The organism is Streptomyces sp. V1I1 (assembly GCF_030817355.1).
GTDB lineage: Bacteria > Actinomycetota > Actinomycetes > Streptomycetales > Streptomycetaceae > Streptomyces.
This window is the reverse complement of the sequence record NZ_JAUSZH010000001.1, coordinates 3,590,122-3,814,310: the sequence shown is the minus strand read 5'-3', so window position 1 is coordinate 3,814,310 and position 224,189 is coordinate 3,590,122. Positions and strand designations below refer to the sequence as shown.

212 protein-coding genes, 2 tRNA genes and 7 pseudogenes (2 of these 221 only partly in view) are annotated in these 224,189 nt (G+C 69.3%); 138 read left to right on the top strand and 83 right to left on the bottom strand.

Going from position 1 to position 224,189, the window contains the following annotated elements; genetic code table 11:
• On the top strand, window positions 1–704 hold the end of the coding sequence (locus QFZ67_RS17870) for an MFS transporter (protein ID WP_307662085.1). 757 nt of this gene lie to the left of the window's left edge; the window shows 704 of its 1,461 coding nt (coding positions 758–1,461); its start codon lies off the left edge, out of view; it ends in the stop codon at window positions 702–704.
• Window positions 705–1,075: 371 nt separating this feature from the next.
• Here QFZ67_RS17870 and QFZ67_RS17865 read toward each other — a convergent pair whose 3' ends face one another.
• Window positions 1,076–1,528 (bottom strand): hypothetical protein, encoded by a 453-nt coding sequence (locus QFZ67_RS17865; protein WP_307662084.1) that lies wholly within the window; start codon window positions 1,526–1,528, stop codon window positions 1,076–1,078.
• Between the two features lie 50 nt (window positions 1,529–1,578).
• Between QFZ67_RS17865 and QFZ67_RS17860 the strand changes: the two genes are divergently transcribed.
• The 14 genes and pseudogenes from QFZ67_RS17860 to QFZ67_RS17795 all read left to right on the top strand — a co-directional run bounded on the left by QFZ67_RS17860 (window position 1,579) and on the right by QFZ67_RS17795 (window position 15,059).
• Window positions 1,579–1,929: a hypothetical protein gene (locus QFZ67_RS17860; RefSeq protein ID WP_307662083.1), complete on the top strand. Its 351-nt coding sequence runs from the start codon at window positions 1,579–1,581 to the stop codon at window positions 1,927–1,929.
• Window positions 1,916–2,329 carry a DUF3151 domain-containing protein gene (locus QFZ67_RS17855; RefSeq protein WP_307662082.1) on the top strand — a complete coding sequence of 138 codons (414 nt, stop codon included), beginning with the start codon at window positions 1,916–1,918 and terminating at the stop codon, window positions 2,327–2,329. Before QFZ67_RS17860 ends, QFZ67_RS17855 begins: the two co-directional genes overlap by 14 nt.
• A gap of 108 nt (window positions 2,330–2,437) precedes the next feature.
• Entirely contained in the window at window positions 2,438–3,334 is an 897-nt protein-coding gene (locus QFZ67_RS17850; protein WP_307662081.1) for a DUF3152 domain-containing protein, read from the top strand.
• 100 nt (window positions 3,335–3,434) lie between these two features.
• Window positions 3,435–4,256, top strand: a complete 822-nt coding sequence (locus QFZ67_RS17845) for a tryptophan 2,3-dioxygenase family protein (protein WP_307662080.1) — start codon at window positions 3,435–3,437, stop codon at window positions 4,254–4,256.
• Window positions 4,249–5,442 (top strand): kynureninase, encoded by a 1,194-nt coding sequence (gene kynU / locus QFZ67_RS17840; RefSeq protein ID WP_307662079.1) that lies wholly within the window; start codon window positions 4,249–4,251, stop codon window positions 5,440–5,442. The genes QFZ67_RS17845 and kynU overlap by 8 nt, the downstream gene beginning before the upstream one ends.
• 195 nt (window positions 5,443–5,637) lie before the next feature.
• Window positions 5,638–6,508 (top strand): annotated as a pseudogene (locus QFZ67_RS17835) (alpha/beta hydrolase family protein).
• A gap of 119 nt (window positions 6,509–6,627) precedes the next feature.
• Window positions 6,628–7,575, top strand: a complete 948-nt coding sequence (locus tag QFZ67_RS17830) for an alpha/beta hydrolase (RefSeq protein WP_307662078.1) — start codon at window positions 6,628–6,630, stop codon at window positions 7,573–7,575.
• A complete protein-coding gene (locus QFZ67_RS17825) occupies window positions 7,568–8,698 on the top strand; it encodes an acyltransferase (RefSeq protein ID WP_307662077.1) in 1,131 nt (376 codons plus the stop codon). The genes QFZ67_RS17830 and QFZ67_RS17825 overlap by 8 nt, the downstream gene beginning before the upstream one ends.
• A 10-nt stretch (window positions 8,699–8,708) precedes the next feature.
• On the top strand, window positions 8,709–9,983 hold the full coding sequence (locus QFZ67_RS17820; protein WP_307662076.1) for a sensor histidine kinase: 1,275 nt from the start codon (window positions 8,709–8,711) through the stop codon (window positions 9,981–9,983).
• Window positions 9,980–10,648, top strand: a complete 669-nt coding sequence (locus QFZ67_RS17815) for a response regulator transcription factor (RefSeq protein WP_307662075.1) — start codon at window positions 9,980–9,982, stop codon at window positions 10,646–10,648. Before QFZ67_RS17820 ends, QFZ67_RS17815 begins: the two co-directional genes overlap by 4 nt.
• A gap of 57 nt (window positions 10,649–10,705) precedes the next feature.
• The gene (locus tag QFZ67_RS17810) at window positions 10,706–11,581 is read left to right on the top strand and encodes an NAD(P)H-binding protein (protein WP_307662074.1); all 876 of its coding nucleotides are present in this window, start codon (window positions 10,706–10,708) and stop codon (window positions 11,579–11,581) included.
• A 104-nt stretch (window positions 11,582–11,685) separates the two neighbouring features.
• Window positions 11,686–13,053: a sensor histidine kinase gene (locus QFZ67_RS17805; protein WP_307662073.1), complete on the top strand. Its 1,368-nt coding sequence runs from the start codon at window positions 11,686–11,688 to the stop codon at window positions 13,051–13,053.
• On the top strand, window positions 13,050–13,709 hold the full coding sequence (locus QFZ67_RS17800; protein WP_307662072.1) for a response regulator transcription factor: 660 nt from the start codon (window positions 13,050–13,052) through the stop codon (window positions 13,707–13,709). Before QFZ67_RS17805 ends, QFZ67_RS17800 begins: the two co-directional genes overlap by 4 nt.
• Before the next feature lie 147 nt (window positions 13,710–13,856).
• Complete coding sequence (locus QFZ67_RS17795) at window positions 13,857–15,059, top strand: cytochrome P450 (protein ID WP_307662071.1); 1,203 nt, start codon at window positions 13,857–13,859, stop codon at window positions 15,057–15,059.
• A gap of 523 nt (window positions 15,060–15,582) precedes the next feature.
• On the opposite strand, the gene QFZ67_RS17790 is transcribed toward QFZ67_RS17795, so the two are convergent.
• On the bottom strand, window positions 15,583–16,413 hold the full coding sequence (locus tag QFZ67_RS17790) for a diacylglycerol kinase (RefSeq protein WP_307662070.1): 831 nt from the start codon (window positions 16,411–16,413) through the stop codon (window positions 15,583–15,585).
• A gap of 153 nt (window positions 16,414–16,566) precedes the next feature.
• On the opposite strand from QFZ67_RS17790, the gene QFZ67_RS17785 reads away from it, so the two are divergent.
• Window positions 16,567–17,853 (top strand): adenylosuccinate synthase, encoded by a 1,287-nt coding sequence (locus QFZ67_RS17785; protein ID WP_307662069.1) that lies wholly within the window; start codon window positions 16,567–16,569, stop codon window positions 17,851–17,853.
• Between the two features lie 255 nt (window positions 17,854–18,108).
• Here the strand turns inward: QFZ67_RS17785 and QFZ67_RS17780 are convergent, their stop codons facing one another.
• On the bottom strand, window positions 18,109–19,635 hold the full coding sequence (locus QFZ67_RS17780; protein WP_307662068.1) for a substrate-binding domain-containing protein: 1,527 nt from the start codon (window positions 19,633–19,635) through the stop codon (window positions 18,109–18,111).
• A gap of 263 nt (window positions 19,636–19,898) precedes the next feature.
• On the opposite strand from QFZ67_RS17780, the gene QFZ67_RS17775 reads away from it, so the two are divergent.
• The 3 genes from QFZ67_RS17775 (at window position 19,899) to QFZ67_RS17765 (ending at window position 22,781) form a co-directional block, all read left to right on the top strand.
• On the top strand, window positions 19,899–20,165 hold the full coding sequence (locus QFZ67_RS17775; protein WP_307662067.1) for a hypothetical protein: 267 nt from the start codon (window positions 19,899–19,901) through the stop codon (window positions 20,163–20,165).
• Window positions 20,162–20,602, top strand: coding sequence for a hypothetical protein (locus QFZ67_RS17770; RefSeq protein ID WP_307662066.1), 441 nt, complete (start codon window positions 20,162–20,164; stop codon window positions 20,600–20,602). The genes QFZ67_RS17775 and QFZ67_RS17770 overlap by 4 nt, the downstream gene beginning before the upstream one ends.
• 181 nt (window positions 20,603–20,783) lie before the next feature.
• Complete coding sequence (locus tag QFZ67_RS17765; protein ID WP_307662065.1) at window positions 20,784–22,781, top strand: translation factor GTPase family protein; 1,998 nt, start codon at window positions 20,784–20,786, stop codon at window positions 22,779–22,781.
• Window positions 22,782–22,826: 45 nt separating this feature from the next.
• Here QFZ67_RS17765 and QFZ67_RS17760 read toward each other — a convergent pair whose 3' ends face one another.
• Genes QFZ67_RS17760 through QFZ67_RS17750 form a run of 3 tightly spaced genes read right to left on the bottom strand, consistent with a single transcriptional unit; the run spans window position 22,827 to window position 25,293 of the window.
• A complete protein-coding gene (locus QFZ67_RS17760; RefSeq protein ID WP_307662064.1) occupies window positions 22,827–24,203 on the bottom strand; it encodes a cytochrome P450 in 1,377 nt (458 codons plus the stop codon).
• A gap of 20 nt (window positions 24,204–24,223) precedes the next feature.
• On the bottom strand, window positions 24,224–24,460 hold the full coding sequence (locus QFZ67_RS17755) for a DUF397 domain-containing protein (protein WP_307662063.1): 237 nt from the start codon (window positions 24,458–24,460) through the stop codon (window positions 24,224–24,226).
• Entirely contained in the window at window positions 24,457–25,293 is an 837-nt protein-coding gene (locus tag QFZ67_RS17750) for a helix-turn-helix transcriptional regulator (protein WP_307662062.1), read from the bottom strand. Before QFZ67_RS17750 ends, QFZ67_RS17755 begins: the two co-directional genes overlap by 4 nt.
• 157 nt (window positions 25,294–25,450) lie before the next feature.
• Here QFZ67_RS17750 and QFZ67_RS17745 point away from each other — a divergent pair, with 157 nt between their 5' ends.
• Complete coding sequence (locus QFZ67_RS17745; protein ID WP_307662061.1) at window positions 25,451–25,858, top strand: hypothetical protein; 408 nt, start codon at window positions 25,451–25,453, stop codon at window positions 25,856–25,858.
• Window positions 25,859–25,998: 140 nt separating this feature from the next.
• The gene (locus tag QFZ67_RS17740; RefSeq protein WP_307662060.1) at window positions 25,999–27,318 is read left to right on the top strand and encodes a S1 family peptidase; all 1,320 of its coding nucleotides are present in this window, start codon (window positions 25,999–26,001) and stop codon (window positions 27,316–27,318) included.
• 4 nt (window positions 27,319–27,322) lie between these two features.
• Here QFZ67_RS17740 and QFZ67_RS17735 read toward each other — a convergent pair whose 3' ends face one another.
• Window positions 27,323–28,984: a serine/threonine-protein kinase gene (locus QFZ67_RS17735; RefSeq protein WP_307662059.1), complete on the bottom strand. Its 1,662-nt coding sequence runs from the start codon at window positions 28,982–28,984 to the stop codon at window positions 27,323–27,325.
• A gap of 145 nt (window positions 28,985–29,129) precedes the next feature.
• Between QFZ67_RS17735 and QFZ67_RS17730 the strand changes: the two genes are divergently transcribed.
• A complete protein-coding gene (locus QFZ67_RS17730; RefSeq protein ID WP_307662058.1) occupies window positions 29,130–29,624 on the top strand; it encodes a VOC family protein in 495 nt (164 codons plus the stop codon).
• Here the strand turns inward: QFZ67_RS17730 and QFZ67_RS17725 are convergent.
• Together QFZ67_RS17725 and QFZ67_RS17720 are read right to left on the bottom strand one after the other, a co-directional pair.
• On the bottom strand, window positions 29,584–30,066 hold the full coding sequence (locus QFZ67_RS17725) for a MarR family winged helix-turn-helix transcriptional regulator (RefSeq protein ID WP_307662057.1): 483 nt from the start codon (window positions 30,064–30,066) through the stop codon (window positions 29,584–29,586). The two genes, QFZ67_RS17730 and QFZ67_RS17725, sit on opposite strands and share 41 nt — an antisense overlap.
• Before the next feature lie 8 nt (window positions 30,067–30,074).
• Complete coding sequence (locus QFZ67_RS17720) at window positions 30,075–30,665, bottom strand: type 1 glutamine amidotransferase family protein (RefSeq protein WP_307662056.1); 591 nt, start codon at window positions 30,663–30,665, stop codon at window positions 30,075–30,077.
• A 307-nt stretch (window positions 30,666–30,972) separates the two neighbouring features.
• Here QFZ67_RS17720 and QFZ67_RS17715 point away from each other — a divergent pair, with 307 nt between their 5' ends.
• On the top strand, window positions 30,973–32,328 hold the full coding sequence (locus tag QFZ67_RS17715; RefSeq protein ID WP_307662055.1) for an aspartate aminotransferase family protein: 1,356 nt from the start codon (window positions 30,973–30,975) through the stop codon (window positions 32,326–32,328).
• Between the two features lie 235 nt (window positions 32,329–32,563).
• Here the strand turns inward: QFZ67_RS17715 and QFZ67_RS17710 are convergent, their stop codons facing one another.
• Window positions 32,564–33,496 carry an NADP-dependent oxidoreductase gene (locus QFZ67_RS17710; RefSeq protein ID WP_307662054.1) on the bottom strand — a complete coding sequence of 311 codons (933 nt, stop codon included), beginning with the start codon at window positions 33,494–33,496 and terminating at the stop codon, window positions 32,564–32,566.
• A 105-nt stretch (window positions 33,497–33,601) separates the two neighbouring features.
• On the opposite strand from QFZ67_RS17710, the gene QFZ67_RS17705 reads away from it, so the two are divergent.
• On the top strand, window positions 33,602–34,585 hold the full coding sequence (locus tag QFZ67_RS17705) for a GlxA family transcriptional regulator (RefSeq protein WP_307662053.1): 984 nt from the start codon (window positions 33,602–33,604) through the stop codon (window positions 34,583–34,585).
• Here the strand turns inward: QFZ67_RS17705 and QFZ67_RS17700 are convergent.
• Window positions 34,582–35,028, bottom strand: a complete 447-nt coding sequence (locus tag QFZ67_RS17700; RefSeq protein WP_307662052.1) for a hypothetical protein — start codon at window positions 35,026–35,028, stop codon at window positions 34,582–34,584. The two genes, QFZ67_RS17705 and QFZ67_RS17700, sit on opposite strands and share 4 nt — an antisense overlap.
• A 172-nt stretch (window positions 35,029–35,200) precedes the next feature.
• Here QFZ67_RS17700 and QFZ67_RS17695 point away from each other — a divergent pair, with 172 nt between their 5' ends.
• The 4 genes from QFZ67_RS17695 to QFZ67_RS17680 all read left to right on the top strand — a co-directional run bounded on the left by QFZ67_RS17695 (window position 35,201) and on the right by QFZ67_RS17680 (window position 40,144).
• Window positions 35,201–35,890 (top strand): GntR family transcriptional regulator, encoded by a 690-nt coding sequence (locus tag QFZ67_RS17695; protein WP_307662051.1) that lies wholly within the window; start codon window positions 35,201–35,203, stop codon window positions 35,888–35,890.
• A complete protein-coding gene (locus QFZ67_RS17690; RefSeq protein WP_307662050.1) occupies window positions 35,887–38,313 on the top strand; it encodes a dolichyl-phosphate beta-glucosyltransferase in 2,427 nt (808 codons plus the stop codon). Before QFZ67_RS17695 ends, QFZ67_RS17690 begins: the two co-directional genes overlap by 4 nt.
• A 90-nt stretch (window positions 38,314–38,403) precedes the next feature.
• A complete protein-coding gene (locus QFZ67_RS17685) occupies window positions 38,404–39,054 on the top strand; it encodes a hypothetical protein (RefSeq protein WP_307662049.1) in 651 nt (216 codons plus the stop codon).
• A gap of 106 nt (window positions 39,055–39,160) precedes the next feature.
• The gene (locus QFZ67_RS17680; protein WP_307662048.1) at window positions 39,161–40,144 is read left to right on the top strand and encodes a class I SAM-dependent methyltransferase; all 984 of its coding nucleotides are present in this window, start codon (window positions 39,161–39,163) and stop codon (window positions 40,142–40,144) included.
• Window positions 40,145–40,420: 276 nt separating this feature from the next.
• Here QFZ67_RS17680 and QFZ67_RS17675 read toward each other — a convergent pair whose 3' ends face one another.
• Window positions 40,421–41,164 carry an SLATT domain-containing protein gene (locus QFZ67_RS17675; protein ID WP_307662047.1) on the bottom strand — a complete coding sequence of 248 codons (744 nt, stop codon included), beginning with the start codon at window positions 41,162–41,164 and terminating at the stop codon, window positions 40,421–40,423.
• 274 nt (window positions 41,165–41,438) lie between these two features.
• On the opposite strand from QFZ67_RS17675, the gene QFZ67_RS17670 reads away from it, so the two are divergent.
• The 7 genes from QFZ67_RS17670 (at window position 41,439) to QFZ67_RS17640 (ending at window position 47,955) form a co-directional block, all read left to right on the top strand.
• On the top strand, window positions 41,439–41,774 hold the full coding sequence (locus QFZ67_RS17670) for a YbaB/EbfC family nucleoid-associated protein (protein WP_215097232.1): 336 nt from the start codon (window positions 41,439–41,441) through the stop codon (window positions 41,772–41,774).
• Between the two features lie 54 nt (window positions 41,775–41,828).
• Entirely contained in the window at window positions 41,829–42,428 is a 600-nt protein-coding gene (gene recR / locus QFZ67_RS17665; RefSeq protein ID WP_307662046.1) for a recombination mediator RecR, read from the top strand.
• Window positions 42,421–43,080, top strand: a complete 660-nt coding sequence (locus tag QFZ67_RS17660) for a DUF5063 domain-containing protein (RefSeq protein WP_307662045.1) — start codon at window positions 42,421–42,423, stop codon at window positions 43,078–43,080. The genes recR and QFZ67_RS17660 overlap by 8 nt, the downstream gene beginning before the upstream one ends.
• Before the next feature lie 374 nt (window positions 43,081–43,454).
• Complete coding sequence (locus QFZ67_RS17655) at window positions 43,455–44,726, top strand: aspartate kinase (protein WP_307662044.1); 1,272 nt, start codon at window positions 43,455–43,457, stop codon at window positions 44,724–44,726.
• Window positions 44,723–45,826 (top strand): aspartate-semialdehyde dehydrogenase, encoded by a 1,104-nt coding sequence (locus tag QFZ67_RS17650; protein WP_307662043.1) that lies wholly within the window; start codon window positions 44,723–44,725, stop codon window positions 45,824–45,826. Before QFZ67_RS17655 ends, QFZ67_RS17650 begins: the two co-directional genes overlap by 4 nt.
• A 252-nt stretch (window positions 45,827–46,078) precedes the next feature.
• Window positions 46,079–46,741 (top strand): SigE family RNA polymerase sigma factor, encoded by a 663-nt coding sequence (locus QFZ67_RS17645; protein ID WP_307662042.1) that lies wholly within the window; start codon window positions 46,079–46,081, stop codon window positions 46,739–46,741.
• A 116-nt stretch (window positions 46,742–46,857) separates the two neighbouring features.
• Window positions 46,858–47,955: a hypothetical protein gene (locus QFZ67_RS17640; protein ID WP_307662041.1), complete on the top strand. Its 1,098-nt coding sequence runs from the start codon at window positions 46,858–46,860 to the stop codon at window positions 47,953–47,955.
• A gap of 58 nt (window positions 47,956–48,013) precedes the next feature.
• Here QFZ67_RS17640 and QFZ67_RS17635 read toward each other — a convergent pair whose 3' ends face one another.
• A complete protein-coding gene (locus QFZ67_RS17635; protein ID WP_307662040.1) occupies window positions 48,014–48,769 on the bottom strand; it encodes an SURF1 family protein in 756 nt (251 codons plus the stop codon).
• 423 nt (window positions 48,770–49,192) lie between these two features.
• Window positions 49,193–51,007, bottom strand: a complete 1,815-nt coding sequence (locus tag QFZ67_RS17630; RefSeq protein ID WP_307665878.1) for a prolyl oligopeptidase family serine peptidase — start codon at window positions 51,005–51,007, stop codon at window positions 49,193–49,195.
• Between the two features lie 127 nt (window positions 51,008–51,134).
• Here QFZ67_RS17630 and QFZ67_RS17625 point away from each other — a divergent pair, with 127 nt between their 5' ends.
• Window positions 51,135–51,962: a bifunctional 2-polyprenyl-6-hydroxyphenol methylase/3-demethylubiquinol 3-O-methyltransferase UbiG gene (locus QFZ67_RS17625; protein ID WP_307662039.1), complete on the top strand. Its 828-nt coding sequence runs from the start codon at window positions 51,135–51,137 to the stop codon at window positions 51,960–51,962.
• Between the two features lie 97 nt (window positions 51,963–52,059).
• Window positions 52,060–52,434, top strand: coding sequence for a nuclear transport factor 2 family protein (locus QFZ67_RS17620; RefSeq protein WP_307662038.1), 375 nt, complete (start codon window positions 52,060–52,062; stop codon window positions 52,432–52,434).
• On the opposite strand, the gene QFZ67_RS17615 is transcribed toward QFZ67_RS17620, so the two are convergent.
• Together QFZ67_RS17615 and QFZ67_RS17610 are read right to left on the bottom strand one after the other, a co-directional pair.
• Window positions 52,428–52,724, bottom strand: coding sequence for a DUF6191 domain-containing protein (locus QFZ67_RS17615; protein WP_307662037.1), 297 nt, complete (start codon window positions 52,722–52,724; stop codon window positions 52,428–52,430). The two genes, QFZ67_RS17620 and QFZ67_RS17615, sit on opposite strands and share 7 nt — an antisense overlap.
• Before the next feature lie 81 nt (window positions 52,725–52,805).
• Window positions 52,806–53,504 carry a 4'-phosphopantetheinyl transferase superfamily protein gene (locus tag QFZ67_RS17610; RefSeq protein ID WP_307662036.1) on the bottom strand — a complete coding sequence of 233 codons (699 nt, stop codon included), beginning with the start codon at window positions 53,502–53,504 and terminating at the stop codon, window positions 52,806–52,808.
• Between the two features lie 102 nt (window positions 53,505–53,606).
• On the opposite strand from QFZ67_RS17610, the gene QFZ67_RS17605 reads away from it, so the two are divergent.
• On the top strand, window positions 53,607–54,227 hold the full coding sequence (locus QFZ67_RS17605; protein ID WP_307662035.1) for a TetR/AcrR family transcriptional regulator: 621 nt from the start codon (window positions 53,607–53,609) through the stop codon (window positions 54,225–54,227).
• Window positions 54,228–54,325: 98 nt separating this feature from the next.
• On the opposite strand, the gene QFZ67_RS17600 is transcribed toward QFZ67_RS17605, so the two are convergent.
• Window positions 54,326–54,901, bottom strand: a complete 576-nt coding sequence (locus QFZ67_RS17600; RefSeq protein WP_307662034.1) for a TerD family protein — start codon at window positions 54,899–54,901, stop codon at window positions 54,326–54,328.
• Window positions 54,902–55,129: 228 nt separating this feature from the next.
• On the opposite strand from QFZ67_RS17600, the gene sigJ reads away from it, so the two are divergent.
• Entirely contained in the window at window positions 55,130–56,014 is an 885-nt protein-coding gene (gene sigJ / locus QFZ67_RS17595; protein ID WP_307662033.1) for an RNA polymerase sigma factor SigJ, read from the top strand.
• 210 nt (window positions 56,015–56,224) lie between these two features.
• Here the strand turns inward: sigJ and QFZ67_RS17590 are convergent, their stop codons facing one another.
• Entirely contained in the window at window positions 56,225–56,503 is a 279-nt protein-coding gene (locus QFZ67_RS17590) for a DUF6355 family natural product biosynthesis protein (protein WP_307662032.1), read from the bottom strand.
• A 346-nt stretch (window positions 56,504–56,849) separates the two neighbouring features.
• Here QFZ67_RS17590 and QFZ67_RS17585 point away from each other — a divergent pair.
• Window positions 56,850–57,087, top strand: a pseudogene (locus QFZ67_RS17585) (hypothetical protein); the annotation flags it as partial.
• A gap of 35 nt (window positions 57,088–57,122) precedes the next feature.
• Here the strand turns inward: QFZ67_RS17585 and QFZ67_RS17580 are convergent.
• The 6 genes from QFZ67_RS17580 to QFZ67_RS17555 all read right to left on the bottom strand — a co-directional run bounded on the left by QFZ67_RS17580 (window position 57,123) and on the right by QFZ67_RS17555 (window position 62,211).
• Entirely contained in the window at window positions 57,123–57,287 is a 165-nt protein-coding gene (locus QFZ67_RS17580) for a hypothetical protein (protein WP_307662031.1), read from the bottom strand.
• Between the two features lie 958 nt (window positions 57,288–58,245).
• Window positions 58,246–58,758 carry a hypothetical protein gene (locus tag QFZ67_RS17575; protein ID WP_307662030.1) on the bottom strand — a complete coding sequence of 171 codons (513 nt, stop codon included), beginning with the start codon at window positions 58,756–58,758 and terminating at the stop codon, window positions 58,246–58,248.
• A gap of 60 nt (window positions 58,759–58,818) precedes the next feature.
• A complete protein-coding gene (locus tag QFZ67_RS17570) occupies window positions 58,819–59,316 on the bottom strand; it encodes a hypothetical protein (protein WP_307662029.1) in 498 nt (165 codons plus the stop codon).
• A 58-nt stretch (window positions 59,317–59,374) separates the two neighbouring features.
• Complete coding sequence (locus QFZ67_RS17565; protein ID WP_307662028.1) at window positions 59,375–60,700, bottom strand: hypothetical protein; 1,326 nt, start codon at window positions 60,698–60,700, stop codon at window positions 59,375–59,377.
• Window positions 60,701–60,779: 79 nt separating this feature from the next.
• Window positions 60,780–61,166 carry a hypothetical protein gene (locus QFZ67_RS17560; protein ID WP_307662027.1) on the bottom strand — a complete coding sequence of 129 codons (387 nt, stop codon included), beginning with the start codon at window positions 61,164–61,166 and terminating at the stop codon, window positions 60,780–60,782.
• Window positions 61,167–61,857: 691 nt separating this feature from the next.
• Window positions 61,858–62,211, bottom strand: a complete 354-nt coding sequence (locus tag QFZ67_RS17555; protein WP_307665877.1) for a DUF4333 domain-containing protein — start codon at window positions 62,209–62,211, stop codon at window positions 61,858–61,860.
• Window positions 62,212–62,301: 90 nt separating this feature from the next.
• Between QFZ67_RS17555 and QFZ67_RS17550 the strand changes: the two genes are divergently transcribed.
• Window positions 62,302–62,451 (top strand): hypothetical protein, encoded by a 150-nt coding sequence (locus tag QFZ67_RS17550; protein ID WP_307662026.1) that lies wholly within the window; start codon window positions 62,302–62,304, stop codon window positions 62,449–62,451.
• Window positions 62,452–62,706: 255 nt separating this feature from the next.
• Here the strand turns inward: QFZ67_RS17550 and QFZ67_RS17545 are convergent, their stop codons facing one another.
• A complete protein-coding gene (locus QFZ67_RS17545) occupies window positions 62,707–63,111 on the bottom strand; it encodes a hypothetical protein (RefSeq protein WP_307662025.1) in 405 nt (134 codons plus the stop codon).
• Between the two features lie 1,038 nt (window positions 63,112–64,149).
• Here QFZ67_RS17545 and QFZ67_RS17540 point away from each other — a divergent pair.
• On the top strand, window positions 64,150–65,043 hold the full coding sequence (locus QFZ67_RS17540) for a transposase (RefSeq protein WP_307662024.1): 894 nt from the start codon (window positions 64,150–64,152) through the stop codon (window positions 65,041–65,043).
• A gap of 530 nt (window positions 65,044–65,573) precedes the next feature.
• Entirely contained in the window at window positions 65,574–67,592 is a 2,019-nt protein-coding gene (locus QFZ67_RS17535; protein ID WP_307662023.1) for a pentapeptide repeat-containing protein, read from the top strand.
• A 473-nt stretch (window positions 67,593–68,065) separates the two neighbouring features.
• Here the strand turns inward: QFZ67_RS17535 and QFZ67_RS17530 are convergent, their stop codons facing one another.
• Window positions 68,066–68,314: a hypothetical protein gene (locus QFZ67_RS17530; RefSeq protein WP_307666129.1), complete on the bottom strand. Its 249-nt coding sequence runs from the start codon at window positions 68,312–68,314 to the stop codon at window positions 68,066–68,068.
• Between QFZ67_RS17530 and QFZ67_RS17525 the strand changes: the two genes are divergently transcribed.
• Both QFZ67_RS17525 and QFZ67_RS17520 read left to right on the top strand, forming a co-directional pair.
• A complete protein-coding gene (locus QFZ67_RS17525) occupies window positions 68,195–68,617 on the top strand; it encodes a GNAT family N-acetyltransferase (RefSeq protein WP_307665876.1) in 423 nt (140 codons plus the stop codon). The genes QFZ67_RS17530 and QFZ67_RS17525 overlap by 120 nt on opposite strands.
• A 973-nt stretch (window positions 68,618–69,590) precedes the next feature.
• Window positions 69,591–70,709 (top strand): IS630 family transposase, encoded by a 1,119-nt coding sequence (locus QFZ67_RS17520; RefSeq protein ID WP_307662022.1) that lies wholly within the window; start codon window positions 69,591–69,593, stop codon window positions 70,707–70,709.
• A gap of 25 nt (window positions 70,710–70,734) precedes the next feature.
• Here QFZ67_RS17520 and QFZ67_RS17515 read toward each other — a convergent pair whose 3' ends face one another.
• The gene (locus tag QFZ67_RS17515; protein ID WP_307662021.1) at window positions 70,735–71,307 is read right to left on the bottom strand and encodes an O-methyltransferase; all 573 of its coding nucleotides are present in this window, start codon (window positions 71,305–71,307) and stop codon (window positions 70,735–70,737) included.
• Between the two features lie 449 nt (window positions 71,308–71,756).
• Complete coding sequence (locus tag QFZ67_RS17510; protein ID WP_307662020.1) at window positions 71,757–72,905, bottom strand: toll/interleukin-1 receptor domain-containing protein; 1,149 nt, start codon at window positions 72,903–72,905, stop codon at window positions 71,757–71,759.
• An 89-nt stretch (window positions 72,906–72,994) separates the two neighbouring features.
• Here QFZ67_RS17510 and QFZ67_RS17505 point away from each other — a divergent pair, with 89 nt between their 5' ends.
• Together QFZ67_RS17505 and QFZ67_RS17500 are read left to right on the top strand one after the other, a co-directional pair.
• Window positions 72,995–73,549, top strand: a complete 555-nt coding sequence (locus tag QFZ67_RS17505; RefSeq protein ID WP_307662019.1) for a hypothetical protein — start codon at window positions 72,995–72,997, stop codon at window positions 73,547–73,549.
• A 781-nt stretch (window positions 73,550–74,330) separates the two neighbouring features.
• A complete protein-coding gene (locus tag QFZ67_RS17500; RefSeq protein WP_307662018.1) occupies window positions 74,331–74,891 on the top strand; it encodes a hypothetical protein in 561 nt (186 codons plus the stop codon).
• On the opposite strand, the gene QFZ67_RS17495 is transcribed toward QFZ67_RS17500, so the two are convergent.
• Together QFZ67_RS17495 and QFZ67_RS17490 are read right to left on the bottom strand one after the other, a co-directional pair.
• Window positions 74,892–75,650: a glycosyltransferase family 2 protein gene (locus QFZ67_RS17495; RefSeq protein WP_307662017.1), complete on the bottom strand. Its 759-nt coding sequence runs from the start codon at window positions 75,648–75,650 to the stop codon at window positions 74,892–74,894. It lies immediately after the preceding gene.
• Between the two features lie 2 nt (window positions 75,651–75,652).
• On the bottom strand, window positions 75,653–76,441 hold the full coding sequence (locus QFZ67_RS17490) for a GntR family transcriptional regulator (RefSeq protein ID WP_307662016.1): 789 nt from the start codon (window positions 76,439–76,441) through the stop codon (window positions 75,653–75,655).
• 497 nt (window positions 76,442–76,938) lie between these two features.
• On the opposite strand from QFZ67_RS17490, the gene QFZ67_RS17485 reads away from it, so the two are divergent.
• The 5 genes from QFZ67_RS17485 to QFZ67_RS17465 all read left to right on the top strand — a co-directional run bounded on the left by QFZ67_RS17485 (window position 76,939) and on the right by QFZ67_RS17465 (window position 81,926).
• Window positions 76,939–77,235, top strand: coding sequence for a hypothetical protein (locus QFZ67_RS17485; RefSeq protein WP_307662015.1), 297 nt, complete (start codon window positions 76,939–76,941; stop codon window positions 77,233–77,235).
• Complete coding sequence (locus tag QFZ67_RS17480; protein WP_307662014.1) at window positions 77,232–78,197, top strand: DUF2637 domain-containing protein; 966 nt, start codon at window positions 77,232–77,234, stop codon at window positions 78,195–78,197. The genes QFZ67_RS17485 and QFZ67_RS17480 overlap by 4 nt, the downstream gene beginning before the upstream one ends.
• A gap of 207 nt (window positions 78,198–78,404) precedes the next feature.
• Window positions 78,405–79,583: a site-specific integrase gene (locus QFZ67_RS17475; protein ID WP_307662013.1), complete on the top strand. Its 1,179-nt coding sequence runs from the start codon at window positions 78,405–78,407 to the stop codon at window positions 79,581–79,583.
• A 2-nt stretch (window positions 79,584–79,585) separates the two neighbouring features.
• Complete coding sequence (locus tag QFZ67_RS17470; RefSeq protein WP_307665875.1) at window positions 79,586–79,924, top strand: helix-turn-helix transcriptional regulator; 339 nt, start codon at window positions 79,586–79,588, stop codon at window positions 79,922–79,924.
• A gap of 184 nt (window positions 79,925–80,108) precedes the next feature.
• Window positions 80,109–81,926 carry a hypothetical protein gene (locus tag QFZ67_RS17465; protein WP_307662012.1) on the top strand — a complete coding sequence of 606 codons (1,818 nt, stop codon included), beginning with the start codon at window positions 80,109–80,111 and terminating at the stop codon, window positions 81,924–81,926.
• 121 nt (window positions 81,927–82,047) lie between these two features.
• Here the strand turns inward: QFZ67_RS17465 and QFZ67_RS17460 are convergent, their stop codons facing one another.
• The gene (locus tag QFZ67_RS17460) at window positions 82,048–82,587 is read right to left on the bottom strand and encodes a GNAT family N-acetyltransferase (protein WP_307662011.1); all 540 of its coding nucleotides are present in this window, start codon (window positions 82,585–82,587) and stop codon (window positions 82,048–82,050) included.
• 126 nt (window positions 82,588–82,713) lie between these two features.
• On the opposite strand from QFZ67_RS17460, the gene QFZ67_RS17455 reads away from it, so the two are divergent.
• The 9 genes and pseudogenes from QFZ67_RS17455 to QFZ67_RS17415 all read left to right on the top strand — a co-directional run bounded on the left by QFZ67_RS17455 (window position 82,714) and on the right by QFZ67_RS17415 (window position 91,246).
• Window positions 82,714–83,049 carry an RRQRL motif-containing zinc-binding protein gene (locus tag QFZ67_RS17455; protein WP_307665874.1) on the top strand — a complete coding sequence of 112 codons (336 nt, stop codon included), beginning with the start codon at window positions 82,714–82,716 and terminating at the stop codon, window positions 83,047–83,049.
• A 156-nt stretch (window positions 83,050–83,205) separates the two neighbouring features.
• Window positions 83,206–85,434 (top strand): cell division protein FtsK, encoded by a 2,229-nt coding sequence (locus QFZ67_RS17450; RefSeq protein WP_307662010.1) that lies wholly within the window; start codon window positions 83,206–83,208, stop codon window positions 85,432–85,434.
• A 141-nt stretch (window positions 85,435–85,575) separates the two neighbouring features.
• Complete coding sequence (locus QFZ67_RS17445; protein WP_307662009.1) at window positions 85,576–85,827, top strand: hypothetical protein; 252 nt, start codon at window positions 85,576–85,578, stop codon at window positions 85,825–85,827.
• A gap of 21 nt (window positions 85,828–85,848) precedes the next feature.
• Entirely contained in the window at window positions 85,849–86,037 is a 189-nt protein-coding gene (locus QFZ67_RS17440) for a hypothetical protein (RefSeq protein ID WP_307662008.1), read from the top strand.
• 10 nt (window positions 86,038–86,047) lie between these two features.
• Entirely contained in the window at window positions 86,048–86,647 is a 600-nt protein-coding gene (locus QFZ67_RS17435) for a hypothetical protein (protein WP_307662007.1), read from the top strand.
• Window positions 86,648–86,814: 167 nt separating this feature from the next.
• A complete protein-coding gene (locus QFZ67_RS17430; RefSeq protein ID WP_307662006.1) occupies window positions 86,815–87,705 on the top strand; it encodes a bifunctional DNA primase/polymerase in 891 nt (296 codons plus the stop codon).
• A gap of 349 nt (window positions 87,706–88,054) precedes the next feature.
• Entirely contained in the window at window positions 88,055–89,224 is a 1,170-nt protein-coding gene (locus QFZ67_RS17425) for a DUF3631 domain-containing protein (RefSeq protein WP_307662005.1), read from the top strand.
• 183 nt (window positions 89,225–89,407) lie between these two features.
• Complete coding sequence (locus QFZ67_RS17420; protein ID WP_307662004.1) at window positions 89,408–89,728, top strand: helix-turn-helix domain-containing protein; 321 nt, start codon at window positions 89,408–89,410, stop codon at window positions 89,726–89,728.
• 70 nt (window positions 89,729–89,798) lie between these two features.
• A pseudogene (locus tag QFZ67_RS17415) lies at window positions 89,799–91,246 on the top strand (LacI family DNA-binding transcriptional regulator).
• Window positions 91,247–91,366: 120 nt separating this feature from the next.
• Here QFZ67_RS17415 and QFZ67_RS17410 read toward each other — a convergent pair.
• From QFZ67_RS17410 to mptB, 4 genes are all read right to left on the bottom strand, one after another.
• A tRNA-Pro gene (locus QFZ67_RS17410) sits at window positions 91,367–91,440 on the bottom strand.
• A 134-nt stretch (window positions 91,441–91,574) separates the two neighbouring features.
• The gene (locus QFZ67_RS17405; RefSeq protein WP_307662003.1) at window positions 91,575–92,501 is read right to left on the bottom strand and encodes a metallophosphoesterase; all 927 of its coding nucleotides are present in this window, start codon (window positions 92,499–92,501) and stop codon (window positions 91,575–91,577) included.
• Window positions 92,396–93,718, bottom strand: coding sequence for a glycosyltransferase 87 family protein (locus QFZ67_RS17400; protein WP_307662002.1), 1,323 nt, complete (start codon window positions 93,716–93,718; stop codon window positions 92,396–92,398). Before QFZ67_RS17400 ends, QFZ67_RS17405 begins: the two co-directional genes overlap by 106 nt.
• A gap of 124 nt (window positions 93,719–93,842) precedes the next feature.
• Window positions 93,843–95,291 (bottom strand): polyprenol phosphomannose-dependent alpha 1,6 mannosyltransferase MptB, encoded by a 1,449-nt coding sequence (gene mptB / locus QFZ67_RS17395; protein ID WP_307662001.1) that lies wholly within the window; start codon window positions 95,289–95,291, stop codon window positions 93,843–93,845.
• Between the two features lie 298 nt (window positions 95,292–95,589).
• Here mptB and cutA point away from each other — a divergent pair, with 298 nt between their 5' ends.
• Window positions 95,590–95,910 carry a divalent-cation tolerance protein CutA gene (gene cutA, locus QFZ67_RS17390; protein ID WP_307662000.1) on the top strand — a complete coding sequence of 107 codons (321 nt, stop codon included), beginning with the start codon at window positions 95,590–95,592 and terminating at the stop codon, window positions 95,908–95,910.
• Here the strand turns inward: cutA and QFZ67_RS17385 are convergent, their stop codons facing one another.
• Window positions 95,911–97,236: an XRE family transcriptional regulator gene (locus QFZ67_RS17385; protein WP_307661999.1), complete on the bottom strand. Its 1,326-nt coding sequence runs from the start codon at window positions 97,234–97,236 to the stop codon at window positions 95,911–95,913.
• Window positions 97,237–97,415: 179 nt separating this feature from the next.
• Between QFZ67_RS17385 and QFZ67_RS17380 the strand changes: the two genes are divergently transcribed.
• The gene (locus tag QFZ67_RS17380) at window positions 97,416–97,844 is read left to right on the top strand and encodes an ATP-binding protein (RefSeq protein WP_307661998.1); all 429 of its coding nucleotides are present in this window, start codon (window positions 97,416–97,418) and stop codon (window positions 97,842–97,844) included.
• Window positions 97,844–98,146: a hypothetical protein gene (locus QFZ67_RS17375; protein WP_307661997.1), complete on the top strand. Its 303-nt coding sequence runs from the start codon at window positions 97,844–97,846 to the stop codon at window positions 98,144–98,146. The genes QFZ67_RS17380 and QFZ67_RS17375 overlap by 1 nt, the downstream gene beginning before the upstream one ends.
• A gap of 236 nt (window positions 98,147–98,382) precedes the next feature.
• Here QFZ67_RS17375 and QFZ67_RS17370 read toward each other — a convergent pair.
• Window positions 98,383–99,629, bottom strand: a protein-coding gene (locus QFZ67_RS17370) for an IS3 family transposase (RefSeq protein WP_307659156.1) whose coding sequence is annotated in 2 segments (ribosomal slippage) — window positions 98,383–99,347 and window positions 99,347–99,629 — 1,248 coding nt in all. Because the reading frame shifts where the segments join, the coding sequence is not laid out codon by codon here.
• Between the two features lie 252 nt (window positions 99,630–99,881).
• Between QFZ67_RS17370 and QFZ67_RS17365 the strand changes: the two genes are divergently transcribed.
• The 6 genes from QFZ67_RS17365 to QFZ67_RS17340 all read left to right on the top strand — a co-directional run bounded on the left by QFZ67_RS17365 (window position 99,882) and on the right by QFZ67_RS17340 (window position 103,692).
• Entirely contained in the window at window positions 99,882–100,190 is a 309-nt protein-coding gene (locus QFZ67_RS17365) for a transposase (protein WP_307659177.1), read from the top strand.
• Entirely contained in the window at window positions 100,187–101,059 is an 873-nt protein-coding gene (locus QFZ67_RS17360; protein WP_307659178.1) for an IS3 family transposase, read from the top strand. The genes QFZ67_RS17365 and QFZ67_RS17360 overlap by 4 nt, the downstream gene beginning before the upstream one ends.
• A 44-nt stretch (window positions 101,060–101,103) precedes the next feature.
• Window positions 101,104–101,328, top strand: a complete 225-nt coding sequence (locus QFZ67_RS17355) for a hypothetical protein (RefSeq protein ID WP_307661996.1) — start codon at window positions 101,104–101,106, stop codon at window positions 101,326–101,328.
• Between the two features lie 269 nt (window positions 101,329–101,597).
• On the top strand, window positions 101,598–101,927 hold the full coding sequence (locus tag QFZ67_RS17350; RefSeq protein WP_307661995.1) for a hypothetical protein: 330 nt from the start codon (window positions 101,598–101,600) through the stop codon (window positions 101,925–101,927).
• 179 nt (window positions 101,928–102,106) lie between these two features.
• Window positions 102,107–102,619, top strand: coding sequence for an HNH endonuclease signature motif containing protein (locus QFZ67_RS17345; protein WP_307661994.1), 513 nt, complete (start codon window positions 102,107–102,109; stop codon window positions 102,617–102,619).
• A gap of 479 nt (window positions 102,620–103,098) precedes the next feature.
• A complete protein-coding gene (locus QFZ67_RS17340) occupies window positions 103,099–103,692 on the top strand; it encodes a hypothetical protein (RefSeq protein ID WP_307661993.1) in 594 nt (197 codons plus the stop codon).
• 110 nt (window positions 103,693–103,802) lie between these two features.
• On the opposite strand, the gene QFZ67_RS17335 is transcribed toward QFZ67_RS17340, so the two are convergent.
• Both QFZ67_RS17335 and QFZ67_RS17330 read right to left on the bottom strand, forming a co-directional pair.
• Window positions 103,803–103,946, bottom strand: coding sequence for a hypothetical protein (locus tag QFZ67_RS17335; protein ID WP_307661992.1), 144 nt, complete (start codon window positions 103,944–103,946; stop codon window positions 103,803–103,805).
• Window positions 103,937–105,415, bottom strand: a complete 1,479-nt coding sequence (locus QFZ67_RS17330; RefSeq protein ID WP_307661991.1) for a recombinase family protein — start codon at window positions 105,413–105,415, stop codon at window positions 103,937–103,939. The genes QFZ67_RS17335 and QFZ67_RS17330 overlap by 10 nt, the downstream gene beginning before the upstream one ends.
• Window positions 105,416–105,437: 22 nt before the next feature.
• Here QFZ67_RS17330 and QFZ67_RS17325 point away from each other — a divergent pair, with 22 nt between their 5' ends.
• Window positions 105,438–105,902 (top strand): GatB/YqeY domain-containing protein, encoded by a 465-nt coding sequence (locus tag QFZ67_RS17325; protein WP_307661990.1) that lies wholly within the window; start codon window positions 105,438–105,440, stop codon window positions 105,900–105,902.
• A 95-nt stretch (window positions 105,903–105,997) separates the two neighbouring features.
• Here QFZ67_RS17325 and QFZ67_RS17320 read toward each other — a convergent pair whose 3' ends face one another.
• Window positions 105,998–108,229 carry a transglycosylase domain-containing protein gene (locus QFZ67_RS17320; protein ID WP_307661989.1) on the bottom strand — a complete coding sequence of 744 codons (2,232 nt, stop codon included), beginning with the start codon at window positions 108,227–108,229 and terminating at the stop codon, window positions 105,998–106,000.
• Between the two features lie 417 nt (window positions 108,230–108,646).
• Between QFZ67_RS17320 and QFZ67_RS17315 the strand changes: the two genes are divergently transcribed.
• The gene (locus QFZ67_RS17315) at window positions 108,647–108,964 is read left to right on the top strand and encodes a hypothetical protein (protein WP_307661988.1); all 318 of its coding nucleotides are present in this window, start codon (window positions 108,647–108,649) and stop codon (window positions 108,962–108,964) included.
• A 399-nt stretch (window positions 108,965–109,363) separates the two neighbouring features.
• Window positions 109,364–109,708, top strand: coding sequence for a WhiB family transcriptional regulator (locus tag QFZ67_RS17310; RefSeq protein ID WP_177149633.1), 345 nt, complete (start codon window positions 109,364–109,366; stop codon window positions 109,706–109,708).
• 14 nt (window positions 109,709–109,722) lie between these two features.
• Here the strand turns inward: QFZ67_RS17310 and QFZ67_RS17305 are convergent, their stop codons facing one another.
• Window positions 109,723–111,009, bottom strand: a complete 1,287-nt coding sequence (locus tag QFZ67_RS17305) for an ArsA family ATPase (protein WP_307661987.1) — start codon at window positions 111,007–111,009, stop codon at window positions 109,723–109,725.
• Window positions 111,006–111,968, bottom strand: coding sequence for an ArsA-related P-loop ATPase (locus tag QFZ67_RS17300; protein WP_307661986.1), 963 nt, complete (start codon window positions 111,966–111,968; stop codon window positions 111,006–111,008). Before QFZ67_RS17300 ends, QFZ67_RS17305 begins: the two co-directional genes overlap by 4 nt.
• Before the next feature lie 96 nt (window positions 111,969–112,064).
• Between QFZ67_RS17300 and QFZ67_RS17295 the strand changes: the two genes are divergently transcribed.
• From QFZ67_RS17295 to QFZ67_RS17270, 6 genes are all read left to right on the top strand, one after another.
• A complete protein-coding gene (locus QFZ67_RS17295; protein WP_307661985.1) occupies window positions 112,065–112,226 on the top strand; it encodes a DUF4177 domain-containing protein in 162 nt (53 codons plus the stop codon).
• A gap of 91 nt (window positions 112,227–112,317) precedes the next feature.
• Window positions 112,318–112,788: a RidA family protein gene (locus tag QFZ67_RS17290; protein WP_307661984.1), complete on the top strand. Its 471-nt coding sequence runs from the start codon at window positions 112,318–112,320 to the stop codon at window positions 112,786–112,788.
• Between the two features lie 301 nt (window positions 112,789–113,089).
• The gene (locus tag QFZ67_RS17285) at window positions 113,090–116,008 is read left to right on the top strand and encodes a PQQ-dependent sugar dehydrogenase (protein ID WP_307661983.1); all 2,919 of its coding nucleotides are present in this window, start codon (window positions 113,090–113,092) and stop codon (window positions 116,006–116,008) included.
• Between the two features lie 70 nt (window positions 116,009–116,078).
• Window positions 116,079–116,975, top strand: a complete 897-nt coding sequence (locus QFZ67_RS17280) for an NUDIX hydrolase (RefSeq protein ID WP_307661982.1) — start codon at window positions 116,079–116,081, stop codon at window positions 116,973–116,975.
• Window positions 116,976–117,015: 40 nt separating this feature from the next.
• Complete coding sequence (locus tag QFZ67_RS17275; protein WP_307661981.1) at window positions 117,016–117,846, top strand: MBL fold metallo-hydrolase; 831 nt, start codon at window positions 117,016–117,018, stop codon at window positions 117,844–117,846.
• A gap of 88 nt (window positions 117,847–117,934) precedes the next feature.
• Window positions 117,935–118,819 carry a prohibitin family protein gene (locus QFZ67_RS17270; RefSeq protein WP_307661980.1) on the top strand — a complete coding sequence of 295 codons (885 nt, stop codon included), beginning with the start codon at window positions 117,935–117,937 and terminating at the stop codon, window positions 118,817–118,819.
• Between the two features lie 124 nt (window positions 118,820–118,943).
• On the opposite strand, the gene QFZ67_RS17265 is transcribed toward QFZ67_RS17270, so the two are convergent.
• On the bottom strand, window positions 118,944–119,618 hold the full coding sequence (locus tag QFZ67_RS17265) for a Crp/Fnr family transcriptional regulator (RefSeq protein WP_307661979.1): 675 nt from the start codon (window positions 119,616–119,618) through the stop codon (window positions 118,944–118,946).
• A gap of 271 nt (window positions 119,619–119,889) precedes the next feature.
• On the opposite strand from QFZ67_RS17265, the gene nth reads away from it, so the two are divergent.
• The 3 genes from nth to QFZ67_RS17250 all read left to right on the top strand — a co-directional run bounded on the left by nth (window position 119,890) and on the right by QFZ67_RS17250 (window position 122,815).
• Window positions 119,890–120,732: an endonuclease III gene (gene nth, locus QFZ67_RS17260; protein WP_373430060.1), complete on the top strand. Its 843-nt coding sequence runs from the start codon at window positions 119,890–119,892 to the stop codon at window positions 120,730–120,732.
• Window positions 120,733–120,799: 67 nt separating this feature from the next.
• Complete coding sequence (locus tag QFZ67_RS17255; RefSeq protein WP_307661977.1) at window positions 120,800–121,498, top strand: CoA pyrophosphatase; 699 nt, start codon at window positions 120,800–120,802, stop codon at window positions 121,496–121,498.
• Between the two features lie 117 nt (window positions 121,499–121,615).
• On the top strand, window positions 121,616–122,815 hold the full coding sequence (locus QFZ67_RS17250) for a MarP family serine protease (RefSeq protein ID WP_307665873.1): 1,200 nt from the start codon (window positions 121,616–121,618) through the stop codon (window positions 122,813–122,815).
• A 15-nt stretch (window positions 122,816–122,830) separates the two neighbouring features.
• Here the strand turns inward: QFZ67_RS17250 and QFZ67_RS17245 are convergent, their stop codons facing one another.
• From QFZ67_RS17245 to QFZ67_RS17220, 6 genes are all read right to left on the bottom strand, one after another.
• Entirely contained in the window at window positions 122,831–123,019 is a 189-nt protein-coding gene (locus QFZ67_RS17245) for a hypothetical protein (RefSeq protein WP_307661976.1), read from the bottom strand.
• A gap of 131 nt (window positions 123,020–123,150) precedes the next feature.
• The gene (locus tag QFZ67_RS17240; RefSeq protein WP_307661975.1) at window positions 123,151–124,080 is read right to left on the bottom strand and encodes an alpha/beta fold hydrolase; all 930 of its coding nucleotides are present in this window, start codon (window positions 124,078–124,080) and stop codon (window positions 123,151–123,153) included.
• A 117-nt stretch (window positions 124,081–124,197) separates the two neighbouring features.
• Window positions 124,198–124,647, bottom strand: a complete 450-nt coding sequence (locus tag QFZ67_RS17235) for a phage holin family protein (RefSeq protein WP_307661974.1) — start codon at window positions 124,645–124,647, stop codon at window positions 124,198–124,200.
• Window positions 124,648–124,686: 39 nt separating this feature from the next.
• On the bottom strand, window positions 124,687–126,084 hold the full coding sequence (nhaA, locus tag QFZ67_RS17230) for a Na+/H+ antiporter NhaA (protein ID WP_307661973.1): 1,398 nt from the start codon (window positions 126,082–126,084) through the stop codon (window positions 124,687–124,689).
• A gap of 214 nt (window positions 126,085–126,298) precedes the next feature.
• Entirely contained in the window at window positions 126,299–128,254 is a 1,956-nt protein-coding gene (gene acs / locus QFZ67_RS17225; protein WP_307661972.1) for an acetate--CoA ligase, read from the bottom strand.
• Between the two features lie 215 nt (window positions 128,255–128,469).
• The gene (locus QFZ67_RS17220; protein ID WP_307661971.1) at window positions 128,470–130,941 is read right to left on the bottom strand and encodes a bifunctional SulP family inorganic anion transporter/carbonic anhydrase; all 2,472 of its coding nucleotides are present in this window, start codon (window positions 130,939–130,941) and stop codon (window positions 128,470–128,472) included.
• A gap of 286 nt (window positions 130,942–131,227) precedes the next feature.
• Between QFZ67_RS17220 and QFZ67_RS17215 the strand changes: the two genes are divergently transcribed.
• On the top strand, window positions 131,228–132,496 hold the full coding sequence (locus tag QFZ67_RS17215; protein ID WP_307661970.1) for a hypothetical protein: 1,269 nt from the start codon (window positions 131,228–131,230) through the stop codon (window positions 132,494–132,496).
• Window positions 132,497–132,526: 30 nt separating this feature from the next.
• Here QFZ67_RS17215 and QFZ67_RS17210 read toward each other — a convergent pair whose 3' ends face one another.
• Entirely contained in the window at window positions 132,527–133,513 is a 987-nt protein-coding gene (locus tag QFZ67_RS17210; protein ID WP_307661969.1) for an ATP-binding protein, read from the bottom strand.
• A 103-nt stretch (window positions 133,514–133,616) separates the two neighbouring features.
• On the opposite strand from QFZ67_RS17210, the gene QFZ67_RS17205 reads away from it, so the two are divergent.
• Entirely contained in the window at window positions 133,617–134,447 is an 831-nt protein-coding gene (locus QFZ67_RS17205; protein ID WP_307661968.1) for an oxidoreductase, read from the top strand.
• A gap of 364 nt (window positions 134,448–134,811) precedes the next feature.
• Here the strand turns inward: QFZ67_RS17205 and QFZ67_RS17200 are convergent, their stop codons facing one another.
• On the bottom strand, window positions 134,812–135,666 hold the full coding sequence (locus QFZ67_RS17200) for an HAD family phosphatase (protein WP_307661967.1): 855 nt from the start codon (window positions 135,664–135,666) through the stop codon (window positions 134,812–134,814).
• Between the two features lie 479 nt (window positions 135,667–136,145).
• Between QFZ67_RS17200 and ssd the strand changes: the two genes are divergently transcribed.
• Genes ssd through QFZ67_RS17165 form a run of 7 tightly spaced genes read left to right on the top strand, consistent with a single transcriptional unit; the run spans window position 136,146 to window position 141,155 of the window.
• Window positions 136,146–137,246 (top strand): septum site-determining protein Ssd, encoded by a 1,101-nt coding sequence (ssd, locus tag QFZ67_RS17195; protein ID WP_307661966.1) that lies wholly within the window; start codon window positions 136,146–136,148, stop codon window positions 137,244–137,246.
• Window positions 137,243–138,391 carry a TadA family conjugal transfer-associated ATPase gene (locus QFZ67_RS17190; RefSeq protein WP_307661965.1) on the top strand — a complete coding sequence of 383 codons (1,149 nt, stop codon included), beginning with the start codon at window positions 137,243–137,245 and terminating at the stop codon, window positions 138,389–138,391. The genes ssd and QFZ67_RS17190 overlap by 4 nt, the downstream gene beginning before the upstream one ends.
• A complete protein-coding gene (locus QFZ67_RS17185; protein ID WP_307661964.1) occupies window positions 138,391–139,239 on the top strand; it encodes a type II secretion system F family protein in 849 nt (282 codons plus the stop codon). Before QFZ67_RS17190 ends, QFZ67_RS17185 begins: the two co-directional genes overlap by 1 nt.
• Window positions 139,236–140,006: a type II secretion system F family protein gene (locus QFZ67_RS17180; RefSeq protein WP_307661963.1), complete on the top strand. Its 771-nt coding sequence runs from the start codon at window positions 139,236–139,238 to the stop codon at window positions 140,004–140,006. The genes QFZ67_RS17185 and QFZ67_RS17180 overlap by 4 nt, the downstream gene beginning before the upstream one ends.
• 30 nt (window positions 140,007–140,036) lie before the next feature.
• Window positions 140,037–140,237: a DUF4244 domain-containing protein gene (locus tag QFZ67_RS17175; protein ID WP_307665872.1), complete on the top strand. Its 201-nt coding sequence runs from the start codon at window positions 140,037–140,039 to the stop codon at window positions 140,235–140,237.
• Window positions 140,224–140,718 (top strand): TadE family type IV pilus minor pilin, encoded by a 495-nt coding sequence (locus tag QFZ67_RS17170; protein ID WP_307661962.1) that lies wholly within the window; start codon window positions 140,224–140,226, stop codon window positions 140,716–140,718. Before QFZ67_RS17175 ends, QFZ67_RS17170 begins: the two co-directional genes overlap by 14 nt.
• 59 nt (window positions 140,719–140,777) lie before the next feature.
• Window positions 140,778–141,155, top strand: a complete 378-nt coding sequence (locus QFZ67_RS17165) for an Rv3654c family TadE-like protein (protein ID WP_307661961.1) — start codon at window positions 140,778–140,780, stop codon at window positions 141,153–141,155.
• Here QFZ67_RS17165 and QFZ67_RS17160 read toward each other — a convergent pair.
• Window positions 141,079–143,574, bottom strand: a complete 2,496-nt coding sequence (locus tag QFZ67_RS17160) for a DEAD/DEAH box helicase (protein ID WP_307661960.1) — start codon at window positions 143,572–143,574, stop codon at window positions 141,079–141,081. The two genes, QFZ67_RS17165 and QFZ67_RS17160, sit on opposite strands and share 77 nt — an antisense overlap.
• A gap of 79 nt (window positions 143,575–143,653) precedes the next feature.
• Between QFZ67_RS17160 and QFZ67_RS17155 the strand changes: the two genes are divergently transcribed.
• The 11 genes and pseudogenes from QFZ67_RS17155 (at window position 143,654) to QFZ67_RS17105 (ending at window position 160,072) form a co-directional block, all read left to right on the top strand.
• On the top strand, window positions 143,654–144,007 hold the full coding sequence (locus tag QFZ67_RS17155) for an STAS domain-containing protein (protein ID WP_266533145.1): 354 nt from the start codon (window positions 143,654–143,656) through the stop codon (window positions 144,005–144,007).
• Window positions 144,008–144,098: 91 nt separating this feature from the next.
• Window positions 144,099–144,545 carry an ATP-binding protein gene (locus QFZ67_RS17150; protein WP_307661959.1) on the top strand — a complete coding sequence of 149 codons (447 nt, stop codon included), beginning with the start codon at window positions 144,099–144,101 and terminating at the stop codon, window positions 144,543–144,545.
• A 272-nt stretch (window positions 144,546–144,817) separates the two neighbouring features.
• A complete protein-coding gene (locus QFZ67_RS17145) occupies window positions 144,818–147,223 on the top strand; it encodes a sodium-translocating pyrophosphatase (protein WP_307661958.1) in 2,406 nt (801 codons plus the stop codon).
• Window positions 147,224–147,420: 197 nt separating this feature from the next.
• Window positions 147,421–148,047: a small secreted protein gene (locus QFZ67_RS17140; RefSeq protein WP_307661957.1), complete on the top strand. Its 627-nt coding sequence runs from the start codon at window positions 147,421–147,423 to the stop codon at window positions 148,045–148,047.
• A 49-nt stretch (window positions 148,048–148,096) separates the two neighbouring features.
• Entirely contained in the window at window positions 148,097–149,608 is a 1,512-nt protein-coding gene (locus QFZ67_RS17135; protein WP_307661956.1) for a class I SAM-dependent methyltransferase, read from the top strand.
• Between the two features lie 239 nt (window positions 149,609–149,847).
• A complete protein-coding gene (locus QFZ67_RS17130; protein WP_307661955.1) occupies window positions 149,848–150,045 on the top strand; it encodes a hypothetical protein in 198 nt (65 codons plus the stop codon).
• 292 nt (window positions 150,046–150,337) lie between these two features.
• A pseudogene (topA, locus tag QFZ67_RS17125) lies at window positions 150,338–153,146 on the top strand (type I DNA topoisomerase).
• Between the two features lie 122 nt (window positions 153,147–153,268).
• A complete protein-coding gene (gene tmk, locus QFZ67_RS17120) occupies window positions 153,269–156,319 on the top strand; it encodes a dTMP kinase (RefSeq protein ID WP_307661954.1) in 3,051 nt (1,016 codons plus the stop codon).
• Between the two features lie 486 nt (window positions 156,320–156,805).
• Window positions 156,806–158,012, top strand: a pseudogene (locus QFZ67_RS17115) (DNA polymerase III subunit delta').
• A gap of 221 nt (window positions 158,013–158,233) precedes the next feature.
• Window positions 158,234–159,784, top strand: coding sequence for an alpha/beta hydrolase (locus QFZ67_RS17110; RefSeq protein WP_307661953.1), 1,551 nt, complete (start codon window positions 158,234–158,236; stop codon window positions 159,782–159,784).
• A 214-nt stretch (window positions 159,785–159,998) separates the two neighbouring features.
• A tRNA-Thr gene (locus tag QFZ67_RS17105) sits at window positions 159,999–160,072 on the top strand.
• A gap of 179 nt (window positions 160,073–160,251) precedes the next feature.
• On the opposite strand, the pseudogene QFZ67_RS17100 reads toward QFZ67_RS17105, so the two are convergent.
• The 3 genes and pseudogenes from QFZ67_RS17100 to QFZ67_RS17090 form a co-directional block, all read right to left on the bottom strand.
• A pseudogene (locus QFZ67_RS17100) lies at window positions 160,252–161,136 on the bottom strand (ATP-binding protein); the annotation flags it as partial.
• Window positions 161,137–161,533: 397 nt separating this feature from the next.
• Window positions 161,534–161,767 carry a hypothetical protein gene (locus QFZ67_RS17095; protein ID WP_307661952.1) on the bottom strand — a complete coding sequence of 78 codons (234 nt, stop codon included), beginning with the start codon at window positions 161,765–161,767 and terminating at the stop codon, window positions 161,534–161,536.
• 27 nt (window positions 161,768–161,794) lie between these two features.
• Window positions 161,795–162,133 (bottom strand): RRQRL motif-containing zinc-binding protein, encoded by a 339-nt coding sequence (locus QFZ67_RS17090; protein WP_307665871.1) that lies wholly within the window; start codon window positions 162,131–162,133, stop codon window positions 161,795–161,797.
• 142 nt (window positions 162,134–162,275) lie between these two features.
• Between QFZ67_RS17090 and QFZ67_RS17085 the strand changes: the two genes are divergently transcribed.
• Window positions 162,276–162,629 carry a VOC family protein gene (locus tag QFZ67_RS17085; RefSeq protein WP_307661951.1) on the top strand — a complete coding sequence of 118 codons (354 nt, stop codon included), beginning with the start codon at window positions 162,276–162,278 and terminating at the stop codon, window positions 162,627–162,629.
• An 838-nt stretch (window positions 162,630–163,467) separates the two neighbouring features.
• Here QFZ67_RS17085 and QFZ67_RS17080 read toward each other — a convergent pair.
• The 3 genes from QFZ67_RS17080 to QFZ67_RS17070 form a co-directional block, all read right to left on the bottom strand.
• On the bottom strand, window positions 163,468–164,256 hold the full coding sequence (locus tag QFZ67_RS17080; RefSeq protein ID WP_307661950.1) for an SDR family oxidoreductase: 789 nt from the start codon (window positions 164,254–164,256) through the stop codon (window positions 163,468–163,470).
• Between the two features lie 5 nt (window positions 164,257–164,261).
• Entirely contained in the window at window positions 164,262–165,275 is a 1,014-nt protein-coding gene (locus tag QFZ67_RS17075; RefSeq protein ID WP_307661949.1) for an NADP-dependent oxidoreductase, read from the bottom strand.
• A 164-nt stretch (window positions 165,276–165,439) separates the two neighbouring features.
• Window positions 165,440–166,042, bottom strand: coding sequence for a TetR family transcriptional regulator (locus tag QFZ67_RS17070; RefSeq protein WP_307661948.1), 603 nt, complete (start codon window positions 166,040–166,042; stop codon window positions 165,440–165,442).
• An 83-nt stretch (window positions 166,043–166,125) separates the two neighbouring features.
• Between QFZ67_RS17070 and QFZ67_RS17065 the strand changes: the two genes are divergently transcribed.
• The 6 genes from QFZ67_RS17065 to QFZ67_RS17040 all read left to right on the top strand — a co-directional run bounded on the left by QFZ67_RS17065 (window position 166,126) and on the right by QFZ67_RS17040 (window position 173,075).
• The gene (locus QFZ67_RS17065) at window positions 166,126–166,854 is read left to right on the top strand and encodes an NAD(P)-dependent oxidoreductase (RefSeq protein WP_307661947.1); all 729 of its coding nucleotides are present in this window, start codon (window positions 166,126–166,128) and stop codon (window positions 166,852–166,854) included.
• A gap of 286 nt (window positions 166,855–167,140) precedes the next feature.
• Window positions 167,141–167,485, top strand: a complete 345-nt coding sequence (locus tag QFZ67_RS17060) for a VOC family protein (RefSeq protein WP_307661946.1) — start codon at window positions 167,141–167,143, stop codon at window positions 167,483–167,485.
• A gap of 105 nt (window positions 167,486–167,590) precedes the next feature.
• On the top strand, window positions 167,591–168,049 hold the full coding sequence (locus QFZ67_RS17055) for a pyridoxamine 5'-phosphate oxidase family protein (protein WP_307661945.1): 459 nt from the start codon (window positions 167,591–167,593) through the stop codon (window positions 168,047–168,049).
• A 272-nt stretch (window positions 168,050–168,321) separates the two neighbouring features.
• Window positions 168,322–171,240: a BTAD domain-containing putative transcriptional regulator gene (locus tag QFZ67_RS17050; RefSeq protein ID WP_307661944.1), complete on the top strand. Its 2,919-nt coding sequence runs from the start codon at window positions 168,322–168,324 to the stop codon at window positions 171,238–171,240.
• A gap of 103 nt (window positions 171,241–171,343) precedes the next feature.
• Window positions 171,344–171,856 (top strand): SigE family RNA polymerase sigma factor, encoded by a 513-nt coding sequence (locus QFZ67_RS17045; RefSeq protein ID WP_307661943.1) that lies wholly within the window; start codon window positions 171,344–171,346, stop codon window positions 171,854–171,856.
• Between the two features lie 46 nt (window positions 171,857–171,902).
• Window positions 171,903–173,075 (top strand): hypothetical protein, encoded by a 1,173-nt coding sequence (locus QFZ67_RS17040; RefSeq protein ID WP_307661942.1) that lies wholly within the window; start codon window positions 171,903–171,905, stop codon window positions 173,073–173,075.
• A 25-nt stretch (window positions 173,076–173,100) separates the two neighbouring features.
• Here QFZ67_RS17040 and QFZ67_RS17035 read toward each other — a convergent pair whose 3' ends face one another.
• Together QFZ67_RS17035 and QFZ67_RS17030 are read right to left on the bottom strand one after the other, a co-directional pair.
• Window positions 173,101–174,786: a bifunctional 3'-5' exonuclease/DNA polymerase gene (locus QFZ67_RS17035; RefSeq protein WP_307661941.1), complete on the bottom strand. Its 1,686-nt coding sequence runs from the start codon at window positions 174,784–174,786 to the stop codon at window positions 173,101–173,103.
• 43 nt (window positions 174,787–174,829) lie between these two features.
• Window positions 174,830–176,098, bottom strand: coding sequence for a helix-turn-helix transcriptional regulator (locus QFZ67_RS17030; RefSeq protein WP_307661940.1), 1,269 nt, complete (start codon window positions 176,096–176,098; stop codon window positions 174,830–174,832).
• Between the two features lie 126 nt (window positions 176,099–176,224).
• On the opposite strand from QFZ67_RS17030, the gene QFZ67_RS17025 reads away from it, so the two are divergent.
• From QFZ67_RS17025 to QFZ67_RS17015, 3 genes are read left to right on the top strand one after another with little or no spacing between them, the layout of a single operon-like run.
• Window positions 176,225–177,133, top strand: a complete 909-nt coding sequence (locus QFZ67_RS17025; protein WP_307661939.1) for an NADP-dependent oxidoreductase — start codon at window positions 176,225–176,227, stop codon at window positions 177,131–177,133.
• 55 nt (window positions 177,134–177,188) lie between these two features.
• The gene (locus QFZ67_RS17020) at window positions 177,189–177,860 is read left to right on the top strand and encodes a lipoprotein (protein WP_307661938.1); all 672 of its coding nucleotides are present in this window, start codon (window positions 177,189–177,191) and stop codon (window positions 177,858–177,860) included.
• 60 nt (window positions 177,861–177,920) lie between these two features.
• Window positions 177,921–178,760 carry a nitrilase-related carbon-nitrogen hydrolase gene (locus QFZ67_RS17015; RefSeq protein WP_307661937.1) on the top strand — a complete coding sequence of 280 codons (840 nt, stop codon included), beginning with the start codon at window positions 177,921–177,923 and terminating at the stop codon, window positions 178,758–178,760.
• A gap of 253 nt (window positions 178,761–179,013) precedes the next feature.
• On the opposite strand, the gene QFZ67_RS17010 is transcribed toward QFZ67_RS17015, so the two are convergent.
• Window positions 179,014–180,222 (bottom strand): IS701 family transposase, encoded by a 1,209-nt coding sequence (locus QFZ67_RS17010; protein ID WP_307659208.1) that lies wholly within the window; start codon window positions 180,220–180,222, stop codon window positions 179,014–179,016.
• A 245-nt stretch (window positions 180,223–180,467) separates the two neighbouring features.
• On the opposite strand from QFZ67_RS17010, the gene QFZ67_RS17005 reads away from it, so the two are divergent.
• Window positions 180,468–180,755, top strand: coding sequence for a hypothetical protein (locus QFZ67_RS17005; RefSeq protein ID WP_067010458.1), 288 nt, complete (start codon window positions 180,468–180,470; stop codon window positions 180,753–180,755).
• A gap of 206 nt (window positions 180,756–180,961) precedes the next feature.
• On the opposite strand, the gene QFZ67_RS17000 is transcribed toward QFZ67_RS17005, so the two are convergent.
• The 4 genes and pseudogenes from QFZ67_RS17000 to QFZ67_RS16985 all read right to left on the bottom strand — a co-directional run bounded on the left by QFZ67_RS17000 (window position 180,962) and on the right by QFZ67_RS16985 (window position 184,152).
• Entirely contained in the window at window positions 180,962–182,095 is a 1,134-nt protein-coding gene (locus QFZ67_RS17000) for an IS630 family transposase (RefSeq protein WP_307661936.1), read from the bottom strand.
• Window positions 182,096–182,284: 189 nt separating this feature from the next.
• Window positions 182,285–182,980: pseudogene (locus QFZ67_RS16995) on the bottom strand (IS701 family transposase); the annotation flags it as partial.
• 45 nt (window positions 182,981–183,025) lie between these two features.
• The gene (locus QFZ67_RS16990; protein WP_307659080.1) at window positions 183,026–183,577 is read right to left on the bottom strand and encodes a transposase; all 552 of its coding nucleotides are present in this window, start codon (window positions 183,575–183,577) and stop codon (window positions 183,026–183,028) included.
• A complete protein-coding gene (locus QFZ67_RS16985) occupies window positions 183,550–184,152 on the bottom strand; it encodes a helix-turn-helix domain-containing protein (RefSeq protein WP_307659079.1) in 603 nt (200 codons plus the stop codon). Before QFZ67_RS16985 ends, QFZ67_RS16990 begins: the two co-directional genes overlap by 28 nt.
• Window positions 184,153–184,348: 196 nt before the next feature.
• On the opposite strand from QFZ67_RS16985, the gene QFZ67_RS16980 reads away from it, so the two are divergent.
• On the top strand, window positions 184,349–184,846 hold the full coding sequence (locus QFZ67_RS16980; RefSeq protein ID WP_307661935.1) for a hypothetical protein: 498 nt from the start codon (window positions 184,349–184,351) through the stop codon (window positions 184,844–184,846).
• On the opposite strand, the gene QFZ67_RS16975 is transcribed toward QFZ67_RS16980, so the two are convergent.
• Together QFZ67_RS16975 and QFZ67_RS16970 are read right to left on the bottom strand one after the other, a co-directional pair.
• Window positions 184,768–186,960: an ABC transporter permease gene (locus tag QFZ67_RS16975; protein ID WP_307661934.1), complete on the bottom strand. Its 2,193-nt coding sequence runs from the start codon at window positions 186,958–186,960 to the stop codon at window positions 184,768–184,770. The two genes, QFZ67_RS16980 and QFZ67_RS16975, sit on opposite strands and share 79 nt — an antisense overlap.
• Entirely contained in the window at window positions 186,954–187,715 is a 762-nt protein-coding gene (locus QFZ67_RS16970) for an ABC transporter ATP-binding protein (protein ID WP_307661933.1), read from the bottom strand. Before QFZ67_RS16970 ends, QFZ67_RS16975 begins: the two co-directional genes overlap by 7 nt.
• A gap of 93 nt (window positions 187,716–187,808) precedes the next feature.
• Between QFZ67_RS16970 and QFZ67_RS16965 the strand changes: the two genes are divergently transcribed.
• A complete protein-coding gene (locus QFZ67_RS16965) occupies window positions 187,809–188,930 on the top strand; it encodes a DUF2786 domain-containing protein (RefSeq protein ID WP_307661932.1) in 1,122 nt (373 codons plus the stop codon).
• 145 nt (window positions 188,931–189,075) lie between these two features.
• Complete coding sequence (locus QFZ67_RS16960; protein ID WP_307661931.1) at window positions 189,076–190,698, top strand: NB-ARC domain-containing protein; 1,623 nt, start codon at window positions 189,076–189,078, stop codon at window positions 190,696–190,698.
• On the opposite strand, the gene QFZ67_RS16955 is transcribed toward QFZ67_RS16960, so the two are convergent.
• The 4 genes from QFZ67_RS16955 to rpmB all read right to left on the bottom strand — a co-directional run bounded on the left by QFZ67_RS16955 (window position 190,634) and on the right by rpmB (window position 192,602).
• A complete protein-coding gene (locus tag QFZ67_RS16955; protein ID WP_307661930.1) occupies window positions 190,634–191,308 on the bottom strand; it encodes a hypothetical protein in 675 nt (224 codons plus the stop codon). The genes QFZ67_RS16960 and QFZ67_RS16955 overlap by 65 nt on opposite strands.
• Before the next feature lie 248 nt (window positions 191,309–191,556).
• A complete protein-coding gene (locus QFZ67_RS16950; RefSeq protein WP_307661929.1) occupies window positions 191,557–192,021 on the bottom strand; it encodes a hypothetical protein in 465 nt (154 codons plus the stop codon).
• A gap of 39 nt (window positions 192,022–192,060) precedes the next feature.
• On the bottom strand, window positions 192,061–192,366 hold the full coding sequence (gene rpsN, locus QFZ67_RS16945; protein ID WP_307661928.1) for a 30S ribosomal protein S14: 306 nt from the start codon (window positions 192,364–192,366) through the stop codon (window positions 192,061–192,063).
• Window positions 192,366–192,602 carry a 50S ribosomal protein L28 gene (gene rpmB, locus QFZ67_RS16940; RefSeq protein ID WP_307661927.1) on the bottom strand — a complete coding sequence of 79 codons (237 nt, stop codon included), beginning with the start codon at window positions 192,600–192,602 and terminating at the stop codon, window positions 192,366–192,368. The genes rpsN and rpmB overlap by 1 nt, the downstream gene beginning before the upstream one ends.
• A 77-nt stretch (window positions 192,603–192,679) precedes the next feature.
• On the opposite strand from rpmB, the gene rpmG reads away from it, so the two are divergent.
• The 5 genes from rpmG (at window position 192,680) to QFZ67_RS16915 (ending at window position 194,980) form a co-directional block, all read left to right on the top strand.
• Entirely contained in the window at window positions 192,680–192,844 is a 165-nt protein-coding gene (gene rpmG / locus QFZ67_RS16935; RefSeq protein ID WP_307661926.1) for a 50S ribosomal protein L33, read from the top strand.
• 8 nt (window positions 192,845–192,852) lie between these two features.
• Entirely contained in the window at window positions 192,853–193,101 is a 249-nt protein-coding gene (locus tag QFZ67_RS16930; protein WP_307661925.1) for a type B 50S ribosomal protein L31, read from the top strand.
• Window positions 193,098–194,234, top strand: a complete 1,137-nt coding sequence (locus tag QFZ67_RS16925; protein ID WP_307661924.1) for a GTP-binding protein — start codon at window positions 193,098–193,100, stop codon at window positions 194,232–194,234. The genes QFZ67_RS16930 and QFZ67_RS16925 overlap by 4 nt, the downstream gene beginning before the upstream one ends.
• Window positions 194,234–194,476: a 30S ribosomal protein S18 gene (rpsR, locus tag QFZ67_RS16920; protein WP_307661923.1), complete on the top strand. Its 243-nt coding sequence runs from the start codon at window positions 194,234–194,236 to the stop codon at window positions 194,474–194,476. The genes QFZ67_RS16925 and rpsR overlap by 1 nt, the downstream gene beginning before the upstream one ends.
• Window positions 194,477–194,746: 270 nt before the next feature.
• Window positions 194,747–194,980, top strand: a complete 234-nt coding sequence (locus QFZ67_RS16915; protein WP_307661922.1) for a DUF397 domain-containing protein — start codon at window positions 194,747–194,749, stop codon at window positions 194,978–194,980.
• 100 nt (window positions 194,981–195,080) lie between these two features.
• On the opposite strand, the gene QFZ67_RS16910 is transcribed toward QFZ67_RS16915, so the two are convergent.
• Window positions 195,081–195,599 (bottom strand): ATP-binding protein, encoded by a 519-nt coding sequence (locus tag QFZ67_RS16910; protein WP_307661921.1) that lies wholly within the window; start codon window positions 195,597–195,599, stop codon window positions 195,081–195,083.
• Window positions 195,600–195,943: 344 nt separating this feature from the next.
• Here QFZ67_RS16910 and QFZ67_RS16905 point away from each other — a divergent pair, with 344 nt between their 5' ends.
• From QFZ67_RS16905 to QFZ67_RS16880, 6 genes are all read left to right on the top strand, one after another.
• The gene (locus QFZ67_RS16905) at window positions 195,944–196,807 is read left to right on the top strand and encodes a helix-turn-helix transcriptional regulator (protein ID WP_307661920.1); all 864 of its coding nucleotides are present in this window, start codon (window positions 195,944–195,946) and stop codon (window positions 196,805–196,807) included.
• 59 nt (window positions 196,808–196,866) lie between these two features.
• Window positions 196,867–198,324: an aldehyde dehydrogenase family protein gene (locus QFZ67_RS16900; RefSeq protein ID WP_307661919.1), complete on the top strand. Its 1,458-nt coding sequence runs from the start codon at window positions 196,867–196,869 to the stop codon at window positions 198,322–198,324.
• Between the two features lie 133 nt (window positions 198,325–198,457).
• Window positions 198,458–199,009 (top strand): DinB family protein, encoded by a 552-nt coding sequence (locus QFZ67_RS16895; RefSeq protein ID WP_307661918.1) that lies wholly within the window; start codon window positions 198,458–198,460, stop codon window positions 199,007–199,009.
• A gap of 91 nt (window positions 199,010–199,100) precedes the next feature.
• Window positions 199,101–199,742 carry a PadR family transcriptional regulator gene (locus tag QFZ67_RS16890; protein ID WP_307661917.1) on the top strand — a complete coding sequence of 214 codons (642 nt, stop codon included), beginning with the start codon at window positions 199,101–199,103 and terminating at the stop codon, window positions 199,740–199,742.
• A gap of 95 nt (window positions 199,743–199,837) precedes the next feature.
• On the top strand, window positions 199,838–200,767 hold the full coding sequence (locus QFZ67_RS16885; protein WP_307661916.1) for an ATP-binding cassette domain-containing protein: 930 nt from the start codon (window positions 199,838–199,840) through the stop codon (window positions 200,765–200,767).
• Complete coding sequence (locus QFZ67_RS16880) at window positions 200,764–201,543, top strand: ABC transporter permease (protein WP_307661915.1); 780 nt, start codon at window positions 200,764–200,766, stop codon at window positions 201,541–201,543. The genes QFZ67_RS16885 and QFZ67_RS16880 overlap by 4 nt, the downstream gene beginning before the upstream one ends.
• 19 nt (window positions 201,544–201,562) lie before the next feature.
• Here the strand turns inward: QFZ67_RS16880 and QFZ67_RS16875 are convergent, their stop codons facing one another.
• Window positions 201,563–202,990, bottom strand: coding sequence for a glutamate decarboxylase (locus QFZ67_RS16875; RefSeq protein WP_307661914.1), 1,428 nt, complete (start codon window positions 202,988–202,990; stop codon window positions 201,563–201,565).
• Window positions 202,991–203,116: 126 nt separating this feature from the next.
• On the opposite strand from QFZ67_RS16875, the gene QFZ67_RS16870 reads away from it, so the two are divergent.
• Window positions 203,117–203,875, top strand: a complete 759-nt coding sequence (locus QFZ67_RS16870) for a MerR family transcriptional regulator (RefSeq protein ID WP_307661913.1) — start codon at window positions 203,117–203,119, stop codon at window positions 203,873–203,875.
• Window positions 203,876–204,008: 133 nt separating this feature from the next.
• Here the strand turns inward: QFZ67_RS16870 and QFZ67_RS16865 are convergent, their stop codons facing one another.
• Window positions 204,009–204,374, bottom strand: a complete 366-nt coding sequence (locus tag QFZ67_RS16865) for a YbjQ family protein (protein ID WP_307661912.1) — start codon at window positions 204,372–204,374, stop codon at window positions 204,009–204,011.
• Window positions 204,375–204,581: 207 nt separating this feature from the next.
• Here QFZ67_RS16865 and QFZ67_RS16860 point away from each other — a divergent pair, with 207 nt between their 5' ends.
• On the top strand, window positions 204,582–205,277 hold the full coding sequence (locus QFZ67_RS16860; RefSeq protein WP_307661911.1) for a DedA family protein: 696 nt from the start codon (window positions 204,582–204,584) through the stop codon (window positions 205,275–205,277).
• Window positions 205,278–205,371: 94 nt separating this feature from the next.
• Here QFZ67_RS16860 and QFZ67_RS16855 read toward each other — a convergent pair whose 3' ends face one another.
• Window positions 205,372–207,021 carry a threonine/serine exporter family protein gene (locus QFZ67_RS16855; protein ID WP_307661910.1) on the bottom strand — a complete coding sequence of 550 codons (1,650 nt, stop codon included), beginning with the start codon at window positions 207,019–207,021 and terminating at the stop codon, window positions 205,372–205,374.
• 156 nt (window positions 207,022–207,177) lie between these two features.
• On the bottom strand, window positions 207,178–207,672 hold the full coding sequence (locus QFZ67_RS16850) for an inorganic diphosphatase (RefSeq protein ID WP_108151010.1): 495 nt from the start codon (window positions 207,670–207,672) through the stop codon (window positions 207,178–207,180).
• A gap of 56 nt (window positions 207,673–207,728) precedes the next feature.
• On the opposite strand from QFZ67_RS16850, the gene dacB reads away from it, so the two are divergent.
• From dacB to folE, 6 genes are all read left to right on the top strand, one after another.
• Window positions 207,729–209,189, top strand: a complete 1,461-nt coding sequence (gene dacB / locus QFZ67_RS16845) for a D-alanyl-D-alanine carboxypeptidase/D-alanyl-D-alanine-endopeptidase (protein ID WP_307661909.1) — start codon at window positions 207,729–207,731, stop codon at window positions 209,187–209,189.
• A 67-nt stretch (window positions 209,190–209,256) separates the two neighbouring features.
• Window positions 209,257–210,387 carry a zinc-dependent metalloprotease gene (locus QFZ67_RS16840; RefSeq protein ID WP_307661908.1) on the top strand — a complete coding sequence of 377 codons (1,131 nt, stop codon included), beginning with the start codon at window positions 209,257–209,259 and terminating at the stop codon, window positions 210,385–210,387.
• A 188-nt stretch (window positions 210,388–210,575) separates the two neighbouring features.
• Window positions 210,576–211,691 (top strand): tRNA lysidine(34) synthetase TilS, encoded by a 1,116-nt coding sequence (tilS, locus tag QFZ67_RS16835; protein ID WP_307661907.1) that lies wholly within the window; start codon window positions 210,576–210,578, stop codon window positions 211,689–211,691.
• A gap of 39 nt (window positions 211,692–211,730) precedes the next feature.
• Window positions 211,731–212,270 (top strand): hypoxanthine phosphoribosyltransferase, encoded by a 540-nt coding sequence (gene hpt, locus QFZ67_RS16830; protein WP_307665870.1) that lies wholly within the window; start codon window positions 211,731–211,733, stop codon window positions 212,268–212,270.
• A gap of 161 nt (window positions 212,271–212,431) precedes the next feature.
• On the top strand, window positions 212,432–214,453 hold the full coding sequence (ftsH, locus tag QFZ67_RS16825; protein ID WP_307661906.1) for an ATP-dependent zinc metalloprotease FtsH: 2,022 nt from the start codon (window positions 212,432–212,434) through the stop codon (window positions 214,451–214,453).
• 122 nt (window positions 214,454–214,575) lie between these two features.
• Window positions 214,576–215,181 carry a GTP cyclohydrolase I FolE gene (folE, locus tag QFZ67_RS16820; protein WP_307661905.1) on the top strand — a complete coding sequence of 202 codons (606 nt, stop codon included), beginning with the start codon at window positions 214,576–214,578 and terminating at the stop codon, window positions 215,179–215,181.
• 98 nt (window positions 215,182–215,279) lie between these two features.
• Here folE and QFZ67_RS16815 read toward each other — a convergent pair whose 3' ends face one another.
• From QFZ67_RS16815 to QFZ67_RS16790, 6 genes are all read right to left on the bottom strand, one after another.
• The gene (locus tag QFZ67_RS16815; protein ID WP_307661904.1) at window positions 215,280–215,762 is read right to left on the bottom strand and encodes a DUF3180 domain-containing protein; all 483 of its coding nucleotides are present in this window, start codon (window positions 215,760–215,762) and stop codon (window positions 215,280–215,282) included.
• Between the two features lie 47 nt (window positions 215,763–215,809).
• On the bottom strand, window positions 215,810–216,421 hold the full coding sequence (gene folK / locus QFZ67_RS16810; protein WP_307661903.1) for a 2-amino-4-hydroxy-6-hydroxymethyldihydropteridine diphosphokinase: 612 nt from the start codon (window positions 216,419–216,421) through the stop codon (window positions 215,810–215,812).
• Window positions 216,418–216,777 carry a dihydroneopterin aldolase gene (gene folB / locus QFZ67_RS16805; protein ID WP_307661902.1) on the bottom strand — a complete coding sequence of 120 codons (360 nt, stop codon included), beginning with the start codon at window positions 216,775–216,777 and terminating at the stop codon, window positions 216,418–216,420. The genes folK and folB overlap by 4 nt, the downstream gene beginning before the upstream one ends.
• Before the next feature lie 193 nt (window positions 216,778–216,970).
• Window positions 216,971–217,417 carry a nuclear transport factor 2 family protein gene (locus QFZ67_RS16800; RefSeq protein WP_307661901.1) on the bottom strand — a complete coding sequence of 149 codons (447 nt, stop codon included), beginning with the start codon at window positions 217,415–217,417 and terminating at the stop codon, window positions 216,971–216,973.
• The gene (folP, locus tag QFZ67_RS16795) at window positions 217,414–218,271 is read right to left on the bottom strand and encodes a dihydropteroate synthase (protein ID WP_307661900.1); all 858 of its coding nucleotides are present in this window, start codon (window positions 218,269–218,271) and stop codon (window positions 217,414–217,416) included. The genes QFZ67_RS16800 and folP overlap by 4 nt, the downstream gene beginning before the upstream one ends.
• A 577-nt stretch (window positions 218,272–218,848) precedes the next feature.
• On the bottom strand, window positions 218,849–220,681 hold the full coding sequence (locus QFZ67_RS16790) for a phosphatidylglycerol lysyltransferase domain-containing protein (protein ID WP_307661899.1): 1,833 nt from the start codon (window positions 220,679–220,681) through the stop codon (window positions 218,849–218,851).
• A gap of 147 nt (window positions 220,682–220,828) precedes the next feature.
• Here QFZ67_RS16790 and QFZ67_RS16785 point away from each other — a divergent pair, with 147 nt between their 5' ends.
• Window positions 220,829–221,941 (top strand): esterase family protein, encoded by a 1,113-nt coding sequence (locus tag QFZ67_RS16785; RefSeq protein ID WP_307661898.1) that lies wholly within the window; start codon window positions 220,829–220,831, stop codon window positions 221,939–221,941.
• A 46-nt stretch (window positions 221,942–221,987) separates the two neighbouring features.
• On the opposite strand, the gene QFZ67_RS16780 is transcribed toward QFZ67_RS16785, so the two are convergent.
• A complete protein-coding gene (locus QFZ67_RS16780) occupies window positions 221,988–223,145 on the bottom strand; it encodes an ABC transporter ATP-binding protein (RefSeq protein WP_307661897.1) in 1,158 nt (385 codons plus the stop codon).
• A gap of 132 nt (window positions 223,146–223,277) precedes the next feature.
• Here QFZ67_RS16780 and QFZ67_RS16775 point away from each other — a divergent pair, with 132 nt between their 5' ends.
• Window positions 223,278–224,030 (top strand): ABC transporter permease, encoded by a 753-nt coding sequence (locus tag QFZ67_RS16775; RefSeq protein ID WP_307661896.1) that lies wholly within the window; start codon window positions 223,278–223,280, stop codon window positions 224,028–224,030.
• Window positions 224,030–224,189 carry the 5' end (the start) of an ABC transporter permease gene (locus QFZ67_RS16770; RefSeq protein WP_307661895.1) on the top strand. It continues 509 nt past the right edge of the window, so the window shows 160 of its 669 coding nt (coding positions 1–160); the start codon lies at window positions 224,030–224,032; its stop codon lies beyond the right edge, outside the window. Before QFZ67_RS16775 ends, QFZ67_RS16770 begins: the two co-directional genes overlap by 1 nt.

The window sequence follows — 224,189 nt, the reverse complement described above, 5'->3', positions numbered from 1 at the left end:
TGCCGCCGTCGATCTTCCGCTCACGGCAGTTCACCGCGGTCAATCTGGTGACGCTGTGCGTGTACGCGGCCTTCGCCGGGTTCTTCTTCCTGGTCGCCCTGCAACTCCAGGTGGTGTCCGGCTACTCGGCGCTCGGCGCCGGGACCGCGCTGCTGCCCACCACCGTGCTGATGCTGCTCCTGTCCGCGAAATCGGGCGAGTTGGGGGAGCGGATCGGCCCGCGCATCCCGCTCACCGTGGGCCCGCTGCTCTGCGCGGGCGGGATGCTGCTGATGCTCCGCGTGGGCGAGAACGCGTCGTACGTAAGCGATGTACTGCCCGCGCTGCTGGTGATGGGTCTGGGCATGGTGACCCTGGTCGCGCCGCTGACCGCGACGGTGCTGGCGTCCGTGGAAACCGGGCGGGCGGGGCTCGCGAGCGGCATCAACAACGCGGCGGCCCGCGTGGCCGGTCTGCTCGCGGTGGCGGCGCTGCCGCTGCTGGCCGGGATGGGGCCGGAGGCGTACCGCTCGGCGGAGGAGTTCGGGGAGACGTTCCGGCGGGCGATGCCGATGTGTGCGGGGGTGCTGGTGGTGGGGTCGCTCATCGCCTGGTCGACGGTGCGGAGGGGGGTGCGAGGGGCGGTGGGGCCGCGGCCGGAGTGCAGGGTCAACTGCGGGGTGGTCGCGCCGCCGCTGGAGCAGGCGCCTGCGCGGGAGCACTGACCGGGGCCCCGCGCCTCAATGGCCGGCGGGGCTTGCTTCGGGGCTCCGCCCCGGACCCCGCGCCTCAAACGCCGGCGGGGCTGGACATTCGGCTCTGACCGGGGCTCCGCCCCGGACCCCGCGCCTCAAACGCCGGCGGGGCTGGACATTCGGCTCTGACCGGGGCTCCGCCCCGGACCCCGCGCCTCAAACGCCGGCGGGGCTGGACATTCGGCTCTAACCGGGGCTCCGCCCCGCGCCCCGCGCCTCAAACGCCGACGAGGCTGGATTTCGCGTCCGGGACCACGCCTCAAGCGTCGGCGGGGCTGGATTTTCAGCCCTTCCGGGGGTTGAGGACAAAGCCCGAAGGGCGTGCGGGGCCGGGCCCCGGGCTAGTACTGTGCCGGGTCGATCTGGTTGAGGATCCAGACGCTGTCGCCGTCCGTCTGGTAGTGGAAGACCAGGACCTGCCTCTTCCCGTACGCATTGACCTTCTTGACCTTCGCGAGGAAGTCCGCCGCGGTGACCGCCTTGCGCTGCCCCGCCGGGACGAAAGGCGTGGTGACCGTGATGTGCGCGTCCTCGTTCAGCGGGAGGGGGCCCGCCGCGGCGCCGGTGGTCGTCCAGCGTGGGTCGTCCTTGTCGTCGCAGGTGAAGTGCCCCTCCCTGGCGGTGATCTGGGCCGTCTGGTTCCTTCCGGAGCCGCCGTAGACCTGGAGATACGGGCCGTGGTCGCCGCCCGGGCACAGGTCGCCGTCGTAGGGGTACCCGGTCGGTGCCGCCGGCCGGGGCCTGCTGGGACGGGGGCGCCGGTGCGATGGGCGGCTCGGGCTCGCCGCCCCCACCGCCGGAGCCGCCACCCGAGCCGGAGCCGCCCCCGGAGCCGGATGTGGGCGTGGTCGTGGTCGTAGGGACGCCCGGTGACGCCCGGCCCGTCGCGGACGGGCTGCCCGACGGCGTGCGGGACACCGACGGTGAAAGCGCCACGGGGGCCGAGGACGTCGCGCCGGGGGACAGCGACGGCGGGGCCGACGGCGCGCGCCAGGACTCGTCGCGCTCGCCGCCCCCGCCCGTGCCGCCGCAGCCCGTCACCAGGCTCAGGACCAGTAACGCCCCCACCGCCGTGGCCTTCCATCCACCCGTCACCCTGCCCATGACAGGGATCATCGCCTCCGGCACGTACCCCCCGCACCGGTTCCACGGATCCTCATGGACCTGTGACACTGGAACCCATGGTCATCCATGAAAATCTGCTGGGGGGACCTCCCCCGACCCACCTGCCCGACGAACCCGAGCCGCGCGAGCTTCTCGCCGCCGGCACGGCCCCGGCCGACGTCGCCGCCAAGTACCCCACCTCCTCGCTGGCCTGGGCCCGGCTCGCCGACGACGCCTTCGAGGGGGGCCGGGTCGTGGAGTCGTACGCCTACGCCCGCACGGGCTACCACCGCGGCCTCGACTCGCTGCGGCGCAGCGGCTGGAAGGGCCACGGCCCGGTGCCGTGGGAGCACGAGCCGAACCGCGGCTTCCTGCGCGCGCTGCACGCGCTGGCCCGCGCGGCTCAGTCGATCGGTGAGCAGGAGGAGTACGAGCGCTGCACGACGTTCCTGCGCGACTCGTCCCAGACGGCGGCGGACACGCTGGGCTGAAGCGGCGGACACGCTGAGTTGAAGATGGAACCGAAGGCCCGTATCCCCTGTCTAGACCACCGGATACGGGCCTTCGGCCTGTCGGATCGCAAGCGTGGGAGGTCTGTCGTGGGCAAACGCGCCGCCGCCCGTCGTGGGCGCAGCCGCAGCCGCAGCCGTAGCCGCGGCAGCAGATCCCCCCGCCGCCCGCTGGCCCGGATACTCCCGCTCGGCGCGGCCCTCGTCGTCCTTTCGCTCGGCGCCGGCGCCCTCGCGCACTGGCACGGCACCAAGGAATCCGTGCCCGAGGCGGCCGACGACCCCGTCCGCGCGCCCGTGTCCCCGCCCATGACTCCGGAGGCGTCCGACCCGGCCCGGGCCGACCGCTCGATGCCGGAGCAAGGCCGCACGCCCCCATCCTCCCGGCCGCCCAAGCCGAAGAAGCCGCCGGTCAAGGTCCCCGCATCCGGCGCGGGCAGCTTCACCACCGCGCAGGCATCCGGCAGCGCCGCCGGTTCGGGTCCGCTGCGCCGCTACCGCGTCCAGGTCGAGGACGGCATCGACGTCTCCGCGAAGGACGCCGCAGCCGAGATCCAGCAGATCCTCGCCCACCCGCGAGGCTGGGCCGCGCACGGCCGTGGCTCCTTCCAGCTGGTCTCCGGCGACGCAGCCGCCGACTTCGTGATCAGGATCGCCACGCCGTCCACCGCGGACCAGCTCTGCCTGGCGCAGGGCTTCGACACGGGCGGCGAGCTGAACTGCGAGACCGCCGACGGCGTCGTGGTGAATCTGCGCCGCTGGATGCTGGGCTCGCCGACGTTCGCAGGCCCGGCCGCGGAGTACCGGCATCTGATCATCAACCACGAGGTCGGGCACGAAATAGGCAACCGCGAACACCTGGGCTGCCCGGGCCCGGGCAAGCTCGCGCCGGTGATGATGCAGCAGATCAAGGGGCTGAACGGCTGCCGGTCCAATGCCTGGCCGTACGACGAGGACGGGACGTACATCACAGGCCCGACGCTCTGACCTGCCCGATGACCTCCGGCTTATGATGCCGGTGGGGACCGGGGCTCCCGAGCCAACAGGAAGGGGCGGACCGCTACCCGGACACGTCGAGGAGACAGCGATGTCACATGACGCGGCCCCGAACCTGGATTTCGCGGGCACCACTCCGTACGAGGACTATGTCCAGGCGGACGTCCTCACCCACCTCCAGAAGCCGCTCTCGGACGACCCGGGAGAGATGGTCTTCCTCGTCACCACGCAGGTGATGGAGCTGTGGTTCACCGTGATCGTCCACGAGTGGGAGACGGCGGCGCGCGCCCTGCGCGAGGATGACCTGCCGGTCGCCCTCGCCGCGCTGAAGCGCAGCACGTACGAACTCGAGTCGCTCAACGCCTCGTGGAAGCCGCTCGCGCATCTGACGCCCGCCCAGTTCAACGCGTACCGCAGCGCTTTGGGCGAGGGATCCGGCTTCCAGTCCGCGATGTACCGGCGGATGGAGTTCCTGCTCGGCGAGAAGTCCGCCTCCATGCTGGTGCCGCACCGGGGCGCGCCGCGCGTCCACGCGGAGCTGGAGAAGGCGCTGCAGGAGCCGAGCCTGTACGACGAGGTGCTGCGGCTGCTCGCGCGACGCGGGCTGCCGGTGCCGTCCTCGGTCCTCGACCGGGATCTCTCGCAGAAGTACGAGCCCTCGGAGGAGATCGAGGAGATCTGGGCCGCGGTGTACGGCGGCGCGGACCAGGACACCGAACTGGTGCGCATCGGCGAGGCGTTGACGGATGTCGGCGAGCTGGTGTGGCGCTGGCGCAACGACCATCTGGTGGCGACGCGGCGGGCGATGGGCTCGAAGGCGGGTACGGGCGGTTCGGCGGGGGTGGCCTGGCTGGAGAAGCGGGCCCGCAAGAACGTCTTCCCGGAGCTGTGGACGGCGCGCAGCCATGTCTGAGTCACTGGCCGCGAAGGCCGCGGCGCTGGACGCCGCAGACGAACTGGCCGGGGCGCGCAAGCTGTTCGCGCTCGATGAGACGGTCTATCTGGACGGAAACTCCCTCGGCGCGCTGCCGGCGCATGTGCCCGAGCGTGTCGCGGATGTGGTGACCCGGCAGTGGGGCGAGCTGCGGATCCGCTCGTGGGACGAGAGCGGCTGGTGGACGGCGCCGGAGCGGATCGGTGACCGGATCGCACCGCTGGTCGGCGCGGGCCCGGGCCAGGTGGTGGTCGGCGACTCCACAAGTGTCAACGTTTTCAAGGCGGTTGTGGGCGCGGTACGGCTGTGCGGGGACGACTCCCGTACGGACATCCTGGTCGACGCGACGACCTTCCCCACGGACGGCTACATCGCCGAGTCGGCTGCCCGCCTGACGGGCAAGCGCCTGGTCCCGGTCGCGCCTGCCGACCTGCCCGCCGCGCTCGGCCCTCGTACGGCGGTCGCGCTGCTCAACCACGTCGACTACCGCACCGGCCGCCTCCACGAGCTGCCGTCCCTCACGGCGGCGATCCACGAGGCGGGCGCCCTCGCGGTGTGGGACCTCTGCCACACGGCGGGTGCTCTCCCGGTCGGCCTGGACGCCCACGGCGTGGACCTGGCGGTCGGCTGCACCTACAAGTACCTGAACGGCGGCCCGGGTTCACCGGCGTATCTGTACGTCGCCCAGCGCCACCAGGCCGCTTTCGACTCCCCGCTGCCGGGCTGGAACTCCCACACGGACCCGTTCGCGATGACGGCCGACTTCGCGCCGGCGCCGGGCGTGATCCGCGGCCGGGTCGGGACGCCCGACATCCTGTCGATGCTGGCCCTGGAGGCGGCGCTCGACGTCTGGGACGGCGTCTCGATCGACTCGGTACGGGCCAAGAGCCTGGCGCTGACGGACTTCTTCCTGGAGTGCGTCGAGTCGTACGTCCCGGAGGGCCGGGTCACCTCCCTGACCCCGTCGGCCCACGCATCGCGCGGCAGCCAGATCGCGCTGCGCTGCGCGGACGCCCCTTCGGTGATGGCGAAGCTGATCGCCCGCGGGGTGGTGGGCGACCTGCGCAGGACGGATGTGCTGCGGTTCGGGTTCACGCCGCTGTATGTGGGCTTCGGCGACACGGAGCGGGCGGCGGCGGTTCTGGCGGAGGTTCTTGCCGCCTGACGCCGCGCTGAGCTGACCAGCGGGAGACTGGTACCGTCCCCGCTGGTCAGCTCAATTTCGCGGTCAATTTCGCGGTCAGTTTCGCGGTCAACTTCGCGGTCAACTTCGCGGCCGGTTCCGCGGCCGGTTCCGCGGCCGGTTCCGCGGTCGGTTCCGCGATCAATTCCGCCACTCCGTCGGAAGGTTGGAGCAGCAATGCCGGACCCCGTCGCCCGTGACGCCGCCGAGGCCGAGTCGGTCTTTTCGCATCCTGCCGTCGCGCCGGACGCCTCCCTCGCGTACGGGGAGCATCCCGACCAGGTCGTCGACTTCTATGCCCCGCGCGGGGAGCAGGCCAGTGCCCCTCTCGTCGTCGTGCTGCACGGTGGGGCGTGGCGGGCAGCGTACGACCGGCAGCATGTCACTCCCTTCGCCGACTTTCTGGCCCGGCGCGGGCTCGCAGTCGCCAATGTCGAGTACCGGCGGGGGAGCGAGATTCCGCAGCAGCGGGGGAGCGGGCCGGTGGCCGGGCGGTGGCCGGAGACGTTCGACGATGTCGCCGCCGCGATGGACGCGCTGCCCGGGCTTGCCCGGCGGGCGCTGCCGCAGGTGGATGTCCGGCGCATCGTGGTGACGGGGCATTCCGCGGGCGGACAGCTCGCGCTGTGGGCCGCCGCGCGGCATGTGCTGCCCGTCGGGTCGCCGTGGCGGCTGGCCGCGCCGCCCGCGCTGCGCGGGGTTGTCGCGCTCGCGCCGATCGCGGACTTCGCGCAGGCCGTCGAGCTCGATGTGTGCGGCGGCGCGGTGGTTCAACTCCTCGGCGGGGAAGAGGAGTTCGAGTCGAGGAGCGCGCACACCGATCCGGCGGCGCTGCTGCCCACCCGGCATCGCCACCACCGTCGTGCAGGGCCGCGTCGACATCGTCGTGCCGTACGCCGTCTCCGAGTCGTACGTCGACGCCGCGGCGAAGGCCGGGGAGACCGTCGGGCTCACGCTCCTCGAGGAGGTCGGGCACTTCCCGCTCATCGACCCGGCCGCGGACGCGTGCGCGGTCGTCGCGGAGGAGATCGCGCAGCTCGCCTGGTGAGTACCCGTAATACTTCGGAGCTACGTCACAGGTGCATTCTCCAGCGGGACGCCGACGACCGGCCGTGATCCATAACTTCTGTTCCAGAGACAGCGTCTGGAACGGAAGGAAGAAACCTCATGGCGTCCCGCCTGCGTCGTACCCTGCTCGCCGCGCTCGTCACCGCCGCGGTGGCCGTGCCGGTGTCGGCGGCGGCGCGGCCCGCAGCCGTCCCCGCGCCCGCCCCGGTCGCACTCGCGCCGGTCACCGCCGCCGAACTGCCGGCTCTCGGCGACCGCTACGAAGCCAACCGCGGCAATATCCGCGAGGCCGTGCGGACGGCCGCCGACCACGGCGACCGGGGGCGGGCCGCCCGGCTGCGCGTCATGGCGGACCCGACGCGGCACTTCCTCACCTTCGACGGGCGTGACGGCGGCCGCACCGCCGAGGTGTTCGGCGATCTCGCGGGCGCCGAGCGGATCGCCGTACTGGTGCCGGGCTCGGACACCAACCTCGATACGTACGAACGCTTCCGGGCCGGGGCCGCCGCCCTCCACGGCGAACTGGGCGGCCGCGCGGCGGTCGTCGCCTGGCTCGGCTATGCCACGCCGGGGACCGTCAGCCCCGAGGTGCTGACCGAGGGGCGAGCGGACGGTGCTGCTCGCCAACTGCGCTTATTCATACGTGAGTTGGGAGACGCAAAGCCCGCTGCGCGAGTCAGCCTCCTCTGCCATTCGTACGGCTCCGTCGTCTGCGGGCGCGCCGCCCACTCCATCGACGTCGCCGACATCGTCCTCTACGGCAGCCCCGGCGCGGGTGTCGAGCACGTGGCCGAGCTGCGCACCCGCGCCGCCGTCTGGGCCGGTCGCGGCAGCGACGACTGGATCGCCAACGTCCCGCACCTGCGGCTCGAACTCCTCGGTACCACGGTGGGGTTCGGCGCCGACCCCGTCTCGCCCGGCTTCGGCGCGCGCACCTTCGACGCGGGCGACGGCGGGCACAGCGACTACCTGAAGCCCGGTTCCCCGTCCCTGCGCAACCTCGGCCGGATCGTCCTCGGCCGCGCAACGGAGGTCACCCATGCGTGAGTTGGCACGCCGGATCGACGCGGCCACCCCGCCCGAGCGGGACCGTGCCGTCGACGCCCTGCGCGCGTTGGCGATCCTCGGGGTGGTCCTCGGCCACTGGCTGGTCACCGCCCTCGTCACCGACGGCGGCGGCGTGCTCCACGGCGCCAGCCCGCTCCAGCACATGCCGTGGCTGAGCCCGGTCTCCTGGATCTTCCAGACCCTGGCAGTCTTCTTCCTGGTCGGTGGGCACGTGGCCGCCAAGAGCCATGCCGCGGCGCGGGCCCGCGGCACCGGCTACCGGCAGTGGCTGGCCACCCGCCTGGCCCGGCTCTTCGCGCCGGTCGCGGCCGTCCTCGTGCTGTGGACGGTCGCCGCGATCGGGATGCTCGCCACGGGCGCGGGCCTTCAGACCGTACGCACCCTGCTGACCCTCGCCCTCTCCCCGCTCTGGTTCCTGCTGGTGTTCGCCGCGCTCACCGCCGCCACCCCGCTCGTCGCCAGGCTGCATCCGCTCTGGCCGCTCGCCGTCGTCCTCCACATCGACCTGTTCCGTTTCGGCTTCGGCGGACCGGCCTGGCTGGGCTGGATCAACGTGCCCGCGGGCTGGCTGGTCCCGTGCTGCCTCGGCGCGGCCTGGGCCCGCGGCGGCCTGCGGGGCCGTGCGATCCGATGGGCGCTGCTGCTCGGCGGCGCCGCCGCCACCGCCGCGCTCGTCCTGTGGGCCGGCTATCCCGCGTCCATGGTCGGGGTGCCCGGCGCCGAGATCTCCAACCTCAACCCGCCGACCCTCGCCGCCGTTGCCTTCGGGCTCGCGCAGTGCGGAGGGGCCCTGCTCCTGCTCGGCCCGCTGCGCAGGGTGCTTCAAAGACCCGCGGCCTGGGCGGCGGTGGCGCTGGTCAACCTATCGGCGATGACCGTCTTCCTCTGGCACCAGACCGCGCTGATGGCGGTCACCACGACAGGCCTGCTCGCGGGCGCGCTTCCCGGACTGCACACCGCACCCGACAGCCCCGGCTGGGTGCTGGCCCGGTTTGCCTGGCTACCGGTCTTCGCGCTTGCGCTGTCGGTCTGCTGGGGTGCGTTCCGGCTGTACGAACAGGGGCGGCGGCCCGCCCCGCCGAAGGCGGTGCGCGATGCCTAGGCTTCATCCTGTGGCGGACGAAGACAACCTCAACAGATGGGAGCGGGCGGCTCTGCGCCCCCCTGAGCTGTGGAACTTCGAAGCGATGCCGCTTCCGCCGATGGCACGCCCCCGCTGGCTCCGCCGGCTGCCGCATGTCCTGATCGGCTACGGCGCCCTCACCCTGGCGATCTTCGGCTCCGACGAACTCGTCAATCAGTTCCGCGTGCACGGCCAGTACGGCATCCCGCTCGGCGTCGCCACCGCCGCCGTGGTCGGGTACGCGATGCGCCGGCCGCTGGCCGCTTGGTGGATGTCGCTGGGGATCGCCGCACTGACCGCGTTCGCCGTGGGCGGCCAACTGCCCGGCGGGCAGCCCTGGCCGTGGACCGTACCGGGTGTCATCGCCAACGCGGCCGTGCTGTTCCTGGTCGCCCTGCGCGTCCGGACCCGCATCGCCGTCAAGGCCCTGGTGGTCACCGTCGGGGTCGGGTTCGTCTTCGACGTCTTCGGGCTCGCGATGCCTCGGTACAACTCGTCGTCCGCGACGGCCGCGATCGTGTACGCCGTCGTGGTCCTCGTCGGTACATCACTGCACGGCCGCCGCGAGGCCCGTGACCGGCTCGCCGAGCAGGAGTCGCTCACGGCCGAGGAGCGGTCCCGGCGCACGCTGCTCGAAGAGCGCAACCGGATCGCCCGCGAGCTGCACGATGTCGTCGCCCACCACATGTCGGTGATCTCCATCCAGGCGCAGGTGGCCCCGCACCTCGTGCAGAATCCGTCCGACGAGCTCAAGGAGAACCTGGAGGGCATCCGCGAGAACGCCCTCGAAGCGCTCACCGAACTCCGCCGGGTGCTCGGCGTGCTGCGGTCCGAGAACCCGGAAGGCGCGCCGCACGCACCGCAGCCCACCCTCGACCGGCTGGACTCCCTCGTCGAGAATGTCCGCAGCGCAGGGCTGAGCATCACCACCCACAGCGCCGGCGAGCCGCACCCGCTGTCGCCCGGCGTCGAACTGTCGGCGTACCGGATCATCCAGGAGGCGCTCAGCAATGCGATACGGCACGCGCCCGGGTCCGAGGTACGCGTGGAGATCGTGTACAAGCCGAGCGTGCTGGGCGTCCGAGTGATCAACACCGCGTCGGCGAAGCCCGCCCCGCCGTCCCCCGGAGCAGGCCACGGTCTGCTCGGCATGCGCGAACGCGCCGCCATGCTCGGCGGCGGCCTCGCCGCGGGACGCACCCCCGACGGCGGCTACGAAGTCACCGCACACCTGCCCCTGCAAGTCTCGAAGGACAACGCATGACGATCCGGGTGGTGATCGCCGACGACCAGGCAATGGTCCGGCAGGGCTTCACGGTGCTGCTCAATGCCGAGCCGGGCATCGAGGTGATCGGCCAGGCCGTGGACGGCCGCGAGGCGGTCGCCAAGGTCGCCGAACTCGACCCCGACGTAGTCCTGATGGACATCCGGATGCCCGAGCTCGGCGGCATCGAGGCCACCCGTCGGATCACCCGGGCCCCGGGTGCCACCGTCAAGGTCCTGGTGCTGACCACGTTCGACCTGGACGAGTACGTCTACGAGGCGCTGCGCGCGGGTGCGTCCGGCTTTCTGCTGAAGGACGCCTCGGCCGGTCAACTCGCCGAAGCGGTACGGGTGGTGGCGGCCGGCGACGCGCTGCTCTCGCCGAACATCACCAAGCGGCTGATCACCGAGTTCTCCCGGACGGCCGGTGCGCCGCGCACCCCGCTCAAGGAGCGCGTCGGCGATCTGACGGAGCGTGAGACGGAGGTGCTCAACCTGATCGCACAGGGCCTGTCGAACGCGGAGATCGCCGCGCGGCTGGTGGTGGCGGAGCAGACCGTGAAGACGCATGTGAGCCGGATCCTGGTGAAGCTGGGGCTGCGCGACCGTACGCAGGCGGCGGTTTTCGCGTACGAGACGGGCCTCATACGTCCCACCGGCTACTGAACCCTCGGCCTTGCCTTGCGGACAGAAGCTGACCGCAAGCCTTCCTACCTTGGCCATATGACGAATCGAGAGAGCACCGAAGGAATCGTCCTGGTCACCGGAGCAACCGGAACCGTTGGCAGCCAGGTCGTCGCCGAACTCCTCCGCCGTGGACACTCCGTCCGTGCCCTGACCCGTGACCCCGCCAAGGCGGATTTCCCCGCCGGCGTCGAGGTTGTGCAGGGCGACCTCACCGACCCCGAATCCCTCACAGCCGCTCTCGAGGACGTGACCGGCCTCCACCTGATCACCTTCGGCGGGCCGTACTTCGCCCCTCTTGAGACCGGCCCACAGATCCTCGAACAGGCCCGCAAGGCGGGTGTCCGCCGGGTCACCGTGCTGCACGGCGGCGGCCCCAGCCTGCTGGAGGACGCGGTGCGGGCTGGGGGCCCCTCCCACGCCGAAGGCTGTGGGGGAGAGTTCGCGTGGACCGTGGTCATGCCGGTGGAGTTCATGTCGAACGCGCTGGAGTGGGCGGACGGCATTCGCGGCGACGACGCGGTGCGGGAGCCGTTCACCGGCCGGCTGAGCGCGATGGTCCACGAGGGCGACATCGGCGCCGTCGCCGCGGTCGCGCTCACCGAGGACGGCCACGGCGGCAAGGAATACGTGATCACCGGCCCGGAGGTGCTGACCCTGAAGGACAAGACGGACGCCCTCGCGGCCGCCCGCGGCCGGGAGATCCGGCTCGTTGAGCTGAGCGAGGAGCAGGCGGTCGAGCAGTGGCGGGCGGCCGGCCAGCCGGACGAAGTGATCGGCTTCCTGCTGGAGGCGTACGGGAACACACCGCTCGTCGGACGTACCGTCGTCGACACCGTCGAGAAGGTCACGGGGCGCCCGGCGCGGACCTTCGCCCAGTGGGCGGCGGAGCACGCGGACGCGTTCCGCGCGTAAGCGTCGTCCCGTACCGCCCGTACCACCTGTATCGCTTCGTATCGCTTCGTAGCGACTCGTAGCGCCTCGTAGTACTCAGGACGGACGCGGCAGGATCCGCAGCGATGCTGACGACCGCGTCCGTCCTTCCGCTTACCGTTCTGTACGTGACCGAGAAGACCCGCAGCCCCGAGTTCCACCTGGCCATGGGGGCCCTGAGCGGCCTCCGCCAGGACCTCTTCCACGATGCCCTCGCCTACCGCCCCCTGCCGCGCAGGCGGACGGACGGGCCGATCACCCGCCGGCTCCCGGGCCGGATACGCGAGTACGCGGGGTGGACCCCGCACGCCGTGCTCGTGGTCGTGGCGTTCTTCGTGCTGCTCATGGCGTCTGTTTCCGGCGACAGCGGGGGCGCCGGGTACGAATTCGTCCTGACCGGGTTCGTCCCCGCCGCCGCGGTGGTGATGACGCTGCTCAGGCCGGTCGGCGCATGGTGGCTCTCCCTGCTCAGCACACCCGTCGTCGGCGTGCTGGCCCACTACGGGGACGGCTGGCCGTGGACGCCCAGCTCCTTCCTGTCGCACCTGACGGTGATGACGGTGGTGGCGCTGCGGACCCGGCCGCGGACCGCGGCCTGGATGTGGGTGCTGACCGGGGCGTACGGAACCTTCTCCGAGGTCCTGCTCTCCCGCGGTGGCAGTTCCGACACCCCGCAGATGCTCTTCTTCTCTGCGCTGGTGCTGCTGGCGACGACCGTGCTGCAGGTACGCCGCGAGGCGAAGCAGGAGGTCGCGGCGCAGCAGACCGTCACAGCCGTCGAACGCGACAGGCGCACACTCCTAGAGGAGCGCACGACGATCGCCCGCGAGCTGCACGACGTGGTGGCCCACCACATGTCGGTGGTCGCGATCCAGGCGGAGGCCGCGCCCTACCGGGTGGAGAACCCGCCGCCCGAGCTGGAGAAGGCCTTCGCCACGATCCGCGAGAACGCGGTGGCGGCGCTGACCGAGCTGCGCCGGGTCCTCGGTGTCGTGCGGGCGGAGGACTACCAGGCCCCCGACGCGCCGCAGCCGGTGCTCGCCGACATCGAGAACCTGCTCTCCAACGTCCGTGAGGCGGGCCTGGAGGTGGGGAAGACGGTGACGGGCGCGGTACGTGATCTGCCGCAGGGCGTCGAGCTGTCGGCGTACCGGATCATCCAGGAGGCGCTCAGCAACGCGCTGCGCCACGCGCCGGGGTCCTCGGCGAAGGTCGAGATCTCCTATGTACTCGGCGGCCTCGGCCTGCGCATCGTGAACACCGCACCCCAGGGCCTGGTCAAGCCGTCGCCGGGCGCGGGCCACGGCATCACGGGCATGCGGGAGCGGGTGACGATGCTGAGCGGCGAGATGACCGCGGAGCCGACGCAGGACGGCGGCTACCAGGTGACCGCCTTCATCCCCGTGGCAGCCGTCCCCACCGACGCCGCCCCCGCCACCGAGGAGCCGTCATGACGATCCGCGTCCTTGTCGTCGACGACCAGATGATGGTCCGCGAGGGCTTCTCGGTCCTGCTGAACGCGATGCCCGACATCGAGGTCGTCGGCGAGGCGGTGAACGGCCGCGAGGCGATCGCCAAGGTCGCCGAACTCGCGCCCGACGTGGTGCTGATGGACATCCGTATGCCGGAGCTGAACGGCATCGAGGCGACCCGCGAGATCGCCGCGGCGCACGCCGGGTCGAAGGTGCTGGTGCTGACGACGTTCGACCTCGACGAGTACGTGTACCAGGCGCTGCGCGCGGGGGCGTCCGGCTTCCTGCTGAAGGACGCGTCCGCGCGTCAACTCGCGGACGGTGTACGGGTGGTGGCGGCGGGCGAGGCGCTGCTGGCGCCGACGGTCACACGCCGTCTGATCACGGAGTTCTCGAAGCTCTCCCAGAACCCGCGCCCGCCGGCCCTGGCCCAGGTGGGGGATCTCACGGAGCGCGAGACGGAGGTGCTGGTGCTGATCGCGCAGGGTCTGTCGAACGCGGAGATCGCCTCGCACTTGGTGGTCGCGGAGTCGACGATCAAGACGCATGTGAGCAGGGTGCTGGTGAAGCTGGGGCTGCGGGACCGGACGCAGGCGGCGGTATTCGCGTACGAGGCGAGACTGGTCACGCCGGGCTGAATCAAGCCCGTTGGGGGTCCCCCCGGACGAAGTCTGGGGGAGTTTGAGGACACGCCCGAAGGGCGTACGGGGGGTCTGGGGGCTTGCCCCCAGTTACGGGAAGGGGCGGGGCTGGGGAAAGAACACCCCGCCGGGTAGCGTCAGCCCATGGCCGACTTCGCCCCCTGGTCACCCGCATTCGTCGCCGACCCCTACCCCGCCTACGCCGACCTCCGCGCCCGCGGACGCGTGCACTACTTCGAGCCCACCCGCCAGTGGCTGATCCCCCACCACGCCGACGTCTCCGCGCTGCTGCGCGACCGCCGGCTCGGGCGGACGTACCTGCACCGTTTCACGCACGAGGAGTTCGGGCGTACGCCCCCGCCCGCCGCGCACGAGCCGTTCCACACGCTCAACGACTACGGGATGCTCGACCTCGAAGCCCCCGACCACACCCGCATCCGGCGGCTCGTGTCGAAGGCCTTCACGCCGCGCACCGTCGAGTCGCTCGTGCCCACCGTGCGCAGGCTCGCGGCCGAGCTTGTCGCCGGGCTCAAGGACAACGGCGGGGGCGATCTGCTCGCCGAGGTCGCCGAGCCGCTGCCGGTCGCCGTCATCGCGGAGATGCTCGGGATTCCGCCCGCCGACCGCGCGCTGCTGCGGCCCTGGTCGGCGGACATCTGCGGGATGTACGAGCTGAATCCGTCCGAGGAGACCGCCGCCTGCGCGGTCCGCGCCTCGGTCGAGTTCAGCGCGTACCTACGGGAGTTGATCGCCGAGCGGCGCACGGCGCCCGGCGACGACCTGATCTCCGCACTCATCGCCGCGCACGACGAGGAAGACCGGCTGAGCGAGCAGGAGATGATCTCCACCTGTGTGCTGCTGCTGAACGCGGGCCACGAGGCGACGGTCAACACCACCGCGAACGGCTGGTGGACCCTCTTCCGCAACCCCGCGCAGCTCGCCGCCCTCCGCGCCGACCACACACTTCTGTCCACAGCTGTGGAGGAGCTGATGCGGTACGACACCCCGCTCCAGCTGTTCGAACGCTGGGTACTCGACGACATCGAGATCGAAGGGACCCTCGTCCCGCGCGGCTCCGAACTCGCCCTGCTCTTCGGCTCGGCCAACCGGGACCCGGAGAAGTTCGAGAACCCGGACACCCTCGACCTCGCCCGCGCCGACAACCCGCACGTCAGCTTCGGCGCGGGCATCCACTACTGCCTCGGCGCGCCGCTTGCGCGTATCGAACTGGCCGCTTCGTTCGGGGAGTTGCTGCGGGAGGCGCCGACGATGAGGCTTGCGGCGGAGCCGGAGTGGAAGGCGGGGTTTGTGATCCGGGGCGTGAAGGAGCTGCGGGTCGAGCTGTGACTTTTCCCCACCCCGCCCCTTCCCGCTGTATCGATTTGCGGCTCCGCCGCGTGGGGGGCTCCGCCCCAGACCCCGGTACGCCCTTCGGGCGTTGTCCTCAATCGCCGGACGGGCTGATTTCCGCCGGTCGGTCTGAAGATTCAGGCAGACCGGCGGGAAATTTAGGCCTCGTGGGGGTCCCCCCCCGGACGAAGTCTGGGGGAGCTTGTGGCGCGGTCCCGGACGCGACATCCAGCCCCTCCGGCGATTGAGGCGCGGGGCCCGGGGCGGAGCCCCGTATCCAAGCCCCGTCGGCGTTTGAGGCGCGGGGGTCCGGGGCCGAGCCCCGAAACCAGCCCCGGCGGCGATTGAGGCGCCGGGTCCGGGGCGGAGCCGGTTGCCGGGGCCGTCAGGTCTGCATGTCCCGCCTGCGCAGACCCACCAGCCCCGCCACGACCAGCGCCCACGTCCCGTCTGCCGGACGGGCCGGGCAAATCCAGCCCGTCCGGCGATTGAGGACAAACCGGCAGCCGGACGGCCCCGGCTAACCCCCCGCGCCCGCCACCACCGCCCCCGACGGCAGCGTCAACCCCCACGCCCCCGCCCGCAGCGTCCACGTCCGCGTCCTCACCGGCCCCGTCACCATCGCGTCCGCCCGGTAGCGGAAGTCCGCCCCCGAGACCGTCACCGTCGAGGCGCGGGCCATGACCGGCTCCGCATGCGCGCCGTGTCGGACGACCACCTCCGCGCGGCCGTCGCCCGCCCGCACCGTCACCGCCTCCACCACCCGGTCCAGGTCCGTCAGCAGCACCCCGTCCGCCTCCACCCGCAGCCGGTGCGTCCGCACCACCGGAGCCGGCGGCGGGCGGACCAGCGTGCGGACCAGCGAGCGGCAGGTGTCCCACACCGACACGCCGTTCGCCCCGGGAGCCGCCCGCGCCGACGCCGCCGGGATCGACAGATCCCCCAGCACGACGCCGTCGCTCTCGTCCACCAGCAGGTCAAGGCGGCGTACGGCTCCGTCGAGCACCGCCCGCGCCGCCGCCACCGCCCCCCGGGGCACGCCCAGCGAATGCGCCAGTTCCACGGAGGCGGACGGCCCTACCGGCACCAGTGCCAGCGCCCCGTCGCCCAGCCAGCGGTCCCGGTGCAGCAGCGCCACCGCACGCAGCAGCGCCCGGTCGTCACCGATCACCACTGGCCGCCGCGACCCCCTGCGGGCCAGTGCCCGCGCGAATTCCTCCGGCCCCTCGGGGAGGCAGATCTTCGCCTCCGACCCGCCACACAGCACATCTTTCGCGATCCGCACGGACTCGCCGTCACTTCGGCGGGCGACCGGGTCGATGACCACCAGTAGCTGGTCGTGAGCCGACACCTCGGTCCTTCCTCGGGTAGCATCTTTGTGCAAGAGCCCCTTGCGCTATTGCGCCAGGGGCTTCGTCTATTCCGGGGCAACCGGTCCGAAGACTCAGGCACGGCTCAGGCCCCCTGACCTTGGTCTTGCCCCGCCCGGAAGGGGTGTACGCCTGTGCCCGCACTTGTGCTGCTCGGTGCTCAGTGGGGTGACGAAGGCAAGGGAAAGGCCACCGACCTGCTCGGTGGATCCGTGGATTATGTAGTGCGCTATCAGGGCGGCAACAATGCCGGCCACACGGTCGTCGTGGGCGATCAGAAGTATGCGCTGCATCTCCTCCCTTCCGGAATCCTCTCGCCGGGATGTACTCCGGTCATCGGCAACGGCGTCGTCGTGGATCCGGCGGTTCTGCTCTCCGAGCTGAGCGGGCTGAACGATCGTGGCATCGACACGTCCAAGCTGCTGATCAGCGGTAACGCGCACTTGATCACTCCGTACAACGTCACTCTCGACAAGGTGACGGAACGGTTCCTCGGCAAGCGGAAGATCGGCACGACCGGCCGCGGCATCGGCCCGACCTACGCCGACAAGATCAACCGCACCGGCATCCGCGTCCAGGACCTCTACGACGAGTCGATCCTGGAGCAGAAGGTCGAGGCGGCGCTGGAGTCCAAGAACCAGCTCCTCGCCAAGGTCTACAACCGCCGCGCCATCGAGGCCGGCAAGATCGTTGAGGAGATGCTCCAGTACGCGGAGCAGATCAAGCCGTACGTCGCCGACACCACGCTGATCCTGAACAACGCGATCGACGAGGGCAAGGTCGTCCTCTTCGAGGGCGGCCAGGGCACGCTGCTCGACGTCGACCACGGCACGTATCCCTTCGTCACCTCGTCGAACCCGACCGCGGGCGGCGCCTGCACCGGCGCCGGCGTCGGCCCGACGAAGATCAGCCGGGTCATCGGCATCCTCAAGGCGTACACGACCCGCGTCGGCGCGGGCCCGTTCCCGACGGAGCTCTTCGACGAGGACGGTGAGGCGCTGCGCCGCATCGGCGGCGAGCGGGGCGTGACCACCGGCCGCGACCGCCGCTGCGGCTGGTTCGACGCGGTCATCGCGCGCTACGCGACCCGGGTCAACGGCCTCACCGACTTCTTCCTCACCAAGCTGGACGTGCTGACCGGCTGGGAGCAGATCCCGGTGTGTGTCGCGTACGAGATCGACGGCAGGCGTGTCGAGGAACTCCCGTACTCCCAGACCGACTTCCACCACGCGAAGCCGGTCTACGAGATGCTGCCGGGCTGGTCCGAGGACATCACCAAGGCGAAGACCTTCGCGGACCTGCCGAAGAACGCGCAGGACTATGTGAAGGCGCTGGAGGAGATGTCGGGCGCGCCGATCTCGGCGATCGGGGTCGGTCCCGGCCGTACCGAGACGATCGAGATCAACTCGTTCCTCGACTAGGGCGTGTTTTAGAAGTAGCGCCGTCCGCCCGAAGGGCGGGCCCCGCGGCGTCTGGTGCGTGCAATCGCAAGGCGGAGGATCGCCCTCGTACTGGGCGTACTTGGGCGACTCCGACAACATCGCGAGTGTGCGTGCCAGGCGTCGCGGGGCAGGCGGGACTTCTAAAACACGCCCTGGGCCGGTCGGCCAGATTGGTCGACCACGCCGGTCGGCTGTCCGGACGAGCTTGAACGGTTGCTGTTCGAGCTCGTCCGGTCAGCCCTCGCCGCAGATCCGCAGCCCCTTCGGCGTCGCGCACGGCAGATGGCCGTGCGTGCGGATGACGTCCTGCCCGTTCCCCCGGCTCATGTAGCCGAGGAAACTTGAGGCGAGCGAGTCGGCGGGCGGCTGGCCGTAGGTGTACGCGTACTCGATCTCCCGGTACGGATACGCGCTCTCGCCGATGTCGTCCACGGACGGCGGCTCCCCGTCGATGTTCAGCCGGTGCAGCCCCTTGAGCCCGGTCCCGGCCCGCAGTTCGCTGTAGCCGATCGCTCCCGGCAGCCGGGCCACGGTGTTCAGCACCTGTTCCGTGCTGTCGAGTTCGCAGCGTACGACCTTGGCCTCGCCGTCGTCCTTGCTCTCGCAGTCGCGCGAGGAGTTCGCGGGCTCGTTCCGCCGCAGCACCCGGCGCTGGAACACCTCGCGGGTACCGGAGTTGGCGTCCCTGCTGACCAGCAGCACGGGCATATCGGGCCCGTTCAGCTGGTTCCAGTTGTTGATCTCGCCGCGGTAGAGCCTGCGTATCTCGTCGGCCGAGAGATTCCGCACCGGCACCCGGTCGTTGACGACGAGCGCGAAGACGGAGACGGCGACGCGGTTCTCGCGCAGCTGCGGATAGCCGCCCGGCTTGGGCCCGTCGGCGAGGGCGATCAGCGCGGGGGAGCCGTTCTTGGCCTGTGCGCCGGCCTCCGCGAGCGCTCTTATCCCGGCGGTGCTGCCGTGCGCGTCGACGATGACGGTGGAGCCTTCGCAGTCCTTCTCGTACTTCTTCGCCAGCTCCTTCACCACCGGCGCGAAGGCGGTCGAACCGGTCAGCGTCAGCGTGCCTTTGGCGCAGCCGATCGGGGGCCGGGTGTCGTCCCGTACGACGATGATCGACGCGAGCGTGATGACGCAGGCCGTGAGCAGCACGGTGATCAGCCGCGCGGGTCTGCTGAACTGCGGCGGCTTGTCGTCGGGCGTGATGGAACGGTTCGGCATCACCTGGCCGTCCCGGATGCCGCCGGTGACGGTGATCTCGCTGCCGACGCCCGCGCCGGTGAGCAGCACCAGCAGCTTGAAGTGCTGCCCGCGGTTGAGCGGGACGCGCGGCAGATAGATCGTGCTGCCGCTGTGCCGCATGCCCGCGGCGGGGGTGAAATGGTCCATCAGATGCTCGGCGCCGAGCGGCTGCGTGACGGCGATGGCGCGGATGGTGCGGTCGGTGAACTCGGCGGTCAGGCCGTGGACTTCGCGCCCGGTGTAGTCGTTGTCGGCGATGCTCTGTGAGCCGTCGTTCTCGATGCGTAGGAGTACGAGCGTGGCGTCGGACATCTCCGGTGTCTCGTTGAACAGCCCGAGCCGGAAGTTGGGCCGCCCGCTGCGTACGTTGCTGCCGATCGGGGTGTCCAGCTGCACCCGGTACCCGATGCGCTTGCGCCGCGGCACCCGGCGTTCGTACCAGAGCACGGCCCCGGAGGCCAGGATGCCGAGTACGGCGGTGAGGACGGCCACGGCATTCTCGGCGCTGAGCCACTCCACGGGTTCTTCTCCTCGCACTCCCCCTGCACTGCCTGGCGGGCGGCAACGGTAGGAGGGCAGCGGGGGGGTGTGGGAGCGGGTTACTGGTCCCGATGCCGGATGTTCGTCCTGAGGTCACCCTGGGGGTGAACGGCTTCGATGGGCCGGGCAGCTGAACTCGGGCGCTGGCATAGTCCGTTGGCACGTACCCCTACTGAAGGAAGGTCGTCGTGACCATCGCATTAGAGCGCCCGGAAGTGGTATACCGACGGTATACTGTGACCATGGCTGACACCACGATCAAGGTCGACCCTGCCGTCCGTGACCGTCTGCTGGAGCTCGCTCGCGAGCGCGGGATGACCATGCGCGACCTGGTCGCGCAGCTCGCGGGTGCCACGCCCACCAAGGAAGAGCTCCAGAAGCAGTACGAGGAGACCAAGGCGTACGTCGAGGAGCACTTCCTCGGCAGGCCGTACACGGAGGAGGACGAGAAGGCCGGCGAGCAGCTGTGGGCCGACCTTGAGGCCGGACGGATCGGGGAGATCCAGTGACGGCCCGGAAGCAGTATCCGCTGCCGCGTGCCGTCGTCTTCGACGACACCGCCGCCCTCGCGCTCGGCGCAGGCAACAGCATGGCCTCGCGCCTTGTCACCGAGGCCGAGAAGAACCCGGCGCAGCGCGTCTACATCCCGGCCCTGTGCCTGACTGCCGCAGAGGCCGAACGCGCAGGCGTGGCCGAGCACATCGGCGCGCTGCCGTCCGTGGACATCACGGCGCTCGACTTCGCCGGAGCCATGGCGGTCGGCAAGCAGCTGCGCATTGACGCCGACGGCGACGCCCCGGAGAAGGCGGAGAACGACTGGAGCAGCGCGCACGCGCTGCACCTCGCGCGGCCGTCCGTCGAGTGGCCTCGCGGTCGGCCCGTGCTGACGCGGGCACCTTCGCGGTACCGGGGCACTGGCATCCGGACGATCCGGATCGTCGAGTAGTACGCGGTGCGGGACCGGCTCGAGCCCGGTCCCGCACCGGCCATTAAATCGCTTGCCCACCCCGGCAGCCATCCGCTGTACTCCCCGCGACAGCCGAACCACCAGGAGGAGACCTCAATGCGCACTACGTCCATGTCCACCCAGCAGGTAATTTCCACCCACCTAAAGGACATGACGCTTCGTGCGGACGTTGAACCTCGGAATCCTGGCGCATGTCGACGCCGGTAAGACAAGCCTGACCGAGCGGCTCCTCCACACCGCCGGTGTAATCGACGAGATCGGCAGCGTCGACGACGGCAGCACCCAGACCGATTCCCTGGCGCTGGAACGGCAACGCGGCATCACGATCAAGTCCGCCGTCGTGTCCTTCGTCATCGATGACATCACCGTCAATCTCATCGACACCCCCGGCCACCCGGACTTCATCGCCGAGGTGGAACGCGTGCTGAGCGTGCTCGACGGCGCCGTACTCGTCATCTCCGCCGTGGAGGGCGTGCAGGCGCAGACCCGCGTGCTGATGCGGACGCTCCAGCGACTCCGCATTCCGACCCTCATCTTCGTGAACAAGATCGACCGCAGCGGCGCTCAATACGAACCCGTCCTGCGGAGCATTTCCGAGAAGCTCGCCCCGGCGTCCCTCCCGATGGGATCGGCCGACGAACTCGGCACCCGTAGCGCCCGCTGGACGCCCTGCACCGAAGCCGACGCCGCCTTCACCTCCCGTCTCGTCGATCTGCTCGCCGACCACGACGACGCCTTTCTCGCCGCGTACGTCGACGACGAGACGACCGTCTCGTACGCCCGCCTCCGCTGCGAGTTGGCGACCCAGACCGGGCAGGCCCTGGTGCACCCGGTGTACTTCGGCTCAGCCATCACCGGCGCGGGCGTGGATTCGCTGATCGCCGGTGTCAGGGAACTGCTGCCCGCGACGGAAGGCGACGCCGACGGCCCCGTTTCGGGCACGGTCTTCAAGGTCGAACGTGGTCCGGCCGGGGAGAAGATCGCGTACGTGCGCATGTTCTCGGGGACCGTACGAATCCGCGATCGGCTGCAATTCCGCAGTGACGACGAGGGCAAGGCCACCGCGATCAGCGTTTTCGAGCGGGGCTCGGCCGTCCGGCGTGAGTCGGTCACCGCGGGGCAGATCGGCAAGGTCTGGGGACTCGGCGATATCCGGATCGGGGATGAGATCGGCGTATCAGGCAGGACCGGTACGCGTCACTATTTCGCGCCGCCGACGCTGGAAACGGTCGTCGTTCCCTCCCGACCGGCCGAGAAAGGCGCGCTGCACTTCGCGCTGACCCAACTCGCCGAACAGGACCCGCTGATCAACCTGCGGCAGGACGACATTCGCCAAGAAGTGTCCGTCTCGCTCTACGGCGAAGTGCAGAAGGAAGTCATCCAGGCAACGCTGGCCGACGACTTCGGCATCGACGTCACATTCCGCGAGACGACGACCATCTGCATCGAGCGGCCCATCGGCACCGGTTCGGGCTACGAGAAGGACCTCGATCCATTTCTCGGAACCGTCGGCCTGCGCATCGATCCGGCTCCGGTCGGCAGCGGCGTCGAATTCCGGCGTGAGGTCGAGCTCGGATCGATGCCGTACGCGTTCTTCAAGGCAGTCGAGGAAACCGTCAAGGAGACGCTGCACCAGGGGATTTACGGCTGGGAGGTCACCGACTGCACGGTCACCATGACGCACTCCGGCTACTGGCCGCGGCAGAGCCACTCCCACGCCATCTTCGACAAGAGCATGTCGAGCACGGCCGGAGACTTCCGCAACCTGACGCCGCTGGTTCTGATGAGCGCGCTGAAGCAGGCCGGGACCAGGGTGTACGAGCCGATGCACCACTTCCGGCTCGACGCTCCGGCGGACGTGCTGGGGCCGATTGTGTCCGCGCTGGCCCGGCTGGGCGCCGTTCCGCACACGCAGGACGTCCGGGGTGCGTCGTGCCTGCTGGAGGGTGCGATTCCGGCGGCCCGCGTGCATGCGCTGGAGCAGCAACTGCCGGGGCTGACCCGTGGCGAGGGCGTACTTGAATGCGCCTTCGACCGCTACCAGCCGGTCCGCGGCACGACTCCGGCCCGGCCGCGGACGGACAACGACCCGCTCAACCGCGAGGAGTACCTGCTGCGCGTCGTGCGGAGGGTGGCGGGGCGTGGGGCGGGCGCGTGAAGCGGCGCAGGGGCCCGGATCACGCCCGGGCCCCGCACCTCCGCGTCAGGCGGGCGTCCCGCCCACCCGCCGCAGCGCGCACCGCGCCGGGCCCGCCGCTCGCAGGGTGATCCCCGTGTCGACCGGGACATCGACGTCGACCGCGTCCAGCTCGTACTCCCGCAGGATCATCGCCAGCGCCAGCACCGACTCCAGCATCGAGAAGTGCTGGCCGATGCACGCCCGCGGCCCGCCGCCGAACGGGAACCACGCGTAGCGCGGCCGCTCCTTCTCCCGCTCCGGCGTGAAGCGTTCCGGGTCGAAGCGCTCCGGATCGTCCCAGTACCCCGGATGCCGGTGCGTCACCCAGGGCGCGACGATCACATCCGCGCCGGCCGGGATCGTGTGCCCCCCGACCTCCGCCGCCGCGACCGCCCTGCGGCCGATGACCGGACCCGCCGGATAGAGCCGCATCGCCTCCTTCAGTACCTGCGTCAGATACGGGAGTGCGTCGAGATCCGCGGCCCCTGGGGTCCGTCCGTTCAGTACGCGTACGACCTCGTCCCGCGCCCGCGCCTGCTGTTCGGGGTGGCGGGCCAGCAGATGCAGCGCGAACGCGAGCGACGTGGCCGTCGTCTCGTGCCCCGCGAGCAGGAACACCAGCACCTGGTCGCGGATCTCGGACGCGTCGAGGGTCCCGTCCTCCGCGCTCTCGGCCTTGGAGAGGAGCGTCAGCAGATCCTCGCCCGTCGCCGCGTCCCTCTCCGTGCGCCGCTTCTCGATGATCCCGTCGCACACCGCGAACAGATCTTCCATCGCGGCGGCGGCCCGCCGGTTGGCGGGAGTGGGCCAGCTGCGCGGGAAGTTGGCGGGGGAGTAGCCGCGGGTGAGCGTGTACTCCCCGATGATCGGGAAACAGCGCTGCACGACGTCGACCGCCGCCTCGACGTCCGTGCCGAACAGGATGCGGGCGACCGCCCGCAGAGTGAGCCGGGTCGTCTCGTCGACGACGTCGACCGTGGCGTCCGGGGCGGTGCGCCAGGTGGAGAGCAGGGCCGAGGTCTCGGCGGTGACGGCGTCGGCGTAGCCGTCGACCCGGCGGCGCGTGAACAGCGGCTGCACGAGCCGCCGCTGCCGGAGGTAGTCGTCGTCCTGGCTGGTCAGCAGACCGTTGCCGAACGACTCCCGGACCTCCTGGTAAAAGGCGTTGTCCTTACGGAAGTTGGCCGATTTCGTCGCCAGCACCTGCTGGGCGCCCTCCGCGGAGAACACCGCGTACAGCTCGGCCCGCAGCCCGGGCGGGCCCGCGGTGATCCTGACGACGTCTCCGTGCTCGCGCTGTGCGTTGAGGAAGGTGCCGAGCGAGTCCCGCTTGAGCTCGAACATCGAGCCCAGTAACGGCAGACCCGCCGGACCCGGTACCGCTGTGCCCGTCATCGTCATGGCTTCTCCTCCGTACGGGTTCAGCTCGCCCAGTCGAGGAAGTTCGTCCAGGTGGTGGGGGCGATGGCGAAGGTGGGGCCGTCGGCCTGCTTGGAGTCGCGGATGTGGATGGTGTGGGGGCAGGCGGCGACCTCGACGCACTCGCCGCCGCTGTCGCTGCTGTACGAGGACTTGCGCCAGTCGAAGGCCACTTCGATGCAGTCGCCCCCGCTAGGGCTGCTATAGCTGGACTTGAACCACCGCAGGGTGCTGTTCATTGCCGATCTCCTGCCAACCGCTCGATGAGGCCCAGCGATTCACGAGGACCCAGGGCCTGTGCTCGGATCTTCGCATAGCGCTGGGCGTATGTGCTCACCTTTGCGGGGTCGGTGATCAGCAGGCCCTCCTCCTGGGGCTCCAGATACACCAGGCGGTCGTGTTCCGGGGTCTCCACCAAGTTCATTTCACCGTAGGCGCCTGCGTACTCGCCGCTCAGACCGCAGTCCAGCGGCAGCACCTGGAGCGTCACATTGCGCTTCTTCGCGCACTCCGCCAGGTGCCGCATCTGGCCGCGCATCACCTCCTCGCCGCCGATCGTCCGCCCCAGCACGGACTCCTCCAGCACCAGCTCGATCAGCGCCACCGGCTCCCGCTCTAACAGCGCCTTCCGTGCCATCCGCGCCTCGACCAGCTCCTCCACCCGCCCCTCGGACAGCGGCGGGTACCCGCCCCCGATCAGCGCCCGCGCATACTCCTCCGTCTGGAACAGCCCGTGCACGACCAGCGTCGCGTACAGACACAGCCCCACCGCCTTCTGCTCCAGCAGTGCGTAGTTCTTGAACTGCGCCGGGTACTTGTCCAGCCGTACATGCGTCCGCGCCTCCTCGAAGATCCCCGTCCCACCCCCGAGCACCCTCTCCAGTTCCACCAGCATCTGGTCGCTCGCGGGCTGCGCGCACGTCTCCATCGCGCTCACCGCCGCGCCCGTGAAGCCGATTTCGTTGCCCAGCTGTTCCTGTGTCCATCCCTTCTGCACCCGCATATTGCGCGCCACATTCGCCACCAGGCGCGTCGCCGGACCCGCAGTTTCCTTATTCTCCGCACGTGCCATTTACGATCACCGCTTCGACTCAACCGGACTCAACCGGTCTCAACCAGTCCCCGCCGAATTCGACCCATCGCAAAGGGAGTTCGAGCAGGTCAACGTATGCCGGACCCCCTCCTCGCAGTCATGGAAAACGCTAGCCAAGGTCACCCAGACTGTCCTTGTGGATACGCAAAGTCGCCAACTAAACCTCGATTGGATTCCGGCTTCCGGATTCCAGTTCCGTAAGGCAGGCGTGCAATTCGACGCCGTACGCGTAGACGACGAGGATGGCCGTCGTCTCGCCGACCTCCTGGAGCAGCTGACCGGCGGTGACCCCGGGCCCGTCGTCATCGAGGCGTACGGGCGGCGGTCGGTCTACTTCCTCGTACCGGCAGGGACTACCTCCCACCGGCCCTGGCCGCGTGGCGTGACCCGGCTCAACTCAGGCCCCGCGCACGTGAGCTACATCCCCGTGCCCGCCCTTCGCGGCCGCACCTGGCCGCTGTCCTGGCGCTTCCCGCCGACCACGGCGGACCGGTTCGTACACCCGCTGCTCCTGCGTAATGCCGCGTCAGCGCTGCTCAGCTGACCCCGACGGGCGTCCTGCGCGATCCGACTCCGACGCGGGGTGAACAGGACGGCGGGGCGGTACGTACTGAGTGTGGGGGCCCCTGGTTTCAGGGGCCCACGGGCTTGTTACGCCATGTCGGTACGACCTTGGGGCCGCGTATGAGGCACGCACGACGCAAACTCCAGCGGATCGCCCGGCTGGCGGCCGTCGGCGGACTGGTCTGCGGCGGGCTGATGGTCTCGAGCGCGATGGCGGGCGAACCGCCCGACCCGTCCGCCGACCCGGTCGCGAGTCTGGTCTCGCGGCTCGGCGCCTCCCGTACCGCAGGGAGTTGGATGGGGGCCGACGGGCGCCCGGTCGTCGCAGTGACCGACGTGGACGCGGCGGACGAGGTACGGGAGGCGGGGGCGCGCGCCGAAGTCGTGCGCTACAGCATGGGGGAACTCCGCTCGGCCACCGAGGCCCTGAGTGCGGCGCCCCGGGTGGCCGGTACCGCTTGGGCGGTGGACTACGCGTCCAACAGGGTCATGGTGCGCGCCGACAGCACCGTCTCCTCCGACGACTGGTCGCGCATGTCCGGCGTCGCCGAGGGGATCGGCGGGTCCGTCCACATGGAACGGACCGAGGGCACGTTCACCACCAGGGTGAACGGCGGCGTCCCGGTCTTCTCCGGCGACGGCCGCTGCACCGCGGGCTTCAACGTGACCGATGGCCAGAACACCTTCATACTCACGGCCGGGCACTGCGGCCCCGTCGGCACCACCTGGTTCCAGGACCGGCAGGGCGACCAGCTGGTCGGTACCACGACGAACGGCTCCTTCCCGGGCGCTGACTTCTCCCTTGTGCGGTACGAGAGTGGCAACCCACCCGACGGAGCCAACATCGTGGGCATCGGCGGTGGCCGGGCGGTGCGGATCGTCGGCGCGGCCGATCCCGTCGTCGGTCAGCGCGTCTTCCGCAACGGCAGCACCACGGGGTTCCGCTCCGGAGAGGTGACCGCGTTGAACGCGACGGTGAACTACCCCGAGGGCACGGTCACCGGCCTGATCGAGACCACGGTCTGCGCCGAGCCCGGCGACAGCGGGGGCCCGCTGTTCTCGGAGGGTCTGGCGCTCGGCGTGACCTCGGGCGGCAACGGGGACTGCACCACCGGGGGCACGACGTTCTTCCAGCCGGCGACCAAGGCGCTGGAGGCCCTCGGGGTAAGCCTGTCGCTCGGCGATCCGGGTTCCGGTGGCGGGGGCGGCCCGGCCGACCCCGCCCCATCGGCGGCCGGAGCCGTCCCGCCGGGGTCGCCCGGGTCTTCGGGGGTGGCAGACGGATCGAGGAGGATCACCGGGATCACGGACTTCGGAAGTCTCGGCTCCGGGCTGGTCGTCATCGGCGCGAGTCTGGTCGGACTGGTGGGCGCCCGCTGGATTCTGTCGGCCCAGGAGCGGAGGAACTTCCGGAGCTTCTACAGCGCGAGCTGGGGCTGAGGTCTCAGCCCTGCTTCGTGTACGTGATCGGCGCGCCGCCCGAGCCCACCAGCTCGCGGACGATCGTGGTGTCGTCGGGCATGTCCAGGCGGCTCCACTGGCCCGGTGAGCACTGCTTCGGGTCGCCGAACGTGACCTGGGTCGGGCCCAGTTCGAGCGGCGGGCCCGGGGCGCGGAGGGTGGCCGACCAGCGGCAGTCGTAGTTCGGGCCGGTGCCCGACAGGGTCATGACCGTCTCGCCCGTCGCGCCCTGGGTGATCGTCATGACGCGGGTGTTGCTGCCGTCGGCGGTGTCGAAGGAGCCCTGCCAGGTGCCGACGTACTCCTGCGGGACGCTGCCGTCCTGGGTCGGGGGCGGGGAGGAGGACGTACTCGGGCCGGGTGTCGCCGAGGTGGCCGGTGCCGAGGTCGTCGGTCCCGGCTTGGGATCGTCGGCGGCCTTCTTCTTGCCGATGTCGCCCAAGAACGCGTAGACCGAGGTGCCTGCCGCGACCGCGACGAGCAGGGCGACGGCGACGAGGGCGATGGTGCCGCGGCGCCGCGGGGGCGCGGGGGCATGGAGTGTGGGGAAGTGCGGGGCGGGACCGTGCTGCTGGGGCTGCTGGGGGTAGCCGTAACCGGGCTGCTGGGGGGAGCCGTAGGTGTAGTTGTTGTGCCTGTACGCCATGGGCAGGGGCGGCGGGGGTGTGGGCATCCGCACGGGCGGCTTCGGGGCGTCCACGCTCACCGAGGTCATCGTCGGCGGCTGCTGCGCCGGTGCCGCGGGGGGCTGTTCCACCTCCAGCAACTGGACCGCGTGGCGGCCGAGTTGGGCGATCAGCGCGCCGGGCAGCCAGGGCTCGGGGTCCGCGTCGGAGGCCGTGCGTTCCAGGATCTGCTCGATCGTCGGGCGGGCCTCGGGGTCCTTGTCGAGGCAGTCCCGTACGAGATCCAGCAGGCTCTCGGGGAGGTCCGCCAGGTCCGGCTCCTCCTGCGCGATGCGGAACATCAGCGCGTGCACGCCGCTGTCCGCCGAGCCGAAGGGGAGCCGGCCGGTCGCCGCGTACGCGAGGACCGAGCCGAGGCAGAAGATGTCGCACGCGGCGCTCACGCGGTCGCCGCGTACCTGCTCGGGGGCCATGAAGCCGGGGGAGCCGACGAGCGCGCCGGTGCGGGTCAGGCCACCGTCGGTGACCGTTTCCAGGGCGCGTGCGATGCCGAAGTCGATGACGCGGGGGCCGTCGATGGTGATCAGGATGTTGGACGGCTTGAGGTCGCGGTGGATGAGGTCTGCCGCGTGGATGTTCTGCAGGGCGCGCGCGAGGCCGGAGGCGAGGATGCGGACCGAGCGCTCGGGGAGCGGGCCGTGCTCGCCCGAGACGACGGTGTGCAGGGCGGGCCCGGCGATGTAGCCGGTGGCGACCCAGGGGATCGGGGCCTCGGTGTCGGCGTCGAGGACGGGGGCGGTCCACTCGCCGCCTACCCGCAGCGCCGCGCGTACCTCCTGGCGGAAGCGGCTGCGGAACTCCTCCTGTTCGGCGAGTTCCTGGCGTACGAGCTTGACGGCGACCGTGCGGCCGCGGTCGGAACGGGCGAGGAAGACCTGGCCCATGCCTCCCGCGCCTAGGCGGGCCAGCAGTCGGTACTCGCCGATGCGCTGTGGATCCCCTGGTGCCAGCTGCTCCATCGCCGCGCGCCTTCCCCCCGTACCGCTTTTGTTGGACGGACCGAGGATAGTGCGCCGTCAGCCGGGCCTTATAGGCCAGGATCTGACCTACTCGCCGCCTACCGTCGGCCCTACGAGCCCGACCCCCGTACGCGAGGAGACTGTCATGGCCGTCAAGCCGGTTCCCGAGGGCTACACCAGCGTCACGCCGTGGATCATTTCGCAGGACACGGCGGGCGTCATCGACTATCTGAAGGCCGCTTTCGGGGCGGTCGAGCTGGGGCGGATGACCGGCGAGGACGGCCGGATCGGGCATGCGGAGGTACGGATCGGGGACGCCGTCGTCATGCTCTTCGACGCGCCGAGCGCCGACTGGCCGCCGACGCCGGCGTTCCTGCGGCTGTACGTCGAGGACGCGGACGCGGTCCACCGGCGGGCGGTGGAGGCGGGTGGCCATTCGGTCACGGAGGTGACGCATCTGTTCTTCGGGGACCGGGTGGGGCGGGTGCGGGACCCGTTCGGGAACCTGTACTGGATCCAGACGCACATCGAGGATGTGAGCGAGCAGGAGATGGAACGGCGGCTCGGGGACCCGGTGTTCACGAAGGCGATGGACTACGTCACGAGCGCGGACTTCTTTCCGGCAGCTCCTCGCCACTGATGGTGTCCAGGGCCTTGGACAGCTGCTCCAGGACTCTGACCGTCTCGGCGAACTGCTCGGTGCCGAGGGCGGATTCGAGGCGGCCGGCCAGCCACGCGTGACCGGGGTCGATCTTCCCGATCGCCGCGCGCCCCTCGTCGGTGGCGTGGAGCAGCTTGGCCCGGCGGTGGGCCGGGTTGGGGCCGTACGCCGCGAGGCCCTGCTCGACCATGATGTCGGCGATGCGCTGCACGCTCTGGCGGGTGATCCCCATCGTCCGGGCGATGCCGGCGACGGTCTGGGGCTCGCGCAGCACGGCTCCGAGTACCTGCCACCGGGCCGCGGTCAGTCCGGCCTCCCTCGCCAACTCGTCGGAGACGGTGAGGAATTGGCCGTTCAGCCGGAAGACGCCCAGCGCCGTCCGGGTGAGCAGCTCCTGTGGGTGGGTCTCAGGACGGCTCATGCTTCGAGTCATCCTTCGAGGATCTCGTACGCGGAGGCGTCCGAGTCGTGGAAGAGCCGATACCAGGCGTCCAGCTTCTCGCCCTCGTACACACCGAGCCGAGCGAAGACCTCGCGGGCGAAGGCGACGGGCTCGGTGGGTCCCGCGGTGATCAGGTCGCCGTCGGTGACGGCGTCCGTGTCGCGGTAGTGCTCACCGCCCTTGTAGCCGGTGGCGTCGAGGTAGAAGGAGACGGCGCTGGTGTGCTCGCGATCGTCGAGCAGCCCCTCGCGGGCGAGCCCGGCGGTGGCCCCGCAGATGGCGGCGACGGGCACCCCGGCATCGAGGAACTCGCGCGCCTTGGCGGCGAAGGGGGCGAGGTCGTCGCCGGTGTCCCAGAGGTTCGCGCCGGTGAGGATGAGGAGGGCGCTGTCCTCGGGGCGGAGTCCGGTGAGCGCGAGGTCGGGCTGGATGCGGACGCCGCCCATGGTGGTGACGGGGTCGCTCGTGGGGCCGACGGTCTTGACGGCGAAGCCGTTCTGGGTGAGGTGGGCGGTGGTGTGGCCGGTCTCCCAGTCGGCGTAGGTGTTGTAGACGGCGAGATGAACGGTGCGGTTCATGGTGGCCTCCTGGTTGGATGACAGCAGCCTGTCATGTCGACAGTATGCTGTCAATGTCCATCGGGACGCCTGGTCCCGTTCGAGGCTCCGCCCCGAACACCGCGCCTCGATCGCCGGCGGGGCTGGAAAATCCAGCCCGTCCTCCGATTGAGGACATGCGGCCGAAGGTCGCATACGGGGTCGGGGCTTGCCACGGTTCGGGAAGGGTCGGGTAGGGGAAAGGCCCGACACACTGCCCAGCAAAGTGGCCCAAGCCATACACCGTGGCCATGTCCGCCCCCACCTGCGCGTCTCTACCCTGAGGCCCATGACCCCTCATCCCGACCCCCAGGCCGGCGCTGCCGTGAAGGCCGCAGACCGTGCGCATGTGTTTCATTCCTGGTCCGCCCAGGGCCTGATCGACCCGCTCGCCGTCGCCGGTGCCGAGGGCTCGTACTTCTGGGACTACGACGGGAACCGCTACCTCGACTTCACCAGCGGCCTCGTCTACACCAACATCGGCTACCAGCACTCCAAGGTCGTCGCCGCGATCCAGGAGCAGGCCGGCAAGCTCACCACCTTCGCGCCCGCGTTCGCCGTCGAGGCGCGTTCCGAGGCCGCACGCCTCATCGCCGAGCGCACCCCCGGCGACCTCGACAAGATCTTCTTCACCAACGGCGGCGCCGAGGCCGTCGAGCACGCCATCCGGATGGCCCGTCTGCACACGGGCCGACCGAAGGTCCTGAGCACCTACCGCTCGTACCACGGCGGCACCGCCACCGCGGTCAACGTCACCGGTGACCCGCGCCGCTGGGCCTCCGACAACGGCACCTCCGGCGTCGTGCACTTCTGGGGGCCGTTCCTCTACCGCTCGCCGTTCTACGCGACGACCGAGGCCGAGGAGTGCGAGCGCGCGCTCCGGCACCTGGAGGACACCATCGCCTTCGAGGGTCCGGCGACCATCGCCGCGATCATCCTGGAGACGATCCCCGGGACCGCCGGGATCATGACGCCGCCGCCCGGCTACCTCGCGGGCGTACGCGAGATCTGCGACCGGTACGGGATTGTCTTCGTACTCGACGAGGTCATGGCGGGCTTCGGGCGCACCGGCAAGTGGTTCGCCGCCGAACACTTCGATGTGACGCCCGACCTGCTGACCTTCGCCAAGGGCGTCAACTCCGGTTACGTGCCCCTCGGCGGCGTCGCGATCAGTCAGAAGATCGCCGCGACCTTCGAGACCCGCCCCTATCCGGGCGGACTCACCTACTCCGGCCACCCCCTCGCCTGCGCCGCCGCCGTCGCCACGATCAACGTGATGGCGGAGGAGAAGGTCGTCGAGAACGCGGCCCACATCGGTGAGACGGTCCTCGGCCCGGGCCTGCGGGAGCTCGCCGAGCGGCACCCGAGCGTCGGTGAGGTGCGCGGCACGGGCGTGTTCTGGGCGCTGGACCTGGTCAAGGACCGGGAGACGCGCGAACCGCTGGTGCCGTACAACGCGACGGGCGCGGCGAACGCCCCGATGGCCGCGTTCGCCGCCGCGTGCAAGAAGAACGGCCTGTGGCCCTTCGTCAACATGAACCGTACGCACGCGGTGCCGCCCTGCAATGTCACCGAGGCGGAGGCGAAGGAGGGGCTGGCGGCGCTGGACGCGGCGCTGTCGGTCGCCGACGAGCACGCGGCGTAGCTCGGCCGGGGCGCTGCCCCGGGCCCGCTCCTCAATCGCCGGAGAGGCTTGATTTCGCGTCCGGGACCGCGCCTCAAACGCCCGCGGTGCTTGAGTTTCCGCCGGACGGGCGGAAACTCAAGCCCGTTGGGGGTCCCCCCGGACGAAGTCTGGGGGAGATTGAGGACACGCGCGAAGCGCGTACGGGGGTCTGGGGGCTTGCCCCCAGTTCGGGAAGGGGCGGGCTGGGGAACAGCTACGCCACCGTGAGGACGATCTTGCCGGTCGTACGGCCCGCCTCGCCGATCTCGTGCGCCTTCCCCGCCTCCTCCAGCGGCAGCACCGTGTCGACATGCACGCGCAGCTTCCCCGCCTCGATCAGCGCCGCGATCTCCTTCAGGCCGCCGTTGTCGGGCTCCACCATGGTGAACCCGGCGCGCAGGCCCCGCTGTTCGGCCACGGCCGCCAGGGACGCCTCGGCCGGGGACGCGATCGAGACGACGATGCCGCCCGGGCGCAGGGTCCGCAGCGAGCGCGTGCCGTACTCGCCGCCGATGGTGTCGAGTACGACGTCGATGTCGCGGGCGGCCGTGACGAAGTCGGTCTGCGTGTAGTCGATGACCTCGTCCGCGCCGACGCCGCGCAGAAAGTCGTGCTTGGGCGAGCGTGCCGTGCCGATGACATACGCGCCGCGGGCCTTGGCGATCTGGACGGCGAGATGGCCGACGCCGCCCGCCGCCGCGTGGACGAGGACCCGCTGACCGGGGCGTACATCGGCGGTGTCCACCAGGGACTGCCAGGCGGTGAGCCCGGCGAGGGGGAGCGCGGCGGCCTCCACGTGGGAGATCCCGGCGGGCTTGCGGGCCAGATGGCGCGCGGGCGAGGTGATGAACTCCGCGTACGTGCCCGCCGGTTGGGGCAGCCGCGGCATGCCGAACACCTCGTCGCCCGGCCGGTACATCGTCACGCCCAGGCCGACCTCCTCCACCACGCCCGAGACGTCCCAGCCGAGCGGGATCGGCTGCCCGCCCAGCAGGCCGCCGGTCGCACGGTGCCACCAGTCGGTCGGGTTGACGCCGGCCGCGTGCACCCGGACGAGGACCTCGGAGAACCCGGGCTCGGGCCTGTCGATCTCGACGACTTTGAGGACTTCGGGTCCGCCGAGGGTGTCCTGGCCGATGGCGCGCATGGTCCCAGCTCCTTGGGGTGGTCTGTCGGTGTGTACGGACAACCCTGCGGGAGACGACCACGCCCTTCGAGTGGCCAGATGGTCAGGATGTGCAAGGATCTGGCCATGCATCGTGTCGTGGTACTCGCGCTCGACGGCGTCTATCCCTTCGAAATGACCATTCCCGTCCGGATCTTCGACACCGCGCAGGGAGCGGACGGCGAGCGGCTCTACGAGGTGATCACCTGCAGCCTCGACGGCGGTCCCATCCGCACCAGCGCCGACTTCTCCGTCACCGTCGCCCACGCGGCCGACGTGCTGGCGACCGCGGACACCCTGGTGATCCCGCCCTTCGCCTGTGGCCCTGACGAGCAGCGGGACTGGCTGCCCGAACCTCTCGCCGAGGCGTTCGCCCGGCTGCGGCCCGGCACCCGGATGGTGTCGATCTGCACCGCCTCGTACGTCCTCGCCGCCGCCGGGTTGCTTGACGGCCGCCCGGCGACCACGCACTGGAACGAGGCCGCGCGCTTCCAGCGGATGTTCCCTGAGGTCAAGGTCGATCCGGGCGTGCTGTTCGTCGACGACGGCGATGTGCTCACCGCGGCGGGCGTCGCCGCGGGCGTCGACCTGTGCCTGCATCTCGTACGCCGCGACCACGGCAGCGAGGTCGCTAACCGGGTGGCGCGGCTGTGCGTCGTACCGCCGTGGCGGGAGGGCGGCCAGGCGCAGTTCATCGAACGCCCGGTGCCGGAGCCCTCCGCGGCGACCACGGAGGCGACCCGCGCCTGGGCGCTCGGGGAGCTCGGACGGCCGCTCACGCTCGGGGAGTTGGCCGCGCATGCGCGGATGAGCGTACGGACGTTCTCGCGGCGGTTCCGGGACGAGGTGGGGATGACGCCGGGGCAGTGGCTGACGCAGCAGCGCGTCGAGCATGCGCGCAGGCTGCTGGAGACGACGGACTGGCCGGTGGACCGGGTGGCGGGGGAGGCGGGGTTCGGGACGGCGGCGTCGCTGCGGCAGCACATGGCGGCGACGACCGGGGTGTCGCCGATGGCGTACCGCCAGACGTTCCGCGCGCAGGATGGCCGGGGCCGTCCGGCGGCCGTCTAGTCCCCAATCCCCGGACGGGCCGGTTCCACCTCCAGGAAGCGGCGGTGGCGGGGGCCCCGGTACAGCAGCGCCTCCCAGCCCAGGCCCGTCAGCCTGGAGGCGCACTCCGTGAGCTTCGTCTCCTCCTCCTGAGCCGCACCGCTGCCCGGCGGGCCCAGCCAGTCCACGCAGACCATGCGCGGGTGGTCGGAGGCGCGTACGCGATAGCCCGTCGCCGTCCGGGCACCCGAGGCGTCCAGGGCGGACGGCGGGATGCTCGCGGCCTCCAGGGTCAGGGCGACCGCGCGCACCATCTGATTGAGCTCCCAGGCGGCGGGGGCGGTGCCGGTGACGCGGCGGATCTGGAGCAGGCCGTCGAACGCGGTCCGCACCTCCGCGGCCCGGTCGCGGTCGCGCCGCACAACCTCGCCGTCGCCGGTGGCCGGCTCGAAGACATGAGCCATGGCCGCCACAGTAGCGGCCACGGGCCAGGTCGCCGCGGCCGTCGCCGTACTCGAGGCCACAGCCGCCTCGAGGCCGCAGTCGCGCCCGCGCCGTCCAATCCGTATGCCCCTCACCCGGTTCGTAACCTCTGGCCTATCGTGTCCGGGACCCCCGGCGAAGGAGAAAGCCACGATGCGCGGTACAGACAGCAGTACCGCTGTCACCCGCAACACCCTGCGGCGACAGATCGCGGACGCGCTGCGTGACGAGGTTCTGGCGGGGCGTCTGCAGCCCGGACAGGAATTCACCGTCAAGCAGATCGCCGAGCAGTACGGCGTTTCCGCGACGCCCGTCCGGGAAGCCCTCGTCGATCTCTCCGCCCAGGGGCTGCTCGACTCCGACGAGCACCGGGGCTTCAAGGTGCACCAGTTCTCGGTCGAGGACTACCGCGGCATGATCGAGGCCCGCTCCCTGATCGTGGACGGTGTGTTCCGTCACATCTCCAAGCGCGGCGCCAAGCGCGGCTCCGGCATCCACGGCAAGGCACTCGTGTCCGTACGCCGCCGGGCCGAGGAGGCCGCCCGCGCGGCCCGCTGCGGGGACCTCGACATTCTCATCGGCTACGACCTGCGCTTCTGGCGCGAGCTCAGCGAGGTCGTCGCCAACCGCTACATCTCCGACTTCCTGCACCGGCTGCGCGTCCAGGCCTGGGTGTTCGCCGTCCCCTATCTGCGCGCCGACGCCGAGCTGGGGGACTGGCTGTGGAGCGGCCACGAGGACCTGGTGGACGCCGCCGCGCTCGGCGACTCCGACAAAGCGCGCGCGGTGATCGACTCGTACAATGACCATGGGCTCGCCTGGGCGGATCGACTGGAGCGGTGAGCGTGGATCTGAGCGTCGTCGTCCCGGCGTACAACGAGGAAGAACGGCTGGGCCCCACCCTTGACGCCATCTGTGCGCATCTGCGCGGGGAGCCGGGCCGTTGGGGCGACTGGGAGCTGATCGTCGTGGACGACGGCTCCACCGACGGCACCGCCAAGATCGCAAAGCAGGCCGCGGCCGAGGAGCCGCGCATCCAGGTCGTCTCCGGCGACGGCAACCACGGCAAGGGCAGCGCCCTGCGCCTGGGCGTGCTCTCCTCGTACGGCCGGCGCGTCCTGATCACCGACGCCGACCTCGCGACGCCCATCGAGGAGCTCGACCGCCTCGACAAGCAGCTCGCGGCGGAGGACAGCGCGGCGGCGATCGGCTCGCGCGCGCACCCCGACTCCCGTATCGAGGTGCACCAGCGGCGTTCGCGCGAATGGCTCGGCCGGATGGGCAACCGCCTCATACGCGCCGTCGCGGTGCCCGGCATCCACGACACCCAGTGCGGCTTCAAGCTCTTCGACGGCGACAAGGCGCGCGCGGCTTTCGCCGACTCGCGGCTCGACGGGTGGGGGATCGACGTCGAGATACTGCGGTTCTTCCGGCGCGAGGGCTGGCCGGTCACGGAGGTCCCGGTGCGCTGGTCGCACCAGGCAGGCTCCAAGGTCAAGCCGTTGGACTACGGCAGGGTGCTGCTGGAACTCGTCAGGCTGCGGGCACGTGCCGTACGCCCCGTCGACCTCGCCGTCACCGGCCTCTTCCTGCTCGCTTCCGTGCTGCTCTACAAGGGGCTGTGGACCGACCTCGATCGCGGCTACCTCGCCGACGCGGGCTCGGACCAGAACCAGTGGGAGTGGTTCTTCGCGGTCACCGCCGACAATGTCGTGCATCTGCGGAACCCCCTGTTCACGACCTTGCAGGGGTATCCCGACGGCGTGAATCTGATGGCGAACACCGTCATGCTCGGGCTCTCCGTCCCGCTCACGCCCGTCACTCTGCTGTTCGGCCCGACTGTCACCTGGGCGCTGGTGCTCACGCTGGGACTGACGGCGACGGCGACGGCCTGGTACTGGCTGATCGCCCGGCGGCTGACGACGAACCGGTGGGCGGCGGCGCTCGGCGGCGCCTTCGCCGCCTTCGCGCCGCCGATGATCTCGCACGGCAACGCGCACCCCAACTTCCTTGTGTTGTTCATGATTCCGGTGATCATCGACCGGGCGCTGCGGCTGTGCGAGGGGCGCAATGTCGTACGCGACGGGGTGCTCCTCGGCCTGTTCGCGACGTATCAGATCTTCCTCGGCGAGGAGCCGCTGCTGCTCGCGTCGATGGGCATGCTGCTCTTCGCGCTCTCGTACGCGCTCGTGCGCCGCGATGTGGCGCGGACGGCCTGGCAGCCGCTGCTGCGCGGGCTCGCCGTCGCAGCGGGCGTCTGTCTGCCGCTGGTCGCCTTCCCGCTGGGCTGGCAGTTCTTCGGCCCGCAGAGCTATGCGAGCGTGCTGCACGGCGACAACATGGGCAACAGCCCGCTCGCCTTCCTGGAGTTCGCGGGCCGCTCGCTGATGGGATCGGACGAGGGCGCGGACCCGCTCGCGTTCAACCGCACCGAGCAGAACGCCTTCTACGGCTGGCCGCTGGTCGCGCTGGCGGCGGCGATCGTGGTGCGGCTGTGGCGGGTTGCGCTGGTCAAGGCGCTTGCCTTTACGGGGGTGGCGGCGGCGTTCCTCTCGCTCGGCCCGAAGTTCCGCATCCCGTACACCGACATCGTGCTCACCGGCCCGTGGCGGGCGCTGGCCCATCAGCCGCTGTTCGAATCGGTCATCGAGTCGCGGGTGGCGATGATCTGCGCGCCGGTGCTGGGCGTGCTGATCGCGCTGGCGGTCGACCGGCTGCTGGCCACCCGGGAGCGGGTGAACCGGGCGGTGGGTCTGGCGGCGGTGGCCGCGGCACTGGTGCCTGTGCTGCCGACGCCGTATCCGGTGCGGGAGCGTGCGGAGATCCCGGCGTTCGTCACGGAAGGGATGTACAGCGCGTATCTCTCCGAGGGCGAATCGGTGGTCACGGTGCCGCTGCCCTCCCCCGGCAATGCGGAGGCCCTGCACTGGCAGTCGGCCACCGGGCTCGGCTTCCCGGTCGCCGGCGGCTACTTCAACGGGCCTTGGGGCCCGGAGCGCATGGGCATCTACGGCGCGACGCCCCGGCACACCTCCAACCTCTTCAACGATGTGCGCAGCAGCGGGCGGGTCCCGGTGATCGGCCCCAACTGGCAGGCGCAGGCGCGCGGCGATCTGGCGGCGTGGCGGGCGGGCGTGGTGGTGCTGGCGCCGCAGTACAACGACGTGGCCCTGTATGCGACGGTGGAGAAACTGCTCGGCCGACCGGGCAAGCGTGTGGGCGGCATGTGGGTATGGGATGTGGGGGCGGAGCGCGTGCGGGGCTGACCGGCACCCTTCGCTGAATGTACCTGGGGCACTACGCTGTCCCGACCATCACACGAAAGCGTTCGTACCCCTTGGAGAGCGAGCCTTCCCTTGGCCTGTGACCTGTGGCTGGTCCCCCTCGTCGATGTGCTGTGCCACAGCCCCGACAACCCCTTCGCCGAAGAGATCGCGTCCTACGACAAGGCCCTCACCGACGCGGGTCTGCCGATGGTGCCCGTCTTCGCCTATATGCCGGGCCTGTCGGGCGATGTGGCCCCGGTCGCGGGCTTCGACTACGACGCGCTGCACTTCCTGCGGCGCGCGTATCTGCTGCAGCTGTGCGGGCTCGCGGTGACTCCGGTGGACGAACTGGGCGGCGACTACGAGCAGTTGCTGGAGATGTTCGAGTCGACGGCGCAGCAGTCACACCTTGTGTGGCACTACGACCACGCGGGGGCGTATGTCCCGGTGGACTTCACCTCGCCGCTGTTCAACGACGAACTGCTGGCGGGCGGCGGCCCGTTGGGCTCCACGCAGGGTCTGCTGCGGGAGCTGGAGTATGTCGCGCCGTCGATCGGCATCGACCCGGCGAACCCGCCGGAGGCGCCGCAGCCGCCTGACCGGCCGACTTCGCTGGAGGAGCCGGCGGGGCCGATTCCGTACGACGAGAGTCCCTTCGCGCGGGAGCGGCATGTGTGGCTGGGGCTGCATGCTGCCGCGACGCGGAGCCTCGGCCAGGGATCAATGATCATTTTTAGCTGACCCAAAGCTGACCCAAAGCTGACCCACAGCCGCCGCACATCCGACGCACATCTGCTGAACGCGCGGTCTTAAGCTGCGTGACACCTCGGTCCGGTAGGACCGGTGCATGTCACAGACGAGTACCTCGGCACAGTCCCCCGCGGCGACGATCGCGGGGGAAAGCGCGGACGAGACCGCGGACGAAGCGCTTCCCAGGCCGCCGCGTTTCGCGGACGTGAAGGGCTGGTTCTGGCCCGCTGACCAGCTGCTCTTCGACTGGTTCCTGAGCCATCAGCGGGACACGGACCCGGACGGCCGGGGGGACCTGCTGGAGCTCGGCGCGTACCTGGGCAAGAGCGCGATCTTCACGGGGCAGTATCTGCGGGACGGTGAGGAGTTCACGGTCTGCGACCTCTGGGACTCCGAGGCGCCGGACGACCCCAACAGCGCGGAGATGGACCGGTCGTACTCGACGCTGACGCGGCGCGCGTTCGAGGCGAACTATCTGTCGTTCCACGACGAGCTGCCCACGCTGGTGCAGGCCCCGACCTCGGTGATCACCTCCCGGGTCCGCGCGGGGAGCTGCCGCTTCGTGCATGTCGACGCGTCGCATCTGTACGAGCATGTGCACGGCGACATCGAGGCGGCGAAGGCGCTGCTGCAGCCGGAGGGCATCGTGTCCTTCGACGACTTCCGCGCGGAGCACTGCCCGGGCGTCTCGGCGGCGGTGTGGGGCGCGGTGGCGACGACGGGCCTGAAGCCGATCGTGATCACGGGCACGAAGCTGTACGGCACGTGGGGCGACCCGGAGCCGGTGCGCGAGGCGCTGCTGAGCTGGCTGGAGACGCGTACGGACATGTGGCACGGGGTGGAGGAGGTGGCGGGGGTCCCGCTGATCCGCATCAAGGGCAACAAGGCGGAGTCCCCGGTGCACCCGAAGTCCCGCCACAAGCCGGAAGCCGAGCCCGAGCCGGCAGCTGTGCAGCCCGCCCCGGCGGCGCCCGCTGCTGCGGCTCGCCCCCGCCCTCGCCCTTCCCGCGCCCGCCGCCTGGCGAAGGACCTGCTCCCCCCGATCCTGACCCGAGCACTCAGGTCCCGTCGAACCGCGTGACAGCCCTGGGGCTTATTTCGGGGCGCTGCCCCGGCCCCCGCGCCTCAATCGCCGACGGGGCTGAGTCTTCCCGCCGACGAGGCTGGATTTCCGCCCGCCAGGGCGGAAATCCAAGCCCGTTGGGGGTCCCCCCGGACGAAGTCTGGGGGGAGATTGAGGACACTCCCCCCCTACGCCCTGAGGGCGTGGGGGGACCCCCAGCGGGCGTACCGGGGCCTGGGGGCTTGCCCCCAGTTTCGGGAAGGGGCGGGGTGGGGGACAAACGCCGCGCCCACCTCAGCGCGGCGCCTCCGGAGGCCGCTGCCTCGGCATGTTCGGCCGCGTCCCCGGCGGCAACGGCACCCGCCCCGGCCCCCCCGCCCCGTCCGCCCGCCCCGCGCCGCCGATCCCCATCCTCGTCGGCTGCATCACCAACGGCGCCGGACCCGACCGGAACTCCCCCGCCCAGTCCGCCGTCTCCGACCGCACCAGCTCCGAGACGTCCTCCGAGAACCGCCGCAGCACCCCCAGACACCGCTCCGCCGCCTCGCTCGCCGTGCCCTCCGTCGGGCCCAGCACCTCCCGTACGCTCTCCGACGCCCAGTCGAACTGCAGCGCCAGCAGCCTGCGCTGCACCGCCTGCGCCGTTGCGACGTCCCTTATCCAGCCCGAAGTCAGCCCGAAGTACCGGTCGCAGGCCAGGCACGCCGCCCCCAGCAGCAGCGACAGGTACCCCCACCCCGCCGCCCCGTCCAGCACGCCCGCCAGGTCGAGCAGTGGGAGCGCCGCCCCGGCGATCACCCCCAGGGCCGTGCCGAGCCGCAGCACCCGTGCCGTACGCCGTTTCCACACGCGGTCCGCGAGATACCACCGCGCCGTACGCAGCGCGTCCTGTTCGACCCACCTGTACAGCTCGTGGAGGCGCTCCGCCGGCTCACCCCAGTCGCCGAGCGGAAACGGCCTCCCGGCCAGGTCACCGCGCGGCGCCTCGCCACGTTCCTCCCGGGCCGGCCCCCCGGGCTGCATGTCCGGCTGGCTCACCGGTGCACTCCTCTACAACGTGACGACTGACGTGACACTGCGTGACGTACGGTGCGCGCGTGCATCCTGGTGCGTCAATGCTCTTCCTACCGCCGAATGGTGGGCTGTGCGCCGGAAATCCCGGTATTTCCGCCCACACGGGGGCCTTGATCAGGTAGAGGTTTCCCGGTCTACTCACTCGAAAGAGTTGGTCCCCGCAGCGTGGGGCATGGCGCCCGGCAAGCACGTAGGCTCGGCTTACCGAACAATCGTCGTCGAAATGCCAGGAGTGACCGTGATTCCCGGTGGTGGCCAGCCCAATATGCAGGAGCTCCTCCAGCAGGCCCAGAAGATGCAGCAGGATCTCGCGCGGGCCCAGGAAGAGCTTGCGCAGACCGAGGTCGAGGGCCAGGCGGGCGGCGGCCTGGTGAAGGCCACCGTCACCGGCTCCGGCGATCTGCGGGCCCTCGTCATCGACCCCAAGGCCGTCGACCCCGAGGACACCGAGACCCTCGCGGACCTCGTCGTCGCCGCCGTCCAGGCCGCGAACGAGAATGCGCAGCAGCTCCAGCAGCAAAAACTCGGCCCGCTCGCGCAGGGTCTGGGCGGCATGCCGGGCCTGCCCTTCTAGAGCCGAGGCGTACCAACTACCGTACGTACCAGCAGAGAACAGGAAGGCATTCCGTTGTACGAAGGCGTGGTTCAGGACCTCATCGACGAATTGGGCAGGCTGCCCGGCGTCGGTCCCAAGAGCGCGCAGCGGATCGCCTTCCACATCCTCCAGGCCGAGCCGACCGACGTCCGCCGCCTCGCTCACGCCCTCCTCGAGGTGAAGGACAAGGTCCGCTTCTGCGCGGTGTGCGGCAATGTCGCGCAGCAGGAGCTGTGCAACATCTGCCGTGATCCGCGCCGCGACCAGTCGGTCATCTGCGTGGTGGAGGAGCCCAAGGATGTCGTCGCGGTCGAGCGGACCCGGGAGTTCCGGGGCCGTTACCACGTGCTCGGCGGGGCCATCAGCCCCATCGAGGGCGTCGGCCCCGACGACCTGCGGATCCGTGAGCTGCTGGCCCGCCTCGCGGACGGCACGATCACGGAGTTGATCCTGGCCACGGACCCCAATCTGGAGGGCGAGGCCACCGCCACGTATCTGGCACGCATGGTCAAGCCGATGGGACTCAAGGTCACACGGCTGGCCAGCGGTCTGCCCGTGGGGGGAGACTTGGAATACGCCGACGAGGTCACGCTGGGGCGTGCCTTCGAGGGGAGACGACTTCTCGATGTCTGACGCCAACCTGCACGCCGCCAATCAGGACCCGGACGACTTCGCGGTCCAGATCGCGGACTCGATCGAATCCTTCATCGTCGCGACCACGGAGGTCGCGAAGGGCGACGAGCCCGACAGCGCGGTGCCCTTCCTGCTGCTGGAGGTCTCCCAACTCCTGCTGACGGGCGGTCGGCTGGGCGCGCACGAGGACATCGTCCCCGACGAACGGTACGAACCGGACACCGGCCCCGACCTGGACGTCGATGACCTGCGCGAGCGGTTCGCCGTGCTGCTCGAGCCGGTGGACATCTTCTCCGAGGTCTTCGACCCGTACGAACCGCGCAAGGCCCCGGTCGCCTGCCGGATCTCCGACAACCTCGCGGACATCGTCACCGACCTGCGCCACGGCCTGGCCCACTACCGGGCGGGCCGCACCAGCGAGGCGCTGTGGTGGTGGCAGTTCTCGTACTTCTCCAACTGGGGCCCGACCGCCTCCGCGACACTGCGCGCCCTGCAGTCGCTGGTCTCCCATGTCCGCCTGGACCAGCCGCTGGAGGAGCTGGACGGCCTGGACACGGACGAGGATCTGACCGAGGAGGCGCTGGCGGAGGAGGCCGGCAAGGTCATGTCGGAGGAGATCGCGGGCCCGCTGGGCCTGCGTACGGCCACCTGACGGGAATGCCTGCCCGAATACGACCTTGAGCGCGAGATCAACAACAACGGGGAGTGCGTGACCACTCGCTCTCCGTTCGTGCGAGGGGGCGCCACCGGCTTGGGGTCGCCGGCGGCTGTCCGGCAGAGTGCGTCGTGGCGACCCAAGGCGGACTGAGTCGAGCCGCTCGTGTTCTGTGACCCGCCCCACACCCGGCGTACCCTGCATCCGCCGGGGCAGGCATGTCCACCGAGCGGCCGTGCCCCCCTCCCGATGATCACGGAGTGAGCGGGACATCTCACGATGTGATAGCACCGGGCCGGAGTGCGGCCGCTCGTTAGACTGAGCCGACCGCAGTAATGACTACTGCAGTAAGAACCGAGCGAGGAGCGCACGTGGGCCTTGTCGTGCAGAAGTACGGAGGCTCCTCCGTTGCCGATGCCGAAGGCATCAAGCGCGTCGCCAAGCGAATCGTCGATGCCAAGAAGAACGGCCACCAGGTGGTCGTCGTGGTATCCGCGATGGGCGACACGACGGACGAGCTGATCGATCTCGCCGAGCAGGTATCCCCGATCCCTGCCGGGCGCGAATTCGACATGCTGCTGACCGCGGGAGAGCGGATCTCCATGGCCCTGCTGGCGATGGCGATCAAAAACCTGGGCCACGAGGCCCAGTCGTTCACCGGCAGCCAGGCAGGCGTCATCACCGACTCGGTCCACAACAAAGCGCGCATCATCGATGTGACGCCGGGCCGGATCCGTACGGCGCTCGACGAGGGCAACATCGCCATCGTCGCCGGCTTCCAGGGTGTGTCCCAGGACAAGAAGGACATCACCACCCTCGGCCGCGGCGGCTCCGACACCACCGCCGTCGCCCTCGCCGCCGCGCTGGACGCGGAGGTCTGTGAGATCTACACCGACGTCGACGGCGTCTTCACCGCCGACCCCCGGGTCGTGAAGAAGGCGAAGAAGATCGACTGGATCGCCTTCGAGGACATGCTGGAGCTCGCCGCCTCCGGCTCCAAGGTGCTGCTGCACCGCTGCGTCGAGTACGCACGCCGATACAACATTCCGATCCACGTCCGCTCGTCCTTCTCCGGGCTGCGCGGCACCTGGGTCAGCAACGAGCCGCAAGGGGACCAGCAGATGGAGCACGCGATCATCTCCGGAGTCGCCCACGACGTCTCCGAGGCGAAGGTCACGGTCGTCGGGGTGCCGGACAAGCCGGGCGAGGCCGCGGCCATCTTCCGCACGATCGCGGACGCCGAGATCAACATCGACATGGTCGTGCAGAACGTCTCGGCGGCCACCACCGCCCTGACCGACATCTCCTTCACCCTCCCCAAGACCGACGGCCGCAAGGCCATCGACGCCCTGGAGAAGGCGAAGGCCTCGATCGGCTTCGACTCGCTGCGCTACGACGACCAGATCGGCAAGATCTCGCTCGTCGGCGCGGGTATGAAGACCAACCCCGGCGTCACCGCCTCCTTCTTCGAGGCGCTCTCCGACGCGGGCGTGAACATCGAGCTGATCTCCACCTCGGAGATCCGCATCTCGGTGGTCACCCGCGCCGACGACGTGAATGAGGCGGTACGCGCCGTGCACACCGCCTTCGGCCTGGACAGTGACTCCGACGAGGCGGTCGTCTACGGAGGCACCGGGCGATGACCTGTAAGCCGGCGCTCGCGGTTGTCGGAGCGACCGGAGCCGTCGGAGCGGTGATGCTCCAGATCTTGTCGCAGCACGCGGACGTCTGGGGCGACATACGACTCCTCGCCTCGCCGCGCTCGGCCGGCCGCAAGCTGGCCGTGCGCGGCGAGGAGTGCGAGGTCGTCGCGCTGAGCGAAGAGGCCCTGACGGGTGTCGACGTCGCGATGTTCCTCGTACCGGACGAGGTGTCCGCGCAGTGGGCACCGATCGCCGCGGCCAAGGGCGCGGTGGTTGTGGACAATTCGGCCGCTTTCCGGATGGACCCGGATGTTCCGCTGGTCGTCCCCGAGGCCAATCCCCATGCCGTACGGGTCCGTCCGCGCGGGATCATCGCGAGTCCGCACTGCACGACGCTGGCGATGATTCCGGCGGTGGGGGCGCTGCACGCCGAGTTCGGACTGTGCGAACTGGTCGTCTCCTCCTATCAGGCCGTCAGCGGCGCCGGGCGGGACGCCGTCGCCGCGCTGCGGGCGCAGATGTCGCTGGTCGCCGGTACGGAACTGGGCGCCGGGCCCGGAGACGTACGCCGTGCCGTGGGCGACGATCTCGGGCCCTTCCACGCGCCGCTGGCGCTCAACGTGGTGCCCTGGTCCGGCACGTTGGAGGACGGCGGCTGGTCCTCCGAGGAGATGGGGCTGCGGGCCGAGACGCGCAAGATCCTGGGTCTGCCGGGGCTGCGGGTGGCGGCGACGTTCGTGCGCGTACCGGTGATCACCACGCACTCCCTCGCGGTGCACGCGCGCTTCGAGAGCGAGGTCACGGTGGAGCGGGCGCACGAGATCCTGGCGACCTCGCCCGGGGTGGTGCTCTACGACAATCCGGCGGCGGGCGACTTTCCCACGCCCGCGGATGTGGTGGGGACGGATCCGACATGGGTGGGGCGGGTGCGGCGGGCACCGGACGACACCTGCGCGCTGGACCTGTTCGTGTGCGGAGACAATCTCCGCAAGGGGGCGGCGCTGAACTCCGCCCAGATCGCGGAGGCGGTCGCGGCCGAAATCGGGCCGACGCTGGGCTCCGACGGTACCGCGCGACCGGGGCACCTGGGGGCTTTGTAGGATATGTGAACGCCCTGTGAGTAAGTCGAAGGTCTGTACCGCTTGAACTGGGGTGCAAGGATGTTCGAAAATTCGCTTCCCCCTTACTGCAACCGGCAGTTGGGCGGGAAGCGTCTTTGCGGTCACCCCTTCATGGTGCCGTGAAAAATGGGGCATTGGGGAAGAGCGGGTACGCATGAGGTCATATGGATCACCGCCAAAAACGGTGGCGTACGCGTACAACCCTGACGGGGGGAAGCGTGTCCAACAGGCGTGGCAGAGGTTCTCGACATCACAGGGGTGGTCCCGGTCCGTGGCGCTTCGGTGCGCCCGCTCCGCAGGCCCCGCCCGCCCGGCGGCATGCCGGTGATCGCCCCAATGCCCGCGCCCCGCACCACCCGCATACCGTCCCAGCGCGAGGGCGCTGACGACACGATGGCTGCGGGCACCACCGTCGATCACCTCACCGAGACCTACCGCGCTCACTACCGGTCGCTGCTCGGTCTCGCGGCCCTCCTGCTGGACGACACGGCCTCCTGCGAGGACGTCGTCCAGGAGGCGTTCATACGCGTCCACTCCGCACGCAACCGCGTACGGGACCCGGAGAAGACCCTGGCCTATCTGCGCCAGACCGTGGTCAATCTGTCGAGGTCCGCGCTGCGCCGCCGCATCCTGGGGCTGAAGCTGCTCTCAAAGCCGATGCCGGACATGGCGAGCGCGGAGGAGGGGGCCTATGACCAACTGGAGCGGGACGCGCTGATCAAGGCCATGCGCGGACTGCAGCGCCGCCAGCGAGAGGTGCTGGTGCTGCGGTACTTCGCCGATATGACAGAGGCTCAGGTCGCCGGGACGCTGGGCATTTCCCTGGGCTCGGTGAAGGCGTACGGCTCTCGGGGCATCGCGGCGCTGCGTGTCGCCATGGAGGCCACGGCATGAGCGGGCACAGGGACAAGTGGCACAGGTTGCACAGGTTGCACAGATTGAACGGATTGCACAGGTTTGAGCAGTACGGGCCGGACGGGCCGTTTGACGACCGGACTGGGAACGAAATTGTGAACAACGGGCCGGAAAATGAGCTGGGCGGCCTCGGACAGGTGCCCGGTGAGGGACTTGGCGGGGGCCTTGCCGAGGAGCTTGGCGCAGGCCTTGCCGAGGAGCTTGGCGAAGGGCTTGGCGGGGACGAAGTGGCCCTGCGCCGGATGCTGCAAGGTGCCGTGGAGGACCTCACGCCTTCCGACGGCGCCCTCGACCATCTGCGAAGGGCGGTGCCCGCGCGGCGCGCCCGTAAAAGGCAGGCGCTCGTCGGCATGGCTGCCGCGGCGCTGCTGATGGGCACCGCGGTTCCCGCCTTCGTCCATGTGGCGAACTCCAGCGGCGGCGACGACGCCCGCCCCGTCAACGCCGGACACGGCGAACAGGCGCAGGGCGGCACCGGGTCCGAGACGGGTGACATGGGCGGCGAGTCGGGCTCCGCCGATCTCTCCGCGGGCAGCCAGGGCAACCGGCAGGACCAGGGCGGCGCGACCCAGACACCGGGGGAGAAGCCTTCCGGCGCCACGGACGGCGCGGCGGGCGGCGTGGTCAACCCGCCGGGCACCGTTGCGGTGACCTCGCCGGTCTGCGCCGCCGACCAGCTCGGCGTCACCTCGGCGCAGGCGGCCAAGCCCGACGCCGACGGCAAGGTGTACGGCACCTTCCGCATCGCCAATGTCTCCAAGACCGATTGCGCGGTCAGCGGCGACGGCACGGTCGCCTTCCAGGCGCTGGGCGCGGCCGACCCCGCCAAGATCAGTGTGCTCGATCACACCGCGGGCGACCCGGCGACCGGACTGCCCGACCCCTCCCAGGAGGCGGCCGCGCTGATGCTGAAGCCCGACACGGCGTACGAGGTGAGGTTCGCCTGGGTCCCGACGGACAGCTGCCCGACTACCGGTGCCTCGCCCGACCCGACCCCCTCCGCGAGCACCGGCACGGGCACGACCGCGGACAACAGCCAGCCCCAGCTCGGCAGCGAGGACGGCGGTGGCACGGCGGACGGCAGCGTCTCGGTGACCCACACGGCTGAGCCGGGCGCGCCGAGCGCGGAGACGACGATCCCCAACGCGTGCTCGGGCACGATCTACCGCACGGGCGTCCTGAACGCACAGTGAGGGGCGCGCCGGCGGGGCTGGGCTGCCGAGGCGGGCCCCGGGGGAGGGCACCCGGCGGCTACACCGGCTCGGGCTCCAACCCCAGCTGCCGGTCCCGCGCCGCCTCCGCCTCGCGTCGCAGCAGCCGGAACCACATGAACAGCACGAAGCCTGCGAAGACGAACCACTCCCCGGTGTAACCCAGGTTCTGGAACGCCTTGAGGTCCAGCCCACTACCCTCGGGCGCGGCCGCGGGCACAGCCTTCAGCCCGCTGTCCGCATCGGTCAGCGTGACCCACGCGTCGTACACATCGTCCGGCACAAGGTTCACCAGCGAGGCCGCGCTGATCATCCCCAACTGCCCGCTCGGCAGCCCGCCCGCCGTGTGCACCCCGTCCGTGCCCGGAGTCTCGGAGGCCTGCAGCGCCCCGGCCACGGTGACCTGGCCGACGGGCGCGGCCGGGGCCGGCTCGCCCTTGGGCAGCCAGCCGCGGACCACCGGCAGGGTCCGGCCGCCGTCGGTCTTGAGCAGCGTCAGCACATACGAGCCGCGCTCGCCGTCCAACTCCCGGTCCGGGACGAGGAATTGCTTGCCGTACCGCCCGGTGGCCGTCGCCTGCCGCCCCGACGTCTCCTTGTCGACGGGCAGCAGCTCGTCGAGGGGCGCGGCCTTCTGCTCACCCGGCGCGGGCTGCTGCTTGGCCTCCTCGTGCGTGGCGACGCGGTCCTCGAACTTGCCGAGCTGCCAGGAGCCCATGAAGACGCAGAAGGGGATCGCCAGCACGACGAAGATATTGATCCCCCACCAGCGGGGAGTCAGCAGGAACCGGTACACACCCCCACGGTACGGAACGCGCCCGCGTTCGCTCGGCCCACCCCCCTGCCCGGCACCAGCTCCCGGCCCAAGGGGCCGGGAGCCCGGTCCTGGCGGCGCCTCCCCGTCGTGGCGTCGTCTCCCCGTCCCGGCGCCACCTCCGGGTCTCGGGGCTGCCGCCGGTCCCGGGCCCACCCCCCTGCCCGGCACGACCTCCCCGTTCCGGGGCCGGGATCCCGGTCCTGGCGTCGTCTCCCCGTCCCGGGGCCGCCTCCGGGTCCTGGCGCCACCTCCGGGTCCCGGGGCCACCTCCGGGTCCCGGGGCGGCCCTCGGGTCCTTGGGGCCGCCCTCCGGTCCCGGCGTCGCCTCCCTGGACCAGGGCGCCAGCTCCCCGACCCGCGCGCCGAGAGCACCCCCGGCGCTGCCTCCTCCGCGCAGTGTCCCTAGCTCAGGTTCGCCCCCTGCCCCAGGTGCTCCGCCGCGAAGGCGATCTCCAGCCGCACCTGCTTGATCCGCTCCTCCACCACCAGCGAGCCGTGCCCCGCGTCGTACCGGTACACCTCGTGCACCGCGCCGCGCGCCGCCAGCCGGTCCACATAGTTCTCGACCTGGCGGATCGGGCAGCGCGGGTCGTTGACCCCCGCCGAGATGTAGACCGGGGCCCGCACCGCGTCCACATACGTCAGCGGCGACGAGGCCTCGAACCGATCAGGCACCTCCTCCGGGGTGCCGCCCAACAGGGTGCGGTCCATCGCTTTCAGGGCCTCCATCTCGTCGTGGTAAGCCGTGACGTAGTCCGCGACCGGAACCGCCGCCAGCCCCAGCGCCCACGCCTCGGGCTGGGTGCCCAGGCCGAGCAGGGTCAGATAGCCGCCCCAGGAGCCGCCCGCCAGGATCAGCTTCTCCGGGTCCGCGAGCCCGGAGCCCACCGCCCACTTCCGGACCGCCGCGATGTCCTCCAACTCGATCAGCCCGACCCGGTGCTTGAGCGCGTCCGTCCACTCCCGTCCGTACCCCGTCGAACCGCGGTAGTTGACCCGCACCACCGCATATCCGTGGTCGATCCATGCCGCCGGGCCCGCCGCGAAGGCGTCGCTGTCGTGCCAGGTCGGGCCGCCGTGGATCTCGAAGACGGTCGGCAGCGGACCCGTCGCCCCCGCCGGCTTCTGCACCAGCGCATGGATACGGCCCCCCGGCCCCTCCACCCAGGCGTCCTCCACCGGCACCGACTCGGGCGCCTTCATCCCCGGAGGATCGAGCACCACCCCGCCCGCCGTCGAGCGCACCTGCGGCGGCAGCGCGGCCGAGGACCACAGATACTCCACCTCCCCGTCCGGCCGGGCCGTCGCGCCCGAGACCGAACCGGCCGGTGTCTCTATGCGCACCAGGGCACGCGTCGCCAGGTCGTACCGCCACAGCTCGCCGCGTGCCTCGAAGCTGTGCGCGACCAGCAGGCCGGAGCCGTCCGGATACCACTCGGCGCTCACATCGCCCGGCAGGTCGATCGCGAGGTCCGTCTCCTCTCCCGACGCAACGTCCCAGATCATCGGCTCCCAGCGGCCGCGCCGCTGATGCCCGATCAGCAGCCGGGTGTCGCCGTCCACCGGAGCGAAGCCGAGGACCTCCAGCCCCAGTTCCTTTGTGCCCCCCTTCGTATCGTCCAGCTCGGCCACCGCCGAACTTCCCCCACAGCCTTCGGCGTGGGAGGTGCCCCCAAGGCGCACCACCCGCAGCGCCGAGTGCATCGCGTCGCCGTGCTCGGTGTGCTCGATCGCGATCAGCGTCCCGTCGTGCGACAGGTCGCCGACCCCGGCCGATTGCCGGTGCCGGTATATCTCGACCGGCTCCGCGCCGGCCCGTACGACATGGATCGTCGTGCCGCCCTCGTCGGTCGACCGGCCGACCACCGAGGTGCCGTCCCGGCCGATCGCCAGCCCCGCAGGGTACGAAGGCTCAAGCCCGGGCGCCGCGGGCTCGTCCTCCCCGCCGCCGAAGGGCTGCCGCATCCACACCCCGAACTCGTCCCCGTCGCTGTCCGAGAACCACCAGATCGACGAGCCGTCGGGCGAGAGCACCCCGTCCGTCGTGCCGTTCGGCCGGTCCGTCGCCTGCCGTTGCTCGCCGGTCGCCCGGTCCCAGGCATACAGCTCATACGTCCCGGTGGCATTCGACACGAAGAGCGAGCGGTGCGGCGCGTCCTCCGCCCAGTCGGGCAGGGAGACGCGCGGCGCACGGAAGCGCTTCTCCCAGTCCGCCATGCCGGGCAGCTCGGGCGTGCCGGGCAGCTCCGGCGTGGAGTCAGTGATCTCAGTCATGACCCCATTCTGCGCCGGACCCCCGACAATCCGTTCGCGTCGTCCGCAGCCTGTGGATAACTTCGTCTGCATGTACTCTCCGACCCCCGGGGACTGGCGCGAGGCCAACCGCTCCCGCTGGGACGAACGCGTTCCGATACATGTGGCGAGCGACTACTACGACCTGGACGCCTTCCGCTCGGGCAAGGACGTCCTGCGCGACTTCGAGGTCGCCGAGGTCGGTGACGTCACCGGCCGCACGCTCCTCCACCTTCAGTGCCACATCGGCCTCGACACCTTGTGCTGGGCCCGCCGCGGCGCCGCGCACGTCGTGGGCCTGGACTTCTCTGAGTCGGCCGTCGAGACGGCCCGCGGTCTGGCCGCGGACCTCGGACTCGGCCCGGACCGCGCGGCGTTCGTCGCGGCCGATGTCTACGACGCCGCCGAAGCCGTCCCCGACTCCTCGTACGACATCGTCTACACCGGCGTCGGCGCGCTGAACTGGCTGCCGGACATCACCCGCTGGGCCGAGACCGCCGCGTCCCTCGTCGCGCCCGGCGGTTTCCTCTATCTTGCCGAGTTCCATCCGCTCACCGACGTCCTGGACGACGCGACTGGCTCGCGGATCGTCAACGACTACTTCGCGCGCGACGCGTGGATCGACCAGACGCCCGGCACGTACGCCGACTTCGACGCCGCGACCGTCCACAACCGCAGCGTCCAATGGCAGCACCCGCTCGGCGAGGTCGTCTCGGCGCTGATCGCCGCGGGCCTGCGCCTGGACTTCCTGCACGAGCACGACATCTCGCTGTTCGAACGCTTCAGCCCGCTCACGCGCCACGACGACGGCTACTACCGCTTCCCGGCCGACCGCCCGCGGATCCCGCTGATGTACTCGCTGCGTGCCTCGAAGGCCTGAGCGGCGAAGGCCTGGGCATCGAAAGGCCTGAGCATCGAAAGGCCTGATCAGCGCCGGTGCAGGGCCGATTGTCAGTGGCGCGTTGCACACTTCCCGTATGACCGAACTGCGCAAGACAGTTGAGAGCTACTGGACGGCTGCGGAGGCACGCGACTGGGCCGCGTTCGCGTCCACGCTCGGCGAGGACGTGCTCTACGACCTGCCGCAGACCCGCGAGCGGATTCACGGCAAGGAGAAGTACCTCCAGTTCAACCGGGAGTACCCCGGCGACTGGCACATACGCGTCCAGCGCATCGTCGCCGACGGCGACCAGGTCGTGACCTGGGTACACGCCGTCGTGGGGCTGGAGGAGATGTACGCGATCACCTTCTTCACTGGCGACGAGGAGGGCCGGATCACCGCGATCACGGACTTCTGGCCCGAGGCGTACGAACCACCGTCGGGCCGCGAGCACTTGGTCGCGCGCTACTGAGACGAGGACGGCAGCCGGATCACCGCGGTGCCACTCCTGAGGTCGACCGTGGAGCGGTGCGGCGGCGCGCCGTCCTCCTCGTCGTCCCGCATCACGAGCGAGCTCTGTCGTTCCTTGAGCTCGTTCTGTTTGCCCTGCGAGAACGTGGCGTGCAGCTGCTCGAACCCGGTCGCGGACACCTGCCCCTGCCGCCGCCCCCGGCCCGTCGCACGCAGCAGTTGGTCACCGATGGCTATGACGACGAGCAGGATCACCAGCCCCGGGAGGGTCATGAAAACGACGAACTCCATACCCCCAGTCTCCAGGACGGCCCGGACGAACGGGCAGAGTCCGGAGTGGGTCAAGGCCGAGGCCTACGAAAACGTGCCCGGCTAGTACGACGTGGCGCCGGGCCCGGTGAGGCGTACGGCGATGGCTGCCGTATAGCCGGGGTCAGTGGGCAGGTCGGCCAGCAACCAGTCCGAGTTCGCGGCCGGTTGGGGCCCGGCCCCCACATAGGTGAGGGACAGGTCCTCGCTCAGACCGACGCCGGTCGCCTTCAACAGGGCTTCCTTGCGGGTCCAGCAGCGGGTGAACGCGGCGGGGAGCTGCGCCGCCGGCAGCGCCGCCAGTTCCGTACGCTCCCGAGGGTGCAGCTGGGAGGCGACGTCGGCGACCGTGTCGGGGTCGGGGACGCCCTCGACGTCGACGCCGACCGGCGCCCCGGCCAGGGCGATCATCACCAGGCCGCTGGTGTGCGACAGCGAGAAGTGCACGGCGTTGCCGGGTACGACGGGCCGCCCGTGCGGGCCGCCGCAGTGGGCGCAGGGTTCGCGCGACAGCGTGACCGCCTCCGGGGCCTGCCCGAGCCGCTCGCCGAGCAGCCGGCGCAGCGCGACATGCGCCACGGCGTAGGCGTCCCGGTCAGCGTCCCGGAGGAAGGCGTCAAGGCGCGCGGACTCCTCGGCGTCGAGGAGGTGCCGGTGGGCGACGGCGTCCGGGGCGTGGTCGGCGACCCGCCCGGACCACAGCAGCTCCACGTCCGGCAGGGCCGCCGCGGCGTCACGGTCAGTCGGTGTGTCAGTCGGCATGCTGTCCATGATCGGTGATCGTTCTCAGCTGCGGAGACGAGTTCGAGGGAGAGGTCGAGAGGAGAGCATCTAACGGACCCGAGGTTCCGTTAACGTGACGCTATGACTTCCGAGAATACGGACCCGGGCACCCCCGGCACCGTACGCCCCGGCGGCCGCACTGCACGCGTCCGGGCGTCCGTCCTGCAGGCCGCGGGCGACGCCCTGGTCGAGCACGGCTTCCACCGGCTCGACCTCGCAGATGTCGCCCGTCGCGCGGAGGTGGGCAAGACGACCCTCTACCGCCGCTGGGGCACCACCACCAGCCTGATCGCCGATCTGCTGGCGGACATGGCCGAACAGACCCAGCCGCGTACGGAAACCGGTTCCCTGACCGAGGACCTCAAGGCCAACGCCCGCCTTGTGACCCGTACCCTCACCGACTCCCGCCAGGGCCCGCTCTTCAAGGACGTCATCGCCGCCGCGGGCTGCGACGAGCGCACCGCGCATGCCCTGCACCGCTTCCACGCGACCCGGATCAAGGAGTGGGCCCCGTGCGTCGACGCGGCCGTCGCCCGCGGCGAACTCCCCGCGGGCACGGACGCAGACGAAGTGATCCGCGCGGTCTCGGCCCCGCTCTGCTTCCGCCTCCTGGTCAGCGGCGACCCGCTCGACGCCGCCGTCGCGGACCGGGCTGCCGCAGCGGCCGAATCCGCCGCCCGTGCGGGGGCGTACGTGAGCTGAGACGCGCCAAGGGTCTGACCCTCACCGAGGATCAGACCCTTGAACAGCCGGACGAGCCGGATGAGCCGGATGAGCCGGACGGAACGGCTATCGGCGGATCAGATGTTGACGCCGAAGTCCTGCGCGATGCCGCGCAGCCCCGAGGCGTAACCCTGGCCGACCGCGCGGAACTTCCACTCCGCGCCGTTGCGGTAGAGCTCGCCGAAGACCATCGCGGTCTCGGTCGAGGCGTCCTCGCTCAGGTCGTAGCGCGCGAGCTCGGCGCCGCCGGCCTGGTTGATGACGCGGATGAACGCGTTACGCACCTGGCCGAAGGACTGCTGACGGCTCTCACCCTCGTGGATCGAGACCGGGAACACGATCTTGTCGACCTCGGGCAGCACGCCGGCGAGGTTGACCTTGATCTGCTCGTCGTCGCCCTCGCCCTCGCCCGTGAGGTTGTCACCGGTGTGCTCGACGGAACCGTCCGGGCTCTTGAGGTTGTTGAAGAACACGAAGTGCTGGTCGGACACGACCTTGCCGTTGGCGTCGACCAGCAGCGCGCTGGCGTCGAGGTCGAAGTCGGTCCCGGTGGTGCTGCGTACATCCCAGCCCAGGCCCACGACGACCGCGGTCAGGCCCGGGGCCTCCTTGGTGAGCGAGACATTGCCGCCCTTGGAAAGGCTGACACCCATGGAAATCCCCTGCGCAATCCGGCGCGGGCCGCGCCTCTTGACGATTCCTTTGCCCACGAGGGCAACGAGCGGCCGCAGGCCCTGGTTCCCGTGATCCCCCGTATGCCGACCTCATCCGTCCCACCTGCACTTTCCCGTCTCATCCGCACCTCATTGCTTCTTCTCGTCACATCGGCTCGGTCTCGTCCGTCATTGGTATGACGGACCAAGACGAGGGGAACGTGACCGATGGACGAGAACGACTGGCTGGCGGAGCGCTTCGAGGCCAACCGCACCGACCTGCGGGCGGTGGCGTACCGGATGCTGGGCTCGCTGAGCGAGGCGGACGACGCTGTCCAGGAGGCGTGGCTGCGGCTGAGCCGTTCCGACACCGGCGACGTGAACAACCTGAGCGCATGGCTGACGACGGTCGTCGGGCGGGTGTGCCTGGACATGCTGCGCTCGCGCAGATCACGGCGCGAAGATCCCCTTGACGTGTACGTGCCTGACCCAGTCGTGAGCCGCGCCGACGGAATCGAGCCCGAGCAGGAAGCGCTGCTGGCGGACTCGGTCGGCCTGGCACTGCTCGTCGTACTCGACACGCTCGCCCCTGCCGAACGGCTCGCCTTCGTACTCCACGACATGTTCGCCGTGCCCTTCGACGACATCGCCACGATCGTGGACCGCACCCCGACGGCGGCCAGGCAACTCGCGAGCCGGGCCCGCCGCCGGGTCCAGGGATCGGCCCCGGTCCCCGAGGCCGACCTCTCCCGCCAGCGCGAGGTCGTCGACGCCTTCCTCGCCGCCTCGCGCGGCGGCGACTTCGACGCCCTGGTCGCCGTCCTCGACCCGGACGTCCTGCTCCGCGCGGACTACGGCACTCTGCCGCTGGGCGTGTCGAAGCGGGTCCGCGGTGCCCAGGCGGTGGCCTCGCAGGCCCTGCTCTTCTCCAGGTTCGCCGCCTTCGCCAAGCCGGCCCTGGTGAACGGCGTCGCGGGACTCGTCACGGCTCCCGACGGACAGCCGCTCTCGGTCATGGCCTTCACGGTCACGGACGGAAGGATCGTAGAAATCGACATCCTCGCCGACCCCGAGCGCCTGCGCCGACTCGACCTCGCGTTCCTCGACGACTGACGGGCCCAGGGCGAACTCGCGGTGGGCAGCAAGGCCCCCGTTCAAGTCCGGGGGGAACGCCAAAGGCCACCGGCTCACGTGAGTCAGTGGCCTTTGATGAGCGTCGGGGTGGCGGGAGTTGGGGTCTGCTTCGCCGACGGCTGCAACATCATGGGGGTGTTGCAGCCGTCCGTGACCGGAGCCGCCAGTTGGGACGCCTGTAACCAGAGGTCAGCAAGTGCGCCCGACGTACGCCGCGCCGTCGATTTGGCCAGCCGATCCCAGCCAGGTGATGCCAGGGCCCACGCATCGCTCGTAGTTGGGACCCCATACTTCCACTTCGATGATCACGTGCGAGCCGTCGCTTGTGCAGTGGTTGTAGTACGCGTCACTGGAGGTCTCGTAGAACCCGCAGGGGTCGGCGGCCGCTGACGGCGCGGCGGATGTGGTCAGTCCGAGGATGAGGGCTACGGCACCGAGGACGGCCGGCAGGGAACGGCGAACGCTCATGGGGCAACTCCTTCTGAGGGCGCGATGCCCGAGCACTGGATGAGTTGTGCACACGTAGAGCGTTCCACTCCTTACTCTTGGTAGTAGTTGATCTAGCTCGTACGAATGAAGGACTTCACCAGATCGGGTGCGAATGCGCCTGAACTGCAACAACGCCCGTCTAGGCAGGGGCGATAGCGACCAAGCGCATTACTCAGCCGCGAGCGCCGAAAGTGACGACGGTGAAGGGTCGTTCTTGGCGAAGGCCGCGTTCCTAACCGGATCGAGTCGCCTTCGGCGCCGGCGACCTACAAGGGTCGGCGTCGCAGACGGGCTGCAACATCCCGGGGTTTGCAGCCCGTCTGCCGACCCGGAGGCCGCCGCGCTGGCTCTGCGTACGGCGATGAGCCTCATCCACCTGTACGCGGTACTGGCCCGGCACCACCTTCACCCTCCCGCCCGTGCTGTTCGCGAAGATGACGGAGGAGGGCCTGGAGTCCTACCGCAGCAGTGGAATACGGGCCCGGTATGCCGAACCCGTGGCGTCGCTTCCTAACGCCTCTGCGAGGCGCCCTGCTCCCGGTCGGGCGATCCACGTTCGATGAAGACGGCTAGGTACTGGAACTCTCCCCGAAGCTCCTCATTGCTTTGAGTACGGCTGCCAGTTGAGGGGATAGGTGTCCTGCAAGGTCCGAGCGTTAGGTTTGTAGTCGCCTTGGGCCCGGAGGAGCTCGCCGGCGAGCGTGCGTCCGTCGTGGATGCGGAAGTCGTCTTCCGCATTGCCTGCGACGGCGGCGGTGTCCACAGCGACCTTCATTGGTGATGAGAAGCGCCAGGCCGTTCTGGTCGGGGCGGTCGCCGAACCGCTCCAGCCTGGCGATGTCGGAGACGAAGCCCAGTCGGCCGAGGTCGGTGGCTGCGTGCGACGTCAACGCGTACTCCTCTTTCAGGGGCCCGATTGTGCCGGTCCATCTGGCCTTGAAGTACTTGAACTCGACAGCCGTACGGGCCGAGGGGCCGATGCACAGCAGGTCGAGGTGCTCAGCGCGGTTCGTATCCGACATGTGCTGGCGCACTTCCAACCTGGACTGGATCGCGGGTGCCAGGTCCCACAGCACCCGCGCGAAGCTGTGCTGCAGATCCGCTTCGGAGTGGAACACGGGCCGATCGTGTCGGAGGCGGGCCATGACCTCGGTCAGAGGTCGGCTTCGCCGACCGGCTGCGGCGGCAGCTCGACAAGCTCCGCAGCGAGCAATGAGCATGCAGAGCCATCGGCCCGCATCTCCGGCCGTCCCTCAGCCCCGATCTTGCAGCAAGCGCCGCGGAGGTAGGTTGCGCAGGTAAGCGGACACCTGTGTCGCCGGAAGCGGCGGCGGTGACTCCATGGAATCCGCCGCCGCGGCGGCGCCCGGTGATCCAGACCGGAGCCGTCGCGATGGACGGCATCTTCAAGGCCGACCCGAAGCGATAGACACTCACCAACAAATCAGGGCCACCTACTACGGAAGTAGGTGGCCCTGACCTGGTGTTTCTCTGTCGGGGTGGCGGGATTTGAACCCACGACCTCTTCGTCCCGAATGGGGTTCGATCAAGATCGACACCGGCTTGTTTGCTGTTTTGCTTGGTCAGGGCGTTGGGGTGTGGTGGTCTCGGGTGGTCTGGGAGGGGTTCCGGGAGCGATTCGGCTCCCAAATGGCTCCCAAGAGGAGGACCCGTCGTGCGGTCGCCGGTGTCCGCGCTCGTGAACCATCACCCGTCGGGCCTCACAGCTTGCCGGTGATGACTCCGCGCCAGGTCCATCCCGCGCCCAGGACGGTGTCCTGCAGGGGGTTCTTCAGGTCGGAGCTGTCGAAGCTGAACGTCTCGGTCGCTTCGAGGCCACCGTCTTCGCCCCCGCCGAGCGTCCAGCGCTTTGAGACCGTCTGCACCTGGCCACGTTGGGCCTCGGCCGCGATGGCCAGCCTCGGGGTGTCGCCGTCCCACGTGACCTCGTACTGCTGGTCGAGACAGCGGACTTCGTTCTTCTCCGGGACCAGGCGCATACGGACCTGGAACGCCCGACTCACCTGGGTGCGGACGAAGAAGGTCTGCCAGGCCGGGTCCAGGATGCGCCACTCGGCCACCAGGTCGGCGCCTTCCTCACGGCCGTCCCTGATGACGTACGGGACGTCAGGGCGGTTGAGGCCGAGCAGAGCAGCATGGACCTCGGCGGCGGATCGCGGGGCGACACCGTCGGCGGGGCGCTTGGTTCCGGTCAGCTTGTCGAAGAGTCCCATGAAATCAACCTATGAAGAGTCGGATTGTCGGTGCAAGATCTGCCGCTTCCGTGGGACGCGCTACGAGGCCGCGTCGGTGTCCGGGCGGACTGTGCGCACGAAGTCCTGGAAGTCGTCCAGGACGGCGGGGTGTTGGGACGCGGTGGCTGTCAGGACCAGGCGGATCACCGCCCGCTTGCGCGGATCGGCGAGGTCCAGCATGGACAGGTACACCTGGGACTGGACGAGGTCGCGGAGTACGCCGCCGACGACGGCCGAGAGGGCCAGCGCCTGCGTGAAACCGGGCGCGTCCGCGGAGCCGATCTCGCGGCGTCCGGTGACCACGATCGACGCGGCGGCCTGGCTCAAGCGCTCTACGGACTCGTGGGCGATCTCGGACAGCGTCGCCGCGTCCGGCCGGTACTCGCCATCGATCGTGATGTTCGCGGTGAATCCGGCATCCGGTTGGGGATGCAGCGCGACGAACGCCGCGCCCGGTGCGCCGACTTCATCCGGCTGTGCGGCGCGCCAGCCTTCCGGCAGTTCGAACTCGATCGGTACGGGCAGGGTCGTGGCCATCTCGGGCCCTCCTTACTACGGCAGTGTGCCTACGGCGGTGGGTCTGCGGGAGCGTGCATCAGAACACGCTGCCGATCGCATCACCGACCGCCCCGGCCGCATCGCCCACGGCGTCAGCCGCATCGCTTGCAGTATCGGCGATCTTCCCCGGATCAACGGTGACCTCGAAGCCCACCTCGCCGCCGAGCCCGACGGCAACGCCCGTCTTCGCGCCGATGTGCCACTTGCCGTCGGTGCCCTTGCCGAAAGTCGCCTCGGCCTCGGCCCCGATGCCGGCCCAGCCCTCGGCCGTCGCGCCCGCCCCGATGCCGCCGATGTCCGCGCCCCCCGCGACGCCGGCCTTCGCGCCGGCGAACGCTTCCGCGCCCGCCTGCAACCCCTCGAGGCCGGCCCCGGCGTTGATGCCGGCCTCAGCGCCCGCCTTGGTCTCCGCCCGTCCGTACACCCCGACGGGGCCGGCGTCGGCGGTGCCTTTGGCCGAGGCTTCGGCGCCCGCGAAGGCGGCGGCCTCGCCCTTGACGCCCTCGTTGGTGATGCCGCCGGCCGCGGAGGCCTTGGCGCCCACGTAGGCTTCGGCCTCCCCGGCGAGCTTCATCGGGCCGTTGGTGAGCGAGCCCTCCGCGCTCGCGCGGCCGAGGTCGGCATGCGCCTCGGCCTCGGCCAGCTTGCCAGCCGCGGCGTCGGGCCCGGTGGCCGATGTCCCGACGCCGGGGCCTGAGGCTTCGGCCTCGCCTTCGGATACCCACCCGTCGGTCTTCGTGCGGGCGTCTTTCTTCGCTGCCGCGGCCTCGTACTTCTCGATGTCGCCCTGTGCCTGGCCGTTGAAGCCGTTGAGAGTGCCGTCCTTGATGTTGGAGTCGATCACTACCGCCTTGAGAGCGATCTCGACGCCGGTGTCGGCTTCGCCGACGTCCTTTACGAGCCGGTCGATGCGCTTCTGCCAGGAGGCGATAGCGGTGCGCACGGACTGCTGATAGTCGAGGTCATGGTGCAGGGCAGTGCGCTCGCCGTCGCTGAGCTTTGCGGTGTCGTAGGAGACCACGCCCTCGTCCGAGACCGCCATACCGGCCACGACGGCGTCCGCTCGTGCCGACTCCAGCTTCTTGCGCAGATCCGTGAACTGCGCGTGCGCGTCACGGAGCAGCGAGGCTACCGCCTTGACCTCGACCTGGGCGTTCTGGAATTCCTTGAGCGTGATGGCGAAGCGCCGGTTGGCGGCGTCCGCGCTCAGCCCCGTCCAGGTCTGGCCCATGGATATGCCGTGCACATCCCGCTTGTAGGCGATCTCCTGCTTGTGGAACTCCTTCGCCATCCCGTCCCAGCGGCCCGCGGCCGTGGTGAGCGTGGACAGGTCGGTCGTCATGATCTCGTGATACGTCGGCATGGACTCCCCGTTGTTTTCGCCCTAGCGACATGCCAGTTGGAGCGGCTGTTCAGGGGGCTGAGCGCTTCATACAGCCCGGTCAGTATCCGTCGATCACCGACACCGAGCGCGCACTCGCCCCGGCCTTGATATCCGTGCCCTGCAGCACGGTGCCAGCACTCCGCAGCGCTGCCTTCTCCGATGCGAGTCGGTTCATCAGGTTCTGGACCTGCTCACCCCACGTCTCGTGCGCCTTCTTCAAAGCCCCCGACGTGAGCCATCCGTCACGGAACTTCTTGACGGCCTCGTTGGTCTCCGTGTCCGCCCAGTCGCCAGCCTTGCGGGTGTCGGGCTCGATGTGGTCCTCGATGGCCTTTGCTGCGGCCTTTTTCTCAGCCGGCGAGGAAGCAAGATCTTTCTGCCCTCCGGCCGACCCCAAGGAGCCAGTGGACCCTCCGGGGTCGGCTGGCAGCTGGTTCAGTCGCATCCCGACGGACTGTCCCGTCACGTTGCTTCCCGCCTGTCCTGGTTCCGGCCCTGCCATGACTCTGCCTCTCCCGTGAGTCGCCGTACGGCGCAAGCATTCGGAGCAACCCCATTTCAACGACCAAGTCGCAGAGTAGCGCCCCCACATCCTGCGCCTCATGGGCCCCTGCCTTGGTAGCCGCAGTCGACGATCACATGGCACCACTGACGGCGTTCTCGGCTCCGGACGACTCCGCATGACGTCTTGCCGAGTGGTGTAGCCGATTGAGACATCGGAACCCGCAGATCGCGGGCGGGGCAAAGGGCAACGTCGCTTCCTATGCGACTGCAGAAAGGCAGTCGCATAGGAAGCGACGTTGCAGCAGAGCCAGAACCGGCGAGTCCCAGGTTTCCGCCTTCACCAGGACCACCGGGGTCGCACACAGGGCTCCGAAGACGCCGAGACGTGAGAAGAAACCGTTGACCAGGAGGGAGCCCGTTCCCGTCCACGGCGTCGGGTGGATTCGCAGCCCCGAGGGGGTCGGTCATCGTGTCTCCTTCCAACTCGCTCATGGCCACAGCTCATCCGAAGGGGCTCCTCACCTCAGCAGCAGAGCCTGCGCCTTTGCCCCGGCCGCCGCGACCACGGATCGGTGAAATCCGGCGGACCTCGCAGAACGCCCTCTGAGTCCTGTTGTAGAACGGCGCGGTGGTCAGTTCGCAGCCGGGGAAGCCGTGTCGTCGGCCTTGATGTCGAAGTTGATCTGGTCTCCATCGACAGAAGACACCTTGACCGATACGCCCAAGGAGCTGCCGTCGCCCGCTGTGAGCTTGCACCGGGTGGTGTTACCGATCTTGCCGATGAGGTCCTCCGGACAGGCGATGTGCGGCTTTGGCTGGCCCGTTGTGGCGGCGAGCTTTTCGGCGACTGTGGTGGCCAGCTTGTCCGCAGACAGTTTCGGCGTGGGCTTTTCGACGTTGACCGAGGCCGAGCAGCCGATGAGCAGCACGCTGGCAGCTACGGCCGAGAGGATCGAAGTTGCTGCGGACAACCGGGTTACGGTCATGGTGGCTCCGGTCTGGGTGGTCATGACAAGAAGACGCAGGAAGCATACTTTGGTAGGGGCGCTCCGGCCATGTTGGAGGGGCTCCCTGGCATGAGCCGGAGTAGTCAACGCTTCCGCAGCCAGGCCGCGTTCACCCATCTGGCCCTTGCCGTACGACGAGTTGACAGGCAGCACCGGAAGACATGTGACCAGCACGCCGAGACCCTCACCGAGGCCATCCAGGCCCTCGGTGGCACCTGAGACGCCGAGCGCGCTCTGACAGCCCTGTTCGGAGCGGGATACCGTCCCGCTGACGTGGAGGCCCGCGCCAGGTGCTCCGAGGCCTCGCCGACGGAGGAGTCGTTGTGAAGACCAGCGAGAGGCCCGTGGAGTATCGACGCGCTGATGGCTGAACTGCTGCGATAAGGGCGGCCGTATCGCGTCCTGCCGAGGGTGCCTCACCACCGATTGCGCGTGTCGCAGCAGGGAGCGCCGCGGCTCTCAGGCTGGATGAGCTCACGGCCCCGTCCGTCTGCGGCACGCGTCCGGAAAGGACGTCAGTTGCCCAAGAGGCGCTGGAGTTCGTCCACCGGCAGGCCGCGCTTCCTGTGCGGCGGTGCCTCCGTCGAAGCGGATGCCCTCAGCGGCGAGGACGTCCGCCGGGGTGTCCGTGCGTGTCGGGTCGGTCCACCGGAAGCCTGTGCTGACGCGTCCGGCCGCGGTGAGGATGACGGTTGCCACGTCGCCGTACGTGGTCCAGCGCCCGGGCGGGATGGTTTCCAGCAGGGTGTGCAGGCTCGACCAGTCCTTTGGCGTGCCGCTGAGCCGCTTGGCCAGGGACGCGAGGTCGGCGCTCGCCAGTGCCGCCCACTTGTCGGGGTCGGCGCTTGTCCGGGAACGTGGTCGGTGTCGACGTCCCACGAGGTTGTGCCCTGGATGCCGTCGGCTTTCCGGTCGGTCACGCTGCGGAAGATGTGGTTGTCCAGCCCGGTCGGCGTGTAGAGCTTGCCGTCGGCGTCCCAGGCCAGGGGCTTGGCGGTGTTGTTGCTCCAGGTAGCCGTCGCGCGGCTGCCGTCCTCACCCACCCACACGGCGATGGCCTCGCGGATGGATTCCGTTACACCGTGCCGTGGGGTCAGCCGCAGCCTGGTCCGTCCGGCAGCAGGCCGGCGCCGACGAGGACGTGGACTGCGTTTCTGGGCCCGTGAGCGCTCCTCCAGCTTCTGGGCGGCGGCCTTGGCCAGACACCAAAGCGGCGTACGTCATCGCCTGGAGGTGTACGTCCCGGTCGGCAGTACCCCGCTTCAGCTCGACCACCACGAGGCGCCGCGTGGCATCTAGCCCCAGGACGTCCAGCCGGTCCCGTGCTGGCACCCCGTCCGTGTCGGCCCACCGGTTGAACTCCGCGGTGACTACCAGCACCGACTCGCCGAGGATCTGCGGGTTGTCGATCACCCACTCCTGAACGTGCTGCCGTTCGAGCAGTCCTTCCGCAGTCAGCCCGGTGGGGGAGATCGGCGTCGCCGACCGGCCAGCAACGGGAAGAGATGATCCACTCTGCCCCCTCGTCCGCCCGTGCAGCGTCACCCCGGGCGCTCAGAGCCTGTGGCGCGGACGGGCCCCTGGGACAGTCCATCGCGCTGCACCGGTGGACACTTCGCATCCGTTTCCGGGAGCCGTCTCCAATGCTCTGCTCCCACGTTATGTTTTCCGCGGTCCTGCAAGAGGGCCGCTGGCCTCCGGGCCCGGCATGACTGTGTCCCCCTGTCGAACGGATGACCTGGGGGGTGGTGTCACCGGGCCCGGGAGGTGCCGTCGGAGACGCTGATCAGAGGTCCGGCCACCGCCCGGTCCGGCGCAATGCCGGACAGCTCGCGGGCGGCAGGTCTGCATAACGTGGATGCGCGCGTACGACACCGATGCCGAGGCCGGCACGTTCAACTCCCCTGAAGGGGCGCAATGTTCAATACCGAAGACGTGGGCGTGTTCCTCGGCCTGGACGTCGGCAAGAGTGCTCATCACGGCCACGGGCTCACCCCGGCCGGGAAGAAGGTCTTCGACAAGCCACTGCCCAACAGCGAGCCGAAACTGCGGGCCGTCTTCGACAAGCTGGCCGCAAAGTTCGCCACCGTGCTGGTGATCGTGGACCAGCCCGCCTCCATCGGTGCTCTGCCGCTGGCCGTCACCTGGCTCCTGGAACGCTACGGATCTCCGGCCGCGCTGCGAAAGGCCGGACGCCGCAGGCTCGTTGAGCTGATCCGGCCCAAGGCCCCACGCATGGCCGCCCGGCTGATCGACGACGTCTTTACCGCGCTGGACGAGCAGACCGTCGTGGTCCCGGGGACCGGCACCCTCGACATCGTCGTGCCCTCCCTGGCCCGCTCGCTCGCGGCCGTCCAGGAACAGCGCCGGGCCCTGGAAGCCCAGATCAACACCCTGCTGGAGGCCCACCCTCTTTCCCCGGTCCTGACGTCGATGCCCGGCGTCGGCGTCAGGACCGCCGCCGTCCTGCTGACCACCGTCGGCGACGGCACCAGCTTCCCCACCGCCGCCCACCTCGCCTCCTACGCCGGGCTCGCCCCCACCACGAAGTCCTCGGGAACCTCGATCCACGGCGAACACGCACCCAGAGGCGGAAACCGGCAGCTCAAACGCGCCATGTTCCTCTCCGCCTTCGCCTGCATGAACGCCGATGCGGCCTCCCGCACCTACTACGACAAACAACGCGCCCGAGGAAAAACCCATACCCAGGCCCTCCTCCGCCTCGCCCGCCAACGCATCAGCGTCCTGTTCGCCATGCTCCGCGACGGCACGTTCTACGAGCCCCGCACCCCCGAAACCGCCCCCGCCTGAACCCTTCGACCTTGACGAAGGACATCGAGGCACCCCCCCACAAACCACTTAGGGGCCTGATCCCTCTACGGATCAGGCCCCTGACCTGGTGTTTCTCTGTCGGGGTGGCGGGATTTGAACCCACGACCTCTTCGTCCCGAACGAGGTACGACAGCGTTCGGCACCTCAGCCTAGAGGAGTTGCCGCAGGTCAAGGCCTCGGTATGGCTTGGTACGGCAGGGCGTCCGTGAGAGATTGAGGGAAGATCTTCTCCCAGCTTTCTCCCGGCCGTCAGACTGTCGCGGCGTCAGTGCCTAGGCACATCAGGGAGGGGTTCGCGCGGCCAGATTAGGCATGGTCCGTGGCGCGGCGGGAGCGCACTACAGCGCTTGCTGCCACGCTGCATGCTTAGTCCGGACCCAGCCGACCAGATTTTCCTTCCGAAGTAGCACCGTTCTACGACCAAGGCCCATGGGCCCGGCGAAGCCGGGCATACTCCAACGGGGCAGCCAGTTCGGTGATGGCGGTTGCAGGGGGCGGGAGCGGGGGCAGTGGACTTCACTTCCTGGAGTGACTGGGTACGTGCGGTGCTGGGGATGTCGGTTACCTACGCGGTGCTGGCTCTGATCTGGCGAGCGGTGGTGAGGGCGGCTGCTTTCAGCGACCCTCACCGGTGCACGGGACGCCGCATCGTGCTGGCCCCTCGTCGGCTGATACGGCCGCGTACGCAGTACATGAGACGCCAGTTGCGCGTCTCCACGGCTCTGCGGCGCCACCAGGGGTTGAGCAGCGCGACGCCCGCAGCCCAGTTTCTGGACCGTCTGTTGGAGATGGACCGTTCGGCACGCGTGTTAGAGGTAGGCCGCAGGATCTGGTCCCAGATCATCCCGTCCGCGCTGTTGTTGTGCGGCACTGCGCTGGGCGCATGGCTTGTCCTTGCCCCGCACATCGACAACGTGGAGAGCTTTGCACTGCCGACCTTTGATGATGTCCTCCTCGACGTGCTGGGCGAGGGGCAGTACTTGGGGTACACCGAGGACTGCGTCACGTGGTCCTTTCTGAAGGGCTGCCAAGAGGACGCCTACTGGTGGAGCGGTATCGAGTCGGGGTTGGCTTTCGGCGTGGCTGCAGCGTTGCTCCTTGCCGCGTGGCAGTCCCGGCTGGTAGCCGCCCGCGAGTTCACCTTCTGGGAGAGGCAAGAACCTCCTCTGCTCGCCTGCCTGGACTCTATGAGGGCCTGCCGTGATGCCTTGCGTTTCCCGGCCCCGGAAGCTTCGGTGTTGGATATGCGCATCGCCGAGTTGCGTGCTGCCCTGCAGAGCTTCGCCGGGCAGGGCCCCCCGGCCGACCCCGACCGGCGTGGCGAACTGGAGGAGCACACCGCGCAGGCCGCTAGGGCGTTGCACGACGCGATGGGCCGGGTCCTGCGTGACGGCAGCACTGCCCTGCCAGCCCTCATACGGTTGCTCGCCACTATCCAGGACCGGCTTCATGACTCCCGGTGGCTGGTCCTGCTCGACCATTCCCTGCTGACCGGTGCACCGGGACCGACGCCCGCCCCTGCACCGCAGCCTGCGGTGGCCGCACCCGCATCCGAGGTGGGCCGCTGGCAGCGTTACATGCCCGTAGCGACAGCGCTGCCGACGATTCCAGCCCTGCTGGCGCTGGGTCTCACGGCCGTGGCGGTCAGTCAGGCCAGGGACACGCTGAGACTAACGGAGCGGGAGCAGGTTGCCTCCACCTACAACGAGACGGTTGCCAACCTCGGTGATGAGTCCATAAACGTTAGGCTCAGCAGCATCTATGCCCTTCAGCGCATCATGCGAGAGTCTCCGCGCGAACAGCCGGCGATTGTCGAAGTCCTGAGCGCCTACGTCCGAGAGCAGGCGAAGGTGCCCAAGAAGGCGCAGGCTGACGCCTTGCGAAAAAACGTGACAACGCGGCCTGCCAGTGACGTGCAGGCTGCGCTGACTGTTCTGGGGTCGCGACCGCGGAGTTTAAACGATGATGTCGCTAACCCCGGCCCGGACGGACAGCAGCAGGGCGTCATTGACCTGCGCAGTACCTTCCTCGTCGGGGCCGACCTTTCTGGGGCGAACCTCTCCAGCGTGGACCTGCGCGGCGCCGATCTCACTCGTGCCGACCTGACCGCGGGGCGGTTCGAGAACGTCCGGTTCGACGGTGCCTACATGGCCGAAGCTGTTCTGACTGATGCCAACTTCCATGCCTCGAAGTTCATCGGAACGGATCTCAGGAAGGTCTGGTGGGATTCAGCGAATCTGCTCAATGCGGACCTGACACGCGCCGACCTCACCGGTGCCCGCCGTAGTGGCCAAGCGGGCGACCCGAGCATCTACCTTGCCAACGCGGAACTGTCCGGCGCGAACCTGACCGACGCTGATCTGTCCGACGCCTATCTCGCAGGAGCCGACCTCAGTCGGCACAGTGCACAAGGTATCTCCGCCGCGAACCTCACCCGTGCAAATTTCACCCGCGCGATCCTCAGAGGCGCGCTCCTTAGCGGCACTGACCGGCGAACGGCCACATGGAAAGGGGCGGTACTGCCCTAGCGTGGGCCGGAGATTCGATGCGAGCAGGCCGTGACTTTGTCAATGATCTCGTCAGCAGTCTTCCTCCCGAATAAGGTCAGGGCGGCCCCGCAGCCCCTTCTATGCAACAAAGAGGCTGGTCAGTGCCTTGGGATGCGTTGGTCTGACTAGGCGGTCGAAGGGCTTCGGGAGAAGATCTTCTCCCAGATTTCTCCCAAGACCACGACGCTAGTGAGGCCCGATCCGCCGTGCACGACATGCTGGCACTGGGCATAACTCGCCTCATGGCGAAGCAGAGGCGCAAGGCAAAGCGGACGCAGGGCTCGGGAGGATGGCGGCCTAGGCCCGCCACCTCCAACACGCTGCAGCAAGGATGGGCCGGTCCCGGAGGCGCAAGAATCCGGCTTGCCCGCGCGGAAGAGGGCCAGGCCGCGGTGGACCTATTGAGGCTCTCCGGGGAAGAGCCGGAACCCGCCGTGCTCCAAGGGCTTGAGTTAGGTGTCATAGGTGTGGCGCTGAAGGGCGCGCTGGATCACGGTCACGATGCGATCCTGCGGGAAGTCGCCCTTGTTCTCCAGTCGCCAGAGGCCATAGGTCAGGTATCCGCGAGCCTCGGCATGCTCATGGTGGCTGTGGACGCTCAAGGAACGGTAGTCGGGGCCCTGCTCGCCCATCCGCCCACGGCGTTCCTCCTGGGCCTGCGCGAGCGAGGGCTGGGCCAGCAACACGTGCTCCTCGGACATTGCGCTATAGCGAAGATCAAGGGACTCGCCGTCACGCCGGAGGCTCGTAGTTCAGGGCTGGGTTCATCCCTTCTTCGGCGCTGCAGGGAGACCTACTGGCAGTGCGGATTTGAGCTCTTGTACGGACAGTTCCACACCGAGCGAGATCGGCTTCCGGGGTTCTACAACACCAATGGTTTCGAGGTGCTCCCTGAGGACGGCGGGGTCGATCTGTGGGTGGTGTTCGGCCACAGTGTGGTGCTGCACAGCGAAGTCAACGAGCGGCTCTTCTACTGCTGGCGGCGATACGGCCACACCGCGTGACCTTGGGTGGCCGAGCGGACCCGCTGGTCGCTGCACAGAGCGACAGAGGGCTAAGCCACCTGGCAGGATGAATGATTCGGATGGGTCTGGAGGCAGACCGTCATTCGCCAGGTTTCGCCACCCCTCGCGACGCGCTGACCAGGACGTTCAGTTTTGATCTACGTCGGCCTGCACCGCGCCACCCCTTAGCGCCACGGTTAACTACGGGCTTCCGCCAGGTTCTTGATCTTGGTCCTCGGCTCGGACCTTGAAGCGCCCGTTGATTTGCGCTTTCCTCGTCTTGGAGCCGAGAGGTTCCAGGGCCACGCATAAAGCCTGGCCCCGGGATGCACCCCGAAGCCAGGCCCATATGCGGGGCTATGGGTGGGCCCGGCCGAGTAGATTGCGGCCGGGCTCGCTCGCCACCCAACCAGCCGTCCGGACTACCTTTGCCCCATCACACAAAGTGCTCGACGCACCCTGCGATGGCAGTGACCGCCGAGAGGATCAATGCCACTAGTTGAACCCAGTCTGGTACCTGGCTTCGCCTGCGGCAGCGCCCCCGTGCTGTCGATCGCTCCATCTCGCCTGATCTCCCATCTCTCAAAGTTCCCAACGGGGTTGGGACCCGCCAGGTGCAGGCGGGCGTGTGGGGGAGAGAGGCATCAAACTCTCTGCAAGGTATACGGCGCCCGTGATGGCGCGATGGGTAGTTCGGGGTGGCGATGGCTGGCGAACCTGCGCACGCCAACGGTGATCGCCACAGTGTCAGCGGGAGCCGATCCTGTGCAGCAACGGCACGGTGCGTGCGCGCACAGGCGCTGCGCTAGTGAGTGGGCTGGGCTTAGCTACCGGCTCGTGGGCCTGAGACCTGCGCTCTTGTAAAAGCAAAAGCCCCAGGTCACGGCTAGTGCTCTGACCGGGAAGGTTCGCCGGGTTGGCGATTGGAACGGTTGGATGGGCGGTGACGTCCGTTCCGACCGCTGGAGGTGTGGTGGCTGAGCCTGTGCGGGTGCGCAGACTGACCGACCACGAGGGGCAGAAGCTGCAGCAGATCGTGCGCCGGGGAAGTACAAGCTCGGTGCGCTATCGGCGGGCGATGATGCTGCTCGCGTCCGCCGGCGGGAACCGTGTTCCGGTGATTGCCCAGCTGGTCCAGGCCGACGAGGACACGGTGCGGGACGTGATCCACCGGTTCAACGAGATCGGCCTGGCCTGTCTGGACCCTCGATGGGCGGGAGGCCGTCCCCGCCTGCTCACCCCTGACGACGAGGACTTCGTCGTCCAGACGGCCACCACCCGCCCCGCCAAGCTCGGCCAGCCCTTCACCCGCTGGTCGATCCGCAAACTCGCCGCCTACCTGCGCCGTGTGCACGGAGGCGTCATCCGCATCGGCCGTGAAGCCTTACGGTGCCTGCTCCGGCGCCGCGGCATCACCTTCCAGCGCACCAAGACATGGAAGGAGTCGCCCGACCCCGAGCGCGACGCCAAGCTCGACCGCATCGAGCACGTGCTGGAGCACTTCCCGGACCGGGTCTTCGCCTTCGACGAGTTCGGGCCCCTGGGGATCCGGCCCACCGGAGGCTCCTGCTGGGCGAAGCAGGGCAAGCCCGACCGTCTGCCGGCGACCTACCGCCGCACGCACGGCGTGACCTACTTCCACGGCTGCTACTCCGTCGGCGACGACCGGTTGTGGGGCGTCAATCGCCGCCGCAAAGGCACCGCCAACACGCTGGCCGCGCTGAAGTCGATCCGTGCCGCCCGGCCTGACGGCGCCCCGATCTACATCATTCTGGACAACCTCTCCGCCCACACCGGAGCGGACATCCGCCGCTGGGCGAAGAAGAACAAGGTCGAGCTGTGCTTCACCCCGACCTATGCGTCCTGGGCCGACCCGATCGAGGCGCACTTCGGCCCGCTGCGGCAGTTCACCCTGGCGAATTCGAACCACCGCAGCCATCCCGCGCAGACCCGGTCCCTGCACCGCTACCTGCGCTGGCGCAACGCCAACGCCCGCCACCCCGACGTCCTCGCCGCACAACGCAAGGAACGCGCCCGCATTCGCAGCGAGAAGGGCATCCGCTGGGGTGGCAGACCAGCCCTCGCGGCGTGATCAAGAACGGTCCACGCCTTCCTCGCTAGAGGCGGCGTGCCGCAACAACCGCTGAACTGGCTGGCGTTGTGAGTACTTCAGTGGCGTCCAGGGCTGGATGAGTGAGGTAGAACAGGCGGAGCTCATCCACTTCGCCGCCGAAACGAGGCGGCCAATGGGGCGATGGGGTGAAGTCGTCCAGGATGAGAAGGCCACCGGGAGCAAGCAGCTCGACGACCCCCTCGGGGTCGTCACGCTTGCCTCCGCCGTCGCAGAAGAAGACATCGAAGGGGGCGTGCTGCTCAAGCAGCCGCCAGTCCCCAGTGAGGACGCTGACGCGGTCGTCGTCCGCGAAGACACCAGCCGCTCGACGGGCCAGCTCCTCGTGACGCTCTGCGGTTACCAGGCGGGCATCGGCGCCAAGCCCACTGTGCAGCCAGGCGGTACCCACGCCCGAGCCGGTGCCGCTCTCCGCAATGACTCCGTGGGGTTTCGCAGCAGCGGCCAGCCTGAGCAACCTGCCCACCTCAGGGATGCAACTCTTCTTGAAACCCGCCTCGGAGGCGACACGCTCCGCGGCTACCACGCGAGGCGGAACCGCACGCTCTGCCATGATCACGAATCCCCCTTCATCGTGGACATGACGCTATCCGCCAGCAGAGGCGTCCGTACGGAGTTTCGCCTGTCCAGACCCGGCAAACCTTCCCGGTCAGAGCACTAGTGAGTCCTGGGGCTTCCACAGAGCCGCCTTCGGGATTCGAACCCGAGACCTGGGCATTACGAGTTGTCCGATCTTGATTCGGGGTCGTCCACGGACGTCCGCGAAACACACATCGCTTCTGCTCAGAGGGGTTCTCGGCCACCCGGCGGACGACAGTGGACGTGACCGGAGTCAGCACCGATTGAGACCACGATTGAGACGGGGTTCTCCATCCGGACACGAGTCGGCGAGCCCTCTGAGGGGCTGTCAGGCCCAAGCGCTGATGGGGGCCGCCTCTCGACGGCCCACAGACGGCCCCGTTTCGGCCCTTCCTTGGGGCACGGCAGCGTTGGTTCGGCGGCCAAGCGTCACTGCAATGGTGGGCCTAGCGGCGCGCCACCTTCTCCGATAACCTCTTCGATTCGACGTTCCCACTCATCCAGGACCGACTGCCCATCCATCACTTGCCGCAAAGCGGCGCGCATCTTTCCGACGAGCGGACGCATGGATTTACTCAGGCCTGATGCAGTTTGCAGCGAATCCGAGAACTCCTGAATGGAGGCCATGTTTTCTCGACCTCTTTCCGTGATCTGCCTCACCGCACCAAAGAACTCCGTCACATGCTCTGTCCCTCCAGAAACCCCTTCAGTTTCGACTTGGCGAATGATACCCAAAACCCCCGGGTCAATCTTAACCAATTCCGTCGAATACTCGACCGCTAGTCGGCTCATCTCGCCGACAGGTGCTTCTAGTTTTGCAACGAGTTCGTGAGTCAGGCGAAGTCGCCCAGCAAATCCACCTCCGCGCGCATCCGACCTCTCCATTTCCTCGGCCGCTGACTTAGTTTCTTCCCCAATCTCCCCCACGGTCCCAGCGAATTGAGTCATGACCTCACCCCACCTCGGCAGGGCAGCCTCCGCCTCGGCCATCAGCTCAAGCATGCCGGGTTCCTCATCATGCTCGGAATGTTCGGTCCGTATCACAGGTGGGGGGTCAATCTCCGCCGCGCGCTCAAGGATCTCAACTAGGCGGCCCGCAAGTCGATGAACAGCCTGCCGATACCTCGGCGAATCTTCATCCTCTAGCCGCAATTGAGTCCAGTCTTCATACTGCCGTTTCGCAACGAGAGCCATTACCTCGTCAGTTGCATCACCATCGCGAATTTTAGGAACATCGATATACAGGATGGGAAGCAGCAGTTCCTCCAGCCCCAGACTCGTCGCATGCCCAGAGAAAGTAAGAACCTCCCTTCGACACTCTTCACTCTTGAAGAACCTGGGAGTAATGATGGGCATGAAAAAGGTAGATCCGGTTAGGGCACTATCGATTCTATTCCTCCACTCCTCCCCCCACTTAATATCCAGCTTGTCCAGGAAGACATTCAGCTCTTCTGCCGTCATCACCTCGAATTCGTTAGCGATCTTTTTGGCGAGTCTCTTAATCCTCCCCTCCTCGATCTCATCGTCACGATGCGTGTAGCTCCAGAACCCTGCGGGGCTGCTGTTGTTTGTCACCATGTGCGGAGGTTAGGTCGTTCACGCCAGAAGTAGCCGAGTTTTTGAGATTATCGATAATCGATCATCTGCTTCATGTACGGATTCCGCGCGTGGGCACCAGCATGATGTGTGCCATGGACCTTGCTTCAACTGCTCTACTGGCCCCAGTGTTTACAGGCGGAGCCGCCATAATCGTTGGGGTGGTCACTCGGTGGACCCAGCTCGGTTTGGCTCGCGACCGGGTACGTTGGGAAGCACGACTTGAGATCGCCCGCTTCGATGCAGCACGGTTTGAGGCGGCTCAGACCCACCTGATTCAAGCAGCGGACGCCGCTACTCGTTACCTGGCGTCAATCGACTCAATCGACCTTGCAGCCTTCGAGGAGCGAGAGCCCTACCTGTTCCCGATCCTCGATTCCCTCAGCCGAGCACGGGCCGAGGTCAACGCTCTCCCCGATTTTGCGGGCATCGAGCAGGTTCGATCCTCCCTGGCGATGTTGGACAAGCTAGTCACGGCGCCTGCCGATGTGGGAAAAACCTTCGAGATCTGGGATGCGGCGGGTATGGGCGAGGCAGTGATGCACCTGAGTAGAGCCCGGGGAGCCGTGATGCAGCGCGTTATTGATGATGCGTCGCCTCCACGCTGGGGCGGGATATTGCGCTAAATCGCTGCTAGGGGAGTTGGTGGAGCAGTTCTTGACGATGAGGCCGATACCCGCGCAGGCTCGCGCCGTGGCCCATCTCCCTGACTGTGGTCCTGGCCCACGCATCGCCCATGGGGGCTACCTGTTCGCCTGCGAGAGCCAATGGGCCAGTCGGCGGATGGTGTCCTCATCCGTGGCTTCGATTAGGCATGCGACAGCAGCATCATCCTCCCGCTGCGCGATTGCGAACCCTGCGCCTGCGAGAGCGGAGGTCAGCACCTGGTGCCGGCGGTCCAAGAGGCGTTCCTCGCGGGCGCTGCGCTGCCGCTCCTCAACCGGTGTCTCCCGAGAGCGGGTTGCACCGGGGCCGGGGGCGAGTGTGTCGAGGTGTTGCCATTCGTTGCCGTCGGCCGACGGACCCCAGATCTCGACCATTGGAGCCTGCCCGCGAGCCTGTACCGTCGCGATCATCTCCGCAACGGCACGGTCGACTGCCTCTCGGGAGGGTGCCTCAGCGGCTACTTTCCACCCGCTCTCGGGATGATGGAAAGCCGCCGCATACCGTGGGCGACCCTCGGGCGGTGTGGACATGCGTATGTCTGACCCCATGGCGCACTCCTCTGACAACCAGTAGGTGCATCGAGCCTAGCGCCATAACTGACGATCCGTCAGATGCTCTCTGGCTTCCGTTCTGGAGCACAGCGCGGCGGCACCGGAATAGCCTGCTCGCTGCTCTGCTCCGAGCGCTCCTCGTGATCCCTTTATGATCTCCGCTGGACCTGATGCCGTAGTTGGGGGATCGATGGACATCTTGGGGCAGCTCGTCACTATCGCTGCTGTGCTGCTGGGTGGGCTGGCGACGCACTTCACCAACCATCGGATGGAGCGTCAGCGGACGCAGTACACCATGCTGACCAGGTGGGATGAGCGAAAACTCGATGCCTACGCGGAGTACATAGACCGCGTGCGGACCTGCATCTACTCCTCGGTGCTCCTCTATGAGGTCCGGAAGGACATGCGCAGCATCGAGCGGAGCGAGCGAGACCTGACTATGGAGCTCGCTGACGGCGAGCGTACCCGCGGGCGCGCCTTCGAGCGGGTCATGTTGCTTGCGGAGGATGGGGTGATCGAAGCGGCTCACAGACTCAATGCTGCGGCTGCCGCCATCGACTGGCGCGCCAAGGGGACGACCGACGGGACGCTCGATGAATGGCGCGAGCTGCACAAGGTCGCGTTTAAGGCGATCAACGGCTTCCATGAGGCGGCACGAGACGACCTCGGGGTCAGCGGAAACTTCCACGGGGAAGACCACGGTTCGCGGGATCTCATTCTCCCGCCCGCGCGCCGCGAGACCGACTCCTGATCAGTCCGTGTTGAAGCGCCATCCCTCGAGGCTCGCGAGGACCGACGCACGCGCTTCGATGACGGCCATCCTCGCGTCTCGCTCGCCTTGGTCCACGTGCGCGGCCTGGTTCGTCACCTGACCGGGCCACTTCCGGTACAGCAAGCCCGTCTCCGCGGTGAACCATCCGCGACTCACGGCGTTCAGAGCGAGCAGCAGCCCGGTGTCTTCCGATGCAGGCAGGGCCATCCACCCTCCGAGCGCCAAAAGGAGATCTCTCCGCATGAACAGCGTCGCTGGGTGAACCTGCGCGCGGTAGTCGTGGGCCTTCCAGTGGTCCAGCACTGCGCCCCGGTCAATGAATCCTTCCGGCGGGTCCTGATCGAATCCGAGGGTGGACCCATCCGGCAGATAGTCGAGAACGCGCGACGTTGCCCAGCTCACGCCCGGATTGCTCAGCAGCGCGGTGAGATCGCGCGCGAGAGCCCCGGGCGTGAGCATGTCGTCGGCATCGAGCACCTTGACGAAGTCGCCTCGCGCCCGCGCAAGCCCGATAGTCCGCGCCATGGCTGCGCGGCCGGCGCGCCCCTGCCCGAAGTTCACGCGCGGATCGTCAGGGAGATGCGGCGATACGTCGTCAGTCTCGCCGTCCTGCTGAATCACCCACTCCCAGCCCCAGCCGTCTGGGAGGTCTTGTGAGAGCAAGGATTTGTAGGCGTCCGAAAGGTGGTGCGCTCCGGGGCCGTGTACTGCCGTGATCACGGTTACGAGCTTGGACATGGTCACCACCTTGCCAAGGGGGTGGTGAAAATCAGCTCTGTCCGGTCGCCTGGCAACGTCACTTCGGATACCTCCACTACGCGACCGTCCGTATCGATCGAAGTCTTACGCAGTACCACTACCGCCACACCACCTTGTAGACCAAGTTCCTCGGTCTCTTCGAAGGTGGGTGGTCGCGCAGTGACGTGCTCCACGATGCGGTCCAGCTCGATGCCGATGGTGTGCAACTGATTCTGTGTCCCGCCGGGCCACGGCTCCTTGGAGGGATCGAGGAGATCCGGATTGCTCGCGATCATGTCGTAGACGAGGTACGAGTGCGCAACGTTGAAGGGCGCTTCCTCGTCTCGGTGGTGCGTGCGGTAGACGCGTTCCAGTAGGCGCGTACCGACCGGCACGTCGAACTGCTCTGCCAGGTCCTCGCTGGCTTCTGTCTCGCGGTAGTCGGCACGGAACACGAGATCCGAGACGGTCAGTCCCGTGTCATGCTCCGTGGCTCCTGTTCCCAGTCGCTCGTCTTCCGTGAGCCGCGCGCGGTCCTTCTCCCACTGGTGCCGGCGGTTGTCCCGCTGCACGAGCTGGCGCGGCTTCCGCACGAAGTTCCCTACCCCGTGCTTCTTGTCGATCAGGCCCTCGGTGAGCAGTAGCGCCAACGCATCGCGCATGGTCGGCAGACTCGTCTTGTACTCGTTGGCAAGCGCGGTCTCCGCGGGCAGACGCTGCCCCGGCTCCAGTTCACCTGCACGGATGCGCGCCCGAAGGCCGTCTGCGATCCGCTCGTACTGCTTAGCCATGTGGAGCTCACCGTCCCTGGTCTGTTGACCGTCTCAGCATAAGTCCTCAAGAGGAGTTGACGACCGTCGCCCTGTCCGTCATAGTCGATGGAGCTCCTAAAGAGGAGTTGAGGACAGGACGTCTTATGGAGCGTTCGGTGCTCCGGCTTTATGCCCGCCTGCACGGGGGTGTCGAGCACGAACGCGCAGTGCCCGCGCCCGGAGGGCCCCGTGAAACGGGTTCGAAGGAAGCGTCTGTTCCTTGACAACTGAATGGGGATCACGCCGCCTCTCCTCGGCCAAGTAGGCGGCCACGCGGACCTCCGCGTGATGAACAGCGCAACCCCGACCCTTCCGCAGTGCCTCGGGTGCTGCGGCCGGTTGCCTCCCCTGCCCGTCTCGTACGGGCGGGGCTGAGGGGAGCCGGACATTTCCTGGTCTCCAACGGCGCGCGGCCCCGGTGCTCGAACATCGGGGCCGCTGGTTTGGGCCGTTCCGCCTTGAGAGGAGTACGACCCATGAAGAACATCGTTGCTGGTCATGTGGCTGTTACGGCCACAGAGTTCGTTGAGCTCGCGCTCGGCACCCCGCTGGATTTGTGGCTGGGGGTGGGGGGCGAGAGCGACATGGAGCGAACCGCACGGCTCGACGCGGCGCGGGATATCCTCACCGACTACCCGGAGCTGCCGGACGACGTGAGCCGGGTCGCCGCGGAAGCGATCGAGGCGTTCGCGCCGGAACTGTTCAACGTCATCCCGCTGGCGCGCCCCGCCGGTCGTCGTCGGCCGCGTGGTGGCAAGGCGGTGGCGGCATGACCACCCCGCCGGCCACTGCGCGGGCGGGAGTGCCGCCGCTGACCCGCCCGGAATTGGGACTGGCCGGTGCGGGTGCGCTTGCTGCGGCCGGGGTCGGGGCGCTGGGACTGGTGGCCTCGTTCGATGCCGTGTCGGTGGCTGCCGCACAGTGGGGTTTCGTCTCGCCGTGGATGCTGCCGGTCGGTATCGATGTGGCTATCCCGGTGTTCACGGTCGCCAACCTGCTGTTGATCCGTATGGATATGGCGCTCGCCTGGGTGCGGTTCGTGCCCTGGGCGCTCACGCTGATCACGTGCGGGCTGAACGTCGCGGCCGGGCACGGCGTGTGGGCGAAGGTGGCCCACGGAACTATGCCGCTGCTGTGGGTGGTCTTCTCCGAGATCGGCGCCCACATCTACGCCGTCCGCATTGGGGCCGCGACCGGCCGGCGCATGGACAAGATCCGGTTCGGGCGGTGGCTGCTTGCCTTCCCCTCCACTTTCGCCCTGTGGCGTCGCATGACGCTGTGGGAGATCACCTCCTACGCGGTGGCGCTGGAGCGGGAGAAGGAACGGCAGTTGGCCCGCGCGGAGCTGCGCGAGACCTACGGGCGACGGTGGCGCAAGCACACCCCGCAGCGCACCCGCGTGCTGCTCAAGCTGGGCGAATTGGCTCCGGCGATTGTGCCGGCCGATCCGGACCCGGGGCCCGAGCCTGACCGCGCTGCCGAGGGCGGGCCGAAGGCCAAGCCGAGGCCCGCGCGCCGTGGCAAGTCCAAGGGCCAGGCATCCCGCACCGTTGCCGAGCTGCTGGCCGCGGCGCGTGAGGCTACGGCTACCTGGTCGGATGCTGAGCTGACCGCGGACCGTATCCGCACCACGGTGCGGGTGTCTGCGGCGAACGCGCGGATGCTGCGGGACGCACTCAAGACCGAGCGCGCAGGCGGCGGTGACCGTCCGGAGCTTGAGCCGGTGGCTGCCTGATGTCGCCGACGTTCGGCAGGTGCTACGACCCGAACGGCACCACGTACGGCATCCCAATTGGAGTTCACGCGGGTTCGTTTGTGCTCTTCCTGCTGAGAAGAGTGCAAGTGAGGAGGTGGGAGCCTCTTTGCTGATCGTCACCCGTACGTGGGAGGTATCCGCAGTAACTCGCAGATTCTGCGAGCTTGGCCAGTAACTTGCGATGCCATGCAGGATTCGGGAAGTCGCCGCCGTCTGACGCTGCTGACTGGGCAGGCGGAGGACAGCGACGCACAAGGCTCGGGCGAGGTTGAGGGCCAGGGCCTGGCCGATGTCGAGATACTCCAGCGGCGGGCTGCCGCACAGAGCGATGCCGTCGATGAACAGGGCTTCTATCTGGAAACCGTGTCGGAGTACCTGTGGGCCCGTGATGTTGCCGGCCTCGCTCCCAGCACCTTGGAGAACCTGGTCAGGCCGGTCCTGGAGCTGTGTTCCTTCTATGACCTGGTGCCGTGGCAGCTCACCCCACGGCATGTGGACCGGTTCTACACCGGCCCAGGGCGCCGGGCCCGTTCGACGGTACGGAGCAAGCTGACCAAGCTCGACAGTTACTTCGCGTTCCTGGAACAGCGGTACGCCGGGGAGATCGCACGTCGTTTCGGGGCCAGGGTCGAGTCACCGGTCGACACCTTCAACAGGCCCGTGCATCGCGGTGACTTCGGACTGCGGATTCCTCCCTCGCAGCGAGCGTTGGCAGAGTGCTTCTCCAAGTGGCGGGCCTCACTACCGGCAGCACGCAAGTACCAGGTGGCCGTTCGCGACTACGTGATGGCGAAGATCGCCTATGTCTCCGGTGTCCGGGCGAGCGAGTTGTGCGCGGTCCGTCTCGGAGACATTCATTGGGAGCTGGGCCAGTGGGGCCGGTTCGTGGTCCAGGGCAAAGGGGCCGGCGGGTCGGGGAAGCGTGAACGGCAGGCGTATCTGTTCGCGGAGGGACGCGAACTGTTGTGGTGGTACATCGAGGAAGTCCGCGGCCTGTTCAGCGACGACGCATCGGACCCGGCCGCACCGCTGTTCCCCTCGGAGCGGCGGCCGCGGGCAGTGGCGGCTCTGAACATCACCGTGGCCATGCCGGTGCGTCCCGACGCGTTTCGCAAAGCACTCAAGACTGCTGGCGGTCTTTACCTTCCAGGCCCGGTGACCTGCTTGTTTCCCCACCTTCTGCGGCATGCGAGGGCGACGCACCTCTACGAGAGCGGTATGGCGCTCTGGGATGTGCAGAAGGTCCTCGGTCATATCTGGGCCAGTACGACGGTCGGCTACCTCTCGACCGTCCAGGCAGACCCCGAGTTGGCGAGCCTGCAGTCTGCCCGCCGGGCAGTGCGACGTTTGAGCATGGAGGCATGAGGGTGAAGTGGAATCTGCGGATGGTCGCCGCCCAGCGCGACATCTGGCGCCCGACCCAGTTGCAGACGGTCCTGGCCGAGGTGGGCTTCACTCCCTCGTTGAGCAAGGTCGCTGCGTTGTGGAGCGGTAAGCCCGTCACGGTCCGGCTGGAGGATTTGGACAAGATCTGTGCAGCCCTGGACTGCACCGTCGCGGATCTGATGCAGGCCGAGCCTGGGCCGTATCTCGCCTCTCGGGAGCAGGAAGAGCGCCGGGTGGCGGGTGCTCGACCCGAGCACGGTCCCGTGGTTCGGCCGGTCCCGGGAACGGGCCGCGGTCTGCGCGGCCTTCCGCCCAACTGAGACCGGGGGGCCGATGCACTGGCGTCAGCGGGTCTTCCGCTTCCCTGAGCTGCCCATTCCGCATGGCCATTGGCGTCCGTGGTCGCCAGAGTCGGACGCGCCAGCTGTCCGCGACGACCCAAGGATCTGCCCGATACAGGTACACGGCCAGCTGTCCTGGCCGTCGCCGCCCCGGGTGCTGAGGGTGGACCACGCACACCGGATCACGGACCGGCACTTCGCGGAACTGCCCGCCCTGACTGCCGCGATCTCCCAGATGGCGGCCGAGCGGAACCTGAGCGACGCATGGGAAAGGCTTGCTCTCCACATGGCCCGCCTCGCTCTCGCCGTCCGGGAGGCCGACCAACCCCTGGTGACCGAACAGGACATCGCCCAACTGCCGCAACTGCGCGGACCCTTGACGGAGATCTTCCGCCGTGCGGAGCTGTTGCGACGGCGTCCGAACCGATGGCACCTCGCGCTTCACCCTCACCCGCCGGCCGTCAGCTGCGAGCACTGCCTGTCCTGGTCAGGAACCACCGCGAAACTGTGCTCCGCCTGCAAGAACTGGCGACGGTCCAGCGGGGAGGGAACCTGCAGACGCTGTCATCGGACCCTGCCTCTCTCCCTGGGACGGTGTCGACGCTGCCGCGTCGTCCAACTGGAGCAGACCCTGGCCGACGCCCCCATTCCTGACCAGTTGTGGTTCGGCGGCGACATCGACATCTACGCGAACAAGACGGGCCGCGACCTCAACAACGCACGGGATCGGCAGGCCCAACAGCGGCGGTCAGAGCGCCGCTACTGGCCCAAGCATCTGATCGATCCCGCTCAACTCGAACTCTTCCCGACGCCGGAGCGGAACTGGAAGGCCATCCAGAACCCGGGCCTGCTGAAGATCAGCGAACGAGGCCACGCGATCATCGGCGAGCTCGACCAGCTCGCCCGAGCCCAGGCGTGGTCGAGCGCCACCCGCAAGAAGAGTCTTCGCACCCTGCGTGTTCTGCTGGCCTGGCTCGGCACCGAGAGTCCGATCCTCGAGCGTGACGTCCTGGGCGTCGGTGATCTCTCCCCGTACTACAACACCGTCCGGGTCGCTGGATTCTTACAGGTCAAGGGCATGTTGGTCGTCGACTCACACGCCATGGGCACCGATGAGGCATCAGTTCGCCGGTGGGTGAGCCAGGCGCCAGCCCAGTTCCAGGCCGATCTCCGCACCTGGATATCCGTGCTCAGGGGCTGCGGCAAACGCCCCTCGCCGCCGATGCCCTGGAACACGATCCGCGGCTACACCCTCCACGTTGTTGCCGTCCTCGGAGCCTGGGAGCATCTCGCCTCGCTGGGCGAAGTGACTGAGCAGGAGGTGAAGACAGCGGCCGTCAACTATTCGGTGTTCACCTCACTGCGTTCGCTGTTCCGAGCCCTGCGACGCGAGCGTCGAATCTTCCGCGATCCAGCCAGAAACGTGCATCTCACCACCCCGGTCAGAGTCCCCCGGCCTATCCCGGCGGACCGGCTCAAAGGCCTGCTGAACCAGGCCGGCGGCACCAAGGACAGACTCGCTCTGGTCCTGATGGCTGTCTACGCGGTTCGCCCCAAGCAAGTCGCCGAAATCCTCCTCGACGACCTTGACCGGTCCACAGGACGACTACGAATCCGCAGGCCAAACCGGCTCGATCACGAGATCTGCCTTGACGAGTTCGCTTTGCAACTCGTCAAGGAATGGCTGACCGAACGCCACCGAAGATGGCCGCTGAGTACCAACCCCTACCTGATCGTCAGCGCTCTCACCGCACTGCACATCAACCGCCCGTCCGTGGGAATCGCCAACTTCTCATCGCTCCGCGACCGCATCGGCATCAACTTCACCCAGCTCCGACAGGACCGACTCCTGGACGAAGCACGGGAGACCGCCGATCCGGTCAGGCTGATGCGTTTGTTCGGGATCACCTCCTACACCGCGATCCACTACGTCCGCGCCGCCCACCCTGAGCGCTTCACGATTGACCCCACCCAGGCATAGCTGACTTCGCCCACGAGAATGGACAGCGTTTCGAGAGGCGTTCGGTCGTGTCCGCCTGATGAGCTGTTCATGAGTTTCATCAGCGCTGGGCTCCGCCCTCGCAGTGCTGACGAGCACGAGCTCAAACGGAGGACGTGACCGGGGACCGCAGGCCGAGCCACTGCTCGGCGTCCCAGGCATGGAACCGCTCTACCTCGGTGAACCCCAGCTTCGCCGCGAGGCGCATCGAGCTGACGTTGGCGGTCTGGGTGGCGAGCACCACCGGCTCGCCGGGAAGGACACCGTCGAACCAATCGAGTGCCGCCGCGCACGCCTCGGCGGCATACCCGAATCCCCACGCTCGCGGCAGGAACAGGTAGCCGAGATCGGCCTTCCCCACGGCAGCCGGGCGACGGTGCTCCGTTGCTCGCCTGAGCAGGATCTGGCCGATCATCGCCCCGTCGAGATCAACGACGAAACTCCCGGGCCACCGCTCGGGCACCCCGGGTATCTCACGCTCAAGCTCGTCACGAGCGCGGGGACCGCCGAGGTAGGTGTGCACCTCTGGCGACGCCAGCAGCTCGATGAACGTCGCACGGTCCCGGGCCTCGGGCTCACGGAGCACGAGCCTCTCGGTCCTGATCGGGGCAGGTGGCCAGGCGACGGATCCAAGCTCAGTCATGCCAGCCACCCAACCAGCAGGCTCGGTAGCGATCAAGAGCGTCACCAACTCGCTGGCCTCACCCGCCCAAACACGCCAACCAGCAGCGGGTTCAGCCTCAGGCAGCTCTCAGATTCTGCGAACCCGCTGGTTTCGACCTTTCCGTGGCGGGTCGCCCCGGACGGTTACGCCACCCGCCGTCAGCTCCGTGCCCGCGGGCTACGGCCCGGCGGGCAGCCGATCGCCGCGCAGGTGATGCGGCGCTGCCGGGGCCGGAAGTCGGGCGCTCTGGTCGCCTACCTCTACCGCATCGACCGTGCCAAGCCCGTGCGGCCGATGACCTCTGCGAAGCGGGCCGCGCTCGCCAAGGCGATGACTGCCCGCCGCACCTGCCCCGCCTGCCGGACCGATGCCGGGTACTGCATTCCGACCTCGCTCGGCATGTGCGTGCCCTGTGCCTACCCCGCTACTTCAGCGGCGTAGGCGCTGGTCACCGGCACGCGGCGAAATTTCAACCCAACGTGACGAATCCGCTACAGGGTTCGCCTCTGGCGTCAATTCCGCGACGGGCCCGACCGCTCACCTCTCACAGCGTCGGCCGGGCCCTTCCAACCCCGTTGTCCCAGGGAGGGACGTTCAGTGAATCACGACGACGAAAACCAACTTTTCCGCCGACTCGAAAGTGAATGGGGACCCGACTCGGGTGCCGAGGTAGTCGACTTGGGTAAGGCCCGGTCGGCCCGTGGCGGGTCGGCCGACTTCGCACCCGACTCGCTCACCCACCCGGAGCCGAGCGAGTCGGCCGACGGGTCGGACGACTCCACCCCCGACGCGGTGGTGATGGTCGACGAACCGACTCCCGCCGGTCCGGGATTCTGGGACCGGATGCGGTCGGCCAAGCGCCGGTCGGTCCTGCCCGCGTGGGCTCGCTCCAAGCCGGAATTCGCCGATGCGGCCGGGTGGCTGGCCGGACACGTCGGCCACTCCGTCGGCTTCCACGCCGTCCGCACGCCGTACTACGCGGCCGTACTCACCGCCCGCTCCCCGGTCGGGTTTGCCAAGTTCCTTGGCGGCACCCTGCGGTGGGTGGCCGATGCGGAGGGCGAGCCGCTGCGGCAGGCCGCCGCGACCCGCGAGAACGTCGAGGAGTACCTGAAGCTGTCGAGGCAGCGCGACCGCCGGGTACGCCTGCGGGCGATCCTGCTCACCCTCGCCGCGATCGTCGGCCCCATCCTGGCGCTGGCCCTGTTTGTCCTCGCGCCCACATGGATTCTCGCGGTGGCCGTGGCCGCCACGGTCGCCGTGTTCGGCTTCACCGGGGCGCCGACCGACAAGCCGGTCATCACCCGCGCTGTGGTGCCGACCGAGGTGGAGAAGCCGACCGCCAACAGCATCGAGCGCGCTTTGGGCTCGCTCGGTATCGCCGAGATCAACAAGGCGCTGGGCAAGGGCGGGGAGGGCATCAAGTTCCCGCACCCGGTCCGCCAGGACGGGCCGGGCTGGCGCGCGGATGTGGACCTGCCCTACGGGGTGACCGTGCCGGACATCCTGGAACGCCGCGCCAAACTCGCCTCCGGTCTCCGTCGCCCGCTGGGCTGTGTGTGGCCCGAGCCGGTCCCGGACGAGCACGCCGGTCGGATGATGCTGTGGGTCGGCATGCAGCCGTTGAACAAGGTCAATCCGCCCCGGTGGCCGCTGGCCAAGTCGGGGACCGCGTCGCTGTTCAAGCCGCTGCCGTTCGGCACCGACCAGCGCGGGCGCAACATCGATCTCACCCTGATGTACGACAACGTCCTCATCGGCGCGATGCCGGGCATGGGCAAGACGTTCTCGCTGCGCACGCCGCTGCTGGCCGCTGCGCTGGATGTGCTGGCGGAGCTGCTGGTGTGGGAGCTGAAGGGCACCGGCGACCTGGCCGGGCTGGCGAAGGTCGCCGCCGACTACGGCTCCGGGCCGGACGATGACACCTGCGCCGCCGCGCTGGACTCGATCCGCTACGTCTACGGCGACCTGGAGCGCCGGGCAAAGGTCATCAGCTCACTGCCCAAGGACAAGTGCCCGGAGAACAAGGTCACCCCGGAACTCGCGGCGAACCGCTCGCTCGGGTTGCACCCGCTGGTGCTGGCCATCGACGAGTGCCAGGAACTGTTCTCCCACCCCGAGTACGGCAAGGAGGCCGGCGCACTGTGCACGGCCATCATCAAGCGCGGCCGGGCGCTCGGGGTGATCCTGCTGCTGGCCACCCAGCGCCCCGACAAGGAGTCGCTGCCCACCGCGATCAGCGCGAACGTCGGCACCCGGTTCTGCCTGCGGGTGATGGGCCAGATGGAGAACGACATGATCCTGGGCACCTCGACCTACAAGAACGGCATCCAGGCAACCTCGTTCACCAAGTCCGACAAGGGCATCGGCTACCTGGTCGGCGCCACCGACGACCCGCAGATCGTGCGCACCTACTACATCGACGGCCCCGCCGCCGACGCGATCTGCGACCGCGCCCGCACAGCACGCGAACAGGCCGGAACACTCACCGGACTGGCCGCGGGCCAGACCCCGGAGCGGCGCGCGGCAGCCGACACCCTGCTGGACGACATCGTGGCCGTCGTCCCTGGGGGCGAGTCCAAGGTGTGGTCCGAGACCGTCATTGCCCGTCTCGCCGACCTGCGTCCGGAGCTGTACGGGACGTGGAAGGACGACGCGGGCGAGTGGGACGCGGCCCGGCTCGCGGTCGCGCTCAAGCCGTACGGCGTGAAGCCGGTGCAGATCGGCCGCCGCGTGGACGGCAAGGTCGTCAACCGGCGCGGTATCGAACGCGCCCACATCACGGCGGCGATTGCGGAGCGTGACCGAAACCGCGACGCCGGATGACGCTTCGGGGCCGCTATCGCTAGCAGCAACCCCCGCTAACGTTAGCGGCCCCGCTAGCACCTCACATGCCGCCTGATTAGGCCGCTAGCGGATAGCGGCCAACCTGCGGAAATCCCTGAACACCGCCTGGGAGGGCCCGTCATGACCCCTGCCCTGCTCACTATCGCCTGCCTACTCGCCATCACTCTCGGTTACGGCAGCCTGTGCGCCGCGTCGCCGTTCGGACCCTGCCGCAAGTGCCGCGGCTGGGGCTTCGCGATGAAGACCGACCGCAAGGGCCGCCTCAAGCGTGGCAAGAGCTGCCGCCGCTGCAAGGCCACCGGCCGCCGGATACGCGTCGGCCGCTGGATCTACAACCGCGCCTCACGGATCTACCGCGAAGGCGCCCGCTAACCCACCGGAAGGGAAACCCCGATGGCCATCACCGTCTCGCTCGTGGCCCTGTTCGGACTGGTCCTGTTCTTCCTGCTCCGCTCCAAGACCCTCGGCTACGGCGCCGCGTTCATCGCCGTGATGTTCGGCTTCTACCTCGCCTCCACCGGCGCGGCCCAGCCCGTCAACGACCTCACCACCGCCGTCGTCAACGCCATCGGCGACCTGTAGGGAGCCCGTGATGAACGAACCAATCGTCGCCCGCCACACGCTCGCCCTCGCCCTGCCGAAAGCGGCCCCGGCCATCGCCACATCGACCGTGCTCATCCTCGGCCGGATCTGGAACGCGAACGGGGCTGAACACTCCGGCGGCAACGCCGCGTTGATGGTGGTGCTCGCCACCGGGGCCGCAGCGGCCGGCGCTTTCGCCTCGGCCGGTCGCCGCGGTGACAGCGTCATAGCCGGAACCGCGTTCGCCGCCTCCGGAGGGCTCGCCCTCGCCGGGGTCGCCGGATACGCGGACGGCTGGTCACTGCCGCTGCTGTTGTGGGCACTGGCAACCGCCGTCGCGTACGGGCTCGCGGCCCGCTACTGGCGCACCGACCGCCGCGACAGCGTCGCGTACGGGCGGCGCACCAGCGAGCGGCGCGAGGAACGCGCGCACATCGAGCGCGTGGCGGCCCTACAGGCCGGAGCGCAGATCGAGGTGGCTCGATCGGGGGCCGCCTACGCCGAAGCCCTCGCCACCGCGCTCATCACCCGCGCGGCCCTGCCCGGGTTCGACCCCAAGGCCCTTGAGAGCGCGGGCCTGCCCGAACTCCCCACCGACGACCACCCCTAGCTACGCCCGGGGCGGCCCCCTCTCACGCCAATGACACGGGGCCGCCCCGGTTCTCCAGTCCTCAACAGACCTGTGGAGGTCTCCAGCATGAACCAACCCACCGACATCGGGCGAGCAGGCGGCCCGCGGCCGTTAATGCTCGACCTGTTCTCCCTGGAGGTAGCCGCATGAGCGCGAACCTGATGAGCGCAGCGCTGGAGGCCGCCGGATGTGGTTGGCACGTCTTCCCGCTCCGTCCGGGCACCAAGCGCCCTGCCCTCCACGGGGAGGCCTCGTGTCCCCGCACTGGTCCGTGTGAGGGCGGGCACCGCAAGTGGGAGCAGCGCGCGACGACGGACCCGGACCGCATCCGCGCCACCTGGGCGCGGGGCGCGTTCAACGTCGGTATTGCCACCGGCCCTTCCGGGCTGGCGGTCGTCGATCTCGACATGCCCAAGCCTTACAGCAATGCGGACACGCCTGACGGCGTGGCGACCTTCAAGGCGCTCTGCGAGCGCACCGGCAACGCCGTCCCCGATACCTGCCGGGTGCGGACTGCGAGCGGTGGCCAACACCTGTACTTCACCGCGCCGGCGGGCGTGCGGCTGGCCAACACGGCAGGCACCATTGCCCCGTTGGTCGACACCCGCGCGTGGGGCGGCTACGTCGTCGCAGCGGGCAGTGTCACCCCCGCCGGACCGTACGAGGCCGTAGGCGGATCTACGGCTGCCCCGCTGCCCGCGTGGCTGCTGCGGCTGCTCCAACCGGCTCCCGCACGGCCTGTCGGACCGCTCAGGCTCCCGTCGTTCAGCGGCGACCGTGCGGCACTTGCCGCGCTGGAGTCGGAGTGCGCCGTGGTCTCAGCGGCCCCGGACAAGCAGCGCAACATCACGCTGAACCGGTGCGCCTTCAAGGTGGGGCGCTTCGTCGCGTGGGGCGACATCCCCAGGCACGTGGTGGAGGAGGCCTTCCAAGCGGCGGGGGAGGCGCAGGGACTCACCGCCGCGGAGTGCCGCGCCACGATCCGCAGCGCCCTGGACGGCTCCATCCGCAAAGCCCGGCCCCGGGATGCGGCATGAACACCCCACTCCATCCCCCCTTGGAAGGCCACACCCGCGCGAACGGTCTGCACCCCGCCCAACCGGCTCTCCCCGAGGCGGCGTTGGGCGTCTCGAAGGACGTCGCCGAAGGCGTCCCTGCTGCTGTTCGCCCGGACACGCAGCAGGGAGACGGCCGGTACCCGATCGCGTGGCTAAGGGTCACCGCACCTACCTCATGGTGCCGGATCGCCCTCGGTCACGCCTGGTGCAGGTGCGGCTTCGAACGCTCCGCCAAAGGCAAAAGCGACGTCCTGCGGCTCATTGAAACCCACGCCGCCCACCGCGACGTATGCCCGCTCCGCACTCCCCAGGAAGGGAGGACCGCCGCATGACCAGCACCTCGAACGCGCCGTCCATCGACGGCGCGGCCCTGCTCAACGACATTGAGGCCTTCCACCGCCGGTTCAACATCTTCCCCACCGAAGCCGCCTACGTCGCCGTCGCGCTGTGGGACGCACACGCCCACCTGCTCGACTGCTTCGACTCCACACCCCGCATCGCCTTCCTCTCCCCCGAACCGGGGTCGGGCAAGTCGCGTGCGCTGGAGATCGTGGAAACCCTTGTCCCGCACCCCATGGTGGCCGTGAACGCCTCAGCGGCTGCTCTCTTCCGTGCAGTGTCCGGACCGGACGGACGGCCCACGATCCTGTTCGACGAGATCGACACGGTCTTTGGCCCCAAGGCGGGCGACAACGAAGAACTGCGCGGGTTCCTCAACGCCGGCCACCGTCGCACGGGCGTCACCTACCGGTGCGTCGGCGACAGCCAGACCGTGACGCCGTTCCCGTCCTACACAGCCGTCGCCGTCGCAGGCCTCGGCTCACTGCCCGACACGATCCTGACCCGATCGGTCATCATCCGCATGCGCCGGCGGGCCCGGAACGAGAAAGTCGAACCCTTCCGCGCCCGCCTGCACGAAAAGGAAGGCACCGCCCTGCGCGACCGCCTCGCCGACTGGGCGGAGCAAGCCCGCGGATGGGTCATGGGCGCCTGGCCCGAGATGCCCGAGGGCGTCACCGACCGGCCCGCCGACGTATGGGAACCGCTGCTCGCCATCGCGGACGCCGCTGGGGGCGACTGGCCCCGGCGAGCCCGCGAAGCCTGCGTGACCCTGGTCAAGGCATCCCAGCTCAACGACAAAGGCAGCCTCGGCGTGCGGCTGCTGACCGACCTACGCGACCACGTCATGGTGGGCGTCGACAAACTGCCCACCATCGCCATCCTCGACCGCCTCAACTCCCTCGACGACGCCCCATGGGCCGACCTGAACGGCAAGCCACTCGACAACCGGCGTCTCTCGCGGATGCTCGGCGAGTACATGACCGCTGACAACGAGCCCATCGCCTCCCGCAACATCCGCACCACCGGCGGCATCCTCAAGGGCTACTACAGCGAAGACCTCACCGACGCGTGGCAGCGCTACTGCGCACCCGCCCCTGAGAGTCAGCTACTTCCGCTACAGCCGCTACACCCCAGCTCACAGGCCCACAAGCTGTAGCGGCAAACCCCGATGTAGCGGCTACGGCCTCGCACTCCGCGAACGGCCGTAGCCGCTACATCCAACCCGTCCGCTACACAAAACACGCCGCTGACCTGCGATGTAGCGGCGTAGCGGATGTAGCGGACCTGAGAAAGGGGGGTGGACCAGCCTCCCGTCGCTGTACTTCCACTAAGGGGAGTCATGAACCCGGGACTGAAGAATCTCAGCCTTCCTCCGACGTACTCACCCGCCGAAGTTGCCGAAGCCCTTGATTGCTCGGAGTGGTGGGTGAAGGAACAGGCGCGCCGCCGCCGCATCCCGTTCATCCGCAGTGGCAGCGGCTACCGCTTCACGAAGGGCCATGTGGAAGAGATCTTCCGCATTTTTGAGGAACGCCCCAGCCAGCGTGACGCGCCTGCTCAGACGGCCGCTTCGAGTGTGCGGCGCACCTCCGACTCCACAGCAACAGCCGTGGTGAAGCTTCGGGCGCGACGTCCGCGGCGTGCTCGTAAGGCCGCCTGACGAAGAAACAGACCAGATGGGTGGGAGTCCTTCGACGACTCCCACCCTTCGCCTTGCGATGAGAGGGACCATGGGGTTCGCGGAAGACCGCGGCACGTACTGGCGTGGCCGCTACAAGATCTCAACCGGCAAGTACGGCACCATCGCTGATCACAGCGGAATCACCATCCGGTTCCGTACCAAGCGTGAGGCCAAGCGCGCCGCTGACGCTGAAGAGGCGAGGGTTCGCTCGGGTGGATGGAAAGACCCTGACGCAGGGCAGGTCACCTTCGGCAACTACACATCACGGTGGTACGCAGCTCAGGACCTGGCCGCGTCCACAATGCAGAACTACCGCCGGCACCTCGAAGAACACCTACTTCCTGAGTTCGAGGACCGCCCGCTCGCGTCGATCCGGCGCACGGACGTCGATGCGTGGGACAAGAAGGAAAGGGCCCTGTACGCAGCATCCAGCGTCAAGACATGGCGCGGGACGCTGCACCTGGTTCTCGAAGACGCGGTGGACGAAGGACTGATCGACGCGAATCCCGCTGCGAAACGCCGTGGCAGAGGTAAGCGCGCCGGCCGCTCCAAGGATCGCGCTCCCGAAAAAGTGGTCACAGACGCCCTCGGAATCCTGCTCACTGCCGAACGCGCCTCCCTGCTGTCCGGGCGAGACGACGAGTTCGTCGCCGTTGTCACCAAGGGCTACACGGGCATGCGCTGGGGCGAAGTCGTCGGTCTGGAAACCGAATTCGTTCGCCCGGCGGCCCTGCGGGTGGAGTGGCAATTGTATGAACTCGACTCGGGCCAGTTCGAGCGTTGCCCGCCCAAGGACGACAGCTATCGCACGCTCGATGTCCCGCCGTGGCTGACTGCTCTTCTGGCTCAGCACGTTGCCCGCACTAGGTCAGAACCCTGCCCGTGTCACGGCAAGACGTATGTCTTTCGTGGACAGGGCCAGTCCCGCACCGGAGAGACCGGAGCGAAGGTGGTCGACGTTGCCCGTCGCGCCGGTGTCTCCACAGGCACCGTATCCAACGTCATCAACCGGCCCGACGCCGTGGCGGAAGCCACCAAGGCACGCGTCCGAGAGGCCATCGCCGCTCTCGGCTTCACTCGGGGCGGAGGAGCCGTGGACCAGGCAGCCCACTGGCGACGCAACGGGTTCGCTACCTGGCTCTTCACGCCGGCCGCGTCTGGCTGGTACCCGAAGAAAGCACCACAGGAGGCACGTCCCGTTCCGTTGCTTGCCGAGCCCTGGCCTGGCGTTCCCGCGCGGGGGAGGGGCGCCAGCGCGCGCCGCGAATGGAGGAGCTGCGCATCCCGCCGAAGCTGATGGACGAGCGCATGGGGCACATGGACGGGTCCGTCCAGGCCCGCTACTCCCACATCACGCGGGAGATGCGCGCGTCGCTCATGTCAGGACTGACAGTGGAGTGGGAGAGAGCACTGGATGCTCGACTCGCTATGAGTCCGAGGTCGCCGGTAGCGGTGCTCGACGCTCTGCTGAGAGCGCGGTTGCCCGAGCGTCGATAGCACGGTCCCGGGAGACAGATTCCAAGATCTTCTCCCAGTTTTCTCCCAGGAAGGCCCCGCGCAACAAATCAGGGCCACCTACTGACATCAGAAGGTGGCCCTGACCTGGTGTTTCAGCTGTCGGGGTGGCGGGATTTGAACCCACGACCTCTTCGTCCCGAACGAAGCGCGCTGCCAAGCTGCGCTACACCCCGATGTCACCGGCGTCGCGGCGACATCGATTACTTTAGCCCACCCGCGCCCGCAGGCGAAATCCGGTTTTCGCACCCCCGCCAGGGCCTCATCCGGCGCCCACTCCAGTGCCCCATCCCCAGTCCCCGCACCGCCCTCAGTCCCGCGCCGTCAGCGTCAGCAGCGTCGCCTCCGGCGGGCACGCGAACCGCACCGGGGTGTAGCGGTTCGTGCCGCAGCCCGCCGAGACGTGGAGGTACGAGACGTTTCCGTCGGACCGGTGGGTGGACAGGCCCTTCACGCGGGCCGTGTCCAGGTCGCAGTTGGTGACCAGCGCCCCGTAGAAGGGAATGCACAGCTGGCCGCCGTGGGTGTGGCCCGCCAGGATCAGGGGGTAGCCGTCCGCCGTGAAGGCGTCGAGCGTGCGCAGATACGGGGCGTGGACGACGGCCAGTGACAGGTCGGCGCCCGGTTCGGGGCCGCCCGCGACGCGGTCGTAGCGGTCGCGCTTGATGTGGGGGTCGTCGAGGCCCGTGAAGGCGAGTTCGTAGCCGTCCAGCTTCAGGTGGCCACGGGCGTTGTTCAGGCCCACCCATCCCGCCGCGTCGAAGGCGTCGCGAAGGCCCTCCCACGGGTTGTGGACCACGCCGACGGCCGGGGCGTTGCCGTTCAGGCCGTGCCGGCCCTGGGCCTTCTCGAAGAGATAGCGGGCGGGGTTACGGAGCTTGGGGCCGTAGTAGTCGTTGGAGCCGAAGACGTACACGCCGGGGTATTCGAGCAGCGGGCCGAGCGCGTCCAGGACCTCCGGCACCGCCTCCGGGTCGGACAGGTTGTCGCCCGTGTTGACCACGAAGTCCGGGCGCAGGCCCGCGAGCGACTGGAGCCAGGCGCGCTTCTTTCGCTGGCCGCTCACCATGTGGATGTCGGAGACCTGGAGTACGCGCAGCGGCCGCATCCCCTGCGGCAGCACCGGAACCGTCAGCCGTCGGAGGCGGAAGGAGCGGGCCTCGAAGCCGGCGGCGTAGGCGAGGCCGGCCGCGCCGACTGCCGTGATTCCCAGGGGTACTCCGTAGCGTGCGCGCATGCGCCCATCGTTGCAGACCCCGCAGGCCGGGGGAGGGGGTGGGCGGCCGCCGCGGGCGCGCCTTCCCGCAGTGGGAGCGCGAGCAGCAGGCCGAGCGAGATCCAGACGTACGTATTGCTGCCGAGGAAGCCGTCGACCCCCGTGGCGTCCCAGCTCCACAGCCATACGACGCTGCTGCACAGCACCACGTATATCGCTACGGCCCACCTCAGCAGCCGCCGTCGCCTAGGGTCCTCCTTCCCATGGCGCAGACCCGCGTCGATGAGTACGGCGAGGGCGGGGAAGAGCCAGACCAGATGGTGCACCCAGGTGACCGGGCTGATGAGACAGGCCGTGAGACCGGTCAGCGCGAAGCCCGCCATCTCGTCGCCCACGGCGACCGCGCGGCGTGCGCGCCAGGCCCAGACGCACAGGAGCACGATCACGCCGACCGCCCACACCAGGCGGCTGGGGGCGCCCGGTTCCGAGAGTCTGGCCAGGACTCCCTGCCAGGACTGGTTGGAGACGTACGCGAGCGAACCGACTCGGTCCGTGTCCCACATCGCCTCGGTCCAGTAGACGCGGGACGCGTCGGGGGCCGCCCACAGAGCCAGCAGCGTCGCGGTGATCGCGACGCCCGAGGCCGTGGCGGCGGCACGCCAGCGCCGGGTCACCAGCAGGTAGCAGATGAAGATGGCGGGGGTGAGCTTGATCGCGGCGGCGAGGCCGATGCCTAGGCCCGCGAACCGCTCGCGGCCGGTGGACAGCAGCCAGGCGTCGGCGAGCACGAGCGCCAGCAGCAGCAGATTGACCTGGCCGAAGCTGAAGGTGTCGCGGACCGGCTCCAGCAGGACGAACAGACAGCCCGCAACGGCGAAGGCGAACCACCGGGACCAGCCCTGTCGGCGGACGGCGGCGCCGGCCGTCCAGTACAGGATCGCGCCCGCCGCCGCGAGATTGAGCAGCGTGCTGATCGCGACGGCGCTCGGCCAGTCGACCAGGGTCATCGGCAGCATGCACAGGGCGGCGAACGGCGGATAGGTGAAGCCGTAGTGCGTCCCGGGTACCAGATAGTCGTAGATCCTCCCGCCGTGCTTCCAGCTTTCGACGGTTCCGTAGTAGACGCCGAGGTCGAACCAGTCCCGGTGGAGCGGGACCGTCGCGAGGAACAGCCCGACGGCCGCCGCGAGACCCCCCACCAGGAGCAGCCGTCCGCGCGTGCTCGTCGGCAAGGCCATGCTCCCCCTCATGCGGGGCACCCCTTCATGCGGGACTCTCCTTCATACCGCGCTCCCCGTTCATACGGCACTCCCCGATTCACGCGGCGCTCCCCGTTCATGCGGCGCTCCCCAGCGGTGAGCTTCATGCGGCGCTCCCCAGCGGTCCGGTCCCGGCGCGGGACGAGGCCCGTCCCGCGATGCGGTGCGTGCACCACAGCGCGAGCACCGCGAGGATTCCGCCGAAGGTCGCCAGCGCCACCTGCGGCCCCTCCGGTGCGAAGCCACTGGGCAGTACGGCCAGGGCCAGAACGGCGCTCGCCGCGGCGACCGCCCGGCGCACCGGTCTGGCGGGCCCGGCTGCGGCAATCAGGAACAGGCCCCACAGCACGTACCAGGGCCGTATCGCGGGTCCGAGGACGGCCACCGCGATCAGGCTCAGCCCGAGTGCGTACACCGGGCGCGGCAGATGGCGCCGCCAGGCGATCAGTATGGCCAGCGCGGTGGCGGCCAGCCCCGCCAAGTGCCAGGCAGGGGCGGCGAATTGGGCCAGGCTGCTGCCCGCGCTCTCCAGCAGCGCGCCCGTCATCCGGCCGAGTGATGAGGTGATCGACCAGTTCTGCGGCGAGACCGGGGTGTCGAGGGCGGCTATCCACCCGTATCCCGTACCTGCCACGGCCGTTGTCGCCGCCGTCGTCGCTGCGCAGACTCCGAGCACGGCCAGCGCGGCCTTCACGCGTGGGGCCTTCACCCGAGGGGTACGGCCCGCGAGCTGTCGGCCCCAGAGCAGGGCGATGGCCAGTAGCCCCAGCGCGGCCGGGGCCTTCACCAAGGCGGCGAGGGTGACCAGTACGACGGCCAGGATCGGCCACCGGCCCAGCGCCGCCACCAGCCCCGCGCCCAGCAGCCCGAGCATGATCGCGTCATTGTGCGCCCCGCCGACGAGATGCAGCAGCACCAGCGGGTTGAGCGCCCCGAGCCAGAGCGCGGTGGCCGGGTCGGCCCCGCAGTGCCGGGCCAGCGTGGGCAGGCAGAGGACCATCACGGCGACCCCGAGCAGCGCGACCAGCCGCATGCCGAGCACTCCGGTGAACACCTCGGTACGGGAGAAGTCGGTTATCGCGGTCGCGCAGGCGAGGAAGAGCGGTCCGTACGGAGTCGGGGTGTGCTGCCACAGCGGTGCCACCTCGGCGTTCAGCGGCCCGCCGAGCCGGGATGGCCCGTTCGCGTACACATCGATCTGCGCGTCGACCATCGCCCCCTGCGCGAGATAGCTGTACACGTCCCGGCTGAACAGCGGCGGCGCCAGCAGCAGCGGGGCGGCCCACAGTCCGAGCGTGAGCAGCAGGGTGCGGCGGCCCGGAGGCTCGGGACCGCGCACCGCCCGCCCGAGCAGCGCCCAGGCAGCGACCAGCAGTACGAGTCCGAAGTACGCGGCGATCAGGCCGAGCGCGGCCCGTCCGGACTCGGGGGCGAGCGCATCCCGTACGGGCAGCGCACCCGCGGTCACGCCGCCCGCGGCGAGCGCTGCCGAGCCCAGCAGCCCCAGCAGTTGGCAGAGGCGGGTGTCGAGGGGGACGGGGACGGCCGACATCTGGGCAGACTGTCAACGGGCGGTGTCCTAAAGGCGACGCAGGCATCGCCATCGAGCGGCCGCCGCATGTCGGCCGTATTACGAACGTACGGACAGCCGTACACGAGGCACGTCCTTCCACGGCAACCCCAGGGAAATGCGCGGGCAAGCACATCACCGCACCTGACAACTTGGCCTCATGACCACAGTCAAGCCTTCTTCATAGCCTTTTTGGTCGGGCTACTGTCACGCGGTGGCTCTGAGCTGCACGCATTGCGGCCCTGGTTGGCGGGTCGTGGTCCGCCCTAGGCTCTCGCTCATGACTGAGTGCGTGCAGGTGTACACAGCGACGGAGAGCCGCGAGGCAGCGGTAGCACTGGCCAAGGGTGCGACAGAGGCACGTCTGGCTGCGGGTGCGCAGGTGGTCGGCCCCGTCACCTCGGTGTTCTGGCACCTGGGCGAGTTCGGAGAGGGTGAGGAGTGGCAGGTGATCTTCAAGACAACGGTGGCTCGGTACCCCGAACTTGAAGCGCATCTGCTGGAGCACCACCCGTGGAAGAACCCCGAGATCAATGCGGTGCCCATCGTGGCGGGCTCTGCGGCCGGCTTGGACTGGATCGCCCGCAGCGTTGCCGAGTGATCACATGGCCGCGCGGTCCAGCAGCTCGGCAACGGGCGCGATCGTCCGGTGCGGCTGAAGCCTGAGCAGGAACTCGTTCGCGCGCTGTTGGGGCCGGACGGAGCCGACTCCGGTCGAGAGATCCATGGCCTTGGTGATCACTGTTGCTGACTGCTCGACCTCACCGGCGTCCAGGTACGCGTGTGCCAGCCAGGTGAGGTAGAGAGACTTGTCGCGGGCGTGGGCATCGGTGAAATCGGCCAAGGCTGATTCGAGAGCGGGAACAGCTCGCAGCGGCCGGTGCAGCTCGGTCCAGCAGCGGCCCTTCATGATCTGGAGTTCGCGGGTGTCGACCCACGACGACCAGTCGGGCCCGGGGCGGTCACTGCCGTTCCCTGTCAACGCCTCTTCGGCCTGGCCGAGCGCCTGCTCGGTCTCTTTGGCCTGGCCCGCTTTGGCATGGGCCCAAGCGCGACGCTCAAAGAGAAGGGCCCGGACAGTCGGGGGTGCGTCCGCGCTGGCTGTCTCGCAGGACGCGGCGGCGGTTGCCACTCCAGACGTTCCGGTGCTGACCTGCTGGTAGGCGAGGAACGCGAGGGAGTTGCCTGCCAGCGCAGCATCTCGGGCTTCTGTCGCTGCCTGAAAGGCCTTCTGGTAGAGGGCTGATGCCTCGGTCTGTCGGCCTGCGTCGAACGCTGCCCAGCCTGCCTGCTGAGCCTGCTCGGCCACGAGACTGAGGAGCTGTCGACCAGTGGTCTCCGTGTACGAGGCGTTGCGCAGCAGGTTCATTGTGGTGCCGAGTTCGGCGCGGTAGATGTGCCGGGTGTCGGCTCCGCCGAGTACGTCATCGAGGCTACGAAGACGGGTGGTGCGCCGCTGAAGGTGCTGCACCTGCCGCTGCCCTATGCGGCGGCCGGCTGTGGCTCCTGGCGTCATGGCCGCACTGGTGGCGATGCCTATGGACGCTGCGAGGAACCTCCTGCGCTGCACTTCGTCTCCTTCGAGATCGACGGTTCCCAGATCATCGGTCTCGAGAACACCCGCAATTCCTAGGGCGACAGTCGCGAGAGGGGAGATCAGCTCCGGGCGACTTGCAGACGTGGGCGTTGATGCCTGCTCCCATGGGCGCGGTGCCATCCCGATCATGTGGCCGGGGATGCCCAGGGCGTCTGCGATGTACGCGATCTTCTCGTAGGTGGTGATCGCGCCGTCGCCTCGCGCCAGTTTCCCCACTCGTTCCGGCTTGATGTCGCACGCGTCGGCGATTTTCAGGAAGCTGATCCCGCCCCATTGCCGGGCCAGCTTGAAGACCTGTCCGAAGTCGTGCCGCTTCAGCGCGGCCTGCACATCGGCTCGGCCAAGGACGTGGGCCGGTAACGCCGTTGGTGAGAGGTCTCCTGACACGCGCTTCCCCGAATCTGCCTGGTCACAAGGAATATCAGTGATTCTCCGCGCGGAGTTTACCCATCATGGGTACCCCTATCGCCGGGAATCGAAGAGGCGTTGAGACGCCCATCCTCTGAGGCATGCAGGAGCGACAGGATGCGCTGAACGGCCCGGAGATGGTGTGCCGATGGGCTCGCCATCCGCGGTGTGTCGGCCTGGCCCGCGTCGAGCTGCGCAAGGCGCTCGCCTGGGGCCTGGCAGAGATTGAGGACACGGCTCTGGTCGTGCTCTCGGAACTGGTGACGAACGCGGTCCGGCATGCGCACGTTTCGCCGGGACGTGAGATCGAAACCCGCTTTCAACTGGCTGGCGAGGACCTCCGCATCGAGGTGCACGACGACGCTGATGAGTGGCCTCGCAAGCATGTCGCTGCCGGTGACTCGGAATGCGGCCGAGGACTCGTTCTGGTCAGCGTGCTAGCGGACCGGTGGGGCGTAGGCGAACGCGGCGGAAGCGGCAAGGCCGTATGGGCTCTGATGACCGTGCCGCCTCAGGAGGGAGACGGCTGATGGACGGCACTCAGAAGCCTTTGGACGCGGGCGCGTTGGAGAGTCAGTCGGCGAGACCTCAGGCAGTGATGCGGTTCGCCGACTGGACGTTGACCACGGACAAGCAAGGCAGCGGCCCGGTCTACGAGGCGGAATGCATGACATGCAGCGAGTCCTCCGACGCGGCGGAAAACAAGGACGAGCCCGAGCTTTGGTGCTTGCGGCACGCGGGCGCTCTCGGGCACACCGGCTTCCGCGGAATCACGACCGCGTTCTTCCGTGCCGCTCTGGTCAACGCGCGAAGTGGTTGTGCGGACTCATGAGGCAGCGATTATGCGCCTTCGGAATCGTCGTCTTCTGGATCGCGGTCTATGTGCCGTTGGCGGTGATCAGTGATCCCTACTCGTCCGCCTTTTAGCGTCTGGCCTACGTAGGCCGGATGCAGGCCGGACCGCCCCCTTGGCCTGGAAGCATTCGGGGGCGGTCCGGTTTGGGGCGCAGGTGCAAACCCGGTGCCAATGGTACCGGGGTCTGAACCGTTCCGGGTTTGATCGAGACTCTATGGCGTGACTGTGACCTGGTGTTTTGTGGCTGTCAGGTAGTGGTGGGCTTCGTATTCGGCGGGTGGGACGTGGCCGATCTCACCGTGAAGTCGGCGGTGGTTGTACCAGTCGATCCATTCGGCGGTGGCCAACTCGACCTCGGACAGCGTCTTCCAGGGCCGCTGAGGCTTGATCAACTCGGTCTTGAAAAGACCGATCGTGGACTCCATCAGGGCATTGTCGTAGGCGTCGCCGACTGATCCGATGGACGCCGCTATGCCCTCGCCTTGGAGATGGGTGGCCAGCTTGAACGAGGTGTACTGACTGCCCGCGTCGCTGTGATGGATCAGCTGCCCGGGTTGGTGCGGACTGCCTTCCCGATCGCGCTGCCATAGGCCCATCTCCAGTGCGGCCAGGACCAGTTCGGTGTGTTTGGTCGTGGCCGCCGACCAGCCGACGATGCGGCGGGAGAAGGTGTCCACGACGAACGCGATGTAGACGACCCCGGCCCAGGTGGCGATGTGGGTGAAGTCCGCGACCCAGCAGCGGTTCGGCGCCTGGGCGACGAAGTCCCGGTCGACCAGGTCGGGGGCCCGGCCGGCGGCCGGGTCGGTGACCGTAGTGATGACCTTCTTGCCGCGGACGGCGCCGGCGAGGCCGAGCTCGCGCATCAGGCGCTCGACGGTGCACCGGGCCACCGCATGACCTTGTCGGTTCAGCTCGCGCCAGATCTTCCGGGCCCCGTAGACGCGGTAGTTGGCGTCGAACACCTGCTGGATCAGTGCCTTCAGTTCCGCGTCCCGGGTCGCCCGAAGCGACGGAGGCCGGGCCTTGGCTGCGTAGTAGGTGGAGGGGGAGATACCGACACCGTGCTCGTTGAGAACGGTGCAGATCGGCTCGACGCCGCCGAAGCGGTCCCGGTTCTCGTCGACGAAGGTCACGAGCGCAGATGTGGCCGGTCGAGCTCGGCCGCGAAGAAAGCCGAAGCGGCCTTGAGGATCTCATTCGCCCGCTTGAGCTCGGCGACTTCCTTCTTCAACGCTTTGACCTGGGCAGACTCATCGGTCGTGACGCCAGGCCGGGCCCCGTTGTCGATCTGGTCCTGGCGGACCCACTTGCGCAAAGTCTCGGTCGTCCCGATCCCCAGCTTGGCGGCGACCGCCTTCATCGCGGACCACTCGGTGTCGTACTCCGGCCGCACCTCGGCGACCATGCGGACCGCGCGCTTGCGCAGCTCAAGGGGGTAAGGGGAAGGACGTGCCATGACTCGATCCTCTCAAACGATCGAGTCCCTACCGAACCCGGAACGGTTCAGTCATCGTCGTGTCCATGATCGATGACCCCTCTCATGGTTGGAGTTGAGCCACCGACGGGAAGGGACTGTAAGCGGATGCACGACCCAGAGGACGCAGGTTTCGAGAGCGAGTCGTTCGATCCTGACGATGTGGTGTGGTGGGCTTGATCCGCTTTGACGGACATCTGAGATCAGGGGTTCTGCCCCGGAAGGATGTCCATCATGGAGAGCATGGGGAAGAAGAAGCCTCGGCCTCGCCGTTCGTTCACGCCGGAGTTCAAGGCCGAGATCGTTGAACTGTGCCGGCGTGGTGACCGTTCGGTCGGTCAGATCGCCAAGGACTTCGACCTGACGGAGACCGCGGTGCGGCTGTGGGCCAGCCAGGCTGAGGTCGACGCGGGCGAGAAGGACGGCCTGACCAGCAGCGAGCGTGAGGAGTTGGCCGCGTTGCGGCGGGAGAACCGTCGCCTGCGCGAGGACGTCGACATCCTCAAGCGTGCAACGGCTTTCTTCGCGAAGGAGACCCGGTGAGCGTGCACCCGTTCATCGAGGCGGAGAAGCAGGACGGTCACAACGTCAAGCGCGCATGTGAACTGCTCAAGGTCTCCCGCACCGCCTTCTATGCCCGCCGCGGCGGCAAGCCCGGACCGCGGGCGGTCCGCGATGCCGAGCTGACCGGGAGGATCACCGAAGTCCACGAGTGGTCGCGGGGCACCTACGGCTCTCCGCGCATCCACGCTGCCCTGCAACAGGCAGGCCAGGATTGCGGCCGGCGCCGGATCGCCAGACTGATGCGCAATGCCGGGCTGCAGGGCCGTCATCGCAGACGCCGACAACTGACCACGATCCCAGACCCGCGAGCCGCCACCCGCCCCGACCTGGTCCTGCGTGATTTCGCTCCTGATCCCATGGCGATCGACACCCGCTGGTGCGGTGACATCACCTACGTTCCGACCGAGGAAGGCTGGCTCTATCTGGCGACTGTCATCGACATCGCATCGCGCCGGGTGGTCGGCTGGGCAACCGCTGATCACCTGCGGACCGAGCTGGTTGCTGATGCCCTGCGATCTGCCTGTCGACAGCGTCGCCCAAGCCGGTCGGTGATCTTTCACTCGGACCGCGGCTGCCAATACACCAGCACCGAATTCGCCGCCCTCAGCAGTGAGTTCGGCATCCGGCTCTCGGTCGGCCGCACCGGCCAATGCTGGGACAACGCGCTCGCCGAGTCGTTCTTCGCCACCATCAAGCGCGAGTTGCTCGGCACCACCGCCTGGCCCAGCCGGGCCGCCGCCCGCACCGCGATCTTCGACTTCATCGAAGGCTGGTACAACTTGCACCGATTGCACAGCAGCCTCGGCTACCGGAGTCCCGCCGACTACGAGACCGCACTCGCGGCCTGACCACCACACCGACGGTGTCCGTCAAAGCGGAACAAGCTCAGTGGGTGCGTGGGGTCGACTACGTGGCGGGCTGGCGTGATGCGGCGGATGCCGGCGGGGTGTTGGCGGAGGCGTTGGAGAGCGCAGGGTTCGACACGGCAGGACTCGAATGGCAGGCAAGGACGAATGCGGAGGGCGCCGGGAGGGTGCGCCTGGTGCTGTCGGCGGCAGCGGCCGGTGACTTGGCGGCACTGGTGCTGGCGGTTGCTCGGCTGGGCAAGGCGAGCTGAGCGAGCGGAGATCTCTCCCCAAGGCCCGTGGAGTCTCGATGCCTGTGTCAATGGGGCGCGTCATGCCGACGCGCACGCTTTCCAACTGTGGTGGTGGTCGTGAGTGATTCGTACGGGGTCGTTCACCCGCGTTCATGGGCTGCCGTTCGTCTGGGCGGCTACCGCTTCCGGTCCTGTCTGAACGGTCCTGAACGGCGCTGAATGAGACGGAAAATGAGACGGCCGGCGGCGCCGGGCTCGCTAGCGTCTTCGCTACTGGAGGGGGTGTCATGGCTCTGGTCCGCAAGGGATCACGACGGATCGTTGTCGACGGTACGGCTTACCGCTGGCGGCTGCGGGGCCGTCCGACGTACTTCCAGGGGCTGGCCTGGTCGCCGTGCACGTTCGCTGTCGAGCATGCGGACACCCCGGGGGCGACGCTTGTGGTCACCGCCGACCAGCCGCATTCGAGCAACTGGATCGGCCGCAAGGCTGAACCAGTACTGCCGTCCGGCGTTGCTGCGGCTGTTCGGCTTGCCCTGCGTGACGGTTGGCCCCCGACGGCTCCGGGCTCCGCGTTCCACCTCGACCAGTCCGCCGGCTTCACGCCCTCGCACTGAACAGAGCTGGCGAAGTGCCGGTGTTTATACGTCAGTCGACGACAGCCAGCCACAACGGTGGGTGTGCCGGCCAAGAGGCCGCGCCGAAGGGCAGGCAGGCTCCCGAGCCAGCCGCAGCTTTGGTGCGCAAACATCGGAACCGGCGAACCGGTGTCAGTGTCAGCGTCTAGCCTCATCGCATGCCAGAAGGACGACCTGCCATTCCGACGGCGCTCAAGCGCCGGGTGCTGATGGAAGCTGGGCACCGTTGCGCCATCCCCACTTGCAGGACCGTGCCCGTGGAACTGGCGCACATCACGCCTTACGCCGAGGTGCGGGATCACACTTTCGAAAACTTGATCGCACTCTGCCCGACGTGCCATACACGCTTCGACCGAGGCGACATCGACCGACCGTCAATGAGGGGCTACAAGGCCAACTTGGCAGTGGTGAACGGGAGATACGGAGAGACAGAGCGCCGTGTCTTGGATCTCCTTGCTGCGAATCCCGAGGCGACTCAGCTGCGACTGCCCGGGGGGTGGGATCTCCAGTTGTGGTACCTCCTGAAGGACGGTTTGCTCGCCAAGCTTCAGGTGCCCTCACTGCGCATTGAAGGCATCGCTGCTGCTGAGACTTACGCGGTTACCGAAGCAGGACGGGCCTTCCTTGAGCATTGGGTCGCCGCCGATCCTGTGTCCGCGGAAGCTGAGTAGCAGGCGCGCTGCACTGTGATCGGCCCGCGACGGCAGCGACAGAGCCCTCAACTTGGGAAGCTTGGGTGCTCCATGGTCAATTGAGTCCCTGATCTGCCGTGGAGCTGGGCTGGCGCATGGTCGGCCGTGCGTTGGATGCCCGTGGTTCCCCGTGGTTCCCCGCAGGATCTGGCATGCATCTGGCACGGCAGCGATGTATCGGCATCGTTGGCCTCCGTGCTCTGATCAACAGGGGCAGCACCGTATGAAGATCTCCAGGGCTGAGCGAATCCCTTTTGTCGTGGGCCCTGTTGTCGCGCGCGCATGAATCGGAACCGCGTCGCAACATGCCACCTACGGAATTCACCACCTCGCACTCCAATGCGCCCCCCTCTCTTCGTGACGATCAACGCGATAGGCCCATCCTTGCTGTAGACCTCAAGCACGGAAAAGACACTGCGCCGCCCATCCGATCACAATCATCACGCTAGGACACTGCTGTGACACGAGAAGAACAGGTCATTACGGGTCTACTCGAGGAATGTCGAGCCGTCTCGGAGCGACTCACAGCTTATCTCCTGCTGGGTGAAAAGATACTCGCCAGTTCAGTCGTCCTGATTTCCCTCGGGGTGTCAGTAGCCATCAACTCAGGGAAGCTGTACCTCCTCATAGGCTTACCGTTCGCACTTTCCTTCCTCGTCGTCTACCTGCTCTTCCTGAACACGGAGGCCCTGTCACTGGGCGGCTACCAGGCGGCGTTGGAGCGGGAGGTGGCCAGGAAGGCTGGTTTCCCCGTGGCCCACTGGGAGTCTGAAATAGCACGCCTCCGCCACGGAGCTATGGCGAATATTTGTATACGAGCCATGATAGGCGTCGTATATGCAAGTAGCGTGGCCGTTGCCCTGATCCAGTCTGTGGCGACAACATCAAGCGAGCGGCTTGGTCCTATGAATGGCATAATCTGCATAGTAGGAACTTCCGTATCGATCTTGTTAGGGTCCACCTCCATAGTTCTGTCGTTCATTGCCGAACAGCGGGCTCACGCGAACGTGAAGGCGATTTCTGAGTCCGTAATACGCAATGCGGCCGCGTGAGCTTCGGCTGCAAGGCGCCTGCTGGATTAGGGCTACCCGAGTGGAATCAACGCAAGGTCGGTGGAGTCTTAATGGCCGAGTCAAGGGCCTCTGCTGGGCCGCTGGTGCTCTCAGGCGTCGTGGTCGGCGGCCTCTTCGAGCAGGTCCATGGCGTTGTTGTGGAAGCGGCGCTCGGCGTCGCGGCATGGGGCGTTGAAGAAGGCTCGTTGGGCTTCGGCAAGATCGCAGTTCAGCAAGCCCATGGTCACGAACACGGCTTCCACTCCGTGACACCCGTTGTCCTTGAGGAACTGCTGGAGTGCATCCGAGTCGCCGGTTGCCTCCCAGACGGGCCGGGCGGCCTCCTGCGTGGCAGCGATACGTGCTGATCGTTCTGCGTCGAAGCCCACTGGACCGGCCTTTCTGGTTTGGCCCGCAGGCTATCGCCAGGTAGGTGGGGTGCGCTGGCCCGTTTAGGCCGCTCGGGCGACGGGTGGATAGAGTATTCCTGGGTCTTCAGTTCGCGGCTGTTCCACATGTCCTTGAGCTCGGCCAGCTCTTCCCGGTCGGCGACGATCGCTGCCTGATCCTCGCGTGAAAGTACGGCGGCCTCTTCCTGGCCGGTCGCGTCAAGGCGTTCCAGTAGCTTGATCGCCGCGTCGGTCACGAACTGCTCCAGTGGTGCGCCGCTGGCAGTTCGGTAGCAGCGCAGGGAGTCGGACCGGGCCGCGCGATTGCACATGTACTTGCCGCCGCTTCCGCCCATCCGGTTGCCGCAGCCCTTGCAGACGAACCAGACCGCGAAGAATGTACGGTGCGTGGGCGCCGACTGGCCCCAGCTCGCTGCAGTGCGGTAGCTGCGGCGCTCCTGTACCTCGTCCCATGTGCCCCGAGGGATGATCGCCGACCACTCGCCGTGGCCCAGCTCCTGACCGCGGAAGACGCGGATTCCGGCTACGTGGCGGCTGTCCAAGATCGCCCGTACGTTCCAGGTGTTCCACTCGCCGCCGAGGGCAGTCGACTCTCCCCGCCGATTGAGGTCCACAGCGATGGCCGTGGTCGTCTGCCCGTCCAGATACCGGGAGAAAATCTCGCGCACGATCTCGGCTTCTGCGGGAATGATGGCCGTGCCGCTCTTGTCGTAGCCGTACCGCCGCTTGCCGGTGTGCGGCTTGCCGTCCTGGGCGCGGTCGATCAGTGCGTCTTTGAGTCGTCGGCAGGTGTCGTCGCTGGACCTGCAAGCGTGCGCTACCTCGATGCGCAGAAAGAACCGGTCGTCCGGGTCGGCAAGATCCCGTTGGTTCGCCTGACCGTGAAGGTTGATGCTGTTGTCGTCCGCGATCTGAAGAAGCTCCTCAAGATCGCGCGGCTGCCTCATCAGCCGGTCCGGGTGGTAGGTCAGGATGTGCCGGACGCCTCCGGACCGTGCGGCATCGAGTAGGGCGTCCCACCCCTTCCGCTGCCGGTTGCGCTGCCACGCCGATCGGTTGTTGTCCACGAAGACCATGTGCTGATCGACCGTCACACCGAGACGCTGCGCGATGTCACGGCAGATACGCTCTTGTCGGTCGACACCGGTTTGATCGTCGTCGTTGACGTGCGAAATCCGGCAGTAGATCGCCGCCGGTTCCCCTGTCCAGTCGGAACGACTGCGCCTGTCCCGCTGCGACCCGGCTATTCGGGCCAGCCTGCGGAGCCGTTCCGAGTCATTGTTGACCTGCGAATCCTCGTTGACCGGGTCCATGAGAAAAGGCTATGAAGAAGTTATGACTACGCTCAAGTCCAAGCTGCACGAAGACCTCACCGCGGCGATCAGGGCGCGCGACGAACTGCGCTCCTCCACGCTCCGGCTGACCCTCGCCGCGATCACCAAGGAGGAGGTCTCGGGCAAGACGGCCCGCGAGCTCTCCGACGACGAGGTGCAGAAGGTGATCGCCAAGGAGGCGAAGAAGCGCCGCGAGGCCGCGGAGGCCTTCGCCCAGGGCGGCCGCCCCGAGCAGGCCGAGCGGGAGCAGGCGGAGGGCGTGCTGCTCGACGCGTACCTGCCGCAGCAGCTGACCGACGACGAACTCGGCGCGATCGTCGCGCAGGCCGTCGAGGAGGCGAAGGCCGCGGGCGCCGAGGGCCCGCGTGCCATGGGCGCCGTCATGAAGATCGTGAACCCGAAGGTGGCGGGACGCGCCGAGGGCGGCCGGGTGGCCGCCGCGGTGAAGCAGCTGCTCGCGGGCTGACGGAGGTTACGAGATGTACGAGACGAGGGGGACCCGGCCACCGGCCGGGTCCCCCTCATCGTGATCCTCTCGTGGTCCTCTGCGCGCGAACCGCCCTACTGCCCGGTCCGGCCGCCGTTGCCCTGGCCGCGGTTGTTCCCGCCGCCGATCAGGTCCGGCGGGATCGAGATCCCGGGCCACGGCTGCTGCCCGCCGTTGCCCTGGCCGCGGTTGTCACCGGGCTTGCCGTCCCCCGGCTTCTCCTTGTCGTCCTTCTTCGGCGGGTCCGGGATCACGACGCTGTTGAACGCAGGAGCGGGCTGCCCGTCCAGGGCACCGGTCATCGCGTCCTTCCAGATCGGTCCGGGGACCTGACCGCCGAACACCTTGGCGTGGTACTGACCGCCGATGGTGATGTTCTCCATCTCCACCTGCTGGCTGGGGCTGCCGACCCACACGGCTCCGGACAGGTTGGGGGTGTAGCCGACGAACCAGGCGTTCTTCCGGCCGTCCGTCGTACCGGTCTTGCCCGCGTTGTCACGGCTCTGGAGACCGGCCTGCTGACCCGTACCGGAGTCGACCACTCCGCGCAGCAGCGTGTTGATGGTGTCGGCCGTCCGCTCGCTCATGGCCTTGCCGCAGGTGGAACTGGGCACCTCGAGGCTCTTGCCGTCGGCCGTGCTGATGGACTCGATGGCGGTCGGGGTGCAGTAGTTGCCGCGGTTGGCGAAGGTCGCGTACGCGTTGGCCATGGTCAGCGGCGAGATGCCGGTGGAGCCCAGAGTAAGCGGGGAGGGCTCCTCGGGGAGCTTCTTGCCGTTGCCCTGCACCACACCGAGCTTCTGCGTCATCTCCATGACCGGGCACAGACCTATGTCGGCGATCATCTGCACGAAGTAGGTGTTGACCGACTTCGCCATCGCTTCCTTGAGGGCGTACGGACCCACCTCGGCCTTGTTCTCGTTCTCCAGGCGCTGTTTGTTGTCGATGTTGACCCACGGCTTTCCGCTGCAGGTCGGGATCGACGACGGGTACGGCATCTGGTACGGCGCCGGATACATCTGCGTCGGCGGCTTGCCCTGCTCTATGGCTGCCGAGGCGACGAACGGCTTGAAGGTCGAGCCGACCGGGAAGCCGTAGTTCGAGCCGCCCATGCCCTGGTTGACCGAGTAGTTTATCTGGGTCTCGGTCTTGCCGAAGCCGTACGGCCGGGACTGGCCCATCGCCATGATCTTGCCGGTGCCGGGCTGGACCATCGTCACCGCGGTGGCGACATTGTCCGTCTGGTAGACGTGTTTCTTGATCGATTTCTGCGCCGACCGCTGTGCCTGCGGGTCCAGCGTCGTCTTGATCGTCAGACCGCCCTGGTTCCAGACCTTGGCCCGGGCCTCCTTGGTCTTTCCGAAGACCGGGTCGGAGAGGAACACCTCGCGTACGTAGTCACAGAAGAAGCCCGCGCCGTTGGCCGCCGTGATGCAGCCGTTCTTCGGCTTGCTGACCTTCAGCCCGACCGGGGTCGCCATCGCCCGCTCGGCTTCCTCCTGCGAGATGTCGCGGACCTGGGCCATGCGCTGCAACACGATGTTGCGACGCTTGGTCGCCTCCTGTGTGTCATTGACCGGGTCGTAGCGGCTGGGGGACTGGACGATGCCCGCGAGCATCGCCGCCTCCTCCAGCTTCAGGTCCTTGGCCGACTTGGAGAAGTAGCGCTGGGACGCCGCCTCGATGCCGTACGCCTGCTGCCCGAAGAAGGTGATGTTGAGGTAGTTCTCGAGGATCTTCTTCTTGCCCAGCTCTTCCTCGACCTGGATCGCGAACTTCAGTTCCTGGATCTTGCGGCCGAGCGTCTGCTGGGTGGCCTGGGCGACCTTGTCGGGGTTGTCGCCGGCCTCCTCGACGAAGACGTTCTTCACATACTGCTGGGTGAGGGTGGAGGCGCCCTGGGAGACGCCGCCCGACTGGGCATTGCGGTTCAGCGCGCGCAGGACACCCTTGAGGTCGATCGCGCCGTGCTCGTAGAAGCGCGAGTCCTCGATCGCGACGATCGCCTTCTGCATGTACGGGGAGACGTCCTTGAGCGGCACCACCGTGCGGTCGCGGGAGTAGACCGTGGCGATCTGCCCGCCCTTCGAGTCCAGGATGGTGGTGCGCTGGCTCAGCGGAGGCGTCTTGAGGTTGGCGGGGATCTCGTCGAATCCCTGGACCGTTCCTTTGGCCGCGAGCCCCAGCGCACCGGCGGCGGGCAGGGCGATGCCTGCCAGCACCGCTCCGGAGAGCACGCTGACACCGAGGAACTTGGCGGCCTGCTGGGTCCCGGTCAGACCTCCGCCCGAGCGCTTCTTTGGCATGGGGGCAGCCTAATCCGTTGTTATCGGCGTTCCGACGGAGCGGGTGCTTCTCGGGATGTTCGAGTACCAGGTTGTGACATCTAGGGGCAGCCCGGCAGGCAACGCCTGAATGTAGATCGGTGGGCGGTCCTGGTGCTCGTGGTGGTGGCTGCGTGGGCGCCGGGCGGGCTCCTTCTCACGACCGGGCCTGGACGCCTCGGACCAGATCGGCGGCGTTCGGCGTCTTCGCGGGCCGCCACCACTGAGTGGGGGTGTTGGCCCCCGTCGGCGCTGGGCGGACGTCTTCACCACGCCGGGCCTCGAAGCCTCTGACCAGAGCGGCGACGCCCAGCGCCATCGGATGTCAACAGAGGCCGTGGCTGCGTGACCTGCCAAGACGCCTTGCTCAGGGCAGAGGCGGCAGCCGATCATCCAAGCATGAGACCTGAAGTGCAGGCATTTGTCGCCGATGGCCCTCTCCCTGACTGGGACGCGAGCGAAGAGGAGACCGACAGGCGAGTCCGGCAGCTTGAGGCGATCTCCAGGCCGGTCACGGCGAAGGAGGCCAAGGCGCTGGTCGCATGCTTCGGCCCGGATGACTGCTACGGCGTCGCCTGGACGCTGCTGCACCTCATCGAGACCGGCCCCAATCCGGGGCTGACCACCAAGCCCGCTCCCGACGCCAACGAATGGCACGACAGACTCTGGAGGCGGGCCGTGAACGTTGGCCTCGACCCAGGGGACTTGACGGCTTAACACCGTGAGATGTCTACGTTCTCATTCGCCGGACACGCGTATAGGCCTTGGCCTAAGCTGCTCTCAACTGTCACAGCTGTGCGGTTTCGCATCAAGGCCTCCCCACAACTTCCGCCGTACCCGAACCCGGCGGACCCCTGTCCGAATCCGCCTCATGCGTCGTTCGACGTCCGTTGTGACCCAACTGAACTGCCCCGCTTTGTCGGGATAGTCGTGTATGCCCCCAGCTCACTCCCCTGGGTGATCTGCCGCGTACCCATAGTCCGTTCGGGCCATTCAAGATTGGGCCCGAAGGGGGTGTTGCGCTGTGCCCACCTTCCGTAACGTCCTCAACTGGCAGCGGTGAATATGCCGCTGCCGCCGTGGGGGAGCCTCGATTCGGGAGAGGACGGCGCCGGCATGGGCTGGGTAACCGACTGGAGTGCGCAGGCAGCCTGCCGCACTACCGATCCGGATGAACTGTTCGTACAAGGGGCAGCGCAGAACAGGGCCAAGGCGGTGTGCACCGGTTGCCCGGTGCGGACCGAGTGCCTTGCCGATGCACTCGACAACCGCGTCGAGTTCGGCGTATGGGGGGGTATGACCGAGCGGGAGCGGCGCGCACTGCTGCGCAGGCGTCCCACGGTCACCTCCTGGCGCAGACTGCTCGAAACAGCGCGCACGGAGTACGAGCGCAGCGCGGGCATCCTGCCCGTGGGCCTCGACGACGACGAGACATACGAGACGTACGCAGCGGTGGGCTAGCCCCTGCTGTTGTTCTACACAGCTCCGGCCGGGGTATGACCACCGGTCGCGAGCCGATCACCGATGGCCCGCAGGCCGGCGAGGTCGTGTACATCGCCGGGCAGCGCGGGCACTTGGGCCACCGCCACCTCGGGGTGGAGCGCGGTGAAGCGGTCGCGCGTTCGCTGTTCACGCGCGAGCACCTGCATTCGTTCGGCGTGCAGGCGCAGCAGACCCGCCGTCAGCTCTTCTGTGGTGTGATCCACGGCGGTGTGATCCTCGGCCGGGTGATTCAAGGCATCGGTATGAGCCACGGGCGGGGATTCGGGAGAGGCGGCCGTGGCGTCACGCACACCAGCATTCCCGGACCTCTGATCCACAATGCGGCCTTCGTCAAGATTTTCTGCGGCGGCAAGCGCCCGCTCGGCCGACAGCCGGGCGGCGCCGCTGCCATGGACCCGGTTGAGGACCAGACCGGCCAGCGGCATCTCCTCCGCCGCCAGCCGCTCCACGAAGTACGCCGCCTCCCGCAGCGCGTCCCGCTCCGGCGCCGCGACCACCAGGAACGCCGTGCCGGGTGCCTGTAGCAGCCGGTAGGTGGCGTCGGCCCGGGTGCGGAAGCCGCCGAACATGGTGTCCATCGCGGCTACGAAGGTCTGTACGTCGCGCAGGAGTTGACCGCCGAGCAGTTTGCCGAGTGTGCCGGTCATCATCGACATGCCGACATTGAGGAACTTCATCCCCGCCCGGCCGCCCATCTTCGCCGGGGCCATCAGCAGCTTGATGAACTTCCCGTCCAGGAACGACCCGAGGCGCTTGGGCGCGTCCAGGAAGTCCAGCGCGGAGCGCGACGGCGGGGTGTCGACGACGATCAGGTCCCACTCGTCGCGGGCGCGCAGCTGGCCCAGCTTCTCCATCGCCATGTACTCCTGCGTGCCCGCGAAACCGGCCGACAGGGACTGGTAGAAGGGGTTCTCCAGTATCGCGCGGGCCCGCTCGGCGTCCGCGTGCGCCTCGACGATCTCGTCGAAGGTCCGCTTCATGTCGAGCATCATGGCGTGCAGTTCGCCGTCGCCCTCGATGCCCTTGACCCGGCGCGGGGTGTTGTCGAGGGAGTCGATGCCCATGGACTGGGCGAGCCTGCGGGCCGGGTCGATGGTGAGGACGACGACCTTGCGGCCGCGTTCAGCCGCCCGTACGCCAAGAGCCGCAGCGGTTGTCGTCTTGCCGACGCCGCCCGCGCCGCAGCACACGATGATGCGGGTGGCGGGGTTGTCGATCAGCGGGTCGACCTCGAGAGCGGCCGACGCGTCCAGGGTCATGAGCCGGTCCCTTGCTTTCGCAGTTCCTTCGCCAGTTGGTAGAGCCCGGCCAGGTCGACTCCCTCGCTCAGCAGGGGGAGTTCGTACGCGGGCAGGTCGAGGCTTGACAGTGCCGCGCGCTGCTCGCGCTCCAGCTCGACACGCTGAGCGTGGTCGGCGGCCTGCTCCAGGAGCGGTGTGACGAGCTTCGCCGAGCCGCTGACGCCGGCCGTGGTGAGCGCCTTGGCGATGTCCGTGCGCCGGTCGCCCGCCGCACTGCGCACCGCCCCCTCGTCGAGGATGTGCGGGCGCACCATGTTCACGATCACCTTGCCCACGGGGAGGTCGGCGGCGCGCAGCTCTGCGACCCCGTCCGCGGTCTCCTGGACCGGCATCTCCTCGAGCAGCGTCACCATATGGACGGCCGTCTCGGGGGACTTGAGGACACGCATCACGGCCTGGGCCTGATTGTGTATCGGACCGAACTTTGCCAGGCCCGCCACCTCGTCGTTCACGTTCAGGAAGCGGGTGATGCGGCCGGTGGGCGGGGCGTCCATCACCACGTAGTCGTACGCGAATGTTCCCTGCTTCGTCTTGCGGCGTACGGCTTCGCAGGCCTTGCCGGTCAGCAGTACGTCCCGGACACCGGGCGCGACGGTCGTCGCGAAGTCGATCGCGCCGAGCTTCTTGAGGGCACGGCCCGCGCTGCCGAGCTTGTAGAACATCTGGAGGTAGTCGAGGAGCGCGCGCTCGGCGTCGATGGCCAGCGCGAACACCTCGCCGCCGCCCGACGAGACGGCGATTTTCCGCTCCTCGTACGGAAGCGCTTCCGTCTCGAAGAGCTGCGCGATGCCCTGTCTGCCCTCGACCTCGACGAGGAGAGTGCGCTTTCCCTCGGTCGCGAGGGCGAGCGCGAGGGCGGCGGCGACCGTCGTTTTACCGGTACCGCCCTTGCCGCTGACGACCTGGAACCTGCTCACGTATTCGAGCCTAACCAGTCGGGCCGCCGCCTACGCACGAGGCTGCCTGCGGGCTGCGTCACGAGGCTGCCCTTCGGTACGGCTACAGTCGGATCCATGACCAAGTGGGAATACGCGACCGTGCCCCTTCTCGTGCACGCGACCAAGCAGATTCTGGACACCTGGGGCGAGGACGGCTGGGAGCTCGTCCAGGTCGTTCCCGGGCCGAACAACCCCGAGCAGCTCGTGGCGTACTTGAAGCGGGAGAAGACCCCGTGAGCGACGCGCGCGCGGCTGCCGGGCTGCAGTCGAACACGATGCCTGCACCTCTGCGCCGCGTGGGCGGAGAAGCGATCGAAAGGGTAGGGGCATGAGCGGTGTTGTCGACGCGAAGCTCGCCGAGCTCGGGCTGACGCTGCCGGAGGTCGTGCCGCCGCTGGCCGCGTACCAGCCGGCTGTGATCTCGGGTGCGTACGTCTACACCGCGGGCCAGCTCCCGATGGTGGAGGGCAAGCTTCCGGTCACCGGCAAGGTGGGCGGTGAGGTCACCCCGGAGGAGGCCAAGGAGCTCGCCCGCACCTGTGCGCTGAACGCGCTGGCCGCCGTGAAGTCGGTCGTCGGCGATCTGGACCGGGTTGCGCGGGTTGTGAAGGTCGTCGGCTTTGTCGCCTCGGCCGCGGACTTCACCGGCCAGCCCGCCGTGATCAACGGCGCGAGCGAGCTGCTGGGCGCGGTGTTCGGCGACAAGGGTGTGCATGCGCGCAGTGCGGTGGGCGTCGCGGTGCTGCCGCTGGACTCTCCGATCGAGATCGAGATCCAGGTGGAGCTCGTCCAGGACTGAACCCCAGGGTCGAACCCGGACTGAACCGCCGGTCAGCCTGCATATGGCCCCGTGCCTGCCGATTCTCCGGCGGGCACGGGGCCTTGTTCGTCTGTGGCAATCCCCTGCATCACTCTTGACGTGGACGCGTCGGCTGGTGTGATCTGTCCATGGTTAGGAACGTTTCCTAACCATCTGAACGCCGTACGTCTCCATCTCCCTCGTCCCCCAACGAAAGTGGGAGGGATCCGTGGCACCAATCCCCCGTCGGTCGCGCAGAGCGATCGGCGTTCTCGCGGCCGCGGCCACCGCAGCGTTAACCGTGGCCTTACCGACCCTGAGCAACGCCCAGCCCGCCGACCCGGCAAAGGCAGGGGCCGTCAAGGCCGCACCCGTCCGCTACGAAGCCGAAGCGGCGACCATCTCGCAGGGTGCCGCCGAGTCCAACCACACCGGCTTCTCCGGCACCGGTTTCGTCAACTACACCAATGTCGCCGGTGGCTATGTGGAGTTCACCGTCAACGCCCCGGCGGCGGGCAGCGCCACCCTGGCTCTCGGCTTCGCCAACGGCACCACCGGGAACCGCCCGCTGGACATCTCTGTCAACGGAGCCGTCGCCGCCGACAACTTGGCCTTCCAGCCCACCGGCGCCTGGACCACCTGGTCCTCCGTCACCACCACGGTCACGCTCAAGGCCGGCGCCAACACCATCCGGGCCACCGCCACCGCCGCCGAGGGCGGCCCCAACCTCGACTTCGTCGACGTCACACCCGCCGACGGCCAGGCAGGCACGGACTACGAGGCCGAGTCCGGGTCGATCTCCCAGGGCGCCGTCGAGTCCAACCACGCCGGCCACTCCGGCACCGGCTTCGTCAACTTCCAGGCTGTGACGGGCGCGTACGTGGAGTTCACTGTCGACTCCGCGCAGGCCGCGCCCGCCAAGCTGGACTTCCGCTACGCCAACGGCACCACCGCCAACCGTCCGCTGGACATCACCGTGAACGGCACCTCGGTCGCCGACGACCTCGCCTTCCCCGGCACCGGCGCCTGGACCACCTGGAAGACGGCCACCGCCAACGCGACCCTCAAGGCGGGCGCCAACAAGATCCGCGCCACCACGGCAGCGGGCGACGGCCCCAACCTGGACAAGCTCACGGTCACCGCGAGCGGCCCGGCCGACACCGAGAAGCCGACGCCGCCCGGGAACCTGCGCAAGGACAAGGAGCCGACGGCGTCCACCGTTTCGCTGGCCTGGGACGCGTCCACCGACAACGTCAAGGTCACCGGTTACGACATCTACCAGCACGGCCAGCTGATGAAGCAGGTCGACGGGAACACGCTCGCAGCCACGGTGGAGAACCTCAGCCCGGAGACCTCGTACGACTGGACCGTCTTCGCCCGTGACGCGGCAGCCAATGTCTCGGCCGCGAGCAACGCCGTCACCATCGCCACGCTGCCCGCCCCGCCGGACAACGAGCCGCCGAGCGTACCGGCCAACCTGCGCTCCACCGGCAAGACCGCGACGAGTGTCGACCTCGCCTGGAACGCCTCCACGGACAATGTGAAGGTCACCGGTTACGAGATCCACCGCGACGGCGCGGCCGCCGGAACCGCCGACTCCACCTCGACGACCATCGCGGGCCTGAAGGCCAACACCGCGTACAAGTTCAAGGTCAGGGCCTTCGACCTGAAGGGCAACAAGTCCGCCTTCAGCCCGGAGATCACCGTCACCACCGGCGGCAGCCAGCCGGGCGGTGTCCCGGACCCCGGCAGTGTCTCGACCCTCGCCGGCGGCGTGGACGTCGGCTGGGGACTCGGTTTCCTGCCCGACGGCACCGGCGTCTACACCGAGCGGAACACCTTCAACGTCTACAAGCTCACCAAGGCGGGCCAGAAGACCCTCCTCGGCAAGGTGCCCAACTCCCAGACCACGGGCGGCGAGGGCGGCCTGATGGGCATCGAGATCAGTCCGAACTTCAACACCGACCACTATCTGTACTTCCTGCACACATCCTCGGACGGCAACCGCCTCGCGCGGATGAAGCTGGAGAACAACGCCCTGAGCGGCTACACGGTCCTGCTCGACGGCATGGAGAAGAGCCGCTTCCACAACGGCGGACGGCTGCGCTTCGGCCCCGACGGCAAGCTGTACGCATCCATGGGTGACGCCCAGAGCAGCAGCCGGGCGCAGGACAAGAACTCCCTCAACGGCAAGATCCTCCGCATCAACCAGGACGGCTCCATCCCGTCGGACAACCCGTTCGGCAACGCTGTCTGGTCGCTCGGTCACCGCAACCCGCAGGGTCTCGACTTCGACTCCAAGGGCCGGTTGTGGCAGGCGGAGTTCGGCAACAGCAACATGGACGAGGTCAACCTCATCCAGAAGGGCGGCAACTACGGCTGGCCCAACTGCGAGGGCACTGCCGGTGACTGCTCCGGCTACATCGCGCCCAAGAAGACCTGGCCGACCGCCTCGGCCTCACCCAGCGGCCTGACGATCATCAACGACCATGTCTTCGTCGCAACGACGAGGGGCGAGCGCGTCTACCGGCTGCGCATCGACTCCAGCAGCAACCTGGTCGAGCAGAAGACGTACTTCCAGGGGACGTACGACCGGCTGCGCACGGTCGAGGTCGACCACGACGGCGACATCTGGCTCACCACGTCGACCGACAAGGACGGCACGAACGGCAACGACCGGATCCTCCTGATCGACATCGTCTACTCGGGCGGCGACCCGCAGCCCGGCGACTTCAAGCTGACCAGCAGCGCCTTCAACGACAACGCCACCATCCCGGCCAGGTACACCTGCGCCGGCGACGGCACGGCGGGCCAGGATCCGTCGCCGCCGCTGGCCTGGGGCGCGGGAAGTTCCGGGGCTAGGAGCTACGCGGTCGTCTTCGCCGACGTCGCGAGCGGCGGCAACAAGCTGCACTGGGCGATCTGGGACATTCCGGCGGCGAACCTCTCCCTGCCGGAGGGTCTCGGGTCGGGCTTCAACGTCCCGGGCCAGGACGGCGCGAAACAGAAGGCCATGGGCAGCGGGGCCAACTCGCAGAAGTTCTTCGGACCCTGCCCGGGCGGCTCCACACACCCGTACACCTTCACGCTGTACGCGGTGAACGCGGCGACCGTGCCGGGTCTCACCTCGGGCTCGTCCATGGCTCAGATCGAGACGGCGATCAAGAACGCGAGCACCGCGAATGTGAAACTGCGCGGCAACTCCAACGCCGGTACGTGACGGATGGCTCGAGGGGTGGCGTGCCTGGCCGCCCCTCGAACATCCCGACGGATGCGCATAGCATCCGTCCATGTCCAATGGTCAGTGGTACCCACCGGAGTGGCCGGACCGGATTCGTGCGCTCGCGAGCGGTGAGCTCACCGCCGTGCCGCCGAAGCGTGCCGCGACCGTGATGCTGCTGCGCGACACGCCGGACGGCCCTGCCGTCCACATGCTGCGCCGACGCGTCTCCATGGCTTTCGCGGGAGGCGCGTACGCATATCCGGGCGGCGGCGTCGACCCGCGCGACGACGACCATCTGGTGCGGTGGGCGGGCCCCTCGCTGGACGACTGGGCGGCCCGGCTGGGAACCGGTCGGGCCGAGGCCCAGGCCATTGTGTGCGCGGCGGTCAGGGAGACGTACGAGGAAGCGGGCGTCCTGCTCGCGGGCCTGACGCCCGACACGGTCGTCGGCGACACGACGGGCGACGACTGGGAGGCCGACCGCAAGGCGCTGGTCGACCGGGACCTCTCATTCGCGGACTTCCTGGACCGGCGGGGCCTGGTGCTGCGCTCGGACCTGCTGGGCGCGTGGGCGCGCTGGATCACCCCGGAGTTCGAGCCGCGGCGCTACGACACGTGGTTCTTCGTGGCCGCGCTGCCGGAGGGACAGCGGACGCGGAACGCGTCGACGGAGGCGGACCGCACGGTCTGGATCCGCCCGGCGGACGCGACGGCCGGCTATGACAAGGGCGATCTGCTGATGATGCCCCCCACGGTCTCGACGCTGCGGGCGCTGCAGCCGTACGGAACGGCGGCCCAGGCGCTGGCGGCGGCGGGGGAGCAGGATCTCACTCCCGTACTGGCGAAGGCGCGGCTGGAGGGCGGGGAGCTGGTGCTGAGCTGGCCGGGCCACGACGAATTCACCAAGCACGTGCCGACGGGCGGCATCACGACGGGCGGCATCACGGCGGAGGGCGAGCGATGACGGAAGCCGCCGCGCCCCGCTGCCACACCGGAGGTGTGCGATGACCGATGCCGCTGCCCTGCCCGGACAGCCGCGTGGTGGCGTGCTCTCCGGGCCCGCCACCGCACGCGCGGTCAATGTCCTCGCGCCCAACGCCTCCGTGATGACCCTCGACGGCACCAACACCTGGATCGTCTCCGAACCGGACTCCGAGCTCGCCGTCGTCATCGACCCCGGGCCCCTCGACGACATACACCTCCAGGCAGTCATCGCCACCGCCGAGAAGGCGGGCAAGCGGGTCGCCCTGACCCTCCTCACCCACGGCCACCCCGACCACGCCGAGGGCGCCGCGCGCTTCGCCGAGCTGACGCGTACGCACGTCCGCGCCCTCGATCCGGCGCTGCGGCTCGGCGACGAGGGGCTCGCGGCGGGCGATGTGATCCGTGTCGGTGGGCTGGAGATGCGCGTGGTCCCCACCCCCGGCCACACCGCCGACTCGCTCTGCTTCCATCTCCCCGCCGACCGGGCCGTGCTGACCGGCGACACGATCCTGGGGCGGGGTACGACGATGGTCGCGCACCCGGACGGGCGGCTCGGCGACTACCTCGACTCGCTGCGCAGGCTGCGCTCGCTGACGGTCGACGACGGGGTGCGCACGGTGCTGCCGGGCCATGGGCCCGTACTCGACGACGCACAAGGCGCGGTCGAGTTCTATCTGGCGCACCGGGCGAACCGGCTTGCCCAGGTGGAGACGGCGGTCGAGGCCGGCCATGTCACACCGGCGGACGTGGTCGCCCATGTGTACGCGGACGTGGACAGGTCGCTGTGGCCGGCGGCCGAGCTGTCGGTGCGGGCGCAGCTGGAGTATCTGCGCGAGCACGGCCTGATCTGAAACCGCCGCCGGGCCCCCAGGCGTCGGATGCCTTGACCCATGCTTTACGCTCCGCTTACTTCTGGCATCCGTTCCTGGGGGGAACCACGTGTTTGTCCTGTTCATCGTGCTCGTCATAGCCGCGGCCGTGATGTTTTTCGCCGCCCGCGGCAGTGAGCGCCGCGGCCTCAGGCTCGGCGCCCTCGGCGCGCTGATCGCCGGCCTGTTCTCCGGGATCTTCAGCTGTGTGCACATCGTCAGCGCCTACGAGGTCGGCGTCCCGGTCACCTTCGGCAAGGTCGGCGCCCCCATGAACCCCGGGGTGAACCTCACCTCGCCGTTCACGAACGTCACCACGTTCTCCACCCGCCCGGTGGACCTCAACCTCTCCGACAAGGACGTGGTCGAGGTGCGCTCCTCGCAGGGCGGCGTGATGTACGTGGAGCTCACCGTGAAGTGGGCGGTGACCCCGGCCAAGGTCGTCGAGCTCTACCGGCTCGCCGGCAGCGAGGACGCCATCCAGCAGCGGCTGGTCTTCCCGGACAGCCGCGAGATCATCCGCAACGTCTTCGCCCGCCACACCAGCGAAGAGGGCTACACCTCGGCCCGCGAGAAGATCAACACCGAGATCGGCGACCTGATCAAGGAGCGGCTCGCCCCGCGCGGCATCGACGTCACCACCGTCAACCTGCGCAATGTGAAGCCGTCCGACCGGCTGCAGGACCAGATCGACCGCAAGATCCAGCAGCAGCAGGCGACGGAGCGGGCGACGGAGGCGGCGCGCACCGCGAAGGCGGAGGCCGAGCGCCGCAGGATCGAGGCCGAGGGCATCGCCCGGGCCAACAAGATCCTGAACGAGTCGCTCACCGACAAGGTGCTCACCAACCAGTGCATCGACGCCTTCAAGGAGGCCGCGGCGAAGCACCCGGTGTACGCGGTGCCGTGCGGCGGCGGCAGCGGAAACCCGCTGATCGTCGACGGCACCAAGAACTGACGGCACCAAGAACTGACGTAACTGCCCGTACGAACGCGAAAGGGCCGCCCCGGAGTCGACCGGGGCGGCCCTTTCGCGTTCGTACGTCAGATGCCCAGCGTGAATCGGCGGGCGTCAGCGCGAGTCAGCGTGAACGCTTGGCGAGGCGCTCCACGTCCAGCAGGATCACGGCCCGCGCCTCCAGCCGCAGCCAGCCGCGCTGCGCGAAGTCGGCCAGCGCCTTGTTCACCGTCTCCCGGGAGGCGCCGACCAGCTGGGCCAGCTCTTCCTGGGTGAGGTCGTGGACGACGTGAATGCCCTCCTCCGACTGCACGCCGAAGCGGCGCGACAGGTCAAGGAGCGCGCGGGCCACGCGGCCCGGCACGTCGGAGAAGACCAGGTCGGACATCTGGTCGTTGGTCTTGCGCAGCCGGCGGGCGACCGCGCGCAGCAGCGCGGTGGCCACCTCGGGGCGTACGTTCAGCCAGGGCTGGAGGTCACCGTGGCCCAGGCCGAGGAGCTTGACCTCGGTCAGCGCGCTGGCGGTGGCGGTGCGCGGCCCCGGGTCGAAGAGCGACAGCTCGCCGATCAGCTCGCCCGGACCGAGGACGGCGAGCATGTTCTCGCGGCCGTCGGGGGACGTGCGGTGGAGCTTGACCTTGCCATCCGTGACCACGTACAGGCGGTCGCCGGGGTCGCCCTCGTGGAAGAGAGCATCGCCGCGGGCGAGCGTCACTTCACTCATCGAGGCGCGGAGCTCCGCGGCCTGCTCGTCATCGAGCGCCGCGAAGAGCGGGGCGCGCCGCAGAACGTCGTCCACGAGTTCTCTCCTTGTCGACCTGCTCAGGGGACCGTGGCCCCCATGATGCCGGACCGCGCTGTGCTGGTCCGGAGGACAACCCCCGGACCCCCGGCAGTAAAAATTGGTGCGATCAGTCACAACAAGTTTGACGCACGGGAGCGCCTGTTCGTACGGCAGGGGCCCGATTGGGTCCTGATTATCAGGGACCGGGACGGATGTCAGCGGTGGCCCGTAGGCTGACCGGGTGTCCAATTCGCCGGTGAGAGCGCAGGCCAAGGGGGCTGGGAGAGTGTCCGGAAAGCAGAATTCCGCTGTGGGCGAACAGGCCTCGCTCGGCCCTAAGGAAGCGACAAAGGCCACCAAACCGGAATCGCGGCTGGCGATGGTACGCCGCGCCCGCCGGATCAACAGGGAGCTGGCCGAGGTCTATTCGTACGCCCATCCGGAGCTCGACTTCCGAAATCCCTTCGAGCTTCTGGTCGCTACGGTCCTGTCCGCCCAGACGACGGACTTGAGGGTGAACCAGACCACGCCCGCGCTCTTCGCGAAGTACCCCACGCCCGAGGACCTCGCCGCCGCGAATCCGGAAGAGGTCGAGGAGCTCATCCGCCCGACGGGCTTCTTTCGCGCCAAAACCAAGTCGATCATGGGACTCGCGGCCGCCATCCGGGACGATTTCGGCGGAAAGGTCCCCGGGCGCCTCGAGGACCTGGTGAAGCTGCCCGGAGTGGGCCGCAAGACGGCGTTCGTGGTCCTCGGCAACGCGTTCGGAGTGCCCGGCCTCACCGTCGACACCCACTTCCAGCGCCTCGTGCGCCGCTGGAAGCTGACCGAGCAGCAGGACCCGGTGAAGATCGAGGCCGAGATCGCCGCGATCTTCCCCAAGAGTGAGTGGACGATGCTCTCGCACCGGGTGATCTTCCACGGCCGCCGGATCTGCCACGCCCGCAAACCGGCCTGCGGCGCCTGCCCCATCGCGCACCTCTGCCCTTCGTACGGAGAGGGCGAGACTGACCCTGTGAAGGCGAAGAAGCTGCTGAAGTACGAGATGGGCGGCCAGCCGGGCCAGCGCCTGAACCCGCCCCCGGACTACCCGGGCAAACCGGCTCCGGCCCTGGGAGCGGCCGGGTGACCTCGCACCTCGTACGACTCACGGAACGATCCAAGCGCCCCGAGGCGTTGTGAATGAGGGGGTGCCCATGATGCGCGCTGAAGAAGAAACGTACGACCGCGATGTGGCCGTCACGACCGACGGCCTGCCCGCGTGGCTCGACCCCGTCGTGCGCGCCGCGGACACTGTTGAGCCCCAGCAGCTCAGCCGCTTCCTGCCGCCCGAGAGCGGCGGCGGCCGGCAGTCCGCCGTCCTGATCCTGCTCGGCGAGGGCGCCAAGGGTCCCGAGCTGCTGCTCATGGAGCGTGCCGGCAGCCTCCGCTCGCACCCCGGGCAGCCCTCCTTCCCCGGCGGCGCGCTCGACCCCGAGGACGGCGACCCGGCCACCACCGGACCGCTGCGCGCCGCGCTGCGCGAGGCCGAGGAAGAGACCGGCCTCGACCCGACGGGCGTCCAGATCTTCGGCGTACTGCCCAAGCTCTACATCCCGGTGAGCAGTTTCGTGGTCACGCCCGTACTGGGGTGGTGGCGCACCCCGAGCCCGGTCGGAGCGGTCGATCCCGCGGAAACCGCGCGGGTCTTCACCGTGCCCGTGGTGGATCTCACGGACCCGGCCAACCGTGCGACGGCCGTGCACCCAAGCGGCCACACAGGACCGGCGTTTATGGTCGAGGGGGCTCTGGTCTGGGGTTTTACCGCCGGTGTGATCGACCGCATTGTGCACTTCGCAGGATGGGAACGACCATGGGACCGCGCCAAGCAGGTCCCGCTCGACTGGCGCTCATGACAGGCTGACCCCGTGCCGCGCCCCCAGGAGCGCGGCATCGAAGGCGGCTCGGCAGCGGGCGGCCAGGACCCCCAGCCGGACGGAGCACCCGGCGACGAATCTGCGAGGCTAATGACGGTGAACGTGCTGGACATCCTGTTGCTGGTCGCTGCCGTGTGGTTCGCGATCGTCGGCTATCGCCAGGGCTTCGTCGTCGGCATCCTGTCGGTGATCGGTTTCCTCGGCGGCGGACTTGTGGCGATCTATCTGCTGCCCGTCATCTGGGGTCAACTGACGAACGATTCCGAGGTGTCCACGACTGCCGCGGTCATCGCCGTCGTACTGGTGATCGTCTGCGCCTCGGTCGGCCAGGCCTTCACCACCCACCTCGGCAACAGACTGCGCCGGCACATCACCTGGTCGCCGGCCCGCGCCCTGGATGCCACCGGCGGCGCGCTGGTCAACGTCGTCGCGATGCTGCTGGTCGCCTGGCTGATCGGCTCCGCGCTCGCCGGGACCTCGCTGCCCACGCTCGGCAAGGAGGTCCGTAACTCCAAGGTGCTCCTCGGGGTCTCCCGGGTGATGCCAAGTCAGGCGAACACCTGGTTCACGGACTTCTCCTCCGTCCTCGCGCAGAACGGCTTCCCCCAGGTCTTCAGCCCGTTCGCCAACGAGCCCATCACCGAGGTCCAGGCCCCGGACCCGGCGCTCGCGGGCAGCCCGGTGGCCGCCCGCGCCCAGCGGTCCATCGTCAAGGTCGTCGGCACCGCGCAGAGCTGCGGCAAGGTCCTCGAAGGCACCGGCTTCGTCTTCTCCGACCGCCGGGTCATGACCAACGCGCACGTCGTCGGCGGCGTGGACGAGCCGACCGTGCAGATAGGCGGCGAGGGCAGGCTGTACGACGCGAAGGTCGTGCTCTACGACTGGCAGCGCGACATCGCCGTACTGGACGTACCCGACCTGAGGGCGCGGCCGCTCCAGTTCGCCGACTCCGACGCGCGCAGCGGCAACAGCGCGATCGTCGCCGGCTTCCCGGAGAACGGCTCGTACGACGTGCGCTCGGCCCGCGTCCGCGGCCGGATCAACGCCAACGGACCCGACATCTACCGCCGCGGCACCGTGCAGCGCGACGTCTACTCGCTCTTCACGACGGTCCGTCAGGGCAACTCCGGCGGTCCGCTGCTCACGCCCGACGGCAGGGTGTACGGCGTCATCTTCGCCAGGTCACTGGACGACCCGGACACCGGCTACGCCTTGACGGTCGACGAGATCCGCGACGACATCGCAGTCGGCCTGACCGCCAACCAGCAGGTCGACAGTCAGGGATGCGCGCTGTAGCGGGAGGGGCAGGCGTCAGCTTCGGGTATGCCGCAGTCGCGCCGAGACCCAGCGGGCCCGGCGCCTCAGGATGCGGGAAATGCCGATCCCTTGCCCCGGATGCTCATGGCCCTCGCTCTGAGGGCCACCCCTCTCGTGGGTGATCGGCCCAATGGCCGAGCGGCGGTTGCGTGCTGCGTCACCGTAGTCGTGCGTCCAGCCCATACCCCGAGGTTTGCCCGTGCCTCATGGTCGGTAATCGCGTCAGGGGCGGCCAATTGGCCTATGCGCCGGGCATTTGGCTGCTGGTCGTACAAGCGTTCTCGGGGGCGTGTGGCGGCGGGCCGTAGCAGCGACTACCGGTCGGGCTCGGGGTCCTTCAGCCAGCTGATGAGCTCGGTGGAGAACGCCACGGGGTCCTCCTCATGAGGGAAGTGACCGAGGCCGTCGAACAGCCGCCAGCGGTACGGCGCTTCCACGTACTCGCCCGACCCCGCCGCGCTGCGCGTCCGCATCGCCGGGTCCAGCGAGCCGTGCAGATGCAGCGTCGGAACCCGCACCGGCCGCTTCATCCGGCGGTTGAACTGGATCCCGTCCGGCCGCGCTATCGACCGCACCATCCACCGGTACGGCTCGATCGAGCAGTGCGCCGTCGACGGGATGCACATCGCCCGCCGGTAGACGTCGACCGCGTCCTCGTCCGGCAGCTGCGGCCCGGACCAGTCCTGGATCAGCTTGCCGACCAAGGCCGCGTCGTCCGCAAGCAGCTGACGCTCCGGCAGCCATGGCCGCTGGAAGCCCCAGATGTACGACCCTGCACGGCTCTGAGAGAAGTCGGAGAGCATCGCCGAACGCCACCGGCGCGGATGCGGCATCGAGGAGACCGCGAGCCGGCGCACCAGCTTGGGCCGCATCACCGCCGCGGTCCACGCCAGATAGCCGCCCAGGTCGTGCCCGACCAGCGCCGCGTCCGGCTCGCCCAGCGAGCGCACCACGCCGGTGATGTCGAGCGCGAGGTTCGCGGGGTCGTAACCCCGCGGCGTACGGTCGCTGCCGCCCACACCCCGCAGATCCATCGCCACCGCCCGGAACCCGGCGTCGGCGAGCGCGGTCAGCTGATGCCGCCACGTCCACCAGAACTGCGGAAAGCCATGGAGCAGCAACACAAGCGGCCCATCGCCCATCTCGGCGATATGGAAGCGCGCACCATTGGCAGCCACGTCGCGATGTGTCCAGGGACCATCGATGCGTACAGGGCTTCCAGTACCGGTATCAGGGGCCGTCATGCAGACGAGCGTGCCACAACTGAGCACCCCGCGGTCACCAAGCCCGTCCCCAGCAGGGCGACGGGCCGCCCCCGAGGCCCGCTGCGCCGGTGCTCACCGGCTCCGCGACCGGGGGCCTCAGACCGGGACCTTGTCCTGCGCCGGCCGGGGGTGCGGCTTGACGCCCTGCAGTACGGCCGCCGTCTGCTTGGCCGAAGCGATGGACCGCTCCGGCGGCTTGACCTTCTTGAACTTGGCGACGGCGAGCAGCGCCAGCAGCCCCGCAAGCAGCAGGAACGCCACGCCCACGATCAGGAACGACCAGGCCAGACCGAGCCCCAGATTGTGAATCCCGTACGCCGCCGCGAAGCTCAGCACCGGCAGCGAGAAGAGCGCGAACACGCCCGCGATGGTGATGGCCAATCCGCCGATCGCCCCGCGCTTGACGTCCTGCCGCAGCTCCGCCTTGGCCAGGGCGATCTCGTCGTGCACGAGCGCGGACATCTCGGCGGTCGCCGAGGCGACCAGCTGGCCGAGACTGCGTTCGGCGCCGACAGCGTTCGCCACGCTGTTGCCGGGGTCGCTCATCGCTCACTCCCTCTCCTCATCAACGGATCCGTCGTCAGATCATGCCGGACTGTCGCCGCCGTCGCGCGACGCCCCCGCAAGTTCGGCCATGCGCCGGTGCTCCGCGGCCTTCTCCTCGTAGATCGCGGCCATCCGCAGGTGGTACTCGGGTTTGTCCTGCTCGTAGATGTCGGGGATGCCGTCCTGGTCGTCGTCGCGCTCCTCCTCCTCGGTGAGCGCGCGGTACTTGCGGTCGCGCAGCTTGAGCAGGATTCCGGCGAGTACGGCGGCGATCAACGAGCCCATCAGGACCGCGGCCTTGACCTCGTCGGTCAGCACCGGGTCGCCGGAGAAGGCCAGTTCGCCGATGAGCAGCGAGACGGTGAAGCCGATGCCGGCGAGCGAGGCGACGGCGAAGACGTCCGGCCAGGCCAGATCGTCATTGAGCTCCGCGCGGGTGAAGCGCGCCGCGAGCCAGGTGCCGCCGAAGACCCCGACGGTCTTGCCGACCACCAGACCGAGGACGACACCGAGGGTCTCGGGCTTGGTGAAGACGTCGGTGAGCGAGTTGCCGGAGACCGAGACACCCGCGGAGAAGAGCGCGAACAGCGGTACGGCGAGTCCCGCCGACAGCGGCCGTACGAGGTGCTCGATGTGCTCCCCGGGGGAGTGCTCCTCGCCCTTGTGCTTGGTGCAGCGCAGCATCAGGCCCATCGCGACACCGGCAATGGTGGCGTGCACGCCGCTGTTGTACATCAGCCCCCAGATGACCAGGGCCAGCGGCACGTACACGTACCAGCCGCGGACACTCTTGCGCAGCAGCAGCCAGAAGACGCCGAGGCCGATCACGGCCCCGCCCAGCGCCGCGAAATTCAGGTCGCTGGTGAAGAAGACCGCGATGATCAGGATCGCGAACAGGTCGTCGACGACGGCGAGGGTCAGCAGGAACGCCCGCAGCGCGGACGGAAGCGAGGTGCCGATGACGGCGAGGACGGCGAGGGCGAAGGCGATGTCGGTGGCGGTCGGGACGGCCCAGCCGGCGGCGGATCCACCGCCGGTGGTGGCGACGAGGACGTAGACGAGCGCGGGCACCGCCATGCCGCAGAGCGCGGCGATCACGGGGAGGGCGGCGGCTTTGGGGTCGCGCAGTTCGCCGGCCACCAGCTCACGCTTGAGCTCGATGCCGGCGACGAAGAAGAAGACGGCGAGCAGGCCGTCCGCGGCCCAGTGCTGGATCGAGAGGTCCAGGCCGAGGGCGGAGGGGCCTATGTGGAAGTCGCGTACGGATTCGTAGCTGTCGCCCAGCGGGGTGTTCGCCCAGATCAGAGCGGCGATCGCGGCGGCGAGGAGGAGTACGCCGCCGACGGTCTCAGCACGCAGCGCGTCAGCCACGAACGTCCGCTCGGGCAGGGACAGACGCCCGAGGAACTTAACGTCGGTGGGGGTCGGCGCGGCCACGTCGGGGGACCTCCGGTCGGGTAGGCAGGACAGAGCACATGCCGACCAGACTTCCCGGCGCACCTAGGTTTTCTTGTCGCGTCGTTGACGCATTCATTAGCTTACCCAAGCGCGCAAGGGCGTATCCGGTGAGTGTCACTTTAAGTGCATAAAGGGCACCCGGCGCGCCTTCGCCGGGTGCCCTTCAGTGCTGTTCTCGGTGGAGCTTCCCTGGTCAGTCCTCGCTGGCGGCGCTGGGCAGCCTCGACTGGATCAGGTCCATCACGGACGAGTCGGTGAGCGTGGTGACATCGCCCAGCTGGCGGTTCTCCGCCACATCGCGCAGCAGTCGGCGCATGATCTTGCCGGAACGGGTCTTGGGCAGCTCCGCCACCGGCAGGATCCGCTTCGGCTTCGCGATCGGGCCGAGCGTCGCGCCCACGTGATTACGCAGGTCGTTCACGAGGTTCTCGTCCTCGCTCGCCGTACCGCGCAGGATCACGAAGGCCACAATTGCCTGGCCGGTCGTCTCGTCCGTCGCGCCCACGACGGCCGCCTCGGCGACCTTCGGGTGCGAGACCAGTGCCGACTCCACCTCGGTCGTCGAGATGTTGTGGCCGGACACCAGCATCACGTCGTCGACCCGGCCGAGCAGCCAGATGTCGCCGTCGTCGTCCTTCTTGGCGCCGTCGCCCGCGAAGTACTTGCCCTCGAAGCGCGACCAGTACGTGTCGAGGAAGCGCTGGTCGTCGCCCCAGATGGTGCGCAGCATCGACGGCCACGGCTCGGTGAGGACCAGATAGCCGCCGCCCCCGTTCGGAACCTCGTTCGCCTCGTCGTCGACGACGGTGGCCGAGATACCGGGCAGCGCGCGCTGCGCCGAGCCGGGCTTGGTCTCGGTGACGCCCGGCAGCGGCGAGATCATCATCGCGCCGGTCTCGGTCTGCCACCAGGTGTCCACGATCGGCGTCTTGCCGGCGCCGATGTGCTCCCGGTACCAGATCCAGGCCTCCGGGTTGATCGGCTCACCGACCGACCCCAGGACGCGCAGGCTGCTCAGATCGAACTTGGCGGGGATGTCGTCTCCCCACTTCATGAACGTACGGATCGCGGTCGGCGCCGTGTAGAGGATCGTGACGCCGTACTTCTGCACGATCTCCCAGAAGCGGCCCTGGTGCGGGGTGTCGGGCGTGCCCTCGTACATCACCTGCGTCGCGCCGTTGGCAAGCGGCCCGTACACGATGTACGAGTGGCCGGTCACCCAGCCGATGTCGGCCGTGCACCAGTAGACGTCCGACTCCGGCTTGAGGTCGAAGACGGCGTGTTGGGTGTAGGCCACCTGGGTGAGATAGCCGCCGGAGGTGTGCAGGATGCCCTTCGGCTTACCCGTGGTGCCGGAGGTGTAGAGGATGAACAGCGGGTGCTCCGCCTCGAAGGGCTCCGGGGTGTGCTCGGCGGACTGGCGGGTGACGATGTCGTGCCACCAGACATCGCGGCCCTCGGTCCACGCCACGTCCTGGCCGGTGCGGCGTACGACCAGCACATGCCGGACGCGGTCCACGCGGTCGATGGCGTCGTCCACGGCGGGCTTGAGCGCGGCGGGCTTGCCGCGCCGGTAGCCGCCGTCGGCGGTGATGACGACCTCGGCGTCGGCGTCCTCGATACGGGTGGCGAGCGCGTCGGCGGAGAAGCCGCCGAAGACCACCGAGTGCGCGGCGCCGATACGGGCGCAGGCCAGCATCGCCACGACGGCCTCGGGGATCATCGGAAGGTAGACGGCGACCCGGTCGCCCTTCACAACTCCCAGCTCGGTCAGGGCGTTGGCCGCCCGGGAGACCTCGTCCTTGAGCTCGGCGTAGGTGATGGTGCGGCCGTCGCCCGGCTCGCCCTCGAAGTGGATGGCGACGCGGTCGCCGTTGCCCGCTTCGACATGGCGGTCCACGCAGTTGTACGCGACGTTCAGCTTGCCGTCCGCGAACCACTTCGCGAAGGGCGGGTTGGTCCAGTCGAGGGTCTCGGTCGGCTCGGTGGCCCAGGTGAGCCGCCTTGCCTGCTCGGCCCAGAAGCCAAGCCTGTCTACCTCGGCCTGCTCGTACGCCTCCGCCGTCACGTTGGCGTTCGCGGCCAGCTCGGCCGGCGGCGCGAACCGCCGCTCTTCCTTGAGCAGGTTGGCCAGGCTTTCGTTGCTCACGACATCTCCCTTTCCCAGGGCGTCCTATGTGCCTATGTGTCCCAGGCCATAGCTCATCAGCCAGATGGCCGGGTGACAAGAGCCTTCCGGAAATTGGTTTAGACCTATGGGTGAATCCAGGGGCGAATCCAGGGGTGAAGCTATGAGTGGCCCCTCCTCCCCGGGCGGTGGGAAAGAGGGGCCATACGTTCTCACGGACAGGACCGGTGAGCGGTTCAGGCTTGCGACTTCTCCAGCGCCGAAGGTGCGGGAGCGACCCGGTCGAAGACCTCGTCGATCTCGTGCTCGTCGCTGCTCGCGAGCAGATACGCCTGGGCCTCGCCGACATGGAAGTACATGCCGTGCAGCGCCAGCGTGCCCTCGGCGAGCCGCCTCGCCACCGCCTCATGGGCGCGCAGATGCTCCAGCTGCTGCACCACATTGGTCAGGCACAGCTGCTCCACCGCGTCGCTGGGCATCCGGCCGGAGATCCTGGCCCAGGAACGGTGCCGGCTCCGCATCCGCTCCAGGCTCGGCACCCCGTGCCGCAGCCACCGCCACAGCGGAGTCTGGGCGCCTCCGGGCGGAGTGCTCAGCAGGGCCTGCATCGCGCCGCAGCCGGAGTGTCCGCAGATGGTGATCGAGTCCACCTTGAGCACATCGACGGCGTACTCGATCGCGGCCGCCACGGAGTCGTCGCTGCTCTCCGCGCCGGGCGGCGGCACAAGATTTCCTACGTTCCGCACGGTGAACAGATCGCCCGGACCGCTGGCCGTGATCATGCTGGTGACCAGGCGGGAGTCGGCGCAGGTGAGGAAGAGCTGGGAGGGCCGCTGTCCCTCCCGCGCCAGCCGGGCCAGCTCGTCGCGCACCAGCGGGGCCGTATTGCGCTGGAAGGTGCTGAGCCCGCTGGCCAGTTGATGCGTGGCGGCGTTCCGGGGGCTGGCGTCGCAGTGGTGGTTGCGCCAGGGAGTCCAGGGGCGGCAGGAGCAGTGTGTGTCCGTAGCGGGCTCGCTTATCCGGCCCCCGGACCGGCCGGTGAACTCCACCGTCCCGCCCTGCGCGACATGCGAGGTCTGCCAGTCGTGCAGCGCCTCGTACGCGGCGTGGTCCATGAAGGACCCGTCCAACTCCACGACACAGTCGACTCCATGAGGCACCTGCCCCAGCGTCCGGCTCAGCCGCGGCACGGCAAGGAAGGTCAACTGGCCGCGCACCCGTACCCGGTGGATCCCCTCCTGCTCGTCCGCGGTGATCCGCGTCCTGGTGAGCCGGTGCAGCGCGACCGTGACCGCCACCGCGATCCCGATCACCACGCCTTCCAGTACGCCGGTGACGACGACGGCGGCCAGCGTCACCGCGTACACCAACATCTCCCGGTTCCGCTTCACGCTGCGAATGTGCGTGATGCTGACCATCTGGATGCCCACGACCATCACCAGCGCGGCCAGGGCAGCCAGCGGGATCAGATCGAGCACGGGTACCAGCAGCAGTGCGGCGACCGCGATCCACAGCCCGTGCAGCATCGTGGCGTTACGGCTCACCCCGCCCGCGGACACATTGGCGGCGCTGCGGACGGCGACCCCGGTAATGGGCAGCCCGCCGAGCGCGCCGGAGACGACATTCGCCGCCCCTTGCCCGGCCAGCTCCCGGTCGAGCCGGGCGCGCGGAATGCGAACGTCCGGCTCCTTGCGGGCAGCCACCAGCTTGTCGACGGCGACCGCCGACAGGAGTGACTCCACGCTGCCGACCAGGGTGATGGTGAGGACGGCGGCGAGGACGCCGAGCATCGGCCCTTCCGGCAACTGGGGGAGGGCGTGGTTGCTCCAGGACGGCAGGTCGACGCGCGGCAGGCTCAGCCCGGCGACCGCCGCGAAGGTGGTCGCACCCGCCACCGCGGCGAGGGCGGCCGGGATCTTCCGTACGAGCTGACCCGCGCGCCCGGGAATCCGTGGCCACATCAGCAGTACGGCAATGGTCAGGATGCTGGCCGAGAGCGCGGCCGGGTGGAGCTCGGCCAACTGGAGGGGCAGAGCACGGACGTTGTCGACGGCGGAGCTCTGCGGGGTGCCGCCGAGCACGATATGGAGTTGTGCGAGGGCGATCGTGACGCCGATGCCGGCCAGCATGCCGTGCACGATCGCCGGGCTGACGGCGAGAGCCGAGCGGGCCACCCGCAGGGCGGCCAGCCCGAGCTGGGCGAGTCCGGCGAGGACGGTGATGGCGCAGGTGGTGCGCCAGCCGTACTGCTGGATCAGATCGGCGGTGACGACGGTGAGCCCGGCCGCGGGACCGCTGACCTGCAGCGGTGACCCGCCGAGCCGCCCGGCGACGATGCCGCCGACAGCGGCGGCCACCAGCCCGGCCTGGAGCGGTGCGCCGGTGGCGAGTGCGATGCCGAGGGAGAGCGGCAGCGCGATCAGGAAGACGGAGATCGAGGCGGACAGGTCGGAGCCCGCGATGCGGAAGCGACGGCGGCCGCCGCCGGGCGGTGGCGGGCTGTGCGGGCGCTGGAAGCGCGAGGGGAGAAACGTGCGGGACGGGCGGACCTCGCGTGACGTGCCGGCGGCGTCCTTCTGCGGTGCGCCGGGCTTGCGGTTCTTTTGGGGTTTGCCGTTCTTCCGGGACTTGTCGTTCTTCCGGAACTTTCGGGATTTGCGGGTCTTGCGAGATGGGTCGTCGGTGCGGGTGGGGACGCAGGCAGACATGGTTCCCGTCTCCTCCGGGGCAGCGCGGTCGCGGAATGTGGGGGACGCGGCCGTGGGTCACGGCGTGCAGCGGCGGGATTCTCAACTCTCGGTAAATGGATAGTAATGCAGAGTAAAGACTGGGGCGGGATTACTGGGGCAAATGGGGCGCTCTTTCACCCGTACTGGTGATTAGTGATTTGAATGCGGCTCGTCGCACCTCCCCCCTCACCATCTCGATGCGAGCTTGTCGGCGCCGTAGGTAATGCGTCGTACAGGCATATATGCATAGAAAGAGGGTGGGCTGATGGAGGCCGCCACGAGGAGGATCGCCGTCGGCGCAGTCGCCATGGCGCTGATCGCAGGACTCGCCGGCTGCTCCGGATCGGACGGTCATGGCGCGGCAGAGGAGGGCGCCCCCGGATCGAACAAGGGCGCCGCGGGTCCCGAGAGCGCGGTACGTCTCATCGGCGACGGATCCACCGCGTTCACCGGAGTCCAGCCGGGGCTGCTCAAGCCGGAGCGCCTGAAGCCCGGTCAGCAGCCCCCGCAGTTCGTGGTCTTCTCCTGGGACGGGGCGGGCGAGGACAGCCAGAAGCTCTTCTCCCACTTCCGCAAGGTCGCCAAGAAGTACGACGCGACGATGACCTACTTCCTCAGCGGGGTCTATCTGCTCCCCGAGGAGAAGGCGAGCCTCTACGACCCGCCCCAGCACTCTCCCGGGCGCTCCGACATCGGCTTCAATGACACCCAGGGCATCAAGGACACCGTGCGTGAGCTCCGCGGCGCCTGGCAGGAGGGCAGCGAGGTGGGCACCCACTTCAACGGCCACTTCTGCGGCGAGGACGGCGGGGTCGGCAACTGGTCCGTCCCCGAGTGGAAGAGCGAGATCAGCCAGGCCAAGTCCTTTGTGAAGAACTGGAAGACGAACGCGGACCTGCAGACCGAACAGCCGCTGCCCTTCGACTACGAGAAGGAACTCATCGGCGCCCGCACCCCCTGCCTGGAGGGCCGCCCGAACTTTGTGCGCGCCGCGAGCGAACTGGGCTTCCGATACGACACCAGCGGTATCAACGACCAGGTCTGGCCCAAGAAGGAACTGGGCCTGTGGGACCTGTCACTGCAGATGGTGCCGGTGCCCGGCCGCGCCTTCGAGACGCTCGCCATGGACTACAACTTCATGGTCAACCAGTCGGGCACGTCCAAGGGTGACCCCTCCCAGTACCAGTACTGGGGCGACCAGATGCGCGACGGCCTGGTGCAGGCCTTCGACCGCGCGTACCAGGGCAACCGGGCCCCGCTGATCATCGGCAACCACTTCGAATCCTGGAACGGCGGCACGTACATGCGGGCCATCGAGGAGACGATCGCCACGGTCTGTGTGAAGCGCGACGTGAAGTGCGTGTCCTTCCGCCAACTCGCCGACTGGCTGGACGTCCAGGACCCGCAGGTCCTGGAGAAGATGCGCACGCTCGGAGTCGGCGAGGCCCCGAAGGGCGGCTGGGCGACGTTCCTCGCCGCCCAGCCGGCGAACTCGGCAGTCTCACCTGCGGTCAAGCAGGCCCGGCAGGACTGACGACCGACATCCGCTTCCCGAGCCGTTTCCTCAGCTGGGCTGCGGCACTGCCGAATGCTCGCCCAGCACGAAGGCGGGGTCGACCTGCGCGGCAAGGTCGGCGCCCGTCTTCGCGTTGCCCCAACTCTCCGCGTTCTTCAGGTGGAAGCGCACCATCTGGCGTGTGTAGCGCTCCCAGTCGCGGTGGGCGTACGAGTCCTCCGCGGCGTTCTGCAGGGTCTGCAGCGACATCCGGTTCTCGGCTTCCAGGAGCTCGAAGCGCGCCGGCCGGCCCTTCTCCATCCCCCGCACCCATTCGGAGTGCCCGACGGTGACGAGCAGGTCGTCCCGCACCTCCTCGCGCAGGAAGTCCACGTCGTCCTGGCCCTGCACCTTGTTGCCGATGACCTTCAGCGCAATGCCGAAGTCCCTGGCGTACTCCTTGTACTGGCGGTAGACGGACACGCCCTTGCGGGTCGGCTCAGCCACCAGGAAGGTCATGTCGAAGCGGGTGAACATCCCGGACGCGAAGGAGTCCGACCCGGCCGTCATATCGACGACCACATACTCCTCGGGGCCGTCGACCAGGTGGTTGAGGCAGAGCTCCACCGCGCCGACCTTGGAGTGGTAGCAGGACACCCCGAGATCCGACTCGGTGAAGGGACCGGTCGCCATCAGCCGGATGTCCCCGTCGTCCAGCCGGACGGTGCGGGCGCAGGCCTCGTAGACCGGGTTGTCCTCACACACACGCAGCAGGCGCGAACCTGTGCCGGGGGGCGTGGTCTTGATCATCGTTTCGGCGGAGGCGATCCGGGGGTTCGTTCCCCGCAGATAGTCCTTGATCAGCGGCAGATGCGCGCCCATCGCGGGCAGCGCGGCGGCCTCCGCCTCGTCGAGACCGAGCGCGGCCCCCAAATGCTGGTTGATGTCGGCGTCCACCGCGACGACGGGGGCTTCATTGGCGGCCAGGTGGCGGATGAAGAGCGAGGACAGCGTCGTCTTCCCGCTGCCGCCCTTCCCTACGAAAGCGATCTTCATGTTCACGAAGGGTAGTGGGTCGTTCGCGTGGCGCAATCAAGCTGAGTGAGGAAGACCACTCCAAGGTGGGACGTGCGGCAGGGGACGCGTAGCCTCGCTACCTATGAGTACGAATGCCTCGTCGGTCGACCCCCTCGCCACACTCGGCTCCCTGCCGGGCGTCGCCGACTCCGTGGACTCCGTACGCAAGGCCGTCGACCGCGTCTACGGCCATCGGGTCATGCGGCGTCGCAGCAACGAGGTCACCTCGGAGGCGGCGCTGCGCGGAGCGCGTGGTTCCGCCGCGCTGTCCGGGGCGGACTGGGCGCTGGAAGAGGTCCGCAGGCGCACCGACTTCGGCGTCGAGCCCGAGGCGCGCACGGTCGGGGCCGCGCTGCGGCTGACCGCTGAAGCCGGTCAACTCCTTTCCATCTGGCGGCAGTCGCCGCTTCGGGTCCTGGCCCGGCTGCATCTGGTCGCGGCGAGCGGCGCGGGCGACGACGACACGGTGGGCCGGCCACGTCTCGCGGGTGAGACGGTCGACGAGCCGCTGATCGAGGCGCCGCTGCCGGACGCGAGTGAAGTGACCGGCCGGCTGGACGGCCTGGCCGAACTGATCATCGCGGGCAGCTCCGCACCGGCCCTGGTGACCGCGGCCGTGGTCCACGGCGAGCTGCTGGCGCTGCGCCCCTTCGGCTCGTACAACGGTCTCGTCGCCCGCGCGGCCGAGCGCATTGTGCTGATCGGCAGCGGGCTGGACCCGAAGTCGATCTGCCCGGCAGAGGTCGGGCACGCGGAGCAGGGCCGGGCCGCGTACGTCGCGGCCCTCGAGGGGTATCTGACGGGGACGCCGGAGGGCATGGCCGCCTGGATCGCGCACTGCGGGCGCGCGGTGGAACTGGGAGTCAGGGAGTCGACGGCGGTGTGCGAGGCGCTGCAGCGCGGGGCTGCCTGAATCTCCCCGCATGAACTACCGCTTGAACTAACCCCGGAGAAGCCCCTGAACAGGGTTGCGGCGGTACCAGAATTGGTACCGCCGCTGGCACGTCCACCGAGTTACCATGCGTCCTCGAATGTTGCCCATCAGGTCGGGAACTTCTGCCCGTCACCTGGTGCGGCTGGCCCGTAATCGACGGGTCGACGTCGCGTGGGTGCTCGGTTTTCATGCTCGGTCCGTGGGGCCTTCATGCGTTAAAGGTGATCCTCTCGGATGTCCTTGGTCTCGCGGGCCGTTGACTCATTTGTACTCCTGCGGGAGGGCAAGTGGAAGCCCTAGCTGCAGTTCTTTACTTTTAGGTTCAAATACGGGCGAATTTGTTTCACGCGGTTGCGGTAGCGATTTGGGCGGCCGCGCTGCGCCGCCGGCTCGCGTACCAGACCAGTCCGGCGGTGGCGGCCGCCGCACCCACCGCGGCCACGGCAACAAGGGCCGGGCGCGTCGGCATGGAGAACGCGGGTAGCCGCTGCTTGAGCCGGACCGGCCGATTGAAGACGAGAATCGGCCAATCCCGCGACGCCGCCTCCCGGCGTAGCGCACGATCCGGATTCACGGCATACGGATGGCCGACGGACGCGAGCATCGGGACGTCCGTGGCCGAGTCGCTGTACGCGTAGCAACGCGCCAGGTCGTACCCCTCGGAGGCGGCGAGCTCCTTGATCGCCTCCGCCTTGGTCGGTCCGTACGCGTAGTACTCCACCTCCCCCGTGAAGCAGCCGTCGTCGCCGACCACCATGCGGGTGGCCACCACCCGGTCAGCGCCGAGGAGCTCGCCGATCGGCTCGACCACCTCCGCGCCGGAGGTGGAGACGATGACGACGTCGCGGCCCGCGGTGTGGTGCTCCTCGATGAGGGAGGCGGCCTCGTCGTAGATGATCGGGTCGATCAGGTCGTGAAGAGTCTCGGCGACGATCTCCTTGACCTGCTGGACGTTCCAGCCCTTGCAGAGCGCGGAGAGGTACTCGCGCATCCGCTCCATCTGGTCGTGGTCGGCGCCCCCGGCGAGAAAAACGAACTGGGCATAGGCGGTGCGCAGTACGGCGCGCCGGTTGATCAGCCCGCCTTGGTAGAAGGACTTGCTGAAGGTCAGCGTCGAAGACTTCGCAATGACCGTCTTGTCCAGATCAAAGAAGGCGGCTGTGCGCGGCAAGGAGTGGTTTTCCACGAGCCTGAGCATAGGTGCCCGCCATTCGGCGTACGCTCGGGCGCGTGGGTTTGCCTGAGAAGGCTCTCGGGTACACCATGGAAGTCACGGATCGTTCGCGACCGTGCTAACCCGGTCCGGCTCCTCCCCCCCCGAGTCGGCCGGAGAGACGACCCCCGCTCTCCCCCCCGGCGGGGGTCGTCGCATGTCCGGACGCGTTTTCGTCCATCTGCCGCGATCCACTGTGATCGTTCTCCTCTCGTGTGAGCCGTGCCGACGTCGGCCTTCCATCACTCTGCACCGTCACTGTGCGTAGCGGAAGGGCTGCTCCCGGGAGTCACCGGTATGGGCGACGGGGATATTCACAAGTGGCTAGTTGTCCACAGTTTTTCAGCAAGATCCACACGATTTTCCGGTGCGCTGCACGGTGATTCCACCCGCGTAGTTCGCGGACCGCAGGAATCGCAGATCTCGGAACGAAGCGAGATCGAAGTAAGTAGGGGGTGGAGATCGTGGCTGGATCCATCACATCTCAGCGGCCGCCGGTCGTCGAAGGGCGGCGGGACGGGCCTCTGATCGTCACTGAGGATATGGAACTGCTCGACGATCTGCTGCGGCTGTGCGCCGCGGCGGGAGCCGAACCGGAGGTCCATCACTCGGTGCCGGAGCGAAGCGGAAGCTGGGAGGGCGCGCCGCTGGTGCTCGTCGGCGACGACGCGGCCGCGCGCTGCCGCGGGGCCACGCGCAGGCGGGGTGTGCTGCTCGTGGGGCGGGACCAGGACGACCCGGACGTCTGGCGGCGGGCTGTGGAAATCGGGGCCGACTGCGTGCTGCGGCTGCCCGATGCGGAAGGCTGGCTCGTCGACCGGATCGCCGACGTGGTCGAGGGTGTCGGACGCCAGGCGCTGACCGTCGGTGTGATCGGCGGCAGGGGCGGAGCCGGGGCATCGACGCTGGCCTGCGCGCTGGCGGTCTGCGCGGCCCGGGCCGGCCGGCGCACCATGCTGGTCGACGGGGACCCACTCGGCGGCGGGCTGGACGTGTTGCTCGGCGGAGAGCAAGTGGAAGGCAGACGTTGGCCGGATTTCGCCGCTTCCAAGGGGCGGGTCGCCGGCGGGGCGCTGGAGGAGTCGTTGCCCGAGCTGCATGCGCTGCGGGTGCTCAGCTGGGACCGCGGGGACTCGGTGGTGATCCCGCCTGAGGCGATGCGTTCGGTTCTGGCCGCGGCACGCAGGCGCGGCGGGGTGGTGGTCGTGGATCTGCCGCGCCGGGTCGACGAGGGCGTGGCGGAGGCGCTGGCCCAGCTCGATCTCGGGCTGCTGGTGGTGCCGGGCGAGCTGCGGGCGGTCGCCGCGGCGAACAGGGTGGCGTCGACGGTGGGCATGGTGCTCCAGGACCTGCGCGTGGTGGTGCGTGGGCCGTTTGCGGAGGGCCTGGACGAGCAATGGGTCGCGGACGCTCTGGGGCTGCCGCTGGCGGGCGAACTGCCCGTGGAGGCCGGACTGTTGGCCGCGCAGGACGGGGGTGCTCCGCCGGGCCGTGCGCGCGGGCCGTTGGCCAGGTTCTGCATGGCCTTCTGGGAGCGGGCGCTGACCGGGGGCGGTGTCTCATGAGCACCGGACTGCTGGACGCGGTACGAGAAAGGCTCGCGGAGAGCGGGGCCGAGCCCACGCCGGCCCGGGTGGCGGCAGCGCTGCGGGCGCAAGGGCGGCTGCTCGGGGACGCCGAAGTGCTCGGCGGCACCGAGAAGTTGCGGTGCGAACTGGTGGGGACGGGACCGCTGGAGCCGCTGCTGGCCGATCCGTCCGTGACCGACGTCCTGGTGTCCGCGCCCGAGCGGGTGTGGGTGGACCGAGGGCGCGGTCTCGAGCTCACCGGGGTCACCTTCGCGGACGCGGCGTCGGTGCGCAGGCTGGCACAGCGGCTCGCCGCGGTGGCGGAGCGGCGGCTGGACGACGCCCGGCCCTGGGTGGATGCCCGGCTGCCGGACGGGACGCGGATGCATGCTGTGATCCCGCCGGTGGCGGTCGGCTCGACGTGTCTGTCGCTGCGGGTGGTGCGGCCCAGGGCGTTCTCGGTGGGGGAGCTCGTCGCTGCGGGGACGGTGCCACCGAGCGGGGACCGGGTGCTGCGGGCGCTGATTGACGCCCGGCTGTCGTTCCTCATCAGCGGCGGCACGGGCTCGGGGAAGACGACCTTGCTGTCCAGTCTGTTGGGGCTCGTGGGGGAGCGGGAGCGGATCGTCCTGGCCGAGGACTCGGCGGAGCTCAGACCCGAGCATCCGCATGTGGTGCGGCTGGAGTCGCGCGCGGCGAACCAGGAAGGCGCCGGCCGGGTGACGCTGCGGGACCTGGTGCGCCAGGCGCTGCGGATGCGGCCTGACCGGCTGGTCGTCGGGGAGGTGCGTGGAGCGGAGGTGACCGAGTTGCTGGCCGCGCTCAACACCGGGCACGAGGGCGGTTGCGGGACCGTCCACGCCAACGCGGCAGCGGATGTGCCCGCGCGGCTGGAGGCGCTCGGGACGGCGGCGGGGCTCGACCGGGCGGCGCTGCACAGCCAGTTGGCAGCGGCCCTCTCGGTGGTGATCCATCTCGTGCGGGACCGGGGTGGGCGGCGGCGTATCGCCGAGGTGCATGTGCTGGAGCGGGACGCGGCAGGGCTGGTGGTGACCGTGCCTGCGCTGCGGTGGGGCGCGGACGCCTTTGCGTACGAGCAGGGCTGGGAGCGGCTGCGGCCGCTGATCGGGGGTGCGCGGTGATGGCCGGTGAGCCGGTGTACGCGGCCGCGGTGTGCGCGGGTGCGGCGGCGTGGCTGACGGTCGGGCGGGACCAGGGGATCAAGCGCGCGCGGCTGCTGCTTGCTGGCGGCGGTGCGGTGGAGGTCTCTCCGAGGCGGTCGTGGGAGCGGGTGCTGCCATGGGTCAGGCTGCGGCGGGAGTGGCTGTGCCTGCCGGTGGCGCTACTCCTCTCCGTGCTGGGGGAGTCGGTGCTGCCGCTGATCGCGGGGGCGGCAGCGGTGCCGCTGGTGAGGCGACGGCTGCGGGCCCGGGAGCGGGGGCGCGAGCAGGAGCGGCGAGCCGAGGGGGTGATCATCTTGTGCGGTGCCGTCGCAGGGGAACTGCGGGCAGGGCTGCAGCCGGGGCAGGCGCTGCTGTTCGCCGCAAGATCCACGGGGGCGCTGGGCGGCACGGAGGCCGCAGTGCTGGCCGCGGCGCGGTTCGGGGGCGACGTGCCCCAGGCGCTGCGGGAAGCGGCGCGCGAGCCGGGCGCGGACGGGCTCGCCGGAGTCGCGGCCTGCTGGCGGGTGGCCGTGGACAGCGGGGCCGGACTGGCCGCGGGGCTTGACCGGCTGGAGGCGGGGCTGCGGGCAGAGCGCGACCAACGGGCGGACCTACGCACCCAGTTGGCGGGTGCGTCGTCGACGATCGCCCTGCTGGCGGCGCTTCCGCTGGTGGGCCTGGGGATGGGCTGGGCACTGGGCGCCGATCCCCTGAGGGTCCTGCTGCACACCCCTGCGGGCCTGGTGTGCCTGGCGGTGGGCGGGCTACTGGAGGCCGCGGGCCTCTGCTGGGCCGCGCGGATCGTACGGAGGGGCGAGGAGCCATGACCGGGGACGCCGTCCACAGGCTGGGGGTAGTGGTCTTTCTGCTGGCCGTGGTGGCCTGCCTGGGCTTCACGATCGCGGGGCGACGGGACGGGCGCAGGGTGCGCAGGCGGATCGAGACGCTGCTGGCGATGGAGCGCGAACGGCAGTGGTGGCGACCGGAGTTCGGGACATGGGTGCGGCAATGGGCCTACCCGCTGGGCGCGGTGATCACCGGCTATGTCCTCGTCGGCGGGGTGATCGGCTGTGCCGTCGGGCTCGGCGGGGCTTATGGCGTACGGCGCTGGCAGCGGAACCGCAAACCGGACCCGGGTCCCGTGGACCGGGATGCCGGCCGTCAACTGCCGCTTGCCGCCGACCTTCTGGCGGCCTGCATCTCGGCCGGGGCGGGGCCACGGGAGGCGGCGGAGGCGGTCGGGGAGTCGCTGGGCGGGCAGGTCGGCGAGCGGCTCGCGCGGGCGGCGGCCGAATTGCGGCTCGGGGGTGAGCCGGCACGCGCCTGGGGGTGGTTGGCGCAGATACCGGGCGCGACAGGGCTGGCCCGCTGTCTGGAGCGCGCCGACTCCACGGGCGCGCCGGCCGCGGAGCCGGTGTCCCGGCTGGCCGAGCGCTTCCGGGCCGACCGGGCGCGGTCGGCCGCGGCCCGGGGCCGCAAGGCCCAAGTCCTGATCACCGCACCTGTGGGGCTGTGCTTCCTGCCTGCCTTTCTGGCGGTGGGGGTGGCTCCGGTGGTGATCGGCCTGGCCGACGGACTGCTGAACGGCAACTGAGCAACTGAACGAGATCTCTTGGGGGTTGATATGTGGAATCCGATGCGGGTATGGCTGCGCGGGCTTTCGCGCAGGATGCGCAGGGACTCGGGGATGACGACGTCCGAGTACGCGATGGGGACGATCGCCGCGTGTGCCTTCGCGGCCGTTCTGTACAAGGTCGTCACGAGCGGGGCCGTCTCGGGGGCGCTCCAATCGGTGATCGGGAAAGCCCTCAATGCGCAGTTCTGAGGTGCGCGACAAGATGTGCGACGAGGTGCGCGGCAGGGCGCACGACCGGGGGTCTGTGACGGCGGAGGCGGCCGTCGCGGTGCCCGCCCTGGTGGTCTTCGCCATGGCCCTGGTCTGGGCGCTGATGGCGGCCTCCGCGCAGATCCAGTGCGTGGACGGGGCCCGGGCCGGGGCCCGGGCGGCCGCCAGGTCCGAACCGCGGGCGGCCACGCTGGCCGCCGCCCGCTCGGCGGCCCCGGCTGGTGCGCGGGTCACGGTGAGGCGGGCGGGGGACCTGTGGCGGGTACGGGTCGAGGCGTACACTCCCGGCCCGGGCACGCTGGCCCTGACGCTGAGCGCGGAGGCGGCGGCCCTCGCCGAGGACACGGTGGGGCGGGACGCGACCCGGCGGGACGCCTCCGCCGAGCAACCGGCTGCCGGTGAGGCAGCCACGCGCCGAACCGCCACCGCGGGCCCGGCCACTCCGGAGGCGACCCGATGACCCGGGACCGCGGGCCCATGACCCGGGACCGCGGGCCGATGACGCAGGATCGCGGGCCCATGACCCGGGATCGCGGGTCGGCGACCGTCTGGGCTGCCATGGTCACCACCGTGCTGTGTGTCGTCTTCGCCGTCGTCCTGGCCATGGGGCAGGCGGTCGTCGCCCGGCACCGGGCCGGCTCCGCCGCCGACTTGGCGGTGCTTGCCGCGGCCGATCACGCCCTGCGGGGCACGGCCGCGGCCTGCGCCAAGGCGGTCGAGGTGGCCAGGGCGCAGGGCGCGGCAGTGCTGCGGTGTGCCGTGCGGGGCGAGATCGCCGAAGTGACGGCTCAGGCCCGCTTCGGGCCGTACGCGCCGACGGTCAGGTCGCGGGCGGGGCCGCCGGTGCTTCCCGGAGCCCGGGCGGGGCCGCCGGGGCTCCCCGGAGCAGTTCCGTGAGGAGGCGGACCGCGCCGCGCTTGTGCAGCGGGTCGTTGCCGTTGCCGCACTTGGGGGACTGGATGCAGGACGGGCAGCCCGCGTCGCACTCGCAGGAGGCGATCGCCTCACGGGTGGCCGCGAGCCACTCACGGGCGGTGTGGAAGGCCCGCTCGGCGAAGCCCGCGCCACCCGGATGGCCGTCGTACACGAAGACCGTCGGCAGCAGCGTGTCCGGATGGAGCGGCACGGACACGCCGCCGATGTCCCAGCGGTCGCAGGTGGCGAAGAGCGGCAGCATCCCGATGGAGGCGTGCTCAGCGGCGTGCAGGGCCCCGCCCAGCTGCTCCGGGCCCACCCGGGCGGCGTCCAGCTGGTCCTCGGTGACCGTCCACCACACGGCCCGGGTGCGCAGGGTGCGCGGCGGCAGATCGAGTTTGGTCTCGCCGAGCACCTCACCGGTGATGAGCTTGCGGCGCAGGAAGGAGACGACCTGGTTGGTGACCTCGACGGAGCCGTAGCAGAGGCGTCCGTCGCCCCATGGGATCTCGGTGTCGGTTTCGAGTACGGAGATGGAGGTGGTGTCGCGGGCGGTGGTGGAGTACGGCGGGTTGGCCTCCTCGACGAGGGCGGCCGAGTCCTCCAGGTCCAGGTGCTTCACCAGGTACGTACGGCCCTGGTGGAGGTGGACGGCACCGTCGTGCACCGAGGTGTGGGCGGCCGACTCGTCGACCGTGCCCAGCAGCCGGCCGGTGGCGGCCTCGACGATCTGCACGGGGCGGCCGCCCTCGCCCCGGATGTCGGTGAGGTCGGCGGCCCGCTCGCGGCGGGTCCAGTGCCAGCCCGACGCCCGGCGGCGCAGCAGCTTGGCAGCCTCCAGCTGGGGCATGAGCTCGGCGGTCGCCGGGCCGAAGAGATCCAGGTCGGCGTCCGTGAGCGGGAGCTCGGCCGCGGCAGCGCACAGATGGGGGGCGAGGACGTACGGATTGTCGGGGTCGAGGACCGTGGACTCCACGGGCTGCTGGAACAGCGCCTCGGGGTGGTGGACGAGGAAGGTGTCCAGGGGGTCGTCGCGGGCGACGAGGACGGCCAGGGCGCCCTGGCCGGAGCGGCCCGCGCGGCCCGCCTGCTGCCACAGGGAGGCGCGTGTGCCGGGGTAGCCGGCGATCACGACGGCGTCGAGGCCGGATACGTCGACGCCGAGTTCCAGGGCGGTGGTGGCGGCCAGGCCGAGGAGCTCCCCGGAGTGCAGGGCCCGCTCAAGGGCGCGCCGCTCCTCGGGGAGGTAGCCGCCCCGGTAGGCGGCGACACGCGGGGGCAGTGAGCGGTCCACCTCCGCCAGACGTTCCTTGGCGATGACGGAGATGAGCTCGGCGCCACGCCGGGAGCGTACGAAGGCGACGGTGCGGACTCCCTGCACGGTCAGGTCGGTCAGGAGGTCGGCGGTCTCTGCGGTGGCGGTGCGGCGTACGGGCGCGCCCTTCTCGCCGTGCAGCTCGGTGAGCGGCGGCTCCCAGAGTGCGAAGACGAGCTCGCCGCGGGGCGAGGCGTCGTCGGCGACCTCCTGGACGGGCAGTCCGGTGAGCCGGCCGGCGGCCACAGCGGGTTCCGCGGCGGTGGCGGAGGCGAGGAGGAAGACGGGATTCGCACCGTAGCGGGCGCATACGCGGCGAAGGCGGCGCAGCACCTGGGCGACGTGGGAGCCGAAGACACCCCGGTAGGTGTGGCACTCGTCGATGACGACGTAGCGCAAGGAGCGCAGGAAGGAGGACCAGCGGGGGTGGGAGGGAAGTATCCCGCGGTGGAGCATGTCCGGGTTGGTGAGGACGTAGGTGGCGTACTGCCGCACCCATTCGCGTTCCTCGACCGGCGTGTCGCCGTCGTAGACCGCGGGGCGGACGCGATTGCCGAGCGGCGCGCTGAGCGCCTTGACCGCGCGGAGCTGGTCGGCGGCGAGGGCCTTGGTCGGGGCGAGGTAGAGGGCCGTCGTACCGCGTCCATTCGGGGCCTCGGCTCCGTCGAGGAGGGCGGTGAGTACGGGAGCGAGGTAGGCCAGCGACTTGCCTGAGGCGGTTCCGGTGGCGATGACGACCGATTCGCCGTCCAGAGCGTGCTCGGCGGCGGCTGCCTGGTGGACCCAGGGGTGCTCGATGCCCGCCTGCTGAATGGCGTTGATCACTTCCGGGCGGATGCGGTCGGGCCAGACGGCATGGCGGCCGGGCCTCGGGGGCAAGTGCTCCGTATGAGTGATGCGCGCGGCCCGGCCCGCCCCCGCGGTGAGCCGGTCAAGGACCATACCGGGGGAGGGGCGGGTGTCCCCGCTCTCGGGAGGTCGTCTGGGACGGTGATTCATGGCCATCGGCACCGAGTGTGTCACCGGCGTGACGGACAATGGTCCCAAGGCGTCGTGCATGGCTGCTGGTAAGTGATTGAATGCCATCGCGGCTGGCGACCGTCCTCCGGCTCCGCCGGGGAGACCTCAGGGGGCGGCCGCTCGATAGCAAGGTGCTGGAGGATCCGTGGACCTGTCCCTGTCGACTCGCAATGTGTCCGGCCCTGGTGGCGACCGTACGGTCGTCGAGGTCGGTGGCGAGATTGATGTGTATACCGCGCCCAAGTTGCGTGAGCAGCTGGTCGAGTTGGTGAACGACGGCAACTACCACCTGGTTGTCGACATGGAAGGTGTGGACTTCCTCGACTCCACCGGCCTCGGCGTGCTCGTGGGCGGCCTGAAGCGCGTTCGCGCGCACGAGGGCTCGCTGCGCCTGGTCTGCAACCAGGAGCGCATTCTCAAAATCTTCCGGATCACAGGTCTGACCAAGGTGTTCCCCATCCACACCACGGTCGACGAAGCTGTCGCGGCCACCGACTGAGGTCGGCCGGAGACTGCCGGAAGTAGGGAGGGGCACCGGGCATCCAGCCCGGGCCCCTGAGATGCACGCCCGAACGTCCAAGGGGGATTGCATGGCCACCGTTGAACTCCGCTTCAGTGCTCAGCCTGAGCATGTCAGGACCGCCCGTCTGGTGGCCGCTGCCGTGGCTCGCCGGGCCGGGGTCGACGAGGCCGTGCTGGACGAGGTCCGGCTCGCGGTCGGCGAGGCGTGCAGCCGTGCCGTCGGGCTGCACCGCAGCTATGGCATCACCTCCCCCGTGCAGGTTGCGCTGTCCGAGGAGGAGAAGACCTTCTCCATCGAGGTCAGGGACGAGGTCCCGGGTGCGGGCGCCGAGGGATCCACCGCGGTCCCGGGCGGGCGCAGCGGCACGGACGAGGACACGGACTCCGAGGGTGAGGACGAGATGGGCCTCGCGGTCATCAGCGGTCTCGTCGACGACGTGGAGGTCAGTTCCAGCGAGGAGGGGGGCGTAATCCGGATGAGTTGGCCGACGACGCCCGTCACCGTGCTGCCCTGACTCTTGATGATCGACAACGGGGGCATGCCACCGGCCCTTTGATCGTCTTTATTCGATACGGCCCCGCTGAGCAGGGCCTTTTCCCTTTTCTCTAGATCATTTAATACGCGTCAATGCCTTTGCCCCATTACTTCTTTCGGGGGCTGTTTCGGGACCCGATCATTTGCTGAGTAGCAAGCGAAGGTCAATTTCATTTGCCGCGCCCTGTTTCGATCAGGTTCCGCTCCCTACAATCCGTCCACATCTTGAGCTCTGAGCGTCAAGGAGGACGAATGGCGGGGCTCGTCAATACAGAACTGTCCGATCAACCCACTTCTCTCGCAGCCGCGGTACTGACCGACGACAACCGACTGATCGTGATCGTCATCGCCGCAGTCGCGGTGGCGGCCTTGATCGTCGCCCAGCTGCTGGTGCGCCAGGTGCTGGCCGCCGGCGAGGGCACCGATTCCATGAAGAAGATCGCGGCAGCAGTGCAGGAAGGCGCGAATGCCTATCTCGCACGGCAGTTGCGCACCCTCGGTGTCTTCGCCGTCGTGGTGTTCTTCCTGCTGATGCTTCTTCCGGCGGACGACTGGTCGCAGCGCGGCGGTCGATCGGTGTTCTTCCTGGTGGGTGCGCTGTTCTCGGCGGCCACCGGATACATCGGCATGCGTCTTGCCGTGAGAGCAAATGTGCGCGTGGCCGCGGCCGCGCGTGAGGCAACACCGGCGGAGGGCGAGCCGGAAAAGGATCTGACGGCCGTATCGCACAAGGCTATGAAGATCGCTTTCCGGACGGGAGGCGTGGTCGGCATGTTCACGGTGGGCCTCGGCCTGCTCGGTGCCTCCTGCGTGGTTCTCGTCTACGCGGCCGACGCCCCCAAGGTGCTCGAGGGCTTCGGCCTCGGCGCCGCACTGATCGCCATGTTCATGCGTGTCGGCGGCGGCATCTTCACCAAGGCCGCCGACGTCGGCGCCGACCTCGTCGGCAAGGTCGAGCAGGGAATCCCCGAGGACGACCCGCGCAACGCCGCGACCATCGCGGACAACGTGGGCGACAACGTCGGCGACTGCGCGGGCATGGCGGCCGACCTCTTCGAGTCGTACGCCGTCACGCTCGTGGCGGCGCTCATCCTCGGCAAGGCGGCATTCGGCGACGCCGGACTCGCTTTTCCGCTGATCGTCCCGGCGATCGGCGTGGTCACCGCGATGATCGGCATCTTCGCGGTCGCCCCGCGGCGCGCCGACCGCAGCGGGATGACCGCCATCAACCGCGGATTCTTCATCTCCGCGGCTATCTCGCTCGCACTGGTGGCCGCAGCGGTCTTCATCTATCTGCCGTCCTCGTACGCCAAGTTGGACGGCGTCACCGAGGCCGCGATCCGTTCGCACCCAGGGGACCCGCGGGTTCTGGCGCTCGTCGCCGTCGCCATCGGCATCGTGCTGGCGGCCCTGATCCAGCAGTTGACGGGGTACTTCACCGAGACCACCCGCCGTCCCGTGCGGGACATCGGCAAGTCCTCGCTGACCGGACCCGCCACCGTCGTGCTGGCCGGCATCGCCATCGGTCTTGAATCCGCCGTCTACACCGCGCTGTTGATCGGCCTGAGCGTGTACGGGGCGTTCCTGCTCGGCGGTACGTCGATCATGCTCGCCCTCTTCGCGGTGGCGCTCGCCGGCACCGGCCTGCTCACCACCGTCGGCGTCATCGTCGCCATGGACACCTTCGGTCCCGTCTCCGACAACGCGCAGGGCATCGCCGAGATGTCCGGCGACGTCACGGGCGCGGGCGCGCAGGTGCTCACCGAGCTCGACGCCGTCGGCAACACCACCAAGGCCATCACCAAGGGAATCGCCATCGCCACGGCCGTACTGGCCGCGGCGGCGCTCTTCGGTTCGTACCGCGACGCCATCGCGACCGCGGCCCGGGAGGTCGGCGAGAAGGTCGGCGACGGCGCCCCGATGAACCTGGTGATGGACATCTCGCAGCCCAACAACCTGGTGGGGCTGATCCTCGGCGCCGCGGTCGTCTTCCTCTTCTCGGGTCTCGCGATCAACGCGGTGTCCCGGTCGGCGGGCGCGGTGGTCTACGAGGTGCGGCGGCAGTTCCGCGAGCACCCCGGGATCATGGACTACACCGAGAAGCCGGAGTACGGGCGCGTCGTCGACATCTGCACCAAGGACGCGCTGCGCGAGCTGGCCACACCAGGTCTGCTCGCCGTACTGACCCCGATCGCGGTCGGCTTCTCGCTCGGCGTCGGAGCCCTGGGCTCCTTCCTCGCGGGCGCGATCGGTACCGGCACCCTGATGGCCGTCTTCCTGGCCAACTCCGGTGGCGCGTGGGACAACGCCAAGAAACTGGTCGAGGACGGCCACCACGGCGGCAAGGGCAGTGAGGCCCATGCCGCGACCGTCATCGGCGACACCGTCGGCGACCCGTTCAAGGACACCGCGGGCCCGGCCATCAACCCGCTGCTGAAGGTGATGAACCTGGTGGCGCTGCTGATCGCGCCCGCGGTCGTCCAGTTCAGCTACGGGGACGACTCCAGTGCCGGAATGCGCGCGCTGGTGGCGGTGCTCGCCATTCTCGTCATCGTCGGCGCCGTGTACATCTCCAAGAGGCGCGGCATCGCTGTGGGTGACGACGACAACCTCGCGGAACGGAGCGCGAAGTCGCCTGATCCAGCGGTGGTTTCGTAACACCTGCTCAAGAGGCGGGCGGGCGGCGCGCATTGACGTGCTGTCCGCCCGTTTGCATGCCGCCGTGGGCCGTCGTGAGCCTTGTCTCCCTTGGTGCAAATGGTCACAAAAAGCCATCAATCGGATGTGCGACATGCGGTTGTCGCCCACTTGGCGTGTATGTTCCGGGGCCGAGAGCCTTGGAAGGGACCAATCCGGTGAACAAGAAGCTTGCGGCCGCACTGTCCGGCGGCGCGGTACTGGTACTGGCACTGTCCGGCTGCAGCAGCGACGACGGTGACAGCAAGGTGAATGCCTGGGCCAAGAAGGTCTGTGACCAGGCGCAGCCGCAGATCCAGAAGAGGGCCAACGCCCAGCAGACCATCATCTCGACGGCGGCGGACGGCAAGCCGTCCGACATCCAGGCCGCCGACTCGAAGGCCTTCCAGGACATCGCCGACGCGGACAAGGCGCTCGCCACCGCTGTGCAGGGTGCCGGTACGCCGCCGGTCGACAACGGCGAGAAGCTGCAGCAGGACGCGGTCAAGGAGCTCAACGACACCGCCACGGCCTACCTCGGTCTGAAGAAGCAGGTCGACGCTCTCGACGCCAAGGACCAGCAGAAGTTCGCGGACGGCCTGCAGGGAGTCGCCGACGGTCTGAAGAAGATCGAGAAGATGGACCAGGACGCGCTGAAGAAGCTGCAGTCCGGCGAGCTCGGCAAGGCGATGGCGAAGGAGCCCGGCTGCCAGGCGGCGAAGACGTCGAGCCCCGCCGCCGGCGGGACAGGATCGGCCCCGTCCGCTCCGGCCAAACCGTCCGGATCGGCGTCCACGAAGGAGTAGGGCCACCCCGTAGGCGGCGTTTGTCAGTGGTGGCCGCCACAATGGGCAGGTGAGTACGACCAGCCTTGTCCCAGGCCTTCCCTCGCCCGACCGCTCGCCCCGGCTGCGCGAGGCGCTCATCGCCGCCGCCTTCACCGCCGACGGGCTGCTCGACCTGCTCGGCGCACCCGCGTACGCCGCCCTCGCCCGCAGCGAGACCGTGCCCGCCCTGCGCGCGACCCGCGGGGACGGCGTCCTGGACACGCTCGTACGACTGTTCCTGCTCCAGCGACCCGTCGCGTACGAGCGGGCACGGGCCGCGCTGCCGATCGAGGAATGCCTGGCCGACGGCTGGCTGGTACGGGACGGCGACGACGTACGGGCCACGGTGGACGTGCGGCCGTACGGCGGTCCGGAGGCGCAGGACTGGTTCATCGTCTCCGACCTCGGGTGCGCGGTCGGCGGCGCCAGCGGTGCGAGCGGCCAGGGCGAGGGAGTCGTCCTCGGCGTCGGCGGGGCGTCCACCACGCTCGCCGGGATCACCGTCCGTACGCCGGTGTCCTCCGCGCTCGACGTGGGCACCGGCTCCGGCCTCCAGGCGCTGCACGCCGCGCAGCACGCGACCCGTGTCACGGCCACCGATCTGAACCCGCGCGCCCTGCACTTCGCGCGGCTCACGCTCGCGCTCTCCGGGGCGCCGGAGGCCGATCTGCGCGAGGGCTCGCTCTTCGAGCCGGTCGGGAAGGACATGTACGACCTGATCGTGTCGAACCCGCCGTTCGTGATCTCCCCCGGTGCCCGGCTGACCTACCGGGACGGCGGGATGGGCGGGGACGATCTGTGCCGATCGCTCGTTCAGCAGGCGGGGGACAGGCTGAACGACGGGGGTTACGCCCAGTTCCTCGCCAACTGGCAGCACGTGGAGGGGGAGGAGTGGCAGGAGCGGCTGCGTTCCTGGGTGCCGCGCGGCTGTGACGCCTGGATCGTGCAGCGCGAGGTGCAGGACGTGACGCAGTACGCCGAGTTGTGGCTGCGCGACAGCGGCGACCACCACGACGACCCGGCCGAGTACGCGGCTCGGTACGACGCGTGGCTGGACGAGTTCGAGGCGCGCAAGACCAAGGCCGTCGGCTTCGGCTGGATCACGCTCAGGAAATCCGGTTCCGACCGCCCGTCGATCGTCGCCGAGGAGTGGCCGCACCCGGTCGAGCAGCCGCTGGGTGAGAGCGTGCGGGCGCATTTCGCGCGGCAGGACTATCTGCGTACGCACGACGACGCGGCGCTGCTCGCGGACCACTTCACGCTGACGGCGGAGGTCGTCCAGGAGCAGGTCGGGCTGCCGGGCGCGGAGGACCCCGAGCATGTGGTGCTCCGTCAGAACCGCGGAATGCGCCGGGCCACCAAGGTCGACACGGTCGGCGCGGGCTTCGCCGGCGTGTGCGACGGGACGCTGAGCGCCGGGCGGATCCTGGACGCCATCGCTCAGTTGCTCCACGAGGACCCGGTGCTGCTGCGCGACCGCACGCCGCAGGCACTCCGGCTGCTGGTGGAAGAGGGCTTCCTGGAGCCGGTTCGCTCATGAGGTGAAACCGGCCAACATCCAGAAGAAGCCAACATCCAGAAGAAGAAGGGGAGCGGCCGCCTCCGCCATGCCCTCGGGGGCCCCGCTCCGACCGGCCCGGTCGCGGTGCCGACCGGCACCGCGACCGGGCGGGTGAACCCACGCGGCGTTCACCCGCAATTCGCACCCGTGACGCCCGGAGGTGCCAGCCTCGGCCTCCGGGGCAGCACCTTGGCATCAGCGAAAGGCCGGGTACGGACATGGAGAGCGGGCCAGCGATCTTCGCCGGGACGGCGTTCACGCTGTTCGGGGCCGGGCTGCTGCTGTGGACGGGAGCGCGTCTGCGGCACCGGGCACCTGTCGCGCACGGAGTGAGTCCCGCCACGGCCGTCGCGCTCGCGACATTCTTCGGAGCCGCGTTCCTCGCCCTCGGCGTGTGGTGCTTCGGCCGCGTCTGATCTGCTTCTGATCCGCCTCTGATGCGCGGTCTGATCCGCGGTCTGATCTGGGTCTGGTCCGCGGTCGATCTCGGGGCCGAAGCCCTGCCGTGCCGGTCTTGTGCCGGTCCGGGCGGCAGGAATAGCCGGAGTCGGGTTACCGTTCGAGTGGCCGTTGCGGGCTTTTGCCGTTTGACACGGGGGCGGGTTGTACCGTCACACTCCGCAGCGACAGCAGCGTCACAGCCGTGCCGCACCCAGTGCCGTACTGCCGTGAACGCCCACATAGCGTCGACCGGAGAGAAGAGCGAAGTTGTCCCCGACCAGCGAGACCGCACAGGGCGGCCGCCGACTCGTGATCGTCGAGTCGCCTGCCAAGGCGAAGACGATCAAGGGCTACCTCGGCCCCGGCTATGTCGTCGAGGCGAGTGTCGGGCACATCCGCGACCTCCCGAACGGCGCCGCCGAGGTGCCCGAGAAGTACACCGGCGAGGTGCGGCGCCTCGGTGTCGACGTCGAGAATGACTTCCAGCCGATCTATGTCGTCAATGCCGACAAGAAGGCCCAGGTCAGGAAGCTCAAGGAGCAGCTCGCCGAGTCCGACGAACTCTTCCTCGCCACCGATGAGGACCGCGAGGGCGAGGCCATCGCCTGGCATCTCCTCGAGGTCCTCAAGCCCAAGGTCCCCGTCCACCGGATGGTCTTCCACGAGATCACCAAGGACGCGATCCGCGAGGCCGTCGAAAACCCCCGCGAGCTCAACAAGCGCATGGGTCGACGCCCAGGAGACCCGCCGTATCCTCGACCGTCTCTACGGCTACGAGGTCTCGCCGGTCCTGTGGAAGAAGGTCATGCCGCGGCTCTCCGCCGGCCGTGTGCAGTCCGTCGCCACCCGCCTCGTCGTCGAGCGTGAGCGCGAGCGCATCGCCTTCCGCTCCGCCGAGTACTGGGACCTGACCGGCACGTTTTCCACAGGCCGCGCCGGTGACGCCTCGGACCCCTCCACACTCACGGCCCGCCTGAACACCGTCGACGGACAGCGCGTCGCCCAGGGCCGCGACTTCGGTTCGGACGGGCAGCTCAAGTCCGGCCAGGTCCTGCACCTGGACGAGGCGAACGCCCGCGCGCTGGCCGCCGCGCTCCAGGACGCCTCGTTCGCCGTCCGCGCGGTCGAGTCGAAGCCGTACCGCCGCTCTCCGTACGCACCTTTCCGTACGACGACGCTGCAGCAGGAGGCCTCCCGCAAGCTGGGCTTCGGGGCCAAGGCCACCATGCAGGTCGCGCAGAAGCTGTACGAGAACGGCTTCATCACCTATATGCGTACGGACTCCACCACGCTCTCCGACACCGCGGTCTCGGCGGCCCGGGCGCAGGTCACGCAGCTGTACGGCGCCAACTACCTGCCGGACAAGCCGCGTGTGTACGCCGGGAAGGTCAAGAACGCGCAGGAGGCGCACGAGGCGATTCGTCCTTCGGGTGATCGTTTCCGCACTCCGGCCGAGACGGGTCTGACCGGCGACCAGTTCAGGCTCTACGAGCTGATCTGGAAGCGGACCGTGGCCTCCCAGATGAAGGACGCGGTCGGTAACAGCGTCACCGTCAGGATCGGCGGCCGGGCGAGCGACGGCCGGGACGCCGAGTTCACCGCGTCCGGCAAGACGATCACCTTCCACGGCTTCATGAAGGCTTACGTGGAAGGCGCCGACGACCCGAACGCCGAGCTCGACGACCGCGAGCGCCGTCTGCCGCAGGTCGCCGAGGGCGACGCGCTTGCCGCCGAGGAGATCTCGGTGGACGGCCACGCGACCAAGCCGCCGGCCCGCTACACCGAGGCCTCGCTGGTCAAGGAGCTGGAAGAGCGAGAGATCGGCCGCCCGTCGACATACGCATCGATCATCGGCACCATCCTCGACCGCGGTTATGTCTTCAAGAAGGGGACGGCGCTCGTACCGTCGTTCCTGAGCTTCGCCGTGGTCAATCTGCTGGAGAAGCACTTCGGCCAGCTTGTCGACTACGACTTCACGGCCAGGATGGAGGACGACCTCGACCGCATCGCGCGGGGCGAGGCCCAGGCCGTGCCGTGGCTGAAGCGCTTCTACTTCGGCGAGGGCGACGACGCGGGCGCCGCGTCCGGCGTCGGCAACGGCGCCGGCGACCACCTCGGCGGTCTGAAGGAGCTGGTGACCGACCTCGGCGCGATCGACGCCCGGGAGATCTCCAGCTTCCCGGTCGGCGAGGGCATCGTGCTGCGCGTCGGCCGCTACGGCCCGTACATCGAGCGCGGTGAGAAGGACGCGGAAGGCCACCAGCGCGCCGACGTCCCTGAGGATCTCGCTCCGGACGAGCTCACCGTGGAGTACGCGGAGGAGCTGCTGGCCAAGCCGAGCGGCGACTTCGAGCTGGGCACGGACCCGGTCAGCGGGCACCAGATCATCGCGCGGGACGGCCGGTACGGCCCGTATGTGACAGAGGTGCTGCCCGAGGGCACCCCGAAGACCGGCAAGAACGCGGTCAAGCCGCGGACGGCCTCGCTCTTCAAGTCGATGTCGCTGGACACGGTCACGCTCGAGGACGCGCTGAAGCTGATGTCCCTGCCGCGGGTCGTCGGCGTCGATGCGGACGGCGTGGAGATCACCGCGCAGAACGGCCGGTACGGCCCGTATCTGAAGAAGGGCACGGACTCGCGCTCGCTGGAGAGCGAGGACCAGCTCTTCAACATCACGCTGGACGAGGCCCTCGCGATCTACGCGCAGCCGAAGCAGCGCGGGCGGGCCGCCGCCAAGCCGCCGCTGAAGGAGCTGGGCACGGACCCGGTGAGCGAGCGCCCGGTGGTGGTCAAGGACGGCCGATTCGGTCCGTATGTCACCGACGGCGAGACGAACGCGACGCTGCGCACCGGCGACAGCGTCGAGGACATCACGCCGGAGCGCGGCTACGAGCTGCTCGCCGAGAAGCGCGCCAAGGGGCCCGCCAAGAAGACGGCGAAGAAGGCTCCGGCCAAGAAGGCGCCGACGAAGAAGACCGCCGCCAAGAAGACCGCTGCGAAGAAGACGGTCGCGAAGAAGACCGCTGCGAAGAAGACGGTTGCCGCAAAGAAGACGGCCGCGTCGGCGGACGAGTAAGTACGCATGTCGTCGCGTATTACGGGCCCTTTGTGAGAGGGAGCTTTCTCATCCTCCGTACAAAGCGCCCGTATGTTCGGCCAGGCCTCCGGGGAGCGGGGCACTCCGGATAGGCTGGGCGGATGACGCGAGCCGAGCAGCCAGCCGAGCAGCAGGCGGTCGTGAGCACCGTCTCAGAGACTGCCTCAGACTCCGACGCAACCGACGCACTTGCCGCGGACTCACGTGAGCGAGCCGTGCGCGCCCTGCTGCGCTTCCCTCCGCTGAGGCGGTTGTGGAGTGCCCAGGTCGCGGGCGGTGTCGGGGACGCCGTCGCCGTTCTTGTGCTTCTGCTGCTGACGCTTCAGGCGGCGGTCGCCGCGGGCTCGTTCGGGTCCGGCTACCGCGGGGCGGCCTTCGCCGTCGCTGCCGTGCTCGGCGCGAGGGTCCTCGCAACGCTGTTGTTCGGGGCCGTACTCCTCGGCCCGCTGACGAGCCTCACCTCGCCCAAGGGGCCGCTCGACCGGCGCTGGACCATGATCGGCGCGGACGGGCTGCGTCTCGCGCTCCTCGTGATCGCGCCGCTGTGGGTCGACTGGACCCCCGACAACGCGCCCGCGATCCTGCTGATCACCGTCTTCGTGACGGGAGTCGCCGAGCGTTTCTGGACGGTCGCCCGCGACGGCGCGGCGCCCGCGCTGCTGCCCGCCCCGCCGCTGGAGGGCGCTGCGGTGCGCCCGCTGCCGGACCACATCGACGCGCTGCGCCGGCTCTGGCTGCGTACGGGCTTCGCCGTGATCCCCGCCGGGGCCGCGGTACTGCTGGTGGCCACGCTGATCGGCAATCTGCTCGGCTCGGGCATCGAGTGGTTCTCGCTGCACCAGGCGGCCCTCGGTTCGTATGTCGCGGCCGGTCTCTTCGCCGCGTCCGTGTCGACGCTGTACTTTGTCGAGCTGCCCGGCTCGCTGACGCCGCGGCCGCGCTCGCCGCTCGAAGGACTGCGCCGCCCGTCCACCGGCAACGGCCTGGACAAGGGGCGTACGGGCGCCATTCCGCTGTTCGTACTCGCCTGCGCCGCGGTCGCGGGCGCGATCGCTTCCGCCGTCGCCGTCTCCGTACTGCACGCCTTTGACCTGGGCGGCGGGCCCGCCGCCTTCGCGCTGCTCGTGCTCGCGCTGACCGGCGGTACGGGGCTGGGCATCCGCGGGGCCGCGTCCGTACTGCCCACGCTCTCCCGGCGCCGGCTGCTCTCCCTCGCGGTCGCGGTCACCGGAGTCGCGCTGCTTGCCATGGGCCTGGTGCCGGACACCGCGAGCGTGCTGTTCATCGCGCTGCTCGCAGGCCTCGCGGCCGGTGTCGCCGCGAGCACCGGGCATGCGCTCGTCGACCAGGAGGCGGAGGACTTCCGGCGCGCCCGGATCACCGAACACCTCCAGGCGGTCGTCCGGGTCGCCATTGGCCTCGGCGCGCTGGCGGCCCCGCTGCTGTCCGCCGCGATCGGGCCGCACCGGCTGGCGAGCGGCGACTTCGTCTTCGCGCACGGCGGCGCGGCGTTCACGCTGATGCTGGCCGGCGCGCTGCTGCTGCCCGTGGCGGCGATCGTGCTCGCGAAGACCGACGACCGGTCGGGCGTGCCGCTACGCCGCGATCTGGGCGACGCGCTGCGCCGCGGGTCCGACCCCGCGCAGGCGCCGGCCGCCACCGGATTCTTCATCGCCATAGAGGGCGGCGACGGGGCCGGGAAGTCCACGCAGGTCGAGGCGCTCGCGGAGTGGATCCGGGCCAAGGGCCACGAGGTCGTGGTCACGCGCGAGCCGGGTGCCACGCCGATCGGGAAGCGGCTGCGGTCGATCCTGCTCGACGTGTCTTCGGAGGGGCTGTCGAACCGCGCGGAGGCACTGCTGTACGCCGCCGACCGCGCCGAGCACGTCAGTTCGGTCGTACGGCCCGCGCTCGAGCGCGGCGCGATCGTCATCTCCGACCGCTACATCGACTCCTCGGTCGCCTACCAGGGCGCGGGCCGCGACCTGTCGCCGACGGAGATCGCCCGTATTTCCCGGTGGGCCACGGACGGACTCGTACCGCATCTGACGGTGCTGCTGGACGTCTCGCCGGAGACCGCGCGGGAACGGTTCACGGAGGCACCGGACCGGCTGGAGTCGGAGCCGGCGGAGTTCCACCATCGGGTGCGTGCCGGGTTCCTGACGCTGGCCGCGGCCGATCCGGGCCGGTACCTGGTGGTGGACGCGGGCCAGGAGCCGCAGTCGGTCGCCACCGTCGTACGGCACCGGCTCGACCAGATGCTGCCGCTCTCCGACGCCGAGGTGAGGGCGCAGGCGGAGGCGCGCAAGGCGGCCGAGGAGGAGGCCCGGCGCAGGGCCGAGGAAGAGGCCGCGCGCAAGGCGGAGGAAGAGCGGATCGAGCGCGAGCGGCAGGAACAGCTCGCGAAGCTCCGCGCCGAGGAGGAGGAGCGCAAGCGCCACGAGCTGGAGGAGGCGCGGCAGCGCGAGGCCGAGCGGCAGGCGGAGGAGGCCCGGCAGCGGGCGGAAGAAGCGCGCCGCCGGGCGGAAGAGGAACGCCGCCGGCGCGAGGCGGAGGAGAAGGCACTCCGGGCGGAAGAGGAACGGCGTCGCAGGCAGGCCGAGGAGGAGGCCCGGCTGCGGGCGGAGACGGAGGAACGTCGTCTCGAGAAGCAGCGGAAGGCGGAAGAGGCGCTGCTGAGGGCGGAGGAGGCGCGACGGTTGGCGGAGGCGGCTGCTGCGGCTTCAGCTTCAGCTTCGGCGAATGACCTCACGGTGCCGACGCCGGTGGTCAGGCCGGACGAGGTGACGCAGGAGGTCCCGTCGCCGGTGACGCCACCGTCGCCTGCGGCGGATGAGACGGCTGTGCTCCCGAAGTTCCCGGCGGACGCGGAGGAGACGGCGGTGCTTCCGCCGGTACGGGAGGACGCACGGGACGCTGACGCCTCCGGCAAGATCCCGCCGGGCATCTTCCGCGACGAGGCGCCGAGCGCGGACGCGGACGCGAACGACCGCACCCGCGAACTCCCCCAGGTCGACCCGGACTCGGGCCGCCGTCGCCGCCGCTCGGACTGGGCGGAGGAGACGCCACTGGACGACCTCCCGACCCTGGCGGACGAACTGCTGGGCCCGCACGACGAGGACGACAACGGCGGCGGCCGGGGCAGGCGCTGACGGCCCGCTGACCGCCCGGCGCGGGCGGCCGGGGACGCCGGTCGCGGTCGCGGGTCGCGAAGACAGTGCTGTCGGGGGCCGGGACGTCGTTTCGCGCCGCGACGCGAACACTCGGCGGGTGGTGCGCGCCGCTCGCGTCGCGAGCTGTCGCTCCTGGGGCGCGGGTGCCACTTGCGCCGCGAAGCGAACGCTCCGGGGTTTGTGGGTGCCGCTCGCGCTGCGAGGCGAGCGCTCTCGGCTGCGCGGGCGTGGCCTCCGGCCGCGAAGCGAACGCTCCGGTTTGTGCGTGCCGCTTGCGTCGCGAGCTGTCGCTCTTGGGGGTGTGGGGGCGTCAGCCCCCACGAACCTCCCTCCCCCCGGGGGGCCTGGGGGCCTGCCCCCAGTTTCGGGAAGGGGCGGGGTGGGAGAAAACTCCCCGCCCCGGCCGCGCTGTCAGACCCCTCCCCCACAATGGGAGACCCCAGCACGAAAGGCGGGTGACCGCACATGGCCGTATGGGACGACGTCGTCGGCCAAGAGCGCGTCCAGGCGCAGCTTTCCGCGGCCGCGCGGGACGCCGACCTCCGCGTCACCGTCGAAGCCCGCGGTGAGCAGCCCCCCGACGCGTCGAAGATGACCCACGCCTGGCTGTTCACCGGCCCCCCCGGCTCCGGGGGGTCCACCGCCGCGCGGGCGTTCGCCGCCGCGTTGCAGTGCGTCAGCCCCGACCGGGCCCTCGGCGGGGAGCCCGGCTGCGGGTTCTGCGACGGCTGTCACACCGCCCTCGTCGGTACGCACGCCGACGTCGACGTGATCCGTACGGACCAGCTGTCCATCGGCGTCAAGGAAACCCGCGAGCTCGTCCGCCGCGCCCAGCTTTCCCCGGCCGGCCGCCGCTGGCAGGTGATCATCCTGGAGGACGCCGAGCGCCTCACCGAGGGCGCGGGCAATGTTCTGCTGAAGGCCGTCGAGGAGCCCGCTCCCCGCACCGTGTGGCTGCTTTGCGCGCCGTCCCTGGAGGACGTGCTGCCCACGATCCGTTCCCGCTGCCGGCACCTCACTCTCCGTACGCCGCCCGTTGCCGCCGTCGCCGACGTACTGATCAGGCGCGACGGCATCGAGCCCGACGTCGCCGCGGCCGCCGCCCGCGCCACCCAGGGGCACATCGGCCGGGCCCGCCGCCTGGCCACCGACGAGCGGGCCCGCGCCCGCCGGGCCACCGTTCTCAAGCTGCCGCTGCGCGTCGAGGACATCGGCGGCTGCCTCAAGGCCGCGCAGGAGCTGATCGACGCCGCGGCCGAGGACGCCAAGCAGGTCGCCGAGGAGGTCGACGTCAAGGAGACCGAGGACCTCAAGGCGGCTCTCGGCGCGGGGGCCGGCGGACGGATGCCGCGGGGGACAGCCGGGGCGATGAAGGAGCTGGAGGACAGGCAGAAGCGGCGCAAGACGCGTTCGCAGCGGGACAGCCTGGACCTGGCGCTCACCGATCTGACCGGCTTTCTACCGCGATGTGCTCGCGCTCCAGATGGGCTCCGAGGTCGCGCTCGCCAATGACGACGTACGGGACGCACTCGACCGGATCGCCCGCGCATCAACCCCCGCGGGCACCCTGCGCCGGATAGAGGCGGTGGTCGCCTGCCGCCAGGCGCTGGACACCAATGTGGCGCCGCTGCTGGCAGTCGAGGCGATGGCGGTGGCACTGCGCGCCGGGTGACCGGCGAGGCGGGTGCCCGTCCCGGGGCGGGGGCGACCGGCGTGGCCGAACGGCGGGCCGGCCGACAGGCGGCCGACTTGCCGCGCGGGCTGACCGGCCGCGAGGCTGACCCGGCGCGCCGGCTGACCCGCGCGTGCCGCGGGCGCCGCTGACCCGTTTGACCGGCTCACCCGTACGTGCGCCGAAAGGCATCACCGCTCAGCGCGCACTACGCTCCGGGGATGGACACCAGGCGCCTGTTCCGCACCTTCACCCTTGCGCTGGCCACGGCCGGTCTGCTGATCTCCGGCTGTACGGACGGGAGTTCGTCGCCGAGCGCCTCTGCGACCGCCTCCGCCGCGGGCGACAGCGGATCCGCCCCCGACGCCGCGCTCAAGCCGTACTACGCGCAGCAGCTGAAGTGGCGGCCCTGCGGCGTTCCGGGATTCGATTGCGCCACCATGAAGGCCCCGCTGGACTACGCCAAGCCCGACGGCGAGTCGATCAAACTGGCCGTCGCCCGCAAGAAGGCCACCGGCCCCGGCAAGCGCCTCGGCTCGCTGCTCGTCAACCCCGGCGGCCCGGGCGGCTCGGCCGTCGGCTACCTCCAAGGGTACGCGGGCGTCGGCTACCCCGCCCCCGTCCGCGCCCGGTACGACATGGTCGCCGTCGACCCGCGCGGCGTCGCCCGCAGTGAGCCCGTCGAATGCCTCAGCGGCAAGGAGATGGACGCGTACACGCAGGTCGACCTGACTCCCGACAACGCCGCCGAGACGACCCGGCTCACCACGTCGCTCAAGGATTTTGCGGCGGGCTGCAAGAAGCGTTCCGGCGAGGTCCTGCCCCATGTCTCCACGGTTGAGGCGGCCCGTGACATGGACATCCTGCGTGCCGTGCTGGGCGACAAGAAGCTGAATTACGTCGGGGCTTCGTACGGCACCTTCCTCGGTGCGACGTACGCCGAACTCTTCCCCGACCGCGTCGGCCGCCTCGTCCTCGACGGCGCGATGGACCCGTCGCTGCCCTCCCGCCAGATGAACCGCGACCAGACCGCCGGCTTCGAGACCGCGTTCCAGTCCTTCGCCGTGGACTGCATCAAGCAGGAGGACTGCCCGCTCGGCACCACGTCCGCCGCCGACGCCTCCAAACGCCTGAAGGCCTTCTTCTCGGCGCTCGACGCCCAGCCCATCCCGACCGGCGAGAGCCGCAAGCTCGGCGAGTCGCTGGCCACCACCGGAGTGATCGCCGCGATGTACGACGAGTCCGCCTGGCCCCAGCTTCGCGCGGCCCTCGCGAGCGCCATGGTCGGCGACGGCGCGCCTCTCCTCGCGCTGGCCGACAGCTACTACGAGCGCGAGGGCGACGGCTCGTACGCGAACCTGATGTACGCAAACGCCGCCGTGAACTGCCTCGATCTGCCGCCCGCCTTTACCGCCCCGGCGGCCGTGCAGTCCGCGCTCCCCGAGTTCGAGAAGGCGTCCCCGGTCTTCGGCAGGGGCTTCGCCTGGGCCTCGCTGAACTGTGGGTACTGGACCACCCCCGCCACCGGCGCGCCGCACCGGATCGAAGCGAAGGGCGCGGCCCCGATCGTGGTCGTCGGCACCACCCGGGACCCGGCCACCCCCTACAAGTGGGCGCGAGGACTGGCCGAGCAGCTCTCCTCCGGGACCCTGCTGACGTACGAAGGCGACGGCCACACGGCGTACGGGCGCGGCAGCGACTGCATCGACACGGCGATCAACACCTACCTGCTGGAAGGCACGGTTCCGCCGGAGAACAAGCGCTGCCGCTGAGCGCGAGCCCGTTGGCCCGCAAGCCGCTGGTGGGCGCCAGGCCCGCCCGTGCCCGGCGTCCTTGAACTCGGGCAACAGCCACGCCTATGGCGCGCAAGTAGACGGGGGTGCGGGGTGCCCCGGACCTGGTTCGGGGCACCCGAAACAACCCTGTAGACTTGGCGCCGCTGCTGATGCGAACGTGTCCTCGCGAGGACGGGTATATCCGCAGCTTGCCGCCTTAGCTCAGTTGGCCAGAGCAACGCACTCGTAATGCGTAGGTCTCGGGTTCGAATCCCGAAGGCGGCTCTGTAGAAGCCTCAGGACTCACTCGCCGTGACCTGGGGCTTTTGCTTTTGACGGATGCGGCGGTGATGTCGATCACGGGCCGTCTTGCTGCCTGCGGTCTCAGTCTTGGTCTCAATACCAGGTTCGGCCTGGGGCATCGAAGAGCTTCCAGCACTTCAGGCGCCGACGAGAGCAGGGGGCGTCTCGTCGGTGACGAGCGGGGACGGGCCGATCGGCTCGTCCAGTGCGCCGGAGTCGGCGACCCACAGGCGGACCGTGCGGGCCGCCTCGGGGATCGTGATGAACACCTCGTGCTCATGCATCGACAGGTTCTCAGCGAGCTTGCGCCGACGCTTCTGCACGTCATCCGTCGACACCCCGGACGGCAGGGTCACGTCGACTTCCACGCCGAATCCGGCAATCCGGATCGCTCCCAGCATCGACGCGCCCGCGTCGCCCATGTCCTTGATGGCAGTGCGAAGCGGCGCGATACCGAGGTTGCGCAGGGCAAGCACGACGATCGAGGGGGTGATGGGCTCTCCGTCGGTGTCGCGGTCGCGGACCGGAAGGTGCCCACTGGGGTGCGGCCTGCTGGTGCTTGCCCACCGCCCACAGCCCGACCAGGGCAGCCCACGGGCCGATCGTAACCAGCGGACCCCACACGACCGAGGCGATGAAGACGGCCAGGTGATGAGCTGGACCACGGCCATGACCGGGGTGGCGACGTCGGCGAAGTCCTTGTTCGCCACCGCCACCGCCACCGCCATGGCGATGCCGAGCAGGAGCAGGACACCGGTGCCCATTCCAGCACCGGCAGCAACGCCGTTGGCCGCATCCAGCGGTGCGGTGAGCAGGTCCATACGGCGCTGGTGGCGCGCCTGGCGGAAGCGCTGCCCGCGCTCCTCCCCCTCCGCGGCCACCTCGTAGTTGCCGGCCGCTTCAGCGGCCCGGAGCATGCGCTCGTACCGGGAGGCGGTGCGGCCCTCCCAGGTGCGGCGGGCCACGATCCGCGTCCCGCCCAGGACGTACCCGTCGCGCAGGTCAGTCACGATCCGCTCGCACACGCCCTTGCGGCTGAACTGCATCGCGTGGACCAGCTCGTGCACGAGCGTCACGGCGAACTGGGCAGGGTCTGCGTGGTGGTCGACGTTGACCAGGACCAACACCCCGCCGCCTGCGAGCGGGACGGCACGGGCGCCGGCATCGCGGGCATACCGGTTTGCCTCCCGCAGCGCGCGGGCCTGCATCCGCTTGTCGACCCCACCGGCCAACTCGACTTCAGCGGCCACCGCGAGTTCCGCCAGGCCCGCGGGGCGGTGAGGGTGATCTGAACGTCCGGCATGCGGCCGGACACCGACCGGTCCACGAGCGTGACGGCCTGCTCAGCCAGGCGCTTGGCCGTGCGCAAGGTCCCGCCGTAGCCGAACAGCTTGTGTGTGCTGACGGTGAGCTTAACCATCTCTCTCCGTTCATCGCCGCAGGTCAGGTGGTCGGGCGCGGCAGCGCCCGGCACGTCTCGGAGTGCGCCTGAGCCCAGGACTTGACGTTGTGGCTCATGCCGGTGGGATTCGTGTAGGACGCCTCACAGCCCCCGCAGACGGCCGCATAGCGGTCCGGCAGGGCAGTGGTCGGCTGCGGGGCAATGTCGACGGTGGCCCCGCCGATCGTCAGGAACCGGAACAGCACGTTCGCGGGCCAAGCGGTCTTGCCAATCACAGCAATCTCCTTGAACAGATGGGGTGTTCAGGCAGCGCACTGTTCGGGCGGATACGCGCAGGTCACGCACATGCCGAGCGAGCGCGGGATGCAGTACCCGGCGTCCAGCCGACACTTGGGGCAGGTGCGGCGGGCGAGCATCGCCAGAGCGAGCGCGCCCCACTTCCGCGACGTCATCGGCCGAACCGGCTTTGCGCAGTCGACGCGGTAGAGGTGGGCAACCAGGACCCCGGACTTGCGGCCTCGGCAGCGGCGCACGACCTGCGCGGCGACCGGCTGCCCGCCGGGCCGTAACCCAAGGCCACGGAGCTGACGCCGGGTGGCGTAGCCGTCCGGCGCGTACCGCCATGGGTAGGTCGAAACCAGCGGGTTCGCGGGATCTGAACGCTGGTGTGTGCCGAACCTGCGGGTGGGGGTGGCTCCGCGAGGGGAAAGGCGCTCGGGTTCAGCCCGATGAGGGGGCCTGAGTGCCTATTATTCGAAGCCCTGGCAGGTCTAAGCTCGGCTGATGACCTTGGAATGGGAACAGGTAATTGTTCACTCGGTAGATCCGGTGGCCTTGGGGCAGTGGTGGGCTACGGCTCTTGGTTGGGTTGTGGTGCACTCCTCTGATGATGAGTTCGAGATCCGCCCGGAGCCGGATCGCCTGCCGGGGTTGGACTTCGTCCGGCTTGATGAGAGCAAGAAGGTTAAGAGCCGACTGCATCTCGACTTCAGGCCTGATGACCAGGACGCCGAGGTGGCTCGTCTGGTGGCTCATGGCGCACAGCGTGTTGATATTGGCCAGGGTGATCAATCGTGGGTTGTATTGGCAGACCCCGAAGGTAACGAGTTCTGTGTCCTTGGCCAGCGGCGTCAGTAAGGCTCACGCCTGGGTGGGGTCGATGGTGAAGCATTCGGGGTGGGCGGCGCGGACGTAGTGGATCGCGGTGTGCGAGGTGATGCCGAACAAGCGCATCAGCCGGACCGGGTCAGCGGTCTCTCGTGCCTCGTCGAGGAATCGGTCCTGTCGAAGCGTGTGAAGTTGATTCCGATCCGATCGCGAAGCGCTTGAAAGTTGGAGATGCCGACGGTGGGCTGATCGACGTGCATGGCTGTGATGGGGCTGACGATCAGATGCGGGTTGGTGATCAGTGGCCAGCGGCGGTGGCGCTCGACCAACCAGTTCTTGACCAGCTGCAGGGCGAACTCGTCCAGGCAGACCTCGTGGTCGAGCCGATGCGGTCTGCGGATCCGCAGACGTCCTGTCAGAGATCAGGACGAGGGCGAGCTTGTCCTTGGTGCCTGGGACTTGCTCCAGGAGCCCCCTGAGCCGGTCCGACGGGATGGCCCGGGGGACCCTGACGGGAGCTGTGTGAGTTGCACGTTCCGGGCTGGGTCGCGGAAAACTCGGCGCTCGCGTCGTAAGGCCCTGAAGAATGACCTCAGCCCGGTGAAATACGAGTAGTTGACGGCAGCCGACTTCACCTCGTTCTCGGTGACTTCGTTGAGCGAGGTGAGGTGGTCCCAGGTATCCAGGACAGCCACGACGTGGAGTACTCCACCGTCCTCACGACCCCCCCCGTGTCGGAAGCATCCCCTGAAGGATGCCCCCGGCCCCCGAGGCCCAAAGCGGACTTGAGCAACCCCAGAGGTGCCGCACAGGATGCCCGCCGGCCGCGAGGGACGGACCGCGGCGACCGCGGCGCTGAAGGATCAGCTCAGCCCTTGGCGGCCTCGTCGATGCGTCGGCGGAGGCGCCGCATCCCGCGGAGCCACCGTTCGGTGTCGGTCGCCCGGAAGCCGTAGTGGTCCCGTACTTCAGGGTGGGGAAGGATTAGGAACCGCCCGTCCGCGAGCCCCTCCATGACCTCGTCGGCCACTTGCTCGGGTTCGAGGACCGCTCCGGCGAGCACTGTCTTGGCGGCCGCGTCGGTTCGCTCGTACATCTCGGTGCGAACGCCCAGCGGGCACAGGACCTGGACCGTCAGGCCCTTGTCGCCGTGGGTGGCCGAGAGCCACTCGGCGAAGGCCAGCGCGCCGTGCTTGGACACCGAGTAGGACGCCGATTCGAGGTGGGTGAGCAGGCCTGCTGCGGAGACCGTGGCCAGGAAGTGGCCGCGTCCCCGTTCCAGCCACGGCCCGACCAGGTGACGGGCCGCCCGCACGTGACCCATGACGTTCACCTGCCAGACCTGGTCCCACACCTCCTCAGGGGTGTGCTCCCCACCGCCGGGCTCGATGCCGGCGTTCGCGCAGAACAGGTCGATCTCGCCGAGATGCGCGCGCGCCGCCGCCACCAGGGCGGCCACGCTCTCCTCCGCGCCGGCGTCGCCCGGCACGGCGAGCCCGCCGACCTCGGCGGCCACCCGGGCGGCCGCTGCGGCGTCCAGATCGTTGACCACGAGCCGGGCACCCTCGGCGGCGAACCGGCGGGCCAGCGCCGCACCGATGCCCGACCCGGCCCCCGTGACGACCACACCCGCGTCCTTGAGGTCCATGGCTGCCATCTGCCTCACTCGTCCGCGACCTTGAGCACCAGCTTGCCGAGGTTCTCACCGCGGAACAGCCGCAGCAGGGTCTCGGGGAATGCCGCGACCCCGCCGGAAACCACGTCCTCCATCGACCGCAGCCGGCCCGCCGCCAGCCACTCGGCCAGCTTCGTGGTGGCCTCGGCGTACCGGTCGGCGTAGTCGAAGACCACCATGCCGGTCATGGACGCGCGGTTGACGAGCAGCGACATGTAGTTGCTCGGCCCCTTGACCGGCTCGGTGTTGTTGTACTGGGAGACCGCGCCGCAGATGACGATCCGGGCGCCGCGCGCCAGCCTGGTCAGCACCGCGTCCAGGATGTCGCCGCCGACGTTGTCGAAGTAGACGTCCACACCGTCGGGGGCGTGCCGGCGCAGCGCCTTCCGCACGTCCTCGGTCTGGTAGTCGATCGCGGCGTCGAACCCGAACTCGTCCACCACCGAACGGCACTTTCGCTCACCTCCGGCGATGCCGATGACCCGGCAGCCCAGGATCTTGGCGATCTGGCCGACCACGCTGCCGACCGCACCTGCCGCTCCGGAGACCACGATGGTCTGGCCGGGCTTGGGACGTCCGATGTCGAGCAGGCCGAAGTAGGCCGTGATGCCTGTCATGCCGAGAGTGCCGAGATACACCGGCAGTGGCGCCAGCGCCGGGTCGACCGTGGTGACGCCGCGCCCGTCCGACACGCAGTACTCCTGGACGCCGAACGTGCCCGACACGTGGTCCCCTACCGCGAAGTCGGGGTGCCGGGAGGCGACGACCCGGCCTACCGCTCCGGCGCGCATCACCTCGCCGATTTCGACGGGCCGGATGTACGACTTGCCCGCGTTCATCCAGCCACGCATCGCCGGGTCGATCGACAGGTAGAGCACCTGTACCAGCAGCTCGCCGTCTCCCGGCTCGGCGACCGGCTCCTCGACGTACTCCCAGTCGGTGGACCGGGGCTGCCCCACGGGGCGTGCGGCCAGGCGCAATTGATGGTTGGTGCGGCTCATCTCTGCAGCTCCTAGGCTTGCATACCGACTGGTAGGTACGGGCCTCGTGAGGCTAGATCCTGCCGCACCAGGACGCAAGTGGTCCCACCAGCGGCCGCGAGTGGTGCGCATCACATCGCGGCCGCGATGGGGCACCCCAGTGATCTTGCGAGTCCCCTTGGTCGCTAGCGGCGGGCCGCCGGGGTGTGCCGGGTGCGGCCGAAGAGCGCGGCGCGCAGTGGCGGGCCGAAGACGCGGTGGACATCGGTGGCGGTCAGCCCCGCGGCTGGGGGCAGTGGGTTCAGGTATCTGATGAAGATCAGACCGGCGATCACGCCGACGGCGGCGGTGGCGCGCGCGGTCGCGTCCGGGCCGCCCAGAAATTCAGCAATCCCGCCGAGCAACTCGCGTTCGAGGTACTCGCGGAACACGTCCATCACGTTCTCGTCCTGCAGCGCCATCCGGTGGGGTATCTGCAGCGGTTCGCTGTGGTCCCACGCGTCGGTGACCGCGATCAGCAGCCGCTCAGGCAGGCCGGCTCGTTCGCCGGTCAGGGCTGTGGACAGGGCGAGTGATTCGCCGCACGGCAGCGTCACCGACTCGCCGAACAGGCCCTGCTTGCTCCCGAAGTGGTAGCTGATCAGGGCCGAGTCGACCCCGGCCGCGGCCGCGACCGCGCGCACGGTCGTGCCCCGGTAGCCACGTTCCAGGAACAGGCCGCGGGCGGCCTCGACGATGTGGGCTTTCGTGGCCGGATTACCGCGGGGCCGACCGCGAGTTTTATTCATCAAGGTTGAAATCTTGCGGCGTCGATCGTCAGTGTCAAGGCATCCAAGCCCGGACCTCCCGGGGCGGGGTGAAGGAGAACGCAATGCGTATCGTCGTCTTCGGCGCGGGTGGCCCGACCGGCCGTCAGGTGATCGAGCAGGCCCTGGCCGCGGGGCACGAGGTCTCCGCGGTGACCCGCCGCCCGGAACTGCTCCCGCCGCAAGGGGGGTTGACCGTAGTCAGCGCCGACGTCACCGACGCCGAAGCGGTCGACAAGGCGGTCGCCGGCAGCGAGGCAGTGCTGTCCGCCCTCGGGGTTCCGTTCAGCCGCAAGCCGATCACGACGTACTCGCAAGGGGCGACCAACATCGTCGCCGCCATGCAGCACAACGCCGTGCGGCGGCTGGTGGTGGTCAGCTCCAGCGTCGCCGATCCCGCGTGGCACCCCACCGGGGAGTTCTTCTTCAACCGGGTGATGGACCCGTACTTCAACAGGGTCGCGGGCCGGACTCTGCACGAGGACATGCGCCGGATGGAATCGGTGGTCAGGGCAAGCGATCTGGACTGGACGATCGCCCGGCCGTGCGGGCTGTTCGACAACCCCACGGTGACGGACTACGAACTCGCCGAGAACAGCGCCGACGGCCTGTTCACGGCTCGCGCCGATCTCGCCGCCGGCATGCTGCGGCAGCTTGAGGACGACCGCTTCGTCCGGAAGGCGATGGGAGTGATCACGACGGAGGTCAGGCCCAGCATCGTCAAGCTGATGTGGAACGAGGGCGTCGCCCTCCACGCGCGACGCGCGCGCGGTCGAGGTCGAGCTCACCGCTGAGGGGCGGCGCCGTTTCGAGGAGGCCGACGCCACGCGGCGTGCGTGCCTGGCGCCGGTCTTCACCGACGTCCTCGACGAGGCGGACCTCAGGGCTCTGGACGCGGTCTGGCGCAAGCTCAAGCAGCACAAGGACGCATGAGGCCGACGCGGTCCTGGCAGGTTTGGGGATCTGGACCACCGGACCCCCGCCCTCGGTCACACTCCTCCGTCGCGGCGTGTCATACCTCTGACGGACCGAACACCGTCCACGTGACGAGCAGCATGACCACCACCTGAGGAGTGCGCCATGACCGAAGGCATCAAGACGATCATCTACCCCGTGAAAGACCTTGCGAGCGCGAAAGCCCTGTTCACCAAGCTGCTGGGCGTCGAGCCCACCATGGACGAGCCGTACTACGTCGGCTTCCGGGTCGCGGGCCAGGATGTCGGTCTCGATCCCCACGGCCACAGCAGGGGCATGACCGGACCCGTCGCCTACTGGAACGTGGACGACATCAAGAGCAGCGTGAAGGCGCTTCTCGACGCCGGGGCGGAGGAGGTGGAAGGCGTCAAGGACGTCGGCGGCGGCAAGCTGACCGCCACGGTGAAGCACGCGGACGGCAACGTCATCGGCCTCATTCAGCCTGCTTGAGGGTACGAGTCACCTCAGACGCACGGGCGGCGCGGTCGCCAGGGCAGCATGCGGTGACCGCGCCGCCCGTCCGCGACGACGTCGACGCCAAGGAGGCCGCTTCGGATGACCCCACCCGCCCGGACCCCGGAACAACGCAAGCAGGACGCACTGATTCGGCTCGAGCAGGACGTCGACGCCTGGGTGGCGACGGCCGACCCGGAGAGCGGGACGCCGTATCTGGTGCCGCTGTCCTTCCTGTGGGACGGCGTCACGCTGCTGGTGGCCACGCAGTCCTCCAGCCCTACCAGCCGCAATCTGCAGGCCACCGGAAAGGTCCGCCTCGGCATCGGCCCGACTCGCGATCTCGTACTTGTCGAGGGAACCGTGCTCGCACTGGAAGCCGCCGAGTTGAAGGACGAGGTCGGCGACGCATTCGCGGTCAAGACGGGGTTCGATCCGCGTGAACTGACCAGCCCCTACCTCTACTTCCGGATTCATCCGCAGCGGATTCAGGCCTGGCGCGAGGCCAACGAGATCGAGGGCCGCGAGCTGATGAGCGGTGGGCACTGGATCGTCGCCTGACACACGGATCACACCAACGGCCATCCGCCCGGACGGGGTTCGACCGCGTCGTCCGGGCGGAGACACCTCTGCTGCGTCCCCAGGAGCACCGGGACAGGCCCGGTGGAAGGAACTGCGGATCCGGCCGCGCGGCGACACTCCCCCGAGTGTGGCTTCCACGCCGAGCACCGGCCGGCCGGATCCGATGCATCGATCCAAACAGTCGTCGCCAACAGATCGCTAACATATGGCCAACGCTCATGGCGCGGGATTGGCTGAGACTGGTCGGGAGGATGCGGATGCGGTTCGGGCTGCTCGGCCCTCCTGCCGTGCACGACGCCTCTGGCGAGCCGCGCCCCCTGAACAGCGCCAAAGCCCGCGCCCTGCTTACCGCGCTGCTGCTGCGGCCGAATCGCGTCGTCCCCGTGGACGAACTCAAGGCCGCCCTCTGGGGCGACGCGCCGCCCGCATCCGCCCATGCCTCCCTGCACAATCACGTGACCCGGCTGCGCCGGCTGCTCGCCGAGGACGACCGGCTGCGTGCCGCCCCGCCCGGGTATCTGCTGCGGGTCGAGCCGGGCGAGCTGGACACCGAGGTGTTCGAGGAGCAGGTGCGCACCGCCCGTGCCGCGTACGCGCGGGGCGACTGGGCCGCCGTTGCCGAGGCCGCCCGACTCGGGCTCGCGCTGTGGCGCGGCAGCCCGCTGGCCGGGCTGTACGACCCCGACGAGGGCACGCCCGCGCTCGTACAACGGCTGCGGGAATCGCGGCTGCTGATGCTGGAGTGGCGGTACGACGCGGAGCTGCAGCTGGGCCGTCATGACCGGGTCGGGCCCGAACTCGCGGCGCTCGTCGCGGAGTTCCCGCTGCGGGAGGCATTCCACCGGCAGCTGATGCTGGTCCTGCACCGTACGGGCAGGCAGGCGGAGGCACTCGCCGCCTACCAGTCGCTGCGCCGCACGCTCGTCGAGGAACTGGGCGTCGACCCCGGGCCGACGGTGCAGGAGGCCTACCAGGAGGTGCTCCGTGCGCCGACAGCCGCAGCCGCGGGGCCGGCCGGAGCCGCAGCCGCAGGGCCGGCCGCAGCCGCAGCTTCAGCCGAGTCGCGGCCGCCCCCGCCCGCCCAACTGCCGCCCGCACCCGCCCATTTCATCGGCCGAGAGGACCTGCTCGCCGAGCTGCGCGCCGCCCTCGCCCTCGACGGCGGCGACGGTGTCAGCCGCCCCGTCGTCGTCTCCGGGATGGCCGGAGTCGGCAAGTCCGCCCTCGCCGTGCGAGTCGCCCACGCGCTGCGGGACGACTTCCCCGACGGGCAGCTGTACGTCAATCTGCGCGGCGCCACCCCCGGCGTGACCCCGCTCGACCCCGGCCACGCCCTCTGCGCCCTGCTGCGCGATCTCGGCGTCGACCCGCGGCGGGTGCCCGGCGAGGTGGACGCGGCCGCGGCCCTGCTGCGGTCCACCCTCGCGCCGACCCGGACCCTCCTCGTACTCGACGACGCCGCGTCCGCCGCCCAGGTGCGGCCGTTGCTGCCCGCCGGGCCCGGCTGCGCGGTCGTCGTCACCAGCCGCTCCCCGCTGACCGCGCTCGACGGCGCGGCCCGCTTCCCGCTTGCGCCGCTGTCCGCCGCGGACAGCGGGATGCTGCTGCGGGCCGTCTCGGGGCGCGGCTTCGAAGAGGGCCTGGAGCGGCTCGTCGAACGGTGCGGCCGGCTGCCCCTCGCGCTGCGCGTCGTCGCCGCCCGCCTCGCCGCCCGCCGCGCGCTCACCGCCGACGTACTCGCCGGGTTGCTCGACGCTCAGGCCGGCCGGCTCGACCAACTCGACTACGACGACCTGAGCGTGCGCGGTTCGCTCGCCGTCGCGCACGACGGCCTCGACCCGGACGCCGCTCTCGCGCTGCGCCGGCTCGGCGCGGTCGACCTGCCCGAGTACGGAGCGCCCGCCGTCGCCCGGCTGATGGACACCGACGAGCGGCGCGCCGCGGCCGCCCTCGACCGGCTCGTCGATGTGGCGCTGCTGGAGGAGGTCTCGTACGGACGGTTCGTGCCGCACGACCTCGTACGGGACTTCGCCCGGGAACTCGCCGAGCGGGACGACGACCGGCAGCAGGCCGCCGAGCGCGTCCTCGTCTGGTACGCCGAGGCCACACGCCAGATCGGTATCGCGCTGCTCCCGCCCGGTCAGGAGGCGGGACTGCGGCTGCCCGGCCCGATCGGCGAGGCCATGCCTTTCGAATCCGCCGAACAGGCCCTGGCCTGGGGCGATCTGGAACTGCCCAATCTTCTCGCGCTGATCGAGCGGTACGCGTCGGAGTCGGCGACGGCGCTGCTGCTCGTACGGGCGGGCTTCACGTATCTCCAGCGGCGCGGCAGGCTCCAGGAGCTGGCAGTGATGGGCGAGTTGGCCCTGGATGCGGCACGCAAGCTGGGCGACACCGCGGCCGAGGCGCACGCCCTCTCCGACCTCGCGGGCATGAACTTCCTCAGCGGCAGGGCCGAACGAGCCCTCGCCCTCAACGAGTCGGCCGTCACGATCTGGCGCACCCTCGGCGACGATCGCCGCATCCAGCGCGGCCTCGGCAACCGCGGGATGCTGCTGGAGGGACTCGGCCGGTACGAGGAGGCGGCCGAGGCGCTGGAGTCCGCCCTCGCGTGCGCCCGTCGGCTCGGCGACGCGCACGGCGAGGCCATCATCCTCAGCCACCTGGGCAATCTCCTCGAGCACACCGACGCCCGCGCCGCGATCGCGTGCCACGAACGCAGCCTGGCCGCGGGTGTACAGCTGAACAGCGAGATCCTGCGGCTCACCGCCCACTGCAACATCGGCTACGCCCATCTCACCCTCGGCGAACCGGCCGCAGCGGCCCGGCACTTCGACGAGAGCCTCGCCCTGGTCGGCGACGACGGAGACTGGCACACCCAGTCCCAGGCCCGCATCGGCCGGGTCCGCGCCCTGCGCGAACTGGGCCGGGCCGAGGAAGCCCACCGCGAATGCACGCTGCTGCTGGAGCGCGCGGGGTCCCGCGCCGACACCCAGATGCAGGCTCTCGCCCGCCACCAGCGCGGACTGCTCGTGCACGCCGAGGGCGGCGAGGACGAGGCGCGCGAGCTGTGGGAGTCGGCGTTGAGCGCGCTGGAGGCACTCGACGGCAAGCACGCGGCGCTCATGGGGGAGTTGCGGGAGCTGCTGGGCCGGCCCCTGCCCGGGTGAGAAATTCCCTGTGAAACATTCCTTCCGTCCCACCGCGTCAATGAGGTGAAGGGGCAAGCAGCCCCGCTGAGCCAGCTGACCAACGGGGATGAACGGGGAGGGCATGAAACAGTCCAGCGCGGATGAGTTCATGGAATTCGCAGCCGGCCGCACACGCCATCTCTTCCGCTCCGCATGCCTGCTCACGAGCGGCGACACCCATCTCGCCGAGGATCTCGTGCAGGAGACGCTGAGTCGTATGTACGTCCGGTGGGGGCGGATCGAGAAGATCGGCAACCCGGCCGGCTATGCCCAGACCGTCCTCGTACGCACCTTCCTCACCCATCGGAGGCGGCGCTCCGCCACTGAGCGCCCCACCGGCGAACTCCCCGACACAGTCGCGGCGGCGCAGGACCTCGACCCGGCGCTGCGGCTCGCACTGCTCCAGGCGCTGGGGCAACTGGCTGCCAAGGACCGGGCGGTGGTGGTGCTGCGGTACTGGGAAGACCGCAGCATCGAGGAGACCGCCGAGGTGATGCGCTCCAGCTCGGCTTCGGTACGTACCAGGTCATCGCGCGCTCTGGCCAAACTCCGCGAACAGCTCGGCGGCAGCATCGCCGAGCTCATCGCCCGCTGACCTCACCTTCACTGCTCACTCACCTTTCGGGAACTGGTGGTTCTCCATGCCTTTCGAAGACGAACTCGGCGAAGCCCTTCGCCGTACTGGCGACACGTTCGACACAAACCTCCAAGGGCTGGCGGAAGCCGGACTGACCCGTGGCCGGCGCACCCTGTGGCGCAGGCGTGCGGCCACCGTCACCGCGAGCGTGGCGCTGCTCGGCGTCATGAGCGCGGGCGTGGTCTACGGAGGCATGTTCGACGACGGCCGGGACGGTGCGAACGTCGCCGCGCGCAAGTCCGATGCCGAGCAGACGGTCTCCATCCTCAAAAGGCTTCTCCCGGAAGGGAAGGTCAGCCAGGAACGCGCGGACAAGCCGGGCAGGAACTTCGGGTTCTACTCGGGTGCGTCTCTCGTCTTCGACGACGGCAAGGGCGCGGCCGCGATCTCGATCACGTTGGGCAGGGACGACTCGCCCCTGGGCAGCATCTCCAGCACGGCGGGGTGTCCGGTCGGTGCCGACGGCGTAGGGCGCTACGGCCCCAACGGGACCTGTACGACAAAGAAGTTCGAGGATGGCTCCAACCTGCTGCTCACTCAAGAGCACGAGCCTCCGTACCGCGACAAGGACACCAAATTCTGGTCGGCCCGCCTCATCAAGCCGGACGGTTCGATGCTCACCGTCACGGAATGGAACGCACCCGCCCAGAAGGGGGCCAAGCCCACGCGCCCCAACCCGCCGCTGACGCAGAAGCAGCTGACCGATCTTGTGACGGCGAAGGAGTGGCGCACCACACTGGACTCCTTCCCCCGGCGTGGGGGCGGCGTCCATGACGAGGGCCCGACCGGCTACGAGCTCGTGGACACCCTCAAGCCGCTGCTCCCGTCGAGCCTGAAGCCGTTCGGCCCCGCGGGCGGCACCAGCCTCACGGACTTCGTCAGCCTCGGCGTCAATGACGGCAAGGGCGAGACGCACGTCGAAGTCAATGTCGACCATCGCGGAACCAACGACGGCGATCAGGTACGGATCGACGAGCGGCAGGGCCCGACCGCGTGGACCGGCAAGGGCGCGGTGCTCCGGTCCGTCACCGCCGTTCGGCCCGGTGGTTTCCGGGTCGTCGTCACCACGTACAACGCGGGCACCGCGTTCGGCGATGCGACCCGCGCCACCCCGCCGCTCACCATGGAGCAGCTGAGGACCATCGCAACCAGTCCGGAGTGGGACAAGCTCAAGTAGGCATCGGCATGCATGCCGGTGTACGTCACTTCGCGTCGGCGTAGCACTGAACCACCGCCGTCGTGAACGGAAACCGCACCGGCGTCTCACCGAAAGCGATCCGCCCGGCCAGCTCCCCGGCCGCGCGGATCGCCTTCGCCACGTCCTGAGCCTCCTCGGCCGGGCAGTGCACGATCACCTCGTCGTGCTGGAAGAAGACCAGCTCCGCGCGCATCCCCGCGGTGGCCTGCCGCAGCGCCGCCAGCATCAGCAGCGCCCAGTCCGCCGCGCTGCCCTGGACCACGAAGTTACGGGTGAAACGGCCCCGCGCCCGTGCGTTCGTCGATGCGTAGCCGGGGGTGAATTCGGTGTCCGAGGACGGGAGTTCCTCGCTCTCCTGGGGGATTCCCGCCTCCTCGTCGTCGCCCGACCCGACCGCCCTCGGGCTGGTGCGGCCCAGCCAGGTGCGTACGAGCCGGCCTTCCTCGCCCGCGCGGGCCGCGTCGTCCACGTACGCCACGGCCAGCGGGAATCTGCGTCGCAGCATGGCCAGGTTCTTCAGGCCGTCGCCCGACGTCTGGCCGTAGATCGCGCCCAGCAGCGCGATTTTCGCGTGGTCGCGGTCGCCGGAGAAGGCCCGGTCGGACAGCGCGGAGTACAGGTCGCCGTCGTGGCCCGCGACCTCCATCAGGCCGCGGTCGCGGGAGATCGCGGCGAGCACCCGGGGCTCCATCTGGTCGGCGTCCGCGACCACGAGCCGCCAGCCCTCGTCCGCGACCACCGCGCGCCGGATCACCTTCGGGATCTGAAGTGCCCCGCCGCCATTCGTCGTCCAGCGGCCGGAGACCGTGCCGCCGGGCAGATACTCGGGGCGGAACCGCCCGTCCCGCACCCAGTCCTGGAGCCAGCTCCAGCCGTGCGCCGTCCAGATGCGGTACAGCTTCTTGTACTGGATCAGCGGCTTCACCGCTGGATGGTCGAGCTCCTCCAGCTCCCAGCGGCGCGTCGACCTCACCTTGATCCCGGCCTGCGTGAAGGCCTTCACCACGTCCGCGGGCAGATCGGGGCGCACGCGGCGCCCGAACGCCGCCGACACCTCGTCCGCCAGTTCCGCCAGACGGCGCGGCTCGCCTCCGCCCGCGTACCGCTCACCCAGCAGCTCGTGCAGCACGTCCCGGTGGACGTCCGCCCGCCACGGCAGCCCCGCCCGGTTCATCTCCGCGGCCACCAGCATCCCCGCCGACTCGGCGGCCGTCAGCAGCCGCATCCGCCCGGGGTGCTCGGCCGCCTCGTGTCTTCGCTGCTGGTGGGCGTAGACCTCAAGCAGCGCCTCGAGCGGTACGGCCACGGGCTGCGGCTCGAACAGCGAGGACTGCGAGCCCGGTTCGGCCGCGCGCTGCGGCGGATCGGGTGGTACGGGGCCGTTCCGCAGCCGGGCCAAGGCGGCGGCCGCCGACCGGGGCTCGCCGAGCCGGCCCTCGTGGCCGAGCAGCAGCAGTTCCGCGTCCTCGATGTCGTAGCACCGCTCGACACGCACCCCGGCCGCCAGCAGACGGGGGTAGATCTCGGCGGTGGAGCGCCAGACCCACCGGCCGACCTCCGGCCGGGACCGGACGGCCTCGACCAGATCGGGCTCCAGCTGGACGGGCCCGGTGGGCAGGCCGTCGGGGCCGAGGGGGACGAGCCGCGCCCCGTCGCCCTCCGCAGCCGCCAGAGCCCATCGTTCGCCCATGGGTTCGAGTGTGGCAGCCGCCACTGACAACCGCCGGGACCTCCTATGCCACGGCGTGGAACAGTGCCGACGCCTCGCCCCGCGACGCGACCCCCAGCTTGGTCAGGATGTTCGCGACATGGAACTTCACGGTCGACTCGCTGATGTGCAGCTCCTGCGCGATCACGCGGTTGCGGTGCCCGCGGGCCAGATGTGTCAGCACCTCCAGCTCCCGCGCCCCCAGCGAGCCGAGCGGATCGGTGGGCATGGGCTGGGGCGTCCCCAGCGGGAACGTCGCCGTGATCGTCGTGCCCCAGCCCGGCACCGCGTCCACGTCCAGCCGCCCGCCAAGCGCGTCGAGCCGCTCCCCGACCCGGTGCGCGCCGAGCGCGCAGGAGGTGAGCTCGCCGGGGCCGTCGTCCCGTACCTTCACGCGCAGCTCGGTCTCGGTCAGATGCCAGCCGACATGGATCCGGCTGAGCCGGTCCTGTTCGAGGACGGTCAGCAGTAGGGCCCGTGCGACCGCGCGCGCCGCGTGCGCCACATCGGCGGCCAGCGGCCGGGCGGTGTCCGGCGCACCCAGCTCGAGACGGACCGGGCTGTAGCGCAGCATCGGCCGCAGCGAGTCCGCGAGCCGGGCGAAGGCCTGCCCGGCGGGCTCCTCAGCGACCGCCTGGTCCCGTTCCCGTTCGGTCCGCAGCTCCACCAGCGCGGTGACAGCGAGTTCGACGGCGGCGGCGCGGGCGGCGCTGTCGTCGAGGCCCCGGCTGCGCAACACTCCGAGCAGCCCGGACAGCGCGGTCGCATGAGTCTCGGTCAGCTCGGCGATCACCCTGGCCCGTTCGCCGGCCGAGGCCCGCGACTGGGCCAGCGCGCCCGGCACCGCTTCGGTGGCGAGCCGGTCGAAGTGGCTGGTCACCAGGTCCCACATGGCCTGTACGACGGCGGTGTCGGGCGCGGCGACGACGCTGTCCTCACTCCGTACGAGCACGAGCAGGGCCCCTCGCGCGGTCGCGTCGCTGGCCACCGCGAGCACCGGGTACTTGGCCCCGCCGAGCTGCGCCGTGCCCTGCCAGGGCTGTCCCGCGGGCACCCTCGCGACCAGCGGATGCAGTTCGGCGACGGTGATCCGTCCGGCCGGTGAACCGCTGTCGCCGTGCGTCTTGAACGGTGAGTGCGCGCAGTGTGTGGAGAGCTCGGCCGCGGCCAGATGCGGGACGAGCCCGTGCAGGGTCGCGGACAACCGGGGCAGGATTTCGCCCAGCGGCTGCCGGATCACCTCGTAGGCGGCGGCCAGTACGGGCGCGGCGGGCGTGGATCCGGTGAGTTCCATGACGGCCAGCGTACGACCGCGGGCGGCGCGGGCGGCTGTCCCTTCGGCCAGGTCGAACCATCCGAAAGGCGGGCCGGGTCTGGCCCGCCGGGGATCGAGTGTTGAACCCGGCGGAAGGAGCCAAGCATGGAAGCGATCGTCTTCGAGGAATTCGGCGGACCCGAGGTGCTGCGCCTCATCGAGGCCGAGGAGCCCCACGCGGGCCCCGGTCAGGTGCGGGTCAGGATCAAGGCAGCGGGTGTCAACCCGGCCGACTACAAGATCCGTTACGGCTGGATGCAGGAGGTCTTCCCGACGTCGCTGCCCGCGACTCCGGGCCTGGAGTTCTCGGGGATCGTCGACGAGGTCGGCGAGGGCGTGACCGGCGCGGCCGTCGGCGACGAGGTCCTGGGGTGGACCGTCACCGGGGCGTACGCGCAGTACGCCCTGGCCGAGTCGTTCGCCCCCAAGCCGGCCGAGCTCGACCGGGCGGCGGCCGCTGCCCTGCCCGTCGCGACCGAGACCGCCCAGCGGGTGCTCGACCTGCTCGGGGTGCAGGCGGGCGAGACCCTGCTGCTGCACGGGGCCGCGGGCGCGGTCGGCGCGGCAGCCACCCAGCTCGCGGTGGCGGCGGGCGTGACGGTCATCGGCACGGCCTCTCCTTCCGGTCACGACTATCTGCGGGAATTGGGCGCGACTCCGGTGGCGTACGGCGACGGGCTGGTCGCGCGGGTCCGCGCGGCCGCTCCCCAGGGTGTGGACGCTGTTTTCGACGCGGCGGGCAAGGGCGCGCTGCCGGGCTCGATCGAGCTGCGCGGCGGCACGACCGACCGGATCATCACGATCGCGGATCCGGAGGCGGCCGCGCACGGAGTGACGTTCTCGGGGGGCGGCACCGAGGCGCCGGAGACCGCCCTCGCCGAGCATGCACGGCTGGCGGCGAACGGCAGGCTCCGGATCCCGGTCGTGGAGGTCTTCCCGCTGGAGGAGGCGGCGAAGGCGCAGGCACTGAGCGAGACGGGCCATGTACGGGGGAAGCTGGTGGTCACTCCCTGACGACGATCTAGGATCGGTCAGGTTTGTTCGGAACTGACCCAGGGGTGGGGGAATCGTGGTGCGAGGTCTTCTGCGCGGTGTGAGTGCGGGGCTGGTCCCGGTGGCGCTCGCGACGGTGGTGCTGACCGGCTGTTCGTCGGAGAGGGACTCGGACCGGCCTCAGCCCGGGGCAAGCGCGAAGGGCGCTGCGAAGGGGGAGGCGCAGGGGGCCGGCAAGGGGGACGCGGCCAAGGCCGCCGCGAAGGGCGGCACGGTCGGTGGTGCCGGTTCGCCGTGCGCCCTGCCCGTCTCGTTCGACCTGGCGGCCGGCTGGAAGCCGAAGGCCGTCAAGGAGGACAAACAGTTCGGGCTGCTGAAGCAGGGCCCCGTCACCCTCATCTGCGAGATCGACGCCAAGCCCGCCGGGAACATCGGCTTCCTGCGCGTCTGGACCGGGGGCCGCGCCGGTGACGATCCGCGCAAGGCACTGGAGGCGTTCGTCGCCGAGGAGGCCAAGAGCCGGGACAAGGTCGCGTACGCCCAGATCAAGGCGGGCGAGTACGCGGCCACCGAGGTGACCTACCTCAACACCAACGAGTTCCTGGACGCGCCCAAGAAGGAGCGGGCGCTCGCCTTCACGACCCCCAAGGGCGTGGTCGTCGTGCATCTCGGTGGACTGGACACCGAGGAGCACGAGGGGATGCTCCCGGCGTACGAACTGGCGAAGAAGAGCGTCCACGGCGCTTAGGGGGTGTCCGGCGAGCCCGCCGGAGGTGCCCGATCGCGCCACCGCTGTCAGGCTCGTTGTATGCGAATGGCACTGGCACAGACCGACTGTGTACTGGGCGAAGTGGACGCGAATCTCGAAACGGCCCGGGAGCAGATCGAGCAGGCCGCCGCCCAGGGCGCGGACCTCGTCGTCTTCCCCGAGCTGAGCCTGCACGGCTATCACCTGGGCGCGCTGCGGCGGGACACCTCGGTGCAGGCACGCGATCCGCGGCTGCTCAAGCTGGGGACGTACGGCGCGGACGTGATGGCCGGGTTCCACGAGCACACCTCTCTGCGGGCGTACAACACCTGCGCGTACTACAGCGGCGGTGAACTCCTGCACACGCACCGGAAGTTGTATCTGCCCAACTATCTGGCGTGGGAGGAGCGCAAGCACGTCAGCCCCGGCCAGTTGGTGCGCGCGTACGACCTGCCGGGCGGTGCCGGTCGCGCGGCCACGCTCATCTGCAACGACGCCTGGCAGCCGGTGCTGCCGTGGCTCGCCGTGCAGGACGGGGCGGAGGTCGTGATCGTGCCGGCGAACAGCGCGGCCAGCCTCGATCCGGAGGCGATGGACACGGGCCTGTACTGGGACAGCCTGCTCACCTATACGGCGCGGATGCTCCAGTGCTGGGTCGTCTTCGTGAATCGAGTGGGGAGCGAGAACGGCGCCTCGTTCTGGGGCGGTTCACGGGTGGTCGACCCGCGCGGGTCGGTGGTGGCCCAGGCGCCCAAGTGGGAGCCCGGGCTCGTGACCGTGGACATCGACCTCCACGAGGCGCGGCGGCAGCGGCGGGCGGTGCCGCTGGTGGCGGAGGCGCGGCTGGGGCTGATCGACCGCGAGGTGCGGCGGCTGATCGACGAGGGCGGGGACAGCTAGGCCCTGTCCGGCCGACCAGGGCCGGGCTCGCGTGCCCTGGCACGGCACCTCTCCCCCGTAGCCCTTCGGGCACGGGAGGTACCCCCATCGCCAGACCCGCTCCCTGATCCGGCCTGATCGACCGGACAGGACCTAGTAGGGCTTTGTTAGGTGGTGTCGTAGGGCTGCCAGGGGGTGGGTTGTCGGCAGGTGGGGCAGGTGCCGGTCCAGGTGGCCAGGAGGTGTTGGAGGAGATCCAGGGCCTGGTAGAGGGTCAGGCCCTGGCAGGGGCTTTTGGGCAGGTCCGCTGTTCGGTCAGGAACAGGTGGGCGGCGGTGACGAGGGTGACGTGCCGGTGCCAGCCGGTGAACGAGCGGCCCTCGAAGTGGTCGAGGCCGAGGGTGGTCTTCAGCTCGCGGTAGTCGTGCTCGATGCGCCACCGCAGTTTCGCGATGCGGACAAGGTCGCGGGCGGGGATGTCTGCGGGCAGGTTCGAGATCCAGTACTTGACCGGCTCGTCCTCGCCTTCGGGCCACTGGGCGATGAGCCAGGTCAGCGGGATCGTGCCGTCGGTGGCGGGCTTGGGCCGCCGCCCCGCGAGACGGATCCTCACAAGAACGAAGTGCGAGCTCATCGCGGCTTTGGAGCCCCTGCGCCAGGTCAGGGTTCGTCCCTGGCGTCGTCCGGCGGCCAGCACGTGATCCCGTAAGGACACCGGGCGGGTGCGGTAACGCGGAAGGGGCCTGGGCCCCAGGCCGCCATAGGCAGGCTGGTGGGGTTCGGCATCCTCACTGTGGGCGGTCATTTCGGCCTTGGCCTGCAGGACGTAGGCCAGGCCGCGGTCTTCCAGGCCGCGGCGGAAGTCGGCGTTGGCGCCGTATCCGGTGTCCGCGACCAGCACCGCCGGCTTCAGCCCGGTGCCGGCCAGGTCGTCGAGCATCTCCAGCGCCAGCTGCCACTTCGGGCGGTGATGCTCGTCATCAGGGATGCGACAGCGTTCCCGACGGCTGGCCGCTTCTGGCGTGTCCCAGCTCTCGGGAAGGAACAAACGCCAGGACAGCGGACACGAGGCGGTGTCGGAAGCGGCGTGGACGCTGACGCCGATCTGGCAGTTACCGACCTTGCCCAGGGTGCCCGAGTACTGCCGGGCCACCCCGGGCGACGAGATGCCGTCCTTCGGGAACCCGGTGTCGTCCACCACCCACGCCTGAGGACGGACCACCCGCACGGCCCGCCACGCCAACCGGGCCCGCACCGCGTCAAAGGCCCAGGTGGAGGACGTGATGAACTGCTGAAGCTGCTGGTGGTCCACCCCCAGGCGCCCGGCCATCGGCTGCATCGACTTACGCCGGCCGTCCAGCAGCAGCCCCCGCAGATACAGGGCACCCTTCTCACGCTGATCCCGCCGCACCAGCGGCGCGAACACCTCCCCACCGAACTCCTCCAACCGGACACGACACGAAGCGAGTTCCCCGACCCTCATACCAACAGCGAACTACCAGACACCCAACGCGACAAGACCCACCTAACAAAGCCCTACTAGTGCCGCATCAGGCAACGTTCGCCCTCTCGACGGGCGTGACTCCGTCTCGTGTGGAGCAGCAAGTCATGCGCGATGATGCGACGCGGCCCAGGATCGCTATGTGAACAGGCGGACGTCGCCGTCGCCTGATTCCGGCCCAGACGTGGCAGCCCCATGCCGCGTCTCCGCGATCTGGAAGGACCCAAATGCCGATCGTCCTCATCTCCCCCGAGTTCACACAGGAGCAGTACGAGGAGACCAACCGCAAGTTGACGGGGGGCAAGAACCGGATGGAATCTCCAGCCGACTGGCCCGTAGAAGGTTTGCTCGCACACATCGCGGGACAGGGCGAGAGCACCTTCCGCGTCGTCGACGTCTGGGAGTCCGAGGAGGCCCTCAACCGCTTCGCCGAGATCCTCATTCCGATCCTCCGTGAGGCCGGTGTCGAGGGCGACCCGGAGGTGTATCCGGCACTCACATATGTGTCCGCCTAGGTGATCAGCCGCCTCGGGGCAGTGCTGTGCCCCTCCCAGCGGCGCGGATGCCGCCGACGGGGAGCCTTTTCACGCGATCGAACAGCGTCAGGTCAGCCAGTGCCGCAACAGGAAGGACTCGCGGCGGAGTACCGCCTGGTCATCTGGGAGCCGCAGTCCCGGGAGCCTGTCTGCCGCGGGTGTGAACCACCGGGTGCTGCGCTGGCTCAGGCCACGTTCGCGCGGGTGACGACCGCGCGGAGGCGTTCGTCGGCAGCGTGCTTGTTCCGCCAGATGATGTAGCGGCGGATCATGCTGCCCTGCTCCTTGTGGCTGGTGTGGTCGGTGCCGTCCAGCGCGAAGTAGCGCAGGGCGGTGAACTGGGCCTCGATGCGGTTCAGCCAGGAGCTGTGAGTCGGCGTGTAGGCGAGCTCGACGTTGTGCGCCGCGGCCCAGTCGCCGACCCGGCTGTCCTTCTTCGTGGCCAGGTGCGGGGAGAAGTTGTCGAGCACGACCGCGATCCGGACCTGAGGCGGGTAGAGGCTGCGCAGGTAGCGGCAGAACTCCAGGAACCTCGTGCGGTGCTTTCTCGGCTTGATATGGCCGTAGAGCCTGTCCTTGCCCAGGTCGTAGGCGGCGAACAGGTGCCGGACCCCGTGCGGGCGGGTGTAGGTCGCCCGTCGGCGGGGCCTCGGCTCCCGGCCGGGGTCCTTGTGCTGCCCTCCGCGATCAGCCCACTGCCGCCCCGGGTGGGGCTGGAGGTTGAGCGGCCCGAACTCGTCCAGGCAGAAGACGACTTCGGGCTCGCCGTCGTCGGGTATGACCTCTCTGTCGGCGATCGCGTAGAGGTGCTCGACCCTGGCCTTCTTGGCGGCGTAGTCGGGGTCGCGCGAGGTCTTCCATGTCTTTATGCGTTGAAAGGAGACGCCCTCCTCGCGGAGCAGGATCCGAAGGCCCTCGTGGCTGATGTCGTCGACCACCCCCTCGGCGACCAGGAAGTCGGCCAGTTTGGCCAGGCTCCAGGTCGAGAACGGCAAGCCGTGCTCGATCGGCTTGGACTTGGCCATCTTCTTGATCTCCCGGCGCTCGGACAGCGTGAAGGTCCTCGGACGGCCGCCCTTGTACTTCGGGTAGAGCGAATCGAAGCCGTCCACGTTGAAGTTGTGGATCAAATCCCGGAGCCGGTCCGCGCTGGTGAACGTCACCCCCGCGGTCTTCGCCACCGGCATGCCCTGCGCGGACAGCAACACCATCTGCGCGCGCCGCCATGTCACCACCGACCCAGTACCCCTGCGGACGATCCGCAGCAGCCGCTGCGCCTCATCGTCATCAATCTCTCGGACGCGTACCCGTTCTGCCACGCGCACAGCCTGGCGGCACCCCGCTGGCAGGACCAGCATCCGAACGGTACGTCACATCACAACAGCGCAAACGTTTGCTGATACGGCACTAGGGACTCCGTTAGGTTGCTCTGGCTCTTGGGTTCTGGCTGGTGGTGGACGTTCTGGGCAGGGGGCGGTGGCAGGTGGTGCAGGTGCCGGTCCAGCAGTTCAGCAGGTCCTGGATGGCGTCGAGGATCTGGTAGAGGGTGTGTCCGCTGTATCGGCTTTTGGGGCCAGGCGCTGTTCGGTGAGGAACGCGTGGGCTGCGGTGACCAGGGTGACGTGGTGATGCCACCCGGCCCAGGAACGTCCCTCGAAGTGGTCCAGGCCGAGGCCGTGCTTGAGTTCCCGGTAGTCGTGCTCGATGCGCCAGCGGATCTTGGCCAGGCGGACCAGTTCAGCCAGCGGGGTGCTGGCGGGCAGGTTGGACAGCCAGTAGTCGGTGGGTGCTTCGGCGCCTTCGGGCCACTCGATCAGCAGCGTCACGTCGGGCAGGACGCCGTCCCAGAAACCCTCCCGGGCGGTGGCGGCGGCCTGGGTCAGGCGGCGGGCTCGGACCCCGGCCGGCCGCACCCGCAGCGCCAAAAAGTGCGAGCGCATCGGTCCGCGGGAGCCTTCCCGCCAGGTCACCTCGGTGAAGGCCTGCCGCCCAGGGCCGGCCGCGAGCGCGGCGACCGAGGACGGCTTGTCGCGGTAGCGGGGCTGCGGCTTGCGGCCGTTTCCGGACCACGCCGGGGCGGTGGGCTGCGCGTCGTGCGGGTGGACGGTCACGTCCGAACGGACCGCCACGACATATCCGATGCCCCGCTCGCTCAGGCCGTCGCGGAAGTCGGCGTTCTGCCCGTAGCCGGCGTCGGCCGAACAGGACCGCGAGACAGACCTAACGGAGTCCTACTAGTGCTGGATTCCTCAAAGGCAGTACACATATCGGCGTCGTAGTTGGCGGGTTGGCGGGGCTGCTCGGCCCCAGATCCATGGTCTGGCACGGGCGTTGAGCTGGGCGGTGGCCACGGCCGTGGCTTGGGTGATGTCGTCCGGGTTGGCGAAGGACCGGCCGGCCAGGGCTGCCTTGCGGAAGATCCGCCACCAGCCCTCCTGCAGGTTCAGCCAGCACGCGCCGACCGGGATGAACGCGTGCCGGATCCGAGGATGATCCTCCAGCCAGGTCCGGGTGGACAGGCTGTTGTGGGAGGACAGGTTGTCGGTGACGATCCAGATCTCCCCGGTCGGGTTGGCGTCCTCGACCTGTTGCAGGAACTGCTGGTAGAAGGCGCTGTTGCGGGAGGATGCGGCCATGGTGATCTCCTGGCCGTCCCTCACGCGCAGGCCGCCGTATACCCAGGTCTTCTCCGGCCCGCGGCTGTAGTCGATCTCGTTCTTGATGCGATGCCCGTCCGGCGACCAGCCCGGTGCAGGTGGGAAGGCGCGCGGGATCACCGGCCCGAGTTCGTCGGCGCACACGACCGTCGCACCGTCCGGCGGGTGGGTGTAGAGGCCGATGATCCGCGTCCTTTTCCCGCGAAGTCCGGGTCCTTCGAGCGGGTCCAGGAGCGGGTGCGGCGCCAGCGCACCCCCTCGGCCAGCAGGATTCTGCGCACTTGGGAGCGGCCGACCTCGATCCCCAGCCGCTGGGCCTCGGCGGCCAGGGAGTCCAACGTCCACTCCGACGCGCCGCCCTCGTCCGCGGCCCACAGGTCCCCGTATGGCTGCATCTCCAGCCTCCCGGGCGGCACCTGCTTGACCAGGGCGATGATCCTCGACCGCTCGGCCTCGGTGATCCGCCGCTTGCGGCCCTGCCCACCGAGATCTTCCAGGCCCTCCAGACCGGCGCGGTTGAAGCGGTGCAGCCACCTGCGCACCGTCTTCTGACTGCAGCTCAGCTCATCCGCGATCGCCGGCACCCGCTGCCCCGCCCAGCTCAGTTCGATCATGCGGGCCCGCATCACCACATCCCGGGGGGCCTTGCGGGCTCGCGAGAGTCGATGGATGACCGCCTGCTCGCCCTCGTCACGGCTTTGTCGTGCTCGTAACACCATCAACCAGCACCCGCCCCCGAGCACCCGAACCGCCCCGCCACCAGCACATATACCCAACCAAAGCGGAATCCAGCACTAGTTCCTGCGTCTCGCCGCGGACCGCCGCCCGGTCGTACGTCCCGCTCCGCCGCGCGGCGGAGCGGGATGCTCCCGTACGCCGATGTCGCCGGCGCACCCCCGGCCCGAGCATGAACGCATGCTGAAGATGAGCGCTCTGCCGAATGTGCCGCGCTGGGCCGTGCTCGCGGCCCACGGCGTACCACTGGTCACCCTGCCGTCCGGGCTGTGGCGGATCGCCCTGGTCGCGGGGTTGCCGTTGCTCCCCCAGGCCGTCCCGAACTGGGGAGAGGGGCTGTACATCGTCATGCTCAGCGTGGTCTCGGAGTGCCTCGCGCTGCTGACCCTCGGGCTCGTCCGCCCGTGGGGCGAGCTGGTGCCCCACTGGATTCCGCTGATCGGCGGGCGGAGGGTGCGGCCGGGCGCCGCGGTGGTCCCGGCGCTGCTGGGTGCGGCCGGTCTGACCGGGCTCTGCGCCTGGTCGTTCTACGCCCAGTTCGCCGGTCTTGGCGACGGACTGGACGGCAATGCGCTCCAGGACGCGGTGCTGGTGGTCTGCTATGTCCCGCTGCTCGCCTGGCCTCCGCTGCTGGTTGCGGTGACGCTCGAGTACCGCCGGCGCCGTACGACGGCCTGAGTTCGGGCGCGGGTCGCCCGCCAGGCCGGGAGCAGTGCGGCCGCGATGGCGATCACCGCGCAGGCTCCCGCCGCCGCGCCGACCGTCCCCCATGGGACCGACACCGCGACGGGCGCGGACAGGGCGGCCAGCGCGGAGCCGAGTCCCGTGAGATTGACGGCGGTCACGGCCAGTCCAAGACCCGCGCCGATTCCGACCGCGAGCAGGGTCTCGCCCGCGACGACCCGCAGGATCTGGGCGCGGCTCGCGCCCGCCAGCCGTAGCGAGGTCAGCTCTCCCGCCCGTGCCGATGTGGCCATGAGCAGGGTCCCCGCCAGCGCGATCGCCGTGTAGACGAGGGCGATGCCGAGGACGACCAGCAGGCCCAGGCGGGTCTGCGGGCTGGTGCGGGGATGGGTGGCCGCCGCCCACGCGTCCGTCGTCCTGACCGTGCCGCCGGTGGTGCCCCGTAGCGCGTCAGTGGAGGCATCCAAGTCCGCTCCTTCCGCGAGCTGTACGTCGATACGGTCGGCCTTCGCCACGGGCGCGTTGGCTGCGGTGATGAACGCGCCGTTACTTCCGGTTCCGATGGCGAGTACGGCGGCGATACGCAGCGAGGCCGGGCGGCCGTCGCCGAGCCAGACGTCCACCGTCTCGCCCACCGTGTGCTTCTCCCACTCCTCGTTGACGACGATCGAACGGTCGTCGAGGTCGCGCAGATCACCCGCGACGACCGGCAGCCGGGCGAGGCTCGCGAAGGCGGCCGGGTCGGTGACGGCCCGGGCGTCGGATCGGATGAGGGCGGTGCCTTCCTCCCGTACGAAAACGGCGGTGGACGCGGAGGCGGAGAGTGTCGCCCCGGGGAGCTCGCCCGGCTCCACAGGCTTCAACTCATCGCCGTTGACGACGAGTTGGGCGGCGGTCTGGGTACGTGCCTCGGCCGCCTTCGCCTCCGTCACCGTCGCGGCGGAGCCGAGCAGCGAACCGGCCAGCGCGACCGTGACCAGGACCGGCGCGGCGACGGCAGCGGTCCGGCGTACGGCCGCCGCCGTGTTCTCCCGTACGAGCATCCCGGTGACCCCCGGCAGGGGCAGCAGCCCGGCCGTACGGCGTACGAGCAGCGGCGCGAGGAGGGCGACGGCGGTGATCAGGACCATCGGCTGTGTCGTGTACGTCTTGCGTTTCAGCAGGCCGGAGGGGTCCGTGGCGAGCGTCAAGACCAGCAGCCCGGCACCGGCTGCGAACAGCGCGAGCCCGGCCAGACGCCGCCCGAGCGGCATCGCGCCCGTGTCCACGTCCGCCTCGCGCAACGCCTCGATGGGGCCGATGCGGCCCGCCCGGCGCGATGCCGCCCACACTCCGGCGAGCGCGAACAACAGCCCGGTCCAGAAGGCGGCATGGAACGGCCAGGCGGCCTCGCGGATCGTGAACCACTCCGGCGCCACCTCCCCGTCGACCAGCAGCCGGGCGAGTCTCGGCGCACCCCACGCACCGAGCGCGCAGCCCGCCGCCGAGGCGAGCGTGCCGATGACGAGGGCCTCGGTCAGGAGCAGCCTGCGGATCTGGCCGGGGGTCGCGCCCGCCGTGCGCAGCAGTCCGAACTCCCTTCTGCGCAGCGCCACCGCGAAGGCGAACGTCGACGCGACGACGAAGACGGAGACGAAGGCGGACACGCCACCGGCCGTGCCGAGCAGGGAGTTCACGGCGACGAGGGCCTCGGCGTCGCGCTCGGGGTCCGGGTCGGCACGGCGGCGTTCGTCGCCGGTGAGCACCTGGGCGCGGTCGCCGACGACCTTGCGTACGGCCGCGGCCGGGGCGTCGACGCCGACCGCGTCCCGACCGCCCCGCTGCACCACCGGGCCGAGAGCGCGAAGCCGGTGCACGAGTTCGATATCCACAGGGTGTGGATGGGGCAGGGGCAGGCGGCGCCTGGACTCGACGGCGAGGGTGTCCGTCCCCATCACCACAACCGGCGAGGACGCGAACCGCTCGGGCGCGAGCTTCGGGGCGTCGAAGGTCGAGGCGAGGCCGAGCCCCATCGCGGCGATCAGCCCGACGCCGAGCGCGAGCGCGACGAAGCTCGCGACAAAGGTGGCCCAGCGGGCGCGCAGCGCGGCGAACGCGACGGTCAGCACGGCACGGCCTCCAGACCATCGAGTCCATCGAGTCCATCGAGACCATCCAGCCGCGCCAGCTGGGCGGCTACCCGCTCGGCACTCGGCGCGGCCAGCTCGCCGCCGACCCGCCCGTCGACCAGGAATACAACCCGGTCCGCGTACGCCGCCGCCACCGGATCATGGGTGACCATCACAATGGTCTGCCCTTTCCGGTCGACCAACTCCCGCAGCATGACCAGCACTTCACGGCTGGTCCCGGTGTCCAGCGCCCCGGTCGGCTCGTCGCCGAAGAGCACGGCGGGCCGCGTGATCAGCGCCCGCGCGATCGCCACCCGCTGTTGCTGCCCGCCGGACAGCTCCCCGGGCCGGTGCCGCGCCCGCCCTTCGAGCCCCACCCGGGCGAGCGCCTCCCGTATCTCCGTACGCGCCGGCCGCCTGCCCGCCAGCCGCAGTGGCAGGGCCACGTTCTGCGCGGCACTCAGCGAGGGGACCAGATTGAACGCCTGGAAGACGAATCCGATCCGCTCCCGCCGCAGCAGCGTGAGCCTCCGCTCGCTGAGCCCGCCCAGCGCGATCCCGTCGATCTCGACGCTCCCGGACGTGGGCCGGTCGAGCCCGGCGGCGCACTGGAGCAGCGTCGACTTGCCGGAACCGGACGGCCCCATGACCGCGGTGAAGGAGCCGGCGCGGAGGTCGAGGTCGACGCCGTCGAGGGCGGTGACGTCGCCGTAGGCCTTGCGGACGGCCCGGAGCCGTACGGGGTTGGTGTCCATGCCTCCAGGCTTCCGTTTCCCGGGGCGGTGATCACGACCACTGGGGGGCGTCCTGGCGGTAGGGCCTGCCCTACCCCGTGGGATCATCTGGGCGTGAGCACGGTCGGCACGGTGGAGAAGGCCCTCGCCGTCGCGCTGTACGCCGACGGGGACGAAGGGCTGGACACCGGTGCGTCCCTGCTCGCCGCCGATCCGTCCGCCGACGCGGTACTGCGGCTGCGCGGCGAGGAGCTCCTACGCAGTGCCTGGGAGCGCGGCTGGCAGCCGGCCGACGTCGTACGGATCGTCCGGCACGACCTGGACGAGGCGCATGAACGGCTGGTCGCCGCGCTGATCGTGGGGGAGGGCGGGCGGTACGCACACCTCGCCCCACGCTGGCGGGCCCAGCTCGACGAGCTGAAGCGGGCCCCTTACGCCGCGGACCGCTTCTCGTACGCCACCGCCGTACTGGAGCTGTACCGGCTGCTGCTCCGGCTCCCGGCGATCGAACCGGTCGGCCCGGTCCCCGGCGCACCCTTCTCCGCCGAGCCCGCCCCGCACGAGCCGCGCATGCTGACCCGCATCCGCGCCCTGCTCGCCAAGGCGGAGGCGACCGGCTACCCCGAGGAGGCGGAGGCGCTCACCGCGAAGGCGCAGGAACTGATGGCCCGCCACAGCCTCGACGAGGCGCTGCTCGCCGCCCGGACCCACCGCCCCGACGCACCCGCCGCCTGCCGTATCGGCGTGGACGCCCCGTACGAAACGGCCAAGGCGATCCTCCTCGACGCGGTCGCCTCCGCGAACCGCTGCCGGGCGGTGTGGAACAGCGCCTTCGGCTTCTCGACGGTCGTCGGCTTCGACGGCGACCTCGAGGCGGTCGAGCTGCTGTACACCTCGCTGCTGGTCCAGGGGACGACGGCGATGACCCGGGCGGAGGCGGGCCAGCGCGCGGGCGGCCGCAAGCGTACGAAGACCTTCCGCCAGTCGTTCCTGATGGCGTACGCCCACCGGCTGGGCGAGCGGCTCGCGGCGGTGGCGGACGAAGTGGTGACCGCGGACCTGCTGCCGGTGCTGGCGTCGCGGGACGTGGCTGTCACGGACCGCGCGGAGGAGATGTTCCCGCAGACGACGACCACGCGGGTCCGCGGCGTGACGGACGAAGCGGGCTGGACCCACGGCAGGGCGGCGGCGGACAACGCGCAGGTGTCGAAGACGCACCCCCGCATCACTCCTTGACGAAGTCCGAGTATCGGCTGTGCTGATGTGCGGTACTTCGTGTGGATGCCTGGCCTGAGTCGTGCTTGACCGGTTGCCAGGGTGCCTGATGCGCTTGGGCAGTTGGGGTGTCGATCTCGGGGGTCTCATGAGGATGAGGCGAGGCATGGCGATCGCCGTTGTCGCCGGTGGCGGCGCGGCGACGACCATGCTCGTGGGGCTGGTCACGAACGCGGTGTCGGAGCAGTCTCGCTGGCCTTCCTGGCTCGGCTGGATGCAACAGCGCCCATGGCTGTCATTCGCCATGCTGGGCGTGGTGCTGGTCGGTCTGACCGCGCTGCTCGCCGCTCTGGCCGACATCGGTACGCCGGAGAACAATCAGCAGCCGCTCGTCCCGCCGGACGATGAGACGGGGCCTCCGGGGGCGGCCCTGGTGCTGCGGTCACTGCCGCGGGACACTGCGGCGTTCACCAACCGTTCGGAGGAGCTCTCGCGGTTGGTAGGTTCGGTGGAAGCCTCCCAGGGGAGTGGGGAGTCGCTGCCGGTGCATGTGATCGACGGGATGCCGGGGGTCGGGAAGACGACGTTCGCGGTGCACGCCGGACATGTGCTGGCGAATCGGTTTCCGGACGGGCAGCTCTTCGTGAACCTGAACGGGCATACCCCGGGGCGGAGCCCGGTGCAGGCGGCTGATGCCCTGGCCTCGCTGTTGGCAGCCACGGGGGTGCCCGCGCAGCGGATACCGGTCGGGGATGACGCAGGGGTGGTCACCCAGGCGCGGGCCGCCATGTGGCGGAGCCGACTGGCCGACAAACAGGCGTTGCTCATCCTCGACAACGCAGCCAGCTACCGGCAGTTGGAGCCGCTGCTTCCCGGCGGGAGCGGCTGTCTCGTCCTGGTGACCAGCCGGAGGCGGCTGGCGGCGCACGAGGAGGTGGTGCTGGCGGTCGAGGCGCTGCCGCGGGATCATGCGATCGATCTCTTCACGAGGCTGAGTGGGCGATCGGCGGAGAGCTTTGAGAGGGCCGTGCTGGAGGAGCTGGTGCAGCTCTGCGGATATCTGCCGCTGGGCGTGTCTTTGCTGGCCGCTCGGCTGCGTCACCATCCGGCGTGGAGTGCCGAGGATCTGAGGGGGCGGCTGCTGGCTGCACGGGACCGGCTGGGAGAGATGCGCGCCGGCGAGCGCGCGGTGGCCGCGACGTTCGATCTCTCCTACCAGGACCTTCCGCCAGAGCTGCAACGGTTCTTCCGACAGCTCGGCTTCTATCCGGGCACGGACATTGACGCACATATCAGCGCCGCGCTTGACTCGATTCCGGTGGCGGTGGCCCGCCGGTACCTCGACGCGCTCTACGACGACCATCTGATCGAGGAGAACCCGGGGAGCCGCTACCGGCTGCACGACCTCTTACGTGACTACGCCCGCGGGCTCGCCGACGAGGGGGACAGTATGGATCACACTCAGGCTGTGCAGCGCGTGTGCACCTACTACCTGGCCACCCTCGCCGACGTGAACAGACACTTGGCCCGTGGTGGCGCGACAACGGTCGCGCCGCCTCCGCCCGCTCCCGGCGGGGCGCCGACCGTGGAGAGGCCGGCTCTGCCGCGTCATCGGCGCGAAGGGGTGTGGTTGGGGGGCCGACAGCAAGACGGTGTGGTGCGAGCTGGAGGATGCGTAGTTCAGCGGCGGCCCCCTGCCCCGGGACAGAGCAGGGGGCCGTGTGTCAACGCTCCTGGACGAACGCCCTGCCCTCGTGGGCGTCAGCGGAGCAGGACTTCTTCTCCGTAGCGGTCATCTTGCGGCTCTTGACGACCACCGCGTTGCTCTTGCCGTCCGTGCCGTTCGCGGCCGGCCCGGTGATGGTGTCCTGCCAGAACCAGTAGTAGTGGCCCCACTTGGGGCTGTCGTAGTGGGTCTGCCAGGTGCCGGAGACCATCTGCATCACCTGGGCGCGGGAGATCCAGCCCACTTCACCGGGCTTGACCGTCATGCCCAGGGAGCTGCTCTCCGAGTGCGTGCTCGACCAGCTGTGGTTGTAGCTTGCCGTCACGCTCAGGTCCACAATGCCCGCGATCTTGCCGCCCGCGGTGACCGAGACGCCGACCGAGTCGGTGGAGCCCACGGTGTCGTTCCAGGTCATGGACTGAGTGGCGTCCGAGGTACTGCAGTTGAACAGCGAGTCGGAGACCTGGTGGAACCGACCCAGGTACGCCTGGCCGAGCTGCGGCGAATTGAAGGTGCACTTGCCCTCGCCCGAGGCGCAGTCCGCCGTGAGCTGCTGCCGTGTCGGCTGCTCCTCGGCGAACGCGGACGGGGTGGCGGCCACGGCCATCCCGCATGCGGCCACGGTCGTGGCCAGTAACCGGCCGCCGTACCGTATGACGCGGTTGTTCGTCATTCTGATGCCTTTCGCATGTGCTGGGGGGTCGGTGAAGCCGCCTGCGGGATACGGGACTTGAGGCACCCCCGATGCCCGCGGGAGATCACCGCCTGGTGCGCAAGTGATTGTCCTGACAACGGGCCCGTCGCGCCAGGGTGGTCCCGGCCGCCCGTCCGGATTGCGATCGGCACAACGACGACGGGCCGCGAACCCGTGCAGGGTCCGCGGCCCGTAATCGACCTCGTACGTCAGAGACGTCAGGAGCGTCAGGGAGTCGGGATGCCGGTCGGCAGCCCCGTCGGCAACTTGCCCGGGTCGGTCTTGGTGAGCGTGTCCTTCGCGCCGGCGTCCCACGAGACAACCAGGGTCGTGCCGTCGTTGGACTCGATCGAGCCCATCGTGCGGTCGGTGTTCCCGTCGGCGCACTTCAGGGACAGCATCGGCTTGCCATGGTCCGTCACCTGGCCTGTGCAGACGTGCCCGTCGGCAACGACGGCCGCGATCTTGCCCGAGACGGACAGCGCGACGGTCTTGCCGTCGGTGACACCGGCCCAGGCGCCCTCGATGCTCCCACTCGCGGCCGCGCCGTCGCCGTCGCCGCCGCCCGTCTCCGTCGGCTTGGCAGACGTCTTGTCCTTGCCGGAGTCGTTGTCGCCGCTGCTGCAGCCGGTCAGCGCCAGAGCGGCGACGAGACCCGCCGCGACCACTGAAGTACGTACGCGCTTGTGCACTTGTCGGTCCCCCGTTGTCGGTTTCAAGACCGCGCCAAGTTACCAGGAGGCCTTACGAACTCCCGGGAGGAATCCGGCGTGTGCCTGCTCACGGAGCCGCACGCGCGAAATGCCGAACTTCCGCAGATGTCCGCGCGGCCGGCCGTCCACGCTGTCCCGGTTCCGCACCCGCGTCGCGCTCGCGTCGCGCGGCTGACGCCGCAACTCGGCCTGCGCGGCGACCCGTTCGTCCGCGCTCGCGTCCGGGCGGCGGATGATCTCCTTCAACTCCGCCCGCCGCTCGGCGTATCGCTCGACGACTTCCTTACGCCGCTCATTGCGGGCGATCTTGCTCTTCTTTGCCATCAGACCTTCACCCCGCGGGCACGGATGCGGGCCACGGCGGCCTCGATCCCGATCGTGTCAATGGCCTTGATCGCGCGGGCGCTCAGCGTGAGCCGGACATGGCGGCCCTCGCTCGGCAGCCAGTAGCGCTTGCGCTGGATGTTGGGGTCGAAGCGGCGCGACGTGCGCCGGTGCGAGTGGGAGATGTTGTTGCCGAAGCCCGGCTGGGCGCCGGTCAGCTGGCAGTGGGCGGACACAGGTGATTCACCTCTCGTTGACGGGGTCCATGGCGGGGCCCATTTGGTAATGGAAACCATTTCCATATACTAGCCTCATGGCCCGCAACGAACTCCGCCCCGTCATCAAGCTCCGCTCCACAGCAGGCACCGGCTACACCTACGTGACCCGCAAGAACCGCCGTAACGACCCCGACCGCATGACGCTGCGCAAGTACGACCCGATGGTCGGCAAGCACGTCGACTTCCGAGAGGAGCGCTGAACAGCGCGATGAAGTCCGGTATCCACCCCCCGTACGGCCCCGTCGTCTTCCGCGACAAGGTGGCCGATTTCGCCATCCTCACCCGCTCCACCGCCACCAGCGAGAAGACGGTCGAGTGGGAGGACGGCAACACCTACCCCGTCATCGACGTCGAGATCTCCTCCGCGAGCCACCCCTTCTATACGGGGACCGCGCGGGTGCTCGACACGGCCGGGCGAGTGGAGCGCTTCGAGCGGCGGTACGGAGGACGAGCGTGAGGCTCCCCGTCGTGCTCGTCGCCGGGCTGCACTCCGACGCCCGCAAGGCCGCCGTGGAGCGGCTGCTGGCCACGGTGCCCGGCAGCGTCGCGCTCCACCACGACCTGTCGACCGCCGCGCAGGGGACGGTAGTACGGAGCGTCCGCGACGCACACGGCGTGCAGAACACCGGCGAGACGCCGCTGGTCAACGACTGCGCCTGCTGTGCGCTGCGCGAGGACCTGGTGCCCGAGCTGGAACGGCTCGCGGACGGCGGCACGACCCGGCTCGCGGTCGTCGAGCTGTGGGACTCGGTCGAACCGAAGGCGATGGCCGAGGTCGTCGAGGCGCACGGCGGCGAACGCCTCACCGTCACCTCGGTGATGACCGCCGTCGACCCGGCCCTGCTGCTGCCCTACCTCGGCAACGGCGACGATCTGATCGACGTGGGGCTCGCGGCCGCCACCAGCGACCAGCGCACGGTCGCCGACACCTGGGCGCGCCAGTTGGAGTACGCGCCCGTGCTCGCCGTCGTCGACAGCGAGGAGGCCGACGACGAGGACCGCGCGCTGCTCGCCCAGCTGCACCCGACCGCCCGCCAAGTCGAGGTCGGCGGAGCCGAATTGGCCGCCGCCGCGCTGGCCGGCTTCGACGTGGAGGCGGCCGCTGCCGCCCAGCATCCGGCCTGTGCGCTGCTGCCGCAGGAGGCGGACGACTGCGGGGTCGGTACGTACGTCTGGCACCGCCGCCGCCCCTTCCACCCGGAGCGGCTCTACCAGGCGCTGGAGGACCTGACCTGCGCGGCTGCCCGCAGTCGCGGCCGCTTCTGGCTCGCGGACCGCCCGGACACCCTGCTGGCCTGGGACGCGGCGGGCGGCGCGCTCTGCGTGGAGAACGCGGGCCCCTGGCTCGCCTCGCTGCCGGACGCGGCCTGGGACCTGGTCCCGCCGGTCCGCCGGGCCGCGGCCGCGCTGGACTGGCACCCCGAGCACGGGGACTGCTGCCAGCACCTGGTCTTCACCTCACCGGGACTGGACCGCCACGGCCTGGAACAGCTCCTCGAATCCTGCCTGCTGACCGATGCCGAGTACGCCGCTGGCCGCGAGGCCTGGAAACGGCTGCCGCCTGCCTTCGACTCCCTCCTGGAGGTCTGATGTCCCCCCGCCGCACCGACCCGCGCAAGCCCGTCAAGTCCCGCCCCAACCCGCTGGACCAGGCGAAGATCACGTACATCGACTACAAGGACACGGACCTGCTGCGGAGGTTCATTTCCGACCGCGGCAAGATCCGCAGCCGCCGGGTGACCCGGGTGAGCGCCCAGCAGCAGCGTCTGCTGGCCCGTGCGATCAAGAACGCCCGTGAGATGGCGCTGCTGCCGTACTCCTCCGGAAAGTGATGCGCAGGAGACTTCGCCCGGGCTCCCCGGATCACCTCAAGGTGCTCCGGGGGGCCCGGACTTTTACCTGGGCCTGGGAGCCAGAAGGGCGTGGAACACGTCTCTTCCTTGTGCACGAGAGATTCGATCACCCGCTGGAGAAGCTGTAACCGAGGGAACACCCCGCGTGCACGTGCATCTGCCCGTGCAGCCGTTCATGCATTGGCATATGAAACACAGCTATGATCCGGGACAGTTGACACCTGCACCTTGTACCCCGGGAGCGTTCTCGTGCACCACGCGTACAACGGCATGGCGGCCACGGAGCTTCACGGGGTCGTCTGGCAGAAGAGCAGACACAGCAACTCCCAGGGATCCTGCGTGGAGTTCGCCAAACTGCCGGGCGGAGACGTGGCGATGCGCAATTCACGGCACCCCGACGGCCCCGCCCTGGTCTATACGCCCGCCGAGATAGAAGCGTTGCTGCTGGGCGTCAAGGACGGGGAGTTCGACCACCTGGTCTAGGCGTCCGGGTTCGTGGGTGCTGTGGGCCAGGGGGCGTTGGTGGTTGCTGTCCGGTGGGTGGCTTCGCGAGCCAGCCGCCAGACTGCTCGGCCCCGGCGGCCTAGCCCAGCCGGAACAGTGCCCAGACGACCTTGCCGTGCAGCGACCCGGCCAGTGGGTGCCAGCCCCAGCTGTCGCTGAAGGAATCCACCAGAAACAGACCGCGGCCCGACTCTGCACCCCCGCTCGGGTCGGGAAAAGGGGCGTCCTCGCTGTCGCCGGACGCCCCTGGACTGTCGTGGCTGGGATCGCGCACCGCGCATACCAGCCGGCTCGTCCAGCGCATCAAATGCAGCCGTACGGGCGGATCCTGGGACTCCCGGATCTCCCGCGGGGTGTCGGCGGGCAGCGCGTGCCGCAGTGCGTTGGTGACAAGTTCGGAAACGACCAGCGCGACATCGTCGAAACGGTCGTTGAGCTCCCACTGCCCGAGCGTCGCCTTGGTGAACTGCCGTGCTCCGCGCACCGCTTCATAGCGGGCGGGCAGGGCGCACGAGGCTGAGCTGGAAACCGCTGCGGGATCGATTGGGGGCAGCCCCTGCCGTAACGGCTCGAGCATGGTCGATCCATTCGGTCCCATGCGAGGCACTCCCAGGAATCGCGGCTGTGACGCTACAACACGAACGAGCACGCAGGTGCGCGAGGACCATGGTTCCCAATGCGTAGAGCAGATGCAAGGGCAGATGCACGTGCACGTGCCCGACCTGTCCGCCCAGGTGCCGGTTCTTACTCATTTCTTCCGCAGATCTCTTTCACCCCCTTCCCAAGGCCGTCTCATTTCCGTAATCGAATGAGTACGGGCTGAAGCGTTTTGGTGGCAGAATCCCGGTCTCGGGGTTCGGGGGCACTCCGCGAGACAGGCATCGACACACATCGGCACACACATCGACGTAGCGAGACCTAGCGATGGGGAGGGTTGGAGTCGTGACCGCAGGCGAGTCTTCCGGTTCCGTGGTGCGGCGCATCCTGTTGGGCTCCCAACTGAGGCGGCTGCGCGAGTCGCGCGGCATCACCCGCGAGGCGGCTGGTTACTCCATCCGCGCATCCGAATCCAAGATCAGCCGCATGGAGTTGGGACGGGTGAGTTTCAAGGCGAGGGACGTCGAGGATCTGCTGACGCTCTATGGGGTCGCCGACGAATCCGAGCGCGGGTCCCTCCTCGGCCTCGCCAAGGAGGCCAATGTCGCCGGGTGGTGGCACAGCTTCGGCGACGTGCTGCCCGGCTGGTTCCAGACATATGTCGGCCTGGAAGGCGCCGCCTCGCTCATCCGAATCTACGAAGTGCAGTTCGTACACGGCCTGCTGCAGACCGAGTCGTACGCGCACGCGGTCGTCACCCGCGGCATCCCCGACGCCCCGCGCGCCGAGATCGACCGCCGGGTCGCGCTCCGCCTGGAGCGCCAGAAGGTCCTCGTCTCCGAGCGCGCGCCCCGCTTCCACGCCATCCTCGACGAGGCAGCCCTGCGCCGCCCGTACGGCGACCGGGCGGTGATGCAGAGCCAATTGAGGCATCTGATCGAGATCTCCGAGCAGTCGAACATCACCCTGCAGGTGATGCCCTTCAGCTTCGGCGGGCACGCGGGCGAGAGCGGCTCCTTCACCATGCTGCGCTTTCCCGAGTCGGACCTCTCCGACATCGTCTATCTGGAGCAGCTCACCAGCGCCCTCTACCTGGACAAGCGCGAGGAGGTCACTCAGTACGAACGAGTGATGGAGCGTCTTCAGCAGGAGAGCCCGGATCCGGCCGAGAGCCGGGATCTTCTCCGTGGTCTACTCCAACTCATCTGAAACACAAGTACGATGACGTGAAGTCAGGCATCTGCTTCTGCAGTAAGGAATCGGATCACATGTCCTTCTTCACCGAGCTGGCCCACCAGTACATCGATGGCGAGTGGAGGCCGGGAAGCGGCTCCTGGGACATCATCGATTTCAACCCGTACGACGGGGAGAAGCTGGCCTCGATCCCGGTCGCCACCGCAGCGGAGGTGGACCAGGCCTACCGTGCCGCGGAGCGCGCGCAGGAAGCCTGGGCTGCGACCAATCCGTACGCCCGCCGACTGGTCTTCGAGCGCGCGCTGCGGATCATCGAGGACCGCGAGCAGGAGATCACCGAGACGATCATCGCGGAGCTGGGCGGCACGCATCTCAAGGCGGCCTTCGAACTGCACCTCGCCAAGGAGTTCCTGCGCGAGGCGGTGCAGCTCTCCCTGCGGCCCGAGGGCCGGATCCTCCCCTCGCCGGTCGACGGCAAGGAGAACCGTGTCTACCGCCTGCCGGTCGGCGTCGTGGGCGTCATCAGCCCCTTCAACTTCCCCTTCCTGCTGTCGATCAAGTCGGTGGCCCCGGCGCTGGCGCTGGGCAACGCGGTGGTCCTCAAGCCACACCAGAACACCCCGATCTGCGGTGGGTCCCTGGTGGCCAAGGTCTTCGAGGACGCGGGCCTGCCCGCAGGACTCCTGAACGTCGTCATCACCGACATAGCCGAGATAGGCGACGCGCTGCTGGAGCACCCGGTGCCGAAGGCCATCTCCTTCACCGGCTCCGACAAGGTGGGCAAGCATGTCGCCACCGTCTGCGCGGCCAACTTCAAGCGCGCCATTCTCGAACTGGGCGGCAACAGCGCGCTGATCGTGCTGGAGGACGCCGACATCGACTACGCGGTGGACGCGGCGGTCTTCAGCCGTTACGTGCACCAGGGCCAGGTCTGCATGGCCGCCAACCGCGTCCTGGTGGACCGGAGCGTGGAGAAGGAGTTCACCGAGAAGTTCGTCGCCAAGGTCAAGACCCTCAAGGTCGGCGACCCGGCGGACCCGCAGACCCACATCGGCCCGCTCATCAACTCCTCGCAGGCCGACGCGGTCACGGCGCTGGTCGACCAGACCGTCGAGGCCGGTGCGACCGCGCTGCTGCACGGGACGTCCGAGGGCAATCTCGTGGGCCCGTCGGTGCTGACCGGTCTCGAGGCCGACTCGCCGGTCCTGCAGCAGGAGATCTTCGGCCCGGTCGCGCTGATCGTGCCGTTCGACGGGGAGGACGAGGCGGTCAGGATCGCCAATGACACTCCGTACGGACTGAGCGGCGCGGTGCACACCGGTGACATCGAGCGGGGTGTACGGATCGCCCAGCGGATCAACACCGGAATGATCCACATCAACGACAGCACCGTCCACGACGAGCCGATCGTCCCCTTCGGCGGCGAGAAGCACTCCGGCAGCGGGCGGCTGAACGGCGAGTCGATGATCGAGGCGTTCACCACGCAGAAGTGGATCTCGGTGCAGCACGGCCGCTCGCAGTTCCCCTTCTGATATCTCCGCGGCCTGAGATCTCGGCGATCTGACATCTCCGCGACGCCGGACCCTTGCGGACAGAAGCTGACCGCAAGGGTCCGTAGCTTGGTCGTTGTCAGGACGGCACGCCAAGCTCGGAGGGGCGGACATCATGGTCACTCACGTTCCCGCAGAAGCCCACGGCGACGAGCGCGGCGCGCTCCTCTCCTTCGTCGAGGCGCAGCGCGGCGCGATCCGCCGCTCGGTTCTCGGACTGACCGAGGAGCAGGCGGCGAGCCGCCCGAGCGCCAGCGAGCTCTCGCTGTCCGGACTGCTCAAGCATGTCGCGGAGACGGAGCTGAACTGGCTGCGGATGGCGCAGCAGAAGCCGAACGACAAGGCGCGCAACGAGGAGACCTGGGGCGACAGCTTCCGGCTTGTCGGCGAGGAGACGATCCCGGGGATGCTGGCCTTCTGGGACTCGGTCGCCAAGGAGACCGACGAGTTCATCCACTCCGTGCCCAGCCTGGACGACACCTTCCCGCTGCCCGCCGCGCCGTGGTTCCCCAAGGACGGCGCGGTGTCGATGCGCTGGCTGATGCTGCATCTGGTGGAGGAGATCGGCCGGCACGCGGGCCACGCGGACATCATCCGCGAGTCGCTGGACGGCAAGGGCGCATTCGAGCTGGTGGCGCTGGAGAGCGGACAGAGCTGGGGCGAGTAGCGGGCCGGCAGGCGCCCTCTCGCCGGCTGATCCGTCTGCCTCCGTGTTTCTCCGCGTACCCTAGTCAAAGTTGAATAGGAAGGGTACGCGGATGTCAGCGATCCGGCTGCTGGTCCTTGGAGCCGTACGCCAGCACGGGCGGGCGCACGGCTACCAGGTCCGCAACGATCTGGAGTACTGGGGCGCCCACGAGTGGTCCAACGCCAAGCCCGGCTCGATCTACCACGCGCTGAAGCAGATGGCGAAGCAAGGTCTGCTACACGCCCATGAGATCGCGCCGTCGACGGCCGGCGGCCCGCCGCGCACCGAGTACGAGATCACCGAGAAGGGCACCGAGGAGTTCTTCAGACTGCTCCGGGAGTCCCTGACGGTCTACGACCAGAAGCTGGATGTCCTCTCGGCCGCGATCGGCTTCATCGTCGAACTGAAGCGGGACGAGGCCGTGGCGCTGCTGAAGGGGCGGGTGCGCGGCCTGGAGGAGTGGCGGGCCGCGGTGACGGAGTACTACACCCCCGAGGAAGGTCCCCAGTCGCTCGGGCACATCGGCGAGATCATGAATCTGTGGGTCGGCTCGGCGGACTCCGGGGCCGAGTGGACGCGGGGCCTGATCCGGCGGATCGAGGAGGGGGCGTACACCTTCTCGGGGGAGGGTGATCCCTTCGTGGGGGTGCTCGCCGAGGGCGAGGAGAACCCATATGCCACGGGTGTGCCGCATGAGGGAGATCAGAGCTAATCAAGTTTGACCAATCGCGGATTCGGGGATACTTTGCGGCAGTAGTCAAGTTTGACTACTAGCTTTGCGGGTGCTTGAGGTGCTGGAGGAGACGCATGACGGACGCGATCGTCGTCGAGGGCGCGCGGAAGCGGTACGGGGAGAAACGGGCCCTGGACGGACTGGATCTGGCGGTGGCCCGCGGCACGGTGCACGGGGTGCTCGGGCCCAACGGCGCGGGCAAGACCACCGTCGTACGCATCATGGCGACGCTGCTGCGGCACGACGAGGGCGTGGTGCGGGTGGCAGGCCATGACGTAAGGACCGAGGCGGTCGAAGTGCGGCGGCGGATCGGGCTGCTCGGGCAGCACGCGGCGGTCGACGAGGAGCTCGGCGGCCGGCAGAACCTGGAGATGTTCGGGCGGCTGTACCACCTGGGCGCCCGGCGGGCGGGCGCACGGGCGGACGAGCTCCTGGAGCGGTTCGGGCTCGCGGACGTGGGCCGAAAGGCGGTCAAGCAGTACAGCGGCGGGATGCGCAGGCGGCTCGACCTGGCGGCGTCGCTGATCACCGAGCCGGAGGTGCTGTTCCTGGACGAGCCGACGACCGGGCTCGACCCGCGCGGGCGGGCCGAGGTGTGGAGCGCGGTGCGCTCACTGGTCGGCGGGGGCACGACCGTACTGCTGACCACGCAGTATCTGGAGGAGGCCGATCAGCTGGCCGACCGGATCTCGGTGATCGACGCCGGGCGGGTGATCGCGGACGGCACGGCGGACCAGCTGAAGGCGAAGCTCGGCGGCGACCGGATCGACATCGTCCTGCATGACGCGGGACAACTGGCGTGCGCTGCCTCGCTGTTGGCGGGCGAGGCAACCGTGGATGAGGACCGGAGACTGGTCAGCGCACCGGTGAACGACCGGATGGCGGCTCTGACCGAGGCCGTGCGCGCCCTGGAGGCGGCCGGTATCGAGGCGGAGGACATAGCCGTCCGACGCCCCACGCTCGACGAGGTGTTCCTGCACCTCACTCAGGAGGTGTCCGCATGACCGTATGGGCTCTCACCGACTCCTGGACCATGACCCGGCGCGAACTCGCCCACTGGGCGCGGCAGCCGGTGCAGGTCGTCGTCGGCCTGGTCTTCCCGGTGATGCTGCTGCTGATGTTCGGCTATCTGGTCGGCGGTGGACGGGGCGTCGAAGGGGCGTACGTCGGCTTCCTGGTCCCCGGCATGCTCGCGCTGACCATGGCGTTCGGCCTGGATTCGACGATGCTGGCCGTCACCCAGGACCTGGGCAAGGGGGTCATCGACCGGTTCCGCTCCATGCCGATGGCGAGCTCCGCGGTGCTGGTCGGGCGGAGCGTGGCGGACATGCTCCAGTCGGCGCTCAGCCTGCTCGTGATGATCGGCGTGGGGTACGCGATCGGCTGGCGCTGGCACGGCGGGTTCGGGTCGTTCCTGGGAGCGGTGGGGCTGCTGCTCCTGCTGCGGTTCGCGATGCTGTGGATCGGGATCCATCTGGCGATGGTCGCGGGCAAGCCGGAGATGGTGCAGGCCGTGCAGATCCTGGTGTGGCCGATCGGCTTCCTCTCCAACGCCTTCGCGACGCCGGAGTCGATGCCGGGCTGGCTGGGCGCGGCCGTCGAGTGGAACCCGATGTCGGCGACGGCCACGGCGGTACGGGACCTGTCCGGCATCCCGGGCGTGGCTGAAGGCTCCTGGGCGGCGGAGCACGCCCAGCTGATGGCGGCGGTGTGGCCGGTGGCGCTGGTGGCGGTGTTCTTCCCGCTGGCGGTGCGGCGGTTCCGGCGGCTCAGCCACTGAGCGCGGGGCGGGGCGGCCGTCAGTGGTGGAAGGCGGTCGCCGCCGCCGTGTCCTTGCTCAACGGGTAGGGCTGGCGGCGCAGTTCGGGCAGCAGCCGGTTCAGATCATCCATCAGCAGCTCCGCGAGATCGGAGGAGAAGCCGTTGCGGCAGACCACGCGGAGTACGGAGAGATCCTCCCGGTTGGCCGGGAAGGTGTACGCGGGCACCAGCCAGCCGTGCTCGCGCAGCCGCCGCGAGACGTCGAAGACGTCGAAGTTCTGCACGCCTGGCGCGGTGGTGACGGCGAACACGGGCAACTCGTCGCCGCGGGTGAGGAGTTGGAAGTCGCCCAGGGCCTCGAACCGGCCGGCGAGCCCGCGGGCGACGTCCCGCGCAGTCTGCTGGACGGCCTGGTAGCCCTCCCGGCCCAGTCGCAGAAAGGTGTAGTACTGCGCGACGACCTGGGCGCCCGGGCGCGAGAAGTTCAGGGCGAAGGTGGGCATGTCGCCGCCCAGATAGTTGACCCGGAAGACCAGTTCATCGGGCAGTTCGGCGCCCGAGCGCCACAGCGCCCAGCCGACGCCGGGATAGACCAGGCCGTATTTGTGCCCGGAGGTGTTGATCGAGGAGACCCGCGGCAGCCGGAAGTCCCAGACGAGGTCCTCGTCGATGAAGGGCGCGACCATCGCGCCGGACGCCCCGTCGACATGGACGGGGATGTCCAGGCCGGTGCGCTCCTGTAGGGCGTCCAGGGCGGCGCAGACCTCGGCGACCGGTTCGTAGGACCCGTCGAAGGTCGAGCCGAGCACGGCCACTACGCCGATGGTGTTCTCGTCGCAGAGGTCGGCCGCAGCCTGCGGATCGAGATGGAAGCGGTCGCCCTCCATGGGCACAAGCCGCGCCTCGACTTCCCAGAACGTACAGAACTTGTCCCAGCAGACCTGGACGTTGACGCCCATCACGATGTTCGGGCGGGCGGTCGCGGGATAGCGGTCGGCGTTGCGCTTCGCCCAGCGGCGCTTGAGCGCCAGACCGGCGAGCATGCAGGCCTCGCTGGAGCCGGTGGTCGAGCAGCCGACCGCGGCGGCCGGGTCCGGGGCGTTCCAGAGGTCGGCGAGCATGGCCACACAGCGCCGCTCCAACTCGGCGGTGCGCGGGTATTCGTCCTTGTCGATCATGTTCTTGTCCTGGCACTCCGACATCAGCACCCCAGCCTGTGGCTCCATCCAGGTGGTGACGAAGGTGGCGAGGTTGAGCCGGGAGTTGCCGTCGAGCATCAGCTCGTCATGGACCAGGCGGTACGCCGTCGAGGGCGGCAGCGGGCCGTCGGGGAGCCGGTGGGTGGGCGGGGCCGAGGTCATTCCGCTGACCGGGTCGGCCGCGCCGTAGAAAGGGTTGAGGGCGAGCATGCGCGCTTCCTGCTCCTTCTCGGGGGCACCGCTGCCCGCGCCCTGGTGGAGTGGCATCGTCCTCACCGCCTTTCTTGCTCCCGGCTGTAAGCGTTCAGGTCTCAGGCTCATACGGGCTTGCACCTCACGCAACGTGAGGCAGCAGTCTGAGACGCGCAACGAGAAACGAAGGAGCGGAAAGCGATGAGCTACTTGGTGGGACAGGTCGCCTCATTTGCCGGAGTGACGGTGCGCACGCTGCACCACTACGACGAGATCGGACTGCTCTCGCCGAGCGGCCGCAGCCACGCGGGCCACCGGCGTTACGGCGACGCCGACCTCGACCGGCTGCAGCAGATCCTGTTCTACCGGGAGCTCGGCTTTCCGCTCGACGAGGTCGCGGCACTTCTCGACGACCCGGACGCGGACCCGCAGGAGCACCTGCGCAGGCAGCACGAGCTGCTGACGGTCCGGATCGAGAAGCTGCAGAAGATGGCCGAGGCCGTCGAACACGCCATGGAGGCACGGAAGATGGGGATCAACCTCACGCCCGAGGAGAAGTTCGAGGTTTTCGGGGAGTACGACCCGGACCGGTTCGACGAGGAGTCGCGCCGGCGCTGGGGCGACACGGAGCCGTACCGGGACTCACAGCGCCGGGTCGCCACCTACACCAAGGACGACTGGCTGCGGATCAAGGCCGAGGGCGCCGGGAACACCAGCGCCTTCGTCGCCCTCATGGACGCAGGAGTGGCCCCGGACTCGGAGTCGGCGATGGACCTGGCCGAGCAGCACCGGCAGCAGATCAGCCGGAACTTCTACGACTGCACGTACGAGATCCACACCGGGCTCGCCGAGATGTACGTCGCGGACGAGCGCTTCAGCTCCACGTTCGAGCAGATCAAGCCCGGCCTGGCGGGCTATCTGCGTGACGCGATCCTCGCGAACGCGGTGCGGGGCAGCTGATCGCGTCCTGCGGCGGCAGCGGCGGGTCCGGTCCGGGGCGCGGGCCTCAGGGCGCCGGGGCGGGTGCGGTGCGGGCCTGCGGGCGCTGGGTCCGGGCCGGACTGGCGCGGCCCCGGCCCGGACTCCGTCCGGCTCAGCTCCGGGCCACGACCACCGCCGTGCCGTACGCGCAGACCTCCGTGCCCACGTCCGCCGCCTCCGACACGTCGAAGCGGAACATCAGCACGGCGTTGGCCCCGCGCGAGCGTGCCTGCTCGACCAGGCGCTCCATCGCCTGGTTGCGGGTCTCGACCAGGGTCTTGGTCAGCCCCTTCAGCTCGCCGCCGATCATCGACTTGAGGCCCGCGCCGATCTGGCTGCCCAGATGCCGTGAGCGCACGGTGAGCCCGAAGACCTCTCCGATGACCTCCTGCACCTGAAATCCGGCCACGTCGTTCGTGGTGACGACCAGTACGTCGGACTGCGGGCCCTGACCGCCGCCGTAATCCTCGATGCCCATCTGCGTCCACCTTCCGTACGGCTCCCATAAAGCTCTCTGAGGCTTGTGACGCACAGCTTTGTCCCAGTCCGAGCACAGTGCATCCTGGGCGGGCCGATGGAACGTGGAACGGCTGCGATGCGTTGATAGCTTTGGTCTGCCGACCGCGCCGAATATCGACGGCCGAATCGACGATCGACCGACTATCGACTCAGGAGCCCGGACCTCGTGACTACCCTTGCGCTCGGACCGAGCTGGCTGGACCCGGACTATCTGATCTCGACCTTCGGTCTGATCGGGGTCCTGGTCATCGTCTTCGCCGAATCCGGCCTGCTCATCGGCTTCTTCCTGCCGGGTGACTCGCTGCTGTTCACCACCGGGCTGCTGGTGACCACCGGAGCGCTGGACGAGCTCCCGCTGTGGGCGGTGTGCGCCCTGATCGTCCTCGCCGCCGTCATCGGCGACCAAGTCGGCTATCTCTTCGGCCGCAAGGTCGGCCCGTCGCTCTTCAAGCGCCCCGACTCCAGGCTCTTCAAGCAGGAGAACGTCGAGAAGGCGCACGAGTTCTTCGAGAAGTACGGCCCCAAGTCGCTGGTGCTCGCCCGCTTCGTGCCCATCGTGCGTACGTTCACGCCGATCATCGCCGGTGTGAGCCGGATGAACTACCGCTCGTTCATCACCTTCAACATCATCGGCGGCACCCTGTGGGGTGCGGGCGTCACCCTGCTCGGCGCCGCGCTCGGCAAGGTCGAGTTCGTCCACAAGAACATCGAAGCGATCCTGATCCTCATCGTGCTGATCTCGGTGGTGCCGATCGCGATCGAGTTCCTGCGCGCCCGTTCCCGGGGCAAGAAGGAAGCCGCCGCAGCGGGACCGGCCGACGAGGTGCCGCCGTCCCAGCGCGGCCGCCACGCCAAGCGCTGAATCTGCAGGTCTGTACGTACGAGAACCAGAAGCTGCTGTACGTACGAGAACCAGAAGCTGCTGTAGGTACGAGAACCCGCTGTAGGTACGAGAACTAGAAGCCGCGCGTCCGCTTGGCCGCGCGGCGTTCGGCCCGCCCCTCGGCCGGCACCTGCAGGAACAGCCGGGAGATCTCGCCTCCCAGGTTCACCCCGATCGCGATGGCCAGCGCCAGGGCGGCGGCCTTGGACAGTGAGGCGAGCCCCGCGTTCAGGTCGTTCCTGGCGATCTCCAGCAGTCCGAAGTACGTCGCGCTACCGGGCAGCAGTGGCCCGATGGCAGCGGTGACGTACGGCAGCGCGGAGGCGAAACGATAGCGCGAGAGCAGCTGCCCGAATAGGCCCACCAGACCGGCCGCCGCAGCCGTGGCCGCGACCGGCGGGATCTCGGCGGTGTCCGCGAGCGCGCCGTACACCACCCAGGCCACCCCGCCGTTGAGCGTCACCAGCAGCACGGTGTTGCGCTCCTGCTGCAGCATTACGGCGAAGCACAGTGACAGCGCCATCGCCGCCAGCGTCTGCACGACCGGCCGCTCGACGCTGTGGATGGCCGTCTCCGGGTTGAGGCTCGCGCCCAGCGCGAGGCCCAGATAGAGCACGCTCAGTACGCCGATGACGATGCCGACGACGAGATAGCCGACTTCCAGCAGTCGGGCGGCAGCGGTGATGTAGAAGCCGGTCAGACCGTCCTGTACGCCGGCGACCAGGGCCCGCCCCGGGATCAGCGCGAACAGCCCACCGGTGATCACCGCGGAGGCGCGTACATCCAGCGGCGACAGTGTCAGCGCGACGCCCATCGCCGCCGACGGCATGGCCGCCGCGACGAACTGGTAGAACTCCGGCAGCCCGCGACCCGCGCACAGCCAGGCCAGCCGGTCGCCGAGCATCGCGCTGATCGCCGCCGCCACGAACACCAGCACCCCGCCGCCGACCAGCACGGACGCCGCGCCCGCAAGCAGGCCGCCGGCCGCGGTGAGCGCCCAGCCGGGGTAGGGGTGGCGGTTGCGGCGGATCTCGGCGAGACGCCGGTAGGCCTCCTCCAGCGAGACGTCGACGTCCTCGGAGCTGATGTCGTGGACGAGGCGGTAGACGGCGGCCAGCCGGGTGTAGTCGGTGCCCCGGCGCCGTACGGTCCGGTTCGCCGTCACCGGGTCGTCGACCAGCGACGGCTGGTAGGTGATCGACAGCAGGGTGAAGGTGACGGTCGGCTCGCAGCGGTCGAGGCCGTACGAAACCGTGATGGCGAACATGGCCGCCTCGACGTCCTCCGCGCCCTCGCCGCCCGCGAGCAGCAGCTCGCCGATACGCAGCGTCAGGTCCAGCACACGCGGCACCGCGGGACCGGCCTCGTCCTGCCGCTGCGCGTGCTCCGGCACCGGCCGCTCGCCGACCGGGATGCGCAGCATCGCCCGCATCCGGTCCTGCCAGGGCGCGTGCTTGGTCAGCCGGATCACCGGCATGCCGTGCGCGGGGGTGAAGGCCGGCGGCGACTTCTTGGCGCTGTAAGTGCTGGGCGGTGCGAAGGCGGAACCCTCCTGCTCGGCGGGCACTTCGGGGGCGAGCCCTGCCGGAACCGCGAACTCCGAGGACGGATGGTCCTCCTCGGGTGCCTCCGGCTGTCCCACCCCAGCCGGTGGGGTGAAGGCGCTGTGCGCCTCGTCGGACTGAGGCTTCCGGTCTTCCGGACCCTCCGGCTCCGCCACCACGTGCTGCCCTCGCTCCCGATCGTGTCGCCGTGTCAGCCCAGTATGGGCACGCCCACGCGATCACACGCACCCCGGTCGTCGGCCACCGGTCCAGGACGCAGGACGGGCGGCGCACCCCGTGGGGTTCGCCGCCCGTACGAGAAGCTCAGCGCGAGGTCAGTGCGCGCCGCCCTGCGCCTCCAGGCGCTTGTAGGACGCCTCGATCTCCGCCTCCGCCTCGGTGCGGCCGACCCAGTTCGCGCCCTCGACCGACTTGCCGGGCTCCAGGTCCTTGTAGACCTCGAAGAAGTGCTGGATCTCCAGGCGGTCGAACTCCGACACGTGGTGGATGTCCCGCAGGTGCTCCACACGCGGGTCGGAGGCAGGCACGCAGAGCAGCTTGTCGTCGCCGCCCGCCTCGTCCGTCATCCGGAACATGCCGATCGCGCGGCACTTGATGAGGCAGCCGGGGAACGTCGGCTCGTCAAGGATGACCAGCGCGTCCAGCGGGTCGCCGTCCTCGCCGAGGGTGTTCTCGACGAAGCCGTAGTCGGCCGGGTAGCTGGTCGAGGTGAAGAGTCGACGGTCCAGGCGGATCCGACCGGTCTCGTGGTCCACCTCGTACTTGTTCCGCGAACCCTTCGGGATCTCGATGGTGACGTCGAACTCCACGGGTGGCTCCTCCATGATCAACACATACGTCTGGTGATTAAGTGTCCCTCACGCAGATGTGTGATCGCGAAAGGGGTTGGTGCGAGGTGCCAGAGGTCAGGACGTGGCAGCTCGCCGCAGGCGCCGCCGTGGCCGGCCTCGCCCTCGCCGGCGGGGCTGTGGCCGCGGCCGGTCCATGGGACTCCGGCCAGCGTAAGGCCGAGAGGGACTGGGCCGCTGCCCGGAGCATCCCGGGTGGCGCACATCACGAGACCCCCAGGCCGAAGCGCCCGGCGCCCGCGCCCAGTGCGCCCGGCGTGCTCGCCGCCCTGGGCGCCCCCACGACCACGGCGCCGGCCCCGCGGACGACCCCCGCCGACCTCGCCAGGGTGCTCGCCCCGCTGCTCGGCGATCCCGGCCTCGGCACGGTCCGCACGGCCTCTGTCATCGATGTCGCGACCGGCAGGCAGCTGTACGGAAAGGGGGCCGCGGACCCGATGACCCCGGCCTCCACCATCAAGATCGCCACGTCGGCTGCGGCCCTGTCGGTGCTCGGTCCGGACCACCGCATCCCCACCACGGTCGTCGCGTCCGAGGACGCGAAGGAGCTCACGCTGGTCGGCGGCGGCGACGCGACCCTCGACACCGCGAGCCTGCGCACCCTCGCCGACCGTACGGCGCGTGCCCTGCGCGAGCGCGGGGTGAGAACGGTTCGCCTGACGTACGACACCTCGCTCTACAAGGGCCCCGGGATGCACCCCATAGGCCCCAACATGAACATCGCCCCGGTCAGCGCGCTGATGGTCGGCGAAGGGCGGCTCGGGGTCACCTCCCAGGCCTCGGGCTCTGGGGGAGAGGGACCCACCGGCGCCGCGCACCGCAGCGGCGACCCGGCGGGCGATGCCGCCCGCGCCTTCGGGCGGCTGCTGGCCGAGCGGGGCATCGACAGCTCAGCGACGCCCGCCGCCGGCCGGCCCGCGGCCGGAGCCAAGCCCGTCGCCAAGGTGCTCTCCGCACCCCTCTCGGCCCTGGTCGAGAGGACCCTGACGCACAGTGACAACGACATCGCCGAGGCCCTCGCCCGCCAGACCGCCCTGGCGACCGGCGAGGAGGCGAGCTTCGCGGGCGCAGAGCGCGCCGTCACGAAGCAACTGACCCGGCTGAAGCTCCCGTTGACAGGTGCACGCTTCGCCGACGGCAGCGGACTCAGCCGCCAGGACAAACTCTCCGCCGGCCTGCTGACCGCGCTGCTGGCCCGCGCCGCCGACCCGGCCCACCCCGAGCTGCGCCCGGTCCTCACCGGCCTGCCGGTCGCGGGCTTCAGCGGGACCCTTCAGACCCGCTACAACGAGACCTCACCGGGTACCGGACTGGTGCGCGCCAAGACCGGCACGCTGACCGGTGTGAACACCCTTGCCGGCACGGTCGTCGCCCCGGACGGCCGTCTCCTCGCCTTCGCTTTCCTGGCCGGGAACACCCCGTCCAGGGACGACGCACAGCCCGCCCTGGACCGGCTGGCCACCGCGCTGGCATCGTGACGTTCCCGGCGAACCGGCCGGTTCCAACGACTCACCGACGGACGAGCCGACAACGTACGGTTGACGCATGACGAGCATCGGTGGTGCCGAGATGGTCGACTGGAACCTCGCTGTGGCGACCGCGACCCGCTTCGTGCGGCCCGGGCCCGACGTGAGCAGGGACGAGGCGCGCGCCGTCGTCGCCGAGCTGCGACGGCATGCCAAGGCGTCCGAGGAACATGTGCGGGGCTTCACCCGGATGATCCCGGAAGGCCATGAACCACTGGACACCCCTGTCCTGGTAGTGGACCGGGCCGGGTGGGTCAGGGCGAACGTCGCCGGCTTCCGTGAGCTGCTCAAGCCGCTGCTGGACAAGATGCAGGAGCGCCGCCCGGGCGGCGCCGGCGGCGCGGTGCTCGGCGCGGTCGGCGGCAAGGTCACCGGCGTGGAGCTGGGGATGCTGCTGTCGTTCCTGGCCTCGCGGGTCCTCGGGCAGTACGAGACCTTCGCCCCGCCCACCCGTGAGCTGCCCGCCGGAGAGAAGGGCGGCGGACGGCTGCTGCTCGTCGCCCCGAACATCGTGCACGTGGAGCGCGAACTCGAAGTCGACCCGCACGACTTCAGGCTCTGGGTCTGCCTCCATGAGGAGACACACCGCACCCAGTTCACGGGCGTGCCGTGGCTGCGTGACCACCTTGAGGGGGAGATCCAGTCATTTCTCGGCGAGACCGACGTCGATCCGATGACAGTCCTGGAGCGCTTCAGGGAGGCCGCCCAGTCGCTGTCCGGCGCGCGCCCCGAGGGTGAGGAGGACGAGAGCGGCCGCTCCATCGTCGAGTTGGTGCAGACTCCCGCCCAGCGCGAGATCCTCAGTCGGCTGACCGCCGTCATGTCGTTGCTCGAGGGCCACGCGGACTACGTGATGGACGGTGTCGGGCCCGATGTCGTGGCCTCCGTCGCCGAGATCCGGGAGAAGTTCCAGCAGCGCAGGGCGCGTGGCGCGAGCCGTCTCGACCAGGCGCTGCGCAAGCTGCTCGGGCTCGACGCCAAGCTGCGTCAGTACCGCGACGGTGAGCGTTTCGTGCGCTCCGTCGTGGAGGAGGTCGGTATGGATGGATTCAATCGGGTCTGGACGTCCCCGAACACCCTGCCCACCAAGGCGGAGATCGCCAAACCGGCGGACTGGGTCGCGAGGGTGCACCGTAAAGCAGAGTCGTGAGCGGGCGGCGGTCGACGGCAGAAGAACGCCCCCGTAATCACCCATCCGAGGGACCGTAGGCAATGGGTAGGCGTGCAATGCTCGGGTATCGGCTCGGTTCTGTCACCATCGACGCACTCTGAGTGACTGATCCTCTGCTCCCCACTCCGACCGAGGCACCCCCCAACCTTTCACGAAGGGCACCGGACATGGGTCCCCATCCTGCGGTCGCGGCGATACGCCTGGCGGTCCGCCGCGTACTCCACGACGTACTCACCGAACACTCCCAACGCGTCGCGCGCTCCGTGAGCCACGCGACCTCTGCGTACCCCGTCTACTCCGCGTCCCCCTCGTGCTCGGCGTCCTCCGCGTCCTCCGCGACGAAGACCGCGAGCCCCACCTCCGCAGGCGAGCAGCCGCTCGTCCTCGTGGCGTGCTCCGGCGGCGCCGACTCCATGGCGCTCGCCTCCGCCCTCGCCTTCGAAGCCCGCAAACTCTCCGTCCGGGCCGGCGGCATCACCGTCGACCACGGCCTCCAGGACGGCTCCGACCTCCGCGCCGCCGAGGTCGCCGCCCGGCTCACCGCGATGCAGCTCGACCCCGTCGAAGCCATCTCGGTACGGGTCGGCCGGGACGGCGGACCGGAGGCCGCGGCCCGTGACGCCCGCTACGCCGCCCTCGACGATGCCGCGGAGCGCTACGGCGCCGCCGCCGTGCTGCTCGGCCACACCCGCGACGACCAAGCTGAAACCGTCCTGCTGGGCCTCGCCCGCGGCTCCGGCATCCGCTCGCTGTCCGGCATGGCGGCCATCTCGGGAGCCGCCGGCCGTTACCGCCGCCCCTTCCTCCAGCTCGACCGGCAGACCGCCCGCAAGGCCTGCATGGTCCAGTCGCTGCCCGTCTGGGACGACCCGCACAACGCCGACCCGGCCTACACCCGCTCCCGGTTGCGTCACGAAGGCCTGCCCGCCCTGGAGAAGGCGCTCGGCAAAGGCGTCGTCGAGGCCCTGGCCCGTACCGCGCAGCTCTCCCGCGACGATGCCGACGCCCTGGACACCTGGGCCGCCGATGCGGACGCCGCCGTACGGGACGACGCGGGTCAGCTTCAGTGCGCGAAGCTGTACGCGCTGCCGCCCGCCGTGCGCCGACGAGTGCTGCGCCGGGCCGTCATCGATGCCGGCGCGCCCGCCGGTTCACTCTTCGCCCGGCACGTCGAGGAGGTCGACCGCCTGATCACGAGCTGGCGCGGCCAGGGAGCCATCAATCTGCCCGGCCGCGTCGAGGCGCGACGGCAGGGTGGCAGACTGGTCATTCGGCAAGGCTGACGCAGCACGACGAAAGTGGCCCGGGTGAACGAGAAGGACATGGGCACCGACCTCCAGTCGGTGCTCATCACCAAGGAAGAGATCGACGCGAAGCTGGGCGAGCTGGCCGCGAAGATCGACGCAGAGTACGCGGGCAAGGACCTGCTCATCGTCGGTGTCCTCAAGGGTGCCGTGATGGTGATGGCGGATCTGGCGCGTGCGCTGTCCACCCCCGTCACCATGGACTGGATGGCGGTGTCGTCCTACGGCGCGGGCACCCAGTCATCGGGCGTGGTCCGGATCCTCAAGGACCTGGACACCGACATCAAGGGCAAGCACGTCCTGATCGTCGAGGACATCATCGACTCCGGCCTCACGCTCTCATGGCTGCTGTCGAACCTCGGCTCGCGCGAGCCGGCCTCTCTCGAGGTCTGCACCCTGCTGCGTAAGCCGGATGCCGCGAAGGTCGCGATCGATGTGAAGTGGATCGGCTTCGACATTCCCAATGAGTTCGTCATCGGGTATGGCCTGGATTACGCCGAGAAGTACCGCAATCTGCCGTTCGTCGGCACGCTCGCACCGCACGTATACGGCGGCTGAAGCCCCCGCAGAGGCACGGGAACCCTGGCTCCCTTCCCGCCGTTGGAGCAAGGGAAGGCGGTCGCGGGTGACAATGCTGGGGTACCGTCCGAAGAACAGTCTTTTCTCACAGCAGCATTTACCTACGGGCAGGAGGGACGGGGCGAATTCGCTCCGTATGGATGGACGTGAAGCGATACTTCCGTGGGCCGGTCATGTGGATCGTGCTGGCCGTCCTCGCCGTGGTCGTGTTGATGCAGGTCGTCGGCTCGTCCGGCGGCTACAAGACGGTGGACACCGGCGAGGTCGTCCAGGCGATCGACAAGAACCAGGTCGACCAGGTCAAGCTGACCACAGGCGACGAACAGATCATCAAGGTTGATCTGAAGGGCGACCAGAAGGTCAAGGGCAGCGACAAGATCCAGGCGAGCTACATCGGCACCCAGGGTGCCGATCTGGCCGAGAAGCTGCAGACGAAGTACGAGGCCGGCGACATCGAGAAGGGGTACACCGTCTCGCCGTCGAAGCAGAGCCCGTTCCTCTCGGTGCTGCTCTCGCTGCTGCCCTTCGTTCTGATCGTCGTGGTCTTCCTCTTCCTGATGAATCAGATGCAGGGCGGCGGCTCCCGAGTCATGAACTTCGGGAAGTCCAAGGCCAAGCTGATCACCAAGGACACTCCGAAGACGACCTTCTCCGATGTGGCGGGGGCCGACGAGGCGGTCGAGGAGCTCCACGAGATCAAGGAGTTCCTGCAGGAGCCGGCCAAGTTCCAGGCGGTCGGCGCCAAGATCCCGAAGGGTGTGCTGCTGTACGGCCCGCCCGGCACGGGCAAGACGCTGCTCGCGCGCGCCGTCGCGGGCGAGGCGGGCGTCCCGTTCTACTCGATCTCCGGTTCCGACTTCGTCGAGATGTTCGTCGGCGTCGGCGCCTCCCGAGTGCGCGACCTCTTCGAGCAGGCCAAGGCGAACGCCCCGGCGATCGTCTTCGTCGACGAGATCGACGCCGTCGGCCGGCACCGCGGTGCGGGTCTCGGCGGCGGCCACGACGAGCGTGAGCAGACGCTGAACCAGCTGCTCGTCGAGATGGACGGCTTCGACGTGAAGGGCGGCGTCATCCTGATCGCCGCCACCAACCGGCCGGACATCCTCGACCCGGCGCTGCTGCGCCCGGGCCGGTTCGACCGGCAGATCGCCGTCGACCGCCCGGACATGATGGGCCGTCTCGAGATCCTCAAGGTCCACCAGAAGGGCAAGCCGGTCGCCCCGGACGTAGACCTGGGCGCTGTCGCCCGGCGTACGCCCGGCTTCACCGGCGCGGACCTGTCGAACGTGCTGAACGAAGCGGCGCTCCTGACGGCGCGCAGCGACAAGAAGCTGATCGACAACCACTCCCTGGACGAGGCGATCGACCGCGTCGTGGCGGGCCCGCAGAAGCGGACCCGGATCATGTCGGACAAGGAAAAGAAGATCACCGCGTACCACGAGGGCGGTCACGCCCTGGTCGCCGCGGCTTCGCCGAACTCCGACCCGGTCCACAAGATCACGATCCTGTCCCGTGGGCGGGCGCTCGGCTACACCATGGTCCTGCCGGACGAGGACAGGTACTCCACCACTCGCAATGAAATGCTCGACCAGCTGGCGTACATGCTGGGCGGGCGCGCGGCGGAGGAGCTCGTCTTCCACGATCCGACCACCGGTGCGGCCAACGACATCGAGAAGGCCACGGCCACGGCCCGCTCGATGGTCACGCAGTACGGCATGACCGAGCGGCTCGGCGCGATCAAGTTCGGCGCCGACAACACCGAGCCGTTCGTGGGCCGTGAGATGGGTCACCAGCGGGACTACTCCGAAGAGGTCGCGGCGCTGGTCGACGAAGAGGTCAAGAAGCTCATCGAGACCGCGCACAACGAGGCCTGGGAGATCCTCGTCGAGAACCGCGACGTTCTCGACAACCTGGTCCTCCAGCTGCTGGAGAAGGAGACCCTCGGCAAGGAGCAGATCGCCGAGATCTTCGCGCCCATCGTGAAGCGCCCGGCCCGCCCGGCGTGGACCGGCTCCTCGCGGCGCACGCCGTCGACGCGGCCGCCGGTGCTCTCGCCGAAGGAGCTGGCGCTGACCAACGGCGCCGTCGGGTCCAACGGCGCGGTGCCTACGGACGCCGCCCCGGCGATCGAGGCGGTCCCGGAGGAGCGTCCGGAGAGCTGACCCGTCCGGCGCTGTGGCCACACAGGGCCCGGAATGGATGCCGCGTCCCCCAGGTGTTTTAGCCTGGGGGACGCGGCATTCCCGTATGCCCGCACGTTAGAGGTAACAGGAACGAGGCACAGATGACCGACCCGGTGACGCTGGACGGCGAGGGCACGATCGGCGAGTTCGACGAGAAGCGGGCCGAGAACGCTGTACGCGAGCTCCTCATCGCGGTCGGGGAGGACCCAGACCGCGAGGGCCTGCGGGAGACGCCGACGCGTGTGGCGCGCGCGTACAGGGAGATATTCGCGGGGCTGTGGCAGCAGCCGAAGGACGTCCTGACGACGACGTTCGACCTCGGTCACGACGAGATGGTCCTGGTGAAGGACATCGAGGTCATGAGCTCCTGCGAGCATCACCTGGTGCCGTTCCACGGGGTTGCGCATGTCGGGTACATCCCGTCGGTGGACGGGAAGATCACCGGTCTGTCGAAGCTGGCCCGCCTCGTGGACGTCTTCGCGCGGCGGCCGCAGGTGCAGGAGCGGCTGACCACGCAGATAGCGGACTCGCTGATGGAGATCCTGGAGCCGCGCGGCGTGATTGTGGTCGTCGAGTGCGAGCACATGTGCATGACGATGCGGGGTGTGCGGAAGCCGGGGGCGAAGACGATTACTTCGGCGGTGCGGGGGCAGTTGCGGGATCCGGCGACGCGCAATGAGGCGATGAGCCTGATCATGGCCCGCTGAGCCGCCGCCCCTTCGGGGCTGCCTCGATGTCCGGTTCGCTGGGGGGCATGCCCCGGTCCCTGGGCGGAGGGGTACGCGGGGTGCGGGCGCGCGGTCCGTTACGCGCGGGCCGCGCTCTCGCCCTCGTCGTCGTCCTCCGGGAGTTTGCAGACCCGCTCCAGGAAGAACGCCGCCGCGATCACGCCGATCCCCGCCAGCACCGAGAAGCCCGCATAGATCGCCTGGTCCCGGCGGGCCGGGATGTCCAGAGAGCTCAGTAGGTACACGCCCGTGCCGCCGTACATGCCCGACACCAGCGCCGCCACCAGCGCGCTCGCCTGGCCGAAGACCACCGCGCGCGCCGCCATCAGCGGCTCAACGCCCTTCGCGCCCGGGCGTCGTTCGCGCTGGGCCCGCAGGCGGGCGCGGAGCGAGAGCGCGGTCGCGGTGAGGATGACGGCGATCACCACCAGCACGATCGGCGCGGCCAGCGGCACGCTCGGCAGGGTGCCGAACGCCTCCCACAGGCGGGCGCCGCCCCAGGACAGCACCCCGGCCGCGGCGAAGAGACCGGCCAGTACACCGAGCCGTAGTTGCTTCACCGAGAGTGCCGCCCTTCACCTGTCCGCCGTACGCAAGAGCCTAACGACTAGTCGGGCAGACGGAGTTCCAGGTCGGCGCGGGGAACCACGGCCTCCCGCCCGACGCCGGCCAGCAGCTGCGCCACCGGACCGTAACCCGGAATCTGCGCCTCCGGCTCGACGTCGTGCCACGGGGCGAGCACGAAGGCACGCTGGTGCGCGCGCGGGTGGGGCAGCGTGAGCGACGGGTCGTCGGAGACCACGTCGGCGTACGCCACGATGTCGACGTCGATGGTGCGCGGACCCCAGCGCTCCTCGCGGACCCGGTCGAAGGCCTCTTCGATGGCCTGGCCACGCTCCAGCAGGGAGGACGGCGGAAGTGTGGTCTTGATCACAACGACTGCGTTGAAGTACGAGGGCTGGCTGCCGGGCTCGACGCCCCACGGCTCCGTCTCGTACACCGGAGACACGGCCTTGACCCGCAGCCCGGGCGTGTCCTCGAGCGCGTCGATCGCGCCCTGGAGGGTCTCCAGGCGGTTGCCGAGGTTGGAGCCGAGGGCGATCACAGCCCGTTTCGGATTGGACAGGGTGACGTCCGCCGCGTCGACCTGCTCCACCACGGAGGCGGGCACCGGCTGCACGGTCGGGTCGCTCTGCGTCCCGTTGGAAAACACGGTCATACTCGGCTCCGGGTGATCGTGATGGTCACGTCGTCGAAAGGCACCGTGATCGGTGCGTCCGGCTTGTGCACGACCACTTCGACCTCTTCGACGCCGTCGTGCTTGAGGCACTGCTGGGCGATCCGCTCCGCCAGCGTCTCGATCAGGTCGACGGGCTCGCCCTCGACGACCGCCACGACCTCCTCCGCCACAATGCCGTAGTGCACGGTCTTCGCCAGGTCGTCGTCGGCCGCCGCGGGGCGGGTGTCGAGGCCGAGCACCAGGTCCACGATGAAGGTCTGGCCCTCCTCACGCTCCCGGGGGAAAACGCCATGGTGCCCGCGGGCCTTGAGGCCGCGCAGCGCGACACGATCCACGCGAATCACTCCTGCTGTCGTTGGTCTTGCGGGCACGCGGCCGCGTGCGGTCGGCCCGTGTCCACCATCGAATCTACCTGCGAGCACTGACAGCGCTCGCCCACGGGTGCTGTGGACGAAGGCCCCCGCGAGGCTGGAAGCCGCCCCTACCCGGAGGCCCGGAATTCCAACCTCCATAGGGCCACTTACCCACTTACGAGGGGGTCTCGTCGTCCTCTTCCTCGTCGCTTTCCGCCAGTACGGGTGATCCGTGATGTGACCAGATCTTCCATCCGTCGGATGTGCGACGGAACACATTGGTGGCGACGACGAGCTGACCGACGAGGGGGCCGAGTTCGCCGCTCTCCTCGGCGGGGCCGCCGCTGAGGATGTTCTCCGTACAGGTCACCAGGGCGGTGTCGCCGGCGAGGCTCACCTTGACGTCGGTGAGGAAGAACTGGATGTACTCGGTGTTCGCCATGATCAGGGCGTACGAGCGGAGCACTTCGCCGCGGCCGGAGAGCACGGGCCAGCCGGGGTGGATGCACGAGATGCCCTCGTCCAGCCAGAGGCCGGAGAGCTCTTCGAAGTCACCGCGCTCCATCGTCTCGTAGAACGTGGTGTTTGCCGCTTCGACCAGCTCTACCTCGGTACGGCTCACCGGGCGGCCTCGACGGCCCGGGCGACGCGGACGGCGTCGGCCGTGGCGCGTACTTCGTGGACCCGGACGGCCCAGGCGCCCTCGTGCGCCGCGATGGCGGAGACCGCGGCGGTGGCGGCGTCCCGCTCCCTGGCGGGCGGCGGGGCGCCCTCCTTGGCCAGTACGTGGCCGAGGAACCGCTTGCGGGAGGCGGCGACGAGCACGGGGCGGCCGAAGGCCCGGAGCTCGGCGAGGTGGGCGAGGAGGGCGAGGTCGTGCTCGGCCTGCTTGGCGAAGCCGAGGCCGGGGTCGATGACGAGGCGCTCGGGGGCGATGCCGCCGGCGATGACGGCGTCCATGCGGTGGCGCAGCTCGGCGACCACTTCGGTGACGACGTCGGTGTAGACGGCGCGGCTGTTCATGTCGTGGCTGAAGCCGCGCCAGTGCATGACGACGAAGGGGACGCCGGTGGCGGCGACGGCGGGGACCATGCGGGGGTCGGCGAGGCCGCCGCTGACGTCGTTGACGAGGACGGCGCCGGCGGCGACGGCCTTTTCGGCAACGGAGGCGCGCATGGTGTCTACGGAGACGGTGACGCCCTCGGCGGCGAGGCCGCGTACGACGGGGATCACGCGCCGCAGTTCCTCGTCCTCGTCGACGCGGCTGGCGCCGGGCCTGGTGGACTCGCCGCCGACGTCGACGAGATCGGCGCCTTCGGTGACGAGGTCGAGGCCGCGCTTGACGGCGGCGGTGGTGTCGAACCAGCGGCCGCCGTCGGAGAAGGAATCGGGCGTCACATTGACGACCCCCATGACCGCACAGCGATCCCACTGCGGCAGCCCGCTGGCTGTGCCTCGTCCGCGCAACGTACTCATACGCCCAGCCTAGGCCCGCGAGCGGGGCCACCAGTCACGCCGGTGGGCTCGGGCGGGGTTTGCTCCCCACCCGCCCGCCCTCGAGATGCGGGGGTACGGGGTACCCCCACGCCGCCGCCGGGCGCGGCAGCTTCGCCCCGCCCGGCGGAGGCCCCGGGGGGCGGGAAGCCCGTCAGGCCGGACCGCCCCGCAGCCGGCAGTCGGGCGTGGCCGACTGTGCCGCGGCCAGCAGTCGGCCCGGGCTGCCGGGCCGGACCGTGCCCCAGTCGGCAGTCGGCAGTCGGCAGTCGGCAGTCGGCGGTCGGCAGAGTCGGCAGTCGGGCCGTGCACGTGCCGTGGCGGGCAGCCAGGCCGGGCCGTCCGCGCCGCTGCGGCGGCAGCTTCGCGGGCGCGGAGAAGGGCTCTCCGGGCGGGAAGCCGGCCAGGGCCCCGCTTCCCGCGGTCCGGGCGGCGGGGTTACCCCCTGGCCCCGGGCGGGAAGCCCGTCAGGCCGGACCGCCCCGCGGCAGGCAGCCGGGCCCTGTCGACCGTGCCGTTGCGCCGCAGTCGGGGCCGGACCGGCCCCGCCCCCTGTTCCCTACGCCGCGCGGATCTCGTGTTCCGGCTGGGGCGGCGTGATGTGGGCGCACGGGCGCGGTTGGCGCGTCGGGCGGCGGCGGGGGAAGAGGCGGGGGAGCGCGACGTTCACGAAGCCCTCTGCCTGCATCGCGGCGAAGCCGATGCGCGGGAGGTCGCGGGTGTTGCGGAAGACCACGAAGCGCGGCTCCCATCGGGGCTGGAACTTCGCGTTGAACTTGTACAGCGACTCGATCTGGAACCACCGGGACAAGAACACCAGCAGGCCGCGCCACATCCGCAGGACCGGCCCCGCGCCGATCTTCTCGCCGCGGGCGAGTGCCGAGCGGAACATCGCGAAGTTGAGCGAGACCCGCTCGATCTTCAGCCCCGGCGACGCCTGCAGCGAGGCGACGATCAGCAGTTCGTTCATGCCCGGGTCGGCCGAGCGGTCGCGCCGCATCAGTTCCAGGGACATGCCGTCCGTACCCCACGGGACGAAGTGGATGATCGCCTTCAGGTCGCCGTAGGGGGACTCCGCGTCCTGCTTGTGGGCCGTGGCGATCACCGCGTCGCCGTCGGCCGGGTCGCCTATCCGGCCCAGCGCCATCGAGAAGCCCCGCTCCGTGTCGGTGCCGCGCCAGTCCGTCGCGGCCAGCCGGATCTGCTCCAGCTCCTCGTCGGAGATGTCACGAGCGCGCCGCACCCGGGTCTCGTAGCCATTGCGCTCGATGCGCTTCACCATCTGGCGTACGTTGCGCATCGCGCGCCCGGTGAGGGAGAAATCCGCGACATCCACCACCGCCTCGTCACCGAGTTCCAGCGCGTCCAGCCCCGTCTCCCGGGTCCAGACCTCGCCGCCGGTCTCCGAACAGCCCATCACCGCCGGGGTCCAGGAGTGTGCCTTCGCCTCGTCCATGAAGCGCTCGATCGCGCCCGGCCAGGCCTCGACGTCGCCTATCGGGTCACCGCTGGCGAGCATCACGCCGGAGACGACGCGGTAGCAGACCGCCGCCTTGCCGCTGGGCGAGAAGACGACGCCCTTGTCGCGGCGGAGTGCGAAGTGACCCAGCGAGTCGCGGCTGCCGTGCCTGGCCAGCAGGTCGCGCAGTCGGCGCTCGTCGTCCTCGGTGAGGCGCGCGGCCGGGTGCTCCGGCCGGAAGGCGAAGTAGATCGTGGTGACGGCGGTCAGCAGGCCGAGCGCGCCGAGGGAGTACCCGACGGTCCAGGAGACCCTGCCGGCGTAGTCGACTGGGCCTTCGAAGCCGAAGAGCCCGTACAGGACGTGCTCCAGGCGGTCCGTCAGACTCGGGCTGCCGACCACCTTGCCCGGGTGCGCGCTGACGATGATCAGGCCGAGGCCCAGCGAACCGGCGCCCATGAGGATGAAGTTGGCGAGCGCCTTCCACCGGCTGCGTGGATCGGGCAGCGCCGCGAACTCACTCCTGTGGCGCACCAGCAGCGTCAGAAGCACCAGCGAGAGCAGTACACCGATGACCGAGTGCCGATAGACGAACTGCCCCACGGCCCCGGCGGGCAGCAGAATCACCGCGGCCCGCCAGGCCCGGCGCTTGTGGCGCTTGAGCCCGTGGGCGAGCAGCAGCAGCAGTACGCCCGCGCTCAGCGAGAGCGCCGCGGCGAACGGCCCGGTTGCCCCCGGCAGCACCTCGGCGAGGGAGTGCATGCGGCTGTGCCGGAAGCGGGGAAAGACCCCGGCGGCGATGTCGATCAGGCCGACGAGTGTGCAGGCCGTGCCGACCAGCGAAGGGACCACTTCCGGGCGGGGGCCGCGCAGCACGCGACGTACCCAATCCGGAACCAATCCTGATTTGTCCTCATCTACCGTTACAGACATCGCTTCCCGTGGCTCCGCGAGAGATCCTGTGTCCGTGAGCCGCAGAACAGTGAGCTCCGGACGATTTGCGCTCTCTAGGACGGGACTTCCGGGGGGCGGGTTCACTCATTCACAGGAAATTCTCAAGGAAGAAAGCTCACGCGACTCATGGGTCTGACCAGTAACAAAGTTCTGGCCTTGGCCATCCTCGTGGCCCTGCTGCTGTTCGCAGCCACGATCTGGCTCTGGCCGCGGCTCGCCCGCCGCGGCTGGCGCGCCATGTCCGGGAGGATCGGGCTGCTGCTGGTGACCCAGCTCGCGCTCTTCGCCGCGGTCGGCCTCGCGGCCAACAACTCCTTCCTCTTCTACGGCTCCTGGTCCGACCTCTTCGGTCAGAAGCAGGACCTCGGTGTGGTCGTGGACCACTCGGCCGGCGGAAAACGGATCAAGGTCGTCGAGAAGCAGAAGCTGGATGTGCCGGGCGGCTCGCGGCCCGCGACGGGCGGTCAGATTCAGAAGGTCGTCATCGCGGGTGAGAAGTCGAAGATAGACAGCCCGGCGTATGTCTATCTGCCGCCGGAGTATTTCCAGCCGAAATACGCGAAGAGTACATTTCCGGCTGCTCTCGTGCTGACCGGATACCCGGGGACCGCGGAGAATCTGCTCAAGGGACTGAAGTACCCCAGGACGGCGTATCAGCAGGCCAAGGCCGGCAGGATGCAGCCGATGATCCTGGTCATGCTGCGACCGACCGTCGCGCCGCCGCGGGACACCGAATGCGTGGACATACCGGGCGGGCCGAAGGCCGAGACCTTCTTCGCCAAGGATCTGCCGAAGGCGGTCTCGGCGACCTACCGGGTGGGGACCAAGCCCCAGAACTGGGGCTTCATCGGGAATTCGACCGGCGGCTACTGCGCGCTGAAGATCGCGCTGCACCACCCGGAGCAGTTCGCGGCCAGCGCGGGCCTCTCCGCGTACTACAAGGCCGCCGACGACCCCACCACCGGTGATCTCTTCCACGGCAACAAGAAGGAGAAGAACCGGGCCAACCTGCTGTGGAGTCTGGACCACCTGCCGCAGGGGAAGTCGTCCTTCCTGGTGACCACTTCCAAGGAGGGCGAGGGAAACCTCAAGCCGACCCTGCAGTTCATCGACAAGGTGAAGTCGCCCGCGCGCGTCTCGTCGATCACGCTCGACAGCGGCGGGCACAACTTCAACACATGGCGGCGCGAGATCCCGCCGGCCCTGGAGTGGATCAGCGGCAGGCTCAGCGCTTCGTGAACTGTGCTTCGGAGCGAACTGTGCTTCGTGAACTTCGCTTCGTGAACTACGTAGCCGACTTGACCGTTTCGATCGTCTCCAGCGCGACCGCGGTACGGGGGATGTCCTGCTTGTCCGCGTCGATCGAGCGGCGCAGCGCCTCGTGCAGCCGGGCCGGTGTGAGGACCCCGAGGAATCGCCCGGTCTCCTCCTTGTCGATCACCGCGATCCAGCCCGCGTCGTGCTGGAGCATGGTGGCGAAGGCCTGCTTGAGGGAGGCGCCGACGGGCAGCCAGGCCTCCATCCGGCGGGCGTGTTCGCGCACGGAGCCGGGCTGCCGCGCCTGCTCTGCGGAGATCCAGCCGTGCAGATTGTCCTCGTTGTCCAGCACGACGGCCCAGCGGGAGCCGAGCTCCCGAGGCAGCGGGTCGTCGAGATGGACGACGGGCGGCTGCTCCAGATCGCCCTCCTCGATGGGCGTGACGGACAGCCGCTTGAGGCCGCGGTCCGCGCCGACGAAGTCCGCGACGTACGGCGTCGCGGGGGCGCCGAGGACCGCGGCCGGGGCGTCGAACTGCTCGATCCGACCCTGTCCGTAGACGGCGATACGGTCGCCGAGGCGGACGGCCTCCTCGATGTCATGGGTGACGAAGAGCACGGTCTTCTTGACCTGGGACTGGAGCCTGAGGAACTCGTTCTGCAGATGCTCGCGCACCACCGGGTCGACCGCGCCGAACGGCTCGTCCATCAGCAGCACGGGCGGGTCCGCCGCCAGCGCCCGGGCCACGCCGACGCGCTGGCGCTGGCCGCCGGAGAGCTGCTCGGGGTAGCGGTCGCCGTACGTCTTGGGGTCCAGGCCCACCAGGTCGAGGAGCTCGGCGGCGCGCTCACGGCCCTTGCCGCGCTGCCAGCCGAGGAGATGGGGCACGGTCGCCGTGTTCTCCAGGACCGTTTTGTGCGGGAAAAGGCCGACCTGCTGGATCACGTAGCCGATACGGCGGCGCAGCTGGACGGGGTCGATGGCGGATATGTCGGCCCCGTCGAGGAATATCCGGCCGCTACTCGGCTCGATAAGACGGTTGACCATCTTCATGGTCGTGGTCTTGCCGCAGCCGGACGGTCCGACGAGCGTGACCAGCTCGCCCTCGGCGACCTCGAACGACAGGTCGTCGACCGCTGTCGTCCCGTCCGGGTACCGCTTGGTGACGTGCTCGAAACGGATCATGGTTCCCCATTGTGGCGGGTGTTGTGTGAAAGCCATGTTGCTGCAATGTGGCGGCCCTCGGCGATTGTCAGTGCTCAGGGATATGGTCGCCAGACATACATACGTTCGGTACTGCTGGGGAGGTGGGGATGGGTGAGTACGCAGTTTGTGGCGCAAAGCTGCCTGGCGGCCAATGACTGGATCTGCGGGGAGTACGTCCGCACCCGCAGCCAGGAGCTGACCGATGCGACAGTCCAGCATGTCTGGATCACGGTGGTGTCCGTCCTGATCGGCCTTGCCGTGGCCTTTCCGCTGGCGCTGCTCGCCCGCGCCGAGCCGCGGTTCGCGGGCCCGGTGCTGGGGTTCACGACCCTGCTCTACACAATTCCGTCGCTGGCGATGTTCTCGCTGCTGCTGCCGGTCTTCGGCCTTTCGGCGGCGCTGGTGGTGACCGGCCTGGTGCTCTATTCGCTCACCATTCTCGTACGGAACATCATGGCGGGCCTCGACGCGGTGCCCGACGAGGCGCGGGAAGCCGCGCGCGGTATGGGGTACGGAGCGGGGCGGCTGCTCTGGGAGGTCGAGCTGCCGCTCGCGCTGCCCGCGTTGATGGCGGGCCTGCGGATAGCGACCGTCTCGACGATCGCGCTGACGACCGTCGGCGCGCTGGTCGGCAAGGGCGGTCTGGGCAATCTCATCGACGACGGGGTGCAGACCACCTTCAAGGCGCAGGTGCTGACCGCGTCCGTGCTCTGTGTGCTGCTGGCGGCGGTGGCGGATGTGCTGCTGCTCGGACTCCAGCGGCTGCTGACGCCCTGGACCCGAATACGCACCGTGAAGCCGTCCGTGAAGCCGTCCGTGAAGCCGTCGGTGGAGCGCACGGCGAAGGTGAAGGTGACGGGCTGATGGGGGTAGTGGCCGACGCGTGGACGTGGCTGACCACCGGCTCCAACTGGTCGGGGGAGAGCGGCGCCTGGCACCGTCTTGGCGAGCATGTGTACGTCAGCGGGATCGCCCTCGCGCTGGCCTGCGCGATCGCCCTGCCGGTCGCGCTGTGGCTGGGGC

What these genes read in the sequence shown, in the direction of transcription:
- QFZ67_RS17855 (WP_307662082.1), top strand. Translation starts at nt 1,916, where the DNA reads ATGGTCATCCATGAAAATCTGCTGGGGGGACCTCCCCCGACCCACCTG.
- QFZ67_RS17845 (WP_307662080.1), top strand. Translation starts at nt 3,435, where the DNA reads ATGTCACATGACGCGGCCCCGAACCTGGATTTCGCGGGCACCACTCCG.
- kynU (WP_307662079.1), top strand. Translation starts at nt 4,249, where the DNA reads ATGTCTGAGTCACTGGCCGCGAAGGCCGCGGCGCTGGACGCCGCAGAC.
- QFZ67_RS17830 (WP_307662078.1), top strand. Translation starts at nt 6,628, where the DNA reads ATGGCGTCCCGCCTGCGTCGTACCCTGCTCGCCGCGCTCGTCACCGCC.
- QFZ67_RS17825 (WP_307662077.1), top strand. Translation starts at nt 7,568, where the DNA reads ATGCGTGAGTTGGCACGCCGGATCGACGCGGCCACCCCGCCCGAGCGG.
- QFZ67_RS17815 (WP_307662075.1), top strand. Translation starts at nt 9,980, where the DNA reads ATGACGATCCGGGTGGTGATCGCCGACGACCAGGCAATGGTCCGGCAG.
- QFZ67_RS17810 (WP_307662074.1), top strand. Translation starts at nt 10,706, where the DNA reads ATGACGAATCGAGAGAGCACCGAAGGAATCGTCCTGGTCACCGGAGCA.
- QFZ67_RS17805 (WP_307662073.1), top strand. Translation starts at nt 11,686, where the DNA reads ATGCTGACGACCGCGTCCGTCCTTCCGCTTACCGTTCTGTACGTGACC.
- QFZ67_RS17800 (WP_307662072.1), top strand. Translation starts at nt 13,050, where the DNA reads ATGACGATCCGCGTCCTTGTCGTCGACGACCAGATGATGGTCCGCGAG.
- QFZ67_RS17795 (WP_307662071.1), top strand. Translation starts at nt 13,857, where the DNA reads ATGGCCGACTTCGCCCCCTGGTCACCCGCATTCGTCGCCGACCCCTAC.
- QFZ67_RS17775 (WP_307662067.1), top strand. Translation starts at nt 19,899, where the DNA reads ATGGCTGACACCACGATCAAGGTCGACCCTGCCGTCCGTGACCGTCTG.
- QFZ67_RS17760 (WP_307662064.1), bottom strand. Translation starts at nt 24,203, where the DNA reads ATGACGATGACGGGCACAGCGGTACCGGGTCCGGCGGGTCTGCCGTTA.
- QFZ67_RS17755 (WP_307662063.1), bottom strand. Translation starts at nt 24,460, where the DNA reads ATGAACAGCACCCTGCGGTGGTTCAAGTCCAGCTATAGCAGCCCTAGC.
- QFZ67_RS17750 (WP_307662062.1), bottom strand. Translation starts at nt 25,293, where the DNA reads ATGGCACGTGCGGAGAATAAGGAAACTGCGGGTCCGGCGACGCGCCTG.
- QFZ67_RS17740 (WP_307662060.1), top strand. Translation starts at nt 25,999, where the DNA reads ATGAGGCACGCACGACGCAAACTCCAGCGGATCGCCCGGCTGGCGGCC.
- QFZ67_RS17735 (WP_307662059.1), bottom strand. Translation starts at nt 28,984, where the DNA reads ATGGAGCAGCTGGCACCAGGGGATCCACAGCGCATCGGCGAGTACCGA.
- QFZ67_RS17730 (WP_307662058.1), top strand. Translation starts at nt 29,130, where the DNA reads ATGGCCGTCAAGCCGGTTCCCGAGGGCTACACCAGCGTCACGCCGTGG.
- QFZ67_RS17725 (WP_307662057.1), bottom strand. Translation starts at nt 30,066, where the DNA reads ATGAGCCGTCCTGAGACCCACCCACAGGAGCTGCTCACCCGGACGGCG.
- QFZ67_RS17720 (WP_307662056.1), bottom strand. Translation starts at nt 30,665, where the DNA reads ATGAACCGCACCGTTCATCTCGCCGTCTACAACACCTACGCCGACTGG.
- QFZ67_RS17715 (WP_307662055.1), top strand. Translation starts at nt 30,973, where the DNA reads ATGACCCCTCATCCCGACCCCCAGGCCGGCGCTGCCGTGAAGGCCGCA.
- QFZ67_RS17710 (WP_307662054.1), bottom strand. Translation starts at nt 33,496, where the DNA reads ATGCGCGCCATCGGCCAGGACACCCTCGGCGGACCCGAAGTCCTCAAA.
- QFZ67_RS17705 (WP_307662053.1), top strand. Translation starts at nt 33,602, where the DNA reads ATGCATCGTGTCGTGGTACTCGCGCTCGACGGCGTCTATCCCTTCGAA.
- QFZ67_RS17700 (WP_307662052.1), bottom strand. Translation starts at nt 35,028, where the DNA reads ATGGCTCATGTCTTCGAGCCGGCCACCGGCGACGGCGAGGTTGTGCGG.
- QFZ67_RS17695 (WP_307662051.1), top strand. Translation starts at nt 35,201, where the DNA reads ATGCGCGGTACAGACAGCAGTACCGCTGTCACCCGCAACACCCTGCGG.
- QFZ67_RS17680 (WP_307662048.1), top strand. Translation starts at nt 39,161, where the DNA reads ATGTCACAGACGAGTACCTCGGCACAGTCCCCCGCGGCGACGATCGCG.
- QFZ67_RS17660 (WP_307662045.1), top strand. Translation starts at nt 42,421, where the DNA reads ATGTCTGACGCCAACCTGCACGCCGCCAATCAGGACCCGGACGACTTC.
- QFZ67_RS17650 (WP_307662043.1), top strand. Translation starts at nt 44,723, where the DNA reads ATGACCTGTAAGCCGGCGCTCGCGGTTGTCGGAGCGACCGGAGCCGTC.
- QFZ67_RS17630 (WP_307665878.1), bottom strand. Translation starts at nt 51,007, where the DNA reads ATGGCGGACTGGGAGAAGCGCTTCCGTGCGCCGCGCGTCTCCCTGCCC.
- QFZ67_RS17625 (WP_307662039.1), top strand. Translation starts at nt 51,135, where the DNA reads ATGTACTCTCCGACCCCCGGGGACTGGCGCGAGGCCAACCGCTCCCGC.
- QFZ67_RS17620 (WP_307662038.1), top strand. Translation starts at nt 52,060, where the DNA reads ATGACCGAACTGCGCAAGACAGTTGAGAGCTACTGGACGGCTGCGGAG.
- QFZ67_RS17615 (WP_307662037.1), bottom strand. Translation starts at nt 52,724, where the DNA reads ATGGAGTTCGTCGTTTTCATGACCCTCCCGGGGCTGGTGATCCTGCTC.
- QFZ67_RS17610 (WP_307662036.1), bottom strand. Translation starts at nt 53,504, where the DNA reads ATGCCGACTGACACACCGACTGACCGTGACGCCGCGGCGGCCCTGCCG.
- QFZ67_RS17605 (WP_307662035.1), top strand. Translation starts at nt 53,607, where the DNA reads ATGACTTCCGAGAATACGGACCCGGGCACCCCCGGCACCGTACGCCCC.
- QFZ67_RS17600 (WP_307662034.1), bottom strand. Translation starts at nt 54,901, where the DNA reads ATGGGTGTCAGCCTTTCCAAGGGCGGCAATGTCTCGCTCACCAAGGAG.
- sigJ (WP_307662033.1), top strand. Translation starts at nt 55,130, where the DNA reads ATGGACGAGAACGACTGGCTGGCGGAGCGCTTCGAGGCCAACCGCACC.
- QFZ67_RS17590 (WP_307662032.1), bottom strand. Translation starts at nt 56,503, where the DNA reads ATGAGCGTTCGCCGTTCCCTGCCGGCCGTCCTCGGTGCCGTAGCCCTC.
- QFZ67_RS17575 (WP_307662030.1), bottom strand. Translation starts at nt 58,758, where the DNA reads ATGGGACTCTTCGACAAGCTGACCGGAACCAAGCGCCCCGCCGACGGT.
- QFZ67_RS17570 (WP_307662029.1), bottom strand. Translation starts at nt 59,316, where the DNA reads ATGGCCACGACCCTGCCCGTACCGATCGAGTTCGAACTGCCGGAAGGC.
- QFZ67_RS17565 (WP_307662028.1), bottom strand. Translation starts at nt 60,700, where the DNA reads ATGCCGACGTATCACGAGATCATGACGACCGACCTGTCCACGCTCACC.
- QFZ67_RS17560 (WP_307662027.1), bottom strand. Translation starts at nt 61,166, where the DNA reads ATGCGACTGAACCAGCTGCCAGCCGACCCCGGAGGGTCCACTGGCTCC.
- QFZ67_RS17555 (WP_307665877.1), bottom strand. Translation starts at nt 62,211, where the DNA reads ATGACCGTAACCCGGTTGTCCGCAGCAACTTCGATCCTCTCGGCCGTA.
- QFZ67_RS17550 (WP_307662026.1), top strand. Translation starts at nt 62,302, where the DNA reads ATGAGCCGGAGTAGTCAACGCTTCCGCAGCCAGGCCGCGTTCACCCAT.
- QFZ67_RS17540 (WP_307662024.1), top strand. Translation starts at nt 64,150, where the DNA reads ATGTTCAATACCGAAGACGTGGGCGTGTTCCTCGGCCTGGACGTCGGC.
- QFZ67_RS17525 (WP_307665876.1), top strand. Translation starts at nt 68,195, where the DNA reads ATGGTGGCTGTGGACGCTCAAGGAACGGTAGTCGGGGCCCTGCTCGCC.
- QFZ67_RS17530 (WP_307666129.1), bottom strand. Translation starts at nt 68,314, where the DNA reads ATGTCCGAGGAGCACGTGTTGCTGGCCCAGCCCTCGCTCGCGCAGGCC.
- QFZ67_RS17510 (WP_307662020.1), bottom strand. Translation starts at nt 72,905, where the DNA reads ATGGTGACAAACAACAGCAGCCCCGCAGGGTTCTGGAGCTACACGCAT.
- QFZ67_RS17500 (WP_307662018.1), top strand. Translation starts at nt 74,331, where the DNA reads ATGGACATCTTGGGGCAGCTCGTCACTATCGCTGCTGTGCTGCTGGGT.
- QFZ67_RS17495 (WP_307662017.1), bottom strand. Translation starts at nt 75,650, where the DNA reads ATGTCCAAGCTCGTAACCGTGATCACGGCAGTACACGGCCCCGGAGCG.
- QFZ67_RS17490 (WP_307662016.1), bottom strand. Translation starts at nt 76,441, where the DNA reads ATGGCTAAGCAGTACGAGCGGATCGCAGACGGCCTTCGGGCGCGCATC.
- QFZ67_RS17485 (WP_307662015.1), top strand. Translation starts at nt 76,939, where the DNA reads ATGAAGAACATCGTTGCTGGTCATGTGGCTGTTACGGCCACAGAGTTC.
- QFZ67_RS17480 (WP_307662014.1), top strand. Translation starts at nt 77,232, where the DNA reads ATGACCACCCCGCCGGCCACTGCGCGGGCGGGAGTGCCGCCGCTGACC.
- QFZ67_RS17475 (WP_307662013.1), top strand. Translation starts at nt 78,405, where the DNA reads ATGCAGGATTCGGGAAGTCGCCGCCGTCTGACGCTGCTGACTGGGCAG.
- QFZ67_RS17460 (WP_307662011.1), bottom strand. Translation starts at nt 82,587, where the DNA reads ATGACTGAGCTTGGATCCGTCGCCTGGCCACCTGCCCCGATCAGGACC.
- QFZ67_RS17445 (WP_307662009.1), top strand. Translation starts at nt 85,576, where the DNA reads ATGACCCCTGCCCTGCTCACTATCGCCTGCCTACTCGCCATCACTCTC.
- QFZ67_RS17440 (WP_307662008.1), top strand. Translation starts at nt 85,849, where the DNA reads ATGGCCATCACCGTCTCGCTCGTGGCCCTGTTCGGACTGGTCCTGTTC.
- QFZ67_RS17435 (WP_307662007.1), top strand. Translation starts at nt 86,048, where the DNA reads ATGAACGAACCAATCGTCGCCCGCCACACGCTCGCCCTCGCCCTGCCG.
- QFZ67_RS17430 (WP_307662006.1), top strand. Translation starts at nt 86,815, where the DNA reads ATGAGCGCGAACCTGATGAGCGCAGCGCTGGAGGCCGCCGGATGTGGT.
- QFZ67_RS17425 (WP_307662005.1), top strand. Translation starts at nt 88,055, where the DNA reads ATGACCAGCACCTCGAACGCGCCGTCCATCGACGGCGCGGCCCTGCTC.
- QFZ67_RS17420 (WP_307662004.1), top strand. Translation starts at nt 89,408, where the DNA reads ATGAACCCGGGACTGAAGAATCTCAGCCTTCCTCCGACGTACTCACCC.
- QFZ67_RS17405 (WP_307662003.1), bottom strand. Translation starts at nt 92,501, where the DNA reads ATGCGCGCACGCTACGGAGTACCCCTGGGAATCACGGCAGTCGGCGCG.
- QFZ67_RS17400 (WP_307662002.1), bottom strand. Translation starts at nt 93,718, where the DNA reads ATGGCCTTGCCGACGAGCACGCGCGGACGGCTGCTCCTGGTGGGGGGT.
- mptB (WP_307662001.1), bottom strand. Translation starts at nt 95,291, where the DNA reads ATGTCGGCCGTCCCCGTCCCCCTCGACACCCGCCTCTGCCAACTGCTG.
- cutA (WP_307662000.1), top strand. Translation starts at nt 95,590, where the DNA reads ATGACTGAGTGCGTGCAGGTGTACACAGCGACGGAGAGCCGCGAGGCA.
- QFZ67_RS17380 (WP_307661998.1), top strand. Translation starts at nt 97,416, where the DNA reads ATGCAGGAGCGACAGGATGCGCTGAACGGCCCGGAGATGGTGTGCCGA.
- QFZ67_RS17375 (WP_307661997.1), top strand. Translation starts at nt 97,844, where the DNA reads ATGGACGGCACTCAGAAGCCTTTGGACGCGGGCGCGTTGGAGAGTCAG.
- QFZ67_RS17365 (WP_307659177.1), top strand. Translation starts at nt 99,882, where the DNA reads ATGGAGAGCATGGGGAAGAAGAAGCCTCGGCCTCGCCGTTCGTTCACG.
- QFZ67_RS17350 (WP_307661995.1), top strand. Translation starts at nt 101,598, where the DNA reads ATGGCTCTGGTCCGCAAGGGATCACGACGGATCGTTGTCGACGGTACG.
- QFZ67_RS17345 (WP_307661994.1), top strand. Translation starts at nt 102,107, where the DNA reads ATGCCAGAAGGACGACCTGCCATTCCGACGGCGCTCAAGCGCCGGGTG.
- QFZ67_RS17330 (WP_307661991.1), bottom strand. Translation starts at nt 105,415, where the DNA reads ATGGACCCGGTCAACGAGGATTCGCAGGTCAACAATGACTCGGAACGG.
- QFZ67_RS17325 (WP_307661990.1), top strand. Translation starts at nt 105,438, where the DNA reads ATGACTACGCTCAAGTCCAAGCTGCACGAAGACCTCACCGCGGCGATC.
- QFZ67_RS17320 (WP_307661989.1), bottom strand. Translation starts at nt 108,229, where the DNA reads ATGCCAAAGAAGCGCTCGGGCGGAGGTCTGACCGGGACCCAGCAGGCC.
- QFZ67_RS17315 (WP_307661988.1), top strand. Translation starts at nt 108,647, where the DNA reads ATGAGACCTGAAGTGCAGGCATTTGTCGCCGATGGCCCTCTCCCTGAC.
- QFZ67_RS17310 (WP_177149633.1), top strand. Translation starts at nt 109,364, where the DNA reads ATGGGCTGGGTAACCGACTGGAGTGCGCAGGCAGCCTGCCGCACTACC.
- QFZ67_RS17305 (WP_307661987.1), bottom strand. Translation starts at nt 111,009, where the DNA reads ATGACCCTGGACGCGTCGGCCGCTCTCGAGGTCGACCCGCTGATCGAC.
- QFZ67_RS17295 (WP_307661985.1), top strand. Translation starts at nt 112,065, where the DNA reads ATGACCAAGTGGGAATACGCGACCGTGCCCCTTCTCGTGCACGCGACC.
- QFZ67_RS17290 (WP_307661984.1), top strand. Translation starts at nt 112,318, where the DNA reads ATGAGCGGTGTTGTCGACGCGAAGCTCGCCGAGCTCGGGCTGACGCTG.
- QFZ67_RS17280 (WP_307661982.1), top strand. Translation starts at nt 116,079, where the DNA reads ATGTCCAATGGTCAGTGGTACCCACCGGAGTGGCCGGACCGGATTCGT.
- QFZ67_RS17275 (WP_307661981.1), top strand. Translation starts at nt 117,016, where the DNA reads ATGACCGATGCCGCTGCCCTGCCCGGACAGCCGCGTGGTGGCGTGCTC.
- QFZ67_RS17255 (WP_307661977.1), top strand. Translation starts at nt 120,800, where the DNA reads ATGATGCGCGCTGAAGAAGAAACGTACGACCGCGATGTGGCCGTCACG.
- QFZ67_RS17245 (WP_307661976.1), bottom strand. Translation starts at nt 123,019, where the DNA reads ATGGGCTGGACGCACGACTACGGTGACGCAGCACGCAACCGCCGCTCG.
- QFZ67_RS17240 (WP_307661975.1), bottom strand. Translation starts at nt 124,080, where the DNA reads ATGACGGCCCCTGATACCGGTACTGGAAGCCCTGTACGCATCGATGGT.
- QFZ67_RS17235 (WP_307661974.1), bottom strand. Translation starts at nt 124,647, where the DNA reads ATGAGCGACCCCGGCAACAGCGTGGCGAACGCTGTCGGCGCCGAACGC.
- QFZ67_RS17220 (WP_307661971.1), bottom strand. Translation starts at nt 130,941, where the DNA reads ATGTCTGCCTGCGTCCCCACCCGCACCGACGACCCATCTCGCAAGACC.
- QFZ67_RS17215 (WP_307661970.1), top strand. Translation starts at nt 131,228, where the DNA reads ATGGAGGCCGCCACGAGGAGGATCGCCGTCGGCGCAGTCGCCATGGCG.
- QFZ67_RS17210 (WP_307661969.1), bottom strand. Translation starts at nt 133,513, where the DNA reads ATGAAGATCGCTTTCGTAGGGAAGGGCGGCAGCGGGAAGACGACGCTG.
- QFZ67_RS17205 (WP_307661968.1), top strand. Translation starts at nt 133,617, where the DNA reads ATGAGTACGAATGCCTCGTCGGTCGACCCCCTCGCCACACTCGGCTCC.
- QFZ67_RS17200 (WP_307661967.1), bottom strand. Translation starts at nt 135,666, where the DNA reads ATGCTCAGGCTCGTGGAAAACCACTCCTTGCCGCGCACAGCCGCCTTC.
- QFZ67_RS17190 (WP_307661965.1), top strand. Translation starts at nt 137,243, where the DNA reads ATGAGCACCGGACTGCTGGACGCGGTACGAGAAAGGCTCGCGGAGAGC.
- QFZ67_RS17185 (WP_307661964.1), top strand. Translation starts at nt 138,391, where the DNA reads ATGGCCGGTGAGCCGGTGTACGCGGCCGCGGTGTGCGCGGGTGCGGCG.
- QFZ67_RS17180 (WP_307661963.1), top strand. Translation starts at nt 139,236, where the DNA reads ATGACCGGGGACGCCGTCCACAGGCTGGGGGTAGTGGTCTTTCTGCTG.
- QFZ67_RS17175 (WP_307665872.1), top strand. Translation starts at nt 140,037, where the DNA reads ATGTGGAATCCGATGCGGGTATGGCTGCGCGGGCTTTCGCGCAGGATG.
- QFZ67_RS17170 (WP_307661962.1), top strand. Translation starts at nt 140,224, where the DNA reads ATGCGCAGTTCTGAGGTGCGCGACAAGATGTGCGACGAGGTGCGCGGC.
- QFZ67_RS17165 (WP_307661961.1), top strand. Translation starts at nt 140,778, where the DNA reads ATGACCCGGGATCGCGGGTCGGCGACCGTCTGGGCTGCCATGGTCACC.
- QFZ67_RS17160 (WP_307661960.1), bottom strand. Translation starts at nt 143,574, where the DNA reads ATGGCATTCAATCACTTACCAGCAGCCATGCACGACGCCTTGGGACCA.
- QFZ67_RS17150 (WP_307661959.1), top strand. Translation starts at nt 144,099, where the DNA reads ATGGCCACCGTTGAACTCCGCTTCAGTGCTCAGCCTGAGCATGTCAGG.
- QFZ67_RS17145 (WP_307661958.1), top strand. Translation starts at nt 144,818, where the DNA reads ATGGCGGGGCTCGTCAATACAGAACTGTCCGATCAACCCACTTCTCTC.
- QFZ67_RS17130 (WP_307661955.1), top strand. Translation starts at nt 149,848, where the DNA reads ATGGAGAGCGGGCCAGCGATCTTCGCCGGGACGGCGTTCACGCTGTTC.
- tmk (WP_307661954.1), top strand. Translation starts at nt 153,269, where the DNA reads ATGACGCGAGCCGAGCAGCCAGCCGAGCAGCAGGCGGTCGTGAGCACC.
- QFZ67_RS17110 (WP_307661953.1), top strand. Translation starts at nt 158,234, where the DNA reads ATGGACACCAGGCGCCTGTTCCGCACCTTCACCCTTGCGCTGGCCACG.
- QFZ67_RS17085 (WP_307661951.1), top strand. Translation starts at nt 162,276, where the DNA reads ATGACCTTGGAATGGGAACAGGTAATTGTTCACTCGGTAGATCCGGTG.
- QFZ67_RS17080 (WP_307661950.1), bottom strand. Translation starts at nt 164,256, where the DNA reads ATGGCAGCCATGGACCTCAAGGACGCGGGTGTGGTCGTCACGGGGGCC.
- QFZ67_RS17075 (WP_307661949.1), bottom strand. Translation starts at nt 165,275, where the DNA reads ATGAGCCGCACCAACCATCAATTGCGCCTGGCCGCACGCCCCGTGGGG.
- QFZ67_RS17070 (WP_307661948.1), bottom strand. Translation starts at nt 166,042, where the DNA reads ATGAATAAAACTCGCGGTCGGCCCCGCGGTAATCCGGCCACGAAAGCC.
- QFZ67_RS17065 (WP_307661947.1), top strand. Translation starts at nt 166,126, where the DNA reads ATGCGTATCGTCGTCTTCGGCGCGGGTGGCCCGACCGGCCGTCAGGTG.
- QFZ67_RS17060 (WP_307661946.1), top strand. Translation starts at nt 167,141, where the DNA reads ATGACCGAAGGCATCAAGACGATCATCTACCCCGTGAAAGACCTTGCG.
- QFZ67_RS17055 (WP_307661945.1), top strand. Translation starts at nt 167,591, where the DNA reads ATGACCCCACCCGCCCGGACCCCGGAACAACGCAAGCAGGACGCACTG.
- QFZ67_RS17050 (WP_307661944.1), top strand. Translation starts at nt 168,322, where the DNA reads ATGCGGATGCGGTTCGGGCTGCTCGGCCCTCCTGCCGTGCACGACGCC.
- QFZ67_RS17045 (WP_307661943.1), top strand. Translation starts at nt 171,344, where the DNA reads ATGAAACAGTCCAGCGCGGATGAGTTCATGGAATTCGCAGCCGGCCGC.
- QFZ67_RS17040 (WP_307661942.1), top strand. Translation starts at nt 171,903, where the DNA reads ATGCCTTTCGAAGACGAACTCGGCGAAGCCCTTCGCCGTACTGGCGAC.
- QFZ67_RS17035 (WP_307661941.1), bottom strand. Translation starts at nt 174,786, where the DNA reads ATGGGCGAACGATGGGCTCTGGCGGCTGCGGAGGGCGACGGGGCGCGG.
- QFZ67_RS17030 (WP_307661940.1), bottom strand. Translation starts at nt 176,098, where the DNA reads ATGGAACTCACCGGATCCACGCCCGCCGCGCCCGTACTGGCCGCCGCC.
- QFZ67_RS17025 (WP_307661939.1), top strand. Translation starts at nt 176,225, where the DNA reads ATGGAAGCGATCGTCTTCGAGGAATTCGGCGGACCCGAGGTGCTGCGC.
- QFZ67_RS17015 (WP_307661937.1), top strand. Translation starts at nt 177,921, where the DNA reads ATGCGAATGGCACTGGCACAGACCGACTGTGTACTGGGCGAAGTGGAC.
- QFZ67_RS17010 (WP_307659208.1), bottom strand. Translation starts at nt 180,222, where the DNA reads ATGAGGGTCGGGGAACTCGCTTCGTGTCGTGTCCGGTTGGAGGAGTTC.
- QFZ67_RS17005 (WP_067010458.1), top strand. Translation starts at nt 180,468, where the DNA reads ATGCCGATCGTCCTCATCTCCCCCGAGTTCACACAGGAGCAGTACGAG.
- QFZ67_RS16985 (WP_307659079.1), bottom strand. Translation starts at nt 184,152, where the DNA reads ATGGTGTTACGAGCACGACAAAGCCGTGACGAGGGCGAGCAGGCGGTC.
- QFZ67_RS16980 (WP_307661935.1), top strand. Translation starts at nt 184,349, where the DNA reads ATGCTGAAGATGAGCGCTCTGCCGAATGTGCCGCGCTGGGCCGTGCTC.
- QFZ67_RS16970 (WP_307661933.1), bottom strand. Translation starts at nt 187,715, where the DNA reads ATGGACACCAACCCCGTACGGCTCCGGGCCGTCCGCAAGGCCTACGGC.
- QFZ67_RS16960 (WP_307661931.1), top strand. Translation starts at nt 189,076, where the DNA reads ATGGCGATCGCCGTTGTCGCCGGTGGCGGCGCGGCGACGACCATGCTC.
- QFZ67_RS16955 (WP_307661930.1), bottom strand. Translation starts at nt 191,308, where the DNA reads ATGACGAACAACCGCGTCATACGGTACGGCGGCCGGTTACTGGCCACG.
- rpsN (WP_307661928.1), bottom strand. Translation starts at nt 192,366, where the DNA reads ATGGCAAAGAAGAGCAAGATCGCCCGCAATGAGCGGCGTAAGGAAGTC.
- rpmG (WP_307661926.1), top strand. Translation starts at nt 192,680, where the DNA reads ATGGCCCGCAACGAACTCCGCCCCGTCATCAAGCTCCGCTCCACAGCA.
- QFZ67_RS16930 (WP_307661925.1), top strand. Translation starts at nt 192,853, where the DNA reads ATGAAGTCCGGTATCCACCCCCCGTACGGCCCCGTCGTCTTCCGCGAC.
- rpsR (WP_307661923.1), top strand. Translation starts at nt 194,234, where the DNA reads ATGTCCCCCCGCCGCACCGACCCGCGCAAGCCCGTCAAGTCCCGCCCC.
- QFZ67_RS16910 (WP_307661921.1), bottom strand. Translation starts at nt 195,599, where the DNA reads ATGGGACCGAATGGATCGACCATGCTCGAGCCGTTACGGCAGGGGCTG.
- QFZ67_RS16900 (WP_307661919.1), top strand. Translation starts at nt 196,867, where the DNA reads ATGTCCTTCTTCACCGAGCTGGCCCACCAGTACATCGATGGCGAGTGG.
- QFZ67_RS16895 (WP_307661918.1), top strand. Translation starts at nt 198,458, where the DNA reads ATGGTCACTCACGTTCCCGCAGAAGCCCACGGCGACGAGCGCGGCGCG.
- QFZ67_RS16890 (WP_307661917.1), top strand. Translation starts at nt 199,101, where the DNA reads ATGTCAGCGATCCGGCTGCTGGTCCTTGGAGCCGTACGCCAGCACGGG.
- QFZ67_RS16885 (WP_307661916.1), top strand. Translation starts at nt 199,838, where the DNA reads ATGACGGACGCGATCGTCGTCGAGGGCGCGCGGAAGCGGTACGGGGAG.
- QFZ67_RS16880 (WP_307661915.1), top strand. Translation starts at nt 200,764, where the DNA reads ATGACCGTATGGGCTCTCACCGACTCCTGGACCATGACCCGGCGCGAA.
- QFZ67_RS16875 (WP_307661914.1), bottom strand. Translation starts at nt 202,990, where the DNA reads ATGCCACTCCACCAGGGCGCGGGCAGCGGTGCCCCCGAGAAGGAGCAG.
- QFZ67_RS16870 (WP_307661913.1), top strand. Translation starts at nt 203,117, where the DNA reads ATGAGCTACTTGGTGGGACAGGTCGCCTCATTTGCCGGAGTGACGGTG.
- QFZ67_RS16865 (WP_307661912.1), bottom strand. Translation starts at nt 204,374, where the DNA reads ATGGGCATCGAGGATTACGGCGGCGGTCAGGGCCCGCAGTCCGACGTA.
- dacB (WP_307661909.1), top strand. Translation starts at nt 207,729, where the DNA reads ATGTGTGATCGCGAAAGGGGTTGGTGCGAGGTGCCAGAGGTCAGGACG.
- QFZ67_RS16840 (WP_307661908.1), top strand. Translation starts at nt 209,257, where the DNA reads ATGACGAGCATCGGTGGTGCCGAGATGGTCGACTGGAACCTCGCTGTG.
- tilS (WP_307661907.1), top strand. Translation starts at nt 210,576, where the DNA reads ATGGGTCCCCATCCTGCGGTCGCGGCGATACGCCTGGCGGTCCGCCGC.
- hpt (WP_307665870.1), top strand. Translation starts at nt 211,731, where the DNA reads ATGGGCACCGACCTCCAGTCGGTGCTCATCACCAAGGAAGAGATCGAC.
- ftsH (WP_307661906.1), top strand. Translation starts at nt 212,432, where the DNA reads ATGGACGTGAAGCGATACTTCCGTGGGCCGGTCATGTGGATCGTGCTG.
- folE (WP_307661905.1), top strand. Translation starts at nt 214,576, where the DNA reads ATGACCGACCCGGTGACGCTGGACGGCGAGGGCACGATCGGCGAGTTC.
- folK (WP_307661903.1), bottom strand. Translation starts at nt 216,421, where the DNA reads ATGACCGTGTTTTCCAACGGGACGCAGAGCGACCCGACCGTGCAGCCG.
- folP (WP_307661900.1), bottom strand. Translation starts at nt 218,271, where the DNA reads ATGAGTACGTTGCGCGGACGAGGCACAGCCAGCGGGCTGCCGCAGTGG.
- QFZ67_RS16790 (WP_307661899.1), bottom strand. Translation starts at nt 220,681, where the DNA reads ATGTCTGTAACGGTAGATGAGGACAAATCAGGATTGGTTCCGGATTGG.
- QFZ67_RS16785 (WP_307661898.1), top strand. Translation starts at nt 220,829, where the DNA reads ATGGGTCTGACCAGTAACAAAGTTCTGGCCTTGGCCATCCTCGTGGCC.
- QFZ67_RS16780 (WP_307661897.1), bottom strand. Translation starts at nt 223,145, where the DNA reads ATGATCCGTTTCGAGCACGTCACCAAGCGGTACCCGGACGGGACGACA.